General features: G+C 70.3%; 210 protein-coding genes, 1 pseudogene and 1 riboswitch (1 of these 212 only partly in view). Of the genes and pseudogenes, 137 read left to right on the top strand and 74 right to left on the bottom strand.

The window, feature by feature from the left end:
* Nucleotides 1–55 carry the 5' portion of an MBL fold metallo-hydrolase gene (locus tag ACYVAK_RS11225; protein ID WP_461060982.1) on the bottom strand. The gene continues 842 nt to the left of window position 1, outside the view, so only the first 55 of its 897 coding nucleotides appear in the window; the start codon lies at nt 53–55; its stop codon lies beyond the left edge, outside the window.
* Between the two features lie 91 nt (nt 56–146).
* Here ACYVAK_RS11225 and ACYVAK_RS11220 point away from each other — a divergent pair, with 91 nt between their 5' ends.
* Both ACYVAK_RS11220 and ACYVAK_RS11215 read left to right on the top strand, forming a co-directional pair.
* The gene (locus ACYVAK_RS11220) at nt 147–917 is read left to right on the top strand and encodes a sulfite exporter TauE/SafE family protein (protein WP_461060980.1); all 771 of its coding nucleotides are present in this window, start codon (nt 147–149) and stop codon (nt 915–917) included.
* 41 nt (nt 918–958) lie between these two features.
* The gene (locus tag ACYVAK_RS11215) at nt 959–1,342 is read left to right on the top strand and encodes a rhodanese-like domain-containing protein (protein WP_461060978.1); all 384 of its coding nucleotides are present in this window, start codon (nt 959–961) and stop codon (nt 1,340–1,342) included.
* A 1-nt stretch (nt 1,343) separates the two neighbouring features.
* On the opposite strand, the gene ACYVAK_RS11210 is transcribed toward ACYVAK_RS11215, so the two are convergent.
* Entirely contained in the window at nt 1,344–2,036 is a 693-nt protein-coding gene (locus tag ACYVAK_RS11210) for a cupin domain-containing protein (RefSeq protein WP_461060976.1), read from the bottom strand.
* 136 nt (nt 2,037–2,172) lie between these two features.
* On the opposite strand from ACYVAK_RS11210, the gene ACYVAK_RS11205 reads away from it, so the two are divergent.
* Nucleotides 2,173–4,230, top strand: coding sequence for a TonB-dependent receptor (locus ACYVAK_RS11205; RefSeq protein ID WP_461060974.1), 2,058 nt, complete (start codon nt 2,173–2,175; stop codon nt 4,228–4,230).
* Nucleotides 4,231–4,568: 338 nt separating this feature from the next.
* Here ACYVAK_RS11205 and ACYVAK_RS11200 read toward each other — a convergent pair whose 3' ends face one another.
* From ACYVAK_RS11200 to ACYVAK_RS11165, 8 genes are all read right to left on the bottom strand, one after another.
* Nucleotides 4,569–5,597: a hypothetical protein gene (locus ACYVAK_RS11200; RefSeq protein ID WP_461060972.1), complete on the bottom strand. Its 1,029-nt coding sequence runs from the start codon at nt 5,595–5,597 to the stop codon at nt 4,569–4,571.
* Between the two features lie 127 nt (nt 5,598–5,724).
* Nucleotides 5,725–6,255 (bottom strand): hypothetical protein, encoded by a 531-nt coding sequence (locus ACYVAK_RS11195; protein ID WP_461060970.1) that lies wholly within the window; start codon nt 6,253–6,255, stop codon nt 5,725–5,727.
* A gap of 22 nt (nt 6,256–6,277) precedes the next feature.
* Nucleotides 6,278–7,105 carry an NADPH-dependent 7-cyano-7-deazaguanine reductase QueF gene (gene queF / locus ACYVAK_RS11190; RefSeq protein ID WP_461060968.1) on the bottom strand — a complete coding sequence of 276 codons (828 nt, stop codon included), beginning with the start codon at nt 7,103–7,105 and terminating at the stop codon, nt 6,278–6,280.
* A gap of 41 nt (nt 7,106–7,146) precedes the next feature.
* Entirely contained in the window at nt 7,147–8,688 is a 1,542-nt protein-coding gene (locus tag ACYVAK_RS11185) for a hypothetical protein (RefSeq protein ID WP_461060966.1), read from the bottom strand.
* The gene (gene zapE, locus ACYVAK_RS11180; RefSeq protein WP_461060964.1) at nt 8,685–9,776 is read right to left on the bottom strand and encodes a cell division protein ZapE; all 1,092 of its coding nucleotides are present in this window, start codon (nt 9,774–9,776) and stop codon (nt 8,685–8,687) included. Before zapE ends, ACYVAK_RS11185 begins: the two co-directional genes overlap by 4 nt.
* Before the next feature lie 7 nt (nt 9,777–9,783).
* Nucleotides 9,784–10,458 carry an alpha/beta hydrolase gene (locus tag ACYVAK_RS11175; protein WP_461060961.1) on the bottom strand — a complete coding sequence of 225 codons (675 nt, stop codon included), beginning with the start codon at nt 10,456–10,458 and terminating at the stop codon, nt 9,784–9,786.
* A gap of 25 nt (nt 10,459–10,483) precedes the next feature.
* Nucleotides 10,484–12,238 (bottom strand): ExeM/NucH family extracellular endonuclease, encoded by a 1,755-nt coding sequence (locus ACYVAK_RS11170; protein WP_461060959.1) that lies wholly within the window; start codon nt 12,236–12,238, stop codon nt 10,484–10,486.
* Between the two features lie 67 nt (nt 12,239–12,305).
* Complete coding sequence (locus ACYVAK_RS11165) at nt 12,306–12,824, bottom strand: c-type cytochrome (RefSeq protein WP_461060957.1); 519 nt, start codon at nt 12,822–12,824, stop codon at nt 12,306–12,308.
* 92 nt (nt 12,825–12,916) lie between these two features.
* Here ACYVAK_RS11165 and ACYVAK_RS11160 point away from each other — a divergent pair, with 92 nt between their 5' ends.
* The 6 genes from ACYVAK_RS11160 (at nt 12,917) to ACYVAK_RS11135 (ending at nt 21,783) form a co-directional block, all read left to right on the top strand.
* The gene (locus ACYVAK_RS11160; RefSeq protein ID WP_461060955.1) at nt 12,917–14,431 is read left to right on the top strand and encodes an MASE1 domain-containing protein; all 1,515 of its coding nucleotides are present in this window, start codon (nt 12,917–12,919) and stop codon (nt 14,429–14,431) included.
* 123 nt (nt 14,432–14,554) lie between these two features.
* Nucleotides 14,555–15,151, top strand: a complete 597-nt coding sequence (locus ACYVAK_RS11155; RefSeq protein WP_461060953.1) for a TetR/AcrR family transcriptional regulator — start codon at nt 14,555–14,557, stop codon at nt 15,149–15,151.
* A 116-nt stretch (nt 15,152–15,267) separates the two neighbouring features.
* Nucleotides 15,268–16,446: an efflux RND transporter periplasmic adaptor subunit gene (locus ACYVAK_RS11150; RefSeq protein WP_461060951.1), complete on the top strand. Its 1,179-nt coding sequence runs from the start codon at nt 15,268–15,270 to the stop codon at nt 16,444–16,446.
* 3 nt (nt 16,447–16,449) lie between these two features.
* Nucleotides 16,450–19,722, top strand: a complete 3,273-nt coding sequence (locus tag ACYVAK_RS11145) for an efflux RND transporter permease subunit (protein ID WP_461060949.1) — start codon at nt 16,450–16,452, stop codon at nt 19,720–19,722.
* Complete coding sequence (locus ACYVAK_RS11140; protein WP_461060947.1) at nt 19,715–21,184, top strand: efflux transporter outer membrane subunit; 1,470 nt, start codon at nt 19,715–19,717, stop codon at nt 21,182–21,184. The genes ACYVAK_RS11145 and ACYVAK_RS11140 overlap by 8 nt, the downstream gene beginning before the upstream one ends.
* Before the next feature lie 98 nt (nt 21,185–21,282).
* Entirely contained in the window at nt 21,283–21,783 is a 501-nt protein-coding gene (locus ACYVAK_RS11135; RefSeq protein ID WP_461060945.1) for an EF-hand domain-containing protein, read from the top strand.
* 16 nt (nt 21,784–21,799) lie between these two features.
* On the opposite strand, the gene ACYVAK_RS11130 is transcribed toward ACYVAK_RS11135, so the two are convergent.
* Together ACYVAK_RS11130 and ACYVAK_RS11125 are read right to left on the bottom strand one after the other, a co-directional pair.
* Nucleotides 21,800–22,174, bottom strand: coding sequence for a YchJ family protein (locus ACYVAK_RS11130; protein WP_461060943.1), 375 nt, complete (start codon nt 22,172–22,174; stop codon nt 21,800–21,802).
* Nucleotides 22,171–23,409 (bottom strand): MgtC/SapB family protein, encoded by a 1,239-nt coding sequence (locus ACYVAK_RS11125; RefSeq protein ID WP_461060941.1) that lies wholly within the window; start codon nt 23,407–23,409, stop codon nt 22,171–22,173. Before ACYVAK_RS11125 ends, ACYVAK_RS11130 begins: the two co-directional genes overlap by 4 nt.
* Nucleotides 23,410–23,503: 94 nt before the next feature.
* Here ACYVAK_RS11125 and ACYVAK_RS11120 point away from each other — a divergent pair, with 94 nt between their 5' ends.
* From ACYVAK_RS11120 to ACYVAK_RS11100, 5 genes are read left to right on the top strand one after another with little or no spacing between them, the layout of a single operon-like run.
* Nucleotides 23,504–24,508, top strand: coding sequence for a class 1 fructose-bisphosphatase (locus tag ACYVAK_RS11120; RefSeq protein WP_461060939.1), 1,005 nt, complete (start codon nt 23,504–23,506; stop codon nt 24,506–24,508).
* 3 nt (nt 24,509–24,511) lie between these two features.
* Nucleotides 24,512–25,240: a 2OG-Fe(II) oxygenase gene (locus tag ACYVAK_RS11115; protein WP_461060937.1), complete on the top strand. Its 729-nt coding sequence runs from the start codon at nt 24,512–24,514 to the stop codon at nt 25,238–25,240.
* Nucleotides 25,237–26,151 carry a DMT family transporter gene (locus ACYVAK_RS11110; protein ID WP_461060935.1) on the top strand — a complete coding sequence of 305 codons (915 nt, stop codon included), beginning with the start codon at nt 25,237–25,239 and terminating at the stop codon, nt 26,149–26,151. The genes ACYVAK_RS11115 and ACYVAK_RS11110 overlap by 4 nt, the downstream gene beginning before the upstream one ends.
* Nucleotides 26,148–26,369, top strand: coding sequence for a hypothetical protein (locus ACYVAK_RS11105; RefSeq protein WP_461060933.1), 222 nt, complete (start codon nt 26,148–26,150; stop codon nt 26,367–26,369). The genes ACYVAK_RS11110 and ACYVAK_RS11105 overlap by 4 nt, the downstream gene beginning before the upstream one ends.
* 14 nt (nt 26,370–26,383) lie before the next feature.
* Entirely contained in the window at nt 26,384–26,641 is a 258-nt protein-coding gene (locus ACYVAK_RS11100) for a DUF1653 domain-containing protein (RefSeq protein WP_461060931.1), read from the top strand.
* A 39-nt stretch (nt 26,642–26,680) separates the two neighbouring features.
* On the opposite strand, the gene ACYVAK_RS11095 is transcribed toward ACYVAK_RS11100, so the two are convergent.
* The 8 genes from ACYVAK_RS11095 to ACYVAK_RS11060 form a co-directional block, all read right to left on the bottom strand.
* The gene (locus ACYVAK_RS11095) at nt 26,681–28,180 is read right to left on the bottom strand and encodes a sigma-54 dependent transcriptional regulator (protein WP_461060929.1); all 1,500 of its coding nucleotides are present in this window, start codon (nt 28,178–28,180) and stop codon (nt 26,681–26,683) included.
* The gene (locus ACYVAK_RS11090) at nt 28,177–28,563 is read right to left on the bottom strand and encodes a response regulator (protein WP_461060927.1); all 387 of its coding nucleotides are present in this window, start codon (nt 28,561–28,563) and stop codon (nt 28,177–28,179) included. The genes ACYVAK_RS11095 and ACYVAK_RS11090 overlap by 4 nt, the downstream gene beginning before the upstream one ends.
* A gap of 39 nt (nt 28,564–28,602) precedes the next feature.
* Entirely contained in the window at nt 28,603–30,006 is a 1,404-nt protein-coding gene (rpoN, locus tag ACYVAK_RS11085) for an RNA polymerase factor sigma-54 (RefSeq protein WP_461060925.1), read from the bottom strand.
* 114 nt (nt 30,007–30,120) lie between these two features.
* Nucleotides 30,121–30,594 (bottom strand): GNAT family N-acetyltransferase, encoded by a 474-nt coding sequence (locus tag ACYVAK_RS11080; RefSeq protein ID WP_461060923.1) that lies wholly within the window; start codon nt 30,592–30,594, stop codon nt 30,121–30,123.
* Nucleotides 30,595–30,649: 55 nt separating this feature from the next.
* A complete protein-coding gene (locus ACYVAK_RS11075) occupies nt 30,650–31,381 on the bottom strand; it encodes a class I SAM-dependent methyltransferase (protein ID WP_461060921.1) in 732 nt (243 codons plus the stop codon).
* A gap of 5 nt (nt 31,382–31,386) precedes the next feature.
* Entirely contained in the window at nt 31,387–32,178 is a 792-nt protein-coding gene (locus ACYVAK_RS11070) for a phytanoyl-CoA dioxygenase family protein (RefSeq protein ID WP_461060919.1), read from the bottom strand.
* Between the two features lie 70 nt (nt 32,179–32,248).
* Nucleotides 32,249–32,983, bottom strand: a complete 735-nt coding sequence (locus ACYVAK_RS11065; protein WP_461060918.1) for a WbqC family protein — start codon at nt 32,981–32,983, stop codon at nt 32,249–32,251.
* Entirely contained in the window at nt 32,974–34,230 is a 1,257-nt protein-coding gene (locus tag ACYVAK_RS11060) for a DegT/DnrJ/EryC1/StrS family aminotransferase (RefSeq protein WP_461060916.1), read from the bottom strand. The genes ACYVAK_RS11065 and ACYVAK_RS11060 overlap by 10 nt, the downstream gene beginning before the upstream one ends.
* Nucleotides 34,231–34,352: 122 nt before the next feature.
* Here ACYVAK_RS11060 and ACYVAK_RS11055 point away from each other — a divergent pair, with 122 nt between their 5' ends.
* Nucleotides 34,353–35,435, top strand: coding sequence for a class I SAM-dependent methyltransferase (locus tag ACYVAK_RS11055; protein ID WP_461060914.1), 1,083 nt, complete (start codon nt 34,353–34,355; stop codon nt 35,433–35,435).
* Here ACYVAK_RS11055 and ACYVAK_RS11050 read toward each other — a convergent pair.
* The 20 genes from ACYVAK_RS11050 to ACYVAK_RS10955 form a co-directional block, all read right to left on the bottom strand.
* Nucleotides 35,413–37,758 (bottom strand): tetratricopeptide repeat protein, encoded by a 2,346-nt coding sequence (locus tag ACYVAK_RS11050; protein ID WP_461060912.1) that lies wholly within the window; start codon nt 37,756–37,758, stop codon nt 35,413–35,415. The genes ACYVAK_RS11055 and ACYVAK_RS11050 overlap by 23 nt on opposite strands.
* A 60-nt stretch (nt 37,759–37,818) precedes the next feature.
* Nucleotides 37,819–38,358 carry a PilZ domain-containing protein gene (locus ACYVAK_RS11045; RefSeq protein WP_461060910.1) on the bottom strand — a complete coding sequence of 180 codons (540 nt, stop codon included), beginning with the start codon at nt 38,356–38,358 and terminating at the stop codon, nt 37,819–37,821.
* Nucleotides 38,351–38,641 (bottom strand): hypothetical protein, encoded by a 291-nt coding sequence (locus ACYVAK_RS11040; protein WP_461060908.1) that lies wholly within the window; start codon nt 38,639–38,641, stop codon nt 38,351–38,353. The genes ACYVAK_RS11045 and ACYVAK_RS11040 overlap by 8 nt, the downstream gene beginning before the upstream one ends.
* Before the next feature lie 4 nt (nt 38,642–38,645).
* Nucleotides 38,646–39,029, bottom strand: a complete 384-nt coding sequence (gene fliS / locus ACYVAK_RS11035; protein ID WP_461060906.1) for a flagellar export chaperone FliS — start codon at nt 39,027–39,029, stop codon at nt 38,646–38,648.
* Between the two features lie 5 nt (nt 39,030–39,034).
* The gene (gene fliD / locus ACYVAK_RS11030) at nt 39,035–40,363 is read right to left on the bottom strand and encodes a flagellar filament capping protein FliD (RefSeq protein WP_461060904.1); all 1,329 of its coding nucleotides are present in this window, start codon (nt 40,361–40,363) and stop codon (nt 39,035–39,037) included.
* Nucleotides 40,364–40,452: 89 nt separating this feature from the next.
* Nucleotides 40,453–41,664 carry a flagellin gene (locus tag ACYVAK_RS11025; RefSeq protein ID WP_461060902.1) on the bottom strand — a complete coding sequence of 404 codons (1,212 nt, stop codon included), beginning with the start codon at nt 41,662–41,664 and terminating at the stop codon, nt 40,453–40,455.
* A 281-nt stretch (nt 41,665–41,945) separates the two neighbouring features.
* On the bottom strand, nt 41,946–43,151 hold the full coding sequence (locus ACYVAK_RS11020; protein ID WP_461060900.1) for a flagellin: 1,206 nt from the start codon (nt 43,149–43,151) through the stop codon (nt 41,946–41,948).
* A 136-nt stretch (nt 43,152–43,287) separates the two neighbouring features.
* Nucleotides 43,288–44,493 (bottom strand): flagellin, encoded by a 1,206-nt coding sequence (locus ACYVAK_RS11015; RefSeq protein ID WP_461060898.1) that lies wholly within the window; start codon nt 44,491–44,493, stop codon nt 43,288–43,290.
* A 150-nt stretch (nt 44,494–44,643) separates the two neighbouring features.
* Nucleotides 44,644–45,864, bottom strand: a complete 1,221-nt coding sequence (gene flgL / locus ACYVAK_RS11010) for a flagellar hook-associated protein FlgL (protein ID WP_461060896.1) — start codon at nt 45,862–45,864, stop codon at nt 44,644–44,646.
* A 12-nt stretch (nt 45,865–45,876) separates the two neighbouring features.
* On the bottom strand, nt 45,877–47,760 hold the full coding sequence (gene flgK, locus ACYVAK_RS11005; protein WP_461060894.1) for a flagellar hook-associated protein FlgK: 1,884 nt from the start codon (nt 47,758–47,760) through the stop codon (nt 45,877–45,879).
* Nucleotides 47,760–48,893 (bottom strand): flagellar assembly peptidoglycan hydrolase FlgJ, encoded by a 1,134-nt coding sequence (flgJ, locus tag ACYVAK_RS11000; RefSeq protein ID WP_461060892.1) that lies wholly within the window; start codon nt 48,891–48,893, stop codon nt 47,760–47,762. The genes flgK and flgJ overlap by 1 nt, the downstream gene beginning before the upstream one ends.
* A gap of 10 nt (nt 48,894–48,903) precedes the next feature.
* Complete coding sequence (locus tag ACYVAK_RS10995) at nt 48,904–50,052, bottom strand: flagellar basal body P-ring protein FlgI (RefSeq protein ID WP_461060890.1); 1,149 nt, start codon at nt 50,050–50,052, stop codon at nt 48,904–48,906.
* Between the two features lie 120 nt (nt 50,053–50,172).
* The gene (gene flgH / locus ACYVAK_RS10990; RefSeq protein WP_461060888.1) at nt 50,173–50,856 is read right to left on the bottom strand and encodes a flagellar basal body L-ring protein FlgH; all 684 of its coding nucleotides are present in this window, start codon (nt 50,854–50,856) and stop codon (nt 50,173–50,175) included.
* An 8-nt stretch (nt 50,857–50,864) separates the two neighbouring features.
* Entirely contained in the window at nt 50,865–51,650 is a 786-nt protein-coding gene (gene flgG, locus ACYVAK_RS10985) for a flagellar basal-body rod protein FlgG (protein WP_461060886.1), read from the bottom strand.
* A 12-nt stretch (nt 51,651–51,662) separates the two neighbouring features.
* The gene (locus tag ACYVAK_RS10980; protein ID WP_461060884.1) at nt 51,663–52,418 is read right to left on the bottom strand and encodes a flagellar basal body rod protein FlgF; all 756 of its coding nucleotides are present in this window, start codon (nt 52,416–52,418) and stop codon (nt 51,663–51,665) included.
* A gap of 26 nt (nt 52,419–52,444) precedes the next feature.
* Nucleotides 52,445–53,668: a flagellar hook protein FlgE gene (gene flgE / locus ACYVAK_RS10975; RefSeq protein ID WP_461060882.1), complete on the bottom strand. Its 1,224-nt coding sequence runs from the start codon at nt 53,666–53,668 to the stop codon at nt 52,445–52,447.
* A gap of 57 nt (nt 53,669–53,725) precedes the next feature.
* A complete protein-coding gene (locus ACYVAK_RS10970; RefSeq protein WP_461060880.1) occupies nt 53,726–54,403 on the bottom strand; it encodes a flagellar hook capping FlgD N-terminal domain-containing protein in 678 nt (225 codons plus the stop codon).
* A gap of 20 nt (nt 54,404–54,423) precedes the next feature.
* On the bottom strand, nt 54,424–54,831 hold the full coding sequence (flgC, locus tag ACYVAK_RS10965; RefSeq protein ID WP_461060878.1) for a flagellar basal body rod protein FlgC: 408 nt from the start codon (nt 54,829–54,831) through the stop codon (nt 54,424–54,426).
* Nucleotides 54,832–54,841: 10 nt separating this feature from the next.
* Complete coding sequence (locus ACYVAK_RS10960) at nt 54,842–55,273, bottom strand: flagellar basal body protein (protein WP_461060877.1); 432 nt, start codon at nt 55,271–55,273, stop codon at nt 54,842–54,844.
* Nucleotides 55,274–55,354: 81 nt separating this feature from the next.
* On the bottom strand, nt 55,355–56,296 hold the full coding sequence (locus tag ACYVAK_RS10955) for a chemotaxis protein CheV (protein WP_461062130.1): 942 nt from the start codon (nt 56,294–56,296) through the stop codon (nt 55,355–55,357).
* Between the two features lie 162 nt (nt 56,297–56,458).
* On the opposite strand from ACYVAK_RS10955, the gene flgA reads away from it, so the two are divergent.
* The 4 genes from flgA to ACYVAK_RS10935 all read left to right on the top strand — a co-directional run bounded on the left by flgA (nt 56,459) and on the right by ACYVAK_RS10935 (nt 59,338).
* Nucleotides 56,459–57,235, top strand: coding sequence for a flagellar basal body P-ring formation chaperone FlgA (gene flgA, locus ACYVAK_RS10950; protein ID WP_461060873.1), 777 nt, complete (start codon nt 56,459–56,461; stop codon nt 57,233–57,235).
* A gap of 127 nt (nt 57,236–57,362) precedes the next feature.
* Nucleotides 57,363–57,689 carry a flagellar biosynthesis anti-sigma factor FlgM gene (flgM, locus tag ACYVAK_RS10945; protein WP_461060871.1) on the top strand — a complete coding sequence of 109 codons (327 nt, stop codon included), beginning with the start codon at nt 57,363–57,365 and terminating at the stop codon, nt 57,687–57,689.
* 21 nt (nt 57,690–57,710) lie between these two features.
* On the top strand, nt 57,711–58,040 hold the full coding sequence (locus ACYVAK_RS10940) for a flagellar protein FlgN (RefSeq protein ID WP_461060869.1): 330 nt from the start codon (nt 57,711–57,713) through the stop codon (nt 58,038–58,040).
* A gap of 44 nt (nt 58,041–58,084) precedes the next feature.
* Nucleotides 58,085–59,338, top strand: coding sequence for an ATP-binding protein (locus ACYVAK_RS10935; RefSeq protein ID WP_461060867.1), 1,254 nt, complete (start codon nt 58,085–58,087; stop codon nt 59,336–59,338).
* A 1-nt stretch (nt 59,339) separates the two neighbouring features.
* On the opposite strand, the gene ACYVAK_RS10930 is transcribed toward ACYVAK_RS10935, so the two are convergent.
* From ACYVAK_RS10930 to ACYVAK_RS10920, 3 genes are read right to left on the bottom strand one after another with little or no spacing between them, the layout of a single operon-like run.
* Entirely contained in the window at nt 59,340–60,008 is a 669-nt protein-coding gene (locus tag ACYVAK_RS10930) for a potassium channel family protein (protein ID WP_461060865.1), read from the bottom strand.
* Between the two features lie 34 nt (nt 60,009–60,042).
* A complete protein-coding gene (locus ACYVAK_RS10925) occupies nt 60,043–61,725 on the bottom strand; it encodes an EAL domain-containing protein (RefSeq protein WP_461060863.1) in 1,683 nt (560 codons plus the stop codon).
* 6 nt (nt 61,726–61,731) lie between these two features.
* Nucleotides 61,732–62,865, bottom strand: a complete 1,134-nt coding sequence (locus ACYVAK_RS10920; protein WP_461060861.1) for an HDOD domain-containing protein — start codon at nt 62,863–62,865, stop codon at nt 61,732–61,734.
* A gap of 171 nt (nt 62,866–63,036) precedes the next feature.
* Between ACYVAK_RS10920 and ACYVAK_RS10915 the strand changes: the two genes are divergently transcribed.
* The 4 genes from ACYVAK_RS10915 to ACYVAK_RS10900 all read left to right on the top strand — a co-directional run bounded on the left by ACYVAK_RS10915 (nt 63,037) and on the right by ACYVAK_RS10900 (nt 68,990).
* Nucleotides 63,037–64,128, top strand: a complete 1,092-nt coding sequence (locus tag ACYVAK_RS10915) for an HDOD domain-containing protein (RefSeq protein ID WP_461060859.1) — start codon at nt 63,037–63,039, stop codon at nt 64,126–64,128.
* 88 nt (nt 64,129–64,216) lie between these two features.
* Entirely contained in the window at nt 64,217–66,460 is a 2,244-nt protein-coding gene (locus ACYVAK_RS10910) for a putative bifunctional diguanylate cyclase/phosphodiesterase (RefSeq protein WP_461060857.1), read from the top strand.
* Nucleotides 66,457–67,020, top strand: a complete 564-nt coding sequence (locus ACYVAK_RS10905; RefSeq protein ID WP_461060855.1) for a YfiR family protein — start codon at nt 66,457–66,459, stop codon at nt 67,018–67,020. The genes ACYVAK_RS10910 and ACYVAK_RS10905 overlap by 4 nt, the downstream gene beginning before the upstream one ends.
* Nucleotides 67,017–68,990: an ATP-binding protein gene (locus tag ACYVAK_RS10900; RefSeq protein ID WP_461060853.1), complete on the top strand. Its 1,974-nt coding sequence runs from the start codon at nt 67,017–67,019 to the stop codon at nt 68,988–68,990. Before ACYVAK_RS10905 ends, ACYVAK_RS10900 begins: the two co-directional genes overlap by 4 nt.
* Nucleotides 68,991–69,008: 18 nt before the next feature.
* Here the strand turns inward: ACYVAK_RS10900 and ACYVAK_RS10895 are convergent, their stop codons facing one another.
* The 6 genes from ACYVAK_RS10895 to ACYVAK_RS10870 all read right to left on the bottom strand — a co-directional run bounded on the left by ACYVAK_RS10895 (nt 69,009) and on the right by ACYVAK_RS10870 (nt 73,474).
* Nucleotides 69,009–69,344 carry a hypothetical protein gene (locus ACYVAK_RS10895; protein ID WP_461060851.1) on the bottom strand — a complete coding sequence of 112 codons (336 nt, stop codon included), beginning with the start codon at nt 69,342–69,344 and terminating at the stop codon, nt 69,009–69,011.
* On the bottom strand, nt 69,337–70,086 hold the full coding sequence (locus ACYVAK_RS10890; RefSeq protein WP_461060849.1) for a J domain-containing protein: 750 nt from the start codon (nt 70,084–70,086) through the stop codon (nt 69,337–69,339). Before ACYVAK_RS10890 ends, ACYVAK_RS10895 begins: the two co-directional genes overlap by 8 nt.
* Nucleotides 70,087–70,093: 7 nt before the next feature.
* A complete protein-coding gene (locus tag ACYVAK_RS10885) occupies nt 70,094–70,855 on the bottom strand; it encodes a hypothetical protein (protein WP_461060847.1) in 762 nt (253 codons plus the stop codon).
* A gap of 19 nt (nt 70,856–70,874) precedes the next feature.
* Nucleotides 70,875–71,471 carry a GTP cyclohydrolase I FolE gene (gene folE / locus ACYVAK_RS10880; RefSeq protein WP_461060845.1) on the bottom strand — a complete coding sequence of 199 codons (597 nt, stop codon included), beginning with the start codon at nt 71,469–71,471 and terminating at the stop codon, nt 70,875–70,877.
* Nucleotides 71,472–71,564: 93 nt separating this feature from the next.
* Nucleotides 71,565–72,794 (bottom strand): TCR/Tet family MFS transporter, encoded by a 1,230-nt coding sequence (locus ACYVAK_RS10875; RefSeq protein WP_461060843.1) that lies wholly within the window; start codon nt 72,792–72,794, stop codon nt 71,565–71,567.
* 71 nt (nt 72,795–72,865) lie between these two features.
* Nucleotides 72,866–73,474, bottom strand: coding sequence for a pyridoxamine 5'-phosphate oxidase family protein (locus tag ACYVAK_RS10870; protein ID WP_461060841.1), 609 nt, complete (start codon nt 73,472–73,474; stop codon nt 72,866–72,868).
* Nucleotides 73,475–73,595: 121 nt separating this feature from the next.
* Here ACYVAK_RS10870 and ACYVAK_RS10865 point away from each other — a divergent pair, with 121 nt between their 5' ends.
* Complete coding sequence (locus ACYVAK_RS10865; RefSeq protein ID WP_461060839.1) at nt 73,596–73,979, top strand: thiol-disulfide oxidoreductase DCC family protein; 384 nt, start codon at nt 73,596–73,598, stop codon at nt 73,977–73,979.
* A gap of 1 nt (nt 73,980) precedes the next feature.
* Here the strand turns inward: ACYVAK_RS10865 and ACYVAK_RS10860 are convergent, their stop codons facing one another.
* Nucleotides 73,981–75,171 (bottom strand): class I SAM-dependent rRNA methyltransferase, encoded by a 1,191-nt coding sequence (locus ACYVAK_RS10860; RefSeq protein ID WP_461060837.1) that lies wholly within the window; start codon nt 75,169–75,171, stop codon nt 73,981–73,983.
* Complete coding sequence (locus ACYVAK_RS10855; protein ID WP_461060835.1) at nt 75,168–76,364, bottom strand: GGDEF domain-containing protein; 1,197 nt, start codon at nt 76,362–76,364, stop codon at nt 75,168–75,170. The genes ACYVAK_RS10860 and ACYVAK_RS10855 overlap by 4 nt, the downstream gene beginning before the upstream one ends.
* A gap of 83 nt (nt 76,365–76,447) precedes the next feature.
* Here ACYVAK_RS10855 and ACYVAK_RS10850 point away from each other — a divergent pair, with 83 nt between their 5' ends.
* A complete protein-coding gene (locus tag ACYVAK_RS10850; protein WP_461060833.1) occupies nt 76,448–77,230 on the top strand; it encodes a rhomboid family intramembrane serine protease in 783 nt (260 codons plus the stop codon).
* 3 nt (nt 77,231–77,233) lie between these two features.
* Here the strand turns inward: ACYVAK_RS10850 and ACYVAK_RS10845 are convergent, their stop codons facing one another.
* The 5 genes from ACYVAK_RS10845 to ACYVAK_RS10825 all read right to left on the bottom strand — a co-directional run bounded on the left by ACYVAK_RS10845 (nt 77,234) and on the right by ACYVAK_RS10825 (nt 83,043).
* Complete coding sequence (locus ACYVAK_RS10845; protein WP_461060831.1) at nt 77,234–78,490, bottom strand: ABC transporter permease; 1,257 nt, start codon at nt 78,488–78,490, stop codon at nt 77,234–77,236.
* Nucleotides 78,487–79,713, bottom strand: coding sequence for an efflux RND transporter periplasmic adaptor subunit (locus ACYVAK_RS10840; RefSeq protein ID WP_461060829.1), 1,227 nt, complete (start codon nt 79,711–79,713; stop codon nt 78,487–78,489). The genes ACYVAK_RS10845 and ACYVAK_RS10840 overlap by 4 nt, the downstream gene beginning before the upstream one ends.
* The gene (locus ACYVAK_RS10835) at nt 79,710–81,638 is read right to left on the bottom strand and encodes an HlyD family efflux transporter periplasmic adaptor subunit (protein ID WP_461060827.1); all 1,929 of its coding nucleotides are present in this window, start codon (nt 81,636–81,638) and stop codon (nt 79,710–79,712) included. The genes ACYVAK_RS10840 and ACYVAK_RS10835 overlap by 4 nt, the downstream gene beginning before the upstream one ends.
* Nucleotides 81,622–82,299 carry an ABC transporter ATP-binding protein gene (locus ACYVAK_RS10830; protein WP_461060825.1) on the bottom strand — a complete coding sequence of 226 codons (678 nt, stop codon included), beginning with the start codon at nt 82,297–82,299 and terminating at the stop codon, nt 81,622–81,624. Before ACYVAK_RS10830 ends, ACYVAK_RS10835 begins: the two co-directional genes overlap by 17 nt.
* Nucleotides 82,300–82,602: 303 nt before the next feature.
* Nucleotides 82,603–83,043 carry an Lrp/AsnC family transcriptional regulator gene (locus ACYVAK_RS10825; protein ID WP_461060823.1) on the bottom strand — a complete coding sequence of 147 codons (441 nt, stop codon included), beginning with the start codon at nt 83,041–83,043 and terminating at the stop codon, nt 82,603–82,605.
* 136 nt (nt 83,044–83,179) lie between these two features.
* On the opposite strand from ACYVAK_RS10825, the gene phhA reads away from it, so the two are divergent.
* The 5 genes from phhA (at nt 83,180) to ACYVAK_RS10800 (ending at nt 88,564) form a co-directional block, all read left to right on the top strand.
* Nucleotides 83,180–84,070: a phenylalanine 4-monooxygenase gene (gene phhA, locus ACYVAK_RS10820; protein WP_461060821.1), complete on the top strand. Its 891-nt coding sequence runs from the start codon at nt 83,180–83,182 to the stop codon at nt 84,068–84,070.
* A gap of 68 nt (nt 84,071–84,138) precedes the next feature.
* Nucleotides 84,139–84,819 (top strand): methylamine utilization protein, encoded by a 681-nt coding sequence (locus tag ACYVAK_RS10815; RefSeq protein WP_461060819.1) that lies wholly within the window; start codon nt 84,139–84,141, stop codon nt 84,817–84,819.
* Complete coding sequence (locus ACYVAK_RS10810) at nt 84,812–87,202, top strand: putative bifunctional diguanylate cyclase/phosphodiesterase (RefSeq protein WP_461060817.1); 2,391 nt, start codon at nt 84,812–84,814, stop codon at nt 87,200–87,202. The genes ACYVAK_RS10815 and ACYVAK_RS10810 overlap by 8 nt, the downstream gene beginning before the upstream one ends.
* A gap of 32 nt (nt 87,203–87,234) precedes the next feature.
* Nucleotides 87,235–88,098, top strand: coding sequence for a DUF3034 family protein (locus ACYVAK_RS10805; protein ID WP_461060815.1), 864 nt, complete (start codon nt 87,235–87,237; stop codon nt 88,096–88,098).
* Nucleotides 88,099–88,144: 46 nt separating this feature from the next.
* On the top strand, nt 88,145–88,564 hold the full coding sequence (locus ACYVAK_RS10800; protein ID WP_461060813.1) for a group I truncated hemoglobin: 420 nt from the start codon (nt 88,145–88,147) through the stop codon (nt 88,562–88,564).
* 22 nt (nt 88,565–88,586) lie between these two features.
* Here ACYVAK_RS10800 and mnmE read toward each other — a convergent pair whose 3' ends face one another.
* The 4 genes from mnmE to rpmH all read right to left on the bottom strand — a co-directional run bounded on the left by mnmE (nt 88,587) and on the right by rpmH (nt 92,512).
* Nucleotides 88,587–89,975 (bottom strand): tRNA uridine-5-carboxymethylaminomethyl(34) synthesis GTPase MnmE, encoded by a 1,389-nt coding sequence (gene mnmE, locus ACYVAK_RS10795; RefSeq protein ID WP_461060811.1) that lies wholly within the window; start codon nt 89,973–89,975, stop codon nt 88,587–88,589.
* A gap of 101 nt (nt 89,976–90,076) precedes the next feature.
* Nucleotides 90,077–91,837 (bottom strand): membrane protein insertase YidC, encoded by a 1,761-nt coding sequence (yidC, locus tag ACYVAK_RS10790; protein WP_461060809.1) that lies wholly within the window; start codon nt 91,835–91,837, stop codon nt 90,077–90,079.
* Between the two features lie 4 nt (nt 91,838–91,841).
* Nucleotides 91,842–92,339, bottom strand: a complete 498-nt coding sequence (rnpA, locus tag ACYVAK_RS10785; protein ID WP_461060807.1) for a ribonuclease P protein component — start codon at nt 92,337–92,339, stop codon at nt 91,842–91,844.
* 32 nt (nt 92,340–92,371) lie between these two features.
* Nucleotides 92,372–92,512 (bottom strand): 50S ribosomal protein L34, encoded by a 141-nt coding sequence (gene rpmH / locus ACYVAK_RS10780; RefSeq protein ID WP_461060805.1) that lies wholly within the window; start codon nt 92,510–92,512, stop codon nt 92,372–92,374.
* A 178-nt stretch (nt 92,513–92,690) separates the two neighbouring features.
* On the opposite strand from rpmH, the gene dnaA reads away from it, so the two are divergent.
* The 12 genes from dnaA to ACYVAK_RS10720 all read left to right on the top strand — a co-directional run bounded on the left by dnaA (nt 92,691) and on the right by ACYVAK_RS10720 (nt 106,774).
* The gene (gene dnaA, locus ACYVAK_RS10775) at nt 92,691–94,034 is read left to right on the top strand and encodes a chromosomal replication initiator protein DnaA (protein WP_461060803.1); all 1,344 of its coding nucleotides are present in this window, start codon (nt 92,691–92,693) and stop codon (nt 94,032–94,034) included.
* A 235-nt stretch (nt 94,035–94,269) separates the two neighbouring features.
* Nucleotides 94,270–95,370, top strand: coding sequence for a DNA polymerase III subunit beta (gene dnaN, locus ACYVAK_RS10770; protein ID WP_461060800.1), 1,101 nt, complete (start codon nt 94,270–94,272; stop codon nt 95,368–95,370).
* A 123-nt stretch (nt 95,371–95,493) separates the two neighbouring features.
* The gene (recF, locus tag ACYVAK_RS10765) at nt 95,494–96,630 is read left to right on the top strand and encodes a DNA replication/repair protein RecF (RefSeq protein WP_461060798.1); all 1,137 of its coding nucleotides are present in this window, start codon (nt 95,494–95,496) and stop codon (nt 96,628–96,630) included.
* Nucleotides 96,631–96,901: 271 nt separating this feature from the next.
* Nucleotides 96,902–99,367 carry a DNA topoisomerase (ATP-hydrolyzing) subunit B gene (gene gyrB, locus ACYVAK_RS10760; RefSeq protein WP_461060796.1) on the top strand — a complete coding sequence of 822 codons (2,466 nt, stop codon included), beginning with the start codon at nt 96,902–96,904 and terminating at the stop codon, nt 99,365–99,367.
* A complete protein-coding gene (locus ACYVAK_RS10755) occupies nt 99,367–100,134 on the top strand; it encodes a lysostaphin resistance A-like protein (RefSeq protein WP_461060794.1) in 768 nt (255 codons plus the stop codon). The genes gyrB and ACYVAK_RS10755 overlap by 1 nt, the downstream gene beginning before the upstream one ends.
* 96 nt (nt 100,135–100,230) lie before the next feature.
* A complete protein-coding gene (locus ACYVAK_RS10750; RefSeq protein WP_461060792.1) occupies nt 100,231–101,850 on the top strand; it encodes a UUP1 family membrane protein in 1,620 nt (539 codons plus the stop codon).
* 3 nt (nt 101,851–101,853) lie between these two features.
* On the top strand, nt 101,854–102,825 hold the full coding sequence (locus ACYVAK_RS10745) for an alpha-L-glutamate ligase-like protein (RefSeq protein WP_461060790.1): 972 nt from the start codon (nt 101,854–101,856) through the stop codon (nt 102,823–102,825).
* A gap of 159 nt (nt 102,826–102,984) precedes the next feature.
* Complete coding sequence (locus tag ACYVAK_RS10740; RefSeq protein ID WP_461060788.1) at nt 102,985–104,277, top strand: tetratricopeptide repeat protein; 1,293 nt, start codon at nt 102,985–102,987, stop codon at nt 104,275–104,277.
* Nucleotides 104,278–104,381: 104 nt separating this feature from the next.
* Nucleotides 104,382–105,044, top strand: a complete 663-nt coding sequence (locus ACYVAK_RS10735) for an energy transducer TonB (RefSeq protein WP_461060786.1) — start codon at nt 104,382–104,384, stop codon at nt 105,042–105,044.
* Between the two features lie 177 nt (nt 105,045–105,221).
* Nucleotides 105,222–105,881 carry a MotA/TolQ/ExbB proton channel family protein gene (locus ACYVAK_RS10730; protein WP_461062128.1) on the top strand — a complete coding sequence of 220 codons (660 nt, stop codon included), beginning with the start codon at nt 105,222–105,224 and terminating at the stop codon, nt 105,879–105,881.
* Between the two features lie 32 nt (nt 105,882–105,913).
* Nucleotides 105,914–106,330 carry an ExbD/TolR family protein gene (locus ACYVAK_RS10725; protein WP_461060784.1) on the top strand — a complete coding sequence of 139 codons (417 nt, stop codon included), beginning with the start codon at nt 105,914–105,916 and terminating at the stop codon, nt 106,328–106,330.
* A 3-nt stretch (nt 106,331–106,333) separates the two neighbouring features.
* Nucleotides 106,334–106,774: an ExbD/TolR family protein gene (locus ACYVAK_RS10720; protein ID WP_461060782.1), complete on the top strand. Its 441-nt coding sequence runs from the start codon at nt 106,334–106,336 to the stop codon at nt 106,772–106,774.
* 100 nt (nt 106,775–106,874) lie between these two features.
* Here ACYVAK_RS10720 and ACYVAK_RS10715 read toward each other — a convergent pair whose 3' ends face one another.
* Nucleotides 106,875–107,663 (bottom strand): pyridoxine 5'-phosphate synthase, encoded by a 789-nt coding sequence (locus tag ACYVAK_RS10715; protein WP_461060780.1) that lies wholly within the window; start codon nt 107,661–107,663, stop codon nt 106,875–106,877.
* Nucleotides 107,664–107,758: 95 nt separating this feature from the next.
* Between ACYVAK_RS10715 and ACYVAK_RS10710 the strand changes: the two genes are divergently transcribed.
* Both ACYVAK_RS10710 and ACYVAK_RS10705 read left to right on the top strand, forming a co-directional pair.
* Nucleotides 107,759–110,623, top strand: coding sequence for a diguanylate cyclase (locus tag ACYVAK_RS10710; protein ID WP_461060778.1), 2,865 nt, complete (start codon nt 107,759–107,761; stop codon nt 110,621–110,623).
* A complete protein-coding gene (locus ACYVAK_RS10705) occupies nt 110,523–110,771 on the top strand; it encodes a DUF2256 domain-containing protein (protein ID WP_461060776.1) in 249 nt (82 codons plus the stop codon). The genes ACYVAK_RS10710 and ACYVAK_RS10705 overlap by 101 nt, the downstream gene beginning before the upstream one ends.
* On the opposite strand, the gene ACYVAK_RS10700 is transcribed toward ACYVAK_RS10705, so the two are convergent.
* Complete coding sequence (locus tag ACYVAK_RS10700; protein WP_461060774.1) at nt 110,720–110,965, bottom strand: hypothetical protein; 246 nt, start codon at nt 110,963–110,965, stop codon at nt 110,720–110,722. The genes ACYVAK_RS10705 and ACYVAK_RS10700 overlap by 52 nt on opposite strands.
* A 60-nt stretch (nt 110,966–111,025) precedes the next feature.
* On the bottom strand, nt 111,026–112,456 hold the full coding sequence (gene cls / locus ACYVAK_RS10695) for a cardiolipin synthase (protein WP_461062126.1): 1,431 nt from the start codon (nt 112,454–112,456) through the stop codon (nt 111,026–111,028).
* Between the two features lie 150 nt (nt 112,457–112,606).
* Here cls and fliE point away from each other — a divergent pair, with 150 nt between their 5' ends.
* The 24 genes and pseudogenes from fliE (at nt 112,607) to ACYVAK_RS10575 (ending at nt 141,038) form a co-directional block, all read left to right on the top strand.
* Nucleotides 112,607–112,996 carry a flagellar hook-basal body complex protein FliE gene (gene fliE / locus ACYVAK_RS10690; protein ID WP_461060772.1) on the top strand — a complete coding sequence of 130 codons (390 nt, stop codon included), beginning with the start codon at nt 112,607–112,609 and terminating at the stop codon, nt 112,994–112,996.
* Nucleotides 112,997–113,012: 16 nt separating this feature from the next.
* Nucleotides 113,013–114,782 carry a flagellar basal-body MS-ring/collar protein FliF gene (gene fliF / locus ACYVAK_RS10685; RefSeq protein ID WP_461060770.1) on the top strand — a complete coding sequence of 590 codons (1,770 nt, stop codon included), beginning with the start codon at nt 113,013–113,015 and terminating at the stop codon, nt 114,780–114,782.
* On the top strand, nt 114,775–115,782 hold the full coding sequence (gene fliG / locus ACYVAK_RS10680; RefSeq protein WP_461060768.1) for a flagellar motor switch protein FliG: 1,008 nt from the start codon (nt 114,775–114,777) through the stop codon (nt 115,780–115,782). The genes fliF and fliG overlap by 8 nt, the downstream gene beginning before the upstream one ends.
* The gene (locus ACYVAK_RS10675) at nt 115,779–116,354 is read left to right on the top strand and encodes a FliH/SctL family protein (protein ID WP_461060766.1); all 576 of its coding nucleotides are present in this window, start codon (nt 115,779–115,781) and stop codon (nt 116,352–116,354) included. The genes fliG and ACYVAK_RS10675 overlap by 4 nt, the downstream gene beginning before the upstream one ends.
* A 3-nt stretch (nt 116,355–116,357) precedes the next feature.
* Nucleotides 116,358–117,715 (top strand): annotated as a pseudogene (locus tag ACYVAK_RS10670) (FliI/YscN family ATPase); the annotation flags it as partial.
* On the top strand, nt 117,712–118,158 hold the full coding sequence (gene fliJ, locus ACYVAK_RS10665) for a flagellar export protein FliJ (protein WP_461060764.1): 447 nt from the start codon (nt 117,712–117,714) through the stop codon (nt 118,156–118,158). The pseudogene ACYVAK_RS10670 and the gene fliJ, both read left to right, overlap by 4 nt.
* Nucleotides 118,155–119,381: a flagellar hook-length control protein FliK gene (locus ACYVAK_RS10660; protein ID WP_461060762.1), complete on the top strand. Its 1,227-nt coding sequence runs from the start codon at nt 118,155–118,157 to the stop codon at nt 119,379–119,381. Before fliJ ends, ACYVAK_RS10660 begins: the two co-directional genes overlap by 4 nt.
* Before the next feature lie 168 nt (nt 119,382–119,549).
* Nucleotides 119,550–120,257: an RDD family protein gene (locus ACYVAK_RS10655; RefSeq protein WP_461060760.1), complete on the top strand. Its 708-nt coding sequence runs from the start codon at nt 119,550–119,552 to the stop codon at nt 120,255–120,257.
* On the top strand, nt 120,250–121,251 hold the full coding sequence (locus ACYVAK_RS10650; RefSeq protein ID WP_461060758.1) for a stage II sporulation protein M: 1,002 nt from the start codon (nt 120,250–120,252) through the stop codon (nt 121,249–121,251). The genes ACYVAK_RS10655 and ACYVAK_RS10650 overlap by 8 nt, the downstream gene beginning before the upstream one ends.
* A complete protein-coding gene (locus ACYVAK_RS10645) occupies nt 121,241–122,803 on the top strand; it encodes a DUF4129 domain-containing protein (RefSeq protein WP_461060756.1) in 1,563 nt (520 codons plus the stop codon). The genes ACYVAK_RS10650 and ACYVAK_RS10645 overlap by 11 nt, the downstream gene beginning before the upstream one ends.
* A complete protein-coding gene (locus ACYVAK_RS10640; RefSeq protein ID WP_461060754.1) occupies nt 122,800–123,972 on the top strand; it encodes a DUF4350 domain-containing protein in 1,173 nt (390 codons plus the stop codon). Before ACYVAK_RS10645 ends, ACYVAK_RS10640 begins: the two co-directional genes overlap by 4 nt.
* A gap of 38 nt (nt 123,973–124,010) precedes the next feature.
* On the top strand, nt 124,011–125,000 hold the full coding sequence (locus tag ACYVAK_RS10635; protein WP_461060752.1) for an AAA family ATPase: 990 nt from the start codon (nt 124,011–124,013) through the stop codon (nt 124,998–125,000).
* Nucleotides 124,997–126,301 (top strand): DUF58 domain-containing protein, encoded by a 1,305-nt coding sequence (locus tag ACYVAK_RS10630; protein ID WP_461060749.1) that lies wholly within the window; start codon nt 124,997–124,999, stop codon nt 126,299–126,301. The genes ACYVAK_RS10635 and ACYVAK_RS10630 overlap by 4 nt, the downstream gene beginning before the upstream one ends.
* A gap of 114 nt (nt 126,302–126,415) precedes the next feature.
* Nucleotides 126,416–127,093, top strand: coding sequence for a YIP1 family protein (locus ACYVAK_RS10625; protein ID WP_461060747.1), 678 nt, complete (start codon nt 126,416–126,418; stop codon nt 127,091–127,093).
* A gap of 19 nt (nt 127,094–127,112) precedes the next feature.
* A complete protein-coding gene (locus ACYVAK_RS10620; protein ID WP_461060745.1) occupies nt 127,113–128,318 on the top strand; it encodes an efflux RND transporter periplasmic adaptor subunit in 1,206 nt (401 codons plus the stop codon).
* On the top strand, nt 128,315–128,992 hold the full coding sequence (locus ACYVAK_RS10615) for an ABC transporter ATP-binding protein (protein WP_461060743.1): 678 nt from the start codon (nt 128,315–128,317) through the stop codon (nt 128,990–128,992). Before ACYVAK_RS10620 ends, ACYVAK_RS10615 begins: the two co-directional genes overlap by 4 nt.
* Entirely contained in the window at nt 128,992–130,212 is a 1,221-nt protein-coding gene (locus tag ACYVAK_RS10610; RefSeq protein WP_461060741.1) for an ABC transporter permease, read from the top strand. The genes ACYVAK_RS10615 and ACYVAK_RS10610 overlap by 1 nt, the downstream gene beginning before the upstream one ends.
* Nucleotides 130,213–130,215: 3 nt before the next feature.
* Entirely contained in the window at nt 130,216–131,367 is a 1,152-nt protein-coding gene (locus ACYVAK_RS10605) for a hypothetical protein (protein WP_461060739.1), read from the top strand.
* Nucleotides 131,368–131,429: 62 nt separating this feature from the next.
* On the top strand, nt 131,430–132,431 hold the full coding sequence (locus ACYVAK_RS10600; protein WP_461060737.1) for a ligase-associated DNA damage response exonuclease: 1,002 nt from the start codon (nt 131,430–131,432) through the stop codon (nt 132,429–132,431).
* Nucleotides 132,431–134,068, top strand: coding sequence for an ATP-dependent DNA ligase (locus ACYVAK_RS10595; RefSeq protein WP_461060735.1), 1,638 nt, complete (start codon nt 132,431–132,433; stop codon nt 134,066–134,068). Before ACYVAK_RS10600 ends, ACYVAK_RS10595 begins: the two co-directional genes overlap by 1 nt.
* Entirely contained in the window at nt 134,061–136,649 is a 2,589-nt protein-coding gene (locus ACYVAK_RS10590; protein ID WP_461060733.1) for a ligase-associated DNA damage response DEXH box helicase, read from the top strand. The genes ACYVAK_RS10595 and ACYVAK_RS10590 overlap by 8 nt, the downstream gene beginning before the upstream one ends.
* Nucleotide 136,650: 1 nt before the next feature.
* A complete protein-coding gene (gene pdeM, locus ACYVAK_RS10585; RefSeq protein WP_461062124.1) occupies nt 136,651–137,331 on the top strand; it encodes a ligase-associated DNA damage response endonuclease PdeM in 681 nt (226 codons plus the stop codon).
* A gap of 79 nt (nt 137,332–137,410) precedes the next feature.
* Nucleotides 137,411–138,766 (top strand): amidohydrolase, encoded by a 1,356-nt coding sequence (locus ACYVAK_RS10580; RefSeq protein ID WP_461060731.1) that lies wholly within the window; start codon nt 137,411–137,413, stop codon nt 138,764–138,766.
* Nucleotides 138,767–138,770: 4 nt separating this feature from the next.
* Entirely contained in the window at nt 138,771–141,038 is a 2,268-nt protein-coding gene (locus ACYVAK_RS10575; RefSeq protein WP_461060729.1) for a CHASE2 domain-containing protein, read from the top strand.
* Here ACYVAK_RS10575 and ACYVAK_RS10570 read toward each other — a convergent pair.
* Nucleotides 141,027–141,827: a response regulator transcription factor gene (locus tag ACYVAK_RS10570; protein WP_461060727.1), complete on the bottom strand. Its 801-nt coding sequence runs from the start codon at nt 141,825–141,827 to the stop codon at nt 141,027–141,029. The two genes, ACYVAK_RS10575 and ACYVAK_RS10570, sit on opposite strands and share 12 nt — an antisense overlap.
* Nucleotides 141,828–142,231: 404 nt before the next feature.
* Here ACYVAK_RS10570 and ACYVAK_RS10565 point away from each other — a divergent pair, with 404 nt between their 5' ends.
* The 31 genes from ACYVAK_RS10565 (at nt 142,232) to ACYVAK_RS10415 (ending at nt 173,956) form a co-directional block, all read left to right on the top strand.
* A complete protein-coding gene (locus tag ACYVAK_RS10565) occupies nt 142,232–142,756 on the top strand; it encodes a flagellar basal body-associated FliL family protein (RefSeq protein WP_461060725.1) in 525 nt (174 codons plus the stop codon).
* A 9-nt stretch (nt 142,757–142,765) separates the two neighbouring features.
* Nucleotides 142,766–143,752 carry a flagellar motor switch protein FliM gene (gene fliM / locus ACYVAK_RS10560; protein ID WP_461060723.1) on the top strand — a complete coding sequence of 329 codons (987 nt, stop codon included), beginning with the start codon at nt 142,766–142,768 and terminating at the stop codon, nt 143,750–143,752.
* Between the two features lie 43 nt (nt 143,753–143,795).
* A complete protein-coding gene (fliN, locus tag ACYVAK_RS10555; RefSeq protein ID WP_461062122.1) occupies nt 143,796–144,110 on the top strand; it encodes a flagellar motor switch protein FliN in 315 nt (104 codons plus the stop codon).
* A 9-nt stretch (nt 144,111–144,119) separates the two neighbouring features.
* Nucleotides 144,120–144,524: a flagellar biosynthetic protein FliO gene (gene fliO / locus ACYVAK_RS10550; RefSeq protein ID WP_461060721.1), complete on the top strand. Its 405-nt coding sequence runs from the start codon at nt 144,120–144,122 to the stop codon at nt 144,522–144,524.
* Between the two features lie 40 nt (nt 144,525–144,564).
* On the top strand, nt 144,565–145,383 hold the full coding sequence (fliP, locus tag ACYVAK_RS10545) for a flagellar type III secretion system pore protein FliP (protein WP_461060719.1): 819 nt from the start codon (nt 144,565–144,567) through the stop codon (nt 145,381–145,383).
* 1 nt (nt 145,384) lies between these two features.
* Nucleotides 145,385–145,654, top strand: a complete 270-nt coding sequence (locus tag ACYVAK_RS10540; RefSeq protein ID WP_461060717.1) for a flagellar biosynthetic protein FliQ — start codon at nt 145,385–145,387, stop codon at nt 145,652–145,654.
* The gene (fliR, locus tag ACYVAK_RS10535) at nt 145,654–146,454 is read left to right on the top strand and encodes a flagellar biosynthetic protein FliR (protein ID WP_461060715.1); all 801 of its coding nucleotides are present in this window, start codon (nt 145,654–145,656) and stop codon (nt 146,452–146,454) included. The genes ACYVAK_RS10540 and fliR overlap by 1 nt, the downstream gene beginning before the upstream one ends.
* Before the next feature lie 3 nt (nt 146,455–146,457).
* Complete coding sequence (gene flhB, locus ACYVAK_RS10530) at nt 146,458–147,579, top strand: flagellar biosynthesis protein FlhB (RefSeq protein WP_461060713.1); 1,122 nt, start codon at nt 146,458–146,460, stop codon at nt 147,577–147,579.
* 255 nt (nt 147,580–147,834) lie between these two features.
* Nucleotides 147,835–149,922 carry a flagellar biosynthesis protein FlhA gene (flhA, locus tag ACYVAK_RS10525; protein WP_461060711.1) on the top strand — a complete coding sequence of 696 codons (2,088 nt, stop codon included), beginning with the start codon at nt 147,835–147,837 and terminating at the stop codon, nt 149,920–149,922.
* A 47-nt stretch (nt 149,923–149,969) separates the two neighbouring features.
* Nucleotides 149,970–151,511, top strand: a complete 1,542-nt coding sequence (flhF, locus tag ACYVAK_RS10520; protein ID WP_461060709.1) for a flagellar biosynthesis protein FlhF — start codon at nt 149,970–149,972, stop codon at nt 151,509–151,511.
* Complete coding sequence (locus tag ACYVAK_RS10515; RefSeq protein ID WP_461060707.1) at nt 151,501–152,340, top strand: MinD/ParA family protein; 840 nt, start codon at nt 151,501–151,503, stop codon at nt 152,338–152,340. Before flhF ends, ACYVAK_RS10515 begins: the two co-directional genes overlap by 11 nt.
* Nucleotides 152,337–153,089 carry an RNA polymerase sigma factor FliA gene (locus tag ACYVAK_RS10510; RefSeq protein WP_461060705.1) on the top strand — a complete coding sequence of 251 codons (753 nt, stop codon included), beginning with the start codon at nt 152,337–152,339 and terminating at the stop codon, nt 153,087–153,089. The genes ACYVAK_RS10515 and ACYVAK_RS10510 overlap by 4 nt, the downstream gene beginning before the upstream one ends.
* 94 nt (nt 153,090–153,183) lie before the next feature.
* Nucleotides 153,184–153,576, top strand: coding sequence for a chemotaxis response regulator CheY (cheY, locus tag ACYVAK_RS10505; protein ID WP_461060703.1), 393 nt, complete (start codon nt 153,184–153,186; stop codon nt 153,574–153,576).
* Entirely contained in the window at nt 153,573–154,190 is a 618-nt protein-coding gene (locus ACYVAK_RS10500; RefSeq protein ID WP_461060701.1) for a protein phosphatase CheZ, read from the top strand. The genes cheY and ACYVAK_RS10500 overlap by 4 nt, the downstream gene beginning before the upstream one ends.
* Before the next feature lie 12 nt (nt 154,191–154,202).
* Nucleotides 154,203–155,855, top strand: coding sequence for a chemotaxis protein CheA (locus tag ACYVAK_RS10495; RefSeq protein WP_461060699.1), 1,653 nt, complete (start codon nt 154,203–154,205; stop codon nt 155,853–155,855).
* A 3-nt stretch (nt 155,856–155,858) separates the two neighbouring features.
* Nucleotides 155,859–156,599: a flagellar motor protein gene (locus ACYVAK_RS10490; protein ID WP_461060697.1), complete on the top strand. Its 741-nt coding sequence runs from the start codon at nt 155,859–155,861 to the stop codon at nt 156,597–156,599.
* A gap of 11 nt (nt 156,600–156,610) precedes the next feature.
* The gene (gene motD / locus ACYVAK_RS10485; RefSeq protein WP_461060695.1) at nt 156,611–157,570 is read left to right on the top strand and encodes a flagellar motor protein MotD; all 960 of its coding nucleotides are present in this window, start codon (nt 156,611–156,613) and stop codon (nt 157,568–157,570) included.
* Nucleotides 157,570–158,355, top strand: coding sequence for a ParA family protein (locus ACYVAK_RS10480; protein ID WP_461060693.1), 786 nt, complete (start codon nt 157,570–157,572; stop codon nt 158,353–158,355). The genes motD and ACYVAK_RS10480 overlap by 1 nt, the downstream gene beginning before the upstream one ends.
* Complete coding sequence (locus ACYVAK_RS10475) at nt 158,352–159,476, top strand: chemotaxis protein CheW (RefSeq protein ID WP_461060691.1); 1,125 nt, start codon at nt 158,352–158,354, stop codon at nt 159,474–159,476. The genes ACYVAK_RS10480 and ACYVAK_RS10475 overlap by 4 nt, the downstream gene beginning before the upstream one ends.
* 70 nt (nt 159,477–159,546) lie before the next feature.
* Nucleotides 159,547–159,816: an STAS domain-containing protein gene (locus ACYVAK_RS10470; protein ID WP_461060689.1), complete on the top strand. Its 270-nt coding sequence runs from the start codon at nt 159,547–159,549 to the stop codon at nt 159,814–159,816.
* A 28-nt stretch (nt 159,817–159,844) separates the two neighbouring features.
* Nucleotides 159,845–160,210, top strand: a complete 366-nt coding sequence (locus tag ACYVAK_RS10465; protein ID WP_461060687.1) for a response regulator — start codon at nt 159,845–159,847, stop codon at nt 160,208–160,210.
* A gap of 66 nt (nt 160,211–160,276) precedes the next feature.
* Nucleotides 160,277–162,313 (top strand): chemotaxis protein CheA, encoded by a 2,037-nt coding sequence (locus tag ACYVAK_RS10460; RefSeq protein ID WP_461060685.1) that lies wholly within the window; start codon nt 160,277–160,279, stop codon nt 162,311–162,313.
* Between the two features lie 36 nt (nt 162,314–162,349).
* Nucleotides 162,350–164,992, top strand: coding sequence for a methyl-accepting chemotaxis protein (locus tag ACYVAK_RS10455; RefSeq protein ID WP_461060682.1), 2,643 nt, complete (start codon nt 162,350–162,352; stop codon nt 164,990–164,992).
* 28 nt (nt 164,993–165,020) lie between these two features.
* On the top strand, nt 165,021–165,494 hold the full coding sequence (locus ACYVAK_RS10450) for a chemotaxis protein CheW (protein WP_461060680.1): 474 nt from the start codon (nt 165,021–165,023) through the stop codon (nt 165,492–165,494).
* Between the two features lie 22 nt (nt 165,495–165,516).
* Nucleotides 165,517–168,378 carry a Cache 3/Cache 2 fusion domain-containing protein gene (locus tag ACYVAK_RS10445; RefSeq protein ID WP_461060678.1) on the top strand — a complete coding sequence of 954 codons (2,862 nt, stop codon included), beginning with the start codon at nt 165,517–165,519 and terminating at the stop codon, nt 168,376–168,378.
* Between the two features lie 3 nt (nt 168,379–168,381).
* Nucleotides 168,382–169,239 carry a CheR family methyltransferase gene (locus tag ACYVAK_RS10440; RefSeq protein WP_461060676.1) on the top strand — a complete coding sequence of 286 codons (858 nt, stop codon included), beginning with the start codon at nt 168,382–168,384 and terminating at the stop codon, nt 169,237–169,239.
* Nucleotides 169,236–169,862 (top strand): chemoreceptor glutamine deamidase CheD, encoded by a 627-nt coding sequence (gene cheD, locus ACYVAK_RS10435; protein ID WP_461060674.1) that lies wholly within the window; start codon nt 169,236–169,238, stop codon nt 169,860–169,862. Before ACYVAK_RS10440 ends, cheD begins: the two co-directional genes overlap by 4 nt.
* Nucleotides 169,862–170,908, top strand: coding sequence for a protein-glutamate methylesterase/protein-glutamine glutaminase (locus ACYVAK_RS10430; RefSeq protein WP_461060672.1), 1,047 nt, complete (start codon nt 169,862–169,864; stop codon nt 170,906–170,908). The genes cheD and ACYVAK_RS10430 overlap by 1 nt, the downstream gene beginning before the upstream one ends.
* 104 nt (nt 170,909–171,012) lie before the next feature.
* Nucleotides 171,013–172,191 carry a methyl-accepting chemotaxis protein gene (locus ACYVAK_RS10425; protein WP_461060670.1) on the top strand — a complete coding sequence of 393 codons (1,179 nt, stop codon included), beginning with the start codon at nt 171,013–171,015 and terminating at the stop codon, nt 172,189–172,191.
* A 128-nt stretch (nt 172,192–172,319) separates the two neighbouring features.
* Complete coding sequence (locus ACYVAK_RS10420) at nt 172,320–173,150, top strand: substrate-binding periplasmic protein (RefSeq protein ID WP_461060668.1); 831 nt, start codon at nt 172,320–172,322, stop codon at nt 173,148–173,150.
* Nucleotides 173,147–173,956, top strand: a complete 810-nt coding sequence (locus ACYVAK_RS10415; RefSeq protein ID WP_461060666.1) for a substrate-binding periplasmic protein — start codon at nt 173,147–173,149, stop codon at nt 173,954–173,956. The genes ACYVAK_RS10420 and ACYVAK_RS10415 overlap by 4 nt, the downstream gene beginning before the upstream one ends.
* Nucleotides 173,957–173,989: 33 nt before the next feature.
* On the opposite strand, the gene ACYVAK_RS10410 is transcribed toward ACYVAK_RS10415, so the two are convergent.
* Nucleotides 173,990–177,547, bottom strand: coding sequence for an indolepyruvate ferredoxin oxidoreductase family protein (locus ACYVAK_RS10410; protein ID WP_461060664.1), 3,558 nt, complete (start codon nt 177,545–177,547; stop codon nt 173,990–173,992).
* A gap of 333 nt (nt 177,548–177,880) precedes the next feature.
* Between ACYVAK_RS10410 and modA the strand changes: the two genes are divergently transcribed.
* From modA to ACYVAK_RS10385, 5 genes are all read left to right on the top strand, one after another.
* Entirely contained in the window at nt 177,881–178,585 is a 705-nt protein-coding gene (modA, locus tag ACYVAK_RS10405) for a molybdate ABC transporter substrate-binding protein (RefSeq protein WP_461062120.1), read from the top strand.
* 10 nt (nt 178,586–178,595) lie between these two features.
* Complete coding sequence (modB, locus tag ACYVAK_RS10400) at nt 178,596–179,279, top strand: molybdate ABC transporter permease subunit (protein WP_461060662.1); 684 nt, start codon at nt 178,596–178,598, stop codon at nt 179,277–179,279.
* Nucleotides 179,276–179,989 carry an ABC transporter ATP-binding protein gene (locus tag ACYVAK_RS10395; protein WP_461060660.1) on the top strand — a complete coding sequence of 238 codons (714 nt, stop codon included), beginning with the start codon at nt 179,276–179,278 and terminating at the stop codon, nt 179,987–179,989. Before modB ends, ACYVAK_RS10395 begins: the two co-directional genes overlap by 4 nt.
* A 47-nt stretch (nt 179,990–180,036) precedes the next feature.
* The gene (locus ACYVAK_RS10390) at nt 180,037–180,789 is read left to right on the top strand and encodes a helix-turn-helix domain-containing protein (RefSeq protein ID WP_461060658.1); all 753 of its coding nucleotides are present in this window, start codon (nt 180,037–180,039) and stop codon (nt 180,787–180,789) included.
* A 75-nt stretch (nt 180,790–180,864) separates the two neighbouring features.
* Complete coding sequence (locus ACYVAK_RS10385) at nt 180,865–181,677, top strand: TOBE domain-containing protein (RefSeq protein ID WP_461060656.1); 813 nt, start codon at nt 180,865–180,867, stop codon at nt 181,675–181,677.
* A gap of 191 nt (nt 181,678–181,868) precedes the next feature.
* On the opposite strand, the gene ACYVAK_RS10380 is transcribed toward ACYVAK_RS10385, so the two are convergent.
* On the bottom strand, nt 181,869–182,750 hold the full coding sequence (locus ACYVAK_RS10380; protein WP_461060654.1) for a tellurite resistance/C4-dicarboxylate transporter family protein: 882 nt from the start codon (nt 182,748–182,750) through the stop codon (nt 181,869–181,871).
* Nucleotides 182,751–182,905: 155 nt separating this feature from the next.
* On the opposite strand from ACYVAK_RS10380, the gene ACYVAK_RS10375 reads away from it, so the two are divergent.
* From ACYVAK_RS10375 to ACYVAK_RS10335, 9 genes are all read left to right on the top strand, one after another.
* Nucleotides 182,906–183,247, top strand: a complete 342-nt coding sequence (locus ACYVAK_RS10375) for a hypothetical protein (RefSeq protein WP_461060652.1) — start codon at nt 182,906–182,908, stop codon at nt 183,245–183,247.
* An 85-nt stretch (nt 183,248–183,332) separates the two neighbouring features.
* Nucleotides 183,333–184,553 carry an alginate export family protein gene (locus ACYVAK_RS10370; protein WP_461060650.1) on the top strand — a complete coding sequence of 407 codons (1,221 nt, stop codon included), beginning with the start codon at nt 183,333–183,335 and terminating at the stop codon, nt 184,551–184,553.
* A gap of 26 nt (nt 184,554–184,579) precedes the next feature.
* Nucleotides 184,580–185,116: a bacteriohemerythrin gene (locus tag ACYVAK_RS10365; protein WP_461060648.1), complete on the top strand. Its 537-nt coding sequence runs from the start codon at nt 184,580–184,582 to the stop codon at nt 185,114–185,116.
* 17 nt (nt 185,117–185,133) lie between these two features.
* The gene (locus tag ACYVAK_RS10360; protein ID WP_461060646.1) at nt 185,134–186,030 is read left to right on the top strand and encodes a prephenate dehydrogenase/arogenate dehydrogenase family protein; all 897 of its coding nucleotides are present in this window, start codon (nt 185,134–185,136) and stop codon (nt 186,028–186,030) included.
* Nucleotides 186,031–186,097: 67 nt separating this feature from the next.
* Complete coding sequence (locus ACYVAK_RS10355) at nt 186,098–187,309, top strand: NnrS family protein (RefSeq protein ID WP_461060644.1); 1,212 nt, start codon at nt 186,098–186,100, stop codon at nt 187,307–187,309.
* 4 nt (nt 187,310–187,313) lie between these two features.
* Nucleotides 187,314–189,245: a pyridoxal phosphate-dependent decarboxylase family protein gene (locus tag ACYVAK_RS10350; RefSeq protein ID WP_461060642.1), complete on the top strand. Its 1,932-nt coding sequence runs from the start codon at nt 187,314–187,316 to the stop codon at nt 189,243–189,245.
* Nucleotides 189,238–190,719 carry a UbiD family decarboxylase gene (locus ACYVAK_RS10345; protein ID WP_461060640.1) on the top strand — a complete coding sequence of 494 codons (1,482 nt, stop codon included), beginning with the start codon at nt 189,238–189,240 and terminating at the stop codon, nt 190,717–190,719. The genes ACYVAK_RS10350 and ACYVAK_RS10345 overlap by 8 nt, the downstream gene beginning before the upstream one ends.
* Before the next feature lie 13 nt (nt 190,720–190,732).
* Nucleotides 190,733–191,731: a ubiquinone anaerobic biosynthesis protein UbiU gene (ubiU, locus tag ACYVAK_RS10340; RefSeq protein WP_461060637.1), complete on the top strand. Its 999-nt coding sequence runs from the start codon at nt 190,733–190,735 to the stop codon at nt 191,729–191,731.
* Nucleotides 191,732–191,734: 3 nt separating this feature from the next.
* Entirely contained in the window at nt 191,735–192,616 is an 882-nt protein-coding gene (locus ACYVAK_RS10335) for a U32 family peptidase (protein WP_461060635.1), read from the top strand.
* A gap of 24 nt (nt 192,617–192,640) precedes the next feature.
* Here the strand turns inward: ACYVAK_RS10335 and ubiT are convergent, their stop codons facing one another.
* The 5 genes from ubiT to ACYVAK_RS10310 are packed head-to-tail and all read right to left on the bottom strand — an operon-like array spanning nt 192,641 to nt 195,574.
* On the bottom strand, nt 192,641–193,501 hold the full coding sequence (gene ubiT / locus ACYVAK_RS10330) for a ubiquinone anaerobic biosynthesis accessory factor UbiT (RefSeq protein WP_461060633.1): 861 nt from the start codon (nt 193,499–193,501) through the stop codon (nt 192,641–192,643).
* Complete coding sequence (gene queD, locus ACYVAK_RS10325; RefSeq protein ID WP_461062118.1) at nt 193,498–193,869, bottom strand: 6-carboxytetrahydropterin synthase QueD; 372 nt, start codon at nt 193,867–193,869, stop codon at nt 193,498–193,500. Before queD ends, ubiT begins: the two co-directional genes overlap by 4 nt.
* Nucleotides 193,870–193,888: 19 nt before the next feature.
* Nucleotides 193,889–194,290 (bottom strand): putative zinc-binding protein, encoded by a 402-nt coding sequence (locus ACYVAK_RS10320; RefSeq protein ID WP_461060631.1) that lies wholly within the window; start codon nt 194,288–194,290, stop codon nt 193,889–193,891.
* A complete protein-coding gene (locus ACYVAK_RS10315) occupies nt 194,287–195,363 on the bottom strand; it encodes a hypothetical protein (RefSeq protein ID WP_461060629.1) in 1,077 nt (358 codons plus the stop codon). Before ACYVAK_RS10315 ends, ACYVAK_RS10320 begins: the two co-directional genes overlap by 4 nt.
* Entirely contained in the window at nt 195,344–195,574 is a 231-nt protein-coding gene (locus tag ACYVAK_RS10310; RefSeq protein WP_461060627.1) for a DUF2249 domain-containing protein, read from the bottom strand. Before ACYVAK_RS10310 ends, ACYVAK_RS10315 begins: the two co-directional genes overlap by 20 nt.
* Nucleotides 195,575–195,721: 147 nt before the next feature.
* Nucleotides 195,722–195,855: riboswitch (molybdenum cofactor riboswitch) on the top strand.
* Here ACYVAK_RS10310 and moaA point away from each other — a divergent pair.
* From moaA to ACYVAK_RS10220, 18 genes are all read left to right on the top strand, one after another.
* Nucleotides 195,848–196,831 (top strand): GTP 3',8-cyclase MoaA, encoded by a 984-nt coding sequence (moaA, locus tag ACYVAK_RS10305; RefSeq protein WP_461060624.1) that lies wholly within the window; start codon nt 195,848–195,850, stop codon nt 196,829–196,831. Its footprint overlaps the riboswitch before it by 8 nt.
* A gap of 33 nt (nt 196,832–196,864) precedes the next feature.
* Nucleotides 196,865–197,833 (top strand): bifunctional molybdenum cofactor biosynthesis protein MoaC/MoaB, encoded by a 969-nt coding sequence (gene moaCB / locus ACYVAK_RS10300; protein ID WP_461060622.1) that lies wholly within the window; start codon nt 196,865–196,867, stop codon nt 197,831–197,833.
* 5 nt (nt 197,834–197,838) lie between these two features.
* Nucleotides 197,839–199,089: a molybdopterin molybdotransferase MoeA gene (locus ACYVAK_RS10295; protein ID WP_461062116.1), complete on the top strand. Its 1,251-nt coding sequence runs from the start codon at nt 197,839–197,841 to the stop codon at nt 199,087–199,089.
* Nucleotides 199,086–199,346 (top strand): MoaD/ThiS family protein, encoded by a 261-nt coding sequence (locus tag ACYVAK_RS10290; RefSeq protein ID WP_461060620.1) that lies wholly within the window; start codon nt 199,086–199,088, stop codon nt 199,344–199,346. The genes ACYVAK_RS10295 and ACYVAK_RS10290 overlap by 4 nt, the downstream gene beginning before the upstream one ends.
* Nucleotides 199,347–199,348: 2 nt before the next feature.
* Nucleotides 199,349–199,900, top strand: a complete 552-nt coding sequence (locus tag ACYVAK_RS10285) for a molybdenum cofactor biosynthesis protein MoaE (protein ID WP_461060618.1) — start codon at nt 199,349–199,351, stop codon at nt 199,898–199,900.
* Nucleotides 199,875–200,444, top strand: coding sequence for a molybdenum cofactor guanylyltransferase (gene mobA / locus ACYVAK_RS10280; RefSeq protein WP_461060616.1), 570 nt, complete (start codon nt 199,875–199,877; stop codon nt 200,442–200,444). The genes ACYVAK_RS10285 and mobA overlap by 26 nt, the downstream gene beginning before the upstream one ends.
* Nucleotides 200,441–200,785, top strand: a complete 345-nt coding sequence (locus ACYVAK_RS10275; protein ID WP_461060614.1) for a hypothetical protein — start codon at nt 200,441–200,443, stop codon at nt 200,783–200,785. The genes mobA and ACYVAK_RS10275 overlap by 4 nt, the downstream gene beginning before the upstream one ends.
* A gap of 67 nt (nt 200,786–200,852) precedes the next feature.
* The gene (locus tag ACYVAK_RS10270; RefSeq protein WP_461060612.1) at nt 200,853–204,599 is read left to right on the top strand and encodes a nitrate reductase subunit alpha; all 3,747 of its coding nucleotides are present in this window, start codon (nt 200,853–200,855) and stop codon (nt 204,597–204,599) included.
* Nucleotides 204,599–206,146: a nitrate reductase subunit beta gene (gene narH, locus ACYVAK_RS10265; RefSeq protein WP_461060610.1), complete on the top strand. Its 1,548-nt coding sequence runs from the start codon at nt 204,599–204,601 to the stop codon at nt 206,144–206,146. Before ACYVAK_RS10270 ends, narH begins: the two co-directional genes overlap by 1 nt.
* Nucleotides 206,143–206,829: a nitrate reductase molybdenum cofactor assembly chaperone gene (gene narJ, locus ACYVAK_RS10260; protein ID WP_461060608.1), complete on the top strand. Its 687-nt coding sequence runs from the start codon at nt 206,143–206,145 to the stop codon at nt 206,827–206,829. Before narH ends, narJ begins: the two co-directional genes overlap by 4 nt.
* Complete coding sequence (gene narI, locus ACYVAK_RS10255; protein WP_461060606.1) at nt 206,826–207,527, top strand: respiratory nitrate reductase subunit gamma; 702 nt, start codon at nt 206,826–206,828, stop codon at nt 207,525–207,527. Before narJ ends, narI begins: the two co-directional genes overlap by 4 nt.
* 3 nt (nt 207,528–207,530) lie before the next feature.
* Nucleotides 207,531–208,409, top strand: a complete 879-nt coding sequence (locus tag ACYVAK_RS10250) for a peptidylprolyl isomerase (protein WP_461060604.1) — start codon at nt 207,531–207,533, stop codon at nt 208,407–208,409.
* 117 nt (nt 208,410–208,526) lie between these two features.
* Nucleotides 208,527–209,888 (top strand): MFS transporter, encoded by a 1,362-nt coding sequence (locus ACYVAK_RS10245; protein WP_461060602.1) that lies wholly within the window; start codon nt 208,527–208,529, stop codon nt 209,886–209,888.
* Between the two features lie 13 nt (nt 209,889–209,901).
* Nucleotides 209,902–211,227, top strand: coding sequence for an MFS transporter (locus ACYVAK_RS10240; protein WP_461060600.1), 1,326 nt, complete (start codon nt 209,902–209,904; stop codon nt 211,225–211,227).
* A 3-nt stretch (nt 211,228–211,230) separates the two neighbouring features.
* A complete protein-coding gene (locus ACYVAK_RS10235) occupies nt 211,231–211,695 on the top strand; it encodes a hypothetical protein (protein WP_461060598.1) in 465 nt (154 codons plus the stop codon).
* A gap of 63 nt (nt 211,696–211,758) precedes the next feature.
* Nucleotides 211,759–213,066: an efflux RND transporter periplasmic adaptor subunit gene (locus ACYVAK_RS10230; protein ID WP_461060596.1), complete on the top strand. Its 1,308-nt coding sequence runs from the start codon at nt 211,759–211,761 to the stop codon at nt 213,064–213,066.
* Complete coding sequence (locus tag ACYVAK_RS10225; protein ID WP_461060594.1) at nt 213,059–216,208, top strand: efflux RND transporter permease subunit; 3,150 nt, start codon at nt 213,059–213,061, stop codon at nt 216,206–216,208. The genes ACYVAK_RS10230 and ACYVAK_RS10225 overlap by 8 nt, the downstream gene beginning before the upstream one ends.
* Entirely contained in the window at nt 216,205–217,494 is a 1,290-nt protein-coding gene (locus tag ACYVAK_RS10220; protein ID WP_461060592.1) for a hypothetical protein, read from the top strand. Before ACYVAK_RS10225 ends, ACYVAK_RS10220 begins: the two co-directional genes overlap by 4 nt.
* Here the strand turns inward: ACYVAK_RS10220 and ACYVAK_RS10215 are convergent.
* Nucleotides 217,455–217,694, bottom strand: a complete 240-nt coding sequence (locus ACYVAK_RS10215) for a hypothetical protein (RefSeq protein WP_461060590.1) — start codon at nt 217,692–217,694, stop codon at nt 217,455–217,457. The two genes, ACYVAK_RS10220 and ACYVAK_RS10215, sit on opposite strands and share 40 nt — an antisense overlap.
* Nucleotides 217,695–217,702: 8 nt before the next feature.
* Nucleotides 217,703–217,966, bottom strand: coding sequence for a DUF2249 domain-containing protein (locus ACYVAK_RS10210; protein WP_461060588.1), 264 nt, complete (start codon nt 217,964–217,966; stop codon nt 217,703–217,705).
* A 169-nt stretch (nt 217,967–218,135) separates the two neighbouring features.
* Between ACYVAK_RS10210 and ubiM the strand changes: the two genes are divergently transcribed.
* The 3 genes from ubiM to ACYVAK_RS10195 are packed head-to-tail and all read left to right on the top strand — an operon-like array spanning nt 218,136 to nt 221,898.
* Nucleotides 218,136–219,350 carry a 5-demethoxyubiquinol-8 5-hydroxylase UbiM gene (gene ubiM / locus ACYVAK_RS10205; RefSeq protein WP_461060586.1) on the top strand — a complete coding sequence of 405 codons (1,215 nt, stop codon included), beginning with the start codon at nt 218,136–218,138 and terminating at the stop codon, nt 219,348–219,350.
* Nucleotides 219,351–219,364: 14 nt separating this feature from the next.
* Nucleotides 219,365–220,393 (top strand): quinolinate synthase NadA, encoded by a 1,029-nt coding sequence (gene nadA, locus ACYVAK_RS10200; protein ID WP_461060584.1) that lies wholly within the window; start codon nt 219,365–219,367, stop codon nt 220,391–220,393.
* Nucleotides 220,390–221,898, top strand: coding sequence for an FAD-binding protein (locus ACYVAK_RS10195; protein WP_461060582.1), 1,509 nt, complete (start codon nt 220,390–220,392; stop codon nt 221,896–221,898). Before nadA ends, ACYVAK_RS10195 begins: the two co-directional genes overlap by 4 nt.
* Here ACYVAK_RS10195 and ACYVAK_RS10190 read toward each other — a convergent pair.
* Complete coding sequence (locus ACYVAK_RS10190) at nt 221,825–222,229, bottom strand: ribonucleotide reductase subunit alpha (protein WP_461060580.1); 405 nt, start codon at nt 222,227–222,229, stop codon at nt 221,825–221,827. The genes ACYVAK_RS10195 and ACYVAK_RS10190 overlap by 74 nt on opposite strands.
* A 135-nt stretch (nt 222,230–222,364) precedes the next feature.
* Here ACYVAK_RS10190 and ACYVAK_RS10185 point away from each other — a divergent pair, with 135 nt between their 5' ends.
* Genes ACYVAK_RS10185 through ACYVAK_RS10175 form a run of 3 tightly spaced genes read left to right on the top strand, consistent with a single transcriptional unit; the run spans nt 222,365 to nt 224,766 of the window.
* A complete protein-coding gene (locus ACYVAK_RS10185) occupies nt 222,365–222,601 on the top strand; it encodes a hypothetical protein (protein ID WP_461060578.1) in 237 nt (78 codons plus the stop codon).
* 24 nt (nt 222,602–222,625) lie between these two features.
* Nucleotides 222,626–224,002 (top strand): oxygen-independent coproporphyrinogen III oxidase, encoded by a 1,377-nt coding sequence (locus ACYVAK_RS10180; protein ID WP_461060576.1) that lies wholly within the window; start codon nt 222,626–222,628, stop codon nt 224,000–224,002.
* A 5-nt stretch (nt 224,003–224,007) separates the two neighbouring features.
* Nucleotides 224,008–224,766 carry a helix-turn-helix domain-containing protein gene (locus tag ACYVAK_RS10175; protein WP_461060574.1) on the top strand — a complete coding sequence of 253 codons (759 nt, stop codon included), beginning with the start codon at nt 224,008–224,010 and terminating at the stop codon, nt 224,764–224,766.
* Nucleotides 224,767–225,339: the final 573 nt, after the last annotated feature.

Genomic DNA, 225,339 nt, shown 5'->3' with positions numbered 1-225,339 from the left:
CGGCAACCGACGGATGGGGGCCGCCGGGCAAGGCATCGAGCGATTCGCTGTTCATAAAGGCAGTGTGGCAACCGGTTTGTATATTAGCAATATCTAAGATACATTCCCGCCATGGCACCCGCGACCCGACCGCCAGTGGCCTTCCGATGATGTGGCTCGCCCTGCTCGGCGCGGTCATCGTCGGCCTGTCACTGGGCCTGCTGGGCTCCGGCGGCTCCATCCTCACGGTGCCGCTGCTCGTCTACCTCGTCGGCCAGCCGGAGAAAGTCGCCATCGCCGGCTCGTTGGCGGTGGTCGGGGGCATCGCCCTCGCGGGGGCCATCCCGTCGGCGCTGCGCGGCAGCGTCGAGTGGCGCAGCGTCGGCTGGTTCGGCGTGCCGGGGATGCTCGGCACCGTTCTTGGCGCGCACCTGTCGCGCTGGATCGCCGGCGACGTGCAGTTGCTGCTTTTCGCCGCCGTGATGGGCGTGGCGGCGTGGCGGATGACCCGGTCAGCGCCGGCGACCACCACGGTCGCCGCTCCGCGATCGCGCGCATGGATCGTCGTCGATGGCCTCGGTGTCGGCCTGCTCACCGGGCTGGTCGGGGTGGGTGGCGGCTTCCTCATCGTGCCGGCCCTGGTGCTGCTCGGCGGCCTGCCGATGCACCGGGCGATCGCCACCAGCCTGTGGATCATCGTCCTCAACGCCTTCGGCGGCCTCGGCAAGCACCTGTTCGTGCTGGACGCCGCCGGCCTCGCGCTCGACTGGCCGTTGCTCGGCCTGTTCACCGGCGTCGGGGCGATCGGCAGCGTGGCGGGGCAGAAGCTGGCTTCGCGGCTGCCGCAAGGCCTGCTGCGTCGAAGCTTCGCCGCCCTGCTGGTGCTGATGGGCCTGTACATCGTCGGGCGGGAACTCCCTGCCCTGCTCGCTTCCTGACCGTGCCGCAAGGCGCACCTTCCCCTGCCAAGGAGAACCCCATGAAGACCGTCCAAGACCTCGTTGCCGCCGCGAAGGCCCGCATCCGCGAGATCGACCATGCGGAGCTTTCCGCACTTCGCGCCAAGGGCGCGCCGCTCGTGGACGTGCGCGAACCCGGCGAGTTCGCCGAAGGCCGCATCCCAGGCGCCGTGAACATCCCGCGCGGCGTGCTGGAGTTCGAGGTCGATGGCCATCCGGCGGTGAATTGCATCAAGGACCCCGCGCTGTCGCATCGCGATGCCCCGGTGATCGTGAGCTGCCGCAGCGGCGCGCGCAGCGCGCTGGCCGCAGCGGCACTGAAGGACCTGGGATTCGCCGAGCCCGTCTCACTGGCCGGCGGATTCATGGGCTGGACCAGTGCCGGCCGGCCGGTCGAGCGCTGACTCAGGCGGCGCCGGTGGCCAACCACGGCGCCAGCCGCCCGGCGTCGAGGTGCCCGGCCTTGACGTACAGCGTGGTGCCTTCGCGGCTGAACGGTGTGTGCCGCGAGCCGTGCGGGCTGCGCAGCCAGGTGCCCGCCGGATAGCGGCCATGCTCGTCCTCGAACACGCCGCGCAGCACGAGGATCTCCTCGCCACCCCAGTGCGTGTGCGGCTTGAACACCGTGCCCGGCGCCCAATCGACGAGCGCCGTGTGCTCGGTGCCGTGCGAGTGCAGCGGCAGCACGCTCAGGCCTTCGACGAGCCCCGGCCGCCACGCTTCGCGCGACGGGTCGACGCGCACGGTGGCGCGGTCGTCCGGCGCGAACTGCCGCAGCTTCACGAACAGCGTGCAGCCGTTGGCACTGCGCGGCGCGTGGCGGAAGCCTTCGGGGTTGCGCAGGTAGCTGCCGGCCGGGTGGTCGCCGGTGTCGTCGCTGAACACGCCCTCGAGCACGAGGATCTCCTCGCCCGCGGGGTGGCCGTGCTCCGGGAAGACCGAAGCGGGCGCGTAACGCACGAGGCTGGTGGCCCGCGCGGCTTCCTCGCCGATGCGGTCGAGCGGGCGGCGCGTGACGCCGGCCGAGGGCGAGGCCACCCACGCGGCCTCGTCGGGGAACACCACCACCCGCTGTTCGAAATCGGCATTCAGGCGCATCGCATCGCGGCCTCTGGGCAAAGGCGCTCAGCATAGGGGTGGGCCGGTGGTGCGAGAGCGAAGCTGGCACCGCTTCGCCAAGCCTGCACCTCGCTTCGTCCACACTGCGCGGCCCGACTGGCGCTAGACACACCACGTGACGCGTTCGACGCCCCTCTGGCTGGCCCTGCTGCCGGCCCTTGCCACGGCCACCCCCACGGCGGTCGCAGCGGCAGCAACGACCGATGCGCAGGCCACGCAACTTGACGCCGTGCAGGTCACGACGCGTCGGCCGGAAGACGGCCGCGTGCGCGCGGAAGCCGTGGCACGCCTCGACGCCGCGGCGCTCGACCGCCTCGCCCCGACGCATGCGAACGAGGCGCTGGCGCGAGTGCCCGGGGCTTGGGCGAGCCGGGGGAGCGGGCAGGAACAGCTGCTGGCCTTGCGTTCGCCCGTGCTGACCGGCCCCGGTGCCTGCGGGGCTTTCCTCGTGCTCGACGACGGCGTGCCGATCCGCCCGGCCGGCTTCTGCAACGTCAACCAGCTTTCCGAGCTGAACCTCGCGCAAGCCGGACGCGTCGAAGTGCTGCGCGGCCCCGGCAGCGCCGTGCACGGCAGCAACGCGCTGCACGGCGTGGTCGCGGTGCAGCCCCGGCTGCCCGGCGACGGTGGCGGGCTGCGCCTCGAACTTGGCAGCGACGACTACCGCCGTGCGCTGGTGTCGATCGACGGCGAGGCGCGTTTCCGGCTCGATGCCAATGCGGTGGAGGCCGGCAGTTTCCGCGCCGACGAAGGCTACGCGCAGCAGCAGATCAACGCGCAGTGGCAACCCGGCGACGGCGATACGCGGCTGTCGTTCGCCGCACACCGGCTGCGCCAGGAGACGGCGGGCTTCGCGTTCGGCGAAGGCGCGTGGGGTGACGCGAGGCGTTTCGGAAACGCCAACCCCGAAGCGTTCCGGAACGCCGACAGCGCGCGCCTCGTGCTGCATCACCTCCGCGCCGTCGGCGGCGGTGAACTCCTGCTTCGGCCCTACGCCCGCGACGAATCGCAGACCTTCCTGCAGCACTTCAACCTCGGCCAGCCGCTCGAGGAGAACGGCAGCCGCAGCCTCGGCCTGCAGGCGATGTGGTCGGACGCGTCGCTGCGCGTCGGCCTCGACCTCGAAGGCGTCGAGGGCGAATTGCGGCAAACCCAAGCGCGCGCGCTGACCACCGGCACGCCCGCGCAGAACGCGCAGCGCCCGGCGGGTACGCACTACGACTACGCGGTCGACGGGCGGCAGGTGGCACTATTCGGCGAGCAGCAGTGGCGATTCGACCGGGACGCCGTCACCTTGGGCGCGCGCATCGAACGCCTGCGCTATGCGTACGACAACCGCGCCGGCGACGGGAACCTCCGCGACGACGGCACGCCCTGCGGCTTCGGCGGATGCCTCTACCTGCGTCCCGCCGATCGCCGCGACGCGTTCACCGCGCGCAGCGCGCAGCTTGGATGGATGCGGGACCTCGACGGCGGCTGGTCGGTCGGCGCCCGTGCGGCGCGCGCCTTCCGCTTCCCGCAGGCCACCGAGCTCTACCGCCTGCAGCGCGGACAGAGCGTCGACGGCATCGGCGTCGAGACGGCCGACAGCCTCGAGGCGACGCTGCGCTTCTCTGGAGGGGCCGTGCGCGCCGACGCCACGGCCTACGCCATGCGCAAGCGCGACGTGCTGCTACGCGATGCCGCCGGCCTGAGCGTGCCGGGCGCCGCGACGCGCCACCGTGGCATCGAGCTGTCCGCCGCGTGGACGCCCGACGACGCGTCGTGGCTCGAGGGGCAGGTCGCGTGGAGCGACCAGCGCTATGCGTTCGACCGCCTGCTTCCCGGCGGCGAGACCATCCGCCGCGGCGCGCGCGTCGACACCGCGCCGGAGTGGCTGGGCGGCGTCCGCGCCGGGCGGCGTTTCGGCGCGCGCGTCGAGGCGGAACTCGAAGGCGTGTGGCAGGGCGCGTATGCCATCGACGCGGCGAACACGCGGCGCTATGGCGGCCACGTGTTGTGGCATGCACGCATCGGGGTGGCGCTGGCGGACGACTGGCGCGCGAGCCTGCGGCTGATGAACCTTGCCGATCGCCGCTACGCCGAGCGCGTGGACTTCGCCTTCGGCGAGGAGCGCAGTTTCCCTGGCGCGGGACGCAGCGTGTTCGTCCTTTTTGCACGGATGAGCCGGTAGGACTCCGCCTTTAAGGGAGTACGCCCACGCTCAGATGCAGATGGGCGTATCCATTCCGCAGCCGTCTGCCGAGCAGACGTAGCCGAAATGACGTTGCTACGCGAGGACGTCCTTCACGGCAAAAAGCATCATTGAGACACCCAGCAATACAGCCGCAACAGTGATCTTGAAACGCTGCACTCGATGACGTCTCCGGGAGTCGCCGTTGATATATCGCCGTTTGACGAGTCGGTCGGTCAAGGACATGAGCAACAACATGCACGCCGCGAGTCCGAACATCACAAGCGGAAACGCGTTCTCCCCTATGAAGATCTTGAGCGCGTCAAGTGCCATAGCGATCACCGGGGGCCCGGAAAAGAGCTGGTGCAGGTTGCGTTGTTGTTCCACATCGATCGCCCGGCGTGAAGAGCACCGACGATCCCGCCGACGCAGAGGATGCCGCCACCACCGATAGCCAGCGCCCCAGGGGCAGCGCCCGCACCAGTAGCCGTTGCCCCGACGCCAGCCCCTGCAACCTGGCATCCCACATGAGCGGCCGCGGAAGTAGCAAGGAAAAGACCTCCGTCCCACCAGCGATCGGAGCATGCCTGCTGTCGCCGCTCTTCCCATGCAATCCGCTGGTTATTAGCCCAGATGTTGCAGGCATCGACGGTCGGGAGGTGACACCGGATGGCTCCAGCGGGAATGTCCCGAATGGAAGGTGCCTGACTCCAGTCATCGGTGATGACGTTCCAATACATGAGCTGCGCTCTGACTTGAACACATGGGAGTGTGTTCGGTGGATTGCCAGAAGCTCCACCATCATCGCAGTTCGATTCGTCGTAACCCACACCAAGCCCGCGGGCTACTGTCGTCTGAGGAACCGCTGCTCCGCTCGCGACAACTCTGGTTGCAACCGCCGAGAGATGGTCTAGCGGAACAAGAAAATGCTCTTGTGGATTGTTGGCCGCCTGATGCGCCAGAGCCCAGAACTGCGTCTGGGCCTCGGTCGAGAGCTGACCGACTTGGCCAAACTCGGAAGCGCCGTTCGGGTAAACGATCGTCACAGTCCCTTGGGCAAGATCAAGCACGGCGCGAGTACCGTCTCGAAGATAGACGCGGGCGTAACCTGCATCGTTGCGAATCTCAAACGTCGGTACACCATAGGGGAAGACAGGAGCGTCCGCGTTGTCGCAGAACTCGTACGCGACTGGATCCCATCCGTTTGGATCACACGCCGCTGATGCCATGCCGGCAAATAGGGCTATCGAAAGTACTAACGCATTGCTCGTAACGCGACGCAGTACCGACTTCTGAGCTTTCGGCCGAAGTTCCGCTGTGCTGCGGATCAGCGCGACGCCGTTGGGGGGGCGGGGGGAGGGAATCATTCGTCGCTCCATGATGTGAGTTTTGAAACACGGCAGCCATTGCCGCGCACCGAACCTATCACGGGCCGAATTCAACAAAACACAACATGCATACGCGCGACGAGCTGCGGCCAACGTTCCGATCTCGTCAGCGCACCTCGAAGCTCCGCACGCCGGCGCTCTGGCCGTCCACGCGCACCTCGACCTCGTAGCGTCCCGGCGCCCAGCCGCCCTCGGGCTGGCGGGTGAAGGTGTGCACGGCCGGACCGGCCGCGGTGATGGCGCGCTCGTCCGCCGCGATCTCGGCGCCCGCGGCATCGCGCCAGGTCACCGCGAGCTTGGCCGCGTCGCTTTCGCCCACGGTGACGAGGCTAGCGTGCACCGCATCCGCGGGACGCACGCGACCGGCCACGGCGGCGACGCGTCCATCGGCATCGAGCGTCACGCCGACATCGAGCGCAACCGCTTCCAAGCGGCCCTGCGGCAGCGGCGCGGCCGCTTCGGCATCCGCCACGCCCGCGGGAGGAGGCGTCGATGCCGCGCCGGGACCGGCCTGGGGCGCGGCCGATTCGCCCCCGCAGGCGGCGAGAAGCAGTGCCGCGAGGACGATGCTGGCGCCCCGTCGCGGATGCGATGCGAGCAGGCGGTTCACGAACGGGCGAACGCAGCGGCGGGGCATGACGGGCCTCGGCGGGAGGCGGCTACTGCCGCGACAGGCGCAGATTGTCCGGCATCGCGGCGCCCGGCAAGGCCCGGAACGGGTTGATGTCGAGCCCGCCGCGACGGGTGAATCGCGCATACACCGACAGCTTCACCGGCGCGCAGCGCGCGCGGAGGTCGAGGAAGATCCGCTCGACGCACGCTTCGTGGAAGTCACTGTGGGTGCGGAAGCTGCACAGGTAGCGCAGCAGCGCCGCACGGTCGATGCGCGGGCCGGTGTAGGCGATCTGCAGGCTGGCCCAGTCGGGCTGGCCGGTGACCGGGCAGTTCGAGCGGAACAGGTGCGAGACGAGGGTCTCCTCCACCGTTTCCTGCGCGTCCGACTTCAGCAGCTCGGGGGCCGGCGGGCCGTAGTGCTCGATGGTGATGGCGACACCGTCGATCAGTTCGCCGGGCAGCACGCTCACCGGGAAGGCCTGCGGCGAAGTCGGCGCGATCAGGCTCACCGACACGGGGGCGCCGGCGGCCGCGGAGAGGTCGGCGATCAGCGTCGCACGCAGGGCGTCGGCATTGGCGAGCCGCTCCTGCGCGAACGAGTTGAGGTACAGCTTGAAGCTCTTCGATTCGACGAGGTTCGGTGAGGTCGCCGGCACGCGGAACTCGGCGAGCGCCACCTGCGGCTTGCCGCGCGGGTCGAGCCACGAGAGTTCGTAGGCGTTCCACAGGTCGACGCCCACGAAGGGCGGCGCCTCGTCGAGGCCCAGCCTCGAGCGGGCCTCGAGGCGCGGGATGGGGAACAGCAGGGACGCGTCGTACGCCGACGGATAAGCGACGCTGTGGCCCAGCGTCGAGGATTCGGGGGTGTTCATCGCCGTGGAGGATAACGCGGGCGCGGGCACCCGGCCCTGAATCAGGGCCGCGGCGGGTCCGCGGGCACGAACGTCCAGTGCGCGCTGGGACGCAGCCCGGTCGGCGTCGTGCGAAGCGCGATCTGGCACAAGGGACCGAAGCGTTCCGCGAAACGGCGGCCGTCGACCACCGCGGGAGCGAGCCCGCGCGCCTCCCAGCCCGCGTCGGGTCGGCAGGCGGAGGCGTGAAGGAACGCGAAGTACGGCAGCACGCCGTCGGCCGTCACGAGGCAGCGCGGCGGGTGGCCGCGGGGCGCGCGGGCACGGACGGCCGAATCGAGGTAGGGCGCGAGACCGGGCGCAAGTCCGGTGCCCTGCACATCGAGCACGCAGGCCGGGCCCGCCTGGTCGGCCAAGCCCGCGGGCAGCCTCCCGGCGACGGCCATCGGCGCGGCCATGGCGGCGGTCTCCGCCTGCCAACGCGAGGCCTGGTGATGCGCCGAGAACGCCGACGCCGCCACCAGCACGAGGCCCGTGGCGAAAGCGGCGTGGCGGAAAGGCGCGGCGTCCGGCCGATCGAGGCCCAGCGCCGCCAAGACGACGAGGCCGACGGTGGCGGTGGCGAAGAAGCGCAGGTTCACGAGGAAGGCATCGGCACCGTCCTGCGGCAGGACGAGCGCAGTGATGGGTGACTGCAGTCCGGCGGGAAGCATCACGAGGACGAGGGCCGCGGCGACCAGGCCGCGATGCCCGGGGTGGCGGCGCGCCGTCAGGCCTGCCATCGCCAGGGCGCCCAGGGCGAAGAGGCCGGCCGTCGCGACGGCCGACACCGGCTGGCCCCACCCCGCCAGCGCCGAGGGCCAGTGCTGCCACCAGGGCAGCACGCCGTCGCGCACGAGCGTCGCCACGCTGACCGCACCGTCGGCCTCCGGGCCGATCGGGACGATGATCCACTGGCGCGCGAACAGGGCCATGGCCGCCGGAAGCAGCGCCGCCCACAGCGCCGGCGACCGCCAGTCGGGCCTCCCGGATGCACCGGCCATCGACTGGGCGACCACGGCGGCGGCGAACAGCAACCCGGTCTCCTTCGCGGTGCAAGCCACCAGCAGCAGGAGCCCGGCGCCGACGGCGCGCCACCCGCGGGCTCCCGGCGCCAGGGCGAGCGCAGCCACGCCCGCGGCGAGCGCCAGCGTTTCGTTCCGACTCGACAACCAGAGCGCCGTACCGGACACCGGCAGGCTGGCCACGACCGCGAGCGCGGCGAGCAGGGCCACCGGCACCGATACGTGCGATCGCCGCATCCACTCGAAAAAGGCCCAGCCACTGGCGGCATGCAGCCCGATCGACAGGACGTAGTGCATCGTCGGTGACGGCCCGGCGATACGCTCGGCGAGCCACCAGTAGACGAACGCGCTCGGACGGTAGAAGTAGCCGAAGATCTGCGACTCGACGAAGGCGGGCCAAGGCGTGCCCGCCTGCCGGGCGAAGGCCAACCACCCGAGGTCGTCGGAGTGGAAGTTGGCGGCCAACAGCGGGACCAGCACGGCCACCGAGGCCGCGGACACCACCAGCAGGACCGCCAGCGTCCGGAGCGCGGGATTCACGGCCGGTGCGCCCGCGCGAGGTACTCCTCGCTGCGCATTTCGACCAGCCGAGAGACCGTGCGCTCGAACTCGACACGCAGCTTGAAGCCCTTGTAGAGCCCCTGCGGCTGCGCGGCCGCCGTGGCGACGAGGTTGACGTTGCGGTCGTAGAGCTCGTCGACGAGGTGGATGAAGCGCCGCGGCGCGTCGGTGCTGTCGTCGCCGAAGGTCGGCACGCCGCTGAGCAGCAGCGTGTGGTGCTCGCTCGCGATCTCGATGTAGTCCGCCGCCGAGCGCGGGCCTTCGCACAGGGCTTCGAAATCGAACCACGCCACGCCCTCGCCCAGCGCCTTCGCCGGGATATCGCGGCCGTTCACCGAGAGCGGGCCGACCTGGCACGCACCGATGCCGTTCAATACGCGGAAATGCTCGGAAAGCTGCGCCTCGCCGGCCGCGTCGACGGGCACGTGCCAGGTGTCGGCGTGGGTGAGCTGGCGCAGGCGGAAGTCGGTATCGCTGCCCAGCCTGTGGACCACGCAGTCCTTCTCGAGCAGCGCGATGGCCGGCAGGAAGCGCGCGCGCTGCAGGCCGTTGGCGTACAGGCCCGGCGGCGCGATGTTCGAGGTGGTGACGAGAGTGACGCCGCGGTCGAACAGCTGCTCGAGCAATCGCGAGAGGATCATCGCGTCGGCGATGTCGTTGACGAAGAACTCGTCGAGCACCAGCAGCGGCGACATCGCGGCGTACTGCGCGGCGACCACGCTCAGCGTGTCGGCGGTGTCGGTGAGCGCCTTCATCCGCGCATGCACGTCCTGCATGAAGCGGTGGTAGTGCAGGCGGGTCGGGTTCAACTCGGCGCAGGCGTCGAGCAGCAGGTCGCAGAGCAGCGTCTTGCCGCGACCCACGCCGCCCCACAGGTAGAGGCCGCGCACGCCGGCGTGGCCGGCGAGGCGGAAGCCAAGCTTCCTCAGGAAACCCGCGCGCTGGCGTTCGAGCAGGGCCAGCGCCACGCGGTCGAGCTCCACCAGGGCCGCGAGCTGGCCGGCGTCCTGCGTCCAGCGGCCTTCGGCCACGCCGTCCAGATAGCGCTTCGAAGGCCGACCCGGCATCGCGCGATCAGGCCTGGTGCTGCAGCGGCGGCAGGTTCTTGCGCACACCGTTGCGGATGGCGCCGCGCAGGTCGACGAGGCGGCCGTGGAAGAAGTGGCCGGCATCGGCCATGCGAACGAGCGTCGGGGGGTTTTCCGCCGCGGCGGCCCAGTCGAACACCTGCTGGGGATCGACCACGTCGTCCTGCTCGCCCTGCACCACCAGCCACGGGCACGACGGCGCCGGCACGCCGGTGAAGTCGCGGAAACCCACGGGAGGGGCGATGCAGACCATCTGCCGCACCGGCAGCTGGCGCGCGGCGCGCAAAGCCACCCAGCTGCCGAACGAGAAACCGGCCAGCCAAAGCGCGTCGCTCGGGCGCTGCGCCTGCAGCCACTGCGCCACCGCGAGGTAGTCGAGCGTTTCGCCGCGGCCCTGGTCGTACGCACCCTCGGAGGCCCCGACGCCGCGGAAGTTGAAGCGCACCGAGGCGATGCCCGATTCGGCCAGCGCGCGCGCGATCGTCGTGACGACCTTGTTGTTCATCGTGCCGCCATCGGGCGGATGCGGATGGCCGATCACCGCGACGCCGCGGCGCGCGTCCTCGGCCTTCGGCAGCTCCACGGCGGCCTCGATCACGCCGGCCGGGCCCGCGAGGCGCAGCGGACCCGAAACCGTCGGGAAGGTGGGCAGGGTGCTCATGCGTGGCGAAGTCTAGCCGCGCGCCTCAGCGCGCGGGCATCGCGTCGAAACCCAGCAGCAGCGGGTCGTGGTCGGAGCTGCGCCACGGACCGGCCTCGCGACCGAGCGCGCCGTCGTAGGCAAAGCCCGTCGACTCGTCGCTGTTCACCGGCCACTTGGCGGCACCCTTCAGCATCGCGGCCATCGAGGGGCTGAGCATCGCGTGGTCGAGACGCCCGGCCTGGCCGTCGAACACGAAGCTGTGCGGGATGGTGCCGTCCGCCGTGGCCATGGGCGCATCGGTCCAGCCGCGCTCGCGCAGCACCCGGATCGGATCCTCCATGGCGTAGGCGTTGAAATCGCCGATCGCGGCCACGCGGTCGCTGCCGCTGCCGGTCGGGTCGGTGGCCAGCCAGGCATGCATGGCCTCGGCGCTCTCGACGCGCTTGGCGTTGAAGCAGGCCTGGCCATCCCGCTGGTCGCGGTCGGCGCCCTCGGCGCTGTCGCAGCCCCCCTTGCTCTTGAAATGCACGCTGGCCACGGTGAACACCGGCCCGCCGCCCACGCGGAAGCTCTGGGCCAGCACCGGACGGCTACCGCGCTCGAACGGGCCCTCGGTCGCCATCGCCGGCGCGCCCACGGCATCGACGAGGTCCGCGCGGTACAGCAGGCCGACCGTGATCTGGTCGGTGCCAGGGCGGCCGTCGGTCGCCACCGCCACCCAACGGGCCCCGGGCTGCGCGGCGTTCAGCGCGTCGACGAGTTCCTGCACCGCCGACTCCGGGCCGAAGCCGTCGTTCTCCAGCTCCTGCGCCGCGATGATCGCGGGGTCGAGCGCGGCGATCACCGCCACGTGCTTCGCCAACTGCCGCGTGTAGCCATCGTAGTCCTTGGCCCCGCGTTCCGTCGGGAAGCCTCCGCCCTGGCCATCGCCGTTGAACAGGTTCAGCAGGTTCATGCCCGCGATGCGGAGGCCGCCGTCGACCGCCGGCGGCGCCGGCCGCGGCGCCTGCCGAACCTGGCCGACGATGGCATCGGCCTGAAGGCGGTAACCGCCCCAGCGCTGGTCGAGCACCCCCTGCACGCCGATGAGCGTGCTGCCCGCGCGCAGCGGCGCGTCGGCGGAAAGCGGCGCCGGCAGCCACGCGATGTCGCCGGGATTCTCGGCGCTGCTGGCGTCGTCCAGCACCAGCAGGCGGCGGCGGTTGTCGCGCAGCGTCGCCTGGGCCGCCTCGCCGGGCGCGGCGATCTCGGTCGGGGTGTACAGGCGCCCGTCGAAGGCGAGGTCGACTTCGCCGAAGCGCAGCAGCGCATCGTTGCCGGTGACCGTCAGCGGGACGTCGACCCGCAAACGCATGCCTTCGAGGGCTTCCCAGCCGGCGGGCGCGGCCGTGAGGGCCTGCGGCTCGGGGAGCGGCGCGGTGCCGAGCACCTCGATCCGCGCGTCGGCGAGGGTCGTGAGCGTCGCGCCGTCGCCGGACTCGGCGACGAGGCCTTCGGCGACGATGTGCTGGCCGACCTCGAGCGCCGTCTCGCCCTGGGCCGGCATCACGAACAGGCCCTCCGCCGTGGCCGGATCGGCGTCGGGCTGCAGGCTCTGAACGAACGCACCATCGGCCATCCGCAGGGTGACGACACCCTCGATGCGCGCCCGCTGGCCCTCGAAGGCGCTGCGGTCGGCGCTGCCCTGCACGGCGGCGATGCCTTCGGCGGCGATCGGCCCGTGGCGGTCGGCACACGCCGAGGCGAACAGGGCCAATGCGAGGGCGACGGCCAGCGGGGCGGAACGGATGGACGGCATGGGCACTCCTCAAGAACGACGACGCCGCCCGGAGGCGGCGTCGTAACGACACGGGACAGGCGCGAGCTTACTGGTACTTGTTGATCATGTAGTCGACCGACGCGGCCATCTGCTCGTCAGTGAGGCGGGCGTTGCCGCCGCGCGCCGGCATGATGCCTGCCGCGCCCTGGAAGCCTTCAATCGCGTGCTTGAGCAGCGTGTCGCGGCCCTGGGCGATGCGCGGCGCCCAAGCCTCGGCCGTCGGGGCCGGGGCACCGCCAGCGCCGTTGGAATGGCAGGCCGAGCAGAGGTTCTGGTAGATGACGGCGCCATCCAGCGTGCCGCCGTAGGGCGCACCGCCCGCCGCTGCGGCTTCGGCGGCGGCCTTCGCGGCGGCGGCGGCGGCGGCGGCGCCGGTCTCGCCCGCATACACTGCGCCCAGGGGACGGATGCGCTCGACCGTGCGGGCCTCGGCGATGGGGTTCGGCTCATGGGCCTTGCGGCCGTTGAGGTACAGGCCGAGCAGGATCAGCACGACCATGAAGCCGAAAAGACCGGCGATGATCAGCGAGAAGCGCTTCAGGAAGACGAGATCGTGATTGCGCACGGGGATACCTGGTTGGGCGGGGCCGCCAATGGGACGCCGAAGTATATCGACCCTCCGCCCCCACGCGAAGCGCGGCGGCTTGGAGGCTCGATGTGACGGCGCACGGGATCCGCCCCGGGCCAGGGGCGGCCGCCGCGGTGCTGCTCGCCTATCCCCCGGCGTGGATGCTGCTCGACGCCGCCTCCACGCCCCTGGCGTTCTGGCCGGTCGCCCTGCGCTTCCTGCTCTTCTGGCTCCTGCCCCTGCGCTACTGGCCCGCGCTCATCGCCGTGGACGCCGGGTCGGCGGTGGTCGCGCGACACGTCCTGCACGACGGGCCGCTGCTCTCCGGCACGGCCTGGCTGATGGCGCTGGCCCCGGTTCTGGTGTACGCCGCGGTCCTGCGCGCCCTGCGCGGCACCGGCGCCGCCGAGCGGCCGGAGACGCCGCGGCGGATGTCGCAGCTGCTGGTCGCGAGCGCCCTGTGCACCTTCGGCGTGGCGCCCGTGCTGGCACTGCCTGACGGCGGTCTCGACCACGTGCTGCGGATCGGCTTCGGCGACCTGTTCGGACTGATCGTGGTGGTGCCGGCGGCGCTGGCCGTCCAACGCGATCCGGTCGGCCTGTGGCGTTCGCGACGTTGGGCGTTCGAGGCCGCGCTGGCCTTCGTCACGACCTTGGGCGTGATGAGCCTGGCCCGGCAGCGGCCGGGCCTCGACGAGCACCTCCTGCTGATCGTGTTCCTGCCGGCCGTGGTGCTCGCGTTCCGGCACGGCTGGCGCGGCGCCGCGTGGTCGCTGGCGGTGCTTGGCGTGTTGCTGTCCCTCGGGTTCGGCGAACGGGACGACCCTTTGCGCCTCCAGGTGATGACCGCCGTCATCGGCGGAGCGGCCCTGCTGCTGGGCGCCGCCGCCACCCAGCTCCGCGGCCAGCGCGAAGCGCTGGAATCCCAGCACGCGGCCCTGCGCCTGGCCCTGCTGGAGCAGCGGGAACTGGCGAACCGGATCGTGGTGTTGGAGGACGACGGACAGCGCCAGGTGGCGGAGTCGCTCCACGAGCAGGTCGCCCCGCCGCTGCAGGAGCTGCGCACCCTGCTGGCCATGGCCTGGCGCAGCAGCCAGGACGAACGCGACACGCGACTGCTGGAATCCCTCCGCGGCCACACCTGGCAGGTGCAGGACGGGCTGGAACGCGCGCTGCGGCGGCTGCAGCCGCCGTCGCTGGCCCGTGGCGACCTCCATGGCCTGCTGGCCCACGGGCCATTGTGGGACTGGGCGCAGGACCACGGCACGGCCTGGACCGTGCAGCTGGATGGCCCCGTGCAGCGCCTGCCGGAACGCTGGCGTGTGGCGGTCTACCGGATCGCCCAAGCCGGCCTCGAGTACGGCCTCGGCCACGGGGCGCGACGGTGCCGCCTGCAGGTCGTGGTCACCGAGGCACCGGGCAGCCTGGACCTCGACCTGCACCTCGAACTCGACCACCCGCAGGACCCGTCGGCCCAGGGGTTCACGATCGACGCCATCCGCGACCGCACCCTGGCTGCCGGCGGCCGCTATCGCGGCGAACCGCGTTCCGAGGGCAGCCGGCACCGCGTCCAGTTCACCGATATCACCGTCGCTCCGGCCTGAGCCGCCCGGCCGGACGCCGCCTCACGGACCCGGCTGGCGTTGCGAATCCGTCCCAACTGCGTTCCATTCCGGCAACAGCGCAGACTCATTTCTGTACAAAACGTCCTGTAAAGTTCACGCCCCATGACCCGCCCACCCAAAGCCCGCCAAAAAGTCCTCGACGCCGCCCGCCGGATCGTCGAGACCCGCGGTGCCGGCCATCTCACGTTCGAAACGCTGGCCGAGGAGTCCGGCGTCACCCGCGGCGGCATCACCTACCACTTCCGCACCAAGGAAGAGCTGCTCAAGGCGCTGATCGAGGCCGACATCGCCGACTGGAACGCTGCCGCGGAACAGCTCGGCGGCGCCGACCTGCCCTGTGCCAAGGCCGCACGCATGATCGGCCACGTGCGCACCTGCCTCGCCGACGAGGACGACGCGCATCGCCGCTTCGTCACCGGGATGCTCAGCGCCGCGATGGTCGACCCCGGGCTGCTCGATCCGGTCCGCGAACACCACGCGACCGAGTTCGCCGAATGGCGCTGGGACGACGCCGACCTCGAGCGCTACCTGCTGCTGCTCGCCGCCGATGGCCTGTTCTGGAACCAGCTCTTCAATGTCAGCCCCCTTCCCGTCGCGGTTCGCCCCCGCCTTGCCGCCCTGATCGAGGCCAAGGTGCGCGCCTTCGCCGCCGACGCCCCGCCACCGCCCGAATCCCCGAACCCTTCTACCGGAACCTGACCCATGGCCCCGACTCCTCCTTCCGGCTTCGTCCTTCCCCGCCGCGCCAACGCGGGTCGCCTCGCCCTTGCCGGCGCGCTGCCGTCGCCCTCGCCGCCTGCGGCGGCGGTGGCGGCATGCCGATGCCCCCCACCGAAGTGAACGTCGCGCCCGTGGTGGCGAAGTCCGTCGCGCAGTGGGACGAGTTCACCGGCCGCATCGAGGCCATCGAGAGCGCCGAGATCCGCCCGCGCGTCGGAGGCACCATCACCGGTGTGCACTTCGACGAGGGCGGCATGGTGCGCAAGGGCGACCTGCTCTTCACCATCGACGACCGCGAGTACCGCGCGGCCGTCGCCAGCGCCCGCGCCGACGTGGCCCGCGCCGAAGCCCGCCGAGCCCTCGCGGCGACCGAACTCAAGCGCAGCGAGACGCTGATCGCCGCCAAGGCCGTCAGCGCCGGCGAACTCGAGAGCCGCCAGAACGAGGCCAAGCAGGCCGATGCCGACCTGCTCGCCGCACAGGCCCGGCTCGAAACCGCCGAGTTGAACCTCTCCTTCACCCGCGTCACCGCGCCGATCGCCGGCCGCGTCGGCGTGGCGCGGATGCGCACCGGCAACCTCGTGGCGCCCGGCGAGCCGGTGCTGACCACGGTGGTCTCGCTCGACCCGGTGTACGTCAGCTTCCAGGGCGACGAGCGCGCCTACCTGCGCTACCAGGACATGGCCCGCGACGGCAGCCGCCCGAGCTCGCGCAACGCCGCCAACCCGGTGCGCGTGGGCCTCGCCAACGAGCAGGGATTCCCGCACACCGGCCGCATGGTCTTCGTCGACAACGTCGTCGATCCGGCCACCGGCACCATCTTCGCCCGCGCCGAACTGCCGAACCCGGATGGCGTGTTCACCCCGGGCCTGTTCGCCCGCGTGCAGCTGCTCGGTTCGGGCCAGCGCGACGCGCTCCTCGTGCATCCGCAGGCCGTGCTCACCGACCAGGATCGCCGCTACGTCTACGTGGCCGACATGGTGACCCTGCCGCCGGAGATGGGCGGCAGCGGCGAACCGCACCTCGGCGCGGTGCGCAAGGACGTCGAGCTCGGCCCGACCATCGACGGCCTCGTGGTCGTCGAGCAGGGCCTCGACGCCGACGACAAGGTCGTCGTGAACGGCATGCGCAAGATCTTCTTCCCGGGTGCGCCGATCGCGCCGGTGGAGGTGCCGATGGACGCGCCGAACACCGTGGTGGCCGCGCCGGGCACCGCCGACGCGGCGGGCGGCCCGACGACGGCCGACGACACCCGCACCGGATCCGAGGGCTGACCCATGGCCTCCGGACACACGGATCTTTCCCGCATCTTCGTCGACCGCCCGATCCTCGCGGCGGTCCTCTCCATCGTCATCTTCGTCGCCGGCCTGATCGCCATCCCCAACCTGCCGATCACCGAATACCCGGAAGTCGCGCCGCCAACCATCCAGGTCACCGCGATCTACCCGGGCGCCAACCCGAAGACGATCGCCGACACCGTCGCCGCCCCCTTGGAGGAGGCGATCAACGGCGTCGAGAACATGATCTACATGAAGTCGGCGGCGTCCTCGGACGGCACCGTCGTGGTGTCGATCACCTTCGCGCTCGGGACCGACGTCGACCTCGCCGCCGTGCAGGTGCAGAACCGCGTGGCGCAGGCCCTGCCGCGCCTGCCGGACGCGGTGCGTGCCCTCGGGGTCACCACCGCCAAGGTGTCGCCCAACATCACGATGGTCGTGCACCTCACCTCGCCCGACCAGCGTTATGACGGCCTGTACCTGTCGAACTTCGCCAACCTCAACGTCAAGGACGAGCTCGCCCGGCTGCCCGGCGTCGGCAACGCGCAGGCCTTCGGCGCCGGCGTCTACGCGATGCGCGTCTGGATCGACCCCGACCAGGCCGCGGCGCGCGGGCTGACCGCGCTCGACATCGTCGGCGCCATCCGCGAGCAGAACGTGCAGGTCTCGGCCGGTGCGATCGGCGCCTCGCCGCAGCCGACCGGCGCTTCGGTGCAGCTGCTGGTGAACGCCCGCGGCCGCCTCGAGACCCCCGAGCAGTTCGGCGCGATCGTGCTGAAGACCGGGCCCGACGGCGCGGTGACGCGGCTGCGCGACGTCGCCCGCATCGAGCTCGGGTCCAACACCTATGCGCTGAACAGCTACCTCAACAACAACGAGGCGGCGGCCATCGTCATCTTCGAGGCCCCGGGCGCGAACTCGATCGCGCTCTCCGACGCCGTCCGGGAGCGCATGGCCGAGCTGAAGACGACCTTCCCGGAGGGCGTCGACTACGCGATCGCCTACGACCCGACGGTCTTCGTCCGGGCCTCGGTCGACTCGGTGGTGAAGACGCTGCTCGAGGCGGTGCTGCTGGTCGTGATCGTGGTGGTGGTGTTCCTGCAGACCTGGCGGGCCTCGATCATCCCGCTGCTGGCCGTGCCGGTCTCGATCGTCGGCACCTTCGCGGTGCTGCTGGTGCTGGGCTACTCGATCAACGTGCTGACGCTGTTCGGCCTCGTGCTGGCCATCGGCATCGTGGTCGACGACGCCATCGTCGTGGTGGAGAACGTCGAACGCCACATCGAGGACGGCCTGACGCCGCTCGACGCCGCGCACAAGGCGATGAGCGAAGTGTCCGGCCCGATCGTCGCGATCTCGCTGGTGCTGGCCGCGGTGTTCGTGCCGATCGCCTTCATCGATGGCGTGACCGGCCAGTTCTACCGCCAGTTCGCCGTCACCATCGCCGTCTCGGTGCTGATCTCGGCGTTCAACTCGCTGACCCTGAGCCCGGCGCTGGCCGCCGTTCTGCTGAAGCCGCACGGCGCGCCGAAGGACGCGCTGGCGCGCGGCATCGACCGCGTGTTCGGCCGCTTCTTCGCCTGGTTCAACGCGCGCTTCAAGCGCAGTTCGGACCGCTACGCGGGCCGCATCGGCGGCACGATCCAGCGCTCGGCCCGCCTGCTGGTGATGTACGCCGGCCTGGTCGGCGTCACCGTCCTCGGGTTCACGCAGATCCCGGGCGGCTTCATCCCGACGCAGGACAAGCAGTACCTGTTCGCCGGCGTGCAGCTGCCGGAAGGCGCCACGCTGGAGCGCACCGAGGCGGCGATGAAGCGCATGGGCGAGATCGCGCTGGCGACGCCCGGCGTCAAGGACGTCGTGCAGTTCCCCGGCCTGAACGCCATCCACTTCGTCAGCACCCCGAACGTCGGCGTGATGTTCATCGGCCTCGATCCGCCGGACGAGCTGCCCAAGCCCGCGGCAGCCATCGCCGGCGAGCTGACCGGCAAGTTCGGCGCGATCCAGGACGGCATGGCCTTCGCCTTCATGCCGCCGCCGGTGAACGGCTACGGCAATGCCGCCGGCGTCGAGGCCTACGTGCAGGACCGCCAGCGCGTCGGCTACGGCGAGCTCAACGCGGCCACGCAGGCGCTGACCGGCACGATCAGCCAGCAGCCCGGCTTCGGCCCCGGCTCGGCGTTCTCGTCCTTCCAGGCCAACGTGCCGCAGCTCGATGCGGTGGTGGACCGCGACAAGGTCAAGGAAGGCGGCCTCGCGCTGACCGACGTCTACGACACGCTGCAGGTCTACCTCGGCAGCGCCTACGTCAACGACTTCAACCTGTTCGGCCGCACCTACTCGGTCTACGCGCAGGCCGACGCGCCCTTCCGCGACGAGGCCAGCGACGTCGCGCGCCTGCAGGTGCGCAACGCGCAGGGCGAGATGGTGCCGCTCGGCAGCGTGGTCGAGCTGGTGCCGAGCTTCGGTCCCGATCCGGTGGTGCGCTACAACGGCTTCCCCGCGGCGGACGTCAGCGCCAGCCCCTTCGACCCGGCCGCGGTCAGCAGCACCGACGCGGTGCGGATCGCCCGCGACACCGCCTCGCAGGTGCTGCCCCGCGGCATGGCGCTGGAGTTCACCGGCCTGACCTACCAGCAGGTGAACCAGGGCATCGCCCAGTACCTCGTGTTCCCGCTCTGCGTGCTGCTGGTCTACCTCGTGCTGGCGGCGCTGTACGAGAGCTGGTCCCTGCCGCTGGCGGTGATCCTGATCGTGCCGCTGTGCCTGCTGTCGGCGCTGGCCGGCATCTGGGTGCTGAACCAGGTCAACGGCCTGTGGTTCGTGGCGCAGATCGTGACCGGAGCGATCAATCCGATGACGGCGGCCCCGCCCACGATCATCGACATGAACGTGTTCACCCAGATCGGCCTCGTCGTGCTGATGGGCCTCGCCTGCAAGAACGCGATCCTGATCGTCGAGTTCGCCATCGACCTCGAGAAGCAGGGCCGAGGCATCGTCGAGGCCGCCATCGAGGCCTGCCGCCTGCGCCTGCGCCCGATCCTGATGACCAGCTTCGCCTTCATCGCCGGCGTGCTGCCGCTGGTGTTCGCCAGCGGTGCGGGCGCCGAGGTGCGCCACGTGATGGGCGTGACCGTGTTCTTCGGCATGCTCGGCGTGACCTTCTTCGGCCTGTTCTTCACCCCGGTGTTCTACGTGGTGATCCGCCGCATGGTGGAGAACCGCAAGGCGCGCCGCGCCGTCGCCCAGCTCGAGGAGTCCTCCCATGGCTAAGGCCCTGACCACGGCCCTCGGGCTGGCCATCGCCACCGCCGTGCTGGCCGGCTGCACCGTCGGCCCCACCTACGTGCGGCCCGAGGTGCCGTTGCCCGCCGAGTTCGACCAGGCGAGCAGCCACCAGACCGCCGGAACGCCCGGCACCGCCGTCTGGCAAGCCTTTGGCGATCCGGCGCTGGACGCCCTGATCGCGCGCACGCTCGACGCCAACACCTCGATCGCGCAGGCCCGCGCCCGCTTCGAGGAAACCCGCGCGCTCAGCGGCCTGCGCGTGTTCAGCCTGTTCCCGACGGTGACCGCGGGTGCCGGCGCCGACCGCAGCAAGCCCAGCACGCAGGATCCCTTCCTGCCGCCGGACCAGCCGACCACCGACACGTACCGCGCCGGCTTCGACGCGAGCTGGGAGCTCGACCTGTTCGGGTTCCTGCGCAACCCGAGCCGCGCCATCGTCAAGCGTGCCGAAGCCGATGCCGCCAGCCTGCGCGACATGCAGCTGGTCATGGTGGCCGAGACCGCGCAGGCCTATTTCGCGCTGCGGGGCGCGCAGCGCCGGGAAGCGCTGGCCAAGGAGAACGTGGCCGCCGCCGACGAGGTGCTGCGGATCATCGACCTGCTCACCGACGCCGGGCGCCTGAATGCCGTCGACGCGGCGCGCGCGAAAGCCCAGCGCGACTCGCTGGCCTCGGCGCTGCCGCAGCGCGAGGCCGAACGCGTCTCGCAGGAGCAACGGCTCGCGGTGCTGACCGCGCAGCCGGTGGCCGACCTGCGCGCGCAGGTCGGTACGAGCGGCGCGTTCCCCGCCCTGCCCGACCTCGTGGCCACGGGCACGCCGGAGCAGTGGCTGAAGCGACGCCCCGATATCGTCGCGGCCGAGCGCCAGCTGGCGGCGAGCTACAACGACATCGGCACGAAGATGGCCGAGTTCTTCCCGCGCCTGGTGCTCAACGGCGGCTTCGGCTGGACCGGCCAGCGGGCCGGCTCGCTCGGCCAGGGCGGCGCGGAGCGCTGGCAGTGGGGTCCCTCGCTGAGCTGGCGCTTCCTCGACGTGGGGCGCGTGCGGCAGAACGTCCGCGCCGCCGAGGCCCGCGCCGACGGCGCGGAGGCGCGCTACCGCGAGACGGTGCTGCGCGCGCTGGAGGAAACCGAAAACGCGCTGGCCGGCTACCGGGCGAGCCACCAGGCCGCCACCGAGCTCGCCGCCGCCGCCGCCGCCGCGCAGGAGGCGTCGCGCCTGTCCCGCCTGCGCTTCGAGGCCGGCGCCGACGACGCGCTGGCCCTGCTGCAGACCGAGCAGACCCGCATCGAGCTCGAGGACGCCGCCGTGCAGGCGCAAGCCAACCGCGCGACCGCGCTGGCCGCGCTCTACAAGGCCGTCGCGGGCGACTTCGCCGAAGCCGATGGCGCCGACGGCGCGGCGCCCGGCACGCCGGACGCGCCGGACGCCGAGGCGAGTCCGTAGCCGGCGGCGGTCAACCGCTGCGCCCCGGCGACGTTCTTGGAGACAGGCGGTGCCCTGCGGCCCGCCGCCATCCCCAACGACACGCCCCGGAGCCCGCCATGACTACCCCCCGCGCCACCATCCCCCTGCTGGTCGCCCTGCTCGCCCTTGCCGGCGGTACCACGTTCGCCCAAGCCGACGGCCCGCGCGCCGGTCGCGGCGGCGGCGGCGAACGCTGGGCCCAGCTCGATCGCAACAACGACGGCACCATCGACCGCTCGGAAGCGGAAGCCCATCCCAAGCTGCTCGAACACTTCGAGCGCATCGACCGCGACGGTGACGGCCGCCTGAGCCGGCAGGAGGTGCGCGAGGCCCGGCAGCTGGCGCAGTCGCGTCGCGAGGCGCGCCAGAGCCAGAGCCGCGCCATGCAGGCCCGCTTTCGCTGGCTCGACGTCGACAGCGACGGCACGCTGACGCTCGCCGAGATCGGAGAAGCGGCACCGAAGCTCAGCGAGCGATTCGGCGCGATCGACGGCAACCGCGACGGCCGCATCGGCCGCGAGGAGATCCGCGGTTATCTCAAGGCCCAGCGCGACGCCCGGCGGGCCGCGCACGCCTGAGGCCGACGGACTCGCCTCAGGCCTCGAAGCACCCCTCGACATAGCGCCAGCGGCCACCTTCCCGGACAAACCGGCTGCGCTCGTGCAGGCGCACCGCGGGCCGCCCGCCCACCTTGAAGCGGGCGACGAACTCGACGGTCGCGGTGTCGCCGTCCTCCATGGCGTGCTTGACCTCGAGGCCCAGCCAACGCGTGCCGGGTTCGGGAAGCAGCGACGAAGGCTCCGGCCGCGTGTCCGGGTGCCAGGTGGCCTGCAGGTAGTCGATGTCGGCGCGCACGTAGGCGGTGTAACGCGAACGCATCAAGGCCTCGGCGGTGGGGGCCGGCAGGCCCGCGTGGAATGGGCCACAGCAGGCCTCGTAAACACGGGGCGTGCCGCAGGGGCAACTCATCCCACCGGCCAGAACAGCGTGGCGGCCACGGCCGCCGCCCAGGCGATGACAAGGCCGGCGCTCACCCTCAGGCCATACGCGGTGCCACCCGAAACCCAGGCCACGGCGCCACGGGCGATCACGCTGGCGGCGAGCACGGCCAGCACCGCCTGCCGCGCCGTCTCGAGGCCCATAAGGCCTTGGCCGACCAGCTGCCCAATCGAGGCCACCGCCGCATGCACCTCGGCGATGGCCGCAAGGAAGGCCGTCGCCAAGGCGCCAGCCTCGCCGAATGCGTCACGCAGCAGGGCGCTCAGCACCAGCACGCCGGCCATGAAACCGGCGAAGTAGAGGGCGTGGGAGAACCGGAACATCCGTGACTCCTGCGTCGGTGCCGGTTCATCGCCCGAGCCTCCGTGCAGGCCGAGCACACCGCCTGCCGCAAGCACCGCACCAAAGCCCAGCAAGGCGGGCGTCACGGCCTTGAGCAGCGTCGCCGAAACGGTCGCCAGCACCGGAAACATGAGGGTGAGCGAGGCCAGAGCCGCGAACATGGCCGCCCCCACGCTGGGCCGCAGCAGGCCCGGCGTGCTGCGCACCCGCTGGCCGAAGCCGGCGATCGCCGCCGTGGAACTCACGAACCCGGCGAAGAAGCCGGCCACGGCCAGACCGCGCCCGCTGCCGATGACCCGCAGCGCGACGTGGCCCAGCGCGCTGACGGCCATCACCAGCACCACCAGGCGCCAGAGCTTCTGCGGGTTGAGCGCACCACCCGGGCCGATCGAGGCGTCGGGCAACAGGGGCAGCACCAGCAGGGCGGCGGCGAGCAGAAGCAGACCGTCGCGTACCTCGCGCTCGCTGATCAAGTCACGACCGAGGCGGTGCAGCTTTTCCTTGGCCTGCAGCAGCAGGGCCACCAGCACCGCCAGCGAAGCGGCAAGCCCCGGCGAGGCCTGGGCCAGGGCGCCAAGCAGCACGGTCACCAGCAGGGCCACTTCGCCCGTCTGGCCCGGGTCGGTGGTGTCGACATGGCGGTAGCTGCCGTAGGCGAGGAGGCCCATGGCCGCGAGCAGCACGAGGAACACCGGCAGCCCGAGTGTCCAGGCCACGGCGCCGCCGAGGGCGGCAATGGTGTGGGTGCGCATGCCCGCGGGGGTGTGGCCGCCGTGGTCGCGCTGCCGCTCGCGCACCACGCCGATCAGCAGACCGAGGCCGAGGGCGGTGAAGTAGCCGGCGTACTGGGGGTCGAGGATCATGCGTCGATGATCGCACTGCCGAGTGGCTCGTGGCCGGCCGGGTGCCGGCCACGGGCCGGTAGAATGCGCGCGACCCGCCCTTGGAGCCCCCGCGATGTCGAGCCGCACGCCCCTCACCCGCTTCCTCATCGAGGCCGAACGCGCCGGGCAGATCAACCCCGAGCTGCGGCTGCTGATCGAGGTGGTGGCCCGCGCCTGCAAGTCGATCAGCTACGCCATCAGCAAGGGCGCGCTGGGCGGCGTGCTGGGCGACGCCGGCACCGGCAACGTGCAGGGCGAGGCCCAGAAGAAGCTCGACGTGCTCAGCAACGAGATCCTGCTCGAAGCCAACGCCTGGGGCGGCCACCTGGCCGGCATCGCGTCGGAGGAGATGGACGACCCGCACCCGATCCCGGACGCGTACCCGAAGGGCAACTTCCTGCTGCTGTTCGACCCGCTCGACGGCAGTTCCAACATCGACGTCAACGTCAGCGTCGGCACCATCTTCTCCGTGCTGCGCTGCCCGGACGGCGTGACCGAACCGAAGACCGAGCACTTCCTGCAGCCCGGCACGCAGCAGGTCTGCGCCGGCTACACCGTCTACGGCCCCTGCACCGTGCTGGTGCTGACGATCGGCCACGGCACGCACGCCTTCACGCTCGACCGCGAGACGGGCAGCTTCATCCTCACCCAGCGCGACATCCGCATCCCGGCCGACACGCAGGAGTACGCGATCAACGCCAGCAACGCGCGCCATTGGGACGCGCCGGTGAAGCGCTACGTCGATGACCTCCTCGCCGGCAAGACCGGCCCGCGCGGCAAGGACTTCAACACGCGCTGGATCGCGTCGATGGTGGCCGACGTGCACCGCATCATGACCCGCGGCGGCACCTTCATGTACCCGGTGGATGCCAAGTGCCGCGACAAGGGCGGCCGCCTGCGCCTGATGTACGAAGCCAACCCGATGGCCTTCCTCGTCGAGCAGGCCGGCGGCGCGGCCACCACCGGCACCCAGCGCATGCTCGAAGTGACGCCCAGCGGCCTGCACCAGCGCGTGCCGGTGATCCTCGGCTCGAAGAACGAAGTGGCCGAGTACGAACGCTACGTGCGCGAAGGCTGAGCGATGGGAAACGCGGTGGCCGGCACGACGGCGTGCCCCGACTTCATCGAGGTCTACGAGGGCCTGCTCGACCCGGCGTGGTGCGCGGCGCTGTGCCGCCGTTTCGATGCGGCCAACCATGTCGACGGCCGCGTGGGCGGCGGCGTCTTCCCCGACATGAAGAAGAGCCGCGACTTCGAGATCACCGGCCGCGCGGACTGGAACGACGTCAGCGCCACCCTGATGGGCGCGGTGCTGAAGGCCCTGATGGCGTACCTGCGCACCTACCCGCACACGATCGTCGCGCCGCTGATGCTCGAGCACCGCCCGGCCGACGGCGGCCCGGCGCGCCGGCTCGGCGCCGAGGATCTCGCGGCGATGGACGACGGCCCCCTGCTCGGCCTCGTTCAGCAGCTGCTGCGTCCCGGCAGCATCAACCTGCAGCGCTACACCGCGGGCGAAGGGGGCTACCCCTACTGGCACTGCGAGCTCTACCCGCGCGACGCGAACGCGGAGACGCTGCACCGCACCCTGCTGTGGACGATCTACTTGAACGACGGCTTCGACGAGGGCGAGACCGAGTTCCTGTACCAGCGCCGCAAGGTGGTTCCGAAGACCGGCAGCGTGCTGATCGCGCCGACCGCGTTCACGCACACCCACCGCGGCAACCGGCCGGTGGGCGGCGACAAGTACATCGCCACGAGCTGGATCCTGTTCAATCGCGCGGAAGCGATCTTCGGCCGCGCCGGATGATGCCGCGCACGGCGCTGGCCGCGACGACGGGGCTGGCGCTGCTGGCCTTCGCGGCGAATTCGCTGCTCTGCCGGTTCGCACTCGCCGAAGGCGGCACCGACGCCGCGAGCTTCACCGCGGCGCGGCTCGGGTCGGGCGCACTGGTGCTGGCCGGCCTGGTGGCGGTGCGCCGCCGCCGCCGTGCGCCGGCCGGACGCGATGCCAGCTCCGCCGGACAAGGCCGTTGGCGCAGCGCCTTCGCCCTGTTCGCCTACGCGGCGGGTTTCTCGCTCGCCTATGTCGACGTCGGCGCGGCGACGGGCGCGCTGCTGCTGTTCGGCGCCGTGCAGGCGACGATGCTGCTGGTCGGGCTTTGGCAGGGGGAACGATTGGCGGGCGCGCAATGGGCCGGCTTCGCGTTGGCGTCGCTCGGGCTCGTGGCGCTGCTGCTGCCGGGGGCCGCCGCGCCGCCGATCGGCGCCGCGCTGTGGATGATCGCGGCCGGCGTGGCGTGGGGCCTGTACTCACTGTGGGGCCGGGGCAGCATCGATCCGGTGGCCGACACCACCGGCAACTTCGTCCGCAGCCTGCCCTTCGCGCTGGCGCTCCTGCTGCTGCAGCTCGACAGCCTCGCCATGGACACCCGCGGCCTCATCGGTGCCGTCGCCTCCGGCGCGCTCGCCTCGGGCCTCGGCTACGTGCTGTGGTATCGCGTGTTGCCGCAGATCGGGGCACTGCGCGCGGCGAGCCTGCAGCTGGCGGTGCCGCCGCTGGCCGCCGTCGCGGGCGTGCTGCTGCTCGGCGAATCGCTCGATGCAACGCGACTGCTGGCCGGTGCCGCCATCCTCGCCGGCATCGGCGTGGTGTTGCGCGGTCGGCGCATCGGGACGCATCCTCAGCCGCCAGCCGCCCCGCCCGGAGCCCGACCATGATCCTGTTGCGCGTTATCGCCATCCTCCTCGTCATCGCCGGCGGTCTCGCACTCGCGTTCGGCAGCTTCAGCTACACGCAGGAAAAAACCGCGTTGAAGGCCGGCCCGCTGGAGCTGAAGGTGCAGGACAAGGAGACCGTGACGATCCCGCCGTGGGCTGGCGGCGGTGCGATCGCCCTCGGCGTCGTGCTGCTGCTCGTCGGCGGCCGCAGGCGCTGAGGCGAGGCACGTCGATGAGCGACACCGACCTGCCCCCGTTGCCCGAGACCCCGATCGGCCTCTACCGCCACTACAAGGGCGGCGAGTACGCGGTAGTGGGTTGCGTGCGCCACAGCGAGACGCTCGAACCCCTCGTGCTGTATCGCGCGCTCTACGGCAAACGCGGACTGTGGGTGCGGCCGCACGCCATGTTCTTCAGCCCGGTGGTGATCCACGGGCAGGCGCAGCCCCGCTTCGCCTTCGTCTCGCCGGACCTGCCCCCCGACCACTAGGGCGTCGGGGTCCCGTCCGGAGGCGCAGGCGGCCGGGCCTCAGGCCTCCTCGCCGCCCTCGCGCTCGATGCCGTACTTCCGCAGTTTCTCGACGAGGGTGGTGCGCCGCAGGTTGAGCAGGGTCGCCGCATGGGCGACAACACCCTCTGCGCGGTCGAGGGCTTGGCGCAGCAGCTTCTCCTCGATGGCGGCGATGTGCTCCTTGAGGTCGAGGCCGTCCTCGGGCAGCTCGTCCAACGCGGGCGCCGCCGGTGCACCGAACAGGGCGGCGCGTTCCGCGGCGAGCTCCTCCGCCTCGCTCAACGCAGGCCGCGGCGGCGGCGCCTCCACGGCCTGGGTCGCGTTCAATGCGGGAGCCACCGGGGCCTCCCCGCGCGCGACCGCCGCCTCCCACGCGGCCCGGTAGCGCTGCGGCAGGTCGGCGGCGCTGACCGTCGCGTTCGGATGCAGGACTGCGAGGCGCTCGATCAGGTTGTGCAGCTCGCGCACGTTGCCGGGCCAGGCGTAAACGGCCAGGGCCGCCATCGCGTCGGCGCCCAGCTTCACCTCGCCGCGGCCGTCCTCCGACAAGCGGGTGCTGATGGCCTGCACGAGGGCCGGCAGGTCGGCGATGCGTTCGCGCAGCGCCGGCATCTCGATCGGGAAGACATTGAGCCGGTAGTACAGGTCCTCGCGGAAACCGCCACGGGCGATCTGGTCCTCGAGGTTGCGGTGGGTCGCGGCGACCACGCGTACGTTGCACTTGAGCGTCTGCGTGCCGCCCACGCGCTCGAAGCTGCGCTCCTGCAGCACGCGCAGCAGCTTCACCTGCATGGGCAGGGGCATGTCGCCGATCTCGTCGAGCAACAGGGTGCCGCCTTCGGCCATCTCGAAGCGGCCCTTGCGGGCGGCCAGCGCGCCGGTGAACGCGCCCTTTTCGTGGCCGAACAGCTCGCTCTCCAGCAGCTCGGCCGGCACGGCGCCGCAGTTCAGCGCGACGAAGGGGCCCTTGGCGCGCGAGGACGCGGCGTGGATGGCGCGCGCGGCGACCTCCTTGCCGGTGCCGCTCTCGCCGAGGATCAGCACGGTGGTGTCGAAGGGCGCGACCTGCTCGATCATCCGCCGCAGCCGGCGTACGCCCTCGCTCTGCCCTTCCGGGCCGGCGTCGCGCTCGCTGCGCTCCTCGCCGCGCAGCGCCTGCAGGCTGGCACGGCGCAGGTGGCCTTCGAGCTGTGCGTGGCGCAGCGGCCAATCCAGGGTCCACACCTGCTCGGGATGCACGCCCAGCTGTTCGGTCAGGCCATGCAGGGCCGGCAGCACCAGCAGCGGCGGATGCAGCGGCGACTTCGACAGCCAACCGCCGAAGCGGCGGAAATCCTCGAGGTCTTCCACGCCACCCACGACGATCGCCAGCCAGTCGCGCGGCTTGGCCCGGGCGAGGTCGAGCTCGTCGACGGCGCCGATCCGCTTGGGGGTGAAATCGAGGAAATCGAGCAACGCGCCGATGCGTTCCGCGCGGGCGTCGTCGGACTCGACGACGAGGATGCGCGAATCGCTCATGCGCCGCCCTGCGCCGTCCGGGCGCGCGCGTCGAGGATCGGCAGCAGCTCGGCGATGTAGTTGAGCTTGCTGATGAAGGCGTCGGCGCCGGCGCGCTGCGCGTGCTCGCGGTGCTCGACATCGTCGAAGTGCGAGGCGATGACGACGAAGGGCGGTTCGTCCTGCGCCTTGATGAGGCGCGTGGCCTGCAGGCCGCCCATCTCCGGCATGGCGAGGTCGAGCACCACCACGTCGGGCTTGAGCTCGTCGGCCAGGGCCACGGCCTCGATGCCGTTGCGACCGCGACCGACGATGGCCACGTGTTCGGCGCGCCGCAGGTGGCGCTCCGCCGCGTTCAGGAACGCATCGTGGTCGTCGACGAGGAGCAGGCGGATCACGGTCATGGCAGGAGGCTCGCGGTGCCGTGGATGGCATGGAACCGGTCAGGCCGCGCGGGCCCCAGGGCCCCGCTGCCGTGCCGGCGGGATGTTCAGCTGCTCACGATACTTGGCGACGGTGCGGCGGGCCACCTGCACGCCGCGACGGGCGAGCAGGGCGACCAGCACGTCGTCGGCCAGCGGTGCGGCTGGCAGCTCCGCGTCGATGAGTTTCTTCACCAGCGCGCGGATGGCGACGCCGGCGATCGCGCTGCCCTCCAGCTTCACGCCGAAGAAGCGCTTCAGCTCGAACAGGCCACGCGGGGTCTGCAGGTACTTGCCGGTGGTGATGCGCGACACCGTGCTCTCGTGCACGCCGACGTCGGCGGCGATCTCCTTCAGGGTGAGCGGCAGCAGGCCCTCTTCGCCGCGCTCGAGGAAGGCCTGCTGGCGAGCGACCACGGCGCGGGCGACCTTGATGAGGGTGTCGTGGCGCTGGGCGATGCCGCGGGCCAGCCAGCGCGCCTCGTTCATCAGGGCCTTCAGGTGCTGCACCGAGGGCGAGTCGCCGGCTTCGGCCAGCGCGCTCTCGTACTCGCTGGCCACGCGCACCCGCGGGGCGGTCTGCGGGTTCAGGGCGACGTGCCAGCGGCCGTCGGCCGGCCAGGCCACGACGTCGGGCAGCACGTGCACCTGCTCGTCGGCCAGCAGCGGCTCGCCCGGCTTGGGGTTCAGCGACTGGATCAGGCGGGCCGCGACGCGCAGGGCCTCCATCGGCGCGGCGTGCGCGGCCGCGAGGGCCGGCCAGTCGCGCTGGGCCACGAGGGCGAGGCTGCGGTCGATCATGTCGCGAGCCAGGGCCACGCCGGCGTCCTTCGCCGGAAGGTCGTGGAGCTGGGCCAGCAGGCACTCGCGGAGGTCGACGGCGGCGAGGCCCGCCGGCGTGCCGTGCAGCAGGCGCTGGCGGATGGCCTCCGCGCGGCCGGGGCGCAGGCGGAGCGTGGCGGTGATCTCGGCGTCGATGGCGTCGCGGTCGCCGGCGAGGTAGCCGGAATCGGCGGTGCGCTCCAGCCAGGCCGCGGCGATGGCGAGGTCGGCGTCCTTCAGCTCCATGGCGAGGCCTTCGAGCACGCGCAGGGCCGGGTCATTGCTGACCGGTGCGGCGACGCGCGACAGGCGGTCCTCGCCCTCCTCCGGGTCGAAGCCGCTGGCCATGCCGGGCGTCGACCAGAGGTCGGGCAGTTCGTCGAAGGCCGCGGTTTCCTGCGCGGCGCGCTCCTGCGGGGTGAGCTCGGGCAGCGCGGCCTCGGGCTCGTCCTCCTCGCGCTCCAGCATCGGGTTCTGGGCGAGGGCCTCGGCCAGCTCCTGCTCCAGCTCGAGGCCGGTGAGGCCGAGCAGGCGGATCGACTGCAGCACCTGCGCGTTGAGGCTCTGCGACTGGGACTGGGTGGCGGCGAGGCGGTTCTTCATGGCGGCACTTCCGAGGAGGTGCCGAAGCGGGATGCAAGGGGCGTGCCAACGGGGGCGGGGCGCAGAGCGACGTTTTTTTGTCGTACGGCGTGGGCATCGCCGTCCCACTCCCGGCTAGGTGCCTACCGGCGCCTCGGACGACCCACGCGACCCGGGGCGCACGGACCGGGCCATGACGAGATGGTCGGTGTTGACCGCGATCGGCTCGAATCCCTCCTTGGTGTAGAGGGCTATCGCGCCAGCGTTGTCCTTCGAGACTTCCAGACGGATGACCCCCCCACCCCGGCCTCCGACCCAGGCCGCGCACGATCCCAGCAACGACGAAGCCATCCCTCGCCTTGCATGGGTCGGCAGGACACTGACGTTGCTCACGAAGAACCGTGGCTGCTCGACGTCGGCGTAACACGCCAGCAATGCGACCAGCACGCCCTCATCCCAGATCTCGAATCGGGTCGCATGCCGAGCCAACTTGCTCGCGTACTCACGGAGGTCGACGCGCGAACTCAGCGGAGGAACGAAGGTGTCGCTGCAGCAGGACAGGTGCTGAAGGATCGTCCGTTCGTCAGAAAGGTCCCGGGAGTACTTCATGCTTCAGGCCCGTTCGTCGCTGGCGGAGTTCTGGCAGGCGGCATACACCGGGCCGTCAAGCCTCGCTGCAGATCGCGAAGATGCTTGCACACAGCGCGGGATGGACGAGGCCCAGGCGGAAGCAGCCCTCGATGTACCGCATGTCGATGATCCCGTGCTTCAGGGCGAGGTCCATCTGGAAGTTAGCCATCCCCTTGAACAACACGCCTCCGGCGTGGACGACCGACATCCCCGACTCCCTTACGTCCCGGTGCAGGGTGTCGAACGAATAGGTTCGACGGTGGCCATGCGCCCATTCGGCGGGAGTAACCGCCTGATTGTGCGAAATCAGCCCCATGTGGACGGCGATCTGCCGGGATGGTGCGTCCGCATTCGGGACGAGAACGAACAGTCGACCGCCCGGCAACAGCCACGAACGGACTCGCTTGAGCAACGCCAACGAGTCGTCGACATGCTCCAGCGTGTTGATGAGGAAGATCGTCTGGAAAAGTCGATCAGGACTGAACTCCTCAAAAGTCGACTGGACGAAGCGTGCGCGGGGACCAACCCTCGACATCGCGGTGGCCATGGCCGCCGAAGAGGCCTCGACCACGGTCAAGTCGTCGAAGAACGGCAACAGCTCGAGGGTTGAATCACCTTCGTAGCACCCGAGTTCGAGAGCCGGGCCCCGCTGGATGAAGGGCTCGAACGCCCGCATCATGTACATCCTCACGATCGCGTCGAAATCGTAGTTGTACTTCTTCTCAGCCTGGGGCTTGGCCTCTTCATTGAAATCACGACCGTGCATCTTCGTTATCCCTGGTCTGCTTGATAAAGACGCTCCGGACCTGGCCGATACCACTCGTCGAGCGAGGTCGGGACCATCGCGTTATAGCCGAGCACCTGCCGGGTCAATGCGCCAAGGCGGGCACCGTGGTCGCGACCCAACAAGCGCGCATAGTCCAACTGGGGCTTGATGAACGCCGGGCCGTAGCTCAGCGTGAGGGCGACCCGGGGGCGCGAAGTCATGTTCAGCCCACCGCGGTGCCATAGGTAGGAGTTGAACAGCACGACCGTCCCGGCCTTGCCGGTAAGCCGATGGCAGCCCTCGGAGAATTCCGACTCGGACGGCGGATCGGGCCGTCCGTGCGACCCGGGAAGCACGAGTGTCGCCCCGTTCTGCTCGGAGAAATCGTCCAGCATCACAAGGACGTTGATCCTGAGGTTGTACCCCGGGATGAAGGTACGGACGTCCCTGTGGATCCTGTGGACGTAGTTCTCCACGCCGGGGAGCCCGCCGACCGGATTGCACGCATGAAGGATGTACGGGGAGTGCGAGAAGAAGCTCTTGAAGTAAGGATCGAATCGGTGCGCGTCGATGAAGGCATCGATCGAGTCTCCCCTGCCCACGGCGTGATGGGCGGTTCCATCGCCGCTCGGGTTCACGCCGTTCCTGATCTGGTAGCCCCTGCAGATATCCACCCACTCGAGGCAATCCTCCCTGAGTCGCGACACCTCGGCATGGGGGAGGAGTTCGGGAAAGACCGACCATCCCGAATCCCGTATCTCCCGGTCGAACACATCGATAGGCTTCGCGTTGCTCATGGCCCCCTCCGTACCGAAACCTGTCGCTGATCGGCCGGCCGCCACCGAGGAGGCCGACTGCGTGACGGCATCAATGCGCGATGCAGCGCCTGCTTCGATCCTCGGCGCGTGCAACACGCCTCAAGCCGCCCAACCACGACCTCGCCTCTGGCATCCGGACGTTCATGATGAGATCGATGATGGAAAGCGCCGGCACGAACTCCGGCGATTTCTGTGCGTACGGATCGAGCCGGGCGGCCGAGAACTCGAGGGCGATACCGCGCTCCGCGAACACGGCCTTGGAGTACAGGTCGGCTCCGCCAACCGGATTGATGTACGTCGTGCCACCGATGGCTTCGCATGTTGCGATCACCCGGTCCTGTCCGGCGAGGGATCGATCGACCCCCAGGCTGGAGGAAACGACGAGCGCCGTCGACAGGCCGAAGTAGTCCCTCACCGCATGGATGGAATGGTTGATAAAGCAGAAAAGATTCTGTTCCTCGCATTCGATGACCTTCCTTGCCAGGCGCATCCCTTCCGCGAAAGCCGGCGATCGCGAGTAGGCCGCTTCGATACGCCGCAGCAACCCGGGCCTGTCGAAGGCGTCGGAAACACGACGATCCCTCACGTCGAGGGAGTCGCTCCCACGAGCGATCGGCACGGTGATCATGGCCTCGCGCCCATCGACGAGGATGCGGTTCCTGTTGATCCATCCCGACTTCGTGTACTTGATGTCGTCGTAAACGACGAAGACATCGACCGCCGCCATCAACTGGAAGTAGCCGACATAAGGGAGAAAGTAAGGCTGCATGATCCCTACGCGCATGCCCGCTCCCTGGACATGACGCGAAGCACCCCCGCGATGGCATCGATGGCGCCCTCCGGCAAGGCCGTTCCCGTCGGCATGACGATCACCCGGCCGGACACCGATTCGGTGTTGGGCAAAAGCAAACCCGCATGGGGGTAGAGATCACGGAAAGGCTGCATGTTGTGGCAGCCTGGCCAGAAGTACTTTCGGACCAGGATCCCCTCGGCATGCAACGCGGCCACGATCTCGTCCCGCGTCGCAGGGAAGGAGGGCTCGACCTCCGCAACGACATACTGGAAGTTGCAGCCCTCCCTGGGGTCGTAGCGAAGCAACGAGATTCCGTCGATGCCATCGAAAGCCGCCTCGTATGCGGCGAGGTTGGCTCGGTTCGCCTCGATGACGGCGTCGAGAGACTCGAGGTTCGTCAATCCCATCGCCGCGCAGATCTCGGGCATTTTCCCGTTCGTCCCGACATGGACGGCCTTGTCGTAGGCCTCGAAGCCGAAATTCCGCATGTAGCGCATGGTCGTCGCGAGATCGTCCTCGTTGGTCGTCACAGCGCCACCCTCGAAGCAATTGAAGAACTTCGTGGCATGGAAGCTGAAGACCTCGGCTCGACCGAATGCACCGACGCGCCGCCCGCGGTATGTGGCGCCGAACGCATGTGCCGCATCGAACATCAGCGAGAGCTTTCGTCGGCGCGCGATCTCGGCGAGTTCGTCGACGGGTGCCGCGCGCCCCCAGAGATGCACGCCGATGATCCCCGTCGTCCTCGGGGTGATCATGCGCTCGACGGATTCCGGGTCAAGGTTGTGCGTCGAGGGATCGATGTCCGCGAAAACGGGCGTGATCTGCTGCCACTGCAACGCCTGCGCGGTGGCGATGAAGGTATAGGACGGGACGATCACTTCGCCGGTGAGACCCAGGGCGCGAATGGCGATTTCCAGGGCAATCGTTCCATTGCACATCACCACGACGTGGCGAACGCCGAGGTAGTTCGCGAGTTTCTGCTCGAGCTCACCGACCAGCGGGCCGTTGTTCGTCAGCCATCGCCGGTCGAGCAGGCCATCCACCCGCTTCAGGAAGGCGTCTCGATCCCCGATGTTGGGACGCCCGACGTGCACCGGCTCGGCGAACGCCGGGGGAGCCCCAGACAGGGCGAGATCAGCGCGGCTCAGGAAGCGTTTCGGGGCCGTGGCCTGGACCGGCTCGCCGTCCGCCGGGGTGTTGGTCGCTATCCTCAACGTGGTCGTCGCGGTGGGCACTTGGCCAATCCTCGAGGTCGGTTGACCCTTGGGCTTGCAAATGGCGTGCCAGCTATTTGTTGCCAGGCGGCCGCCGAAAGCGGCAGGCTTGCTTCAGCATAGCGGATGAGCGGGGGCGACGAATGGGCAGGGTTCTGGTCTTCCCGGCTGGCATGCCGCGGGCAATTGAGTTCGCCAAGCGCGCGCTGGGCGAGGGTGAATCGATCGTCGGCTCTTCCTCGCTGGCATTCGATCCCGCGGCTCCGCTCTATCCGGCCTGGGAGCGGTTGCCGTTCGTGACGGAGGACGGTTTCGAGGAGGCACTGATCGGGGCGATCGACCACTGGAACGTCGACCGGCTCTTCACCCCGAACGTCGTGGCCTGGAAGGTGGTCGCGGAGATCATCGCGCGACGCCGTCCAGCGGTGCGACTGATCGGGGGGCCCCCGGTCGACCGCGAGCTGGCCCCCTACAGGGACGCGAAGGCGTTCGCAGCGGACGCGTGCCGTCGACCACTCCCGCTGCCGGGCGCCCGGGATGAACACGCGTCCACCTTCACACCCCATGCGCTGGCGTCGATCTTCAAGCATGTCGAGTCCGTGCCCGGGATGTGCGACCACGAGAAGATCCGCGCGATGTTCTCTGTGTTCGAGAACGTGCCCCAGGGCGACATCGTCGAGATCGGCTCATGGTGGGGAAAATCGGCGGTCCTCCTACACCAGCTCTCGCGGCTACGAGGAACGGGCCCCGTTCTCTGTGTCGACCCTTGGGCCGAGGAGAACTTGCCGCAAGGCGACGAGAAAGGCCTGGTGGATGGGGCGCGGATGTCCGCCGCGGAAGCCTTCGAAGTGTTCATCATGAGCCTCCTGCCCTACGCGGACGGTTCGCTGAACTACATCCGCCTACCTGCCGAGGACGCCAGGACGCGTTACATCCACGCCGGGGACGTGTTCACTTCGGAGTTTGGACGAACCGCCTATGCAGGCCGTATCGCCCTTCTCCACGTCGACGGCAACCACGCCTACGCGCACGCCAAGGCCGATGTCGTCGGCTGGTCACCGCTGGTGGTCGCGGGCGGATGGGTGGTTGTCGACGACTACGTCTGGCCCTACGGCGACGGCCCGCGGCGGGCGGGGGACGAGCTGCTCGCCGATTGGGCCGGGCGATATGACTGTGCGTTCGTCGCCGGCTCCGCGCTGTTCGTCAGGCGGTCCTCGGCGGAATGACCATGGGTATCGGCGCCTCCCCTCGGCACCAGCGCCGCCATGTCTGGCGCACGCCATCCTCGAAGCCCTCGATGGCGAGGCGCGGCGACCCGAGATCGGAGGCGAGGAATCTTTCCCGCAAGGTGTCCCGCAGGGCCATGAGTTCGGTCCGTCGAGACAGGTGGGCCCACCCACGACCCAGGGCGACGAACTGGTCCTGATTCTCTGCGACAAACGACCACAGGCCGAGGCGACCCATGATCGCGACGCCCGTGCGGCTTGGAAGCGTTTCGCCAGCAAGCGTAAGCGTGGGAACGCCCATCCAAAGCGCATGGCAGGTCGTCGTGCCTCCAGCGTACGGATAGGTGTCGAGCAGGAGGTCGACACGCGAATGGGCATCCAAGTATTGCTTCATGCCCGTTCTCGGCATGAATTCGATGCGGGACGGGTCGATTCCGATGCCGCCCAGGTGCTTGAGGACTCTTTCGACGTTGGGCGGGTCGATCGCACCGATCAGCAGGCGGCTTTCGGGGACTTCAGCCATCAGTCGACCCCAGAGATCGAGTGTCGCTGGCGTCACCTTGCTCATCCGGTTGAAGCTACCGAAGGTGAAGGCCGCTCCGCTGCCGGAGGGCAGCGGATGGACCGGAGGTGATTCGGCCTCCGGCATGAAGCTCGAGTTCGCCGGCACACGCAGCAGGCGTTCGGCGAACTGCTCATCCAGACGCCCTGGCGGGGCGTAGACGGTATCGAGCATGTAGTAATCCATTCGCGACAGGCCCGTCGTCGCGGGATACCCGGCCCAGCTGATCTGCACTGGCGAAGGCTTGAAGGCGAAGACCCCGAGACGATTGAACCCGGTATGGCCCGAGAGATCGACGAGCACGTCGATGCGGTCTTGGCGAATGCGATTGGCGGCGGTCTCGTCGCTCATCCCGATGATGTCGCACCAGCCGTCCGCCAGCGAGCGCAAGCGGGCCGTGACCTCATCGCTGGTGCGGTGATTGGAGTAGGCGAAGACTTCGAAGCGCGAGCGATCGAGGCTCTCCCAAAGGGGGATGAGGAAGCTTGCCATCGCATGCCGGCGAAGGTCGCCGGAAACGAAGCCGACGCGAAGCTTGCGATCGGGATCGCGATCGTTGTCCCAGAACACATGGGGTACGACCGACGCTTCCACCATCTCGCCGTACCGGCGGTGCAAGGCAAAGAGCTCGTCCGGGGTGATCTCGGCGATGTGGGAGCCGACGAACAGCGCGATGTCGAGTGCACCGAGATGCGACGCTCCCGCGTCGCGGAGTCGCCGGAACAAGGACGCGGCCTCTTCGTGACGGCCAAGCCCGAGATAGCAGACCGACAACGCCGCGATGCCGGTGGGGTTTTGGGGGTCTGCAGCGATCGCCTCCTCCAGCAGGCCCACGGCTTCATCGTAGTTCTCGCGGTCCCTGAGGTAGCCGCCCAGCGGCAGCGCCACCCGGTGGTCATTCGCGCCGAGGCGACGTGCTTCGCGCAACATCGTCTCCGCGTCGGGGTCATGACGTGCGTTGAGCAGCAGGCCGATATTGACGAGGGCGCGAACGTTGGAGGGCTGGGCGGCAAGTACTGCGCGATAGGCCGCTTCGGCCTCATCGAGCCGACCCAGCTCGTGAAGTGCCAAGGCGAGGTTCATCCGCACATCGGCACTTCCCGGGTCGAGATCACAGGCGATCCGCAGCGCCTCGAGGCTCGCCTCCTGCGAACCCGAGGCGGACTGGCTCGCGCCCAGCACCCGCCATCCGAACGCGCAAAGCGGATACCGACGAACCAAGTCCGTCGCCGTCGCCGAGGCCTCGTTGAATCGACGCTTCAGGAAGAGCTCGCGCAGGGCCATGACCTCGGCCATCGGCGCCTGGCTGGCGTTCTGGGGGCTCCGGCCACTGGCCTTCACGCGCCGGGCGAGCGCATCCAGGCGACGCTCGTGCAGGCGGGCCTCGAACCCGGCCAACCGCCCGGCAGGCAGGCCCGACTGCCCGGCGCGATGGAGCATCCGATGCACCGCTTCGTCCTGGCCGAGCTGGAACAGCGCTTCAATCTGGCTGATCCAGAACTCGGGCTCCCAAGGGCGCAGCGTGATCGCCCGCTTGAATCGGGGAAGTGCGGACCGCCAGTCGCCACGCTGGACCGCCAGCCACGCCAAGCCATGTTCCGCCTCCGGGGAATACGGATTCGCCTGCAAGGCGGCAAGGTAGGCGGCCTGCGCCTCGTCAAGTCGTCCGGCTTCGTGGGCCGCATTGGCCTTCGCCAATTCGGCCGAGGCGGCCTGGGTATCGGGCAATGCGGTGGAAGACATCGGCTCGGCCAGCATCATCGGTAGCGCTCAGGGTGCCAGAGCCGGGCCGTGCAAGCGGCATGCCGGACAGCAGCAGGCTCAGCTTCGCCGCTGCGCGGCCCGCCAACGCCGATGCAGGCGGAACACATGGCGCTCAAGCAGATCGGCCACGGCGGGCTCGAGCGGTTCGAACGCCCACCAGGAGCGCGCGCCCTCGCGGGCAACGCGACGAACGGGCAAGTGGGCGAGCAGGGGCAAGCCATCCCCCGGCTGCCAGGCCAGAGTCGCGGGCACGTCGGCGATCGCGGCGTCGGCCTCGGACGCCTCGATGCACAATCCGCGGGCACTGAGCCGCACCGCGCGCGCGGGCGGCGGTGCCAGCGCAGGCAGGGCCTGCGCCAGCAGTTGGAGGGTGAGGTCGAGCTTGGCCTCGAGTCGCCGGAGCGCCGGATCGGGGGGGTGTGCCGCTTCATCCGCCTCGCCACGACGCTCCTCCATCATCGCGAGGTCGCGGAGCAGGCGCTCCGCGGTCTCCACGCTGCCGGCAGGCGGCGCGCCCGGCGCGATGCGCACCCGCGCGGACAGTTCGCAGGCGACCGCGCCGTCGAACAGCAGGGCATCGGCGGCGGCCTCATCCACCGGCGTTGCCCAGATAGGCGCGCGCCGCCGCCCCACCCTTGCGGGTGGCCGACAGCTCGCGGGCGACGCCCGACTGCACCTCGATCAAGGCCTGCAGCAACTCGCGCTGCCCGGCGGCCAGCATTTCCATTTCGCTGGCCGCCAGGGGCGTCGGACCGGCACAGGCGGTACGGACCGCCTCGTCGTGCGCCACGAGCGCGGCTTCGGCGCGCGGGAGGTCGACGGCATTGAGGGCGTCGCGCGCGTCGCGCAGGGCCTGAAGCGCGGTCGCGTAGTCGCTCATCGGCTCAGGCCGGCTTGATCTGCTTCCATGCCGCGAAGACGTCGTCGAGCAGGCCCGCCACCTCGCCGAAGCCTTGCGCGTCATTGGCCGCGTTGGCCGCGACGATGCGTCGCGAGGCGTAGTCGTACAGCGCCTCGAGCCGAGCGGCGATGTCGCCGCCTTGACTGAAATCGAGGCACCCGGACAGCGAGTCGACGATGGCCCCGGCTTCCGAGGCGGCCTTCGCCTTGCGCGTCAGATCACCACTAACGATGCAGGCTTCGGCCATCCGCAGGCGCTGGATGGCGCCTTCGAGCATCAGGGCGATCAGCTGGTGCGGGTCGGCCTCGTGCACGCGGGTTTCGACGGCGGTGCTGCGGTAGGCGGCGGCGGGATTGCGGGTGCTCATGGGGATCAACCAGCGCCGGGGAGGCGCGCGAGTTCCTGGGTGAGAAAGGACGACGTGCTCTGCAGCTGCGCGACGAGGCCGTCGAGCGCGGTGAACTGCCGCCGGTAATTGTCCTCGATGCGCGCGATGCGCACGTCGAGTCGGTCACGGTCGCTCTGGAGTCCCTTCAGGCGATCGTTGAGTGCCTTCGTGCGGGCGTCGAGCAGGCCGGTGTTGGGCGCCACGGCACCCTCGAGGCGGGCCGAGAGCACGGCGCCGAGGCTGCCGGTGCGCTCCTTGTCGAACAGTCGCTCGACGGCCGCAGGGTCGGCGGCGAGCGCGGCATCGAACCTGCTGATGTCGATGCTGAGCGAGCCATCCTTGCTGCTACGCACGCCGAGGGCGCTGAGCTCGGCGAAAGCATCGCCGACCGCGCCACGCAGCTGCTGCTGCAGGCCACGGACGGCGGCATCACCGACCAGCGGGCCGCCGGTGCGGGTCTCGGCATTGAAGGCGCTGGCATTGCGCAGCTGGGTCAACGCCGCGTTGTAGCTGCCGACGAACGTCTGCAGCGCGGCGCGGACGTTGGCGTTGTCGGCGACGATGTCGAGGGTGAAGGTGCTGTTGTCCTGCGCCTTGGTCAGGTCGAGGGTGACGCCGGCGATCAGGTCGGTCAGGCGGTTGCTGTCGGCGGTACGCGTGACGCCATCGACCTTGACCACGGCATTCGCCGCCGGCGTGGTGACCGCAAGGCCGTTGGCGAACGTGGCGATCGCCCCGGTGGCGTTGATGGTGATGGCGCCGGCGGTGCCCGCCTTGGCGGCATTGAGCACCAGCACGCTGCCCGCATCGCCGTTGACCACGGTGGCCGACAAGCCCTTGCCGCCCGTCGCCGTGTTGATGGCGTCGCGCAGCTCGGTGATGGTGTTGGTGGCGCCGAGGGTGACGTTGTAGGTCTCGCCGTCGACGGTGAAACTCAGCGTGCCGGTGCCGAGGTTGGCGCCCGAGGCGACCGGACCGCTCTGGCGCTTCTGCGCCGTGGCCAGCGATTCGACCTCGATGCTGTAGCGACCGAGGGCCGCGGTGCCGGTGGCCGACGCGGTGAACCCCGCATCCGCCTGCACATTGGCCTTCCTACCGGCCACGCCATTGGTGCCGTCCAAGGCGTTGGCCGCGGTACGCAGGCTGGCCAAGGCCGTCCGGATCTGGTTGAACGCCGCGAGGTCGGATCGGGCGTCGGTTTCCCGGCGCGCGATGCGCTGCTCCTGCGGCGCGCGCTCGGCCGCCACCAGCTGGGAGACCAGCTGGTTGACGTTGATGCCGGACCCGATGCCGGGACTGGAAATCGAACCCATGGCGAACTCCTTGACTCTGCTGGATATCGGCCGCGACCCCGGGGGCTGAAGCTACGCCGCCGGGGCCAAGGCCGCCAGTGCGCGCCGGTTCAGCCCCGCAGCAGGGTGAGGACGTTCTGCGGGATCTGGTTCGCCTGGGCCAGCATCGCCGTGCCGGCCTGCTGCAGGATCTGCGTGCGGGTCAGCTCCGCCGTCTCGCGGGCGTAGTCTGCGTCGCGGATGCGGCTGCGGGACGCCGTCAGGTTCTCGGAATTCGTCGTCAGGTTGGCGATCACCGAGCTGAAGCGGTTCTGGATGGCACCGAGGTCGGCTCGCCCGCCGTTCACGGTCGTCAGCGACAGATCGACGATCGACAGCGCGCGGCCGGCGCCCACGACGGTGGAGATGTCCAGCGTGTCGAGGTAGGCCGGATTGCCGGCCGGCGCCGCCGTGTTCGCCGACGGCGGGGTTCCGAGGGTGATGCCTGACGTGGTGCTCGGCGTTCCGTAGGTCACCGCGTAGCCGGCGAAGGCACCGCTGGCATTGACGGACTGACGAACCGACGAGAACGTGATGTCGACGCCGTTGGCCGCGACCTCGGCATACAGGCCGGTCTCGCCGATGCGGGCATTGATCGCGGCGGCGATGCGACCGACCACGGTGCTAGCGGTGTCGCCGATCCGGATTTCGACGTCATCGATCGCCACCACATTGTTCAGGCTGTCGGTGACGGTGATGCCCGTGATGGTCGCGGCCGCATTCGCCGTTCCGCTCGCCACCGTGGTTCCGGTGAAGGTGTCGAACACCGCGCCGCCGAGGCTCTCGGCGCGGGTGTCGGCGGTCTCGGTGATGGCGATGGCCTGCCCGGCGTTGGCGCCGACCTGGAACAGCTGCGCCGTGAACGAGCCGTCCAGCAGCTTCGTGCCGTTGAACTCGGCCTGCTTGGCCACGCGGTCGACCTCGTCGATGAGCTGCTGCACTTCGGCGTTCAGCGCGTCGCGGTCGCTCTGGCTGTTGGTCGCGTTGGCCGACTGCACCGCCAACTCGCGGATGCGCTGGAGGTTGTTGCCGACCTCGCCGAGGGCGCCTTCGGCCACCTGGGCCAGCGAGATACCGTCGTTGGCGTTGCGGGCGGCCTGGTTCAGGCCACGGATCTGGGTGGTGAAGCGCTCGGAGATCGCCAGGCCGGCGGCGTCGTCGCGGGCGCTGTTGATGCGCAGGCCCGAGCTGAGGCGCTGGATGGTCGTCGCGAGCGACGCGCTGTTGGTCTGCAGATTCCGCTGGGCATTCAGCGAAATCGTGTTCGTATTGATGATGCTCATGACCGGGAATCCTCAATGGACGTTGGGAAGGGTCCGGCAGCCGGTGGGGACGGGTCGCGGAGGACGTACCCGTCCGCCCCCTGCCCTGACAACAGCGGCCACTGCTCGCCGAACAGACGGACCGATGACGGCGCCCGCCGGCCCGGCGGTGTTCCGTCGGGCCACCCCCCGTGTTGCAAGGCCCATGCCACAAGCGCGTCGCGAACGGAAAAGACGAAGGCCGGGTCGCCCCGGCCTTCGCTTTTTCCCGGTTCTGGCGGCGGTGCCCCCGCCCATTCCCGTTACCGCAGCAGCGAGAGCACGTTCTGCGGGATCTGGTTGGCCTGGGCCAGCATCGCCGTGCCGGCCTGCTGCAGGATCTGCGTGCGGGTCAGCTCGGCCGTTTCCTTCGCGTAGTCGGCGTCGCGGATCCGGCTGCGGGAGGCGGTCAGGTTCTCGGCACTCGTGTTCAGGTTCGCCACCACCGACTGGAAGCGGTTCTGCACCGCACCGAGGTCGGCGCGGGCACCGTTCACCGTCGTCAATGCGCGATCGATGATCGACAGGGCCTGGCCGGCGCCCACCACCGTCGAGATGTCCAGATCATCGAGGAAAGCAAGCGCCGCCCCGGAGGCGATGGTCGAGGTCCCGCCCGGGGAAGAGATACCCCCCGAGGAATAAGCCGCGCCGAGGTTCACCACGTAATCCGCCGGATCACCGTCACCATCACGTGACTCTCGAACCGACGTGAAGATCAGATCGTTATCCTCGGTGGACGCGAAAAGGCCGGTTTCACCGATCTTGGCATTGAAGGCGGCCGCGATTTTCGCGACGACGTCCCGGGCCATGTCACCCACGTCGACATCGACATCGTCGATGGCGACGACGTTACCGAGGGTGTCCGTCACGCTCAAGCCCGTGATCGTTCCTGCGCCCGTCGCGGCGACGAAGAAATCATCCACCGCATTCACCACCCGGTCGCTGGCGAAGACGGCACCGCCGAGGCTGGCGGCCTGGGCGTCGGCGGTCTTGCTGATGCTGATGGCCTGGCCGGCGTTGGCGCCGACCTGGAACAGCTGGCCCAGGAAGCTGCCGTCCAGCAGCTTGGTGCCGTTGAACTCCGCCTGCTTGGCCACGCGGTCGATTTCGTCGACCAGCTGGCTCACTTCGGCGTTCAGGGCGGTACGGTCCGATGACGAGTTGGTGGCGTTCGCCGACTGCACGGCCAGCTCGCGGATGCGCTGCAAGTTGGTGCCGACCTCGCCGAGGGCGCCTTCCGCCGTCTGCGCCAGCGACACGCCGTCATTGGCGTTGCGCACGGCCACGTTCAGGCCGCGGATCTGGGTGCTGAAGCGCTCCGAGATCGCCAGGCCGGCGGCGTCGTCGCGGGCGCTGTTGATGCGCAGGCCCGAGGACAGGCGCTGGATCGTCGTCGCCAGCGAGGCCGAGTTCGACTGCAGATTGCGCTGGGCGTTCAGCGAAATCGTGTTGGTGTTGATGATGCTCATGGCACTCCCTTGGGCGCCCGTCACCCGGGCACGTTCCTGATTCCAGGCAAACGAAAGGCGGGCCCAGGCTTGGGCCCGCCTCCGGGCATTGCGGATCAGGGCGTCGGCGCGAGGCCGGCGTCCGGATCGGTTACCGTTACCGCAGCAGGGACAGGACGTTCTGCGGGATCTGGTTGGCCTGGGCCAGCATCGCCGTGCCGGCCTGCTGCAGGATCTGCGTGCGGGTCAGCTCGGCCGTTTCCTTCGCGTAGTCCGCGTCGCGGATGCGGCTGCGGGATGCGGTCAGGTTCTCGGCGCTCGTGTTCAGGTTCGCCACCACCGACTGGAAGCGGTTCTGCACCGCACCGAGGTCGGCGCGGGCCGAGTTCACCGTGGTCAGCGACTTGTCGATGATCGCGAGGGCCTGGCCGGCACCCAACACCGTCGAGATATCGAGCGTGTCCAGGAAAGCCGGGCTGCCGGTAGCAGCCGTGGTGTTGGCCGTCGTGGGCGCTGTCGCGACCGTCGCGCCGGAACCAGACGAAGCGGTGCCGAGATTGACGACATAACCCTGGAAGTCGCCGTCACCGTCCACCGCTTCGCGCACCGAGGTCAGCGTCAAACCAACGCCGTCGGCTTCCGCGAACAGGCCCGTCTCGCCGATCTTGGCATTGATCGCCGCCGCGATCTTCGCGGTGATGGCCGCCGCGTCATCCGTTGCCGCAAACTCGACATCGTCAATATTGACGGTGTTGTTCAAACTATCCGTGACGGTGATGCCGGTAATGGTGCCGGCCGCGGCGATCGTACCGGACACCGCCGTAGCGATCGAGATGCTGTCGAAATTGGCACCGCCGAGGCTAGCTGCCTGAGCATCCGCCGTACTCTGGATGGCAATGGCCTGGCCGGCGTTGGCGCCGACCTGGAACAGCTGGCCCAGGAAGCTGCCGTCCAGCAGCTTGGTGCCGTTGAACTCCGCCTGCTTGGCCACGCGGTCGATTTCGTCGACCAGCTGGCTCACTTCGGCGTTCAGGGCCGTACGGTCCGATGACGAGTTGGTGGCATTGGCCGACTGCACCGCGAGTTCGCGGATGCGCTGCAGGTTCGTGCCGATCTCGCCGAGGGCGCCTTCCGCCGTCTGCGCCAGCGAAATGCCGTCGTTGGCGTTGCGCACGGCCACGTTCAGGCCGCGGATCTGGGTGCTGAAGCGCTCCGAGATCGCCAGGCCGGCGGCGTCGTCGCGGGCGCTGTTGATGCGCAGGCCCGAGGACAGGCGCTGGATCGTCGTCGCCAGCGAGGCCGAGTTCGACTGCAGATTGCGCTGGGCGTTCAGCGAAATCGTGTTGGTGTTGATGATGCTCATGGACTTGGTCTCCGGGTCGGATGGTGTGCCGGTCCAGCGCCGAGCTGTCCGGGGCCGCGGTGGGGGGCCGTGGCCCGGTACTCCCGCTGCTGTATGCAGTAACGGCGCTACCGGCCGGAGCTTTAGGCCCCGGAGACTGCGATTTGTGGATCAGCGCAAATAATTGAACAGGGAGAGGCTGGCCACGCGCTGGAAGCTGAGCTGGGCCGCGTCGAGGGCGGTGCTCTGCTGGGCGAGGCGGCTGGCGGCCTCGGCGATGTTCACGTCCCGCAGGTCGGAGAGCGTCGTCTTGAGGGTGACCGACGTGGCCTCGCGCAGCGCGCCGGCCTCGTCGATGCCCGCCAGGCGGGCACCGCCCGCGGCCCGCTTGTCGACGAAATGATCCTGCGCGGCCGAGACATTGGCCAAGGCCACGAAGATCGCGTTCTGCTGCCTCACCCGCTCGGTGACCGTCGTGGCCGGGGCTTCGAGGCTATCGGCCAGCGCGTCGAGGGTACCGAAGATGTCCTGGCGGCCGGAAGGGCCGACGGTGAACACGTCGCCGGTGGCCGGCTCGCCGTTGAGGCGGAGTTGCAGGCCTTCGAAGCTCAGGGTGTCGCCCGGGGCGTAGGTGCCGGTCTGGGGCGGCACCAGCGGCGCGCCACCGGCGTCCTGGATCTCGTAGGTGGTCGGCGAGGTGAAGGCCACGCGGTAGCCGGCGCTGCCATTCACGGCCCAGGCGGCGGCGTCGACCACGCCGAACGTGCCGAGCAGGCCGGTGCCGGTGTTGGTCGCCGCCGCGCTCACGGCCACCCGCCCGTCGCCGGTGGGGATGCGCATCCAGACCTCGCTGCCCGGCTCGGCATCGGCCAGGGCAAGCGCCGGCGCGACGTCGACGCGCCGCTGCACCTGGTCGCCCACGTAGCTCACCCCGGTGGTGGCATCGACGAAGGGGGGGCGGTCGTCCTGCGCCCCGCCGAAGAGGTATCGACCGGCCGCATCCGTGCCGTTGGCGATGCCGAGCAGGCCATCGCGGATCTGCCGGATCTCGCGGGCGATGGTCACCCGGTCGCTGGCCGAAAGCGGCGCGTTCGCCGCCTGGATGCTCAGCTCGCGGACGCGCTGCAACAGCTCGCCGGCTTCGGTGAGGTTGCTTTCCTGGAGGTTGAGGCGGTTGCCCAGCACGTTGGCGTTGAGCTCGAAGCGCTCGAGCTCCGCCAGCGACCGGTCGATCGCCGTCGCCGCACCGGCGGCGAGGGGGTCGTCGGCCGCGGTGTTCACCCGCCGGCCGCTGGCGATCTGGTTCTGGGTGGCGATCAGGTCGACCTGCCGGCGCAGCAGCTGGGCGACGTTGGCCTCGTAGAGCGAGTTACTGGAGATCCGGGTGGTCATGGCTGTGCTCCGTCAGCGCCGCACGGCCTGGAGGAAGGTCTGGAAGATGGTGTCCGCGATGCTGATCACCTGCGCCGCGGCCTGGTAGGCCTGCTGGAAGCGCAGCAGGTCGGCGGCCTCCTCGTCGAGGTTCACGCCCGAGAGCGACTCGCGCTGCTGCACCAGGGCCTCGTCGATGGCCTTCTGGCTGTCCAGCGAGAAGCTGCTCTCGCGCGCGGCCGAACCGATGCGCGTGGTCTGGGCGACGAGCGCGTCATTGAGCGAATTGGCGCCACCGCCAAGGACGCGGGCGTCGTCCAGCTGCGCCCAAGCGCGCATATTGGTGTTGTCGCTGGAGTTCGAGACGTTCGCACCCACCCGGAAGGTGTCGCCAGCCCGAGGCACGCCATCGAGGACGAGGCGCCAGCCGTTGGCATCGATGTTGGCGCCTGGCGTGTAGGCCTGGGCCGGGCCGCCGTTGAGGCTGAAGGTCGTGGGCGTCAGGAACTGGATCGTCGCCGGCGTGGTCAGCGCCGCATTGGCCGGGTCGAGCACCGCCAGCGAGACCACGCGGCCCTGCCCCAGGTTGGTCAGGTCGGCGCTGGGCCGGATGCGGCTGGCCGCGGCGATGCGGTTCGGGTCGTTGACCGCCACGGCGATGTCGCGCGCGGCGTTGCTCGTCGGTTCGATCAGGAAGCGGTCGTTTGCCGCGGCGGCGCCCGAGACCACCACCTCGATGCCGTTGACGACGAAGGGGCTGGCCACGGTGCCGAGGCCGGCCAAGGCCACGGGCGCCCCGGTGTCGCCGCGGCGCGCGCTCCAGTTCGCGCCGTCGAAACGGAACTCCAGCGGCACGCCGTCCAGCGCGCCGACATCGGCGATGTCGACGGCCAGCGTGGCCGTGCCGGTGTTGTTGCGGTTCGCCAGCGGGATGGGGGCGGCGAGGGCGAAGAAATCGGTGCCGACGTTGCCGTTCAGATCGAGGCCGGCGGCGCTCTGGCCATTGACGATCTCGGCCAGCGTCGCGGCGATGCGGCCGAGTTCGGCGCGCCCGGCGTCGACCAGCTCGGCGCGCGAGGACAGCGCGCCGCCCAGCTCGCCGGCGATGCTGCCGGCCCCCAGACGGACCGTCCCGGTCGTGGTCTCCAGCGCCAGCACGACGCGGTCGTTGCGGAAGTCGTCCTGCACGGTGATGAAGCGCGACGCGTTCGCGCCGACCACGATCGGCTGGCCGCCGGTGGTGAACACGTTGAGCGCGCCGTCCTCCTGCGGCAGCGTCGTGACGCCGGTCAGCGTCGCCACCTGCGACACCAGGCGGTCGCGCTGGTCGAGCAGGTCGGGCGAGGCGTTGGCGGGCCCGTTGCGGCTGATCTCGACGTTGAGTCGCGCGATTTCGCTGGCCAGCCGGTTCACTTCCTCGGCGCCGCCGGCCAGGCGTGCGTTGATCTCGCGGTCGATCTGGTCGAGGCCGCCCTGCAGCTGGTCGAAGCGGGCGACCAGGGCTTCGGCGCGACCGAGCAGCTCGGTGCGCGCGGCCTGCGAGGCCGGCTCGGCGGCCACGCCCTGCGCGGCATCGAAGAAGGCCGAGAACGGCTGCGCGAGGCCGGTGGTGGCGTCGGTGAACAGCTGGTCGATGCGCAACGCGAAGCCGTTGACCAGCTCGAGGCGGCCAATCTCGCCCTGGCTGTCGAGCAGGCGATTGGTGACCAGGGTGTCGGACAGGCGGGTGATCCCGGCGATCTGAACGCCGGCGCCGACATAGTTGTTGCGCAAGCCGTCGCCCGCCCGGTTGGACAACTCGACGCGCTGCCGCGTATAGCCCTCCACCGTCGCGTTGGCGATGTTGTGGCTGCTGGTGGCCAGCGCGCGCTGGAAGGCCAGCAGGGCGCTGGTGCCGTTGCCGAGGATGCTGGGCATCAGAAGGCTCCCATGCCGCTGGCGGCGAACACCAGGTGGCGGGCCGACGGGGCGGTCGGGCCGGTGGCGTCATCGATGTCGAGGCGGGCCAGGGCGCGGTTCAACGCCGGTCCGGTGGCGATGGCTTCGATCTTCCGGGCGTAGGCCGGGTCGGTGGCGTAGCCACCGCGCTGCAGGGCGGACGCGAAGCCGCGGATGTCGTCGCCGGCGTTCAGCGCGGCGGCGTAGCGTGGGCTGCGCTTCAACAGCGCGGCGTAGTCATTGAAGCTCTGCTCGACGCCGTCGTAGGCGCGGAAGGCCGCGCGTTCGGTGCGGAAGCCGCCGCCCACGAATTCCTGCGTGTCGGTGGCCACGCGATCGCCGCGCCAGCCGCCCGTGGCCTTGATGCCGAAATAGTTGTTCGCCGTCTGGCCGTTCGCCACGATGGTGCTGCGGCCCCAGCCGGTCTCGAGGGCGGTCTGCGCGACGATGGCGCGCGGGTCGACGCCGAGTTCGCGGCCGACCTTCTGCGCATGCGGCCAGACCTTGGCCACGAAGGCCTCGACGCGGGCGTTGGCCGGCCCGGCATCGGCGGCAGGTTTCGCAGCCGGAACGGACTCGGTCGCGGCCGCGGTGCGCAGGGCGGGCAGCATCCGCGGCACGTCGGCCGCGGCGATCCAGTTCGGCTTCGCGACCCCGTTCGCCGCCGCGAGCGCGGGCGTCGGCGCGGCGGCCTCCGTGGTCGTCGCCAAGGACGGCGCGGCCTCGCGCGACAGCACCTTCGCCGCCAGCGGGCGCACGTAGGTGTCCAGCGGCAGCATCGGGGCCGTGCCGGCCTTCGCCAGCGACAAGGGCAAGGCGCCCACCGCGGCGTCGGGCCTGCCGCCGCCCTGTCGGGTGAGCTGCCGGGCGATCATGTCGGACAGGCCCAGGCCCTTGCCCTGGGTCAGCGACTTCGCGATCTGTTCGTCGTAGAGCTCGCGGAACTGGCCGGCGGCGCCGGGGAACATCGTGTCGCCGAGCGCGGTTTCGCGCATCTGCTTGATCATCATCTGCGCGAACAGGCCTTCCATGTCGCGCGCGACCTTGTCGATCTGCGCCGCGTCCATCGGCTTGTCCGGCTGCAACGGCATCGGGCGGGCATCAACGCGCATGGCCGCGACCTCAGATGATCTCGAGTTCGGCGCGCAGCGCGCCGACCTGCTTGAGCGCCTCGAGGATCGCGATCACATCACCCGGCGCCGCGCCGACCTCGTTCACGGCGCGGACGATCTGGTCGAGCGAGGTGCCGCCCTTGAACAGGAACATGCGCGAGCCATCGACCGTGGCTTCGACCGTCGATTCCGGCGTCACCACGGTTTCGCCCTGGCTGAAAGGCGCCGGCTGGCTGACGTTGGCGGCTTCGGTGATCGTCACGGTGAGCGAGCCATGCGCCACGGCGGCCGGCATCACCTGCACGTTGCTGCCGATCACGACGGTACCGGTGCGGGCGTTCACCACCACCTTGGCGGCGACCTGGCCCGGATCGAGCGTCAGGTTCTCGACGCGGGCGAGGAAGGCCACGCGGGCGCCCGGATCGGTGGGGGTCTGCACCTGCACCGTCCCGGCATCGAGTGCGGTGGCCGAAGCCTCGCCAAAGGCCTTGTTCAGGGCATCGACCATCCGGCTGGCGGTAGTGAAGTCGGGCTGGTGCAGGTTGAGCATGAGCGTGCCGCCGGCGCCGCTCTGCGCCAGCGCATCGGGGATCGAGCGCTCGACGATGGCGCCATTCGGGATGCGGCCGGAGCTCGGGATGTTCACCGAGACCCGCGAGCCGTCGCTGCCCTGCGCGCCGAAGCCACCGACCACGAGGTTGCCTTGGGCGATGGCGTACACCTGGCCATCGGCCCCCTTGAGCGGGGCCATCAGCAGGGCGCCACCGCGCAGGCTGACGGCGTTGGAGATCGACGACACCGTGACGTCGATGGCCTGGCCTGGGCGCGCGAACGGCGGCAGCTCGGCGTGGATGGCGACGGCCGCGACGTTCTTCAGCTGCGGATTGACCCCCGGCGGGATCGTCACGCCGAGTTCGTCGAGCAGGTTCTTCAGGCTCTGGGTGGTGAAGGGCGACTGGCTGGTGCGGTCGCCGGTGCCGTCCAGGCCCACCACCAGGCCGTAACCGACAAGCGGGTTGCCGCGGACGCCCTCGACCTGGGCGAGGTCCTTGATGCGCTCGACCGCCTGGGCCGGGGCGCTGGCGAGCGCGGCCACCAGCAACGCGAGGGCGGCGAGGCCGGCCGTGAGGGATCGGGAACGGGAGGGGTGGGACGACATGGGTGCTCTCCGGCGGTATCGGCCGCTCGCCGGGAAACTTGCAAGCCGCGTGCCAGAGCGCCCGGAAACACGACGGCCCGCCAGAAGCGGGCCGTGGCGGGTGGGCGGCGCGGGCGCCGTTCAGTTCGGGAACCACGCCCCGTTGAAGAAGCGGTCCAGCCAGCCCATCGCGTTGGACCGCGCCAGCGGGCCGCGACCGCCGTAGACGATGCGGGCGTCCGCCACGCGGGTGCTCGCGATCGTGTTGTCGGGGCCGATGTCGGCAGTGCGGATGATGCCCTGCACCTGGATCAACTCGTTGCCCTGGTTCAGGGCCAGCTCCTTGCTGCCCTGGATCACGAGGTTGCCGTTCGGCAGCTTCTGCACGACCTGGGCGGTCAGCGTGCCGGTGATCTGGTTGCTCTGGGTCGAGTTGCCGTCGCCGGCGAAATCGCGGGTGTTCGACAGCGAGTTGTCGAGGATGTCCTGGCCACCCACCGTCACCGGGGCACCGAACACGGTGCCGGACATGCTGTTGGTGGATTCCTTGGTGATCGCGGTGTTGGCGCGCGTGCTGGCCTGAGTGCGCTCCGACAGGTTGATCGTGACGATGTCGCCCACCTCGCGCGCCTTGCGGTCGGTGTAGAGGCGCAGCCCCGGACCCTCGCGATAGATCGCACCGGCGCTCGGCGCGGCGGTAGCCTGCACCGGCACCTGCATCACCGCCATCGGCGCCAGCGGCTGGACGTCGCCGCGGATCATCGCGCCGTGGCCGCAGGCGCTGAGCATCGGGAGGACGAGGGCGAGGACGAGGGCGCGCTTCATGGCGGGGCTCAGACGTTGTTGTTCAGGTAAGCCAGCATCTGGTCGGTGGTGCTGATGGCCTTGGCGTTGATCTCGTAGGCGCGCTGCGTCTCGATCATCGCCACCAACTCCTCGACGGTGTTGACGTTCGAGCTCTCCAGCGACCCCTGCGCCAGAAGGCCGATGCCGGCCTGGCCGGGCGTGCCGGCCTGTGCCGGGCCCGAGGCGCCGCTTTCGAGGTAGAGGTTCTCGCCCTTGGCGAACAGGCCGCTCGGGTTCACGAAGTCGGTCAGGGTGATCTGGCCAACTTCCTGCGGCGCGGCCTGGCCGGCGATCTGCACGGTCACGGTGCCGTCGCTGCCGATCGAGATCGCCTGCGCACCCTCGGGGATCTGGATGCCGGGCTGGATGGTGTAGCCGGAGTTGGTCACCAGCTCGCCCTGCGCGTTGATCTGGAAGCTGCCGTCGCGCGTGTAGGCCTCGGTGCCGTCGGGCAGCAGCACCTGGAAGAAGCCGCGGCCGTTGATGGCGACATCGAGCGCGTTGCCGGTCTGCAGCAGGTTGCCCTGGATGTGCGATTTCGCCGTGCTCACCACGCGCACGCCGGTGCCGAGCTGCAGGCCCGAAGGCAGGTTGGTCTGCTGCGAGCTGGCGCCCCCCGGCGCGCGCACCTGCTGGTACAGCAGGTCCTCGAAGCTGGCGCGGTCGCGCTTGTAGCCCGTCGTGTTGACGTTGGCCAGGTTGTGCGCGACCACCGACATGCGCGTCTGCTGCGCGTCGAGGCCGGTCTTGGCGATCCACAGGGCGGGGTTCATGGCGCGTCTCCTTTAGCGGGCGCGCAGCAGCGTGTTCGCCGCCTGCGCGTTCTCGTCGCCGCTGCGGATGACCTTGAGGTTCATCTCGAACTGCCGCGAGAGGGAAATCATGGCCACCAGCTGTTCAGTGGCGTTGACGTTGCTGTTCTCCAGAACGCCGCTCATCAACACTTCCCCGGCCGCGGCCTGCGGTTGCGCGGCGGGGTCCTGCGAGGTAGGACGGAACAGGCCGTCTTCGCCGCGCTGGAGCGTGGTGGGGTCGGCGCGGACGACGCCGATCCGGGCGACGTTCTGCGCCGTGCCGGTGGCATCGCCCAGGGCGACGATGGCGACGGTGCCGTCGCCGCCGACCGACAGGCTCTGGAACGGCGGCAGCGCGATGGGTTGGCCCGTATCGTCGAGCACGGGCTGGCCGCGGCCGTTCGTCAGCCGGCCGGTGGCGTCGAGCTTCAGGTCGGTGGCTCGCGTGTAGGCCGGCTCGCCGCCGCGGTCGGCGACGCTCATCCACAGGTCGGCGCCGTTGAGCGCGAAGTCCAATGGATTGCCGGTGGTCTGCAGGCTGCCGCCGGTCGCGTCGAAGCCGCCAACATCGCCCATCGTGTAGGTGCGCGAGCCGACCTCGCCGCCCTTGGCGGGGAAGGCCTCGGTGGCGTGCAGGAGCGCCTTGAAGCCGGCGGTGGAGACGTTGGCGAGGTTGTGCGATACGGCCGCCTGGGCGCGCAGGTTGGCCTGCGCTCCCGACATCGCGACGTAAAGGGCCTTGTCCATCGTCGTGCTCCGGTGTCAGCCCGCGATCAACGCAGGTTGATGATGGTCTGCTGGATCTGGTCGGTGGTCTGGATCATCTGCGCGTTGGCCTGGAAGTTGCGCTGCGCGACGATCATGTTCACCAGCTGCTCGGTGAGTTCGACGTTCGAGCCTTCGAGGGCACCGGAGGTCACGAGGCCGAAGTCCGACGTGCCGGCCGCGCCGCGACGCGGGCCGCCGGAGTCGAAGGTCTCCGACCAGACGTTGTCGCCGAGGTTCTGCAGGCCCTGCTGGTTCGGGAAGGTGGTCAAGGCGACCTGGCCGAGCGGCGAGGCGACGCCGTTGGTGTAGCGCGCGAAGACGACGCCTTCCTGCGAGAACTCGATGCCGATCAGGCGACCGGTGGTGTAGCCGTCCTGGCGCAGGTCGTTGATGGCGAAACGCTCGCCGTACTGCGTCGAGCTGCGCAGGTCGAGCGTGAGGTTGATGGGGGCCGCACCTGTCGTCGGCGTGTAGGCCGGCAGGGTGATGAAGCCGGTGGCCGGCGCGGTCAACGCGCCTTGCGCGTCGTACTGCAGCGTCTGCGCCGCGCCCACCGCGGTGCCATCGATGTAGTTGTACAGCTGCCACTCGTTCGGGTTCGCCGTCTTCACGTAGTACAGCGTCTGCACGTGGGCCACGCCCAGCGAGTCATAGAGCGTGATCGAGGTCGAATGGTTGAACGTGTTGGTGTCGTTCGGATCGAACGGCGACGCCGCAGGGACGGTGCCGTTGGCCGGCAGGTTGGAGCCGACGATCACTTCGGTCGAGGCGCTCGGCGCGCTGTCCGTGGTGGTGAGCTGGAGGTCCTGCAGCCGGCCGGTCTCGAAGTTGTTGCCGCTCTGGTCGGTGGGCGGGAAGATCTGCAGCCGCGCGCCGGTGGGGTTGACGACGAAACCGTCGCGATCGAGCTGGAAGTTGCCGGCGCGCGAGTACACGGTGGCGCCGTTGTTGTTCAGCGTGAAGAAGCCGCCGCCCGAGATCGCCACGTCGAGGTTGCGGTTGGTGAATTCGATGCTGCCCTGGGTGAACTGCTGCGTGATGCCGGTGACGCGCACGCCGGAGCCGGCGGTGTTGCGCGAGGTGCCGAAGATCGACGCCGCGTAGAGGTCGCCGAACTCCGCGCGGCCTTCCTTGAAGCCGGCCGTCGAGACATTGGCGATGTTGTTCGAGGTCACCGAGAGGTCGGTGGTGGCCGCGTTGATGCCGGAGAGGGCGGTGCGGAAGCTCATGGCGGTGCTCCAGGTGCGGTGCAGCGGGTATTGGCGGTGGTCAGGGCAGGCGAGGCATCAGCCCAGCCGGCGGATCGCGGAGAGCGGCGCCGTGCCGAGGCCGCGGAGGTTCAGCAGCATTCCCTGCGGGTCGAGCGTGACGCTGTCGATCGGCGCCATCGTCCCGGTGCCGACGGCCTTCGAATCGCGTCCCTCGCCGAAGGTGGCCCGCATGCGATAGGTGCCCGGCGCCATCGCCTGCCCTTGTTCGTTGAGGCCGTCCCACGCGAAGGGCACGTCGCCGGCCCCTTGGGACGTGACTTGCAAGCGCCGTACCAGCGCGCCGTTGGCGGCGGTGATCTCGATCGTCACCGGCCCGGCGCCGGGCGTCGCGGCGACGCCGGTGGCGGAAAGCGCGCCTTCGGCATCGGCCGACAGCGGCAGGCGGTCGGTTTCGACCAGCGCGTTACGCCCGATCAGGTCGGCACCACGCAGGGCCTGGTCGTTGTTGAAGGAAGTGGCCATGTTGTCGATGGCGGTCTCGAGGTCGCCGACGCCCTGCGCGGTCGACATCTGCGCCATCTGGCTGACGAACTCGGCGTTCGACAGCGGCTTGAGCGGGTCCTGGTTCTTCAGCTGCTCGGTCATCAGGCGCAGGAAGTCGGCCTGCGTGAGGTCGGACTTGCCCATGCGGCTCTGCGTTTGCGGGCTGCTGGTGAGGCCGATGCCGTTGGCGACGTTGACGTCGAATGCCATGGTCGATTCCCTGGGCCGCGTCAGCGGCCGATGGTGAGCGTGGCGAGGGCGAGCTCGCGCGCGGAATTGAGCACTTCGACGTTGGCCTGGTAGCCACGCGAAGCGGAGATGAGGTTGACCATCTGCGCCACCGGATCGACGTCCGGCGCGTAGATGTAGCCCTCGGCATCGGCCATCGGGTGGCCGGGCTCGAAGCGCTTGATGGCGGGTTTGTCGAGCGGGTCGACGCGCAGCACCTTCACTCCGCTCATGCCGTCCTGGCCGGGCAGCGGCGCGGTCTCGAAGGTCGGCTCGATCGGCTTGTAGGCGGTTTCGGGCGTGCGGCCGACGGTGTCGGCGTTGGCGAGGTTCGAGGCGATGGTGTTGAGGCGCACCGACTGCGCGGAGAGCGCGCTCCCGGCGACGTCGAAGATGGGCAGGCTGCTCATGGCGGTTCCCTTACTGGCCCGTGATCGCGGTCATCAGGCCGCGCACCCGGGATTCGAAGAAGGTCAACGAGGCGCGGTACTCGAGCACCGCACGGCCGAAGGCGGCGTTCTCGGTCTCGGTATTCACGGTGTTGCCGTCCAGGCTGGGCTGCAGCGCCTGGCGCGTGGTCACGTAGCGGCGGAAGTCCGGCCCTTCGGCCAGACCCATGCCGTCGGCCACGCCGCCACCGCCGATGCCGAGCGGCCCGCGCGAGGGACCAGCGGTGACGCGGCGCTGGTGGTCCTCAGCACCTGCCAGGGCGCGCTGGAAATCGAACTCCTTGGCCTGGTAGCCCGGCGTGTCGGCATTCGCGAGGTTCGAGGACAGCACCTTGAGCCGCTGCTCGCGCAGCGGCAGCGACAGGGCGGAGAGACCGAACGGATTGTCGAAGGGACCGGCCATGGGCGGCTCCGGGCGTGGGTTGCCACGGAGCGGTGCAAGGACCGTGCCAGAGCGGCGGCAGGCCCCGTCGTGGGCCCGCGGTCAGGCCGCGGCCTTCTCGCGCTGGAAGGCCTGGACGCGGGCCAGCACCTTCTCGGCCAGCTCGTTGGCCGAATACTTGGCCACGAAGGCGTTCGCACCCACCTGGTCGACCATGGCGTTGTTGAACACGCCGGACAACGAGGTGTGCAGCAGCACGAACAGCCCGGCCAGCGCCGGATCGCGGCGGATTTCCGTCGTCAGGGTATAGCCGTCCATCGAGGGCATCTCGATGTCGGAGATCACCATCGCGTAGTGGCGGGTCACGTCGATGCCCTCGGCGGCCAGCTGCTTCAGGTGCTCGATGGCCTGCCGGCCGTCGGACAGCAGGGTCGAGGAGACGCCGAGCTGGTCCAGCACACCGCGGATCTGGTTGCGGGCCACGCGGGAATCGTCGGTGACGAGGATGCGGATCGGTTCCTCGCCGGCGCCGATCTTCAGGCGCTGCTCGATCGGCTGCAGCATCCGCGCCCCGGTCGCATCGGCGAGCACGGACTCGACGTCGATGACCTGGATCAGTTCGCCGTTGTAGCGGGTCACCGCGGTCAGGTAACTGTCATCGACGCCCAGCTCCGGCGGCGGACGGATGTCCTCGACGGCGATGTTGACGATGCGGTCCACCTCGGCGACGAGGAAGCCCTGCACCGAGCGGTTGAATTCCGTCACCACCAGGTAGGGCGGGTCGAGATGGCGCTCCGGATAGCGGACGGCGCTGCCGAGGTCGAGGATCGGCACCGAACGGCCGCGGATGTCGGCAGCGCCGACGAAGCCCGGCGGCAGGCGCGGGATCGGGAACAGCGGCGGTCGACGCAGCACTTCCTGCACCTTGAAGACATTCACGCCGAACAGCTGGCGGCCACCGAGGCGGAACAGCAGCAGGGCCAGCCGGTTGTGGCCGGCCAAACGGGTGCGCTGGTCGATGCGGTTGAGCAGGTCGCGCGACATGCGGCTCGGCAGCCTCGATTCCATGGGGACGTTCCTTGTCGTTGTCGGCCCGCCAACGGGCTTCTTGAGCGGTGCGCTCGGCGCACGGGGCCCTTGCACGTCGCGTGCCGCGGCACGCCGCTTGCACAGCCTGCCACGACGCATCCGCGCCCGGAGTGACCGATGTCCCGCCCTGAAGCGACCCCGCTGCCCGCCCCGGCCCCCCTGCCACCGCCGCGCCTGCCCGACCTCGCCCGGGCGCTCCGCCGCGAACGACGCGTGCCGCGAACCCTGCATGCCGGCGTTCTTGTCCTCGGCAGCCTTGCCGCCGCCGGCCTCGCGTTCGCCGGCGGGCTGCGGGCCCAGGACGGCAGCTTCCAGACGGTGGAGTCCATCCGCTCCGCGGCGGAGGGCGCCCTCGCCTCGCCCGGCGTCCGCATCGAGGCCCGCTTGGACCCCGCCTTGCGCATGCCGCCCTGCCCGCATGCGCTTCAAGCGCAGGCGCTGTCGGCCGTTAACGTCGAAGTGAGCTGTCCCGACGGCTGGCGCCTGTTCGTGCCGGTCCGGGTGCAGCGGGTGCAGCCCGTGGTGGTGCTCACCGCCGCCGTGGCCCCCGGGCAACCGGTCCCGGCCTCGGCGGTCGGCGTGGAAACCCGCGACACCGCGCGCCTTGGCGCCGCGCCCCTGACCGACCCGGCCCAGGCCATCGGCCAGACCCTGCGCCTCGGCGGGCAGGCCGGCCAGGTGCTGCGGCGCAGCGATCTGGTCGCACAGGCCGTGGTGAAGCGCGGCGAGCCGGTGGCCCTCGTGGCCGGCGGCGGCGGATTCGAAGTGCGGATGGCCGGCCGGGCCTTGGCCGACGCGGGCGCCGGGGAGGTCGTCCGGGTCGAGAACCTGAGCTCCCGCCGGGTCCTGAGCGGCGTGGTGGCCGCTCCGGGCGAGGTCCGGGTCGGCCGATGAACCGGCCGAAGCGTGGGCCGGCGCACGTTTCCGGCGTCGACGGAAAAATTTCCCCCTTGGGGCTAAAGTCGCGCGGGGCACGGCCGATACCGGTCGTGAGGAACCTCTCGTTCCGGAGGACACGACCATGACCAACAAGATCGACGGAGCCTCCGCGCCCCGCCCGGCCCCCGCGCCGGCGGCCGCGCCGGCGCCGGCCGCCATCGAACGGTCGGGGACCCCGCGTGCCCAAGCCATCGCCGAAACCCAGGCCGCGTCCTCCGACAACGTGCGCCTGACCGGCGAGGCCGAAGCGCTGCGGGTCGTGCAGAAGCAGACCAAGGCCGGCCCACCGCCCATGGACATGGCGAAGATCGAAGCGCTGCGCGCGGCCCTGGCCGCAGGCACCTACCGCATCGATCCGCAGGAGATCGCCCAGCGCCTCGACGCGCTGGAGCGCCAGCTGAGCGTCTGACGAAGCCCGAGACCCGACCCGATGACCGCCACCCTGCTCGACGCCCTCGAAGCCGCGCTGCGCGCTGAACGCGATGCCTTGTCCGGTCAGGACGTCGAAGCGCTCTTGCGCTCCACGGAAGCCAAGCTGCAGGCGCTGCGCGCCGCGGAGTCGGCCGGCCTGAGCAGCGCGGACGCGCCGCGCGTCGCCGCGCTGGCCGAGTTCAACCGGGAAAACGGCCTGATGCTGGCCCGCCGCCGCCGCGCGGTGGCGTTCGCGCTCCGCCAGCTGGGTCGTAGCGAGGCGGTTGGCTACGACACGCGCGGCCAGCGTGCCCACGGCGCGTGGTCGCGGCCTATCGCCGTCGCCTGAGCCGGCGTTAGCCTGTGCACCGTCGCCTCGACGGTGCACCGCGCATGCCCGATACCCCGCCCGGCCGCTTCTGGCTGCCGAGCCAACCCAGCAACCCGGAACTCGTCGCCTTCCTCGAGATGATCGAGGAGGCCGTGCTGCTGGTCGACGCCCGGCAAGCGGTGCACTACGCCAACCCGGCCGCCGGCGAGCTGGCGCATCGCGTCGCCACCGACCCCGACGACCCGGACAACCCCGCGCCGCTCGTCGCCCTGCTGCCGGACGAGGTGTTCGCAACCGCGCCCGAGGAAGCCTGGAGCGGCGACGTCCGGGACGAGGCCCGTGGCGTGGTGCTCGCGCTGCGCCGCTACCCGTGGGTCGTCGACGGAACGCCGGCGCACCTGCTGCTGCTCCGCGACGTGACCGAAGCGCGGCACCGGCAGGACGAGCTGCGGCGACGCCACGGGGAACTGCAGCAGGCCTACGCGCGCCTCGCCAGCGCCCAGGAGCAGCTGCTGCAACAGGAAAAGATGGCTTCGATCGGCCAGCTCGCCGCCGGCATCGCCCACGAGATCAACAACCCGATCGGCTACGTGCATTCCAACCTCGTCAGCCTGCGCGACTACACCAGCGGCTTGCTCGAGCTGATCCACGCCTACGAGCGCGCGCTGGCGCCCAGACTCGACGAGGGGACGCTGGCGGCGATCTCGGAAGTCCGCACCCGCGTCGATTTCGACTTCGTTTCCACCGACCTGCCCGAGCTCATCAACGAATCACGCGAAGGCCTCGAACGCGTGCGCCGCATCGTGCAGGACCTGAAGGACTTCTCCCACGCCGGGCGCGAGGCGGGCTGGCGCCGGGTCGACCTGCACAAAGGCCTCGAGAGCACCCTGAACATCGTCTGGAACGACCTCAAGTACAAAGCCCGGGTCGAGCGCCAACTCGGGCCGCTGCCGCTGGTGGAATGCCATCCCAGCGAGATCAACCAGGTGTTCATGAACCTGCTGCTCAACGCCGGCCATGCCATTGGCGAGCGCGGCACGATCACGCTGGCCAGCGGCCACGACGAAGCGCGCGGTGAAGCCTGGATCAGCATCCGCGACAGCGGCCCCGGCATCGATCCGGAAACGCTGCCGCGCATCTTCGACCCCTTCTTCACCACGAAGCCGGTGGGCACCGGCACGGGGCTGGGGCTGTCGATCAGCTATGGCATCGTCAAGAAGCACGGCGGCCGCATCGAGGTGGCGAACGGCGCCGAAGGCGGCGCGGTCTTCACCGTCGTGCTGCCGGTGCACCAGCCGGTGCGTCCAGGCGACTGACTCAGCCCGGCCGCCGCCGCTGCATGCCGATCAGCCGCGAGATCACGATGGCGAGGTAGAGCACGCCGGTGACCTGCTGGACCATCACCACCGAACGGGCGACGTCGTGCACCGGGGTGATCTCCCCGAAGCCCACCGACGTGAGGCAGGTGAAACTGAAGTACAGCAGCTCCCACCAGCCGGTCACGCCATCCGGGTTGTTCGTCGGATTGATGTAGAAGGCGCCGGGCGCCAGGTGCTCGACCACCGCGTAGACGTAGGCGAACACGAAGGCCAGCAGCACGTAGAGCGAGGCCAGCGCCCACAGTTCGTCCAGCGTCATGACGTCATCGCGCAGCACGTAGCGCAGCAAACAGCTCACCACGAAGCCATGGAAGCCGGCTTGCGCGAGTTGGCTGGCGACATACAGGCCGCTGCCGCCGAATGCCACCTCGCCCGCATGCAGCACGACCGCGGGCCCCAGCAGCCACCAGCCGAGCCGCGCTTCGGCCCCGGTGGCCCGCGCGGCGCGGAGCGCGAGCACGAGGATCACCCAGTCGAAGCCGACGAGCACCAGCCGTCCGCCGGCGACACCCTCCAACCATGGCCAGGCGAGCACCTGCGCGAGCAGGGCCGAGAGCAGCAGCAGGTTGGGCAGTCGGCGCAGCGTGCGCAGGATCACGAAGCCCATCGGCACTCCTCGACGCGTCGACCGCGGCGAGGGCTCACTGCAGCCCCTCCCAGGTGCGGAAGGCCTCGCGGATGTGATGGCGCAAGTCTTCCTCGTCCCAGGGCTTGGTGAGGAACCGGTAGATGGCGCCCTTGTTGATCGCCTCGGTGACGGTGGCGAGGTCGGTGTAGCCGGAGAGGATCAGGCGGACCGTCCGCGGGTAGAGCTCCTTCACCCGGCCCAGGAACTCCGTGCCGCTGACGTCGTTCATGCGCTGGTCGCTGACGATCACCTGCACGTCGTTGCTGGCCAGGAGTTCGAACGCCTCCTGCACGCGGCTGGCGGCCAGCACGCGGTAACCGTCGCGGCGGAACACGCGCTGCAGCGCGCGAAGCACGTTCTCCTCGTCATCGACGAGCAGCAGCGTCCGCGAGGCGGCGCCTTGCGCGAACAGTTCCGGGCGCAGGTAACGCTGGCGCAGCAGCGGATCGATCTCGGCCAGCGGCTTGGGCCCGGAGAACAGGAAGCCCTGCAACTGGTCGCAGTCGGCGCGGCGCAGGTAGCCCACCTGCGCCTCGGACTCGACGCCTTCGGCCATCACCTTCAGGTGCAGCTGGCGGCCCATCGCGATGATCGCTCGGGCGATCGCCGCCTGGCCTTGGTCGTGGGCGATCTCACCGGTGAAGTCGCGGTCGATCTTGATCTTCGACAGCGGGTAGCGCGGCAGTTGCACGAGGCCGGCACCGCCCATGCCGAAATCGTCGAGCGTCAGGCCCACGCCGTAGCTGCGCAGCCGCCTCAAGGTGTCGCGGATGCGGTCGACATCGCGCAGCAGCGTGCTTTCCGAGAGCTCGATCTCGAACTGGTCGAAGGCAACGTCGGCGGCGGCGAGGCGCGTCTCCAACTGGTCGACGAGGTCATCCTCGAGCAGCTGCACGGTGGAGACATTCACGGCGATGCGCAGGTCGTCGAAGCCGGCGCGGCGCCAGTGGCGCGCATCGGCGATGACGCGGTCGAGCACCCAGCCGCTGATGCCACGCATCAACCCGAGCTGCTCGGCACGCGGCAGGAACTGGGGCGGTGCGAGCAGACGGCCGTCCGGCGCGCGCCAGCGCAGCAGGGCCTCTACCCCGGCGATGCGGCCATCGGCGGCATCGACGAAGGGTTGGTAGTGCAGCTCGAGTTCGTCGCGCGCCAGCGCCGTCGCCAAGGCCTCGGTGAACATCGGCACGCTGCGACCGGCGGCGCCGGGAGCGGCGCCGCGCAACACCCGGCCGACGCCGGAGCGCTGCGCGGCGTAGAGCGCGCGGTCGGCGGCGCTCAGCGCGGCGGCCAGCGTGGGGGCGTCGTCGGGGTATACCGCGAGTCCGATGCTGCCGTTGATCTCCAGCGTGTAGGGCGGCACCGACAGCGGCGCCGACAGTTCGGCCAGCAGGCGCTGCGCCCAGGCCTCCGGATCGACGAGGACGTCGGTGGCATCGGTGGCCAGCAGCAGGCAGGCGCCGCGAAGGCGCCACAGCCGTCCCTGCGGCAGCGCGAAGGCGGCGATGCGGTCGGCGGCCACGGCCAAGGCGCGGCCGGCGGTGTCCTCGCCGAGGCCGTCGACGAGGCCGACGAAGCGGTCCAAGGCGATCTCGGCGAACAGCACGCGCCGGCCATCGGCGGCGCAGCCGCGGAGGACCGGATCGTCCGCACCCAACCAGCGCAGCCCGCTCACCGGGTCGGTGGCGTCGTCCACCGCGGCTCAGCCCTCGCCGGGGAGCTCGACGGCCAGCGCGCGCCAGGCCTCGAGTTCGGCGACGAGGCCCCGCGCCTCCAGCCAGGCCTCGTCCAGCGGCACCTCGCCCAGCAGGGCCCACGCCACGTGGCAGGCGCCCACGACGCCGAGGCCATGCTCCGCGATCGCCGCAGGGGTCGGATGCTGCGCAACCGCTTCGACCAGCGTCTCGGGCAGGCCCCACAGCGCGAGGAGGTAGGCGCCCGCCTCGGCATACGTGGGCCAATCGGCCGCGTCGCCCTCCTGCCGGGCCCACGGCACGCGGACCTGGGGCAGCAGGCGCCCGACGCCGGCCAGCAAGGCCGCGGTGGCGGCGAGATCGGCGCGCGGGCCGGGCAAGAGGCGTGCGGCAAGGCGCGACGCCCGCAGGCTGGTCTCGCGAAGGCGGTCGAGCGCCTCGGGCTCGGCCTTCGGCCGCGCGGCGCCGAAAATCTCGCCCGCCATCACCAGGCGCCGCAGGCTGAGGTTGCCGAGCCAAACCACCGCGCTGTGGATATCGTCGATGCGGCGCCCGCCGCTGTACATGGCCGAGTTGCACAAGCGCAGCACCTTGGCGGCCAGCGTGGGGTCGCTCTCGACCAGCGTCGCGACATCGCGGGCGGCAACCTCGAGGTCCTCGGTGCGGCGCATCAGGTCGAGCGAGAGCGCCGGCGGTGGCGGCAGTCGGCCGATGCGGCCGATCGCCTCGGCCAGCCGCGGGCTTTCGAGGCGACGGCGCAGCGCAAGCAGCGACTTGAGTCCGGCGAGCAGGGCGTCGGCGTCGATCGGCTGGTAGAGGAGGCGATGGAGGTTGTCGAGCGCCGCCAGACCGGGCGCATCGCGGCCATCGTCAAGCACGAGGCAGCGCACCAGCTTCGGGGCCTCGCGCTTGAGGACGCCGAGCAGGGCGTTGCCCGACCCTTGGGCAAGCCGGGGCTGGACGAGCACGGCATCGAAAGCCTCCCGGCGGACGAGCGCGAGGGCATCCTCGGCCGCGTCGACGACGGCGAGGACGATCCGCGGGCCGAGGGCCTGGGCGAGCGCGACGGCCACGCCCCGGTCCGCGCCGGCATACAGCAGGCGCAGGGGCGCGTCATCGGGGGTCGCGGCGGGATCGCTCAAGCGGCTTGGAGGCTCGGGGAGGCGTCGAGGGACTGTAGCAGAGCCCCCCTGCCGCAGCCCCCGCAGGGGCCGCGGCGCGGGGGATGGATGAAGGTGTGACGCAGCCCCGGATTCGCCGGCATGCCGACGGGTAGTCTTTGTCAAAAGCAACAAACAGGCGTCCGTCCCTCCATGCGCGTTTTCTTCGCCACGCCCGACCCGAACCGTCCTGGCGCGGTGGCCGACGCGCTGCTGGCGCGCGGCTACGACTGGCAGGTGCTGTCGTACGCCCGTCCCGAGGAATCGCGGCAGGTGCTCGAGCACGAGGCGGCGGACGCGATCGTCGTCGATGCCGCCCTCCCGGATGCCGAATCCCTGCTTCGCCACCAGCTGTACACCGCGCCGCAAACGGCGCGGCTGGTCCTCGTCTCGGCCGAAAGCGGCAGCATCGAACCACGGCTTCAGGCGCTGGCCCATGGCCTGCTGGACGCCGGCAGTCCGGTGGAGGGGATCGCCGAGGCGCTGGTGGCCTACGCCCAGTTGGCCCAACGGCTCGACCGTCCGGCCTTGCGCGCCCAGGTCGGCGCCCTGACCCGCCTTCCGGGCGCGCCCCGGCTTTACATGGCGATCTGCAAGGCACTCGAGGACCCCAACGTCGAGATCGCACGCATCGCCGAGCACGTGATGGCCGACCCCGTGCTCGGCGCGCGCGTGCTCCAGATCGCCAACTCGGCGATGTACGGCGCCGGCCGGCAGATCGCCAGCATTCCCTTCGCCGTGACGCGCCTCGGGCTCAAGACCACGCGCAACCTGGTGCTCGCCGCCGAGCTGTACGCCTTCAGCGGCGCCGACGCGGCCCGGGCCGAACGGGTCCGCGAGCGCAGCCTCCTGGCGGCGTGGCTGGCACCACGGCTGATGGCGCCCCACATCGATCCTGACGTCGCCTCCACGGCGGCGCTGTTGGCCGGCATCGGCGAGATGCTGCCCGAGCTCGACAGCGGCGACGTCGCGGCCCTGCCGGTGGCGCCACCGGTCCAGGACGAGGCCGCGGCCTACCTGATGGGCCTTTGGCAAATGCCGGCCCTCCTGCAGCAGGCCGTGGCTTGGCAGCGGACGCCGCGCCTGTCGGGCAGCGGCTTCGGCGTGGTCGGCGCCGTCCACGTCGCGACCGCACTGGCATTCGACCGCCGGGTGGACGAGCCGTGGCTGGAGCGCTGCGGCATGGCCGCGCACCTGCCGGGTTGGCGTGAGCTCGCCAGCCGCATGGATCGCAGCGCCGCCTGAGCCCGGCGCCGCTGGTGCGGGGCGCGCGGGGCGTGGCTATCCTAGGCTGCGGCAGGGAAGTCCCCCTGCCGCACCTCAGGGGGGCGGCATGAGCCACGATCGGCCGCTGGCCGGTGACGACAGCCTGGTGTTCGCGCAGGAGGCCGGTGAGCCGGGCACACCCGAGCGGGCGGCATGGACGATCCTGGTCGTCGATGACGAGCCGGACGTCTACGCCGCCACCTGCATGGCGATGCGCGGCGTCGAGATCCTCGGCCGTCCGCTGCGCTTCCTGCATGCGGAATCCAGCGCGCAGGCGTACGACCTGCTCGTCGCCGAGCCCGATGTCGCCGTGATCCTGCTCGACGTGGTGATGGAGTCGGAAAGCGCCGGACTCGAACTCGTCGCACGGATCCGCACCGAGCTGCAGTTGCACAAGCCGCGCATCATCCTGCGCACGGGCCAACCCGGCTATGCGCCGGAGATGCAGGCGATCCGCGACTACGACATCAACGACTACCGCATCAAGAGCGAACTGACGCGGACGCGCCTGTACACCGTACTGACGTCGGCCCTCCGAGGCTTCCAGACGCTTTCGGCGGTCGAAGCCACGCGCAACGACCTCGAGTACCTGCTGAAGGCGCAGACCGAGCTGCTGGCCGCCAACACCATGCCGGCCTTCGCCGTCGGGTTGCTCGAGCGACTCGCGGGGCTCTACGGCCTGCCGGCGCACACGATCTTCTGCAGCGACGGGCGCCGCGTTCACGAAGCCGACGACCATCGCCGCCGGGTGGTCGCGGCGCTGGGGCGCTACGCCGACTGGTCCTGGCGGCGCCTCGACACCCTCGGTGCCGAGCCGGAGGTACGTACCATCGAGCTCGCCTTCGGCGCCCGCCGCACCGTCACCAGTCCCTGCGGCATCGCGGTCTACCTCCCGTCGCGCACCGGCGCTGACGCGGTCGCCTTCCTCGGCGCGGACGACCTGCCGGCGCGGCACGACCCCCGGGTGTTCGACATGTTCGTGCAGAACACCACGGTGGCCGCCGATGGCGTGCGCCTCGTCGAGCGCCTTCGCGACGCCGCCTACGTCGATGGCCTCACCCGCCTGCCGAACCGCTCGGCGCTCGCCGAAACCATCGACGCCGCGCTGAAGGCCGCGCCGGAGGCCCCGCAGCGGCTGCTGCTGGTCGACATCGACCAGTTCTCGGAAATCAACGAGACGTTCGGCGACCGGATCGGCGACGCGCTGCTGCGCGGCGTGGCGCAGCGGCTGATGACGCGGGCCGATGCCAGCGTTCGCGTGGCGCGCGTCGCCAACGACACCTTCGCCGCCTTCGGGCCGCGCGAGCTGCTGGTGCCGGACGAGTGGGCTGCCTGCCTCGACGAGCCCTTCGACGTCGAAGACCTGCAGATCGGCCTCTCCGCGTCGTTCGGCGGCGTCGAGCTGGTGCGCGACTGCACCAGCGGCGGCGAAGCCATCAAGATGGGCTACTCGGCGCTGAAGCGCGCCAAACAGACCGGCCACCGCTCGGTGGCGTTCTATTCACACGAGGTCGCCACCGAGATCAAGGAGCGCACGCGCCTGCTGCACGGCCTGCGCGCGGCCTTCGACCAGCAGCGGCTGTTCCTGATGTACCAGCCGCAGGTCGAGGCCCACAGCGGACGCACGGTCGGCCTCGAGGCGCTGATGCGCTGGCGCGCCGACGATGGCCGGCTGGTGCCGCCGGACCGCTTCATCCCGATCGCCGAGCAGTCGGGCCTCATCAAGGACCTCGGTACCTGGGCCATGCGCTCGGCGATCCATCGCGCGGCAGCCCTGCGCGAGGGCGGCCATCCGCTGCGCATGGCCGTCAACGTGTCGATGACCCAGCTGCTGGTCCCGGGGTTCGAGGTGATGGTGGCCGAAGCGCTCGCCGATGGCGGGCTGCCGGCGGCGCTGCTGGAGATCGAAATCACCGAGTCGGTGGCCATGCAGTCCCCGGACATCGTTCTGCCGCGCCTCGCCGCGCTCAAGCAGTTGGGTGTCTGCGTCGCGATCGACGATTTCGGCACCGGGTATTCGTCGCTGTCCAGCCTCGAGAAGCTTTCGCCCGAACGCCTGAAGATCGATCGCAGCTTCGTCATGGGCCTCGATGCGGAGAGCGGCGGCGGCAGCCTCGCCGAGATGATCATCGAGCTCGGGCGCACGCTCGGCCTGAAGGTGATCGCGGAAGGCGTCGAGACGCCGACGCAGCGCCAGCGCCTGATCGATCTCGGCTGCGATGAGCTGCAGGGCTACCTGTTCTCGCCGCCGCTCGCCGTGGAGTCCCTCGGTGATTGGCTGGCGAAGCACGGCGAGGGCTCCCCCCCGTGAAGTCGCGGATCGGCGCCTTCGGGAGGATGATGGCGATCGTGCTGCTGGCCGCGACCTTGCTGCCGGCCGCCGCCGTGCGTGCCGCGACCGACGAGTATTCCCTGAAGGCCGCCTTCCTCTTCAATTTCACGCGCTTCGTCGAGTGGCCGACGGAGGCTTTCGCGCGGGCAGGCGCCCCCTTCCAGATCTGCGTGTACGGCGACGACCCTTTCGACGACCGGCTCGACGCCCTGGCGCGCCGTCGCGTCGGCGAACGGTCGATCACCATCACCCGACCCACGTCAGCCGCTGCGCTGCCGCGATGCCAGATCGCGTACTTCGGCGACGGAACGCCAGCGGACGTGGAGGCGGCCGCCGTCGGCGATGCCGCGCCGACCACGCTCACCGTCGCCAGCGATGCGCGCTTCGCCCGCGAAGGCGGCATGGTGGCGCTGGTGACCAGCAGTGGCCGGGTCAGGCTTCACGTGAACCTCGACAGCATCCGCAGGTCGCCGCTGCGCGTCAGCGCCAAGCTGCTCGAGGTGTCGGAAGTGCGGCATGGCGGCGGAGGCGGCCGGTGACGCGCGGACTGCGCCACCTGTCGATCCGGACCCGCCTGCTGGGCGTCATCAGCGCCGTCACCCTTCTGGCCATCACCACCTTCGCGGCGATCGCACTCGTGAGCGAGCAGGAGGCCGCGCGCGACGCCCTCGGCTCGGAGCAGGCCGCCCTCGCCAGTCTCGTGGCGAACCGCAGCGCCGCCGCCCTGCTGTTCGGCGATCCGGCGCTGGCCCAGGAGAACCTCGACGCGCTCGGCGGCATCGCGCACGTGCAAGCCGCCTGCCTTTACGACAACGAAGGGCGTCTCTTCACCGGCTACACCGCGGAGGGCGCACAACCCTGCCCGGCGACCCGGCAGGCCGCGGGCGCGGTGATCGCCGGGTCGCTGGTCGCGGAGGTCCCGGTGGAGCTCGACGAGCCGGTCGGCTCGCTGAAGCTGCGCTCCAGCCTTGGTCCGGTGGAGGCGCGACTGCGCGAGCAGGCCGAGACGTGGGCGGCCGCCGGCGCCGTCGGCGCGTTGCTGGCGCTGGTGGCCGCCAGCCTGCTCGAGCGGCTGATCTCCGGCCCGATCCGGCGCGTGAGCGCCGTGGTGGAGTCGATCGACACCAGCAACGCCCAGGGGCGCCGCGCACCGGTGGAGGGCGACGACGAGGTCGGCCATCTCGCCGGGGCCTTCAACCGCATGCTCGATCGCCTCGACGAGCAGACGCGCGGCCTGAAGCTGCAAGCCGAGTACAACGAGGTGCTGTTCAAGCGCTCACCGCTGCCGGTGATCGTGATCGATCCGCGCGTCAACGCGATGATCGACTGCAACGAGGCGGCGGTCGCGATCTACGGCTTCGGCAGCCGTGAAGCCACCCTGAAGACAACCGCCGCCGACGTCTCGACGCCACTGCAGTACGATGGCCGTCGTTCCGATCTGGCCCTTGCCCCCTACATCACGGCCGCGCTGGCCGGACGGCCCCAAGTCTACGACTGGCGGCACCGTCGACCCGACGGTCGTGAGTTCGACGCCGAGGTCCACCTCACGCGCTTCGGTCCGGAGGACTCGCCGCTGCTGCTGGCCAGCCTGTTCGACGTCACCGAGCGGAAGGCCGCGACGGCCGCGCTGCAACGAATGAACGAGGCGCTCGAGTCGCGCGTGGCCGAGCGGACCCAGGACCTCGCCGCCTCGAACGCGGAGCTGTCGGCGACGGTGGAGCAGCTCCGGCGTGCGCAGGCCGAACTGGTGCGGAGCGAGCGCCTCGCCTCGCTCGGCTCGCTGGTCGCGGGCGTCGCCCATGAGCTCAACACGCCGCTCGGGAGCGCCCTGCTCGTGGCCACCACGCTGGGCGATGGCATCGAGGAACTCCGGCGCAAGCTGCAAAGCGGCGAACTGAAGCGTTCGACGCTGGACACCTTCCTCGAACAGCAGGCGGAAGCACAGGCCCTGATCGTCCGCAACGCACGGCGTGCCGCCGAGCTCATCGGCCGCTTCAAGCAGGTCGCGGTCGACCAGACCTCCGAACAGCGCCGCCGCTTCGACCTCGCCGAGGTCGTCGACGAGGTGATCGGCACGCTGCAGCCGCGACTACGCAAGACACCCCACCAGATCGCGGTCGACATCGCTCCGGGACTCGCGATGGACAGCTTTCCCGGCCCCCTGGGGCAGGTCGTGACCAACCTCGTGATGAACGCGCTGCTGCACGGCCTCGGTGACCAGCCAGGCCAGGTGCGGGTGGTGGCGGAGCGTCGCGGCGACGACCACGTGGCGCTGAGCGTCAGCGACGACGGCGTGGGCATTCCGCCCGAGCACCTGGCGAGGATCTTCGACCCGTTCTTCACCACCAAGCTCGGCGAGGGCGGAAGCGGCCTTGGCCTGCACATCGTCTACAGCCTCGTGCAGCGCAGCTTGGGCGGCCGCATCGACGTCGACAGCCTCCCCGGCCGCGGGGCGCGATTCACCGTGGTGATTCCGCTCACGGCGCCGAAGATCGCCGAGGGCCACTAGTCCCGCGGACGCCGCCGGTCAGCGCTTCAGCAGTCGCCGCCACCACGGCGAGCGGCGGGTGGCGTCGACGCCGGGCTTGCCGAGGGGCGTCGCGGGAAGGTCGGGACGGACGAGATCGCTGTCGGCCAGCGCTTGCGCCCACGCGCCGTCCTCCATCAACAGCTCGACGCGCCAATCGCGGAGTCGGCGCGCCACGAGGTAGACCGCGTCGTGGGCGGCGCGGCGGTCCGGGTCGAGCAGCACCGCCTTCGCGCGTTGTGCGAGTTCGGGGTCCCTGGTGGCGCCGATCGCGCGGCGCAACGCCGTTTCGTCGGCGCCGAAGCCGAGTCCGAGGCGTTCGTACAGATCACGCATCGTCGTCGTCCTGCAGGCGCTTCCAGGCTTTCTGCACCGCATCGAAGCGCTCGGCCGCCGCGGCCTTCGCGGCGTCATCGGCTTGCGGCTGGCGGTCGGGATGGTGCTGGCGCGAGAGCTTCCGCCAGGCGGCCTTGATGGCGATCGGCGACGCATCGGCCTTGAGGCCCAGCACCAGGAGCGCATCCCGGCGTTCGGCATCCGCTTGCGCGGCTTTGCCGGCATCGCGTTCGCGGGCCTTCTCGCGGGTCGCGCGGGCGCGGGCAGCGGCCTCCGCGGCCTCGAAGAAGCCCGGGTCGGACACATCGGCCGGCGCCTCGAAGTCGATGCCGAGCAGCGCCTCGAAGCGCTCCGGCAGCAGCGAGGCCGGTGCGGCCAGCAAGTCGGAGAGGAAGATCAGTGCATGGCGCTCGATCTGCGAGATGCGGCCATCGGCGGCGGCGACGCGGATGTAGAGGTCGATGAGCGACACGGTGCGCTTGGGCGAGCGCTGGCCGCGGAGGAAGCGGAACAGCTTCGGCAGGTCCTTCGGCATCGCATCGGCCGCGAAGGCCTCGGCGATCTCCTGCAGGGGCACGCCCTCGGGGTCGTGCGTCAGCGCCAGGCCCACCTCGTGGAACTCGCGCGCATCGAGCGGGCCATCCAGCACCGCCAGCCAAAGTGCCGAAGCGCGGATGCTGTCGGAAAGCCGCTGCGGGCTGTCCTGCAGGCGCTGCACCAGCCCGGGCGCGGTGCCGTTCAAACCCGCCTCAGGCGTGGGCGTCGGGATTCAGCAGCAGGCCGGCCAGCCAGCTCTCCCCGCGGTCCAGGAGCTCGACGGGCGTGTACTGCCAACCAGTGACGATCATCGCTTCGGCGACGGCGAACTCGCGCTGCGCCTTGTTGAAGCGGCGCTCGCCGGCCTTGACCATCTCCAGCACGAAGGCCGGCGGCGGCACGGCTTCGGGATCGGCGGCGCCGGCCATGACCTCGGCGACACTGCCCAGATTCGCGCCCTGCCCCTTCACCAGTGCCTCCACGCGCGCCAAAGCCGTCGCCTGGGCATCACCGGTCTCCTCGACGTGCGGCGCGGCGGCGGCGAGCGTCTTGCAGATGGTGTTGAGCTGGCCGGTGGCCTTCATGCGCGCGAGCTTGGCGGCGCCAGCAGCGGCCTCCGCCGCTTCGAGGTCCTGCTGCAGGCGCTCGATCTCGGCGTTGGCGTCGGTCGGGACACCGTGGTCGAGGAGGCGCAGCACTTCCTTCTGCAGCTCGGCATACAGCGACGGATGGCTGGTCTTGAGATTGCGGGCCGCCATCTGCCAGGCATAAGCGACCTGCTGGCCGCTGCGATCGGACGGCCCAGGCGGACCGCTTGGCGTCACGGCACCAGGCCCGGGTGCGGCCGACGGGGACCCCAGCATCGACAACGCGGTGTCGAGGCGGTGGCAGAGGTCGGATTGGTCGAACTGCCGCATCGCCTTGCGCAGCTCGATGCGGCAGTCGATCAGCAGGGGTCGGAGGGGCAGGTCCATGCCCGCATTCTATCCACGCTCAGCGGCGATGGCCGCCCACTTCGACGAAGGCGAGGAATTCGGCGCGCGTGCGGGCGTCGTCGCGGAACAGCCCGCGCATGGTCGACGTCACCATGCTCACGCCGCGCGTGTGCACGCCGCGGGTGGTCATGCACTCGTGGCTGGCTTCGATCACCACGCCGACGCCGCGCGGCTGCAGCACGCGCTCGATGCAGTCGGCGATCTGCGCAGTGAGCTTTTCCTGGACCTGCAGGCGGCGGGAGTAGGCCTCCACCACGCGGGCGAGCTTGCTGATGCCGACCACCTTGCCTCCGGGCAGGTAGCCCACGTGGGCCTTGCCGATGATCGGAGCCAGATGGTGCTCGCAGTGGCTCTCGAACGGGATGTCGCGCAACACGACCATTTCGTCGTAACCCTCCACCTCTTCAAAGGTGCGCGCGAGGTAGGCATCGGGATCGAGCGTGTAGCCGCTGAACCATTCGCGCCAGGCGCGGGCGACACGCAGCGGCGTATCGACCAAGCCTTCGCGGGACGGATCGTCGCCCGCCCAGCGCAGCAGGGTGCGGACGGCCGCTTCGGCTTCGGTACGGGAGACGCGGTCGGCGTCATCGCTCATGGCAGTCTTCACGCAGCAGGGGACGGATTCACACCGTAGGCCCCGCGGCGTTCACGCGGCGAGAAGCCGGGAGGCCACGGGATGCTGCGACGTTCAATACGCCATCGGCCGGGTGGCGCGATGGGCCAGCATCCAGGCAACGCCGAGCAGCCCCGCCGAGAACAGGAAGGCGGCGCCGGGAAGGTAGGCTGGCGGGTGCTCGCCGATGAAGAGCCTGAAGATGCCGGTGAAGAGGAAGGGCCCGAAGATGCCGGCCGTCGAGACCAGCGACGCCAGTGAACCCTGCAGGCGCCCCTGCAGCGTCGGGTCGACCCGCTGCGTGACGAGGCTCTGCGTGGCCGGGCCGGCGAGACCCCACAGCGCGAGCAGCGGTACCGAAAGCAGGAACAGCGCGCCGCTCGGCGCCATGCCCATCCAGGCGAAACCGGCGATGCCACTGGCGAGACCGATCGCGACGGCGCGGCGCTCGCCGATGCGCGGCACGAGTCTCCGCACCAGCACGGCCTGCACGAACGCATTGCAGATGCCGACGAGGCCGAGCGTGAGCCCCACGTCGAGCTCGCTCCATCCGTAGCGGTAGTCGGTGTACAGCACGTAAACGCTTGGCAGCACGTAGTGCGCGAGCTGCGAGAGGAACACGACGCCGGCGAGGCCGAGGACGCCGCGCGCTTGGGCCAGCCATCCCAGGGCGCCGAGCGGGTTCGCCCGCTTCACGTCGAAGCGAGCACTGCGCTTCGCCACCGGCAGCGACTCGGGCAGCACGAAGAAACCGTAGAGGAAGTTGGCGAGCGACAGCCCCGCCGCGAGCCAGAAAGGCAGGCGCACGTCGATGTCGCCCAGCACGCCGCCGAGCGCCGGACCGAGGACGAAACCAATGCCGAAGGCCGCGCCGAGCATCCCGAACGCGCCGGCGCGCTGGTCGGCGGGCGTGATGTCGGCGATGTAGGCATTCGCGGTGCTGATCGACGCCGACGTCAAGCCGGCCAGCACGCGGCCGAGGAAGAGCAACGGCAGCGTGTTCGCCAAGGCCATCAGGACGAAGTCGAGGCCGAGACCCAGGTTCGACAGCAGCACGACCGGGCGCCGACCGAAGCGATCGGAAAGCGCGCCCTGGACGGGCGAGGCGAGGAACTGCGCGAGCGCGAACGCGCTGCCGAAGGCGCCGACCCACCAGGCCGCGGTCTCGACCGATCCGCCGACGAACTGCTTGATCAAGTGCGGCAGCACCGGGATCACCACGCCGATCGCGAGGATGTCGAGTGCGACGGTGATCCAGATGAACAGGAGGCCCGGGGGACGTCGGGCCGGGGCGGCTGCGTCCACGCGATGGGCCGTTCGGAACAGGCGCGCAGTGTAGCGCGGCGGCCCCGCTCAGCCGGCGCGGGCCGCCCCGCTCACGGCACCAGCCATTCGCCGCGCCATGGCCCTTGGCCGACGCGCGCGAAGCGGGCACGGCGATGGCCTTCGAAGGCGAGATGCAGCCATTCCATCCGCTGCAGCGGCACCGTGACGACGGCGAAATTCGCGCGACCGCCGGCGCTTTCGGCCTCGTTCGGGCGGTCCTTCACCAGATGCGCAGGCAAGCCACTGGTGGGTACGGGGGCGACGGTGCCGGGGCCCGGCTCGGCGAGGTAGCAGCGGCGGGACATGAGCCCCGTGCGCTTCCATGCGAGATCCGCCACGGCATCGTCGTGGTGCAGCATCGCCCGACCCTCGGCGCGCACCTGGACGCTCTGGCCGAAGAAGCAGAGGGACACGCGTGGATCGCGCTCGATTTCCGCCCACTTCTCGCTACGCCGATCGGTATGGAACCCCAGGACGCCGCGTTCGCGATCGACCTGCCGCAACACCACGTAGCGCGCACTCGGCCCACGCGGCGTGCTGGTGGCCAGCACCGCCTGGTGGAACGGCGAATGACGCAGGCGCTGGCCGTCGGCGAGCTGGTTCCACACCTGGTCGAGGACGCTGGTGAAGGTGAGCGACGGGGGTTCACGACTATCCATCCGCCCATTGGAGCGATCCGACCGTCGCCGGAGCGCGAAGCGCCATGGAGCCATTCGCATCCGCGAACGGTTCTCGACGGGCTTCACCGCGGCTCTGCGCACGCTGCGCGACCGTAGACCCATGTCCGGACCTTCGACCATGACGCTGGAAGTGTTCTTCGACGGCGGCTGCCCGGCCTGCCGGCGCGAAATGGCGCATTACCGCGCGCAACCGGGCTCGGAAACGATCCGCTTCACCGACGGGGCCCACGATCTCGAACGATTGGCCGAGGTCGGGCTCGATCCGATGGCAGCCATCGCCACCCTGCATGCCCGCGATGCCAGCGGCACGTGGCATGTCGGCGTGCCGGCCTTCCGCGAGATCTGGCGTCGCCTGCCGCGCTACGCCCCCTGGGCGCGGCGCTTCGCGTGGCTGATCGATTCGCGCGCGCTGGCCTGGGCCTACGCCGTGTTCTGCCGCCTGCGCCTGCCCAACCGCTGCCGCGACGGCCGCTGCCCGACCTGACTCAGTCCAGCACGCGGCAGAACACCGCCTTGAGATAGCGGCTTTCCTGCACGTGGGCCAACCATGGGTGGTCGGCGCCGGCACCGGCGACCTTGATCACCTGCACGGTGCGGTTCGCGTAGAAGGCCGCGCGGCGCAGCATGTCGAGGAACTCCTCCTCGCTGACCAGGCCGGTGCACGAGAAGGTCGCGAACAGCGCGCCCGGCTTGCAGACGCCGAGCGCGAGCTTGTTCATGTCGAGGTACTTCTTCAGCGCCGGGATCACCTGCTCGCGATCGCGGGTCATCTTGGCCGGGTCGAGGATGACCACGTCGTAGGCCTCGCCGCGCGCGGCGGCGTCGCGCAGCCACGGGAAGATGTCGGCGTGGATGAAGCGCGTCTTCGTCGCCGCAGCCTGCGCGTTGAGCTTGAGGTTGGCCTTCGCGATGGCGATGACGTCCTCGTCGATATCGACGCCGACCACCTCGGACGCGCCGCGCGCCGCGGCGTACACCGCGAAGCCGCCGGTGTTGCAGCACAGGTCGAGCACGGTCTTGCCCTCGACCTGGCGCGACAGCCACTCGCGGTTGTCGCGCTGGTCGGCGAAGAAGCCGGTCTTGTGCGCGCTGCCCGGGGCGGCGCGGAACTGGATGCCGTGCTCGGTGATGACCACCGGCTTGGGCGCTTCGCGCTGGTGCAGGTCGAAGCTCTCCTGCTTCTGCACGTGCTCGTCGGCGAACCACCAAAAGCGGCAACCGGGGAACTGCGCCTCGAGCGCGGCGAAGATCCACTCGCGATGGCGGAACGCGCCCGCCGAGAAGAACTCCACGACCAGCAGGTCGCCGTAGCGGTCGACCACGAGGCCGGAGATGCCGTCGCCTTCCGAATGCACCACGCGCCAGGCGTCGCTCACCGCATCCAGCTTGAGCAGGTCGCGGCGCAGCGACACGGCCGCGGCGATCTTGCTGCGGAACCAAGCCTCGTCGATGGCTTCGTCGGGGTCGGTGGTGAGGATGCGCAGCGCGATGCGCGAATGGCCGTTGTAGAACCCGCGGCCGCACCAGGTGCCGTCGCGGTCGTACACCTCGACGATGCTGCCGGGCTTCGGCTTGGTCGGCGGCTTCTCGACCATCTTCTGGAAGATCCAGGGATGGTTCGAGCGGCGCTCGATCTTGAGGCGGACGGCGGGGTTGTCGGAAGTGGTGGCGTTCATCCACGCATTGTACGCGCCGCTCCCGGCCCGCTGGCCGACGCGCGCGCGTGGGCATCGCCCTTGTCGACCACCACGCGATTCCGTCCCTCCCGCTTGGCGACATACAGCGCGAGGTCGGCGCGGCGCAGGGCATGGCGAAGGCCGTCCTCGCCGCCCGGACCGCAGGCCACGCCGATGGACACGGTGAGCGGGAGAGCGTGGCCGTCGAGTTCGCAAGGCCGGTCCGCGATCGCCGAGCGGAGCCGCTCGGCTTCCCGAAGGGCGTCGTCGAGACCGATGCCGGGCAGCACGACGACGAATTCCTCGCCGCCGAGTCGGGCCACGAGGGCATCGACCGGCGCCGATTCGGACAGCCGCCGCGCCAACTGCACCAGCACTTCGTCGCCGGCGGCGTGCCCATGGCGATCGTTGATCGGCTTGAAGTGGTCGACATCGATGGCGAGGAGCGCGACGTCCGCCATCGTGCGCGCCTGCGCCTCGAGATGGCGGCGATTGGCGAGGCCGGTCAGCGGGTCGCTGCTGGCCAGCCCGTGCAGGCGACCCTGCAGACGATCGGCGATGGCCAGCAGGAAGCCCAGGGTGGCGACCAGCGGCGCCGCGTTCGCGATGAAGAACAACGCCGCCTGAGCGGGGTTCGGCGTGTGCAGCGCGGGGGCTGGTGCGAGGGTGAACTGCGCGATGGCGCGCGCGACGAGAAAGAAGAGCAGTACCGCGAAGCACCCCACAAGCAGAACGTACGGCCGAGGCGCGGGCCTCGGCGCGTGCCGAAGCAGCACCACCAGCGCCTCGGCGAGCAACACCCCGTTGGCCACGGTGATCGCCGCGATGCGCAGGCCGATGTGCGGCTCGACGTACAGGAACCAGCTGCAGGCGCCGACCACCAGCAGCGGCGGCAGCACGTCGCGTCGCTCGAAGCGCGGAAGGTGCAGGAAGTCGCGGAGGGCCACCAGCAGGCCGAACAGGCCGAGCTGCACGAGCAGGTTGGCCAGGACGACCGACGCCCCATCGGGGATGCTTCCTCGTGCCGCCAACAGGCCCCAACCGGCGGCGAAGAGCCCGAGCGCCGCCGCCCAGGTCCGGATGTACCGACGCATCCCCGCCGGATAGGCGTCGGCGACGAACGCGATCGACAGCGCGATGATCGCGCTGAGGATCGTGGTCGTGGCGTTGAGGGTGCGCGGGTCGAGGTCCATGCCAGGCTCGGCGAAAGGCTGGCGGATGATGGGCGGTCGCTTGTGGTCGCGACGAATGGCCCCATCTGCCCGTGATGGAAACGATGTCGACGAGCTTCGACCCGACCGCCCATTCCCGGGCACAGAGCGCCCGCGTTCGCCGCAGCCTGTTCCGCTGGACGGCCTTCGTCGCGGCACTGGGCATGGTGCACGTGGCCACGATCGCCTGGCCCGCGCTGTCGGACTGGGGCGTGGTGCCGCTCACGCTGGCGGGGCTGGTGGGGCTGCTGAGCGCGCCGCTGCTGCACGCGGACTGGGGCCACCTGTTCTCGAACGCGCTCGGCCTCGTCGTGCTCGGCACCCTGGTCGGGACCGTCTATCCCCGATCGGCCTCGCGGATCGTGCTGGCCGTCTGGGTGGGCGCGGGCCTGTTCACCTGGTTCATCGGCCGGCCATCCAACCACCTCGGTGCCTCGGGCCTCGTGCACGGCCTGTTCTTCGCCCTGTTCACCTTGGCGTTGCTGCGCCGCGACCGCCCGGCGGTGGTGGCGGCCATGGTCGCGATGATGCTGTTCGGCGGCATGCTGCTCACGGTGCTGCCGCACGAGTGGCGCATCAGCTGGGAGATGCACGCCGGTGGCGCGCTGGCCGGCGTGATCGCGGCCTTCGTCTGGCGCCATCGCGACCCGCCGCCGCCGCGCCGTCTCTACTCGTGGGAAATCGAGGAGCAGCAGGCCGAGGCCTTGGCGGAGGCCAAGGCCCTCGACGAGGCGACCCTCGAACCGGAACGTCCGCGCGAGGTGCCGGTGCTGTGGGTGCGACCCGAGCGGCCGGACGACCGCGGCACCGTGCTGCCGTTCCGCCGGCCGGACGACCGCGGCGGCTGAAGCTCAGTCGGTCCGCAGGGCGGCGATGGGGTCGAGCTGGGCGGCCTGCCGCGCCGGATACACGCCGAAGCCCAAGCCGACCACCGTGCAGGCCAGCACGGCGCCCAGCACCGGCAGCGGCGCCCAGGCCACCTGCCAGCCGGCCAAGGCGGCGATCGCGTAGGCCAGCAGCGCGCCGAACACGAGGCCGAGCACCGCACCCGCCGCGCAGATCGCGGCCGCTTCGCGCAGGAAGCGCGCCACGATGTCCTCCTGGCGCGCGCCCAGCGCGCGGAGCAGGCCGATCTCGCGGCGCCGCTCCAGCACGTTGGCGAGCATGATGTTCATGATCCCGATGCCACCCACCAGCAACGACACTGCCGCGATCGCGCCCATCACCACGCGGAAGATGCGCTGCGTCTGCTGGTGCTGGCGGAACAGCTGCGCCGGCACGACCAGGCGGAAATCGTTGGCACCCGCATGACGCTCGCGCAGCAGGGCCGAGAGCGTGCGCGCGCCGGCTTCGATGCCTTCCGGCGATTCGAGGCGCACCAGCAGGCGGTCGAGCTCGTCCTGGAGCGGCGGGCTCGCGAAGCGCGTCAGCGCGGTGGAGAGCGGCACGTAGACCCGGTTGGTCTCGAGGCCGAGCTGTACGCCCTCGAAGGCCTCGGCGGACAGGTCGCGATCGACGAGCACGCCCACCACCTCGAGCCACACGTGGTTGACCTTCACCAGTTGGCCGACGGCGTCGCCCTCCGGGAACAGGGTGCGCGCGGCCTGGTGCCCGAGCACCGCCACCGCGCCGATGCGGCGCTCGTCGGCCTCCTCCAGCGCACGGCCATGGGCGACCTCCAGCGAGGACAGGGCGAAGAACGAGGGCGTCACGCCCACGGCCTGCGCGTCGGACGCCGCATGGTCGCTGGCCACCGCGTCGGTACGCAGCCGCTTCTCCGCGGCGCTGGCCTGGGCGCCCGGCACCACGGCCAGCGCCGCGGCCGCGTCGGCACGCGTGAGCCCGAGGCTGCGCTCGCGCAGCTCGCGCAGCGCGGTTTCGTCCGTCGGCGCGCTGGACTCGACGACGAGGTTGTTGAGGCCCAGGCCTTCCACGAGACGCAGGGCCTCGCGGCGACTGCCCTCGCCCACGGCCTGCATGGCGACGATGGCCCCGACGCCGAACACGAGGCCGAGGAGGGTGAGGCCGCTGCGCAGCTTGCGTCGCGACAGCTCATCGAAAGCCTCGCGCCAGCCCAGTCGATCCAACAGCATCTCGCGACGGATCACGGCGCGGCCTCCGCGGTCGGCCCGGCCTCGGGCTCGGCCAACACGACGGCATCGCCGGCCGCGAGGCCCTCGAGCACCTCCGAGCGCGCCGGCCCGCGCACCCCCAAGGTCACCGGTCGGGACTGCACGCCACCGTCCACCCAGACGCGCACCGTGGTCTGCCCGCCTTCGCTGCGCACGGCGAGGTTGGGCACGCTCAACGCCGACTCGGCCGACTTCAATCGCACGCGGGCCTGGAACGCCTGTCCCGGCACCCACGCGTGGCGCGCCCCCACGTCGGTCGGCACCGCGACCTTGAAGGCGAGGTACTTGATCGGGCTGTTGCGGGACGTCGCCCGCGGCGCGCTGGCGAGCCAGCGGATCGGCGCCTCGAAGGCCTCTTCCGGCCGGCCGGCGGGATGCAGCAGAACGTTCTGCCCGACGGCCAGCACCTGGGCCTCGATCTGCGGCAGGCTCAGTTCGACTTCGAGGCTGCGGCTGTCCGGCAGCGTCGCGAGGTCGTTGCTCGCCCACATCTGCGCGCCGATCTGCGGCTTCTCGCCGCCCCAGTTGGTGGCGAGCACGAACACGCCATCGTGCGGCGCCCGCAGCTCCAGCGCGCCCAGGTCGGCTTCGCGCGTCCGCACGCCCATCGCCACGGTGTCGCGCTGCGCCGAGAGCACCTGCAGCTCGGCACCGCCACGCGCCGCGCTCTGGTCCTTGCGCCAGTCGAGCACCTCGCGCTTCTCGCCGAGGTAGCGCTCGTCAGCCACCGCGTCGAGCACCACGTTGCGGGCAATGGCGGCGAAATCGGCTTGCGCGTAGCGCGAAGCGATGGCGAGCTGGCTCTGCACCTGGGCGATGTCGACGTCGAGACGGCCCGCGCCGATCTCGAGCTCCGCCTTCTTGGAGGCTTGCGACAGTGCATTGCGCTCGAGGTTCAGCAGGGCTTTGTCGAGCTCGAGCTGTGTCTGCTCGGCACCGAAGCGCGCCACCACGTCGCCGGCCTTCACCGGGCTGCCGTCGGGCACCGTCCACACCAGCTGGCGCTGTGCCCAGTTCTGGCCCGGCACCACGAGCTTGGTGGCCGTCGCCGCCTTGAGCTCGCCCGAGGCCTCGATCCACAGGTCGAGCGGCGCGGGCTGCAGCACTTCGAGCGCGGGCGCCGCGTCAGGCGCGTCGCCGCAGGCGGTAAGCGCGACGAGGGCGGCCAGCCACGCGGCCAGAGGACGGGGGCGGGTCATCGGCGGGACTCCGCCGCCTCGAGCTCGACGCCCACGGCTTGGCCCGGACGCAAGCCCGCGGTATCGCCCTCGAGCGAGAGTTCGACGTCAATCACCGGAATCGGCTGTCGCCGCGACTTGTTGCGCACGGCGGTGCCGATGCGGGTGACCCGCGCGTCGATCTGCCGGCCGGCGCCGCCTTCGACGCGCACGCGCGCCTTGGCGCCGACCGCAAGGCGGAGAAGTTCGCGCTCCGGCGCGGTGGCACGCACCAGCAGGGTCGCGGGGTCGGGGATCTCTGCGACCGCTTGGCCGACGAAGACCTGGCTTCCGACCTCGAAGCGTTCGCCACGCCAGCCGGTCCGCAGGACGAGGATGCCGTCGCGCGGAGCCTTGACCTGCAGGGCGATGGCCGCGCGACCCAGCGTCGCCACTTCGGTTTCGAGCTGGGCCAACTCGGCTTCGACCAGCACGCGCTCGGCGGCGCGCTGGGCGCGGCCCGCGGCGTAGCGCTGCTCGAACAGCGCGTCGCGCTGCTCGGCGCGCCGGCGGTCAACGACGAGTTTGCGGTATTCAACCGAGCGCAGCAGCTCGGCGGGCTGACCGGCCTTGCGCTCGGCCTTGATGCGTTCGGCGCGCTGCTCCTCGAGCGTCAGCGCCTCCGTGCGCTCGCGCTCGGCGAGGTCGAGCAGCAGGCGCTCGCGCTCGCTGCGCTTCTCCCGGCGCTTGCTCTCGGCCTCCTGGAGGCGACGCTGCACGTCCGCGCCATCAAAGGCGACGACGACGTCGCCGGCCTTCACCCGCGAACCGTCCGCGGCCATCTGCGTCACCTGGTACTGCCACTGGTTCTCGATCGCGGGCGGCGCGATGGCGTCGCTGCGGGCCGCGGCGATCTCGCCCTCGAGGCGCAACGTGCCGGACGCCCGCGTGGCCGCCCCGGTGGCGACCCGCACGGGGCCGGTCGTCGCGCCCCCGGCCTCGATGCGCGCGCTCATGCCGGGCTTCAAGGGCAGCCCCTCGGCGACGTCGAGCGTGACGTCGATGGTGAAGTAGCGGCCGCTACCCCATTCGGCCTTGGGCTCGGGCGCCCCGGCGATACTGGCGATGCGGCCGGGCAGCACCCGGCCCGGCACGGCATCGAAGCGCACCTGGACGGTTTGGCCCAACTCAAGTCCGGGCCGGTCCACCTCGAGGGCCCACGCGCGCACGGCCAGCTCGCCCGCCCCCACCACCTCGCCGATGGCCATGCCGGAGTTCGCCGATGCACCCACCTCGAAGCGCTGGCCGCTCCATGGATGGAAACCGAACACCGCAGTACCGGCCCGTGTCGCGCGCTGTTCTGCCCGGGCGATCTGCCGCTCGGCAAAGGCGAGATCGGCCTCGAGCTGCGCCATCTCCAGCGCACCATCGCGCGCGCGGCGCTGCACCGCCGCCTCGGCGCTGGCCAGCTCCTGCCGCTTCAGAACGATCTCGCGCCGCGCACGCTCCGCCTCGCCCTGGAATCGGTCGTAGTCGATGCGGGCGAGGTAGTCCGGCGGGATCGCCGCATCCACCTCGGCCTTGGCGAGTGCCGCCTCGGCGTCGACCAGCGCCAGCGCGGCGTCGACGCGGCGCACGTCGAGCTCGGCGCGCTCCTTGTCGACGCGGGCCCTGGCCAGCGCGATCTGCGTCTTCAACGCATTGATCTGCGCGGTGGCCGCTCCCGGATCGATGCGCACGAGGACGTCGCCCGGCTTCACGGCGCTGCCGTCCACGGCGAGCTGCCGCAGGACCACGGGGGACGTGTTCGACATCGGCGCGTAGATGGTTTCGGCATCCGTCGAACGCACCACCCCGCTCAGCACGGTGCGGCGGGCGCCATCCGCGGGATCGGCCTGCGCGAGCGCGGGGGCGGCCTGCAGCACGGCAGCCATCACCGCGGCCAAGCATCTAGCGACGTTCGTCATGGTCCACCTTGCCGTCCTTCATGCGCACCTGCCGCGGCAGACTGGCGGCGAGTGCCATGTCGTGGGTCACCATCACGACCGTCTGCCCCGCGGCGTGGAGTTCATGCAGCAGCGCGAGGATGTCGGCCGCGCTCTTCGAATCGAGGTTGCCGGTGGGCTCGTCGGCGAGCAGCAGGGCCGGGTCGAGCACCAGCGAGCGGGCGATGGCGGCGCGCTGCATCTGCCCGCCGGAGAGTTCGGAAGGCCGATGCGCCATCCGGGCGCCGAGCCCGACGCGCTCCAGGAGTTCGCGGGCGCGCACCTCGACATCGTGGGCGAAGGGCGTGCGCGAGAAGCGCATCGGCAACAGCACGTTCTCGAGCACCGTCAGCCGCGGCATCAGGTGGAAGCTCTGGAAGACGAAGCCGATGCGGCGGTTGCGCAGGTCGCTGAGCTGGCCGTCGTCGAGGCCGGCCACGTCGGTGCCTTCGAGCCGGTAGTGGCCGGCATCGGGGCGGTCGAGGCAGCCCAGCACGTTGAGCAGGGTCGACTTGCCGGAGCCGGAGGGCCCGGTGACGCCGACGAATTCGCCGCGGTCGATGGTGAGATCGACGCCGTCCAGGGCGTTCACCGTCTGCCCGCCGGTGCGGTACCGGCGCGCGATGTCCTTGAGTTCGATCATTCCGGGGGAGGATGCGCGGCGAGCCGTGATGGTCGCAGCGGGGCTGGGGGGCGAGGGGTGCCAGAAGTCATGACTCGTCCCGGCAGACCCGCGGGGTTCTTCAACGAGGAGGCGGAGCCGGAAAGAAGTTCCAAGTCTCAACTCGCTCATGTGTCGCGGCCGAGGCCTGGGTTCAGTCGTCGACGTCGTCCTCGGCGTTGATTCGCATGACAACGCCCTTTGCGTCGTGCCACCGCAGTGTGGCAGCCCGACGCCTGCCCGTCGTTGCGTACGAAGATCCAGGGACCCTCACGGTCTTGCGCCTCACTTCACCGCGCGCAACACGAAGCTCGAGTTGACGTCGGCCACCTGCCCACCGGCCAGCAGGCGGTCGAGCAGGAAACGCGAGAAGTGCTCGAGGTCCTGCACCCGCACTTCGATCAAGTAGTCCATGTCACCGGTCAGCGCGTGGCAGCGCTCGACTTCATCCCACGCTTGGATGCTCTCGGCGAAACGGGCGATGTCGGCCGCGCCGTGGCTCTTCAGCTGCACGCGCACGAACGCGCGCAGGTGCAGGCCGAGCTTCGCGGGGTCCACCTCCGCGCGGTAGCCGGTGATGACGCCGTCAGCCTCGAGGCGCTGCACACGGCGCAGGCAGGCGGAGGGCGAAAGGTTGACGCGTTCGGCGAGCTCGACGTTGCTCAGCCGGCCTTCGGCCTGCAGGGCGCGCAATAGCGCGAGGTCGGTGCGGTCGAGCGTGGCCATATGCATTCTTGTTCCATTTACCCGGAAACCGGCGCACGATTATTGCGACATCTTTCGCCATTACTGCAACTTCGCAAGCCTGTTGCGCCCCCTCGACGCGACAATGGCGAGGTCTCTTTTCGGCCACCCACCCGCCATGAACGCCCAGCCCCGCCGCGTCGAACACCTGCAGACCGACAAGGGCAGCGTGCCGGTCTACACCACGGCGGTGATCGAGCAGCCCTGGTCGAGCTACAGCGCCACCGACCATGCGGTCTGGACGCAGCTGTTCCGCCGCCAGCGCGAGCTGCTGGTCGGCCGCGCCGACGAGGAGTTCCTGCGCACGCAAGATGCGATGGGCATGGGCGAGGACCGCATCCCGAAGTTCGACGAGCTCAACCGCATGCTGCGCGCCCGCACCGGCTGGGAGCTGATCGGTGTCGAGGGCCTGCTGCCGGAGCTGACGTTCTTCGAACACCTCGCGGCGCGGCGCTTCCCGGTCACCTGGTGGATCCGCACGCCCGAGCAGCTCGACTACCTCTCCGAGCCCGACCTGTTCCACGACCTGTTCGGCCACGTGCCGTTGTTGATGAACCCGGTGTTCGCCGACTACCTCCAGGCCTACGGGCAAGGCGGCGTGCGCGCCCATGGCTTCGGCACCGAGGCGCTCGCCCAGCTGACGCGACTGTACTGGTACACGGTGGAATTCGGCCTGATCAACACGGCTGCCGGACTGCGCATCTACGGCGCCGGCATCCTCAGCTCGAAGGGCGAGTCGGTGTACTGCCTGGACTCGGCGGCACCGAACCGCATCGGCTTCGAGCTCGAGCGGATCATGCGCACGCGCTTCCGCATCGACACCTTCCAGAAGACCTACTTCGTCATCGACAGTTACGAGCAGCTGATGGAAGCCACCCGCCCGGACTTCGCGCCGATCTACGCACGGCTGGCCGGCCAGGACACGCTGCCCGCCGGCCTCGTGCTGGATCGCGACCGGGTGTTCACGCGCGGCAGCGGTGAAGGCTGGTCAAACGACGGCGACGTCTGACGCCGCGCCCATCGCCTGGCGTGCAGCGATGGGTATGATCCGGAGACCTTGGTGACCGGAGTCCCGGCATGGTCGTGGGTGTCCGCCTCGTTCCCTCCGCGCCGGCCGTGGCGTGCGCACTGCTGCTCGGCCTGCTGCCCGCAGCGCTGAGTGCCGCCCTCCGGGTCGACGTCCGCAGCGGCGGGCAGCCGGTGGCCTCGGCCGTCGTCACGCTGACGCCGATCGGCCGCGCGGCCGCGGTCGTACCGGTCGACGCGGTGATGGACCAGGTCAACAGCGAGTTCCAACCTCGCGTACTGGTGGTGACGAAGGGGTCGCGGGTCCGGTTCCCGAACAGCGACACGATCAGGCACCAGGTGTACTCCTTCTCGGCCGCCAAGCGCTTCGAGCTGCCGCTGTACACCGGCACACCGCCGGAGCCCGTGGTTTTCGATCGCGCGGGCGTGGTCACGCTCGGCTGCAACATCCACGACTGGATGAAGGGTTATGTGGTCATCCTCGACACGCCGTACCACGCCGTCACCGGGGCCGACGGACGGGTGACGCTCGACGCGCCGGACGGCGCCTACCTGCTCACCGCGTGGCACGAGCGCCTGCCCGCCCTCGACGCGGCGCCCAAGGTGTCGATCACGCTGCCAATGGCCGGGCCCACGACCCTCGACCTGCCCTTGGCGCCGCCGCCGCCGCCGCGCGGCACCGACCGCCTGCGCGCCTTGCAGGACAAGTTCCGCAATCCGCCACGTGACTGACGCACCCGCCGCCGCCGCACCAAGGGCCGGGCTGCGCTTCGGGACCAAGCTCGTGCTCATCCTCGCCGGGCTGGTGTTGATGCTGCAGCTGGCCGGGTGGCTGACGGTGCAGGTCGCCGTGCGCAGCGGCGTCGACCAGCAGCTGATGGACGGGCTGGAGGTCGGCGCACGCGTGTGGGAACGCCTGGACGATGCACGACAACGCCAGCTGCTCGAGCGCGTGTTCGTGCTGGCCGACGATTTCGGCTTCAAGCAGGCCATCGCCACGCAGGACGGCCCGACGCTGGAATCGATGCTCGACAGCGCGGCGGGGCGCATCGACGCGCCCTTCGCGATGGTCCTCGCCCCCGACGGCCGCCTGCTGGCCCAGCGCATGCCCGACGGGGCCTTGATCCCGCAGGCCGGCATCGCGGCGCGGCTCGCCACGGCCCGCGAGCAGGGCTTCGCCTCCGGCGTGGTCGCGCTCGGCGAGCAGCCGGTGCGCTATGCCCTGGTCCCGGTCTTCGCCCCGGACCTCGTCGGCTGGATGGGTTTGGGCCAGGCGTTCGGCAGCGACGAAGCCGAACAGATCGGTGCGGTCGCGGGCGTCGAGGCCAGCGTGCTGGTTCGCCGGGGTCCGGCATGGCGCGTGGCGGAGGGGACCTGGGCGGCGACGGGCGAGGAGGCGGCGTTGCTCGCCACCGCCGTACCGCGCCTGCTGCTGCACGACGTCGACAGCGACATCGACCCGGCCATGGCGCTGCGCCTGTCCGCGGAGCAGGGCACGCCGGTCTACCTCGTCCTTCAAGCGTCGCGCGAGCGTGCCATGCAGCCGTATGCCGGGCTGCAGGCCCAGGTGCTCTCGCTGTCGTTCGGCGCGACCGCCCTCGCCATCGTCGCCGCATTTGCCATCGGGCGGCGGGTCAGCGGGCCGGTGGGCGCGCTTGCGCGCGCGGCCGAGCGCATCCGCGGCGGCGATTACGCGACGCGCTTGGCGGTGACGGGCACCGACGAGTTCGCGACGCTCGCCGAGGCCTTCAACGCCATGCAGGAAGGCATCGCCGAACGCGAGCAGCGGATCGTCCACCAGGCCGGTCATGACGCACTGACCGGCTTGCCCAACCGCGAACGCGCGCTCGGCCTGCTGCACGAACGGCTGCGCGACCCGCTGCTCGTCGAGGGCGCGCTGGCCATGGTCGACCTCCGGCGCTTCCACGAAGTGAACGATCTGCTCGGCCATCGGCACGGCGACCTCGCGCTCGCGGAGGTGGCCCGCCGCCTGCGGGACAGCGTGGGGGCCGATGACCTCGTGGCGCGTCTCGGCGGCGACGAGTTCCTCATCGCGCTCTGGGGCGCCGATGCGTCGTCCGCCGCGTCCCGCGCCGAGGTCGTGGTGGCCGCACTCGTCGCGCCGATGGACGTGGATGGCGCACCGCTGCGTCTCGAGGCCACGCTCGGGCTGGTGCCATTCCGTCGCCACGAGGACACCAGCCTACCCGACGCGCGCACGCTGTTCCGTCGCGTCGAGATCGCCGGCGATCTCGCGAAGCGCGAGGGCCAAGCCGTCGCCCTGTATCGGGAAGGCATGGACGAGCAGCACCTGCGTCAGCTCGCCATCGTCGGTGAGCTCCGGGGAGCGATCGACGGCAACCAGTTCAGCCTGCACTACCAGCCGAAGGTGGACGTCGCGACGCGGGCCGTGCGCCATGCCGAGGCGCTCCTCCGCTGGACGCATCCGACGCTCGGGCGGATCGGGCCCGACGAGTTCATCCCACTCGCCGAGCGCGCCGGCCTGGTGGGCGTGCTGACGCGCTGGGTGGTGGATCGCGCCTTCGCGGACATGGCGGACTGGCGGGCCAGGGGCATCGACGTCGGCGTGGCGATCAATCTCTCCGCGATCGACCTCGCCGATCCCGAGCTGCCGGGTGCGGTGCTGGAACGTGTGCGCCACCACGGCATCCCCCCGACGCAGGTCATCGTCGAAGTCACCGAGAGCGCTGTTCTGGCCGATCTCGATCGCGCCATCGCCTCGCTCAACCTGCTTCGCGCCGACGGCCTGCGGGTCTCGGTGGACGATTTCGGGACGGGGCAGAGCTCGTTGGGCCAGCTCAAGCACCTGCCCGCCGACGAACTCAAGATCGACAAGAGCTTCGTCCTGCAGCTCGCGCCCGGCAGCGAGGACGAACGGATCGTGCAATCCATCGTCCAGCTCGGCCATGCGCTGGGCCTCAAGGTCGTCGCCGAGGGGCTGGAGACCGAGGCCGGCCTCGACGTACTCGCGCGATTGCGGTGCGACGTGGCGCAGGGCTACCACTTCAGCCGACCCTTGCCCGTGGAGGCACTCACCACATGGATCCTCGCCCACCAACAGCGCGTCCGCGTCGCCGCGGGCGATCACGCATGACCGTCGCGGCGCGGGGCGCTACCGCCTTGTTGATGCTGGCGACCGCCCCTTTCGCGGCGGCGACGCCGTCGGAGCTTGCGACGCGCGACGCCGTCGGACATGCGGGGCGCCTGCTTGCCACCGGTGGCGCCAGCATGATCGAAGGCAGCGCCGGCGGCGGCATCGTCCCTTGGGCGGTCATCGCGGGCTACGGCAGCGAGGACCAATGGGGCGGTGCCGCGTTCGCGACGCGCGTCGAGGTGCGCGACTACGCACTCACCAGCCACGGCGTGGCGCTCGGCTGGCGCAACCGGATCGAGGTCGGGGTCGCTAGGCAGCGCTTCGCACTGCCGACCTTGGCCGACGCGCTGTCCTTGCCGACGCGCCACTTCCGCCAGGACATCATCCACGCGAAGTGGCGGATCACCGGCGACCTTGTCTACACGGCGATGCCGCAGATCACGCTCGGCGCCCAGCACAAGACCCAGCATGATTTCCTCGTGCCGTCGCTGGTCGGCGCGCGGGACGACTCGGACCTCGACGTCTACCTTTCGGCCAGCAAACTGTTCCTGGGCGCCGCCGCCGGGCGCCACGTCTTGGTCAACGGCACGCTGCGCCGCACCCGCGCCAACCAGACCGGGCTGCTCGGCTTCGGCGGCGACCGCGACGACGGCCACTCGCTGGTCGGCGAAGCGAGCGCCGCGGTGCTCCTCGACCCGCGCTGGGTGGTGGGCGTCGAGTACCGGCAGAAGCCGGACAACCTCGGCTTCGCGCGCGAGGACGATTGGAAGGACGTGTTCGTCGGCTGGTTCCCGAACAAGCGCGTCGCGATCGTCGCCGCTTGGGCGGATCTCGGCCGCATCGCCACACTCGAAAACCAGGAGGGCTGGTATGTCTCGCTGCAACTCAGCCACTGAGACTGGGGCGGGCGGCCACCGTCCTTCGACCCCGCGCTCGGGCGCGGTGCTCGTCGCGATCGCCCTTTCGTTGCTGCTCGGCGGCTGCGTCAGCGCGCCGACGAGACAGGGCGCCACGCTGTACGAGCGCCTCGGCGGCGAGGCCGGGGTCGCGGCGATCACCGAGGGCTTGCTCGCGCGCAGCGCCGATGACCCGCGCATCCGCGACGACTTCGCCGAGGCCGATATCGTCAACCTTTACGAACGCCTCGTCGAACACCTTTGCGCGCTCACGGGCGGGCCGTGCACCTACGGCGGTCGTGACATGAAGGCGGCCCATGCGGGCCTGGGGCTCACCGAGGCCGACTTCAATGCGCTGGTCGAGAACCTGGTCGACGCGATGGCCGAACGCGGCGTGCCGATCGCGACGCAGAACGAGCTGCTTGCCATCCTCGCGCCGATGCGCGGCGAGGTGATCCGGCAGTAGGGCGAAACGCGCCCATACCGGCCTACTTGCCGATGCAAAAGCTGCTGAAGATGCGTCCGAGCAGGGCGTCGCTGCTGATCCGCCCGGTGATCTCGCCCAGCGCATCTTGCGCCATGCGAAGGTCTTCCGCGGCCAGTTCGCCCTGACGCACGCGCAGCTGCGCCGCCGCATCCGCCAGATGCACGCCCGCGCGGACGATGGCGTCGACGTGTCGTGCGCGCGCCGAGAATGCTCCCAGGGCCTCGGCAGCACCGCCCGTTCCGGCCGCGTCGCGCAAGGCCGTGCGCAACCGGTCGAGCCCGACGCCTCGCGGGGTGTCGATCCAGAGGTGACGGCCGTCGTCGCGGTGCTCCTCGCGGTCCGCCACACGGGTGAGGTCCGCATGGGTGTGCAGCCACAGGATCGCGGGACGTGACGCCGGGTGGCGGTCGAGCGTCGTCGTCGGCACGGCGAGCTCATCGCGGAGGCGCGCCATCGCGGCATCGGCGTCGCGGTCATCCAGCACCGCCAGCACGAGGTCGGCTTTCGCCACTTCGGCGCGTGCCCGACGGATACCTTCGGCTTCGACGATGTCCCGGGTCTCGCGCAGGCCGGCGGTGTCGACCAACGTCAGTTCGACCCCATCGATGCGCACCACCTCACGCAGTACGTCGCGGGTAGTGCCGGCGATCGGCGTGACGATGGCGCGCTCCGCGCCGGCCAGGGCGTTCATCAGTGCGCTCTTGCCGGCGTTCGGCGCACCGACGATCACCACATGCAGGCCGTCGACGAGGCGCACGCCACGCGCCGCATCGCGATGCAGTGCGGCGTGCAACGCTTCGACGCGGGCGAGGCGCGCGGCCAGTTCGGGGGCGGCGAGGAAGTCGATCTCCTCCTCGGGAAAGTCGATGGCCGCTTCCACGTGCACGCGCAGCAGGGTCAGCGCTTCCACCAGTTCGTCGACGCGCGCGCTGAACACACCGTCGAGCGAACGCCTCGCGGCCCGCAGGGCCGCATCCGACGACGCGGCGATCAGGTCGGCGACCGCTTCGGCCTGCGCGAGATCGAGCTTTCCTTCGAGGAAGGCGCGCTCGCTGAACTCGCCGGGCCGCGCGGTGCGGGCACCCAGCGCGAGGCAGCGCGCCACGAGCTGCGCCAGCAGGCGCGGGTTGCCATGGCCCTGCAACTCGACGACGTCCTCGCCGGTGAAGCTGCGCGGCGCGTCGAAGGCGATCACCAGGCCATCGTCGATCACCTCGCCGTCCGCATCGCGGAAGCGCGCGTAGCGGGCCTGCCGAGCGACGAGCGGCCGATCCGTCGCGCAGAGCGCTTGGGCGATGGCCTTCGCCCGCGGACCCGACAGGCGCACGATCCCGATGCCCGCGGGGCCGTTGGCAGTGGCCGCGGCCACGATGGTGTCGCGTTCAGTCATGGGGGAAGCCTAGCGCGGCAGGACCCGGGGCGAACGGGAGACGGATGCGACGAGGCCCGCTTGCGCGGGCCCCGTCGTCGATCGTTTCGCGGCGTCCCGGCTCACTTCGCCTTGGCGACGGCGGGACCGGTCGGGCCACCGTAGCGCTTGGTCATCCACCACTGCTGGGCCAGGCCGAGCACGCCGTTGGTGAGCCAGTAGAGCACCAAGCCCGACGGGAAGAAGGCGAACATCACGCCGAAGATCACCGGCATCCACTGCAGGACCTTCTTCTGCATCGGGTCCATGCCCGGGCTGGGGGTCAGCTTCTGCGTGGCCCACATCACGGCGAGGTTCAGCGCCGGCAGGATGAACAGCGGATCGGGCGCGGTGAGATTGTCGATCCACAGCATCCACGGCGCCTGGCGCAGTTCCACCGACTCCAGCAACACCCAGTACAACGCGAGGAAGATCGGGATCGGCACCAGCATCGGCAGGCAGCCGCCCAGCGGATTGATCTTCTCCTTCTGGTACAGCTCCATCATCGCCTGGTTGAACTTCATGCGGTCTTCGCCGTACCGCTCCTTGAGCTGCTCGATGCGCGGCGCGACGGCGCGCATGCGGGCCATGCTCTGGTACTGCTTCGCCGACACCGGGTAAAGCAGCAGCTTGATGATCACGACGATGCCGATGATCGCCCAGCCCCAGTTGCCGAACAGGCCGTGCAACCAGTTCAGCACCCAGAACAGCGGCTGGGCGAGGAAGCTGAAGATGCCGTAGTCGAGCGACAGCGGCAGCGAGGGATGCACCTGCGCCATCGGGTCCTGCAACTTCGGGCCCACCCACAGGGTGAGCTCGACGCGGTCGCTGCCGTCCGGTGGGACGGTCACGGCCTGACCGACGCTGCGCGCGGCGAAGCGGCCGCCGTCGACCGCATGCAGCGAGAACACCTGGGGCTGGTCCTTCGGCGGCACCCAGGCCGACACGAAGTGGTGCTGCAGCATCGCGATCCAACCGTTGGTGACGGTCTTGTTGAGCGAGCCGTCCTCGACGAAGTCCTCGAACTTGCGCTTCTCGAAGTGGTCGTCCTGGCTGTACCAAGCGGCCCCGACAAAGCTGAAGCTCTCCGGGTTGGTGAACATCGCCGTCTTGGCCGGCGGCGGCGGCGGCACGCGCAGCAGCTGCTGGTAGAGGTTGCCGGTGAACGCGGCAGAGCCTTCATTGACCAGCTCGTGGCGCACGCCGATGGCGTAGCTGCCACGGCTGAAGGTGTAGACCTTGCGCACGGTCAGGCCGCTGGCGGCGTCGCGCCAGACCATGGGCAGCTCGATCGTGTCCACGCCGTCGGCGAGCGTGAGCGACGTCGCGGGCGTCTCGAAGGCGTAAGGCGCATCGGCGCCCGGGGCGGTGGCGGTGCTCAGCCAGCCGGTCTGCGCGATCTCGAAGCGCGAAGGCTCGCGATCGAACAGGATCACGTTGCCCTTGTCGGGGTTTTCCTGGTCCAGCGGGTAGTCGCGCAGCTCGGCGAACACGAGGGTGCCGCCGGTCGACTCGACGCGCAGGCGCAGCACGTCGGTCAGGACCTCGACGCTGGCGGCCGACGCGTCGGCGGTCGGCGCGGCGACGCCCGGGGCCGGGACGGCCTGGGGGGCGTCGGCCACGCTGGGCAGGCCGGCCGTCATCGGGGTCGGCGCGGCCGCAGTCGGCGTGCCCGGAGCATCCGCGAGGCTGGGGAGCCCGGCGCTGCCCGCATCCGCGACCAGCGGCGCGACCGACGCCGATGGCGAGGTCGTCGGTGCGGTGCTAAAGCGGGTCCACTCGAAAGCCAGGAGGATCGCGACGGCGACCCAGGCGAACAACAGGAAAGCGCGGTTCTGGTTCATGCGTTCACTCGCCCGGCGACGCCATGGGGCGCGGGGCTGGGGCGCCCTCGGGGGCGGATAAGGAAGGAGTGTCGGAAGGGGAGGTGGGTTCGGGCGTCCCGGAGGCAAGCCCGGCGGCCGCGTCACGGCGTCGGATTGTGCCGCCCGCGGGTGCCGGGGGCAACGCGATCAGCCGGTCCCAGAGGATGGCGAGATCCTTGCGCAACGCGGCCTTGTCCAGGGTGCCCGCGCCCGACCGGGCCACGATGATGCAGTCGCCCGGAGGCAATTCGGCGTAGCGGAGCCGGAAGCTCTCGCGGATCTGGCGCTTGATGCGGTTGCGGACCACGGCGTCGGGACTGACCTTGCGGCTGACGGCCATCCCCAAACGACAAAAGCCCCCATCGCGCAGGCGCAGATGGAGGCTGAAGTGGCGCGTGCTCACGCGCCGGCTGTCGGCGAAGGCGTCACGGTAATCGCGCCCGGTGCGGACGCGGACCTCGACCGGAAAGCGGGCGCTCACGCCGCGCGCGCCGGTCGGTGACGCCGGATCGCTTAGGCGCAGAGGCGCTTGCGGCCCTTCGCGCGGCGGCGCGACAGGATCTTGCGGCCCTCGGCCGTCGCCATGCGGGCACGGAAGCCGTGGTCGCGGGCGCGCTTGAGGTTGCTGGGCTGGTAGGTGCGCTTGGTGGCCATGGGTCACCTCAGTGGGTGGAAGAAAAGAGGCGGGAGATTACGCGCCAGACCCGTCCTCGTCAAGCGACGCCGCGCTTGGCGGGCCGGGGCGGCGACGCTATGCTGCCCGCCCATCCCACTTATCCACAGCCGCATCCACACGGAGGCGGGGGTGGGCTATACGCCACTGAAACTCTCCATGGAATCCGCTTGGCCCCGTTGCCTCGAGCGTCTTGAAGCCGAATTCCCGGCCGAAGACGTCCAGACCTGGCTCAAACCGCTGCATGCCGACGTCCGTGCCGACGGCCTCACGCTCTACGCGCCGAACGCCTTCGTCGTCGACACCGTGCACGAACGCTACCTGGCGCGCATCCGCGAACTGCTGGCCCACTACGCCGGCGAACCCCTGAGCGTCCAGGTGACCGTCGGCAGCGCGCCCCGCCCCGTGGCGGCCGGCCGCGAGCCCGGCACCGCTCCGCCGGTGGCCCCGGTCGTGGCGGCGCGCGCCGCCCTCCCCGAGCTGCCCAGCAACGTCGATCCGGCCTACACCTTCGAGAACTTCGTCGAGGGCCGCAGCAACCAGCTCGGCAAGTCGGCGGCGCTGCAGGTGGCGCAGAACCCCGGCCGGGCCTACAACCCGCTGCTGCTGTACGGGGGCACCGGCCTCGGCAAGACCCACCTGATGCACGCCGCCGGCAACCTGATGCGCCAGCTCAACCCGGGCATGCGCGTGCTCTACCTGCGCTCCGAGCAGTTCTTCTCCGCGATGATGAAGGCGCTGCAAGAGAAGTCGATGGATCAGTTCAAGCGCCAGTTCCACACCGTGGACGCGCTGCTGATCGACGACATCCAGTTCTTCGCCGGCAAGAACACCACGCAGGAGGAGTTCTTCCACACCTTCAATGCGCTGTTCGACGGCAAGCAGCAGATCATCCTGACCTGCGACCGTTACCCCCGCGAGGTGGAGAACCTCGAGCCGCGGCTGAAGTCGCGCCTCGGCTGGGGCCTGTCGGTGGCGATCGAGCCGCCCGATTTCGAGACCCGTGCGGCCATCCTCGGCGCCAAGGCCCAGGCGCGCGGCGTGGCGCTGCCGGACGAGGTCGCGCTGGTGATCGCCAAGCGCATGCGCTCGAACGTCCGTGACCTCGAAGGCGCCCTCAATACGCTGGCGGCGCGAGCGAATTTCCTCGGCAAGCCGATCACCGTCGATTTCGCCCAGGAAACGCTGCGTGACCTGCTGCGCGCGCAGCAGCAGGCCATCTCCATCCCGAACATCCAGAAGGCCGTGGCAGACTACTACCAGCTGCGCGTGGCCGATCTCCTGTCCAAGCGCCGGACCCGCTCGTTGGCGCGCCCGCGCCAGGTGGCGATGGCCCTGGCCAAGGAGCTCACCGAGCACAGCCTGCCGGAGATCGGCGACGGCTTCGGTGGCCGCGACCACACGACGGTGCTGCACGGCTGCCGGGTGATCCGCGACCTGATGCAGACCGACGGCAAGCTGCGCGAGGACTGGGACAAGCTGGTGCGCAAGCTGACGGAGTGAGGGAGGCGGGAAAGAGCGTCGACAGGCCGTGCACAGCCTGTGGACAACGCGGGACAAGTCGAGCGCCGTCCACGTTGCCCACCGTTATCCACACGGTTGTTCTTCCGCTTCCCCACAGCGTTTCTTCGATAAAGTTCAAAAGAATCAAGGCTTTGGAAAGTTTTTCAGCGTTTTCCGGGCCCTCTACCACCACCATCGATAGATTTATCCAACGACGGAAATAGGCCCCGACCGCATGCGCTTCTCCCTGTCCCGCGAAGCCCTTCTGAAGCCCCTCCAGCAAGTCGTCGGTGTCGTGGAACGCCGCCAGACGCTTCCCGTCCTGTCGAACCTGCTGGTCGAAGTGCGTGGCGTCGAGCTCTCGCTGACCGGCACCGATCTGGAAGTCGAGATGGTGGCGCGGGCCGTGGTCGAGGACGCCGAGGACGGCGAGACCACCATTCCCGCTCGCAAGCTGTTTGAAATCGTCCGCGCCCTGCCGGACGGTTGCCGCGTGACGGTCGTCGTCAGCGGTGACAAGGCCACCGTGTCGGCGGGCCGCAGCCGTTTCACCCTGGCCACCCTCGCGGCCAACGATTTCCCGTCGGTCGACGCGCTCGAAGGCGTCGAGCGGGTGTCGCTCTCGGAAGCCTTGTTGAAGGACCTGATCGAGCGCAGCGCGTTCGCCATGGCGCAGCAGGATGTCCGCTACTACCTCAACGGCCTGCTGTTCGACCTGCGCGGTGATTCCCTGCGCTGCGTGGCCACCGACGGCCATCGCCTCGCCCTGTGCGAGGCCGCCCTGCCCGGCGGCACCGGCACGAAGCGCCAGATCATCGTCCCGCGCAAGGGCGTCCTCGAGTTGCAACGCCTGCTGGAAGGCGGCGATCGCCTCGTCGAGCTCGAGCTGGCGCGCAACCACCTGCGCCTGCGTCGCGAGGATGTCAGCTTCACCACGAAGCTGATTGACGGTCGTTTCCCGGATTACGAAGCAGTCATCCCGATCGGTGCCGACAAGACCGTCGAGCTGGATCGCGAGGTGCTGCGCTCGGCCTTGCAGCGCGCGGCGATCCTTTCGAACGAGAAGTTCCGCGGCGTGAAGCTCGAGGCGGCCCCGGGCCTGCTGCGCATCGTGGCGCATAACCCGGAGCAGGAAGAGGCGCACGAGGAACTCGAGGTCGACACCCGCATCGACGGGCTGGCGATCGGCTTCAACGTGACCTACCTGCTGGATGCGCTCGGGGCGCTGAAGGGCGAGTCGGTCGTACTGAACCTGCGCGATGCCAATTCCTCGGTGTTGGTGCGCGAGAAAGACAGCGACCGCAGCCGCCACGTGGTGATGCCGCTGCGCCTGTGACCGGCTGGCACGCCCGGTCGATGATTCCCCCGACGCCCGGTCCAGCCGGGCGTCGTGCTGTCGGGTGTGGCCGCATCGCGGTGGGGCTGCTGTCCACGCGGCGCTCCCGGCCGGGGAGCGGCCATGCGCATTGAGTCGGTCGAGATCCGGCACCTGCGCTGCCTGCGATCGGTGGACGTGGCATTCCCCGAGCCCGGGGCGTGGCTGGTCGGGCCCAACGGGGCGGGAAAGACCAGCGTGCTGGAGGCACTGTGCCTGCTCGGTTTTGGCCGGAGTTTTCGCGGTCGTGTCGGCGACGGACTGGTGCAGCAGGGCGAGTCCGCGTTGGAGGTGGTGGCGCGATGGACCGACGACCGCGGGCGTTCGCGGGTGTCCGGGCTGCGGCACGCCGGGGATCGTTGGGAGGCGCGCCTGGATGGCGCCGCAGTGACGAGCCTGAGTGAGCTGGCGGCTCCCTTCCCGGTCCTGTGTTTCCACCCGGAGTCGTCCCTGGTGGTCACGGGCCCGGCCGAGGAGCGTCGTCGCGCCCTCGACTGGTTGGCGTTCCACGTGGAACCTCGCTTCGCCGAGGCCGCTCGACGGTATGGCCGCGCCCTGAAGCAGCGCAACGCTCTGCTTCGCAGCGGTGCTGCCGATGCGGAGTTCGACCCGTGGGAGCGCGAGATGGGTCTCATGGCGGACGGTCTCGTGGCCCAGCGGACCACGGCCCTGACCCTGTGGCGGCCGGGCCTCGAGCGGGTCTGGCCCACGTTGGCGCGTGACGCCATGCCCCCGGACCTGCAGCTCCGCCCGGGATGGCGGCAGTCGGAGGCGTCGCTGGCGGACCTGCTCTTGCTGAACCGGTCCCGAGACCGGGAGCTGGGCTACACCACCATCGGCCCCCAGCGGGCGGATGTGGACCTCGGGCAGCCCTTCGGGGTGGACGCCGAGCAGCTCTCCCGCGGCCAAGCCAAGCTCGTGGCCCTGGCTTTGGTGCTGGCGCAAGCCGAGGCGCTCCGCGAATGCTCCGGGGAGCGCAGCTTGCTTTTGCTGGATGACCTGCAGGCGGAGTTGGACCCCTCGCGCCAGGCCGCGGTGCTCGACTGGGTCGGCCGCGCGGGTTACCAGACCCTCGTCAGTGGAACCCGCTGGGATGAGGTCTTGGGGAGTCGAGCGCCCGGGTGGGCGGTGTTCCACGTGGAACAGGGTGGACGAGTGGCGTCGCCACCGGTCGATCCCCTCGGGCGTCCGTCCGCCAGCAGCGGACCGGCGGCCATCTAGGACGCCTGCGGACCCGCAGACCCGGTGGGTGCCGGGGCGTGCATTGCCCCCGGACCCTTTGGCGACTCCAGTTCCACGTGGAACACCGGCCGCCGCCACTCCCCCGGAACCCCTATAATCGACCGGTTCCAGCCCGGCCCTGCGCCGGCCGTCCCGGGCCCTGCCCGAGCCGCTGCCGACGCCCTGCCCCGCTCCAGGGGCGCCCGGCTGGCCTCCTTCCGGTGCCCGTTGGCTTCACCGCCACGGTCCGCCCGCAACGCAGCCGCAGAGCATGACGGAACAGACCCCCAGCACCCCGGCCAGTCCGGCCTACGACGCCAACAGCATCACCGCCCTGGAAGGCCTGGAGGCCGTCCGCAAGCGTCCGGGCATGTACATCGGCAACGTCAACGACGGGTCCGGCCTGCACCACATGGTGTTCGAGGTCGTCGACAACTCGGTCGACGAAGCTTTGGCCGGCCACGCCAACATGGTGCTGGTCACCATCCACGAGGACGGCTCGGTCTCGGTGTCGGACAACGGCCGCGGCATCCCCGTCGGCCGCCACGCCAAGGAAAGCGAGAAGCAGGGCCGCGACGTTTCCGCCGCCGAAGTGGTGATGACCGTCCTGCACGCGGGCGGCAAGTTCGACGACAACAGCTACAAGGTGTCCGGCGGCCTGCACGGCGTCGGCGTGTCGGTGGTCAACGCCCTGTCCGAGAAGCTGCTGCTCGACATCTGGCGCGACGGCCACCACTGGCAGCAGGAGTACCGCCACGGCGAGCCCGTTTACCCGCTCAAGCAGCTGGAGCCCTCCGACAAGCGCGGCACCGAAGTCCGCTTCTGGCCCTCGGCCACGGCTTTCAACCACAACACCGAGTTCCACTACGACATCCTCGCCCGCCGTCTGCGCGAGCTGTCGTTCCTGAACTCCGGGGTCCGGATCGAGCTTGTCGACGAGCGCCCGGACGGCAAGCGCGACCTCTTCCAGTACGAGGGCGGCATCCGCAGCTTCGTCGAGCACCTCGCCCAGCTGAAGACCCCGCTGCACCCCAGCGTCATTTCGATCAGCGGCGAGCAGGACGGCATCGTGGTCGATTGCGCCGTGCAGTGGAGCGACGCGTACCACGAGACGATCTACTGCTTCACCAACAACATCCCGCAGAAGGACGGCGGCACGCACCTCACCGGCTTCCGTTCGGCCCTGACCCGCACCCTGACGCGCTACATCGAGAAAAGCGGCATCGCCAAGCAGGCCAAGGTCGCGATGTCCGGCGATGACATGCGCGAAGGCATGATCGCCGTGCTCTCGGTGAAGGTGCCGGACCCGGGCTTCTCCTCCCAGACCAAGGAAAAGCTGGTCACCGAGGCCGTGCGCCCGGTGGTGGACGCCATCTTCGCCGCCAAGCTGGAGGAATTCCTGCAGGAAAACCCCCACGAGGCCCGCGCGATCACCGGCAAGATCGTCGATGCCGCCCGCGCCCGCGAGGCCGCGCGCAAGGCCCGCGACCTGACGCGCCGCAAGGGCGCGCTCGACATCGCCGGCCTGCCGGGCAAGCTGGCCGACTGCCAGGAGAAGGACCCGGCGCTGTCCGAACTCTTCATCGTCGAGGGTGACTCGGCGGGTGGCTCCGCCAAGCAGGGCCGCAACCGCAAGACCCAGGCGATCCTCCCGCTGAAGGGCAAGATCCTCAACGTCGAGCGGGCCCGCTTCGACCGCATGCTCGGTTCGGCGGAAGTCGGCACCCTGATCACGGCGCTCGGCACCGGCATCGGCAAGGACGAGTACAACCCGGACAAGCTGCGCTACCACCGCATCATCCTGATGACCGACGCCGACGTGGACGGCTCGCACATCCGGACGCTGCTGCTCACGTTCTTCTACCGGCAGATGCCGGAGCTGATCGAGCGCGGCCATGTCTACATCGGCCTGCCGCCCCTCTACAAGGTCAAGCAGGGCAAGACCGAGCTGTACATCAAGGACGACCACGCCCTCAATGCGTACCTGATCTCCAACGCCATCGAGAATGCCGAGCTGGTTCCTGCGGCCGGCGCGCCCCCGGTCCGCGGTATCGCGCTCGAGTCGCTGATGCAGGCCGTGGCCAACGCCCAGGAGACGGTCGAGCGCCATCGCCACCGCGTCGATGGCGCGGTGCTGGAGACGATCTACCAGGCCGAACCGCTGTCTGCCGATATCTTCGCCGACGCCGTCAAGCTCTCGGCATGGTGCGATGCACAAAACGCGAAGCTGAAGGCGTCCGGCCTCGGCAAACCGCGCTACGTCCTGAGCGCGCAGGCCGAGGCGGGCGACACGCCCGGTGCCATCCACGTCGACAAGCAGCACCACGGCCTGTCGAGCCGCCAGACCATCGCCGCGGCGCAGCTGCTCCATGGCGAGCTCAAGGCGCTCACCGACACCGCGGCGAAGCTGGCCGAATTGGCCTTGGGCGAAGGCGCCACGGTCAGTCGCGGTGGCAAGTCGCTGCCGCTCCGCGATTTCGCTGCGGCGCAGCATTGGCTGTTGGAAGAAGCGAAGAAGGGCCGCACCATCCAGCGCTTCAAGGGCCTCGGCGAAATGAACCCCGAACAGCTCTGGGACACCACGGTCAATCCGGAAACGCGCCGCCTGCTGCAGGTGCGCATCGAGGATGCCATCGCGGCCGATACGATCTTCTCGACGTTGATGGGTGACGTGGTCGAACCGCGTCGCGCCTTCATCGAAGACAACGCGCTGAAAGTCGGCAATCTCGACATCTGATGCGCGGCGCGGACAGGCCGGGCGATGCACTCCCCGGGCGGGGACCGGGCCTCGCCCCGGTACTGGGATGGACGCTCGCCGACCTGCTGGTGGCCGGCGCCATCACCTTTGGCTTAAGCGTCGTGGCCGCCATCGTCCTCACGGCCGGCCGAGCCGCGGGCCTGGACCTCGGACCGGCCCAACCCGCGCTCGGGGGCCTGCCGTCGCTGTTCGTCCCCATCACCCTTCTCGGAACGACACTCGCCGGCCTTGCCCTTTGGTTCCTCCATCGCACCCACCTGCCCGCGCAGCCGAAGCCCTGGACCCCCCGGCTGGTGCTCGCCGTGGTGGGCGTCGCGATCACCCTGCAAGCCGCTGCGATCGCGTTCACGGCTCTGATGGAGCGGTCCGGGACCGCCACGGCCGGCAGCAACCTCGCTGTGATCGACGCGGCCTTCGACGCCGTGCCGGTCATGACCCTGCTGATGACCGTCGTGCTCGTCCCGATCGGCGAGGAGCTGGTGTTCCGCCGGGTCTTGCTGCACCGCTTCGCCCAAGCCGGTCGCCCCTGGCTGGGCCTCGTGCTGACCAGCCTCGGGTTCGCCCTGATCCACGAGCCCCTGCCCGGAGGCCGCGACCCTGTGGCCTGGGCACTGACGCTCGCGACCTACGCGTCCCTTGGCATCGGATTCGGGGTGCTCTACCTCCGCAGCGGTCGCGTTGATGCCGTGATCCTCGCGCACGGGCTGGTCAACGCCGTGGGCATGGCCGTCCTGCTCCGCGCCTGAAGCCGCCGCGTCCGGCGTCGGTGCCATGTGACGCTCGGTTACACTGCGCGCCAGCTGCGCCCATCGGCGGCGCGGCGCATCGCCTCGGACCGCCGGATGAGCAAGCGCCACCTTTATTTCCTCGCCTTCGCCATCATCGCGCTGGCCACTGCGGCCATCGTCTACAAGTGGCAGGTCCTGAAATTCCCGCTGCAACCCGACGAGTCCGTGCAGGTCTGGTCGGTCCAGGCCCATGTCGAGTACCAGCCGCAGCGTCGCGCCAACGCGCTCACCTTGCAGCTGCCTTTCCTGACACCGGGATGGATCGTCCTCGACGAGCGCTTCGTCGCCCGCGGCTATTCCAGAATCCCGGAGCGCGAGGCGCAGGGCCGCGAGGTCCAATGGGCCACCCGCAACGCCGTTGGCGAGCAGGATCTCTACTACCGTGCCACCGTCGTCCGCTCGCAGCTTCGCGAGGACGCGCTGCTCGCCGACCTGCAGCCCGAGTTGCTCACTCCGCCCCAGCTCGAGCAGCCCTACGCGTCGGCCGCACAGGACCTTCTCGACCAGGTCCGTGATCGCTCCGCCGACATCACCACCTACGCCCGGGAGTTGATCCGTCGCCTCAACGATCGTCCGAACGAGGACGCCCAGCTTCTGCTCGACCGTTATGCGCGACGTGACGCCTCGTCCGGCATCGACGACGAGTTGCGCACGCGCTTCATGGTCGATCTGCTGTCGCTCCGCAACATCCCGGCCCGGCTCGTGCACGCCATCCGCCTTCCCGACGGCGGCGTGGAAGGCACGGCCCGCATCGAGACCTGGCTGCTGGTGCACACCGGCACCGAGTGGCGCCTCCTGGATCCGCGCACCGCGGCGGAGGGGCTGCCGAAGGACCTGCTCCTGTGGAACGTGTCGCCCGAGCCGCTGCTGGCGATGGACAGCGAGGCCAAGCCGGCGCTGATGTTCACGGTGAGCTACAACCTCGCCGACGCGATGGCGATGGCCCAGCGCCGCCTCGAGGTGCAGGACGCCAACTACATCCGCTGGTCGCTGCTCTCGCTGCCGCTGCAGGCCCAGGAGGTCTACAAGGTCCTGCTGCTGGTGCCGATCGGCGCCTTCATGATGCTGATCCTGCGCAACATCATCGGCATCAAGACTTACGGCACCTTCATGCCGGTGCTGGTGGCCCTCGCCTTCCGCGAGACCGCCCTGGTGGCGGGCATCACGCTGTTCGTCCTCGTGGTCGGCGCCGGCCTGCTGGTGCGCTTCTACCTGGAGCGGTTGCGCCTGCTGCTGGTGCCGCGCCTCACCGCCATCCTGATCCTCGTCGTTCTGTTGATGGCCCTGATCTCGGTGATCGCCAACCGCCTCGACCTCGAGGTCGGCCTGTCGGTCGCCCTGTTCCCGATGGTCATCATGGCCATGACCATCGAGCGCATGTCGGTGGCCTGGGACGAGCGCGGTGCCGGCACCGCCATCAAGGAAGGCGTCGGCACGATCATCGTCGCCGCGCTGGCCTACCTCGTCATGAGTTGGGACCGCCTCGAGCACCTGATCTACGTGTACCCCGAGTTCCTGCTCTACCTGTTCGCCGCCGCGCTTCTGCTCGGCCGCTACTCCGGCTACCGCCTCATGGAGCTGTTCCGCTTCCGTGCGCTGGCCCGCGAGGCCGATCCCATCGCCCCGGCGCCGGCCGCCGCGCCGGCGGCCGGCAGCGACGCGCCGAAGGCCTGAGCCATGGCGCTCTGGAACCCCATCGAGATCGCGCGCCGCCTGCGCAAGATCGGGCTGATCGGCATCGGCCAGCGCAATGCGCACTACGTGCTGATGCACAACCCGCGCAAGTTCTACCCGCGGGTCGACGACAAGCTGATCACCAAGAAGCTGGCCATCGAGGCCGGCTTGCCGGTGCCCGAGCTGTACGCGGTGGTCCGCGAGGAGCACGAGATCGCCGAGCTGCACGAGAAGATCAAGCACCGCGAGAGCTTCGTCGTGAAGCCCGCGCACGGCTCGGGCGGGGACGGCATCCTCGTCATCCATGGCCGCCGTGGCGACAAGTACCGCCGCGCCAACGGCTCGCTGATGTCGCGCGAGGAGTTCGAGCACCACCTGTCGAACGGCCTTTCCGGCCTGTTCTCGCTGGGTGGCCAGCCCGACCACCTGCTGGTCGAGTACTGCGTGCAATTCGACCCGATCTTCGAGCGCGTCAGCTTCAAGGGCGTGCCGGACATCCGCATCATCGTCTTCATGGGCTATCCCGTCATGGCGATGATCCGCCTGCCGACGCGGCTCTCCGACGGCAAGGCCAACCTCCACCAGGGTGCCATCGGCGTCGGCATCGACCTGCCCACCGGCGTCACCAAGCGCGGCGTCTGGGGCTCGGAGATCATCCGCGACCATCCCGACACCGAGCACAGCATCGTCGGCCTGAAGATCCCGCGCTGGGACGACCTGCTGCACATGGCCGCGCGCTGCTACGAGCTCTCGGGCCTCGGCTACATCGGCGTGGACTTCGTGCTCGACAAGGACCACGGGCCGATGATCCTCGAGCTGAACGCCCGGCCCGGTCTCGCCATCCAGATGGCGAATGCCAACGGCCTGCATCCGCGCCTCCAGAAGATCGAGGCCCTGCAGGCCGCGGGACAGCTCTCGAAAGACCCCGCCGAGCGCGTCGCCTTCGCCGTCGCGAACTTCCCGACCACCGGCTGACGCCGATACGCCACCGTGCGGTGGCGGTCATTCGTTAACGCAGCGTTTGTTCGCGATGACGGCGTCGAGACAGGCTTCGTGATTCACCTCCGGTTCCCTTGAGCCGGCGGCACCCTAGGCATTACCCTCGCCAGCCCTGCCATCGCGCCCGGAGTCTTCATGGCCGCCACCCGTCACGCCCTGTTGGGCCTCGCCATCCTCACGGCCGCCTTCGCGACCCTGCCGGCGGACGCCCAGTCGTCACGCAATGGCGCACCGGATCGCCGCTCGTCGCAGGGCCAGCAGGACGCGCCGCCGAAGGTCTTCCCGGACGCCACCCGCGTCGTCGAGGAGGGCAAGGTGTCGCGCTCGCTGCAGCGTCCGCTCAACGACATGATCAAGGCGCTGAACGACGACGAGGATCCGGCCAAGGCGCGCGAGATCGCCGAACGCGTCCTCGCCAACGAGCGTGCCAACGCCTACGAGAAGTCCGTCGCCGCCCAAGTGGCCGGCAATGCCGCGCTCGAGCAGGATGATCTCGAGGCCGGCATCGCCTATGCCGAGCGCGCGTTGGCCGAGAACGGCCTCGACAACGAACAGCATTACGCGACGATGCAGAACCTCGCGATCACCTACCTGTCCAACGACCAGGCCGACAAGGCGATCACCACCCTCAATCGGCTGATCGACGAGACCAAGACGACCAACCCCGACATCCTTTTCGCGGTCGCGGGCGCCCATTACGAGTTGGAGCAGTACCCGCAGGCCATCGCCGCCGTCCAGCGCACCATCGCGGCGGTGCCGACGCCCAAGCCCGAGTGGCTGCGCCTGCTGGCGTCGGCCTACACCGAATCCGAGCAGCCGGCCGAAGCCGCCAAGACGCTGGAGCAGCTCGTCGCCCTGCAGCCCGACGACAAGCGCCTGATCCTCGCGCTGGCCTCGGCGTACCTCGATCTCGAGCAGCAGGAGAAAGCCGTCGCGACCATCGAAGGCGCGCGCAGCCGCGGCCTGCTGACCGACGCACGGGACTACCAGAATCTGTACGCGCTGTACTTCAACATCGACGGACGCGAGAAGGACGTCATCGCGGTCATCAACGAGGGCTTGTCGAAGGGCATCCTCGCCCGTGACTTGCCGACGCTCTCCGCGCTCGCGCAGGCGGCTTACTTCGCGGAGGAGATGGATCTCGCCATCGCCACGTACAAGGAGGCCGCGGCGCTCGATCCGAAGGGCGAGACCGGCCTGAACTACGCGAAGGTCCTCTCCAGCGAGGCGCGCGACGCGGAAGCGCGCGACGCCGCGAAGGCGGCCCTCGCCAAGGGCGTCGCGAAGCCGGGCGAAGCCTGGATGGTGATCGCGCGCTCGGAGAACGAGCTCGACAACCGTCCCGGCGTGCGCGCTGCGCTGCAGGAAGCCGCGAAGCATCCGGAGACGCGCGAGCAGGCCAACCGCATGCTGTCCCAGCTCCGCTGAGACCTTCACGTTTTGCCCGCCTTCAGGCGGTATCCAGCGTCGCTTCGATCCCTTACTATTGTTGACCCGCCCCGCGCGGGGTCCCACCCAAGCCGGTCCAACGCATGACGGACAATCGAATCTACGGCACCAAAGTCCCCGCGCCGTTCAGCTGGCCGCGGACCGTTGGTATCGCTTTTGCCATCGCCCTGCACGCTGCGGGCGGGCTGGCGTTGCTCGTGCCGATCAACAACGCCGCGGCGGAGGAAGAAGAAGAGCGCGTGGTCAACGTCGCCTTCATCGAGCCGCCGCCGCCGCCGCCGCCGCCGCCCCCGCCGCCGCCGGAACCGCCGAAGGTGGTCCAGCGCGTCGTGCAGACGCCGGTCACGCCGACCCCGGTCCCGCCGCCGCCCGAAGAGCCGCCGGTGGTGTTCGACGACTCCAACGCTTTGGACGTCGAGGCGCCGCCGCCGTCGCCGCCGGCACCGCCGGCGCCGCCTGCCGACTTCGCGCCGTCCGAGGACATCTCGGGCCGCCGCCTGAACCCGCCGCGCTACCCGCCGCAGGAAGCGCGCCGCTGCATCGGTGGCGAGGTCATGCTCCGCGTCGTCATCGACGCGTCCGGCGCCGTGCAGGACGTGGCCGTCGAGAAGTCCAGCCGCAATCGCAACCTCGATCGGTCCGCCGTCGATGCCGCGCGCCGCTGGCGCTTCAATGCCGGCCTGCGCAACGGCCAGCCGGTCGGCGGCGCCGTCCTGGTGCCGGTCAATTTCACTCCTCCCTGCTAATCCAACCGAAGGTATCCACTCATGCTGCAGGACAACACCAACACCGCGCCGGCGACGGACGCTGCTGCTGCTCCGGCGGCTGCCCCGGTCGCGACCAACGTGGCGCTGACCGCGCCCGCCGCAGGCACCGCCCAGACCGTCCAGCAGGACGTCGCCGATTTCAGCGTGCAGAACGCCATGGAATCGATGGGCGTCGTGAACTGGGCCGTCTTCTTCGCCCTGGTGATCATGTCGGTCGTCGCCTGGTACTACACGGTGATGAAGGCGATCAAGAACGCCCGCATCAATGGTCGCGCCGCCACCGTGACGTCGGCCTTCTGGCAGACCAGCAATGCCCAGGAAGCGATCCGCTTCATGGAGGAGCAGCCGTCGTGGGAGCCGTTCTCGAAGATCGCTCTCGACTGCGCCCAGGCCGCCGCCCATCACCAGAAGTCGGAGGGTCGCCTGTCCGAAGCGCTGAACCGCTCGGAGTTCATCGACCGTGCTCTGCGCCAGGCCGTGGCTCGTGAGTCGGCTTCGCTGGAAGACGGCCAGACGTGGCTCGCGACGACGGGCGCCATCGCGCCGTTCGTCGGCCTGCTCGGCACCGTGTGGGGCATCCTGATGGCACTGGTGCGCCTCTCGGCCTCCGGCGAAAGCTCGATCAAGGCCGTGGCCGGCCCGGTCGGCGAGGCCCTGATCATGACCTTCATCGGTCTGTTCGTGGCCATCCCGGCGGTGATCGCGTTCAACGCCTTCAACCGCAACAACCGCAAGCTGATCGGCCAGTTCGACGCTTTCGCGCACGACCTGCACGACTTCTTCGCCACCGGCGCCCGCGTCGGCGAAAAGCGCTGAGGGGCTGACGCCCCTCTCCGCGGAGATTCCCTATGGCATTCAGTTCCGACCAGGACGGCGGGTTCACCGAACCCAACGTCGTGCCGCTCGTCGACGTGATGCTGGTGCTGCTGATCATCTTCATGGTCACGGCCTCGGTGTCCGAGAACGTGAAAGTGGAGCTGCCGAAGGCCACGGTGGACGCCCGTCCGCCGTCGCCCAAGGTGCCGCCGATCACGCTCTCCGTGCGCGAAGACGGCACGATCTTCTGGGCCGACGAGGCACTGGCCGGCAAGGAGATGCTGGACACCCGCCTCGCCGTCGAGGCCCAGAAGGAGCCGCAGCCCGACGTCCTGCTGCGCGCCGACAGCGAAACCAAGTATGCGTTGATCCAAGACGTGACGACCCGCGTACGCGTGGCCGGCATGCGGTCGATCAACTTCGTGTCCGAACCGGAATCGGGGAACTGAACCATGGCGTTTTCCGCAGGGGGCGGTTCCGGCCCCAAGGCTGACATGAACGTTGTGCCGCTGATCGACATCCTGCTGGTGCTGCTGATCATCTTCATGGTCACGGCGCCCACGCCGGCATCGCTGATCAACGTCACGCTGCCGCAGCGCATGCGCAATCCGCCGCCGCCGCCGCCGACCGAGCCACCGCCGCCGGTGAAGCTGCAGATCCTGTCGTCCGGCGAGATCCTGATCAACGGCACGCCGGCACCGCTGGCGTCGCTGGAAGACCAGTTCGCCGACATCACCCAGGTGCGCACGCAGGTGCTGAAGCCGGAAGAGCAGCCGAAACTCGAGGTCGAAGTCGATCCGGAAGCCGAGTACGACGTGCTGGCGAAGGTGCTGGCTCGCGCGAAGAACGCCCAGATGGAAAAGATCGCGTTCGTCGACCAGGTCGCGCAGTAAGGGGGCGGATGCCGGCGCCACGCCGGTGTCCTCGCTACGCAACGCCGCCTTCGGGCGGCGTTGTCGTTTCCATTGTCCGGGCGAGGAGCCCGGTGCCCGATCAGCCGCCGGTGATCGCCCGGTAGCGGCGCACGGTTTCCGCCAGCCCGTCGACGAGGGCCTCGGCGATGAGGGCGTGGCCGATGGACACTTCCAGCACGCCCGGTACAGCGGCGAGGAAAGCCGCAAGGTTCGCTTGCGACAGGTCGTGGCCGGCGTTGACGCCCAGCCCCAAGGCCTGGGCGGCCTCGGCGCTGCGCCGGCAGGCATCGAGTGCCGCCGGCAACCGCGCACGGTCGGCCGGTTCGGGCCTCCCGGGCCGCGCCGCGGCCGCTGCATCATGGGCGTCCGCGTAAGGCCCCGTGTACAGCTCGACACGATCGGCACCGGCCGCTCGCAGGCTCGCGAACCGCGTTTCTCCGGGGTCCACGAACAACGAGACGCGGCAGCCCAATGCCTTGAATGCGGCGATCTGCGGCGCCATGGCCGATGGCAGGTTGGCGGGGTCGAATCCATGGTCCGACGTGATCTGGCCATCGCCGTCGGGCACGAACGTGACCTGGGCCGGCTTCGCCCGCCGCGCCAGCTCGAGCAGACCGGGGTAGCCTTCGCGCACCGGGGCAAACGGGTTTCCCTCGATATTGAACTCCACGCCGGGCGGCAGGGCTGAGGCGATCGCGCCGACGTCCTCGGCGGTGATGTGCCGCCGGTCGGGGCGCGGATGCACGGTGATCCCACGCGCACCGGCCGCGACGCAACGCAGCGCCTCGTCCACCGGCGAGGGCAGGCGGCCGCCGCGCGAATTGCGCAGCACCGCGATCTTGTTGACGTTGACGCTGAGCAGGGTCATGTGGAGCCTCCAGACGGGGCCGAAGCGTGCCCGTGGCGCGCTGCCGACGGCAACCCCGTCGCCGCGGCGGCGCGTGCCAAGGCCATAATGCTGGCATGACCGTCCGGCCGCCGCTGCGTTGGTACAGGCTCCTCGTTTGCGCCATCGCCTTGGCGGGGTCGGCCGTCGTGTGCGCCTCCGGCCTCGCCGGCCTGCCGATCAGCCTCCGCATTGGCCCCGAGGACTACCGGGCCGCGCCGGCGCTCTGGTCCGTCGCCGCTGCGCCGGGGAAGATCTACGTCGCATCGAACGACGGCGTGCTGGTCTACGACGGCGTGGAATGGGCGACCGTCCCGCTGCCGATCGGCGTGAATGCCACGGTCGTCCGCAGGCTTCCCGATGGCGCGATCATGGTCGGGGGCAACGACACCTATGGGCGACTCGAGCTCGACCCCGCCCGCGGTTACCGCTACGTGGACCTGCTCGCCAGCAGCGGCCTGCCGGTGGCCGACCGCCGACTCGGGCCCGTCTGGGAAATGCTGCACGCGCCCGAAGGCATCTACGTGCAGTCGCAGAACTTCCTGCACCTCATGCCGGCGAACGGGGCACCGACGCGGAGTTGGCCGATGACGCCCGCGACGCGTGGCGTGATGGCCTTCGGCGACGATCTCTACGCGCGCGTGCAGGACCAGGGCCTCGGATGGTTGCGCGACGGCCGGCTCCAGCTCGTGCCTGGCGGTGACGCCTTCCGACGTGTCCCGGTGTCGGGCATCGTCGGTTGGGGCGGCAGCCGTTTCGTCGTCGCCGGCAGCGGCGTGTGGCGGCTCGATGACAGTGGGGTGGCCCTTGCCCTCGATTGGCCGGACGGTGACCTGGCGGTCTACGCCGTCGTCGCCCTCGACGGTGGCGGTTTCGCGCTGTCGACCTTGGATGGCGAAGTGCTGGTCGTCGATGCGGGGCTGCGGTTGCGCCAACGGGTCAAGATCGCCGACCAGGCCGTGCTCGACCTTGCGCGCGATACCGAAGGCGCGCTCTGGGCGGTCACCGACACCGAAGTCGTGCGTCTCGGAATGCCCTCCCCATGGTCGATCCTCAACCATACGCATGGCCTCCGCGGACTCGTCGCCGACACCGTCGAATTCGACGGCGCACTGTGGGTGTCGACGGCCCGGGGCCTGTACCGGATGACCGACGACGGACGCGGCAGCGTGCGTTCGGAGCGGATGCCCTGGGTCCATCTCGAAGGCTATGGCCTGCTCGCCGATGAACGGGCGCTGCTCGTCTCGGAGCGCGAGGGGTTGCGCGAACTCCGTCCCGGCGCGCGTGAGCCGCGCACCCTGCTCAGCGGTGAAGCGGTGTACTGGCTGCAATGGGTCCGCAACCGGCCCGATCTCGCCATCGCCTACACCGACGACGATTTCCTGCTGCTGGCCTATGCCGACGACGGATGGTCGATCGCGGCGCGGTGGCCGCTGCAGGGCATGGCGATCATCGACGTCATCCAGACGGCCGAAGGCGAGTTCTGGCTGAGCGACGACCGCGGTCCGCCGCAGCGTTGGCGCATCGACCTCGCCACGCGGGAGCGCGTCGCCGCCGATGCCTTCGGCGAGGAACAGGGATTGCCCATCGATGGCGAGGATCGACCCAAGCTCTTCTTCATCGACGGCGAACTGAGCGCCTGGGCCAAGGGGCGGACCTACCGGCTGGACCGCGACGCCGGGCGGTTCGCCGAGGCCGCCACACCCGAATGGATCTCCGCCCTCGTGCAACCGGGCAAGCTCAGCGTGGTGGAGACCACGATGGGCCTGTTCGCGTACACGCCGCGCGACCTGATGCGTCGTCCGGCGCCGACCATGGCGTGGGAGCGTGTCCAGATCGGCGGGTGGTCGAGCACCGGCTTCGGCCCACCGCGCGTCAGTCGCGGCGGCGTGTTGCGCGTTCCGGTCTGGAACGGCGTGCTTCAGTACGCACCGGAAGGACCGGTGCCACCCATGCCCGACCTCGCGGTCGGCTTCGACCAGCTGCTCGTCCAGGACGACGACGGCGACCTGCGTCCCGCCGTGATCGACCAGGGCAGCCTGTCGATCCGGTCGGGCCAGCCGCTGCGGATGCGCTTCACGCTCGGCACCCTCGAATCCGGTGCCCGGTTCCGATACCGCATGTCCTCGATCGTGCCGGTCTTTTCCGACTGGGCCGATCGCGACCTGACCATCCGCGGCCTCGACCCCGGCGACTACCTGTTCGAAGTGGAAGGCCAGCTGCCCAGTGGCCGTCGTGTCGAGTCGCTGCGCCTCCGCTTGCTGGTGACCCCGCGCTGGTTCGAAGAGCCCGCGCTGCGCGGCCTGCTCGTGCTGGCCTTGGTCGGTGCCGCGGTGTGGACCTCCCGCGCGGTCGGGCGTCGCCGCGTGCGGCGTGTCGAATCGCAGAACCGCCAACTCGAACAACGCATCGCCGATCGCACGCTGGAACTCGAGCGCGCCAATTCGCGCCTTGCCGAGATGGCGGTGGAGGACGCGCTGACGGGGGCGCAGAACCGCCGGGCCCTCGAGCAGGCCCTTGGACGCGAGTGGGCGCGCTGCGCCGAGCAGGGCCTGCCGTTGGCCGCGCTGATGATCGATGTCGACCATTTCAAGCGCTACAACGACCACCATGGTCATCTCGAGGGTGATCGCGTACTCATCGAGGTGGCCGCCCTGTTGCGCACCGACCTCGGCGTCCCGGTGGAGATCCTCGCCCGTTACGGTGGCGAGGAGTTCACCCTGCTGCTGCCCGGTGCGACCCTCGAGGCGGGCGCGCGGCGAGCGGAACTGCTGCGTGACGCCGTGGAGCGTGCGCGCATCGGCGTGACGGTGAGCGTGGGCGTGGCCGTGGCCTGGCCCAGTGCGATGGAGGTGCCATCCTCCCTCCTCCGGCGTGCCGACCAGGCCTTGTACGAGGCGAAGCGGCAGGGCCGCAACCGGGTGGTCTGTGCCGAAGCGTGAGTCACGCCGGCCGGCCCGGCCCAGCAAGGTCTGCCCGGTCTGCCAGCGCCCGTTCGATTGGCGGAAGAAATGGGAGCGCGACTGGGATCGCGTGGTCTACTGCTCCGACGCCTGCCGTCGGGCGTCGAGCGCGTCGCGCACGCGCTGAACCTCGGGCTCGTCGAGCATCCGTGCGGTCGTATGGCCGACCGCATCGGCACGGTCGCGCAACAGGCGCGTGGTGCCGAGCAGGATCAGGGCGAGGGCAGCGAGCAGAAGCACCATCACGCCCCCGGAGCCGACCGGAAGCAGCATCGACAACGCGAGGCAAGCAAGCGCCATCAGCAGGATCAACCACGCCATCGTCGGTGCTCCGAAGGATTCGGTGCCGAGTCTAGCGCGCGCCGCTGCCGCGCATCGCGCTCACAGCACGGGCGCCAGAAGGCGCGCCGCGCTGTCGGTGTAGGCCTGCAGCCCACCGGGCCTCCAGGCGCGCGGAACCTCCTTCGACTGTTCGAGGTCCGCGGCGATGCGGGCGGCGAGTTGCGCCGCGACGCGCCCGTCCCGCGCCAACACCGACAGTTCGAAATTCAGCCAGAAGCTGCGGGGGTCGACGTTGGCGCTGCCGATCAGCGCGATCTCGTCGTCCACCAGCAGTGCCTTGCCGTGCAGCATGCGTGGCTGGAACTCGAACACGCGAACACCGGCGTCGAGGAGTTCGGGGTAGAAGCTGCGGGCGGCCGCGCGAACCAGCCGGTTGTCGTTGCGGCGGGGCAACAGCAAGCGGACATCGAGCCCGCTGAGCGCCGCGGAGGTCAGCGCCAGCAGTACGGCCGCGTCGGGCACGAAGTAGGGCGTCATCAGCCAGACCCGGCGCTTGGCGTTGTGCAGGGCCTCGACGTGGACCCGATGGATCGGCGCCAGCGGGTTGTCCGGCCCGGAGGGCACCAGCTGGCAGCGGAAGTCGCCGACGGGCAGCGGCGGCCAGTGCATGGCGTCGCCGAAGGTGCGGCCGGTGGCGTAATGCCAGTCCTCGGCGAAGGCCAGCTGGAGGGCCCGCACCACCTCACCCTCGAGGCGGAGGTGAAGGTCGTGGAACGCGGCCGCCGAGGCACGCTCGCTCTGCGTGTCGCTGATGTTGACGCCGCCGGTGAAGCCGGTCTGGCCGTCGATGACCGCGATCTTCCGGTGCGTGCGCAGGTTCAACGTGGGGCGCCACAAGACGTGGCCGAGCTTCAGCGGATGGAACCAGGCCACCTCCGCCCCCGCGTCGCGGAGGGGTCGAAGGAAGCGCGGCGAGCACCGCCGCGACCCGAGGCCATCCAGCAGCAGGCGCACCTCCACGCCCGCACGGGCGCGTTCGGCAAGCAGGTCGCGAAGGCGGGTGCCCACGCTGTCCGGTTCGTAGATGTAGTACTCGAGGTGGATCGATTGGCGGGCCTCGGCGATCGCGCCGAACAGGGCATCGAACGTGCGCTCACCGCCCGTGAGCAGGTCGATCACCGTTGCCCGTGTTGGCGCGTGCCCGGTCGCCGCCTCGATCAGGCGCTCCTGCCCTTCTTCCGAGGGGTCGCCGCACGGCGGGAGGCGCGCCTCGGCCAGGGCAAGCCGAGCCCGCAGACGCCGCAGCTTGCGTCGCTGGATGCGCTGGGGGCCCAGCCACCAGTAAACGGCCCAGCCCAGCACCGGCAGCCAAGCGAGCGCCAGCAACCATGCCAGCGTGGCAACCGGTTCGCGGCGTTGGCGGACGATCCACGCCGCCAGTACGAGCACATAGGCCAGCCAAGCGAGCCCCAGCCAAGGTGACGCCAGCCAGTCGTCGAGGGTGCCAAAGCCGCGCGCGAGGCCGGCCAGCGCAGGATGGAGGGTGGGGGACAAGGCGGACGAGTCCATGCCGCCATGGTCGCACGCGGCGGATTCCCGCCGGCATGGCCCTGCCGGGGGATGGCACGCCGCTTGCACCGTTCCCCGCACCCGACCGCCTGTGGCCCGACGCCCGCTCCCATGTCCGACGCCATTTCCTCCGTGTTGAGCCAGATCCGCAGCTACCAGAGCCAGGTGGCGTCGGCCCTGCCCGGCGCTGGCCCGGGGGCGGCCGGCGTTGGCGGGCCGGGTGATATCGGCCGCGGTTCCGGTGTCGGCGGCGTGGGCTCCGCCGCCGGCGTGGGCGCCCCGAGCTTCGGCGATGCGCTCGGCAACGCCCTGAAGAAAGTGAACAGCCTGCAGGCCGAGACCCGCGACCTGCAGGCCGCCTTCGAGCGCGGTGATCCCAAAGCCGACCTCGCCCGCGTGATGGTGGCCGCCCAGGCCTCGAGCGTCGCCTTCCGGGCCACGGTCGAGGTGCGCAACCGACTGGTGCAGGCCTACCAGGACGTCATGAACATGCCGCTGTAAGGCACGGACCGAACCCATGAATGCCGTTGTCGTCCCGCAACCCCTTCCACCCGCGCCCGGCCTGCTCGCGCAGATCAACCAGGCCGGCCTCGTGCGCCAGCTGTGGACGATGGGCCTCCTGACGCTGGCGATCGCCGGGGGACTTTGGGCGTTCTTCTGGCTGCAGAAGCCAGCGCTGGTGACGGTGCAGAGTGGTATCGACGCGGCGACCGCCGCCGAGTTCGCCGACGCCCTGCGTGGTGCCCAGATTCCCGTGGAGATCAATCCCGCCACCGGTGACGTGCAGGTGCCGGGCGAGCGCCTGCAGGACGCGCGGATGGCCTTGGCCACGGCCGGTCTGGGTGCCACCGATGGCCCGGGCATGGCGCTGATCGAGCGCGACCCGGGTTTCGGCGTCAGCCAGTTCGTCGAGACGGCCCGCTACCAGCGCGCGCTCGAGACCGAGCTGGCGAGGACCATCAAGCAGCTGCGCCCCATCCGCGAGGCGCGCGTGCACCTCGCGCTCCCGCGCCCGTCCGCTTTCACGCGCCAGCAGCAGCCGGCGGCGGCGTCCGTCGTGATCGGCCTGCTGCCGGGCCGCTTCATGAAGCCGGACGAAGTGCAGGCCATCCAGCACCTCGTCGCCAACGGCATCCCGAACCTCACGCCGGACCGCGTCACCGTGGTCGACGAGTCCGGCCGCCTGCTGACCCGCGACAAGCCCGACAGTGCCGGCGCGCTCAGCGCCGAACAGTTCGCCCTGACGCGCGAGAAGGAGGCGTCGCTGTCCGCCAAGGTCGCCGGCCTGATCGAGCCCCTCGTGGGCGTGGGCCGTGTGCGCAGCGAGGTCGCGATCGACATGGATTACGCCACGGTGGAAGAGGCGCGCGAGATCTACGCGCCGGAGTCGGGCCAACTGCGCAGCGAGCAGGTGAGCGAGGAGCGCCGCGCCGAGGCCGCTGACCGCGGCGTGCCGGGCGCGACGAGCAACACGCCGCCGGGCCCGGGCGGGGAGGCGGCCGCCGACCCGGCAGCGGACCCGGCCGCGGCCGACGCCGCGGCCGTGGCCGGCGCCGGCAACGGTGCGCCGATCGACGGGGGTGCCAGCGAGACCGCCAGCAGCCGCACCCGCAACTTCGAGTTGGACCGCACCCTCACCCACACCCGCCAGCCGGTGGGCCGGGTGAAGCGCATCACCGTCGCCGTGGTGCTCGACAACGTGCCCAACGTGCCGGCCCCACCGGCCGAGGGCGAGGAAGCCCCCGAGGGCGAGCCCGCGCCGTTCCGCGCGCTCAGCGCTGACGAACTGGGCCGCATCGAAGCGCTGGTGAAGCAGGCCGTGGGTTTCAACGAGCAGCGCGGCGACGTGGTGACCGTGGTGAACGCGCCCTTCGTCGTGCCTGAACCCCTCGAGGACGTGGCCCTGCCCCTCTGGGAAAACCCGCTGGTGTGGCAGATCGCGCGCATCGCCATCGGCGCGCTGCTGGTGCTGCTCCTGATCTTCCTGGTCATCCGACCGGCGATGAAGCAGCTGCTGGCCGTGCCGCAGCGCGACGCCGAAGGCGCCGGCGGGGCGTATGCTGCCGACGGCACCCCGATGCTGCCCGGCGCCGCCGGGGCGGACGGGATGGCCGCCCTGCCGCCGGGTGCGCCCGGCACGGCGCTGGCGCTGCCCGGGCAGGCCGGCCCCGGCATGGCGCCGCCCACCAGCATCGAGGGCAAGATCGAGTACGCGCGCAATGCCGTCAAGGAAGACCCGCGCCGCGTCGCCCAGGTCGTGAAGGAATGGATCGCGAACGATGGCTGACAAGAAAGGCGAATTCAGCGGCGTCGAGAAGGCCGCGATCCTGATGCTGTCGCTCGGCGAGGTCGAAGCCGCCGAGGTGCTCAAGCACATGACGGCGAAGGAGGTCCAGAAGGTCGGCCAGGCCATGGCCAGCGTGGGTGCCGTCTCGCGGGAGCAGATCGAGCAGGTGGTCGGCGAATTCGCCACCGCGCTCGACAAGCAGACCTCGGTGGGCGTCGGCGCCGACGACTACGTGCGCAAGGTGCTGGTGCAGGCGCTCGGCGAGGACAAGGCCGGCAGCGTCATCGACCGCATCCTGCTCGGGCGCAACAGCTCGGGCATGGAGATGCTGAAGTGGATGGACCCACGCGCGATCGCCGACCTGATCCGCAACGAGCATCCGCAGATCATGGCCATCGTGATGTCGCACCTCGAGCCCGACCAGGCCGCGGAAACCCTGAAGAATTTCCCCGAGCGCGTGCGCGCCGACGTGGTGCTGCGCGTGGCCACGCTCGACAACGTGCCGCCGGTCGCCCTGAACGAGCTCAACGAGGTGATGGAGAAGCAGTTCGCGGGTTCGCAGAACAGCAAGGCCACCACCATCGGTGGCATCAAGACCGCCGCGAACATCCTCAACTTCGTCGACACCGGGCAGGACCAGGTGATCCTCTCGGCCATCGGCAAGGTGGACCAGGCGCTGTCCGACCAGATCCAGGACCTGATGTTCGTGTTCGACGACCTCGCCGGCCTCGACGACAAATCGATGCAGGCGATCCTTCGCGAGGTGCCCGGCGATCGCCTGCCGCTGGCGCTGCGCGGTGGATCGCCGGACGTCAAGGAAAAGGTCCTCAAGAACATGTCGCAGCGTGCCGCCGCCATCCTCAAGGAGGACATGGACGACCGTGGCCCGGTCAAGCTCAGCGACGTCGAAGGCGCGCAGAAGGAGATCCTCGCGATCGTCCGCCGCCTCGCCGATGAGGGCACCATCAGCCTTGGTGGCGCGAAAGAGGAGTTCGTGTGAGCGACGTCGCCGCCCTCTGGCAGGTGCCGGCACTCGACGCGCCGCCACCGCCCAAGCCGCCCTCGATCGACGAGCTGCAGCGCATCGAGGACGCTGCGCGCAAGGAAGGTTTCGAAGCGGGCCGTCGCGAAGGCTTCAAGGCCGGCGAGGCCGAACTGCGCAAGCTGGTGGCGCAGATCGAGGGCGTGGTCGAGGCGATGGCGCGCCCGCTCGGCCGCCTCGATGACGACGTGCACGCGGCGCTCGGGCAGATGGCCGTGCGCATCGCCGGCGCCCTGCTGGGGCGCGCCTACGAGGCGGACCCGGAACTGCTGGCGCTGCTCGTCCGAACCGCCATCGACGCCGTCGGTCCGGGCCAGCGCGATGTCGAACTGCGACTGCATCCCGACGACGCGACGGTGCTGCAGCCCTGGCTGCCGCAATGGCCGGATGCGCGCGTGATCGCCGATCCGCAGTTGGCGCGTGGCGACGTGCGCGTCCACGGTGACGGCGTGCGCATCGACGCCCGCGCCGACGCGCGCCTGCAGGCGGCGCTGGCCGCCGTGCTGAATCCCACGGGTGGCGGCGCATGAGCACCGCCACCGGCCAGCTGCTCGCCTCGCGCGGCGCGCGCCTCGCCGCGCGCCTGTCGACGCTCGAGCCGCAGCTCGACCGCCTCGGCACCGTGCGCGAAGGCGTGCTGCGTCGCGCCGTCGGGCTCACCCTCGAGGCCGAGGGCTGCGACGTGCCGCTCGGTTCCGCCGTGCGCATCGAGGCGCAGGGCGGCCAGTTCGTGGAGGCGGAGGTCGTCGGCTTCGCCGGCGACAAGACCTTCCTGATGCCGACGACCGATCTCCACGGGCTGCTGCCGCGCGCGCGCGTGGTGCCGGGCTGGGCGCGCGGCCGCGTGGCGGTGGGGGAAGGCTTGCTGGGCCGCGTCATCGACAGCGACGGCCATGCGCTCGACGGCCGGCCACCGCCGCGCCCCGACAGCTACACCGGCTTGACCGGCGTCCCGCAGAACCCGCTCGCCCGCGAGCCGATCACCCAGGGTCTCGACGTCGGCGTGCGCGCCATCAACGCCATGCTGCCGATCGGGCGCGGCCAGCGCGTTGGCCTGTTCGCCGGCTCCGGCGTGGGCAAGTCCACCCTGCTGGGCATGATGACCAAGTACACGCAGGCCGACGTCGTCGTGGTCGGGCTGATCGGCGAACGTGGTCGCGAAGTGCGTGATTTCGTCGAGACCACGCTTGGCCCCGAGGGCCTGAAGCGTGCCGTCGTCGTCGCCTCGCCGGCCGACCGCCCGCCGCTGGCGCGCATCCACGGTGCCCTGCGCGCCACGTCGATCGCCGAATACTTCCGCGACCAGGGCTTGAACGTGCTGCTGCTGATGGATTCGCTGACGCGCTTCGCGCAGGCGCAGCGCGAGATCGGCCTGTCGATCGGCGAGCCGCCGACCACGCGCGGCTACCCGCCCTCGGTGTTCGCCAAGCTGCCAGCGCTGTGCGAGCGCGCCGGCATGGGTCCCGCGGGGCGCGGCTCGATCACCGCGTTCTACACCGTGCTCACCGAAGGCGACGACCAGCAGGAACCCATCGCCGACGCCGCGCGCGCGATCCTCGATGGCCACATCGTGCTCGACCGCCGCATCGCTGATTCGGGCCTCTACCCGGCCATCGACATCGAGCGCTCGGTCTCGCGCGTCGTCACCGAGATCGCCGACCTCGCCACCCGCGAGCGCATCCGTCGCCTCAAGCGGCTGATGGCCGCCTACTCCGCCCAGCGCGACCTGATCGCCATCGGCGCCTACCAGCGCGGCGCCGACCCGCTCGTGGACGAGGCCATCGCCCGCTGGCCGGCCATCCAGGCCTTCCTCGGCCAGGACGTGCATGAGGCCGCCAGCCTCGAATCGAGCAAGGCCGCGCTCGCCCAGCTGCTGGAGGCCAGCCCGTGAACTCCAAGCGCCTCGACCCGCTGATCCGCCGCGCCGAAGGGCGTGAGGACGCCTTGGCGAAAGAGCTGGCCAAGCGCGTGCAGGCGCACCAGCAGCAGGCCCAGCGCCTCGACGACCTCGAGCGCTTCCGCGGCGAGTACGAAGCGCCGCCGGTGCCCGGCACCGCCGTCTCCGCGAGCCAGCTCCTCAACCGCGCCGCCTTCCTCGCCAAGATCGACGACGCCGTGGTGACGCAGCAGAAGCACATCGCCACCAGCGAGGAGGCGCTGGCCATCGAGCGCACCCGGCTGCTACTCGCCAGCCGCGACAAGCTCGTGCTCGAGAAGCTCGCCGCCAGCTACCGCCATGTCGAACGCCAGGCCGAAGAGCGCCGCGACCAGCGCGTGCTCGACGACCTCGGCGCGCGCGCCCACCGCGACCGCCAGACCAAGGACATGCCATGACGCTGCCCACGTTCTCCGCCGCGCTCGGTGCATCCTCGGCCACGTCCAAGCCCGCACGTCCCGACGCGCCGCTTCCGGAGGCGGCGAGTGCCGCCGGCGAGGGCACGGTCGGCGGATTCGCCGCCGTCCTGGACGAGGCCGCCGCGAGCCTCGATGCGCTGGACGCTGGCGCACTCGACGGCGCGATGACCGGGCTGCCCGAGGTGCCTGTACCGACGCTTCCGGCGGCCGCGGCGATCCCCACGGCCTTGCCGGCGGCACTCGCCACCCTCGATGCGGGCGGCGTTCCGGCGTCGCCGGGCGATGCCGGCCTTGACGCTGCGGCACCGGCCCCGGGTTGGCCGCCGCCCGGACTCTCGTCGCTGTTCCCTGGCAGTCCCGTGCTCGCCGCCCAGGCCGGTGCATCGTCCGCCGCGTCGACCGTGGCCTCGGCGCGTGGGTTCGGATTCAACGTCCTGCTCCCAGAGAACGTCGATTCAAGCCTGCCGGACAGCGCCAGCCCCTCGTCCGCCACCGCGCTCGCACTCGACAAAGGCGTGGCATCCACCGTGGGCGCCGCCGCGGCGATGCCCATGCCGCCGGGGAACGCCGCCGGCCCGGATGCCCTGGCCGCGGCCCTCGCGCGCCAGCCGGCCACGCTGCGTCTGCCCGTGGCCGACGACAGCGAACCCTCGGCACTCACCGCGCTCACCGAAACGCTGGGCCTCGAGCGGGCGCCGGACGCCGCGCCGCTGGCGCCGACGTCGCCCGCGCCCGCCCTGCACAAGCTCGATCTCGCCCAGGCCTTCCCCGCGCCGGTGCCGCTGCCTTCGCCGCGGTTCGCGGAAGAGGTGGGCGCGCGCCTGCAGTGGATCGCCGAGCAGCAGGGCGGCGAAGCCACCCTGCGCATCAGCCCCGAAGGCCTCGGGCCGGTCGAAATCCGCCTGAAGCTCGATGGCGATCGCGTCGACCTCGGCTTCGCCGCCACCCAGCAGGACACGCGCCAGGCCCTGCAGGACGCGCTGCCGAAGCTGCGCGAGATGCTCGCGCAGCAGGGGTTGCAGCTCGGCCAAGCCGACGTCGGGCAGAAGCATGCGCAGTCGTCGAATGACGAGGCGTCGAAGACCACGAAGGGCCACGCGGGCGAGGACGAGGGTGACGCGATTGTGCTCGCCGCCCCGGCGCGGGAAGCCAATGTGCTCATTGGTCATGGTGGGCGTGGGGTGCTCGATCTTTACGCGTAAGCGGCACCATCGGGCCGATTCCCCCACCGCCCTTGGCGCCTTGGTCCGGCTGCGCTGACGCTTCGATGTCGAGGCAGGTCGTCGGCTGCTACAGTCCCGACGACCCCCCGACCCTGCTCTCGATGGACCGCCCGTTCCCATCCGTCCTCCCATCGCACCGGACGCGCGATGAGTGACACCCCCCCGCTCGACACCCTTCGCCAGGTCGAAACGCCGGAAGGCGTGGCCTTGGTGCTGCGCGCCGCCGGCGCCGTGCCGCGGGCGCTGGCCTGGCTGATCGACCTCGGCGTGCGCGGCACGGTGTACGTGAGCGCCGCCACGGTGCTCGGCATTGCCGGCAAGACCGGCATGGGCGTGATGCTGCTGCTGCTTTTCGTGCTGACCTGGGGTTACCCGATCCTGTTCGAGGTGCTCTGGCACGGGCAGACGCCCGGCAAGCGCGCGCTGGGCCTGCGCGTGCTGCGCGGCGACGGCGCGCCGGTGGGCTGGCTGGCCTCGATCACGCGCAACTTCCTGCGCACCGTCGACATGCTGCCGGCGCTGTATGGCGCAGGGCTGGTGAGCATGCTGGCCGATGCCCACTCGCGTCGCCTCGGCGATCTCGTCGCCGACACCGTGGTGGTCTACGTCGATCCGCCCCGCAGGCCCAGCGTGCTGCCGCCCGGCGACGTCCAACGCTGGCCGGTGCCGCTCGTCGTCGAGGAACAGCAGGCGCTGGTGGCGTTCGGCGAGCGCAGCCGGGCCCTGAGCGTGGCGCGCCAGAACGAGCTCTGCGAACACCTCGCGCCCGTCATCGGGCTGCATGGCGACGCGGCGCGCGAACGGGTGCTCGCCGCGGCGCGCTGGCTGGCGGGACGGAGTGCCGGCGATGCGTAGGCAGGAGCCCTTCGTCGCCCACCACGCCGGGGAGTGGGCGCAGCTTGCCGACTGGCTCGATCGTCGCGAATCCGACGCGCCCATGAAGCGCCCGCCGCCGGAGGGCGGCGTGCTCGCGGATCCCGAGTTCCCGGCGCGCTATCGCCGCGTGTGCCAACAGCTCGCGCTGGCCAAGCAGCGCGGCTACAGCCCGGCCGTCGTCGAGCCCCTGCAGGTCCTGGTCGACCGCGGCCACCGCCAGCTCTACCGCCCGCCGCGCCCGCGCTGGCAAGCCGCGTGGGATTTCGTGCTGGCCGGCTTCCCGCGCCTCGTGCGCCGGCACGCCGGCTGCATGGCGCTCTCGGCGGCGCTGTTCGTCGTGCCCCTGGTGGGCGTCTTCACGTTGCTGCAGTTTCGCCCGGACGTCGCGTGGCTGCTCTTCGACGCCTCCATGCTGGCGGAGATGGAGGCGATGTACGACCCGGCCGCCGAGCACTTCGGCCGCGACCGCGGCGCCGACGGCGACTTCGCCATGTTCGGCTACTACGTCATGAACAACATCAGCATCGGCTTCCGCAGTTTTGCGTCCGGCCTGCCGGCGGGCCTCGGCGCGCTGTACGTGATGGTGTTCAACGGCGTGATGATCGGCGGCATCGCCGGCCACCTTCAGGCTTCCGGCTACGGCGACACCTTCTGGCGCTTCGTCGTCACGCATGGCGCGCCGGAGCTCACCGCCATCGTCATCGCCGGGGGCGCCGGCCTGCGCATCGGGCTGTCGCTGATCGCGCCCGGCCGCTTGCGGCGCCGCGATGCGCTGGTCGCGTCCGGCCGCGACGGTGCCAAGCTCTGCCTCGGCGTGTTCGCGATGCTTCTGCTGGCCGCCTTCATCGAGGCGTTCTGGTCGTCGAAGGCGGACCTGCCGGACCTCGTGCGCTTCCCGTTGGCCGCCGCCCTCTGGATCGCGACCGTCTGGTGGCTGGCGATGGGCGGGCGAGGACGCGACGATGCGGATTGATCGCCTCGGCGTCGCGCTGCGCGCCCGCACCTCGTGGGAGGCCGTCGATCTCGGCATCGCCCTGGCCCGCCACCACGCCCGCGCCTGGATGGGACCGTGGCTGCTGTGTGCCGGCTTGCTGTGCGCGCTGTTGCTTGGGCTTGGGCACTGGTTCGGTGCGATCTGGCTGGCACCGCTCGCCCTGTGGTGGCTGAAGCCGGCACTCGACCGCATTCCGCTGTTCGTGCTTTCGCGGGCGGTGTTCGGCCACGAGCCGACGCGCGCCGAGGTGTACCGCGCCGCATGGCGCTGGGGTTGGCGACCGACGCTGCCGCGCCTGCTGTGGCTGCGTTTCGATCCGTTCCGCGCCTTGTCGATGCCCAGTGATCTGCTCGAAGGCCTGCCGCGTGCCGAGCGCGGCCAGCGCCGCCGCCTGCTGCGCCGCGACGGCGCGCCGCAGGCGGCCACCCTGTGGCTGCTGCTGCCGTGGTTCGAACTGGTCCTCGTGGCCGGCGCCTGGGCGCTGGTGGGCCTGATGATCCCGCTGGAATGGTGGGAAGCCCGTGGCGACGACTGGATGGGCACGCTGGGCAGCGATGCCACGCCCTGGCTCGACCTCGTGCTCAACGCCGTCGGTTGTCTTGGCGTGCTGGTGATCGAGCCGTTCTTCGTCGCCGCCGGTTTCGGCCTGTACCTGAGCCGACGTGTCCATCTCGAAGCCTGGGACCTCGAGCTCGGCTTCAAGCGCATGGCCGCGCGCGCCGTCGCGGCCGGCCGCGGGGCGGGCGGCGCACTGGTGCTGCTGCTCGCGGTGCTGGCGATGCCGACGGCGCTCGACGCGAAAGAAAAAGCGGCGAAGTCGCTCGACCTTCCCGAACGCGCAACGCGCCTGCCGGAGGGCTTCGCCGACGACGCGCAGGCCGCCCGGCTGGAATCCGCGCTGCGCGAAGCGCGCGAGGATGCCTCGCTCGGCGGCACCAGGACGGTGCGGCAATGGCGCATGAAGGACCTGCTCTCCGAGCACCTCGACGAGGCGCAAGCGCAACCGCTGATCGACTGGCGCGAGAAGCTCGGCGAGCTGATCAGCACGGTGGTGGGCATGGCCGCCGAGCTGTTGCTCTGGGCCGTGGCTTTGCTGGCGCTGGCCTACGTGCTCTGGCGCTACCGCGACTGGCTGCCCTGGCGTCGCGAGGATGCGGCCAGAGCACACGCGCCGCCGCCGCTGCGCCACCGCGGCCTCGCGCCGGAAGACGTTGCCGCTGCGCCGGAACTGCTGCAACGCGCGCGTGCCGCGTGGGTGCGTGGCGAGGCACGCGAGGCGTTCGCCTGCCTCTATCGCGCCGGCCTGCGGGAAGTGTCGGCGCGACGCCCGCGGCCGCTGCCGCCGGGCACCACCGAAGGCGAGCTGCTGCGCGCCGCACGCAATCTGGCCCATGCGCCGGCGGCCGAACACGTGCGCCGGCTCGTGCACGCCTGGCGAGGCGTGGCCTACGCCGGGGCGCGCCCCGATGCGGCGGCCTTCGAGGCCCTGATCGCGGCGTGGCCGGACGCCTTCGGGGAGGGCCGCGCATGAGCCCGCTGCCTCGCAACCTCGCCGTCGGGGCGCTTTTGCTTGCGGTCGTCGGCTTGGGGATCGGGGCCTTCCTCGCTACCCACGAGCGCATCACCGTCGAACAGCCGACGCCCCCCACCGCGGAGGCGCGAGCCAACCCGCTGCACGGCCTCGCGCTGGCGCTGCGCGAGGCCGGGCAGGACGTGGTGCTGAAGGGCCACGTCGACGTCCGCCGCACCCCGCCGCCGCCGCGCGGCACGCTGGTGCTGCTGTACCCGGAAGCGCAGGTGGAAACCGAGGACGACAGCTGGGCCTTGCTCGATTGGGTCGGGCAGGGTGGACGCCTCGTGCTGCCCATGCCGTCCGGTGATGCCGCGCCCTCGCTGTCGACCATGCTCGGTGAAGGCCTGGGGGTGGAAGCGCTGCGCGGTGCCGCGGCCGAGGTCGACTGCCCGCGCCTCCGCCTCGCCGACGGCATCACCGGGGTCGTCTGCGGCACTCCGTTCGCAGTGACGGATCACGCCGAGGGCGCGCTGCTCTGGCCCAAGGCCGGCCACGCCCGCCTTGCCCGCCTGCCGTATGGCGAAGGCGAGGTGCTGGTGCTGAGCGACCTGGACGCCTTCGCGAACCACCACCTCTACCCCGTCGGCAGCGTCGGGGATACCGAGGCCGATGCCGAACGCGAGCAGCGCCGCGATGCGCAGACGCGCCTGATGGCGCAGCTGGCCGGCGACTGGTTGGACGGCGATGCGGTCTGGCTGCTGAGCCACCGCGGCGGTTCGCTCACCGCGCTGCTGTGGCGCGAAGGTTGGCCGGTGATGCTCGGCCTCGCGCTGGCCCTCCTGGCGTGGCTGCGCTGGGCCAGCCAGCGCCTTGGTCCGACGGTGCCAGCGCCTTCGGCGCATCGCCGCGCGCTGATGGAGCACATCGACGCCGCCGGGCAGTTCGCCTTCCGCAACGACCACGGCGCCTCCCTGCATGCCGCGCTCCGCGAAGCCGTGCTCGAACGCCTCGCCCAGCGCCATGCCCTCGCGGGCCTCGACGAAGCCGCGCTGGCCCGGGCCCTGGCCGACCGCAGCCGCGTCCCCGTCGACACGATCGCCGCGGCGCTCGCGCTGCCGCATCGCGCCACGCCCGATCGGTTCCGCGAGGCGGTCGCGACGCTCGCCACCCTGCTGCACCGACTCTGATTCCCCCTTCCGCCTCGCCACCCGAACCGGACCCGCCCATGAGCCCCGACCATCCCGCCCCGCCGCCGCTGCCTTTCGCCGACCTCGCCGACCGCGTCGCCGCGGTGCGCCGCGAGATCGGCCAGGCCTTCATCGGCCAGGACGCCGTCCTCGACCAGCTGTTGCTGGCGCTGCTCGGCGGCGGCCACGTGCTGATCGAGGGCGTGCCCGGCCTCGGCAAGACCCTGCTGGTGCGCGCGCTGGCCGCGGTGCTGCGCTGCCAGTTCTCGCGCGTGCAGTTCACGCCCGACCTGATGCCCAGCGACGTCAGCGGCCATGCCGTCTACGACCCGAAGGCCGAAACCTTCAGCGTGCGCCGTGGCCCGGTGTTCACGAACCTGCTGCTCGCCGACGAGATCAACCGCGCCCCGGCGAAGACGCAGTCGGCCCTGCTCGAAGCGATGCAGGAGCAGCAGGTCACCATCGAAGGCCAGAGCTTCCCGCTCGCTGCGCCCTTCATGACCATCGCCACGCAGAACCCGGTCGAGCAGGAAGGCACCTACCCGCTGCCCGAAGCCCAGCTCGATCGCTTCCTGTTGAAGATCCTGATCGGCTACCCGTCGCTGGCCGACGAGGTGCGCATGGTGGAGGCGATCAGCACCGGGCGTGCCCGCGCCGACTTCGACCTCTCCACGCTGAAGGCCCTGCTCGCGCCGGAAGAGGTCGTCGCGATGCAGCAGGCGGTGGCGTCGGTGCGCGTCGACGCCGCCGTGCTGGACTACGCCGTGCGCCTCGTGCACGCCACGCGGGAATGGCCCGGCATCGCCCTCGGTGCCGGTCCGCGCGGCAGCCTCGCGCTGGTGCGCTTGGCGCGCGCGCAGGCGGCGATGGAAGGCCGCGACTTCGTGGTGCCCGACGATGTGCGCGAGGTGCTGTTGCCGGCCTTGCGCCACCGCATCGCGCTGAGTCCCGAACTGCAGTTGGAAGGCCAGTCGCCTGACGCGGTGCTGGCCGCCCTGCGCGAACGGGTGAAGGCTCCGCAGCAGTGAGCCCGACGCGCGCCGCCATCGCGCTGTTGGCCCTCTGGGGCCTCGCGGGCCTGGCCATTCCGCTCGCCGGGCTCGCGACGCGGCACTGGCTGTGCGCCGGCGCCGTCCTCGGCATCGCCCTGCTCCTCGATGCGGTGGTGCTGATGCGCCATCCGTCGCCGGGTTTCGAGCGGCTGATGCCCGCGATCCTGCCCTTGGGGCCGTGGGCGACCGTTTCGCTGCGCGTGACCAATGCCACCCGTCGCGGCGTGAGCGGCACCCTGCACGATGGCCACCCCGGGGATTGGACCGTCGAGGACCAGCCGCGCGATCTGCGCATCGCGCCGCGGGAAGTGCTCGAGCTGGCCTACCGCACGCTGCCACCACGGCGCGGCGAGGCGGCCTTCGAGCCCGCCTGGTGGCGCCAGGTGTCGACCCTGCGGCTGTGGACGCAGACGCGGCGCCTCGGCACGACGACACCGGTGCGCGTGTTCCCCAACTTCGCCCCGCTGGCCGGGCTCGCCCTGCACACCGCCGAGCAGGCCACGCGGATGACCGGCGCGCACCTGGCGCGGCGTCGCGGCGACGGCACCGAATTCCACCAGATGCGCGAATACCGCACCGGCGACAGCCTGCGGCAGATCGACTGGAAGGCCACCGCGCGGGCGCGCCGCCTGATCTCCCGCGAATACCAGGAAGAGAAGAACCAGCGCGTCACCCTGTTGCTCGACTGCGGCCGCCGCTTGCTGGCCGAGGACGGCGGGTTGACGCACTTCGACCACGCCCTCAACGCCGCCTTGTTGGTGGCTTACACGGCGCTGCGGCAGGGCGATGCGGTGGCCCTGCAGACCTTCGGCGCGGTCGACCGCAGCGTGCCCCCGGTGCGCGGCGTCGGCGGGCTGGACGCACTGGTGGAAGCCACCTTCGACGTGCAGCCGGCGCCGGTCGCGGCCGACTACCTTGAGGCCGCACGCCGCGTGCTGGCGCAGAACGCCCGACGCAGCCTCGTGCTGGTGGTGACCAACGTGCGCGACGAGGACGCCGACGACCTGCTCGCCGGCCTCGAACTGCTTCAGCGCCGGCATCTCGTCTGCGTCGCCAGCCTTCGCGAGGGCGCGCTCGATGCCGCGATGGCGGCCACGCCCGAGCGATTCGAGGACGCCTTGCGGCTGGGCGCCACCCAGCAGTACCTGGCCGCGCGCAAGCGCGCCCACGCCCAGCTTCGGGCGCGTCGCATCGACGTGCTGGACGTGCGCTGCGAGCAGCTGCCGGCCGCCCTCGTGCAGCACTACCTCGCCATCAAGCGCGCCGGGCGCCTGTAAGGGCCGGACGTCCGCTTGCGTACCACGGACATGACCTCCGTCACTTCCACCCCTCGGCGCCAGGCCACAGTCTGGCCCCGAGGACCCTCCCTCCACGCATTGGGGAATGCGCGCATGCAACTCGTCGACATCTTCCTGGACCCGGCCAAGGTCTTCACGGCCGAAAAGGACAAGCCCACCTTCCTGCTGCCGATGGCGATCATGGTCGCCCTGTCGGTGGCCATGATCCTCGCCTACTACCTGCGCGTGGATCCCGTGTGGTTCCAGGACTTCTCGCTGACGATGATGGGCCAGGAGATGACCCCGGCCGAGATCGCGCAGGCCAAGCAGTTCATGCCCGGCGCGAAGGTGCAGGGCTACATCGGTGCCGCTGGCACCCTGATCTTCGTGCCGATCGTCTATGCGATCTTCGCGCTGTACTACTTCCTCGCCGGCAAGATCGCTGGCGCCGGCCTGTCCTACAAGCACGGCCTGTCACTGGCCACCTGGGGGGCGATGCCGACCGCGCTGGGCGCGCTCGTCGCGACCATCGGCGCGCTGACGATGGCGCCGCAGACGCCGCTGCACGCGATCTCGCTCACGCGCATCGACCCGCTGCTGGTGCAACTCCCGTTCGACCACGACCTGAGCACGCTTGCCAAGGGCTTCGACCTGCTGGGCCTGTGGGCCATCGCCCTCGGCGCCATCGGCTGGAAGACCTTCACCCGCAGCGGCTGGGGTTCGGCCGTGGTCGTCGCGGCGCTGCCCTCGGTGCTGATCTACGGCATCTGGCTGCTGATCGCCCTGCTCTGACCCTCCCGGCCCCTCGTCCATGCGCATTCCGAAGAAAGCCCTGATCGCGGGCGGCATCGCCCTCGTCCTCGCCCTGCCCTTCATCGCCAAGCGCGGTGGTGGTGACGCGGTGGAGGTGCAGGTGGCCTCCGCCGCGCCGCAGGCCATCCGCCCCACCATCCTGGCTTCCGGCACCCTCGCCTTCCGCACCGAGGTGAAGCTCACCTCGGAAGTGCTGGCGCAGGTCAGCGAGGTGCTGGTGAAGGACGGCGACCGCGTGCAGCGCGGCCAGGTGCTGCTGCGCCTCGACCCGGAGACCTACCGCAACGCCATCGAGCGCGAGGAGGCGAGCCGCCGGCAGGCCCTCATCAGCATCGAGCGCCAGCGCGTCACCCTGGCGCTGCGCGAGAAGCAGTTCGAGCGTTACCAGCGCCTCGCCGACGCGCAGACCATCGATCGCGCGCGCTTCGACGAGGAGAAGAACCAGCTCGAACTCGCGCGCATCGAGCTGAAGAGCAGCGAGGAAGCGCTCAAGCGTTCCGAGGCCATCCTCGCCGACGCCCGCGAGACCCTGCAGAAGACCGAAGTCGTCGCGCCGATCGACGGCACCGTGGTGGGCGTGACCATCAAGGCCGGCGAAACCGCCGTGCCCTCCACGCAGGCCTTCGCCGGTGCCCAGCTGATGACCATCGCCGACACCAGCGCCATCGAGGCGCGGCTGAAGGTCGATGAGGGCGACATCGCCAAGGTCGCGGTCGGCCAGACGGTCGACGTCTACCCGGCCGCCTTCCCCGACACCGCCGTGCCCGGCGTGGTGCGCCAGGTCGCGTTGGCGCCGATCCTCGAGAACCAGGGCCGCGCCTACGAGGTCATCGCCGAGCTCACGCCACCGGAAGGTCTGGCCATGCGTTCGGGCATGAGCGCGCGCGCGGACCTTTTCCTTGGCGATGGCACGTCGACGCTGGCGGTGCCGGTGGAAGCGGTGATCGCCAGCGAGCCCGAGCCGCGCAAGACCGTCCACCACGTCTGGCGCATCGTCGATGGCAAGGTGAGCAAGATCGAAGTGCAGGTCGGCGAGGCCGACGACCGCTGGCAGGCCATCACGGCGGGCCTGTCCGAGGGTGACCGTGTCGTCTCGGGTCCGGGCCGTGCGCTGCGCCAGCTGATGGAGGGCGGCAGCGTCAAGGAGATCGAGGCCAAGGACGACGAAGACGAGGACACCGACGCCGAGGACGACGCCGGGTGATCGAGCTCGTCGGCATCCACAAGCACTACGTCATGGGCGACCAGGAGGTGCGCGCCCTCGATGGCGTTGACCTCTTCATCGACCGCAACGAGTACGTGGCGCTGATCGGCCCGTCGGGCTCGGGCAAGTCGACGCTGATGAACCTGCTCGGCTGCCTCGACACGCCGAGCGCCGGCCACTACCTGCTCAACGGTCGCGATACGGCGACGCTCAACGACAACGAGCTGGCGCACGTGCGCAACCGCGAGGTGGGCTTCGTGTTCCAGAGCTTCCACCTGCTGCCGCGCATGAGCGTGCTCGACAACGTGATGCAGCCGCTGGTGTACCGCGGCCTGCCGCGCGCCGAGCGCCGCCGCCGGGCCATCGAATCGCTGGAGCGCGTGGGCCTGGGCAATCGCCTCGACCACCGCCCGAACCAGCTGTCCGGCGGCCAGCGCCAGCGCGTGGCCGTGGCCCGTGCGCTGGTCGGCGAGCCTTCGCTCCTGCTGGCCGATGAACCCACGGGCAACCTCGACTCGCGCACCTCCGAGGAGATCATGGCGCTGTTCGACGCCCTGCACGCGCAGGGCCAGACGGTGGTCGTGGTGACCCACGAACCCGACATCGCCGCGCATTGCCATCGCACCGTGCGCATCGGCGACGGCCGCATCGTCGACGACCGGAGGACGCGCTGATGCAGGCCCTGCTCGAAGCCTTCCGCGCTGCCTTGGCCAGCCTGCTGGCCAACCGCATGCGCAGCGTGCTCACGACGCTGGGCATCGTCATCGGCACCGGATCGGTGATCGCCGTCGTGTCCCTCGTGCAGGGCTTCTCGGCCTCGATCAAGAACCAGCTCGCCGACCTCGGCGGCAGCACCCTGACGCTGCAGGCCGTCAACACCAACGAGAACTTCCAGAGCGGCCGGCTCAACTACATCACCTTCGACGACATCCAGGTGCTGCGCTACCGCGTGCCCGGCGTCGGCCAGGTGGCGCCGATCCTCGCGGTGAACGTGCCGGGCATCAGCTACAAGGGCCGCACGGTGACGGCGCAGGTGCAGGCCAGCAACGCCGACTACGCGGCGGTGTACGCCCGCTGGCCGGTGAAGGGCCGTTTCCTCGCACCGGCCGACGACCGCGGACGCCGCAAAGTCGCGGTGATCGGCGAGAAGCTGCGCGTCGATCTCGACATGCCGGAGGACCCGGTCGGCGAGTACCTCCGCATCGGGAACGAATGGTTCAAGGTGATCGGGCTGATGGAGAAGCAGGGCGACCTGCTTGGCTTCAGCCTCGACAACTACCTGATCATTCCCTTCGACGTCGGCCGCGCGATGATGGGTGCCAGCAACCGGCCCTTCATGCAGGCCAGCTTCACCGTGCCCGATCTGGAGCAGGTCAACACGGTGCGCGAACGCGTGACCCGCGCCATCCGCACGGCGCGGCGCACGCCGGCCAGCGAGGGCAACACCTTCAAGGTCGAGGCCGCCGACGCTTTCGTGAAGCAGTTCGACCAGATCGCCGGCACCGCCACGCTGGTCGTGGGTGGCGTGGTCGGCATCAGCCTGCTCGTGGGCGGCATCGGCATCATGAACATCATGCTGGTGTCGGTGACCGAGCGGACCCGCGAGATCGGCATCCTCAAGGCCCTCGGTGCGACGCGGCGCGACATCCTCGTGCAGTTCCTGCTCGAGGCCGCGATGCTCGCCCTGCTCGGCGGCATCATCGGCATCGTGCTCGGCATCGCCGCGGGCGTCGGCATCGCCGCGATGATCCCCGGCTTCCCGCCGGCGTCGGTGCCGATCTGGGTGATCGCCGCGGCGGCCGGCTTCTCGGCGCTCGTCGGCGTCGTCTTTGGCATCATGCCGGCCTCGAAGGCCGCGGGGCTCGACCCGATCGAGGCGCTGCGCTACGAATAGCGCATGCCCACGCCCCTCGGTTCCCGTCGCATCGTCTCGTCCCGTTCCATCGCCGCGCTCGTCGCGGCGATGGGGCTCGTGGGCTGTTCCGGCGCGGATTCGCCGCCGGAAGGCTGGGCGGCGCCGGAGCCGGCGTCCGACACGGCGGGCGGTTGCCCTGATCTTCGGGGCCTGTACGCGTTCACCGCGGGCGACGGCAGCCGCTTCGGTTGGCGGCAGACGCCCTTGCTCGGCGCCTGGCGCATCGAGCCGCAGGCGCTGGAGATCGTCGCGAACGACCGCGAGCAACTGAGGGCCCGCTGGGTGTTCACGCCCGCGCAGGTGGACAGGCAGGCCATCGCCTTGCGGGATCGGGATCGCCGCGCGTTCGACCTGTGGCAGCGCCTGCTCCGGACCGACGCGCCGGCCGAGGGCATCGTCCGCGACGGCGAGGCGCGCGACTGGGAGCGCATCGCGATGCAAGGGCCGGTGCCCTATCGCTCGAAGACGCTGCGCGGCGTCGAGGGTTTCCTCTGCGAGGACGGTTGGCTCGTGTTGCTGCAGCATGCCGAGCACGGTGGCGGGGCCGCGATGCCGCCGCGTCGCGTCGCGCTCGCGCGGGATGCGTCGGGCGGGCTCGTCGCCCGCCTCGACGAGGTGCGTGACAGCGCGATCCCGCTTTGGGCGGGGGACGGTGTGCCGTCGATTCCCCTCGGCGGCCAGACCTATCGCGACTGGGCGCGCTGGCCGGCGCACCCGCCGATCCCGGCGTGGGCGCCCGACTGGACGGTACTGGGCGGCCTCGACGAGCGCTTCGTGCTGCCCGCGGCCGAGGCCGTCGCCCAATCCGCCATCGGCGAGCGCGATGCGGCCGGACGGCCCAACCCCTTTGCCGTGCGCGAGCGCGCCAGTGGATTGCCAGCGGCACCTTGGCAGCAGCTCGCGGCGCGCATCGGTGCGCTGGCTGATACCCAGCGCACGATCACCACCATCACGCTCGAGTCCCGCCGCCTGCGCGTCGAAGGCCGCACCACGAGCAACACCGACACCCATGCGCTGATGGCCGCGATTGCCGCGTTGCCCGGCGCCGGTGAGGCCGAGCTTCGGCAGGTCCGGATGGAGGGCGATGGCGTGGGGTTCGTGATCGGCGTCGGGGTCGACGACGCCCCGCGCTGAGCGGCGCACGCGACGTTGCGCCTTGCCGCTGGCTTGACCGCGCCGCGGCGACGCTGCGCGCCATGCCCGAGCTGCTCGAACTCACCCCCGAAGGCCTGTACTGCCGCGCCGGCGACTTCCATGTCGACCCGTGGCGACCCGTGCCGCGTGCGGTGGTGACCCACGCGCACGCGGACCACGCGCGCCCCGGCATGGGCGTCGTGCATGCGGCGACGCCGGGCCTGGGCCTGCTGCGCTGGCGGCTGGGCGAGGCGCAAGCGCTGTCGGGCCACACCTACGGCGAGTCGTTCGCGCTCGGCGCGGCGCGCGTCTCCCTGCATCCGGCCGGCCACGTGCTGGGCTCGGCGCAGGTGCGCATCGAGGTCGACGGCGAGACCTGGGTTGTGAGCGGCGACTACAAGCGCGATGACGACCCGACCTGCGCGCCCTTCGAGGTCGTGCCCTGCGACGTGTTCATCACCGAAGCCACCTTCGGCCTGCCGGTGTACCGCTGGCGGCCGGCCAGCGAGGTCGCGGCCGAGATCCGCGCCTGGTGGGAGGCCTGCGCCGCGCGCGGCGAGGCGGCCCTGCTGCTGTGCTACGCGCTCGGCAAGGCGCAGCGGATCCTCGCCGAGCTCGCGCGCCTTCCCGGGGGCATGGACCGCGAGGTCCTGCTGCACGGCGCGATGGGCCCGGGCGTGGCGATCTACCGCGAGGCCGGCGTGGTGCTGCCGCCGACGCGCCCGCTGTCGGACGAGGCCCGCGGCAAGGACCTCGCCGGTGCGCTGGTGCTGGCGCCGCCCTCGGCGATCGGCTCGCCGTGGATGCGCCGGTTCAAGTCCGTCAGCGTCGGTTTCGCCTCGGGCTGGATGCAGCTGCGCGGCAACCGTCGCCGCCGCGGCGTGGATCGCGGCTTCGTCGTCAGCGACCACGCCGACTGGGACTCGCTGCTGCGCACCTGCCGCGGCACCGGCGCGCGCCGCGTGCTGGCCACGCACGGCAACACCGAGGCCCTGGTGCGCGTGCTGCGCGACGAGGGCCTCGACGCGGCCGCGCTGAAGACCGAGCTCGGCGGCGAGAACTGATGCTCGCCTTCGCCGCCCTCTACGACGCGCTGGACGCGAGCACCGCGTTGACCGACAAGCGCGCGGCCCTCGTCGAGGGCTTGCGCGCCATGCCGGCGGCCGATGCGGCGTGGGCCGTGCACCTGCTGGGCGGCGGCAAGATCGGTGGCGCGAAGACCGGAAAGATCGCCGCGAGTGGCGAGCTGCGCCGCTGGCTGCGCGAGGCGAGCGGCCATCCGGAATGGCTGATCGAGGACAGCTACGCCCACGTCGGCGACCTCGCCGAGACCATCGCCTTGCTGCTGCCCGAACCCTCGGCGGCGGTGCTTGCCGAGGCGCACGGCCTGGCCGACGAAGTGGACCGCTTGCGCGCCGTGGCGGGCCTCGACGAGCCCGTGCGTCGCGCGGCGGTGATCGACGGGTGGCGACGCTGGCGCGGCAGCGCGCGCTTCGTCTACACCAAGCTGCTGACCGGCGCCCTGCGCGTCGGGGTGTCGAGCGGGGTGCTCCAGCAGGCGCTGGCGGAGATCGCGGCCGTGCCGACTGCGGTCATGGCCGAGCGCCTCGTCGGCGGCGTGGCGCCGACCCCGGAGGCGTGGGCGGCGCTGGTCGCGCCCGACGAGGGGCGCGCGGGCCTCGACGCTGCCGAGGGACCGACCGCGCGCGCGGCCGACCCGGCGCGCCCCTATCCCTTCTATCTCGCCTCGCCGCTCGAGGCGGCGCCGCAGACGCTCGGCCCCATCGACGCGTGGCAGCTGGAGTGGAAGTGGGACGGCATCCGCGCGCAGCTGATCCGGCGGGGCGGCCGCGTCGTGCTGTGGTCGCGCGGCGAGGAGCGCCTGGACGGTCGTTTCCCGGAAGTCGAGGCGGCCGCGGCCGCGCTGCCCGACGGCACGGTGCTCGACGGCGAACTGCTGGCCTGGCGCGACGAAGCCCCGCTGCCCTTCGCGGTCTTGCAGACCCGCATCCAACGGAAGCGCCCCAGCGCCAAAGTCCTCGCCGACGCTCCCGTGCGCTTCCTCGCGTTCGATGTGCTGGAGGCCGAGGGCGTCGATCTCCGCGATCGTCCGTTGCGCGTGCGCCGCGCGGCGCTCGATGCGGTGGTCGACGGGACGGCGCTGGGCCTGTCGCCCGTGCTCGATCCCCCGGATTGGGCGGCCGCCGCGGTGCTGCGGGCCGAAGCGCGCGAGCAGGGTGCCGAAGGCCTGATGCTGAAGCACCGCGACGGCGCGTACCGCGTCGGCCGCAGGCGCGGCGAGGCCTGGAAGTGGAAGCTCGACCCGCGCAGCGTCGATGCGGTGCTGCTCTACGCGCAGGCCGGCCACGGCCGTCGCGCGACGCTGCACACCGACTGCACCTTCGCGCTCTGGGACGGGGAGGCCCTGGTGCCGGTGGCCAAGGCCTATTCGGGGCTCAGCGATGCCGAGTTCCTCGAGCTCGACCGCTGGGTGCGCGCCCACACGCGCGAACGCTTCGGCCCCGTCCGTTCGGTCGAGCCGCAGCTGGTCTTCGAGATCGGCTTCGAGGGCGTGCAGCGTTCGCCGCGCCACAAGAGCGGCGTCGCGCTACGCTTTCCGCGCATGCTGCGCTGGCGCCGCGACAAGACCGCCGCGCAGGCCGATCGTCTCGACACGCTGAAGGCAATGATCGATGGCTGAGGGCGCTGCCGCCCGCGTCGGCAAGGTCGAGTCGACCGACCCGGTCGAGCGCTGGTTCGTCGCGCGCGGCTTCGTCCCAGCGCCCTTCCAGCAGGCGGTCTGGCGCGCGCAGGCGGAGGGCCTGAGCGGGTTGGTCAATGCGCCGACGGGCAGCGGGAAGACGCTGGCCGTGGCCGGTGGGCCGCTGCGCGACGCCGTCGACGACGTCCCCACGGCCCCGCGCCTGCTGTGGATCACGCCGCTGAAGGCGCTCGCCGAGGACACGCGGCGCGCGCTGCAATCCGCCGCGGAGGGCGTGGGCGCGATGCAGGCGATCGCCGCGGCGCCGACCTCGACCGCGCGTCCCGCGACGCGCCGGCGCCCGCCGCGCCTGGAGCCGCTGCGCGTCGGCCTGCGCACCGGCGACGCGAGCAGTGCCGACCGCGCCCGCGCGCGGCGCGGGGCCGACGCCTGGACGGTGACGACGCCGGAGTCGCTGAACCTGCTGCTCAGCCACGGGAACGCCGCGACCACGCTGTCGACGCTGCGTTGGCTCGTCGTCGACGAATGGCATGAGCTGCTGGGCAGCAAGCGCGGCGTGCTGCTGCAGCTCGCCATCGCCCGCCTGCGCGCGATGTGCCCCGGCCTGCAGGTGTGGGGTGTCTCCGCCACGGTGGGCAACCCCGACGAGGCGCTCGCCGCGCTGTGCCCCGATCCGACGGACCCGCGCCGGGCGCACCCGCAGGCCCTGCGCATCGTCGATCCCCGGCCGAAGCCGATCGAACTCACCACGCTCCTGCCGGCGGCGGGCGAGCGTTTCCCCTTCGCCGGGCATCTCGGCCTGAAGCAGCTGCCCCGCGTGCTGCAGGCGGTGTTCGGCGCCGCGTCCACCCTGGTGTTCACCAACACGCGCGCGCAGGCCGAGCTCTGGCACCAGGCGCTGTCGGCCGTGTGGCCCGAAGACCCGGCCACGCTGGGCCTGCACCACGGCTCGCTCGACGCGGTGGCGCGGCGTGCGGTCGAGCAGGGCCTGCGCGACGGCGCGCTGCGCTGCGTCGTGGCGACCTCCAGCCTCGACCTTGGCGTCGATTTCCCGGCCGTGCAGCAGGTGCTGCAGATCGGCAGCCCGAAGAGTGTGGCGCGGCTCATGCAGCGCGCCGGCCGCAGTGGCCATCGCCCCGGCGAGGCGGCGCGGGTCGTCGCCGTGCCCTCCCACGCGCTGGAGATCGTCGAGTACGCGGCGCTTCGGCGCGCGCTGGCCGAGGGTCGGCTCGAGCCGCGCCCGCCGCCGCGGCTGTGCCTCGACGTGCTGGCCCAGCACGTCGTCAGCTGCGCGGTGGCGGCGCCCACCGATGCCGCGGCGCTGCTGGCCGAGGTGCGCGGCACGCACGCGTACGCGGGTCTGTCGGACGCCGCCTGGGCCACCGTGCTGGCCTATGTCGAAACCGGCGGCGAGGCCCTGCAGCACTACCCGGAACATCGCCGCGTCGAGCGCGATGCGGAGGGCCGCCTCGTGGTGCCGGATCGCCGCCAGCAGCTCCGCCACCGCTTGGGCATCGGCACCATCGTCGCCGACGGCAGCGTCTCGGTGCAGTGGCTGAAGGGCGGTCGGCTCGGCAGCGTCGAGGAGAGCTTCATCGCGCGCCTCGCGCCGGGCGACGTGTTCCTGTTCGCCGGCCGCGCGCTGGAGCTCGTGCAGCTGCGCGACATGACCGCCTACGTGCGCCTCGCCAAGGGCAAGCCCAGCGCCGTGCCGCGCTGGGGCGGCGGCACGCTGCCGTTGTCGGACACGCTGGGGCAGGGGCTGCAGGCCGTGCTGTCCACGGTCGAGGACGGTGCCCAACCCCCATCGGTCGGCGCCGTGCCGGAGCATGCCGCCAGCGCCGGCCTGCGCGCGCTGCAGGGCCGGCTGTCCGCCTTGCCCGCCCCGGGCCGACTGCTGGCGGAGGTCATCGCCACGCGCGAGGGCCCGCGGCTGTTCGTCTATCCGTTCGCCGGGCGGCACGTGCACGAGGGCCTCGCCGCGCTCGTCGCGCTGCGCCTCGGCCGCCTCGCCCCGAACACCTTCGGCCTCGCCGTCAACGACTACGGCTTCGTGCTGGCGCCGCACACCCAGCGCGGCTTCGCGGCGCTCCGTCTGGACGCCGCCGTGCTGCGCCGCGCGCTGGCCGCCGAGGCCTTGCGCGAGGACCTCGCGGCGAGCCTCAACCTGTCGGAGATGGCGCGCCGGCAGTTCCGCGAGGTCGCGCGCATCGCCGGGCTGCTGCCGCCCTCGCTGCCGGGGCGTGCGCCGCGCAGCCTGAAGTCCCTGCAGGCCGGCAGCGGCCTGCTGTTCGACGTGCTGCGCCAGCACGACCCCGGCCACGTGCTGCTGGCCCAGGCCGAAGCCGACGTGTTCGAGGCGCAGCTCGACGCCACGCGCCTCGTGCGGGCGCTCGACGCCGCGGCCGCCGCGGAGATCGTGCTGACCCACCCGTCCACGCTGACCCCGCTCGCGTTCCCGCTTTGGGCGGAACAGCAGCGCGGCACCTTGAGCACCGAGGACTGGAAGGCGCGCGTCGAGCGCGCCGCGGCCTTGCTCGAGGAGACCCACGGTGCTTGAGATTGGCCTGCCGCGCGCCTTCGCCATCGCCGACCAGACGCTGGCGCTGTACGGCGAGCGGGCGGTGCACTGGCCCGCGGCCGACGCGCTGCTGGTCGCCGACCTGCACCTCGGCAAGGGCGAGGTGTTCCGACGCGCCGGCCTCGCCGTCCCGCGCGGCGGCACGGCGACGGACCTCGCGCGGCTGGCCGCGCTGCTGCAGGCGACGCGGGCCGCGCGCCTGATCATCCTCGGCGACGTGCTGCATGGCGCGCTGCACCGGCAGGCCGCCTGGCGCGACGACTGGCGCGCCTTCCGCGCCGCGCATCCCGGCCTGCGCATCGAAGCGATCGTCGGCAACCACGACCGGGCGCTTCGGGATGACGCGGGCCCCGCGGACCTCGGGCTCGCGCGTCGCGAGGCGGTCACCCTCGAGCGCGGGCTGGTTCTCTGCCACGAACCGGAGCACGCACCGCCCGGCCAGCCGAGCCTCTGTGGCCACCAGCATCCGGCCGCGCGGGTGACGGGGCTCGGCCGGCTGCCGGCGTTCTGGTGGCGGGCGGCCGCGCGCCAGCTGGTGCTGCCGGCCTTCAGCGCCTTCACCGGGCGCGTCCTGCCGCGGCCGTCGGCGGGCGATGCCTTCCTCGCCTGCGCGGGGCATGCCGTGCTGCCACCCGTGCCCGCCGCACCACGCCGGGCGTGAGCCCGCACCGGCGTGGGCCCTGCGGCGCTGTCGTGGTTCCTGCGTATGCTTCGGTGTCCCCGATGCGATCCCCTCGACCATGCCGCTGCCCTTGTCCGTCGCCCTCCGATTCGCGCCGCTCGCGCTGCTCGCGTCCGCGCTGGCCCTGCTGCCCTTCGCGACCTTGGCCGCGACGCCCGCGGCGACGCCGCTCGATGCCGCGATCGCCGGGGTGATGCCCGAGCTCACCGCGTGGCGCCGCGACCTGCACCAGCACCCCGAGCTCGGCACGCTTGAAGTCCGCACGGCCGCCAAGGTGGCGGCCCACCTCCGCGGCCTCGGCCTCGAGGTGCGCGAAGGCCTCGGCGTCACCGGCGTCGCCGCCATCCTCGAAGGTGCGAAACCCGGCCCACGCATCGCGCTGCGCGCCGACATGGACGCGCTGCCGGTCACCGAGGCCACCGGCCTGCCCTTCGCCTCGACGGTGCGCACGACCTACCGTGGCCAAGAGGTGGGTGTGATGCACGCCTGCGGCCACGACGCCCACGTCGCCCTGCTGATGGCCGCGGCCGAGGTGCTCGTCGGCATGAAGGACGAGCTCGCCGGCGAAGTGATGTTCGTGTTCCAGCCGGCCGAGGAAGGCCCGCCGCAGCCCGGCCAGATCGTCGGCGCGAAGGCGATGATCGACGACGGCCTGTTCGCCGACTGGACCCCCGACGCCATCTACGGCCTGCACGTGTGGGCCGCCCTGCCGGCCGGCACGGTCGGCTACCGCAGCGGCCCGACGATGGCCTCCGTCGACGAATGGAACCTCGTCATCCGTGGGCGGCAGACGCACGGCGCGCGGCCTTGGGACGGCATCGACCCGGTCACCATCGCCGCGCAGGTGCAGATGGCGATGCAGACCATCGTCTCGCGGCAGACCGACATCGTGCGTTCGCCCGTGGTGCTCTCCACCGGCCAGGTGCAGGCCGGCGTGCGCTTCAACATCATCCCGGATGAAGCGCGCATGGCCGGCACGCTGCGCGCCTTCGACGACGGCGTGCGCGCCGACGTGATCGCCCGCTTCGAGCGCACGGCCAAGGCCCTCGCCGAGTCGGCGGGCGCCACCGCCGAGCTCAGCGTCAACCTCAACGCGCCGCTCACCGCGAATGCCGCCGAGCGCGCGGAGCGCGGCGGTGCCGCCCTGCGCGCCGCGCTGGGCGAGGACAAGGTGGTGGAAATGCCGCTGCTGACCATCGGCGAGGACTTCTCGCAGTTCAGCACCGTCGCGCCGACGTTCTACTGGTTCGTCGGCAGCACCGGTCCGGGCATCGACCCGCGGCGCGCGCCGATGAACCATTCGCCGGAATTCCTGTTCGACGAATCGGCGCTGGAGCCGGGCCTGCGCAGCCTGCTGGCCGTGACGCTCGACGCCCTGCAGGCCCCGCCGCCGGCGACATCGCCGCCGGGCTGAGCCGATGCGTCGCCTGCCGAGCCACCTGCTGGTCATCCCCCTGCTGGCCGTCTTGCTGGTCGGTTTCAACGCGCTGGCGCCCTTCGACACGCGCGTCTACGACCAGCTGATGCGCCTGCACCAGCGCGAAGCGCCGCCAGAGATCGTGCTCGTGCACATCGACGGCGAGGCCGAGCGCCGCTACCCCGACTTCATCGACCGCCGTCCGCTGGCCTTGGCCCGCCTTGTCGACCGCCTGAACCAGGTGAAGCCGCGCGTGATCGGCGCCTACCTCGCCTTCGATCCCCGCGACCCGCGCGACCAAGAGGGGTTGGACGTGCTTCGCGAGGCCCTGGCGCGTCACGGCAACACGGTGGGCAAGGCCTACGTCACCGACACCGCCCACCAGAGCGCCGAGGAGGCCTTCCGCGCCGCCGAGAAAGTGGGTTTCCGGACGCTGGGCCTGCAGCTCGTCGCGACCGGCGACGACAACGTCATCCGCGGCAGCTTCCACGCCGCCCCGCTGGCGGGTGCGCTGCGCCCGAGCTTCGCTCTCGCGTTGCTGCAGCAGGCCGGCGACCTGGTGCCCGAGGGCCGTCGTGCGGCCCTGCAGGCGGCGTTCGATTCGCCCACCGTCGCTGAGGATGCCTTCGCCTTCGCCTTCCTCGGCGGCGACGGCAGCGTGCGTCGGGTCAGTGCCGCCGACGTGCTCGACGGCGAGGTCCATCCCGACGCTTGGCGCGACCGCATCGTCATCATCGGGCAATCCGAGCAGAACACCGAAATCAACCTCACCACGGCGGTATCGAGTTGGGCCGACGAGGGCCTCACGGTCGACGAGTACGAGGCACAGGCCACGGCCGCCCTGCTCACCGGCCACGTGTTCCGGCAGCCGTCGCCGTGGATCGCGGCCTCGGTCGTCGGCGGCGTGCTGCTCGTCTTCGCCTTGGGCCTGCACGGGCTGCGCCAGCGTGGCGCCACCGTGTTCGCACTCGGTGTCCTGCTGGTGCTGCTGGTCGCCTACGTCGTGGCCTACCGAATGCTCTTCTGGTTGCCGCCCGTGGTGCTGGCGATCGCCTTGCCGCTCCAGGCGTTCGCCGAGGTGATGCATCGTTACGTGCGCTCGGCCTCGTTGCTGGCCGCGGAGATCGCCGTGTTGCGCCGGGAGGCGACGGCGCCGCCGGCCACCCGCCGCGGGTTCGATTTCGACGAGGCGCTGGCGACCGTTCGCCAAGCGGTGGCGAGCATCCGTCGCCAGCGCGAATACGTGCACCGGCTCATCGACGTGCAGCCGGCTGCCATCGTGGTCGTCGATGGCCAGCAGCGCCTGCGGCTCGGCAACGCCCAGGCCGTGGCGTGGCGTACGGACCCCGAGGCGCCGATGGGAACCTTGCGCGACTGGTTGGCCGCTGTCGACCTGCGACTGCCCGCCGATGCGGGACAGTACCTCGGTGCGGGCAGTGCGCGCCTCCTGGCGCAGTGTGGCGAACGCGAGGTCGTCGTGGCCTTCGAGCCCCTTCCCGGCGGACGCGAGACCGACCCGCACGACACCCTCGTCTGCGTCACCGAGCTCACCGGCCTGATGGCCGACCAGCGTGAGCGCCAGGCGGCCATCGACTTCCTGTCGCACGACCTGCGTGCCCCGGCCCATGCGCTCGTGGAACTCTGCGAGGGGGTGTTGGCCGATCCTGCCCTGACCCAGTCCACGCAGCAGGTGCTCCGCACGGCGGAGCGCCTTGCCCGCCGAATGGTGCAGATGGCGACCACCTACCTGGATTTCGTGCGTTCGGCGTCGCCGGAAGCCTTTACCCGCGCCGAGCCGGTGCTGTTGGCCGACGTGGTCCTCGAAGCCGTCGAGACCAGCACGCCGGAAGCCGGCGCGAAGCAGGTGCGGTTGGACCTCTCGCTCGACGACCAGGAGGCCGGGTGGGTGATTGGCGATGCCGCACTGCTGCGCCGTGCCGTCGAGAACCTGCTGAGCAATGCGGTGAAGGTGACCCCGCCGGAGGGTCGCGTCGAGATTCGCGTGGAGCGGCGCCGGGAGGCCTTGGCGGTGGTCGTCCGCGACGGCGGCCCGGGCATCGCGCCGTCGCGGCGCACCCAGCTGTTCCAGCGTTTCGGGCCGCTGGCCCGCACGCCGAAATCCTCGACGCGGTCGATGGGCCTCGGGCTCGCCATGGTGATGAGCGTGGTCGCCCGGCACCGCGGCACCGTCTTCGTCGACAACCCGCCGGAGGGCGGCGCGGAGTTCCGCATCGAACTGCCGCTCGAACGCGAGGCGTCAGTCGCCTGAGCCGCCGGCGGCCGGCGGGGCGAGCTCCAGACGGTAGCCTTCGCGGTAGACGTTCGACAGGCGAAGGCCGTTCTCCGCGAACATGAGCTTGCGCCGCAGCGTGTACAGGTGCGTGTCGAGGGTGCGGGCGGTGCCTCCGAGGTCGCGGCCCCAGATCGCGGCCACCAGCTCCTCGCGGCGCACCAGCCGGTCGCGATGCAGGAACAGGTACCACGCCAGGTCGAACTCCTTGGGTTGGAGCTCGATGCGCTCGCCGTCGCGGGTGAGGTCGCGGGCGGCGCCGTCGATGCGGTAGGGCCCGAACTCTACCACGAGCGGGCTGGTGGTCGTGCCTTGGAACCGGCGGGTCACGGCGGTGATGCGCGCCAACAGCACGGTCGCCGACGTGGGCTTGATGATGTAATCGTCGGCGCCCGCCGCCAGCGCCTCGACGATGCGCTCGTCGTCGTCGAAACGGCTGAAAATGATGATCGGGGCCCGTCGGCCGACCGAACGGTGCACCCAGCCGACGAGGGCGGTGCCCTCCGTGTCCGGCAGGTGCCAGTCGAACAGGAACAGTTCGTGCCGGGCTTCCCGCACCTCGGACATGAACTGCACGCCTTCCGTGAACCACTCGACCTCGTGGCCGGCGGAACGCAGGGCGGCGATGGCGCGCTCCGCCTCGATGCGGTCGTCCTCCACGAGGGCCACCCGCAGCGGCGGGGTCGCCGCCACCACCGGCGGCGTCATGGACGCCGGCCCCGCATCGAGGCGGTCGACGGGGGCGTGGTGGCGGGCAGGCGGGCGCACATGGGGTCGAGTGTGGCGATCGGTTCCGGCGAAGTGAAGCCGCGTCAAAAAGAAAACCCGACCGCGGCGGGGGCCGGGTCGGGCTCGGAGGGGGCTGACCGCCAAGCGGCGCGGTCGCCGGACAGGGCGGAACCGAAGGCCGGGGGGTGCCTCGTGTCGCGCTGCTCGAAGCGTGTCGGTCCGCTCCTCCAACCCCCCGGGGGATGGGGGCGCGCGAAGCATGACGGAATCGTCCCGGCGAAGAGTCAGGAATACTCAAAACGCGCCGATTGAACGACGAACGGTTTCAGCGCCTACTACCGTCGAACCGGCCCGCAGGCCGCCGGTGGCGGGTTTCCGGCAGGTCCGGCCCCGCTCCGCGGCACGGGTCTTGCACTGCCCACGACGACCGCAAGGACCTTTCCATGGCCGACAAGAAGCCCGCCGCCGCTCCCGCCGACGCCGCCGCCAAGCCCAAGGTGCCCCTCGTCCCGATCATCGGGGCGGCCGTGGGCTCCGCGGCCCTGGTCGCCGGCGTCATGTTCTTCATGATGCCCAAGCCCCATGCCGCGCCGGCCGGGGCCGAGGGCGCCGAAGCCGTCGCGGAGGGGGAGGAGGGCGCACCCAAGGCCGAGACCCGCTACATCGAGGTGAAGGACCCGCTGGTGGTCAACCTCACCGGGGGAAGCGCCAAGTACCTGCAGGTGCAGATCCAGCTCGCCACCAAGAGCGAGACCGGCCAGAAGGCCATCGAAACCCACCTCCCCGCCATCCGCAGCGGCTTGCTGGTCATGTTCCGCCAGCTGACCAGCGAGGAGCTGGCCAAGCCCGACATCATGGTGACCTTGCAGGAAAAAGCGCTGGCCGAGACCAACAGGGTGCTCGAGGCCGAGACCGGCAAGGACGACACCGTCACCGCCCTGCTGTTCACCAGTTTCGTCACCCAGTAAGCGACGGCCATGAGCGACCTGCTTTCCCAGGATGAGATCGACGCCCTGCTCCATGGCGTCGACTCGGGCGCGGTCGAGACCGAGACCGACGTCGATCCTGGCGTTGCCCGGTCCTTCGACTTCGCCACCCAGGACCGCATCGTCCGTGGGCGCATGCCCACCCTGGAGATGGTCAACGAGCGCTTCGCACGCATGTGGCGCGTGGGCCTGTTCAACCTGCTGCGCCGCTCCGCCGACCTCTCGGTGCGCGGGGTGGAGCTGATGAAGTTCGCCGACTACCTGCACACGCTTTACGTGCCGACGAACCTCAACCTGATCAAGATGAAGCCGCTGCGCGGCACCGGCCTCATCGTCTTCGAGCCGACGCTGGTGTTCGCGGTGCTCGACAACTTCTTCGGTGGCGCCGGACGCTTCCCCGCCAAGATCGAGGGCCGCGAGTTCACCCCGACCGAGATGCGCGTCATCCAGCTGATGCTGAAGCAGGCCTTCGCCGACCTGACCGAAGCCTGGGCGCCGGTGATGCCGTTCGAATTCGAATACACGAGCTCGGAGGTCAACCCGCACTTCGCCAGCATCGTCAGCCCGCGCGAGTACGTGGTGGTCAGCAAGTTCCACGTCGAACTGGAGGGCGGCGGCGGCGAGATGCACGTGACGCTGCCCTACGGGATGCTCGAGCCGATCCGCGAACTGCTCGACGCCGGGATCGCCTCCGACCGCTCGGAGAAGGACGAGAACTTCCCGATCCAGCTGCGCGAGGGCGTGAACCTCGCCGAGCTCGACGTGGCCGGCGTGCTCGCCACCAAGCGCATGACCGTGCGGCAGCTGGTCGCGCTCAAGGTCGGCGACGTGCTGCCCATCGACATCCCGAAGAAGACGCCGCTCCACGTCGAAGGCCTTCCGCTCTACGAAGGCGATTTCGGGCTGCACAACGGCAAGAACGCCGTGAAGATCACCCGCATCACGCCCATGGCCGGCAGCAAGCCGCGGGCGAACTGAGGACCACCCCATGAGCACCGAAAAAGACGCCGCCGACCTCGCCATGTGGGGCGACCTCGCGCCCGGCCCGGCCCCGGCCGCCAGCAGCGGGACGGGTGACGCCAACCTCGACCTGATCCTCGACGTGCAGGTGACGCTGTCGCTCGAAGTCGGCCGCGCGCGCATCCCGATCCGCAACCTGTTGCAGCTCAACCAGGGCTCGGTGGTGGAACTGGAGCGCGTTGCCGGCGAGCCCCTCGATGTCTACGTCAATGGCACGCTGGTGGCGCAGGGCGAGGTCGTGGTGGTGAACGAGCGCTTCGGCGTCCGGCTCACCGAGGTCGTCAGCCCCAGCGAACGCATCAAGCGCCTGCGCTGACGCCCCGCCATGAGCGAGCCCCTCTCCCTGCTGCTGGCGGCCAGCGCCGCCGCACCGGTCGCGGCCAAGACCGTCCAGGTGGGTCAGGCGGTCCCGCAGACCGCCGGCCTCGGCGGCACCCTGCTGGCGCTGGGCCTGGTGGTCGGCCTGATCCTGCTCCTCGCCTGGGTGCTGAAGAAGCTGCCCGGCGCCGGTCTGAAATCCATGGCCGGCCTGCGTACCGTGGCCAGCCTCGCCGTCGGTCCGCGCGAGCGCGTGGTCATCGTCGACTGCGGCGGCCAGCAGCTGCTGCTGGGCGTCACCCAGCACAGCGTCAACCTGCTGCACACCCTCCCCGAGCCCCTCCTCGATGCGCCCACGCAGGCGGGCTTCGCCGAATTGCTGGCGCGGCTGAAGGCGCGCGACGCCGCCTAGCCCGGCACGCCGCTTGCACGTCATCGGGCATCCCCGCCGGATGCCCGTCGTGCCGACTCTCTCCTCGCTCCTCCGACACTCGCTCCTCGCGCTGGCGCTGCTGCTTCCCGCGCTCGCCTTCGCCGCCCCCGCCGGGCCGCAGCCCACCGGCCTGCCCGAAGTAACCGTCGCCAACGTCGGCGGCGAGAACGTTTCGGTGTCCTTGGCGGTCCTGCTGTCGATGACGGCGATCACGCTGTTGCCCAGCCTGCTGCTGGCCTGCACGGCGTTCACCCGGATCATCGTGGTGATGGCCCTGCTGCGCATGGCGCTGGGCACGGGCCAGACGCCGTCGAACCAGATCCTCGTCGGGCTGGCGCTGTTCATCACGATGATGGTGATGATGCCGGTGGCCGACCAGGCCTGGGCCGCAGGCCTGAAGCCCTACCTCGACGGCACGCTGCCCTTCGACGCGGCCTGGGCCGCGACGTCCGAGCCCTTCCGCGCCTTCATGCTGGCGCAGATCCGCGACACCGACCTGCTGACCTTCGCCAACCTGTCCGGGCACACCCAGGGCTTCGCCTCGCCGGAAGAGATCCCGTTCGGCGTGCTGGTGGCCTCCTTCATCACCTCGGAGCTGAAGACCGCGTTCGAGATCGGCTTCCTGATCTTCATCCCCTTCGTGGTGATCGACCTCGTCGTCGCCAGCGTGCTGATGTCGATGGGCATGATGATGATGTCGCCGATGCTGGTGTCGGCACCGTTCAAGATCCTGCTCTTCGTTCTGGTCGATGGCTGGGTGCTGGTGGTCGGGACGCTCGCCGGCAGCTTCAACCCGACGGTGATGAGTGCCGCGACCACCGCCGTGGGGGCGGGCTGACATGTCGCCGGAAACCGCCATCACCGAACTCCGCGCCGGCCTCGAGCTGGCCCTGCTGGTCGGTGGGCCGCTGCTGGTCGTCGTTCTGGGCGTCGGGGTCACCGTCGGCCTCGTCCAGGCCGCCACGCAGATCAACGAGCCCACCGTCGCCTTCATCGCCAAGGCGGTGGCGCTGGCGGTGGCACTCGCGGCGATGGGCAGCCTCCTGCTCGGCAAGCTCGTCGACTACACCATCGCGCTGTTCCAGCGCATCCCCGCGCTGGTGGGCTGATGGCCGCCGCGGGCGCCATCCCCGGCATCGTGCTCGATGGCGGCGACATGTTCGCCGTCATCAACGCGACGCTGTGGACCAGCCTGCGCGTCGGCGGCCTGCTCATGGTGGCGCCGCTGTTCGGTACGCGCACGGTGCCGCGGCGGGTGAAGGGCATGCTGGCCATGGCGCTCGCCTTCGCGATGGGGCCGCTGGCCGGCCCGCCGCCGCCCCTGCCGGGCATCGACCCGCTCACCGTGCTCACGGTCGCCCGCGAGGTGCTGATCGGCGTCGGCATGGGCTTCGTGCTGCGCCTCGCCTTCGAAGCCGGCGCGCTGGCCGGCGAATTCGTCGCGCAGGGCACCGGTCTCTCGTTCGCGGTGATGGCCGACCCGCTGCGTGGCACCAATGCCGGCGTGGTGGGGCAGTGGTTCTACCTGTGCTTCGCCCTGATCTTCCTGTCCATGAACGGGCACCTGATGATCGTCGAGCTGCTCGCCGATTCCTGGAGGGCCGTGCCGCTGCAGTCCACGTGGGTGCCGACGCCGGAGGCGCTGCGCGCCATCGCCGATTTCGGCGGGCAGATGTTCCTCGTCGGCATCCAGATCGCCCTGCCGGTGGTGCTGGCGATGCTGGTGATCAACCTCGCCTTCGGCGTGATGAGCCGCGCCGCGCCCTCGCTGAACCCGATCCAGCTTGGCCTCCCGGCCTCGGTGCTGGTCGGCCTGCTGCTGATGGGCACGCTCACGGGCCAGCTGCTCGGCCCGTTGCGCGCCAATCTCGAAGCCGCGTTCGAACTCGCCACCGGCTGGTTGGGCTGAGCCATGGCGGAGAGCGAGAGCGGCCAGGAAAAAACCGAACAGCCCACCCCGAAACGGCTGAAGGACGCGCGCGAGAAGGGCGATGCCCCGCGATCGCCGGAGCTCGCCACGGCGGCGGTGTTCGTCGGCGCCATCCTTGCGCTGATCGCCTTCGGAGGCTGGATGGCCGGCCACGCGATGGCTTGGATGGCCAACCAGCTGCGGCACGCTGGCGAAGGGCAGGGCCTCGGGGCCGACCTGGTCAGCCGCGCGGGAGGGTCGATCGGCGAACTGTTGCTGGCCGTCGGGCCGCTCGTGGCGTCCTGCCTCCTCGCGACCTTCGTCGCGCCGGCGGTGATGGGCTTCAGCTTCAGCACCGAGGCCCTGTCGCCGAACCCCGAACGGCTGTCGCCGATCGCCGGCCTCAAGCGCATCTTCGGCACGCAGGGCCTCGGCGAGCTGGTGAAGTCCCTGCTGCGCATCGCCATCCTCGGTGCGATTGGCACCGTGTATTACCTGTTCTACGAGGATCGCCTGCTGCAACTCTCGCAATTGCCGATCGCGGCCGCGGCCGCGCAGGGGCTGGGCTTGATCCTGGGCCTGCTGATGGCGATGGGCGTGGGTCTTGTCCTCCTCGCCGTCGCCGACGTCCCGTGGCAGCTGTGGAGCTGGAAGCGCCGGCTGAAGATGACCCGGCAGGAGCTGCTCGAGGAGATGAAGGAGATGGAGGGTCGCCCCGAAGTGAAGGGGCAGATCCGCCGCATGCAGCAGCAGCTGGCCAGCGGCCGGATGATGGAGGCCGTGCCCACGGCCGACGTCGTCGTGGTGAACCCGACGCACTACGCGGTAGCGCTCAAGTACGACCCGAAGAAGGCGCAGGCGCCGATCGTCGTGGCCAAGGGCGTCGACGAAGTCGCGCTGAACATCCGCAAGGTCGCCGACGCGCACAAGGTCGCCATCGTCGAGGCCCCGCCGCTCGCCCGCGTGCTGCACGCGCAGGCCGAGCTCGACCGCGAGATCCCGGTGAAGCTCTACCAGGCGGTGGCGCAGGTCTTGAGCTACGTCTACCAGCTGAAGGTGTGGACGCCGAAGCGCGGGGCCTACCCGACGCTGCCCGATTTCGGGGCGCTCGAGCGCGATTCGTGAGGTCGCTGAGCGGGCCACCGCCAGTGCGCCTGCCGGGCGTGGCATCGGGCCGCTTTTCGCGGACTCGGGGCGGTCCTGCCCCGAGCCGCGCGCTCGCCATCCCTGGCTCGCTTGTCGCTGGCCCGACGCCCCGCCGGCGCGTGCGGATGAGGCGAATCAGGAGCCCCGGCGCGCTGGCCAGGCGCCCGACCTGCTTCGACGCGCCCCGGCACACGTCTTGCACGTCTCGCCCGACCCCACGCCCACGCGAGACCCATGGCCGCCGTGATGACCCCCTTCGACCGCACCCGCCAGCTGATCCAGCAGGGCGCGGCCGTGCCGCTGGTGCTGATCGGCGTGCTGGCGATGATCGTGGTGCCGCTGCCGCCGCTGGCGCTGGACGTGCTGTTCACGCTGAACATCGCCGCCTCGCTGGTGGTGCTGCTCGCCGTCATCTACGTGCGTCGGCCGCTGGAGTTCTCGATCTTCCCGACCGTGCTGCTGCTGGTCACCCTGATGCGCCTCGCGCTCAACGTGGCCTCCACCCGCGTGGTCCTGTTGAACGGCCACGAGGGCCATGACGCCGCCGGCCAGGTGATCGCCAGCTTCGGCCAGTTCGTGATCGGCGGCAGCTTCGCCGTCGGCATCATCGTCTTCGCCATCCTGACGATCATCAACTTCATCGTCATCACCAAGGGCTCGACCCGCGTCTCGGAAGTGGCGGCCCGCTTCACCCTCGACGCCTTGCCCGGCAAGCAGATGGCGATCGACGCCGACCTGAACGCCGGCATCCTCACCCGCGAGGAGGCGAAGCTGCGCCGCGAGGAAGTGCGCGAGGAGGCGGACTTCTACGGCTCGATGGACGGTGCCGGCAAGTTCATCCGTGGCGACGCCATCGCCGGCATCCTCATCCTGTTCATCAACATCCTCGGCGGCTTCGCGATCGGCGTGATGCAGCACGGCCTGTCGGCCGGCGACGCCGCCGAGACCTACATCCTGCTGGCCATCGGCGACGGCCTCGTCGCCCAGCTGCCGGCCCTGCTGGTGTCGACCGCGGTGGCGGTGATCGTGACGCGCGTCTCGCGCTCGCAGGACATGGGCAACGCCATGTTCGGCCAGGTGTTCGGCCAGTACCGCGCGCTCGCGGTGACGGCCGTGATCATCGGCCTCGTCGGGCTGGTGCCGGGCATGCCCAACGTCGCCTTTTTGACGTTCGCGGCGGGCTTGGGCTACCTCGCGTGGGTGCTCTACCAGCGCGAGCAGGCCGAGCAGGCCCGGTTGGCCGACGCCGAAGCACGCAAGCTGATGGCCGCGCAGACGCCGGGCGGCGCGCCGGCCGAATTGAGCTGGGATGAAGTGCGCCCGGTCGATGCGCTGGGCCTCGAGGTCGGTTTCCGCCTGATCCCGCTCGTCGACAAGGCGCAGGGCGGTGACCTGATGGCGCGCATCAAGGCGATCCGCCGCAAGCAGACGCAGGACCTCGGCTTCCTCGTGCCGGCGGTGCACATCCGCGACAACCTCGACCTGCCGCCGAACCAGTACCGCGTGGTCATCCACGGGGTGCCGGTGGCCGGCGGCGAGGTCTACCCCGACCGCGACATGGCCCTGAACCCCGGGCAGGTGTTCGGGGAGATCCAGGGCATCGCCGGGCGCGACCCGGCCTTCGGGCTCGATTCGGTCTGGATCCAGCCGGCGCAGCGCGCGCAGGCCGAATCGCTGGGCTACACCGTGGTCGATCCGGCCACCGTCATCGCCACGCATCTGTCGCACCTCGTGCGCGAGCACGCGGCCGAGCTGCTCGGCCACGAGGAGGCGCAGGCGTTGCTCGACACCCTGAAGAAGGCGGCGCCCAAGCTGGTCGAGGACCTCACGCCCAAGACCCTGCCGCTGGCGGTCGTGGTGCGCGTGCTGCAGAACCTGCTGGCCGAGAAGGTGCCGGTGCGGCAGATCCGCCAGATCGCCGAAGCCCTGATCGAACACGGCGCCAGCACCAGCGATCCCGCGGCGCTCACCGCCGCGGTGCGCAACGCGCTGGGCCGCTTCATCGTGCAGGAGATCAACGGCATGAACCCCGAGTTGCCGGTGTACACGCTGGCGCCGCCTCTGGAACGCATCTTGCAGGACTCGGTGAACGGGAACACCGCGGCGCTCGAACCAAACCTGGCCGAGCGCCTGCACCAGAGCCTCGCCGACTGCGTGCAGCGGCAGGAGGCCCGCGGCGAACCCTCGGTGCTGCTGGTGCCGGGCGGGGTGCGCGGGGTGCTCTCGCGGATGTTCCGGCACGGGGTGCCGTCGCTGCAGGTGCTGGCCTACAGCGAGATCCCCGAAGACAAGCGGCTGAAGCTGGTCGGTTCGATCGGTTGAGGCCTTGAGACAACGGTTGCGGTCAGCAGGATTCGGAGAGAGCCACCATGAAGATCAAGCGCTTCGTTGCCCCGGACATGAGGACGGTGCTGCGCATGGTCCGCGAGGAGCAGGGGGCCGACGCGGTCATCCTTTCGAACCGCCCCGTGCCCGGCGGAATCGAGGTGGTGGCCGCGACCGACTACGACGAGCAGCTGGCGCAGGACGCGCTGAAGTCGCTGCTGCCGCAGAAGCCCGCCACCGCGCTCGACCAGTCGCGCGAGGCCGACATCGGCCTGCCCGCCCAGCTCGCCGGCGCCCTGCGCGCCGCCGCGCCGCCGCCCGCGCTGGATGAGCGCCCGGCCCTGATCCCCGAGGCGCTGGTCAAGGCCATCGCCGCCAAGGCCGCCGCGTCCGAGGCGACCGCTCCGGTCGCGTCCGGCAAGCGCGCCGACTTCTCGGCCTTCCTCGCCGAAGCGAAGGAGCGCATCGCCCGCACCACCTCGTCCGAGGCGCCGGCACCCGAGGCCGCCCGCCCGGCGCCGGTTCCGAGCCCGGCGCGTGCGCCGGCCGCGTCCTTCATGGACCCCGAGCCCGCCGTCGCACCGTCCTCGGCCGCGCTCGACGCCCAGGCCCGCGCGACCGATCGCGAGGCCGAAGCCGTGGCCCGCCGTTCGGCGCCGCGCGCCGTGCGCATCTCGCCGTGGGACGAAGACCCGAGCCTGCTGCAGGTCCGCGCGGAGTTGGTGGAAATGCGCGAGATGATGGAGCGCGAGATGCAGCGCATGACCGGCGAGCGCCTGCGCGGCAGCCCGGCGCGCGCCTTCGCCCTCGACGCTCTCGCCAGCTACGGTTGCGAGGACGCGCTGGCCCGCGAGGTCGCCGCCAAGATCCCGGCCGAGGCCGACCCGGCCCGCGCCCGCGGGCTGATGCTGGGACAGCTGGCCCACCTGCTGCCGGTGGCGCACTTCGACCCCCTGCGCACGCCCGGCGTGGTGGCCCTCGTCGGCCCGACCGGTGCCGGCAAGACCACGACGCTGGCCAAGTTGGCCGCCCGCTATGCCGCCGAGCACGGCCCCCGCGACGTCGCCCTGATCACCACCGACACCCAGCGCCCCGGGGGGCGCGAGCAGCTGCACGCCTACGGCCGCCAGTTCGGCCTCACCGTGGTCGAAGCCGGCAGCGAGGAGGCCCTGCACGAGGCCCTGCATCGCCTGCGCGACTACCCCCTCGTCCTGGTCGACACCGCCGGTCACGGCCAGCGCGACCGGGCGATGGTCGGGCAGCTGAACTGGTTGCGTCATGCCGGCAAGGTGCGGACGATGCTGGTCATGCCCGCCAACGCCCACAGCGCCGACCTGGATGAAGTCATCCGCCGCTTCGGGTTCGTCGCGCCCGAGGCCGCCATCCTCACCAAGCTCGACGAGACCGGCCGCCTCGGCGCCGCGCTCTCGGTGCTGGTGCGCCACCAGCTGCCTTTGGCCTACACCACCGACGGGCAGCACGTGCCCGACGACCTCGCCACCGCGGAAGCCAGCCGCCTCGTGCTGAAGCTGGAGGAACTGCGCCGCGCCGGCGACCGCCCGGCGGAGGACGCCGATGCCGCCTGAGGCCGCGCCGGCCCCGGTCCGCGTCCTCGCCGTCGCCAGCGGCAAGGGCGGCGTGGGCAAGACCAACGTCTCGGTGAACCTCGCCACCGCGCTGGCCGCGATGGGGGAGAACGTCATGCTGCTCGACGCCGACTTCGGCCTCGCCAACGTCGACGTGCTGCTCGGCCTCACGCCCAAGCAGACCCTGGCGGACGTCGTCGCCGGCCGCGCCACGCTGGCCGAGGTGATCCTGCCGGGGCCGCGCGGGCTGAAGATCGTGCCCTCGTCCTCGGGCAAGCGGCACATGGCGGAAATGACGCCGCAGCAGCATGCCGGGATCGTGCAGGCGGTCTCCACCTTCGACGGCCCGCTCGACACCCTCATCGTCGACACCGCCGCCGGCATCAATGACGCCGTGCTGACCTTCTGCCAGGCCGCCCAGGAGGTGCTGGTGGTGGTCTGCGACGAGCCTGCCTCCATCACCGACGCCTACGCGCTGGTGAAGGTGCTGTGCCGCGAGCGCGCCATCCAGCGCGTGCATGTCATCGCCAACATGGTGCGCAGCCCCGTCGAGGGCCGCGCCCTCTACGACAAGCTGGCCCGCGTGGTGGAGAAGTTCCTGCCCGAAGCCTCGCTGGCCTACCTCGGCGCCATCCCGCAGGACGACGCCCTGCGCCGGGCCGTGCAGAAGCAGAAGCCCGTGGTCGAGGCCTTTCCGTCGGCCCAGGCCTCGGCCGCCTTCCGCGAACTCGCCACCCGCATCCACCGATGGTCGCGGGCCACCACGCCGCGAGGACATATCGAGTTCTTCGTCGAGCGTATGCTGGAGGCCGGAGGTGCCCGCGCATGATCGCTCCCGCCGCCCAGTACCGAGCCGTGCAGCGCAGCGCCTCCGTCGAGGTGGTCGAGCGGCATGCCGACCTGGTGCGGCGCATCGCCCACCACCTGGCCGCGCGCCTGCCCGCCAGCGTCGAGGTCGATGACCTCGTGCAGGCCGGCATGCTCGGCCTGATCGAGGCGGCCCGGAACTTCGACAGCGACCAGGGCGCCAGCTTCGAGACCTACGCCTCCATCCGCATCCGCGGGGCGATGATCGACGAGATCCGCAAGGGCGACTGGACGCCGCGTTCGGTGCACCGCCGCACCCGCCAGGCCGCCGAAGCCACCCGGCAGATCGAACAGGCCACCGGACGGGCCGCCACCGGCGCCGAGATCGCCCAGGCCCTTGGCCTCGCGCCCGAGGAGTACGCCCGCCTGCTCGAGGACGCGGTCTCCGGCCAGGTGCTGAGCCTCGACTCCCATATCGACGACCACGGCGAGCCCAACGTCGCCGCCGGGGCCGCCTATTCCCCGGAGCGCCGGCTGCAGGCCGCTGAATTCCGCCAAGCCCTCGCCGAGGCGATCGGCCAGTTGCCCGATCGCGAGCAGCTGGTGCTGTCCCTCTATTACGAGCAGGAGATGAACCTCCGCGAGGTCGGTGCCGTGCTCGGCGTCTCGGAATCGCGGGTCTGCCAGATCCACGGCCAGGCCATGCTGCGCCTGCGCAGCCGTTTAGGAGCGTTCGGTTCTGCCGATAACGACACGGAGGACGTCGGCTAGCCCGGACTACACTCGCCCGGCCGCCGGCTGGGCGACCCCTGCGAAGGGGCGACCCACCGCACCGACTCCGTACTTTTCCTTCCGAGGCACCGCTGTGAACAAGAACATGCGCATCCTGGTCGTGGACGACTTCTCGACGATGCGACGCATCGTCAAGAACCTGCTCGCCGACCTGGGCTTCACCAACACCGCCGAAGCCGAGGACGGCGGCGCGGCGTTCACCCAGCTCAAGCAAGGCGGGTTCGACTTCGTCGTCACCGACTGGAACATGCCCGGCGTCACCGGCATCGAGCTGCTGAAGATGATCCGCGCCGACGAGAAGCTGAAGACGCTGCCCGTGCTGATGGTCACCGCCGAATCGAAGCGCGAGCAGATCATCGAGGCCGCGCAGGCCGGGGTGAACGGCTACATCATCAAGCCCTTTACCGCGGCCACGCTGAAGGAGAAGCTCGACAAGATCTTCGAACGCCTGGGCAGCGCCGCATGACCGACCCGGCGCGCAACGCGGAAATCACCGCCCACCTGCGCGCCGCGCTGGCCGCGATCAGCCACGCCGACGAGGCCAGCCTTAAGGCGGAACTGGGCGCCATCGTCCAGTGGCAGGAGCAGCCCCTGATGCAGGGGCTGGCCAAGCTGAGCCAGAGCCTTGGCGAAGCGCTCGGCGAACTCCCCGCGGTCGACGCCGCGGTGGGCGAACTGCCCGACGCCTGCGCCCGCCTCGACCACGTAGTGGCGATGACCGAGCAGGCCACCAACCGCACCCTCGACCTCGTCGAGGATTCGCAGAAGCTGATGGAGAAGCTGCTGGTCCCGAGCGCCGACCACGAGGCCCTGCTGCGCGAGCTGCGCAGCAACCTGTCCGAGATGGCGCTGGCGCAGAGCTACCAGGACCTCACCGGGCAGATCATCAAGAAGGTCGCGGGCATCGTCCGCGGCGTGCACGACCAGCTCACCGCGATGGGCCTGCCGCCCACCGGCCCCGGGGCCCGCCGCAAGGACGAGGACCCGCTCGCCGGTGCTGGCCCGGCAATTGCAGGGGTGGACAAGCCGGCGACGTCGCAGAGCGACGCCGACGATCTGCTGTCCGACCTCGGCCTCTAGGGGAGTGCTTCCATGTCCGCTGTTTCGCCCGACATTGCCGCCGATTTCCTCGTCGAAGCCGGCGAGATCCTCGAGCGCCTCGGCGAACAGCTGGTGCAGCTCGAGCAGGCCGCCGACGACAAGGGCCTGCTGAACGCCGTCTTCCGCGGCTTCCACACCATCAAGGGCGGCGCCGGCTTCCTCGGCCTGGTGCCGATGGTCGAGCTTTGCCACGCGCTCGAGGACGCCTTCGACAAGGCTCGCGAAGGCAAGATCCTGCTCGACGACGACGCCTTCGATTACGCCCAGCGCTGCCACGACACGCTGTCGGTGCAGATGGCGGCGCTCGGCGCCGGCCAGCCGCTCGAGCCCGCCGACCCGGACCTGATCGCGGCCATCAAGGCCTGGGCGTCCGGCCAAGCCACGACGAAGCCGGCGAAGACCGCCGCGCCGAAGGCCGTCGCCAAGCCCAGTGCCAAGGCCGCCGGCCCGGCCAAGACGGGCGGCGACACCGAACAGACCGTCCGCGTCGACACCAAGCGGCTGGACGCCATCGTCAACCTCACCGGCGAGCTGGTGCTCGCGCGCAACCGCCTCAAGGTGCTGCGCGACAAGCTCAAGGACGAGGACCTGCACCGCGCCGTCACCGCGCTCGACCATGCCACCGCGCGTCTGCAGGGCTCGGTGATGCGCACCCGCATGCAGCCGGTCAGCCGCGTGTTCCAGCGCTTCCCGAAGATGGCCCGGGACGTCGCGCGCCAGCTCGACAAGCAGGTGGAACTCACCCTCGAGGGGGCCGAGACCGAACTCGACCGCAACCTCGTCGAGGCGCTGGCCGACCCGCTGGTGCACCTCGTCCGCAACGCCATCGACCACGGCATCGAGCGGCCGTCCGTCCGCGAGGCCGCCGGCAAGAACCCGATGGGCCAGGTGTTCCTCTCCGCGCGCCAGGAGGGCGACGCCGTCGCCATCGAGATCCGCGACGACGGCGGCGGCATGGACCCGGAGAAACTCCGCGCCAAGGCCGTCGAGAAGGGCCTCCTCACGCCCGAAGCGGCTGCCCGCCTCGGCGCCGAGGAGTGCTTCCAGCTCATCTTCATGCCCGGCTTCTCCACCAAGGTGGAGGTCACCGACATCTCCGGCCGCGGCGTCGGCATGGACGTGGTGCAGAGCAAGATCCGCGAGCTCTCCGGCCAGATCCAGATCCAGTCCGAGCTCGGCCAGGGCTCGCGCTTCACCATCAAGGTGCCGCTGACGCTGGCCATCCTGCCGACGCTGCTGGTGCGCGTCGCCGACACCTCGTACGCCCTGCCGCTGGGCCGCGTCGTCGAGGTGCTGCCGATGCCGCAGCGCAAGCCCGACTACGTCGACGGCCAGCCCGTGCTCGACCTGCGCTCCACGACCCTGCCGCTGGTCTGGCTGCGCGCCTGGCTGCGCGTTCCGCCCTGCGAGAACGGCGAAGTCATCGTCGTCCTGCAAACGGGCGACTTCCGCTACGGCCTCGTCGTCGACCAGGTGCGCGGCCGCGAGGAAGTCGTCATCAAGGCCTTGCCGAAGCGCGTTCGCGGCCTGCCGGGCTACGCCGGCGCCACCCTGATCGGCGACGGTTCGCTGGCGCTCATCCTCGACGTCGATGGCATCCAGCGCAGCGTCAGCAGCGGCAACAGCCGGCTCAAGCGGGCCTGACCGATGGACATCCTGAGCCTCGCCGGCCTCGTCCTGGCGCTGGTCGCCATCGTCGGCGGCAGCGTCGCCAAGGGCGCGGGGCTGTCGGCGCTGTGGAATTTCGCGGCCTTCCTGATCGTCATCGTCGGCACGCTCGGCGCGGTGCTGCTGCAGAGCGGCCTGCCCACCTTCAAGCGCGCCATGGCGATCGCACGCTGGATCGTCCAGCCACCGCCGGACAATCGCAGGAAGCTGATCGCCCAGATCGTCGATTGGGCCGGCACGGCGCGCAAGCAGGGCCTGCTGGGCCTCGAGGCGCAGGTCGCCCGCCAGCCGGACAAGTACATCGCGAAGGGGTTGCAGATGCTCGTCGATGGCGTTGAGCCGGAGACCATCCGGCACATGCTCGAGATCGAGATCGCCGCCGAGGAGCACGCCGACATGCAGGCCGCGAAAGTGTTCGAAGCCGCCGGTGTCTACGCGCCGACGCTGGGCATCGTCGGTGCCGTGCTCGGCCTGATGGCGGTGATGAAGAACCTCGCCGATCCGTCCAAGCTCGGCGCCGGCATCGCCGCCGCGTTCACCGCCACCATCTATGGCATCGCCTCGGCGAACTGCCTGTTCCTGCCGGCGGCGAACAAACTGAAGTCGATCATCCGCCGCCGTGCCGGCGACCGTGAGCTGGTGCTGGAGGGCCTCGTCTCGATCGCCCACGGCGAGAACCCGCGCAACATCGAGGCCCGCCTCGGCGGCTTCCTGCACTGAGCCCGCGGCGCATGGCACGCCACCGGCACCATGAGGAGCACGTCAATCACGAGGCCTGGGCCATCCCCTACGGCGACCTGATCACGCTGTTGCTCGCCTTCTTCGTCGTGATGTACGCGATCTCGACGCTCAACGAGGGCAAGTACCGGGTGATGTCCGATTCGCTCAACGCCGCTTTCGATGGCGTGCCGCGCAGCATCGCCCCGATCCAGATCGGCCAGCCCACCGAAGCGTCGAGCATCGCGCCGCCGCAGCCCTTCGAGAACGACCCCGGCTCGCCCAGCGTGGTGAACCTCAGCGAGCGCGTCCGCGCCGACGCCGTGATCACCCCGATCGAGCTGCTCCAGCTCGAGCAGCAGCAGGCGCAGGCCGATGCGCAGCTGGACGCCATCCAGCGGCAGGTCGAGCGCGCGCTGGGCCCGATGATCATGTCGGACCAGGTTACCGTCACCCGCGAGGGCCTCTGGCTGGAAGTGAACATCCGCAGCGACGTGCTGTTCGCCAGCGGCTCGGCGGCGCTGTCGGCGCCCGCGCGCCAGGCCATCGACCAGCTGGCCACCGTGCTGCGCGAGCTCCCGAACGAACTCCGCGTGGAGGGCCATACCGATGACCAGCCCATCGCCAGCGCCCTGTACCCGTCCAATTGGGAGCTGTCCGGTGCGCGCGCGGCCAGCGTCATCCGCCTGCTCGAGGGTCGCGGTGTCGATCCGCGGCGGATGGCGGCGATCGGTTTCGGCGAGAAGCGGCCGATCGCCGACAACCGCACGGCGGCCGGGCGCTCGACCAACCGGCGCGTGATGCTGGTGATCCTCGCCACCTCGCCGCGCAACCAGCCCGCCCTCGACGCCCGGCCGCGGGATCAAGTTTCGCCGCCGCCGGCCGTTGAAGCCGGTGCGGTCACGCCGACCGAGGCCGCGCGTCCGCCGGCCCCGGTGTCGGTGCCGCAGGCGCTTTCCGAGGATGTTCCCTGATGCAGGTGTGGGCGATCGCCAACCAGAAAGGCGGCGTGGGCAAGACCACGACGACGTTGCTGCTCGGACGGCTGCTGGCCGCCCGCGGGCAGCGCGTGCTGCTGGCCGACCTCGACCCGCATGCCTCGCTGACACGCGCCTTCGGCATCCCCACGGACCCGCCACCCCCCGGCACGCTCGATCTCTTCGAGTCGCCGCCGAAGGCCGTCGCCGAGGTGTCGTGCGCCACGCCCATCGCGAAGCTGCGCCTGCTGCCCGCGCAGGCCGGCATGGCCACCCTGGAACGCCGCTCGGCCACCGCGCCGGGCCTCGGCCTCGCCCTCGGCCAGGGCCTCGCCGCGGCCGCACGCGACTACGACTACGCCTTGCTCGACTGTCCGCCCACGCTCGGCCTGCTGATGGTCAATGCGCTGGCGGCCGCCGACCAGCTGGTGGTGCCCACCCAGACCGAACCGCTCAGCGTGCACGGCATGGAGGGCATGCTGAAGACCGCGACGATGATCGAGCGCTCGCGCAAGCGCCCGCTGCCGGCACGCATCCTGCCGACGCTGTTCGACCGCCGCACCCGCGCCTGCACCGAAACCCTGGACCTTCTCCGCGAGCAGCACCCCGATCGCACCTGGGTGCAGGCCGTGCCGTTGGACACCCGCCTTCGCAATGCGGCCGAGCTCACCCAGGCCGAGCTGTCGCACGAGGTCACGCAGAGCCGCGGCTACGACGCCTACCAGCGCGCCCTCGCCTGGTTGTTGCGCGAGACGCCCCAGCCGCAGGAGCCGCCGGCATGAGCGGCGGCCTCGTCGACGACTACCTGTCGCAGCTGCTGGGCGCCGCCGCCGCCGGAACGATGGCGGGCGACCCCGCGCCGCCGGCCTCGCCGCCATCGGCCGTCGCCCCGGCCGCGCCGCCGCCCGAGGCCGTGGCGCCAACGCCGCCGGCCGTCGAGGCGGCCCACCCCACTCCTGCCGTCGCCCCGGAGCCTGCCGTGACCGTGTCCACCCCGCCGCCGGCCAATCCCGACGAAATCACCGAAGACGAGTTCGAGGCCCTGCTCGACGCGCTGCACGGCAGCGCGCCGCCCGGTGCCGTCTCACCGGCTCCGCCGCCCATGACCGCGGCCGCGCCGGCGCCCACGGCGCCGGCCAAGCCCGATGAGATCACCGAGGACGAGTTCGAAGCCCTGCTCGATGCGCTGCACGGCGGCGCCCCGCCCGGGGCCGTCGCACCGGCGCCGCTGCCCACGACCGCGACGGCCGCGCCGGCGGCCGGTAGCGACGAGATCACCGAGGACGAGTTCGAAGCCCTGCTCGACGCCCTGCACGGCGGCAAGCCGCCCGGTGCCGTCGCCTCGGCTGCGAATATCGCCGTGGCGGCCGCCCGGGCCACGGCGGCCCCGTCGCCCGCCCAGGCGGCGGAGTCCGAGCCCGGCGATGCCGCCTCGGCCGACGACGGCGTCGACGACTGGCGGGGGCAGGAGCGCCGCGCCAGCCGCCGCAGTTCGCGCTGGCTGCGTTTGCGCGTCCACGGGCAGGACTACGGCGTGGAACTCCTCAAGGTGCAGGAGGTGCTTCTGCCGGTCGGGGTTCTCCCCATGCGCGACACCGATCCTGCCCTGCTTGGGGTCATGAACCTGCGCGGGGTGGTGGTGCCCGTCCTCGACCTCGGCGCCTGGCTCGGACTTGAAGAAGTGGAGGACTCCGCACAGACCCGCTATGTCGTGCTGGAGCAGAATGGCGACTGCCTCGCGTTGAAGGTCAGCGCCGTCCTCGACGTCCACGCCATCGCGGACGGCGAGGTCGAGCCGGCCGAGAACACGCTGGCCGCCCCGGGCAGCGCGATGCTGCGCGGTGTGACACGATTGAATTCACAACCTGTGATACTCCTCGACGCGGTGGGGCTGCTAGGCTGAACGCAGACTCGTCGCCCGCAGCGGCGAGGCGGGGGTGTTCCGTGGGCCGTCTTGGACGTCGAGGGGAAACATGCCGACCGTAGCGTTGGGTCCCGAATGGGGCATCGAAGCCAGCGAAGGCCTCAAGGCCGCGCTGTCCGCGCATCTCGACGCCGCCGACGAGGTGGTCCTCGCTGCGGGCGAAGCCGGGCGCGTCCACAGCGCCTCGATCCAGGTCCTCGCCGCTTTCGTCCGAACCCGTCGCGAGGCGGGCCGCGTGACGCGCATCGCGCCGTGTGCCGCCGCCGTGCGCGATGCCGCGGTTTCCCTCGGTCTGGCCGCCGAACTCGGCCTCGCCTGAACTCCATCGAATCAATGAGGACTGCCCCATGACTGCGCACATCCTGGTCGTCGACGACTCGGCTTCGATGCGACAAATGGTCGCCTTCACCCTGACGGGTGCGGGCTTCACCGTCACCGAGGCCGAAGACGGCGTCGTCGCGCTCAGCAAGGCGAAAGGGGCCAAGTTCAACGCGGTGGTGACCGACGTGAACATGCCGAACATGGATGGCATCACGCTCATCAAGCACCTGCGCGAGCTGCCGGACTACAAGTTCACGCCGATGCTGATGCTCACCACCGAGGCCGGCGCCGACAAGAAGGCGGAAGGCAAGGCGGCCGGCGCGACGGGCTGGCTGGTCAAGCCGTTCAACCCCGACCAGCTGGTCGCGACGGTCAAGAAAGTGCTCGGCTGACGGCGCCGCCGGCGGCCTGCCGGCGCGTCACCCAATGTTTCGCGGTTGGCACCCCGGGGTTCTTCGATGAGCAACGATCTCAAGCGATTCCACGCCACCTTCTTCGAGGAGAGCCGCGAAGGCCTCGAGATCATGGAGGCTGGCCTGCTCGACCTCGAGGGCGGCCGCGGCAGCGCCGACACCATCAACGCGGTGTTCCGCGCGGCGCACTCCATCAAGGGCGGTTCCGCGACCTTCGGCTTCACCAAGGTGGCCGAACTCACCCACGTGCTGGAGACGCTGCTCGACGAGCTGCGCGCCGGCAAGCGTCCACTGACCACCGACGCGATGGACGCCCTGTTGGCCTCGGTCGACGTGCTGCGTGGCCTGCTCAAGGCCGCGGAGCAGGGCGTTCCGCCCGCCGACGATGGCGCCGGCATCGTCGCCCAGCTCAATGCGGTCCTGACCGGCAAGGCGACGATCGCCGTCGGCGCGGGTGCCAAGCCGGCCGCGGCGGCCGCCAAGCCGAAGGCGCCGGACCGGTTCGTCATCGCCTTCGCGCCGAAGCCCTCGATGTACATGAGCGGCAACGACCCGCTCCGCATCATCCGCGAGCTCGCCGAACTCGGCGAGATGAAGGTCGAGTGCGACCTCTCCGGGCTGCCGGCCTTCGGCGACCTCGACCCCACCCAGAGCTACCTGAAGTGGACGCTGACCCTCCCGGGCTCGGCGTCCGAGGCGGTCATCCGCGACGCGTTCTCCTGGGTGGAGGACGAGTGCGATCTCTCGATCAACGGCGACGGCGCGGCCGCCACCGCGGTGCCGGCGGCTCCCGTCGAGCAGCCGCCCGCCGCCGCCGCGCCGGCCCCCGCGCCCGTCGAGGCGCCGGTCGCCGCCGCGATCCCGATCGCCGGCGGCCCCGCGCCCGCCGCGGCCGGCGGTGCGTCGAACGAGGACGCGTCGATCCGCGTGCAGGCCAGCAAGGTCGACATGCTGATCAACCTGGTGGGCGAGCTCGTCATCACCCAGGCGATGTTGAAGCAGGTGGGCACCGGCATCGAGGGCCCGCTCGCGGAGCGCCTGCTGGCCGGCCTCGAGACCCTCGAACGCAACACCCGCGACCTGCAGGAAGCGGTCATCAGCGTGCGCATGCTGCCGGTCGACGCGGTGTTCAAGCGCTTCCCGCGCCTCGTCCGCGACCTTGCGGGCCGTCTCGGCAAGCAGGTCACGCTCAAGACGTTCGGCGAGAGCACCGAGCTCGACAAGGGCCTGATCGAGAAGATCAGCGACCCGATGGTCCACCTCGTGCGCAACGCCATCGACCACGGCCTCGAGACCACCGAGGACCGCATCAAGGCGGGCAAGGACCCGGTCGGCACGATCACGCTGGCGGCGTCGCACCAGGGCGGCAACATCATCATCGAGGTCAGCGACGACGGCAAAGGCCTCAACCGCGATCGCATCCTCGCCAAGGCCCGCGAGAAGGGCATCCCGGTGCCCGACAACCCGAGCGATGCCGACGTCTGGAACCTCATCTTCGCCCCCGGCTTCTCCACCGCCGAGGCGGTCACCGACCTCTCCGGCCGCGGCGTCGGCATGGACGTGGTGCGGCGGAACATCCAGAGCCTCGGCGGCGAGACGGTGCTGGAGAGCGTCACCGGCAAAGGCACCAAGGTCACGATCAAGCTGCCGCTCACCCTCGCCATCCTCGACGGCATGACGGTCGGCGTCGGCGACGAGGTCTTCGTCCTGCCGCTCGGTTACGTCATCGAGTCGATGAAGCCCTCGGGCGAGAACGTCCGAACGGTCAATGCCGATGGGCGCGTGCTCAAGGTGCGTGGCGAGTACCTGCCGATGGTCCACCTCGGCAACCACTTCGGCATGGGTGGCGCGGAGCGGCCCGAGATCACGGTCATCGTCGAGGGCGACGGCCAGAAGCTCGCGATCGAGGTCGATGCGCTGATCGGCCAGCAGCAGGTCGTGGTGAAGAGCCTCGAGACGAACTACCGCCGCATCGACGGCATCTCCGGCGCCACGATCCTCGGCGACGGTCGTGTGGCCCTCATTCTCGACGTGCCGGGCCTGGTGCGCGGGCGGGCGAATGCGCCCAGCAAGGCGGCCTGACTCCGGCCGATTCCAACGTCCGCAGGGGAGCAGCAGATGCGTTCGATCGCGGCACGCACCACCCTCGCCATCGGTATCCTCGCGGTCCTCGCGTTCGGGCTGGCCGCCTGGCTGATCAACCAGCGCGCCTCGCAGGTGCAGGCCGAGTCGGCCAACCGCGAGCTGGAGGCCTTGGCCAACCGCGAGGCGGAGGCGGTATCCCGCTCCTTGGAGAACCGCATCGCGCAGGTGCGCGGATTGGCCGCCGCCGGCGAGGTCGAGGCCAGCCAGGCGCGCCCTTCCCGCGCCCGGCTCGATGAGCTGGTGGCGCGCAATCTCGAGAACGATCCCGACGCCCTCGGCTACTGGTACGAGATGGCGCCGGACGGCTTCGACCAGCGCGACGCGGACTTCGCCGACAACCCGGAGGCCGGGTTCGCCATTCCGGGCACCGGCCGCATCAGCCTCTACTACGCGCGCGGCAGCGACGGCACGGTCTCGCGCCAGCCGGTGCCCGAGGCCGATGTCCTGCAGGAGGGCTATTACACCCAGCCGCGCGACAGCGACGGCGAAGTGATGGTGGAGCCCTACATCTATCCCGTCGATGGCGTGGACGTGCTGATGGCCAGCCTCGCCATGCCGATGAAGCGCGACGGCGAGTTCATCGGCGTCGCCGGCGTCGACGTGGCGCTCGGCGCGGTGCAGGAGCGGCTCGCCGCGAACCGGCCCTACGGCTCGGGTGTGATCCGCCTGGTGTCCCAGGGCGGCAACCTGCTCGCCGGGCCCGAGACCGACCAGATCACGAAGCCCTTCGGCCACCCGCAACGCGACGCCATCCTTGCCGCCGCGGCCAAGGGCGAGATCTTCCGGACGCACCAGCCCGACGCGGCGGCGGGCGGTGATGCCGTGCAGGTCTTCGTCCCCTTCCGGGTCGGGCGCGACAAGGGTCCGCCGGCGATCCTCATGGTGTCGGCGCCGGAAGACGCCGTGATGGCGGGCGTGCGCGAGGTCCGCAATCGCGTCCTCGTGATCGGCCTCGTCAGCGCCCTGGCGCTGGCACTGCTGGCGCGCTTCATCCTGGTCCGCCTGGTCAAGCGCCCCTTGGCCCAGACGGTCATCGACGTGTCGGCGTTGGCCCAGGGCCGGCTCGACCACCCGATCGCCGGCAGCGGCGAGGACGAGGTGGGCCAGGTGGCGACCGCGCTGCGCAAGATGCAGCGTGACCTCGGTGCCCGCATCGAGGAGGAGCGCCGCGTCGCGGCGATCAACCTGCGGGTTCGCAGCGCCCTCGACGGGGCCGCGGCGGGCGTGATGATCGCCGACGCGCGCGGCGAGCTCGTCTACGCCAACCATGCCGCCACCCGCACCCTCGCGACCATGGCGGCGGCGATCCACGCGAGCGTGCCCGGGTTCGACGCGACGGCGCCGGTGGGGCAGTCGCTGTTCCGCGTCCATCCGCCGGCGGAACAGGTCGCGGCGGGCGGCGATGCGGCGGTGCACGTCGCCGCGCTGCGCTTCGGCGAGTTCCACGTGCAGTTGGCCCTCGCCCCGCTGCGCGACGACGAGGGGCGTTTCGCCGGCCTCGTCGCCAATTGGACCGATCGCACCGAGGAGGTGCGGACCGAGCTCGAAGTCAACGCCTTGGTCGGTGCGGCGTCGGAGGGTCGTCTCGACGGACGCGTCCAGCTCGCCGGCAAGCAGGGGTTCTTCCTGCAGCTGGGCACCGCGCTGAACCGCCTGCTCGACGCGACATCGACCGGCGTGAGCGAGGTCCAGGCGGTGCTGGCCGCCCTCGCGGCCGGCGACCTCACGGTCCGTTCCCAGGCCTCGCTGCAGGGCGTGTTCGCGGAGATGCGCGATGACGCCAATGCCACGGCCGACGCCCTCGAGGACGTCCTCGCGCAGATCAAGGTGGCGGTCGAGCAGATCCAGACGGCCTCGGCCGAGATCGCCTCCGGCAACCAGGACCTGTCGGTCCGCACCGAGCAGCAGGCGGCCAACCTCGAGGAAACCGCGGCCTCGGTGGAGGAGCTCACGGCGAGCGTGCGCGAGAATGCCGATTCCGCCCGCAGCGGTCGCGAAGTCGCGGCGCAGGCGGCCGACATCTCGGGCCGTGGCGCGAAGGAGATCGAACAGGTCGTGCAGTCGATGCAGGGCATCGCCGACGGTGCGCGCCAGATCGAGAGCATCATCACCACCATCGACGGCATCGCGTTCCAGACCAACATCCTCGCGCTCAACGCCGCCGTCGAGGCCGCGCGTGCCGGGGAACAGGGGCGCGGATTCGCGGTCGTGGCCTCGGAAGTCCGCGCGCTGGCGCAGCGCTCCGCCGCGTCGGCGCGCGAGATCAAGGCGTTGATCCAGCAGTCGAACCAGCGCGTCGGCGAAGGCTCCTCGGTGGTCAACGCCGCCGGCCGCACCATGCAGGACACCGAAGCGGCGATCCGCCGGGTCAACGGCCTGATGCAGCTGATCGCCGAAGCCTCGGTCGAGCAGGCCGCGGGCATCGGCCAGGTCAGCCAGACCATCACGCAGATGGATTCCGCGACGCAGCAGAATGCCGCGCTCGTCGAGGAGGCCACCGCTGCCGCCCGGTCGATGGCCGACCAGGCCGCCGCCCTGGCCGGACTCACCGCCCGCTTCACGCTGCGCGAGGAATCGGCCGCAGCGCACGGATCGTCGTCCCGCGACGACGCATGATTCCCACGTCTTCCCGAGGGTTCCGCCCATGAGCACGACCAGCAACGACGTCTCGCACGAGTTCCTCGCCTTCAAGCTCGGGCCGGAGGAGTACGGCGTCGACATCCTCTCGGTGCAGGAGATCCGCGGCTACGACACCGTCACCCGCGTCCCCGAGGCGCCCGAGTACATCAAGGGCGTCATCAACCTGCGCGGCGTCATCGTGCCGGTGGTCGACCTGCGTCTGAAGTTCAAGCTCGGCAGCGCGACCTACGACGAGTTCACCGTGATGATCGTGCTCAACCTCAAGGGCAAGGTCATCGCCGCGGTCGTCGACGGCGTTTCCGACGTGGTCCGCGTCGATCCCTCCGAGATCCGGCCGACGCCGGAGTTCGGCGGCATCATCGACACGCGCTACATCTCGGGCATCGCGACCGTCGGCGAGCGCATGCTCATCCTGCTCGACATCGAGGCCCTGATCCTGAGCGCCGACATCACCGGCGCGTCGCCGGTGGCCGCCTGACCCAACTCGCGAGGGGAGTCGCATGGCGCAGCAGGGGCTGAAGCAGGCGGTGTCGCGGGCCCTCGGGGCGCTGCCGGTCATCGGGAAAGCGCTCGGGTCCGCGATCCGCCATCCGGCGCTCGCCAAGCCGGTCGCGGCGATCGCGTCGGGCTGGGGCCGATTCGCCGCCCTGCCCGGCGTGCAGCGGGCAGGCGCGTTGGCCGCGCGCGGATTCGCGATGTTCCGCACCAGCGACGGCCGCGAGTGGAGCGTCGGAGGGCGACTCAGCCTCGTCGTCGGCGCAGTCATCCTCGTGGTGCTGGGCGGCATCGCCATCGTCGCCTCGCGCAGCAGCGCGAGCGCATTGAACGAGAAGGCGTCCCAGGGCCTCGGCAGCTCCGCCGATGCGCTCATGGCCACGCTCGAGGTGTACCAGCAGGGCCTCGAGACCAATGTGATGCGCATCTACGGGGCCTTCCTCGGCACCCTGCCGCAGAACACCGTCGCGCTCGATCCGTCGCAGCGGTTGCCCGCGGGCGACAACGACGCCCCCGCCCTGCTGTTCGACGGCGCGCCGGTGAACGGCGACTTCGCGGTCGTCGACGACTTCACCACCAACACCGACGCCGTCGCCACGCTGTTCGCGCGCGACGGCGACGATTTCATCCGGGTGACGACGTCGCTGATCAACCTCGAGGGCAACCGCGTGGTCGGCACGCCGTTGGCCCGCGATCACCCCGCCTACCCGAAGCTGCTCGAGGGTCAGCCGCACACCGGGCCCGCCCGGCTGTTCGGCGTCGACTACATCACCCATTACGAGCCGATCTTCTCCGCCAGCGGCACGGTGGACGACGAGGGCGCCATGATCGGCGTGGCCTTCGTCGGCGTGCGTTTCGACGATGCGCTGGCCGCCCTGCGCGAGCGACTCGGCGGCCTCGACCTCGGCGACGGCGGACGCGTCGTGGTGATCGAGACCCGCGACGGCAAGTCGACGTTCGCCGTCCATCCGCGCCTCGCCGGGACGCCGCTCGAGGGCGAAGGCGCCCAGCCGGAAGCGGCGGCCTATGCCGCCTTGATGGCCCTGCCCGACGGCCAGCACGACGTGGCGCTGGCACCGCTCATGGGCGACGCCACCGACCTGGCGCGCCACCAGGTCGCCCTGCGCAGCTTCGAGCCCTGGGGCTGGCGCATCATCGCCACCGTGCCCGTTACCGTGGTCGAAGCCGACGCCGACCAGCTCGTCGCCCGCATCCTGCTCCTGTCCCTCCTCGGGGCGATCGCCATCGCTGCCGCGGTGGTGTGGCTGTCGCGCCGCCTCGTGGCCCGGCCCTTGGGCCGCGCCGTCGGTTTCGCCAACGCCGTGGCCGCGGGTGACCTCGAGGCCCGCCCCGACGCCGAGGCGCGGGCGGAGATCGGTGCGTTGAACCGCGCCCTCAGCGACATGGTCACCAAGCTCCGCGAGCGCCAGGAGATCGAGCGGCGCGCCGCTGCCGAGGTCAAGCGCCTCGCCGACGAGACTTCGGCGATCGCCAATGCGCTCGACGCCGCGTCGAGCGCGGTGATGATGACCGATCGCGACCACGTGATCAGCTATGCCAACCGCGCGATGCGCAAGCTGTTCGCCGACGCCGAGGCGGCGATCGCCAACGTCGCGGCCGATTTCCGGGCCGAGTCGATGGTGGGTTTCCACTTCGGCGCGCTCTACCCGATGGCGACGCCGCCCGTGCAGGCCCTCGAGGTCGAACGCCGCTACGGCGGCCGCACCTTCCTGCTGGAGTTGAGCCCCTGGTTCGATGACGACGGCAGCTACCGCGGCAGCGTCGTGACCTGGACGGAGCGCACCGAGCAGCTGGCGACCCAGCAGGAAGTGCAGGCCATCGTCTCGGCCGCTGCCGCCGGCGACCTGTCGGGCGCGCTGTCGCTGGACGGCAAGCGGGGCTTCCTGCGCGATCTCGCGGCATCGATCAACGAGCTCCTCGGGGCCACGCGCGCCGGCGTCGCCGAGGTGCAGGGCGTGCTGGCGGCCCTGGCCGAAGGCGACCTCGCGCAGCGGTCCACCGCCGAGCTGCGCGGCGTGTTCGCGCAAATGCGCGACGACGCCAACAGCAGCGCCGAGCGGCTCTCCGAGGTCATCGCCGCGATCCGCGATGCGGCGGAGTCGATCACCACGGCGGCCGGCGAGATCGCGGCCGGCAACCAGGATCTCTCGTCGCGCACCGAGCAGCAGGCGGCCAGCCTCGAGGAGACCGCCTCGTCGATGGAAGAGCTCACGGCCACGGTCAAGCAGAACGCCGAGTCGGCGAAGCAGGCGAGCACGCTTTCCGGCAGCGCCGCCCAAGTGGCGGTCGATGGCGGCAAGCTGGTGGACGACGTCGTCCAGACGATGGCGCAGATCCAGGCCAGCTCGAAGAAGATCAGCGACATCATCGGCACGATCAACGGCATCGCCTTCCAGACCAACATCCTGGCGATCAACGCGGCCGTCGAGGCCGCACGCGCAGGCGAAGCCGGCCGCGGCTTCGCGGTGGTCGCCTCCGAGGTGCGCAGCCTCGCGCAACGCACGGCCGAGGCGAGCAAGCAGATCCGCGGCATCATCGAGGAGTCGAACGCCCGCATCGGCAGCGGTGCGAAGCTGGCGGGGCAGGCCGGCCAGACCATGCACGAGGTCGTCGGCTCCGTACGGCGCGTCACCGACCTCATCGGCGAGATCTCGGCGGCGTCCATCGAGCAGAGCCAGGGCATCGAGCAGGTCAACCAGACCATCACCCACATCGACGAGGCCACGCAGCAGAACGCCGCGCTCGTCGAGGAAGCGACGGCCGCAGCTCATTCGATGGAAGACCAGGCCGCGACCCTCGTGCAGCTGGTGTCCCGCTTCCGGCTCGCCGGCGACGGCGAGGGCTGAGGCATGGCCGGTGTTGGCCCGCGTGACTTCGAGTACACCGACCGCGATTTCAAGGTCGTCTGCGACCTGATCCGAAAGCGGGTGGGCATCGCCCTCACCGACAGCAAGCGCGACATGGTCTACAGCCGGCTCACGCGCCGGCTGCGGACGCTCGGCCTGTCGAGTTTCGAGGACTACCTCGCCCACCTGCAGCAGCAGCCGCAGGACGACGAGGAGTGGCAGCAGTTCACCAACGCTCTGACCACCAACCTCACCAGCTTCTTCCGCGAGAGCCACCACTTCGAGATCCTCGCCGAGCAGCTCGGCCGGCTGAAGGCGAAGGGCGGCACGGTGGACCTGTGGTGCTGCGCCGCGTCGACCGGCGAAGAGCCCTACTCGATCCTGATCACCGCCTGCGAGGTCTGGGGTTCGATGAAGCCGCCCGTGCGGCTCTGGGCCACCGACGTCGACACCCAGGTGCTCGAGACGGGCTCCCGCGGCGTCTATCCGTACGAGCGCATCGCGGGGTTGAGCGAGGAGCGCAAGAAGAAGTTCTTCCTCCGCGGCACGGGGGGCAACGACGGCCTGGTGCGGGTGAAGCCGGCGCTTCGCGAGCTCGTCGAGTTCCAGACCCTCAACCTGCTCGATCCCAGCTACCCGAAAACGCCCGAGTTCGCCGCGGTGTTCTGCCGCAACGTGATGATCTACTTCGACAAGCCGATGCAGCGCGAGATCCTGTCGAAGATCGTCCTGAAGATGGGGGCGGAGAGCCTGCTCTACACCGGGCACTCCGAGAACTACATGCACGCCAGCGACATCGTCGCCGCCTGCGGCCGTTCGCTGTACCGCCGCGCCAGCGCCGCCGGCGGGGCCGGCAGGTGAAGCTCCGCGCCGCCCGCGCCCTCGACCCGGAGGCCTCGGCGCGCTCCCGCGCCTCGCCGCTCGTCTACAAGGACGCGCAGCTCGGTGCCGACGTGATCAAGATCCTCCCGGCCGAGTTCTTCGTCACCGACCAGCCGGTCGGCCTGATGACGGTGCTGGGCAGCTGCGTGGCCGCGTGCATCCGCGATCCGTTCACGCAGCTGGGGGGGATCAACCACTTCATGCTGCCCGACGGCGACACCAGCGACGGCGCACCGGCCCGGTACGGGTTGCACGCGATGGAGCTGCTGATCAACGAGCTCATCAAGGCCGGGGCCAAGCGCGAGCGCTTCGAGGCCAAGGTGTTCGGTGGCGGCAACGTGCTGAAGAGCTTCACGTCGACGCCGGTCGGCACGCGCAACGCCCAGTTCGTCTCCGAGTTCCTCCGCGACGAGAAGATCAACGTCGTCGCGAAGGACCTCGGTGGCATCCATCCCCGAAAGATCTGTTACTTCCCGACGACCGGAAAGGCCATGGTGAAGCTGCTGCCGCACGCGCACGACGATGCCGTGGCCGCCGAGGAAGTCGCCTACAAGGAGCGGTTGCGGCAGTCGCCGATCACCGGCTCCGTGGAGCTGTTCTGATGCCCATCAAGGTCCTGATCATCGACGACTCCGCCCTCGTGCGGCAGCTGCTCACCGAGATCCTGTCGAAGGATCCGGAGATCGACGTCATCGGCGCCGCGCCGGACCCGATCATCGCGCGCGACAAGATCAAGCAGCTCAAGCCCGACGTGCTGACCCTCGACGTCGAGATGCCGCGCATGGACGGCCTGCAGTTCCTCGCCAACCTGATGCGCCTGCATCCGCTGCCGGTGGTGATGGTCTCGAGCCTCACCGAGGCTGGCGCCGACGTCACGCTGAAGGCGCTGGAGCTCGGCGCCATCGACTTCGTCACCAAGCCCAAGCTCGACGTGGCGAAGGGGCTGACGGCCTACGGCCCGATCCTCTGCGAGAAGGTGAAGATGGCCGCCAAGGCCAGGATCATCAGCCTGCCGGCGCGGCCGGTGGACAAGCCGCCGTCGCCCGCGCCGGCGACGGCGATGTCCTTCCGCACGACCGACAAGCTGATCGCCATCGGCGCCTCCGCGGGCGGCACCGAAGCCTTGCGCGTGGTGCTGGAGATGATGCCGGCCGACGCACCGGCCACGGTGATCACCCAGCACATCCCGGCCGAGTTCAGCCGCCCGTTCGCCGAACGGCTCAACAAGCACTCGGCGATGGTCGTCATGCAGGCCGAGGACGGCGCACCGATCCTCGCCGGCCACGCCTACGTGGCCCCCGGCGGCAAGCACCTCGAAGTGGTGCGCGACGGCGCGCGCTGGCGCTGCCGGGTCACCGACACCGAGCCGGTGAACCGCCACAAGCCGTCAGTGGGCGTGATGTTCAACTCCGTCCTGAAGGCCGCGGGCACCAACTGCGTGGCCGCCCTCCTCACCGGCATGGGCGACGACGGCAGCCGCGAGCTGCTCACGCTGCGCCAGGCCGGCATCCGCACCCTCGTGCAGGACGAGGCGACCAGCGTGGTCTGGGGCATGCCGGGCACCGCCTTCCGTCTGGGCGCCGCCGACGAGGTGCTGCCGCTCGACAAGGTCGCGGGGCGCCTGCTGGAGCTGGCCCGCAACGCCTGAGGCACGGGACTTGCAGGGGTGGAAAGCCCCCTCCTGTCTTCAGGAGGACTCTAAAGAACCCCCCGCAAACGCCGATACCAGCGGGGAGATTGAAGGAATCCGCCATGATCCAGCGCCTGCTGAAATACACCGCCGCGCCGCTCGTCCTGTCCCTGGTCCTCATGGTCGCCAAGGCCCTGGGGGTCGCGCCGGCGATCGAATGGGCCCTGCTGCTGGTGACCCTGCTTGCCTGGGGCGTCGGGGTCGGCGTGCTGGCCGCCACCGGCGGCCGCAGCAAGAACGCCTCGCGCATGATCGCCGAGGAACGCGCCCTGCTCGGCGAGCTGCGCAGCTTCGTCTCCAACGAGATCGAGGGCACGCGCGGCGAAGTGAACCGCACGCGCGAACTGATCCGCGAGGCGGTCGCCAAGCTCGGCATCAGCTTCGACGCGATGATGCGCCGTTCCAAGGAGCAGGCCAGTGCCGTGTCGCGCATCGTCGACCGCAGCGACGGCGGCGGCGTCGACGTGCAGCGCTTCGCCCACCAGGCCGCCTCGCAGATGAGCGGCCTCGTCGAGGCGCTGGAAGAGGTGAGCGGGCAGAGCACCGCCACCGTCCAGCAGATCGACCTGATGGCGCAGCACCTCGACGGCATCTTCGCCCTCCTCGAGGACGTGAAGTCGATCGCCGACCAGACCAACCTGCTGGCCCTCAACGCCGCAATCGAAGCGGCGCGTGCCGGCGAGGCGGGCCGCGGCTTCGCCGTGGTGGCGGACGAGGTGCGCAACCTGTCCGAGCGCAGCACGGCCTTCAACGAGCAGATCCGCAAGCTGGCTTACAACTCCAAGGAAGCCATCCACAAGGTGCGCGAGACGGTCAGCACCATGGCCAGCCGCGACCTCGACCGCTCGCGCGGCGCAAAGGACGAGTCGGCCAACATGCTGCGCCAGGTCGACCAGATCCAGCGCACGCTGAGCGACGGCATGCGCGAGATCCAGAGCGCGAACGCGGCGATGGAACAGCACGTGGGCGACGCCGTCCGTTCGCTGCAGTTCGAGGACATCGCCACGCAGGCGATGGGCTCGGCCCTGACCCACATGGAACGCCTCGCGGCGATCAACCGCGAAGCGATGGGCATGCAGGAATTGTTGAACAAAGCCGGCGAAGGCAACGAGCAGGAACTGCTCGCCGCCCTCCGCCGCCTGTCGTCGCGCATCAAGGAGTTCCGCGGTGAGTGGGAGCGCCAGCCGCACAAGCCGGTGACCCAGAACAACATGTCCGAGGGCGAGATCGAGCTTTTCTGACCGCCCCCCTGACGGACTTGCGTGACGCGCCCGGCGGATTCACGCTCGGCCGGGTGTCACAATGCGCCGGCGCCACGACGGTGGTGCCATGCGCGGGTCGAGGAGGAGCCGGGTTGCCGGATCGGGAAATGAGGGTCGCGAAGGGCCTCGCGAGCGCTGTCGTCGCGATGCTCGTCCTCGCGACCCCCGCGCTTGCCGATGCCTGCAACAAGACGGTGCGCTGGGAGCTCCAGCCCCCGTACGGCGTCGTGCATCCCGATGGCGAGCGTGCGGGCTACTACACCGACGCCGTCGCGGCGGCCCTCGCCCGGATGGGTTGCAGCACCACCCTGGTCGATCGCCCGTGGGCCCGCGGCCTCAAGGAGCTCGAGGACGGGCGGCTCGACATCATGCCCGGCATGCTCCTGACCCGCGAACGTATTCGCTATGCCCGTTTCTCTCGCGGCATCAACCTGTCGCCGAACCTGCTGCTGCTCACTGCCGAGGCGGCGGACCGGCATCCGCTGCGCCGGCTTTCCGACCTGCGCGAGACCGATCTCAAGATCGCGATCGAGGTCGGCGCCTACTACAGCGCGGAATACGCCGCGCTGCTGACCGATCCCCGCTTCGCCGCGCGCCTGCATCCCGCGCCCGACCGCCAGCGTGCGTGGCGCATGCTCGATAGCGGCCGGGTCGACGGCGTGATCTCGGACCAGGCGTCGGCCCTCGTCGCCGGCATTCCGCTGCAGCCCACGGACGGCGCGCCGCGGCCAGTGCTCATGCTTTCCGCGTCGCCGGCCCGCGTGGCCTTCAGCCGGCGCAACCACGATGCCGCCTTCGTCGCCCGCTTCGACGATGCCATCGAGTCCCTGATCGCCGATGGCACCCTGCTGCGGCTGCGCGAGCGCTACGTGCCCTGCCCGACCGACCCGGCCACCCTCGGCTGCGCGGCGGCGCCAGCGCCGGGCGCCGTCCCATGACCTTCCGCCGCATCGACGTCCGCGCGCTGGTCCGGCACTCGACCGCCGCGCTGTTCCTCGCCCTGGCTCCCCTTGCGGGCCCGCTGGCCTGCGCGTGGCGCGTGCAGATGCCCAGCATCGAAAGCTTCACGCGACCGGGCCCGGGCGGCGAGCTCGAAGGCTATGCGGTCGACGTCGTGCGCGAGGGACTGCGTCGCATCGGCTGCACCCCGCAGTTCGTCGAGCTGCCCGGGCCGCGCAGCTGGGAGGCCCTGCGTGCCGGGGAGCTCGACCTCCTGTTCGGCGCGCGCCCCAGCGCCGAGCGCGAACCGATCGCGCGTTTCCTCGGGCCGATCGACCATGCGCAGCTCGCCCTCTATGTCCGCCGCGAGGCGATGGGCGATGCGCCGCTGCGCGCCTTGGCCGACGTCCGCGGCACCCGCTTGCGCATCGGCATCGAGCGGCTCTCCAGCTACGGCCCCGAATACGACGCGCTGCTCGACGATGCGGCGTTCCTCGCCCGTCTCCGCATCGTCATCAGTCGCGAAGCAGGCATCGCCATGCTGGCCGGCGGCCGTCTCGATGCGGTGTTCGCCGACGACGCCAGCGCCGGCCGGCTCGGCGGTGTCGACGTCGTCCGCGCGGTGGCGCTCACGCCCGTGCCGGTGCACATCGCCGTCAGCCGGGTGAGCATCGACCCGCGCCAGTCCGAGGCGCTTGCCGCCGCCCTCGACGCCATGGCGGCCGATGGCACGCTGGACCGGCTGCGTGCCGCCGCGGGTTTCATCGTCGAGGCGCCGGTGCCGGAAAAAGAAACGCCGCCCTGAGGCGGCGCTTCCCGGGTCGCGGCGCGCGAGACCTCAGGCCGTCGTCACCGTCGCGGCGATGCCGGGCTTGGCCCAGCGGCGGAGCAGCTCGGCGCGGAGCGTTTCGGCCTTGGCGACGTGACGTTCCTTGACGTGGCCGAAGCCGCGGATCTGCTCCGGCACTTCGGCGATCTCGACCGCCAGCGCATGGTTCTCGCCGGAGAGCTTCGGCAGCAGCTCGCGGATCGTCTGCAGGTACTCGTCGCGCAAGCGGCGCTCCATCTTGCGCTCCTCGGTGTGGCCCATCGGATCCAGGGCGGTGCCACGCAGGAACTTGAAGCGCTTCAGCACCTTGAACGCGCTGAAGATCCACGGGCCGTACTCGCTCTTCACCAGATGCCCGTCGGCGTCCTTCTTCGACAGCAGCGGCGGCGCCAGGTGGAAGCGCAGCGAGCCACCGTCCTCGAACTGTTCCTTCAGGCGCGCCTCGAACTCGCCCGAGGTGTACAGGCGGGCGACCTCGTACTCGTCCTTGTAGGCCATCAGCTTGAAGGCGTAGCGGGCGACGGCGTGCGACAGCGCGTCCTTGCCCGGCGTCTTCGCGCTCTCGGCGGCGCGCACCTCGGCGACGAGGTCGCTGTAGCGCTTCGCGTAGGCGGCGTTCTGGTAGTCGGTGAGGAAGGCCACGCGGCGGGCGATGGTCTCGTCGAGCGTCAGCGACAGCGTCTCGTCGTCCAGCGCGTCGGCCGTGCCGCTGCGCTGCGCCGGCGCGGCATCCGCCGCTTCGACCACCTTGTCGAGGTCGATGGCGGCGAGGCGACCCCAGCCGAAGGCCTGCTTGTTCATCTCGACGGCGGCGCCGTTGAGCTCGACCGCGCGCATCAGCGACTCCAGCGACACCGGCACCAGGCCCATCTGCCAGGCGTAGCCGAGCATGAACAGGTTGGTGGCGATGGCGTCGCCGCACAGCGCGGTGGCCAGCTTGTTGGCGTCCACCGTGAACGGCGCGCGGCCGCCGAGGCTCTTGCGCACCGTCTCGATGATCGCGTCGGCCGGGAACTGCAGGTCGGGCTGCTTCAGGAACGAGGACGGCATCGCCTCGTAGGTGTTCAGCACGACCTCGGTGCGGTCGGCGCGGATCTTCGACAGCGACCAGTAGTCGTTCACCACCACCATGTCGCAGCCCAGCACGAGGTCGGCCTCGCCGGCGGCGATGCGCACGGCGTGCAGGTCGGCCGGCGTCTTGGCGATGCGGATGTGGGTGGTGACCGCGCCGCCCTTCTGCGCGAGGCCGGTCTGGTCGAGCACCGAGGCGCCGCGACCCTCCAGGTGCGCGGCCATGCCGAGCAGCGCGCCGATGGTGACCACGCCGGTGCCGCCCACGCCCGTGATCAGGATGTTCCACGGCTGCTCGAGGCTGGAGCGCACGTTCGGCATCGGCAGGGCGGCAAAGTCGACCTTGGCCTTCGGCTTGCGCTTCTTCAGCGGCGCATCGACGACGCTGACGAAGCTCGGGCAGAAGCCGCGCACGCAGCTGAAGTCCTTGTTGCAGCCGCTCTGGTCGATCTCGCGCTTGCGGCCGAACTCGGTTTCCTTCGGCAGCACCGAGACGCAGGCCGACTTGACCGAGCAGTCGCCGCAGCCTTCGCAGACGAGGGAGTTGATGACCACGCGCTTCGGCGGGTCGACCATCAGCTTGCGCTTGCGACGGCGGCGCTTCTCGGCCGCGCAGGTCTGGTCGTAGATCAGGATCGAGACGCCCTTCACTTCCGACAGCCGCTTGTGCACGGCGTCGAGCTCGGCGCGATCGAAGAACTGCACGCCGTCCGGGAAGATCGACGGGTCGGACCACTTCTCGATGTCGTCGCTGACGACGACGATGGCCTGGATGCCCTCGGCGCGCATCTGCCGCGCGATGTCCGGCACGGTGAGCGTGCCGTCCACCGGCTGGCCGCCGGTCATGGCGACGGCGTCGTTGTAGAGGATCTTGTAGGTGATGTTGACCTTGGCCGACACCGCCTGGCGGATCGCCAGCGAGCCGGAGTGGAAGTAGGTGCCGTCGCCGAGGTTCTGGAAGACGTGCGGCGTCTCCACGAACGGCGCCTGCCCGCACCAGGTCGCGCCTTCGCCGCCCATCTGGGTGAAGGTGTCGGTGCGGCGGTCCATCCACGTGACCATGTAGTGGCAGCCGATGCCGCCCAGCGCGCGATGGCCTTCCGGCACCTGCGTGCTGGTGTTGTGCGGGCAGCCCGAGCAGTAGGTCGGCACGCGCGGGAACAGCGGGCGCGGCAGGGCCAGCTCCTGCTCCTTCTCGGCGATCCACTTCAGGCGCGCGGTGATGGCTTCCGAATTGAAGAAGCGGTTCAGGCGCCTGGCGATCACGCGGGCGATGCGCGCCGGGGTGAGCTCGCCGGTGCTCGGCAGGATCCACTCGCCGCTCTCGTCGTACTTGCCGACGATGCTCGGGCGCCGGCCGCCATCGAGGCCGAAGTCGAAGTTGTAGAACAGTTCCTTCATCTGCGCCTCGATGAAGGCGTGCTTCTCCTCGACGACGACGATGTCCTCGAGGCCGCGGGCGAAGGCGCGGATGCCCTGCGGCTCCAGCGGCCAGGTCATGCCGACCTTGTAGACGCGGATGCCGATGGCTTCGGCGTCCTTGTGGTCGATGCCGAGGTACTCGAGCGCCTGCAGCACATCGAGGTAGCTCTTGCCGGTGGTGACGATGCCGAGGCGCGCCTTCGGCGAGTCGTAGATGACCTTGTCGAGGCGGTTGGCGCGCGCGAACGCGTGCGCCGCCTTCACCGCGTACTGGTGCAGGCGCATCTCCTGGTCGAGCGGCGGGTCGGGCCAGCGGATGTTCAGGCCACCCGGCGGCAGCTCGAGCTCGGTCGGGATGACGATGTCGAGCTGGTGTGGATTGACGTTCACCGAGGCCGATGACTCCACCGTCTCGGCGATCGTCTTGAAGCCCACCCAGCGGCCGGTGTAGCGGCTCATGGCCCAGCCCAGCAGGCCCATGTCGAGAATGTCCTGCACCCCGGCCGGGTTCAGCACCGGCATCATCGCGCTGACGAACTCGCCTTCCGAGCCGTGCGGCAAGGTCGAGCTGCGGCAGGCGTGGTCGTCGCCCGCCATCACCAGCACGCCACCATGCTTGCTGGTGCCCGCGGCGTTGGCATGCTTGAGCACGTCGCCCGAGCGGTCGACGCCCGGCCCCTTGCCGTACCACATGCCGAACACGCCGTCGTACTTGGCGCCGGGCCACAGGTTCGCCTGCTGGCTGCCCCACACCATGGTGGCGCCGAGGTCTTCGTTGATGCCGGGCTGGAACTGGATGCCGGACGCGGCGAGGTGCTTGCGCGCCTTCCACAGCTCGAGGTCGACGCCGCCCAGCGGCGAGCCGCGGTAGCCGGAGATGAAGCCGGCGGTATTGAGCGCGGCGGCGCGGTCGCGCTGCTGCTGCATCAATGGCAGGCGCACCAGCGCCTGGATGCCGGACAGGTAGATCCGGCCTTCGGTGCGCGTGTACTTGTGGTCGAGGGTGTACCCGCCATCGACAATGGCGGAAGACGCGGCGGAGCGGTCCGTGGCGGAGGGCAGGACGGCAGACATCGGCAGGGCCTCGGGGGCGTTCGAGCAAAGACTCGGAATTATAGCCCGTCCCGGCTCCGGCCCCGGGTGGAGGTGGCGGGCCGAAAGAAAGTTCCAAATGCCGAAAGAAAGTTCCAAACCTAGGCACGTTGGCCGGGAATCGACCCAAAACAATGTTCCAAACGGCGATGAACGCCCCAATTGGCGGTAAAGGTGGCCCGCCCCCGCCCTTTGACTTGCGTCATGGTCAGAGGCCGGAGGGGCGACTTACTGTTGCGCCTCACCGGACATAACGGGATCGCCGTGTCCCACCGCCAACGTTTGAAGATCCTGAGCTTTCTGCTCTGCCTGCCCATGTCGACCGTGTGCGCCGCCGAACTGACGGTTTCGGCGGCGGCCAGCCTAGGGGAAGCTTTCACCGAAATCGCGGAGCGCTTCGAGGACGCCCACCCCGGACACGAGATCCGCCTGAACCTCGGGGGATCAGGCGCCCTGTTGCAGCAGATCAGGGCAGGAGCGCCAGTGGATGTCTTCGCCGCCGCAGACAGCGAAACGATGGACCGGGCCGCTGCGGACGGATTGGTTGACGCCCGCCAGCGGCACGACATCGCTGGCAATGCGCTGGTGGTCGCGGTCCCAGCCGACACCCAGGCCATTCCGGCCACCCTTGCGGCGTTGGCCGACCCTCCCGTCCGCCGCATCGCGATCGGCCAGCCGGACGCGGTGCCGGCAGGGCGCTATGCCCGCGAAGCGCTTCAGAACGCTCAGCTTTGGGAAGCCCTTGCTCCTCGCCTCGTCCCTGCACAAAACGTGCGGCAGGCTTTGGACTACGTCGCCCGTGGCGAAGTCGACGCCGCCTTTGTCTATGCCACGGATCTCCCCCTGCAACCGGGACGTGTGAAGCGCGCCTTCACCGTTCGCGTGAAGGCGTCGATTCGCTACCCGATCGCGCCCGTGGCGGACAGCCGCGAGCCAGGGGCGGCCCGGGCCTTTGTGGAATTTGTGCGATCCGCCGAGGGCCAAGCCATCCTGCGGCGCCACGGATTCCTCCCGCCATGAACGGTGCTCGATGAACGAGTTCGCTGCCGCATGGCCGGCCCTCGCGCTATCGCTCAAGGTTTCGCTCTGGGCCAGCGGCATCACCCTCTTGCTGGGGACGGCTCTGGGCTACCTCCTTGCGCGCGGTCGCTTCCCGGGCCGCGAACTGGTGGACACCCTGCTGACCCTCCCGATGGTGCTGCCCCCCACCGTTCTCGGCTACTACCTGCTGGTGCTGATTTCGCGCCGAAGCGCGCTGGGTGGCTGGCTCGATGCGACCTTCGATGTGCAGTTGGTCTTCACTTGGCAGGCCGCAGTGATTGCCGCGACCGTGGTTACGCTCCCACTGGTCTTCAAGCCCGCGCGAACCGCGTTCGAGGGCGTGGACCATCGGGTGGAGGCGGCTGCACGAACGCTCGGATTGCCGGACTGGGCCGTTTTTCTGCGCGTGACACTCCCCCTGGCTTGGCCGGCGATCCTCGCTGGATTGCTGCTCGCGTTCGCCCGGGCCATGGGGGAGTTCGGCGCCACCCTGATGGTGGCCGGTAGCATCCCCGGTCAGACCCAGACCCTCTCGGCAGCCATCTACGAGGCGGTTCAGGCCGGACAGGATGGGCGCGCCCTGTTCCTCGTCGTGGTCATGACGGTGGTGTGCTTGGCGGTGCTGCTCGCCGCAGGAAGACTTCGTGCGAACACCTCGAGGGGTAAGGCGTGATCGACACGGCACCACGGATCGACGTCGCACTCCGTGCCAGCTTGCAGGCCGGCTCGCGTCGCTTCCGACTCGACGTATCGTTTCAGAGTGCTGCCACTCGGCTCGTCATCTTCGGGCCCTCCGGTTCCGGAAAGACCCTGCTTCTGCAGGCCATCGCAGGCGTGGTGCGCCCGGATAGCGGCCACGTGCGTCTGGGCGGCAGGACGCTCTTCGATTCAACGGCCGGCCTCGACGTGCCGCCTCGGGACCGGCGGCTGGGCGTGGTGTTCCAGGACTACGCGCTGTTTCCACACCTCAACGTGCGGCAAAACGTCAGCTTTGGACTCTCCACAGGCCCTTTGAACCCGACCCGTCACCAACGTGATGCCCGGGTAGAAGACTGGCTTCAGCGTTTGGACCTCACCGCCAGCGCGCACCAGTTCCCGCATCAGCTGTCGGGTGGCCAGAAGCAACGGACCGCCGTGGCCCGTGCCCTCGTCCGAGCACCGGACGCCCTCCTGCTGGACGAGCCTTTCGCGGCTCTCGACCACGGATTACGACGCGAACTCCGCGGCGAGTTGGATGCGTTGCAGCGCCGGCTCGACATTCCCATGCTGCTGGTCACCCACGACCCCGAGGACGTCGAGGCACTCGGCGCAGCCACGGTCCAACTGGCTGGTCGCGCGGGCGAGGACCGGCCTTCACACGAGCGTAGAGGTGGAAAGGAATAGCGCTGTTGCGCAAGGATGGGCGCCACGCCATGCCTTCGCCCCATCGGATGGAACCGCGCCTCCTCCAGACCCTGCTCGAGCAGCGCGCCTGTTCCGACTGCGTGCTCAAGCCGATGTGCAAGCCCGCCATCGTCAGGCCCGACGAGTTGGAACGGATGTCGGACCACGTGCTCCCCCGCCGATCACTGAGCGCCGGTGAGCGGCTTTACGAGCAGGGCCAGAAGGTGCGCTCCCTGTTCGTGTCTCAGGCTGGCGTCTTCAAAACGGAAACACTGGCGGCGGATGGGAGGCTGCAGGTCCTCGGTTTCCACTTCCCTGGCGAACTCATGGGCTTGGAAGCGATTGCAGGGATGCGCTTTCGTGCTGACGCCTTTGCGCTGGAGCCCGCCGTCATTTGCGAGATCCCGCTGTCGGCACTGGAAACGGCGGCCAGCCGACAGCCGGAATTCCAGCATCATCTGCTACAAGCGGCAGGCTCCTGCCTGGCCGATCAACAGGAACATGTCGAGCTCCTGGCGATGCGACAGGCCGACGAGCGCGTCGCGCTGTTTCTGATCGGCCTTCTTCAGCGCGCCGAACGGATCTCGGGGAAGGAAGAAGCGTCGATCCATCTGGCGATGGGCAGAACCGATCTCGCGAGCTACATGTGCCTGACCATCGAAACCGTCAGTCGCACCTTCTCCTCGTTGCGCGATGCCGGGATCCTCGGCGTTCAAGGGCGTCACCTGACGGTGCTCGACCGCCAACGCCTGATTGGGATGTCGGGAAGCGAGGGTGCGAAAAGCACACGACGCGCATGAGCAGCCCTCTTGACCCACATCATTTCCGAAGTGGCCGCTGACGCCTAGCGTTGCGCACAGGCTTCTGGAATCCAAATGACCTTCATGATGCAGCCGTTCTCGCCTCGAGGGGCGCTCTGGATGAGCGCGGGCGAGGACATGGTGGCCGACCGCCAACGGATCGAGCTTCTTGTGAAGATCGATGAGCTGGGCTCGATCTCACGCGCCGCGAAGGTGATGGGATGGGGCTACAAGTCCGCTTGGGACGCCGTGGAGACCATGAACGTCTTGGCGGGCTCTCCACTGGTCGCGAAAGCCGTCGGAGGACGCGGCGGTGGCGGAACTCGGCTCACGGATCAAGGCCAACGACTGATCAGGACGTTTCGCCTGATCGAGCGCGAGCATCGGCGGTTCATTGAAACCCTCGATCGGGATGCCGCCGGCATCGCCGACGAAGCACTGCTCTCTCGAAGGACCTCCATGAAGACCACCGCCAGAAACCAACTTCCCGGGCGTGTCATGGTCGTTGCCGAGGGCGCCCTCCACGACGAGATCGAAATCGATATCGGCGGCCACCAGCGAGTTGTCGCCATGGTCACCCGCAGCAGCCGAGAAGCACTCGGTCTGGGGATCGGCGTGGAAGTGTTTGCCCTCGTCAAGGCATCGTCGATCATCCTAGCGTCCGCGGACGCACAGGCGAGGTTCTCGGCGCGTAACCAGATCACCGGCCACGTTCGTCGGATCATCACGGGCGCCGTGAGCACGGAGGTTGTCCTCGAGATGCCGAACGGTGGTCACCTTGTCGCCAGCATCACGTTGGCGAGCGCGCAGGCCCTCGCGCTGAAGGAAGGCGATGTCGTGACCGCGCTGTTCAAGGCGTCCGCCGTGATCCTTGCGGTAGTCGCCTAATTCTGCGGCGCGGTGCCAGGCCGCCAAGGGCGGCGGCCCAACCGCCTTAGCAAACCCATCATCACCGCCACCCAAGCCAGGCTGCCGCCTGCCAAGACCAGCGTCGAGATCCAACCCAGCGGCTCGAAGTCGGCGGCCAAACCAAGCCGTGCGCTAGCCACGGCGTACATGCCAAGCGGGAACACCAGACTCTACATGATCGGTTCGTAGCGCAACGGGCGTCGATTGATCCCGTGTTTCCAGACGCCGAACAGGGTGAGTAGCGGGATCCACCACGTCGCCCACGCCCAGATCATCATCGTCACGCCATCGACGAAGGGGCGCTGCGCTGCGAGGAAAGGCAGCGGTGTCTCCAGCGCGATCAGCGTGGTACCGGCATTGGCCGAGATCGCGGCAGCACCCATCACGACCCAGAGCAGTGGTCCGACGTCGTCCGGCGACAGGCGCAGGAAGAAGATGCGGTAGCAGAACAGGGTCACGAAGATGCCGTAGAGGCACAGCCCGAGCCCCCACAGCATGTGCACCTCCACCTGCATGTAGCGCCCGTACTCACCGAGCTCAGGCACGAGGCGCGCGCCCAGCACCACCAGCGACTGCGTGCCGACGATGGCGATCAGCCAGCCTCCGTGCACGATGTTCACGTTGTGCTCGTGGGTGAGAAAGGTGAGCACCGCGAAGGCGAGGTAGAGCAGCAGGCACCAGACCACGAAGGCGAAAGCCCACAACCCCATCGCAACCGGCGCATGCCCGTGACCGAGCGCGATCTGCCCGACCAGCGACGCCGCCGCGACGAGGGTGAAGAAGCCGAACACCAGGCGCGGATTCGTGAGGTCGTCGCGGACGGCCTGCGACGCGATGAGCACCCGTGCGAGCGAGAGGCCCAGCAGGACCACGAAGGCGAGCACGGCGATCGCATCGAGCGCGCGTCCCGCTATCGGCAGCCCGTGCAGGTGGAAGCCTTGCGCCAGGATCGCGCTGGCCATCACCAGGGCGAAGTTGCCGGGATGCAGGGCGGCGAGGCCGCGGCGCTCGGCGGGCGCGGCGGCGGGAGGCGGAGGAAGGGGCTCGGACATGCCCGGATTATCAACGCGACGGCGGACGGATGGCGGGTTCGCGAATCCGGCGTCGCTTGTCCCCGGCCATCGCGGGGCGTAGCGTCGGACGCGCGCCAGGTCCATCCCGCGCACAGCGGCGGCGCTTATGCCTCACCACCCGAGGAGCACGTGCCATGTTGCGAGCGTTCTTCGATGATCGTGTCCCCGGCCACCGCCGGTTGTCCCACGTGTTCTGGATCGATGGCGTGGTCATCAGCCACATCCTCTTCGTCGCCCTGCTCGCGGTCTACGAGACCCTGCCAGCAGCGGCCTTCCTCGCCGGCGCCCTGCTGTTCCTCGGCTACACCGCGTGGATCATGCGCGCGATCTGGCTCAACGCCGGCAACGTCGACCGCGCGGACTGGGGAACGATGGCCCGCGTGCTGACCATCGGCTGGACGATCAACTCGGTCACGGTCTGCGTGTTCCTCGCGCTGGCCCGACTCGACGGCCAGCCCTTGCAGTTCCTCGGCTGATCATCGCCTCGTCTTGACCTGCGGCAAGGCCGTCCCTTGGGGGACGGCCCGACAATTCGCGTGGAACGTACCCACGGAGTTGTCCATGAATCGCCTCGCTCTCGCCATCGCGCTTGCCCTCCCGCTCGCCGCCACGGCCGCACTCGCCACGCCTGCGGCGACACCTGCCGCCGCGCCAGCCGCCACCGACGCGCCCAAGCCCTGGGCCGTCAACCTGCGCTACCGCTACGAAGGCGTGGACGACGACGCCTTCGCGCGTGAGGCCGACGCGCACACCGCACGCGTCCGCGCGGGCTACACCTTCACCTTCGGCGGCGGCTGGTCGGCGCAGCTGGAAGGCGAAGGCGTGGCCGAGCTCAACGACCGCTTCAACTCCGGCGCCAATGGCGAGACGGCCTACCCGGCGGTCATCGACGCGCGCGCCCTCGAGATCAACCAGGCCTGGCTCGACTGGCGTGGCACGGCCTTCGGTACCCGCATCGGCCGGCAGCGCATCGTGCTCGACAATGCGCGCTTCGTCGGCGATGTCGGCTGGCGCCAGAACATGCAGACCTTCGACGCCGTGCAGGGCCAGTGGAAGCCTTCCGCCGCGTGGGACCTGCAAGCGTTCTACGTCGATCGCGTGCATCGCATTTCCGGCGACAACGCCCGCGACCGGCTCGCCCGCGAGCGCGACCTCGACGGCCGTCTGCTGCGAGTGGCGCGCACGTTGCCAGGGGGCAGCGTGGCGGCCTACGGCTACTGGGTGGAGGATCAGGACGTGGCCGCTGCGTCCACCCGCACGCTGGGCCTGCGCTGGTCCAGCGCGTGGGCACTGAACCCGGGGTGGAAGTTCGGGCTCACGCTCGAAAGCGCCACGCAGCAGCCGTGGGCCGACGCCGTTGGCGGTCGCACCGGCTACGCGCTGGTGGAGCCGCGGCTCGAGCGCGGCCCGCTGGTGTTCAAGGCGGGCTTCGAACGGCTGGGGGCCGGTGACGGCCGGGCGTTCCAGACACCCCTCGCCACCCTTCACGCTTTCAATGGCTGGGCCGACAAGTTCGCGACGACGCCGATCAACGGCCTCGAAGACCGCTACGCCTCGGCGCAGGGCGGATTCACGGTGGCCGGCAAGGCCGCGACCTGGCAGGTGATGGGCCACGACTTCCAGTCGGACCGCGGCGCCGATTACAGCACGGAATGGGATGCGTCGCTCGCCCTCACGCTGCGTCCGGGCCTCGTTGCCTTGGCGAAAGTCGCCGACTTCCACAGCGATGGCTTCGCCCGGGACACGACGAAGCTCTGGCTGCAACTGGAATGGGCGCTGTAGACGGCGCCTGCTGTTGACGCCTGTCAATGCGCCTCCACACGAGCGGGCGCTCAATGGCCCCCTCGACGCGATCACTGGCCATGCCCATGCGCCTTCTCGGCCTCTCCAATGCTTCATGGCCCGCACGTGCCAAGGCTCGGACGGCGTGCCCAGAATGGCGCGAGTCTCTCGCCACCGGGCACGCCGGCATCGATGAGGACCATCAGCGATTGATCGAGCTGCTCGCCGACAGTTGGCGCGCCTTGGCCGACGATGCATTGCCGAAAGCAGAGGTCCGTCGGCGAATCGAGGCGCTTGACGCGTTTGCGCGACAGCACTTCAGCTTCGAAGAGCAGCTCCTCGCTCATCCGGGTATGGATGCGGGACACCGCGATCGCCATACCAAGGGACACCAGCGTTTCCTCGAGACGGTTCAGGGGGTGCTCGACATGGTCGAAAATCTGCCGCCCGACGTCTGTTCCCACTTCATGGATTTCCTGGGCTCGTGGCTGGTGCACCACATCCGCGAAACGGACAAGGAACTGGCCCGTCAGTGCGTGCTGCTGGGCCTACATCTCGCATAACCGCCGACCTTGACACCATGAGCGATCAGGCGGAATCGAGCTCTCGCCCACAGGCGCGTGTCGCGATCATCGGCTCGGCCGGCCGCTACGGCCGCTGGCTCGCCGGCTTCTTCGCGGCGAATCCCGCGCTGGCCGCCGAGGTCCGCGGCCACGACCCCGCCGATTCGTCGAGTGTGGCGATGGCGCCGCTCGCGCACTGGGCCGACGTGGTGGTCTTCAGCGCGCCAGTAGTGGCCACCGTCGAGGTGATCGGCCGATTCGCAGCGCTGGCGCGGGAGCGCGCGGAACGACAACTCTGGATGGACCTCACCTCGATCAAGGCCGCCCCGGTGGCGGCGATGCAAGCCTCGGGGGCGGAGGTGTTGGGCCTGCACCCGATGTGCGCACCGCCTGCGTTGACGCATCTCGCCGGGCAGCGGCTGGTGGTGTGCGAGGGGCGGCTCAAGGTCTGGCGGCCCTGGACGACGGCCTTCCTGACGGCCACCCGCGCCACCCTCGTGCCGCTGGACGCGCGCGAACACGACCGCCGCGCCGCGCAGGTGCAGGCACTCGGCCATGCGGCCCATCTGGCCCAACTCACCGTGCTCGCCCGCGGAGGCGCATCGCTCGACGCCCTCGACGCCTGCGCGACGCCGACCTTTGGCCTCGACCTCGCGATGGGGATGCGCCTGCTCTCGGGCGATCCCGGGCTGTACGCCGGCCTGCTATCCCTGACCGAGGAATCGCGGGCCTCGGTGCGGGCCTTGCGCGACGCCTGCGCGTGGCTCGTGGACGCCGTGGAGAGCGCCACCACGTACGACGCCCTCGTTCCGCACATCGTCTCGCTGCAGCAATGGGCGGGGAAGGAGCGCATCACCGGCGGCAATGCCGCCTACCTGCGGGCCGTGGACGGGATGCGACCGCCGTCGGATTGACCCACATCAGGGCGTGAGCGGCGGCGACGCGCGAGGCTGGCGCCCTCCTCCGCTTGCAGGCCCTCCCATGGCCACCGTGATGCCCGCGCCGATGCGCTTCGCCCTGGTCGATGCCCCGCATCGCCTGCTGTTCCTCATCGGTGCCACCAATGTGCTGGCCGCGATGGCCTGGTGGCTGGCCCACCTGATGGGCTGGTCGGAGGCCGCGCTCGAAGGCTTGCCGGCCACCTGGCTGCACGGCTTCCTGATGCAGTACCAGGTGCTTCCGGCCTTCATCTTCGGCTTCCTGCTCACGGTCTTCCCGCGCTGGATGGGCCTCGGCGAGGCGAAGCGCTGGCACTACCTGCCGGTCGGCCTCGGCCTGCTGCTCGGGCAGGCCGCCACGTTGGCGGCGGCGTTCACAGGCTCCAGTCTGCTGCTGCACTTCGGCTGGCTGAATACGCTGGCCGGATGGCTGGGCGCGATGGCGGTGCTCGCCGGCTGGCTGCGCGAGGCGCGGATGGGCGATTGGCATGCGCGCTCGGCCTTCGCGGCACTGCTGGTAGGCCTGTGCGGCGTGCTCTCCTTCGGCGTGTGGCTGCACGGCGGCTCGCCGCTCTGGCTGCACTTCATGGCGGTGATCGGCGGCGTCGGTTTCCTGATGCCGATCTACGCGACAGTGGCGCACCGCGTGTTCCCCTTCTTCGCCGGCAACGTGGTCAAGGGCTATGTGCCGTGGCGGCCGATGTGGGTGCTGGGCGCGCTGTGGGCGCTCACACTGATCCACCTCGTGGCACCGATCGTGGGCTGGAATGCGCTCCGCGGCGTCGCCGACCTCGCGCTGGCCGGGCTCGGCGCGGTCGTGCTCTGGCGCTGGTGGCCGCGCGGAAAAGCGCCACCGCTGTTGATGGTGCTGTTTGTCGGCCTCGCGTGGTGGCCAGTGGCCATGGCCCTGTACGCATGGGATGCGCTGGCGCCGATCCTCGGCCTCGGTGATGCGCTCGGCCGCATGCCGCTGCATGCCCTTGCGGTGGGCTGCTTCGGCACGCTGCTCGTGGCCATGGTGACACGCGTGACTGCGGGGCACTCCGGCCGCCCCTTGGTGCTGGGGCGTGTGGCGGGCTTTGCATTCGTTGGGATGAATGCCGTGGCCCTGATTCGTTTGTGCGCAGAGTTCAGCGCGCAACCGCTGGCGTGGTGGCAGGCCAGCGCCGCCGGCTGGCTGCTGGTCTTCCTCCCTTGGGTGCTGAAGAGTGCGTGGATCTATTTGGTGCCGCGCGCTGATGGCAAGCCGGGCTGAGCGCATGGACATCGATCGCGAGCTCAACGCCTGCTTCATCGGGCCCTATGGCGAGAACGACCAGTTGCTGGAGTCACTGACGGTTGAGTTCCTCCGTGACCACGTCTACTGGCGACGCAACCTGCACCCCGAGGACGCCCCGGTCATTCCCACCGGCGCGAACCGGCTGCCAAAGTTCCTGGCGTTCGAATCGAGGATGCGCCGCGAGCTGCACGGGCTGTCGGCCGCGCTGAAGCGCAGCGTGCCCTTCCACAGCCCGCGTTACATCGGCCACATGGTCAGCGATTTGCTGATCCCGGGTCTCGCCGCGCAAATGCTCGCGCTGCCGTACAACCCGAACAACGTCTCGGCGGAATCGGCGCCGGTGACCATCGACATGGAGCTCAAGGCCGGGTTGCAACTGGCGGCGATGATCGGTTTCGTCGCCGACCCGACGCGCGAGGACTGCGCTTTCGGCCACCTCACCTCGGGCGGCACGTTGGCCAACGTGCAGGGCCTGCGCCTGGCGCTGGCGCTGAAGGCGTTTCCGGTGGCTCTCCAAGCGGCGAGCGTGCCATTGCCGGGTGTGCCGGACACCGCGAGCGCGGCGTTCCAGCTCGCGCCAGCGGCCAGCGTCGCGCTATGGACCGCGTGGAAGCAGTGGCGCGATGCCTTACCGGCGAAAGAGGCCCGCGAATGGTCCGGCCGCGTGGAAGCGCAGAGGCTCGAACAGCTCGGCCTTGCCGGCTTCTTCGCCCGCCATTCCGGCTTGCGCGCCCCGGCGGTGTTCGCACCGAGCACGGCGCATTACTCGTGGAGCAAGGGCTGCAAGCTGCTCGGCCTCGGCCGCGACCAGCTGCGCCTGATCCCCGGCAAAGCCATGCGCCTCGATCTCGACGCGCTGTCCGACGCACTCGACGCCTGCCACGCCGCCGGCGAACCGGTGCTGATGGCGGTGGGTGTGCTCGGCAGCACCGAGTTCGGCACCATCGACCCGATCAGTGGCCTGCTCGACCTGCGTGATCGCTGCACCGCCCGCGGGCAAGGCTTCGCCGTGCATGTCGATGCGGCTTGGGGCGGCTACCTCGCCTCCCTGTTCCGCGAGGCCGACGGCGCGCTGCGCTCGCGCGCGGCCGTGGCCGAGGGCTTCGCGGCCTTCCCGGCCCCGCACGTGCAGGCGGCCATCGAGGGCCTGCATCGCATCGACAGCATCACCATCGACCCGCACAAGCTCGGCTACCTGCCCTACGGCGCCGGCGCCTTCCTGTGCCGTGACCAGCGCGCCATCGACGTGCTCGCCGAAGGTGCCGACTACGTGTTCCAGCCGGACGACGGCGGCGATTTCTTCGCCCGCCATCGCAGCCTCGGGCGCTACATCCCGGAGGGTTCGAAAGCGGGGGCGAATGCCGCGGCGGTCTACGTGACCCATCGCGTCCTGCCGCTCGATGCCAGCCACTTCGGCGAACTGCAGGCCCTGAGCCTGCGCGCCACCGAAGTCTTCGTCGCCAAAGCCGAGGCCTTCTGCCAGCGCGTGGCCGGACGCGTACAGGCCCTCGTGCCCTTCCACCCGGATAGCAACCTGGTCTGCCTCGCCTTCAACCCGCGCGGCAATGCGCGTCTGGCCGACGCCAACCGCTTCGTCCGCGCCTTGCAGCGCGCCCTCTCCGCCGACCCCACGCGCCCGCTGCAGCTCGGCGAGTACTTCGGTTCGGTGACGACGCTGAAGCGCGAGGCCATGGGCGATGCCGACACCGCGCGCCTGCTCGGGGCGCTCGGTCTGCCACCGGACGCGCTGGAAGTCGAGCCCGGCGAAGGCAACGACCGCTTGGTGATCCTGCGCCACACGCTGATGAATCCCTTCCTGCTCGACGAGCACGGCGACAGCCCGGTGATGGACGGCTACTTCGCCTTCCTCGAGCGGTGGATCGCAGATCACGCCCCGGCCCGCGATGCATGAGCTGAGGGCATTCCTGCGCCGGCTTGAGCGCGAGGGCGACCTGCGACGGGTGGAGACGCCGCTCGATCCGGTGCTGGAAACGACGGCGCTAGCGCGCGAAGTGCTGCGCGCCGACGGCCCCGCGCTCCTGATGACGGCGGTGGAAGGATCGTCGCATCCGATGCTGGCCAATTTGTTCGGCAGCCGCCGCCGCGTCGAGGCCGCCTTGGGCGATCGCCCCATCGCCTCGCTGCGCGAACTCGGCCACCTGCTGGCCTCGCTGCGCGAGCCGCGCCTGCCGGGCTCGCTGCGCGACGCGCTCTTGCACTGGCCGGAACTGGGGCAGTTGGCCCATGTAACGCCGAAGCCCGTCAAGGAGGCGGCCTTCAACGACATCGTGCTGCAGGGCGACGCGATCGATCTCATGCGCCTGCCGATCCAGACCTGCTGGCCCGAGGACGCTGGCCCGCTGGTGACGCTCGGGCTGGTCACCACGCGGGGCACGCGCAAAACGCGACAGAACGTCGCCATCTACCGCCAACAGGTGATCGGCCTGCGGCGGCTGATCATGCGCTGGCTGCCGCATCGCGGCGGCGCGCTCGATTTCGCCGACTGGTGCGCCGACCGTCCCGGCGAGCCCTTTCCGCTGCTGGTGTCCATCGGCGTCGACCCGGCCACCCTGCTCGCTGCGGTGGCCCCGATCCCGGACACCGTGGGGGAGTACGAGTTCGCCGGCCTGCTGCGCGGGGAACGCACGCGCGTCTGGCACAGCCGCCTCACCGGGCTGGACGCCGCGGCCGGGGCGGAGATCGTGCTGGAGGGCTTCATCCATCCGGGCGACACCGCGCTCGAGGGCCCGTTCGGCGACCACACCGGCCACTACAACGCGCAAGGCGAGTTCCCGGTATTCACGGTCGAGACGATGCGGCTGCGCGGCGGCGCGATCTACCACGGCAGTTATATGGGCCGTTCGCCGCATGACGAGCCCTCGGTCATGGCGATGGCGCTGAACGAGGTCTTCGTGCCCCTGCTGCAGCGCGCGTTCCCCGAGATCGTTGACTTCCACCTGCCGCCCGAGGCCTGCTCCTATCGCATCGCCGTTGTTTCGATCCGCAAGCAGTACCCGGGCCATGCGCAGCGGATCATGATGGGGATCTGGAGCCACCTGCGGCAGTTCACCTACACCAAGTACGTGATTGTCGTGGACGACGACATCGACGTCCGCGACTGGGGCGACGTGCTGTGGGCGCTGGCCACCCGCTCCGATCCGGCGCGCGACAGCTTAATCGTCGAACGCTCGCCGATCGACTACCTCGACTTCTCCAGCCCCGAGCCGAACCTCGGCGGCAAGATCGGCTTCGACGCCACCTGCAAAGGGCCGTCGGAATCGCGCCGTGGCTGGAGCCGCCCGATCCGCCCCGACCCCGCGGTCGAACAGCGCATGGCCCGGCTCTGGGCCTCGCTCGCGACCACGCCGCCCACCCCGACGCCCTGACCCGAGGCCCGCCATGGAACTCGTCTGCCCCGCCGGCAACCTGCCTGCGCTCAACACTGCCCTCGAGGCCGGCGCCGACGCCGTCTACCTCGGCTTCCGCGACCAGACCAATGCGCGCGCCTTCCCCGGCCTGAACTTCACCGAGGCCGAGATCGCCACCGGCATCCAAAACGCCCGCGACCTCGGCCGCAAGGTCTACATCGCGCTCAACACCTACCCCGAGACCGCGCGCCTCGCGCACTGGAAGCGCGCCGTCGACCGCGCCGCCGACCTCGGCGCGAACGCCATCATCGCCGCCGACATGGCGGTGCTCGACTACGCGGCGAAACGCCACCCGGGTCTGCCACGGCACCTCTCGGTGCAGGGCTCGGCGACCACCGCACCGGCGCTGCGCTACATGCACGAGCGCTTCGGCATCGCCCGAGCGGTGCTGCCGCGGGTGCTCTCGCTGGCGCAGGTGGAACGCGTCTGCGCGGCGTCGCCGGTGCCGCTGGAGGCCTTCGCCTTCGGCAGCCTCTGCATCATGGTCGAAGGCCGCTGCCAGCTCTCGAGCTACGTCACCGGCGCCTCGCCCAACCGCCACGGCGTGTGCTCGCCGGCGCAGTTCGTGCGCTGGGAGGAGCACGGCGATGGCGGCCGCAGCGTGCGGCTCAACGGCGTGCTGATCGATCGCTTCAACGCCGAGGAGCCCGCCGGCTACCCCACGGTGTGCAAGGGCCGCTTCGACGTCGGCGGCGAGGTCTTCCACGCGCTCGAGGAGCCCACCAGCCTGAACACCCTGCCGATCCTGCCGAAGCTGCACGCCGCCGGCGTGGTCGCCCTGAAGATCGAAGGCCGCCAGCGAGGTGCCGCCTACATCGGCCAGGTCACGACGACCTGGCGTCGCGCCATCGACCGCCTGCTGGCCGCGCCTCAGGACTGGCAGTGCCGCGAGGAGTGGATGGCCGCGCTCGGCCGCCATGCCGAAGGCCACCAGACCACCCTCGGCCCCTACCACCGCGCCTGGCACTGACCCATGCAACTAAGCCTCGCTCCGCTCGCCTACTTCTGGCCGCGTGCCACCACCCTCGCCTTTTACGACGCCGTCGCCGACTGGCCGGTGGACATCGTCCATGTCGGCGAAACCGTCTGCAGCAAGCGCCGCGAACTGCGCACCGCCGACTGGCTCGGCGTCGCCGAGCGCCTCGCCGCGTCCGGCAAGACCATCGTGCTGTCCTCGCTCGCGCTGATCGAGGCCGAGTCCGAAGTCGGCGCCCTGCGCCGTCTCGTCGCCGACGGCCGCTTCCTCGTCGAAGCCAACGATCTCAGCGCCGTGCAGGTCTGCCGCGAGGCCCGCCGCCCGTTCGTGGGCGGCCCCACGCTCAACGTCTACAACCACGAAACCCTGCGCCTGCTCGAACAGGACGGTCTGGTGCGCTGGGCACCGGGGGTCGAGGTCGGCGCCACCCAACTCGACCAGCTGCGCGAGGCCTATGCCGGCGAAGGCTGGGTGTTCCCACCGGTCGAGGTGCAGGCCTGGGGTCGGCAAGGCCTCGCCTACTCGGCGCGCTGCTTCACCGCGCGGGCCCTCGACATCGCCAAGGACGACTGCGGCTTCCGCTGCATCGAGTTCCCGGACGGCCTGCCCCTGGCCACCCGCGAAGGCGAAGCCTTCTTGCGGATCAACGGCATCCAGGTGCAGGGCGACGCGCCGATCGACCTCGGGGACGCCTGGGACGACCTGCAGGCCCTTGACGTGGCCGTCCTGCGCATCGTCCCGCAGTCACCCGAGAGCACGCGCGCGGCCGTCGACCGATGGCGCGCGGCCATCGACGCGCGGCAGGCACCACCCCCGACCGGGGAGCCGGCCGGCTTCTGGCAGGGCGCCCCGGGCCGCGGGCCGGGCCCCATCGGCTGAGGCCGGCAGCCGCGCCGCCCGCCCTCAGGGAGCGGGCAGGGTGGGCGTCGCGCTGGCCACTTTCACGGGCCGTCGTTCCTTCGACAGGGCGCGCAGATCGCGCATCAGCAGCGCGGCCCGATGCAGGGGCACGCGCAGGGCCAGCGGGACCTCCGCCCAGTCCAGCCGGTCGAGGACGTTGCGTGCTTCGAGACCGAGTGCGGTGTCACCGACCAGCACCAGCCGGCGCTGGAAGAACAAGGTGTCGGCATCCTCGAGTCGACTCGCCATCAGCATCAGGTCGACGACGCCACCCCGCACGGTCGCCTCGGCCGGCCCGTCGAGCGTGACGAGTTGGCCCGCGCGCAGGCCGAGGGTCCAGGACAGGCCGAGGTCTTGGACATCGATGCCGAGACGACGCCCCTCAAGGAAGGCGAACTCCCCCTGGGCCAGCGCCCTGGCCAGGGCATGCCGCGCGGCGGCCACCAGCAGCGGACCGGCGAAGCGCGGCGGCAGGCGTGACGCGAGCGGGCGCCAGCGGCTCGGCGGCGGCAACAGGGCGGCAAGATGTTGTTTCCACGCGGGAGGTGCGAGGGCGTGGTGGTCGTCGAACATGGCGGCGGGTTCCAAAGGCAGGCCCTGCGCATGGCAGGCATCACGGATGAGCAGGCGGGCGATCGCCCGGGCGGTGGGTTCGGGCAGGCCCCAAGCAAGGGCCTCGTCACCCATGTGACGCAACACCTCGGCCTCGCGGGCAGCATCCCGTCCGCTGCCCGGCGGCTTCGCCGCCGCCGCCCAAAGCGCGGCATGGCGACGCGACGCGGCCAGTCGGACGATCGCGGCATCGACGTGGTCGATCCACGCGCGGGCCAGGGACAAGCGGGAGCGGCGCGGGGCCACGCTCATGCCCGGGGCCCGGCGGGAAGGTCGTAGCGGGCGACACTCGATTCGGTTTCCCGGACTTCCACCGCCACCAGCGTCGGCAGGTCCGGTGCCAGCCGGTCCGCCAGCCACACGCAGAGGTGCTCGCTGGTCGGATTCTCGAGGCCGGGCAGGTCGTTGAGGCAGGCGTGGTCGAGCAAGGCGATCAGCGGTTTGGCGACGCGGCTCACCTCGCTGAAATCGACGACCCAGCCCAACTCGGGGTCGAGCGGGCCACGCAGGTGCAACTCCACCCGGTACGAATGCCCATGCAGGGTGCCGCAGGGATGGCCTGCCGGCACGCGCGGCAGGCGGTGCGCGGCCTCGAAGCGGAAGGCCTTGCGCAACTGCAGGACGGGGGGGCTGTGGGTCCTACGCGGCATCCGGGCGCCTCCCGTCCTGCGCTAGCTGCATGGCCCGCGCTTCGGGCCTGGCGAGGGTCTCGTAGAGGCGCTGCACGTCGTCCGGATCCGGGTCGCAGTGTTTGAGCTTCCGGATGCCGTGATCGGACAGCAGCACGTGCCGCTGCGCCACGACGCCCGCCTGTTCGAGGCAGGCGGCCGCGCAAGCCATCACGCAGCCATCGAAAGCGAGGATCGGCCGTCCGCTGCGCGCGGTCTTCACCAGGCCGGGCACGCCGCCACCCACCCCGGCGATGCAGGACATCTCCGCTTCGCCGTCGCGATCGAGCATCAGGGCGAGGCGGTTGGCCAACTGCGCCGCGCTGGAGCAGCCGGAGCAGGAATAGACGAGGGGCAGGTCGGAACGCTTCATGACGGCTCGAAGGCGTGGGCAGCGAGGCGAAACCGCCGGGCACGCCAGGCGGGAAAGAGGAAGGCGGCCAGCAGGCCGATGGCGGCGACGCTCTCGGCGACCAGGGCCGACGTGCGTGCGTCCGGCGCTGCCGCAGGCCCCATCGCGAGGATCCAGGCCGCCAGCGCGAGCAGGCGAAGTGCCAGCCAGGCACCGAGCAGTGGTGCCGGCAGCAGACGATCGATGCCCGGCACCTGGCGGCCGCGAGGCACCTGCTGGCGCAATCGCCACCAGTGCAGGAACGCGGCGACGGTCAGGGCCGTCGGCGGCACCACGAGGGCCACGGCCCCGGCGACGAGCAGGGCCGGAAGGGTGGCGTCGAGCCCGCGGTCGGGCCGCAGGAACACCAGCAGGGCAGCCATCGACATCGCGGCCCCCAACAGCCAGGCTACGCCGAGCAGGTGCCGCCGCCGGAACGGCCAGGCGAGGCGAAGCAAGTGGCGCCATTCGACGCCCGTCAGCGTGGGCAACAGCAGCCGCGAGGCGCCGAGCACCACGCCGCCCAGTCCCAGCACCAGCCCCATCGTCCGATGCAGCGCGACCCCACCGGGCGTCTCCCCGCCAAGGACGCGAATGGCGCCGAGCGATGTCGCCACGGCGAGCCCCACGAACCCGAGCATCAACGGGTGGCGGACCGCGGCCGGGCCGGGCGAGCGCCCAAGCCCGATGACCAGCGGTGTCGCCACCACCCACCACGCCACGGCGACCCCCGGCGCGCCGATCGCCCGCCATTCCGGCGCACCCGCGGACGGGCCCAGAAGCATCAGGAGCAGGCTCGCGTTGAACACCGCGAGCACAACGCCCCACCCGGCCGTCGAGAACAGGCGCGGGAGCCCAAGAGCGGCGCTGCCGAATTGCAGGGTGGCGCCGGCGGCGGCATTGCCGAACACCCCGAGCAGCACCGCATGCAGCAGGGTCCAGTCGTCGGCCCACCGCCATCCGAGGACCGGCACCAGCAGGGCCCACAGCACCGACGCGCCCAGCGCGAGCAGGGGCTGGGCGGGCGGGACGGCGTCAGGGGCGATCCGGGCCATTCACCCCCTCCAGATGGATCTCGCAACCGCCGTCCGGGAGAATTCTGGCGTGGCGCAGGATGTGGTGGTCGCGCAAGGCTTCGAGGAGCGGGGCAGGCCAGAACGGCGTCAACACGACGATGGCTTCGCCCGGCGCGAGGCGATCCGCCAGCGCCAGGGCCAGGTTCAGGGGTTCCGGCGGATTCAGTTGGCGGAAATCGTGGATGTCCATGCGCTCTCCCGAAGTGGGCCATCGTCCTGACCTGAGGCCCTCGACGCTCTGAGGCAGGTCAAGCGAACGACGACTTCCACCCATCGGCGCTGGCATTGATCCGGATCAATGCGCGGCGGGCGAGCCACTCCGTAGCCTGTGCCGGCAGCTTGCGCTGCACTCCGAGTCGCCCGGCCTTCGTCCCAGACATGGCTTGGCGACCGTGGCGGAGCCTCGCCACCCGGCGCCATCGGAAACGGTGACGCCGCCCGTGTTTGGAAAGGAGCGGACAACATGACGCTGCTGGCGGATCGGTTCGGCCGGACGTTTCCGTACCTGCGCCTGTCGGTCATCGAGGCGTGCAACTTCCGTTGCACCTATTGCCTGCCCCACGGCTTCCAGGCCCGCCCGGGTCGCCCGGAGCCGCTGTCGCGCGAGGAAATCGCGCGCCTGCTGCACGGCTTCGCCGCCGTGGGCCTGCGCAAGCTGCGCCTCACCGGGGGCGAGCCCAGCTTGCGCCGCGACCTGCCGGAACTGATCGCCAGCGCCGCGGCCGTCGGCGGCATCGAATCCATCGGCCTGACCACGAACGGCACCCTGCTCGATCGTCGCGTGACGCGCTGGCGCGAAGCCGGGTTGACGAACCTGAACGTGAGCGTGGATTGCCTCGACCGCGAGCGCTTCCACGCCATCACCGGCTACGACCGCCTGCCGGAGATCCTGCGCGGCATCGAGCTGGCCCGCGAACTCGGCTTCAAGGCCATCAAGCTCAATGCCGTGCTGCTGCGCGGCCTCAACGACGACCAGATGCCGGCCTGGCGCGACTACCTGCGCGAACGCCGGGTCACGCTGCGCTTCATCGAACTGATGCAGACCGGCGACAACCGTGCCTACTTCGAACGCCACCACCTGCGCGCCGAAGGCCTCGAGCGGCAACTGCAGGACGAAGGCTGGCGCCTGCTGCCGCGCGCCACCGATGCCGGCCCGGCGCGCGAGTACGCGCACGCCGACTTCGTCGGGCGTGTCGGCGTCATCGCGCCCTACTCGAAGGACTTCTGCGCCGGCTGCAACCGCCTTCGCGTCACCCACACCGGCGATCTTCGGCTGTGCCTGTTCGGCAACGTCGGCATCCCGCTGCGTCCGCTGCTGCAGCACGACGACGACCGTCCGCGCCTCGTCTCCGCGCTGCGCACCCAGCTCGGCCTCAAGGCCATCGGCCACCGCCTGCACGAAGGCGAAACCGGCCTGACCCCCAACCTCTCCACCATCGGCGGCTGAATGGACGCATCGTCTTCCCCTTCCGGCTTCCACATGGCCGACGTGCGTCGCAAGCGCGCTACCGAGCGTCGCGCCGTCGCCGTTGGTGAATTGCGCGCCGGACCGGTCGGCTATGCCGCCCTGGTAAATCGCGCGCTGCCCAAAGGCGATGCGATGGCGATGGCGGAAGTCGCTGGCCTGCAGGGCGCCAAGAACGCCGCGCAGCTGATGCCGCTGTGCCATCCGCTGCCACTGGAGTACGTCGACGTGCGCTGCGTTCCGGTGCCCGAGCGCCACGCCATCCGCGTCTACTGCGAGACGTCCCTCACCGCGAAGACTGGCGTCGAAATGGAAGCCTTGGCCGGCGCCAGCGCCGCCCTGCTGACGCTCTACGACCTCACCAAGCCGGTGGAACCGGCGTTGTCGATCGAGGCCGTGCGCCTGCTGTTCAAGGAAGGCGGCAAGAAGGGCCTGTGGGCCCATCCCGACGGCCTGAGTGATGACGAACGCGCGCACTACCGGCCGAAAGCCGACCCGCGCCTCGACGGCGAAGCCATCGCCGTCATCACCCTGAGCGACCGCGCCAGTGCGGGCGTCTACGAAGACCGCAGCGGCGCCCTGATGGCGGAGACCCTCGAAGGGATGGGCGCGCGCGTGCAACGCCGCCTCCTGCCCGACGGCATCGACGCCTTCGCCGCGGCGCTGCGCGAGGAAGCCGCACGCGGCACGCCGCTCGTGCTGTGCACCGGCGGCACCGGCTTCGGCCCGCGCGATCTCGCTCCCGAGGCCTTGGCGCAGGTCGCCACGCGCGAGGTGCCGGGCTTGGCCGAACTGTTCCGCAACGCCAGCAGCGAACACACGCCGCTGGCCTGGCTGAGCCGCGCGCGCAGCGCGCTGGTCGGCGACGGCACGCTGGTGCTGCTGCTGCCCGGCAGCCCGAAGGCCGTGGCGCAGGGCCTCGACATCCTCGGCCCGCTGCTGCCGCACGCGCTGGCGATGATGCGCGGGGCGCCGCACGCATGACGACCCTGATCAGCATCGACGAGGCGCTGGCCCTCATCCGCGCAGAAAGCGCGGCGCTGCCCGCCGAACACGTACCGCTGCGGCAGGCGCGCGGCCGGGTGCTGGCCTCGCCCATCGATGCCCCGCGCGCGCTGCCGCCCTTCGACAACGCCGCCATGGACGGCTTCGCCCTGCGCTGGCACGCCGGCATCGCAGCGGGCACGGCGATCCCCGTGCTTGCCGAGCAGGCGGCCGGCGATGGCGAGGCCGGCCAGACCATGGGGGCCTGCAGCATCATGACCGGCGCCCGCATCCCGGACGGGCTCGATACGGTGGTGCCGGTCGAGGACTGCACCGTGCTGGCCCGCGATGCCGAAGGGAAACCACTGGCGATCGCACTGGCCGCCGTTCCGCGGCAAGGCCAGCACGTGCGCCTTGCCGGCGAGGATGTCGCCCTCGGCGAACGCGTCCTCGACGCCGGAACCCCGCTGACCGACGAAGCCTTGATGGTCTTGCGCGGCATCGGTATCGCCGACGTCGCCGTGCATCGCCGCCCCCGACTCGCGCTGGCCTGCACTGGCCGCGAGCTGGTCGACACCGACGGCGCTGCCCTCGCGCCCGGCCAGATCGCCAACACCAATGGGCCGTATCTCGAAGCGCTTTTCGCCGAGGCCGGTGCCGAGGTGGTGGCCTGCGTGACGATCCCGGACGAACCCGCCCTGCTCGCGGCGCCACTGCGCGACTGGTTCGACGCCGGCCTCGAACTGGTCGTCACCACCGGGGCGGTGTCCATGGGCCGCTACGACTTCGTGCCCGACGTGCTGCGCGAAACCGGAGCGACGATCCGCTTCCACAAGCTGAAGATGCGCCCCGGCAAGCCCCTGCTGTTCGCCACGAAGGGGCGCACGCGGGTGTTCGGCCTGCCCGGCAATCCGGTGTCGAGCACGGTCGGCGCCCGCTTCTTCGTCGACGCGGCGATCCGGCGTCTGGGCGGACAGGCCGACGAAACGGCGATGGCCCTGCCGCTCGCCGCGGAGGCCCGCAAGAAACCCGGTTTCTCGATGCTGCAGAAGGCCCGCATCGCGATCGATGCCGAAGGCCGGCTCGTCGTGCGCCTGCTGAAGGGCCAGGAGAGCTTCAAGACCGCGCCGCTGCTCGCCGCGAATGCTTGGGCCGTGCTGCCCGAAGCGGCGGAGTCGATCCCGGCCGGCACCCCCGTTTCCGTCTATCCGCTGCGCCCCGGCGCCAGCGTCGTTTCCAAGGATCGCTCGCCATGATGATCACGCTGCAACTCTTCGGCCGCTTCCGCGAATTCAGCCCGAACCCCGAAATCGCCCTCGAATTCCCGGGCATCGCCACCGTCGGCGAGTTCCGCGCCGCGTTCGACGCCTGGGCGCTGGCGAACTGGCCGGGCTACCGGCCGGCCCTGCTGCAATCGGCGGCCATCGCCACCGATGCCAGCCTGCTGCGCGCCAACAGCCCGCTGCCGGCCGATGGGCGGCTCGCGGTGCTGCCGCCGGTGAGCGGGGGTTGAGCATGGAGACGACCCCGCGCATCGCCTGCCACGTCGTCGACATCGCCGACGGCCGACTGGATCCCCAAGCCGCCATCGATTTCGTCGCCGACGACGCCTTCGGCGGTATCGACGTCTTCATCGGCCGCGTCCGCGCCAACAGCCACGGGCGCGAGTGCGTGGCCGTGCATTACGACATGTTCGATCCGCTGGCCCTGACCGTCTTCCAGCGCACCGTTGCGCAGGCCCTCGCGAAGTACGGCCCGAAGGCCAAGGGCTATGTCGCGCATGCCAAGGGCAAGCTCGCCGTGGGCGATCTCGCCGTGGTCGTCGCCTTCGGCACGCCGCATCGCGATGAATCGTTCCGCGGCTGCCGCGACATCATCGAAGCGGTGAAGCACGAGGCGCCAATCTGGAAACGCGAGCACTTCATCGACGGCGTGACCGAATGGAGCGAGGGCTGCTCGCTCTGCGGCAAGGAGCCGGACGCGGGCGAATCGTCGAGCGCCGACGCGGCCACGCCGTCCCCGGCGCAGGCAAAGGCGATGCATGGCGCCTTCCGCGCCCTCGGCTGAGGCCTGCCTCGGCGTCGTGCTCGCTGGCGGCCAGAGCCGCCGCATGGGGCAGGACAAGGCCCTGCTCGACTGGCAGGGCCGCTCGCTGATCGATCACGCGCAACGACGTTTCGCCGACGCGGGTATCGCAGAGAGCGTGGTCAGCGGTGATCGCCCCGAGCATGGCGGCATCCCCGACCAGCATCGCGGTGAAGGGCCCCTTGCCGGCCTGCTGGCCGTCGCGCACGCCCATCCCGGGCGGCGCCTGCTGGTCGTGCCCGTCGACATGCCGCGCCTGCCCGCGGCCTGGCTGGCGCGACTCGCGGCCGCCTCGCCCACGGCAGCCGCCCTGCACTACGAGGGCCACCCGCTGCCGCTGCGCATCGACGCCACCGGCGCTCTGCGGGACCAGCTCGCGGGCTGGCTGGACGACCCCGCGGGGCCGCGCGCCCTGAAACACCTCCTCCGCGCCCTCGACGCTGGGACGATCCCCCCGCAGACTGCCTCGGGGCTTGAATTCGACAACGCCAACACGCCCGAGGACTGGGCGAGGATCAACGCATGAAACTGCAAATTGAAGAGGATCGGCTGCGGCTCCGCCTGACGGAGGCCCAGCTCGATACGCTGCTGCGCGACAGCCGGGTGGACGCCTCGCTGCCGTGCCCCTCCGGCGAGCGGGCCCATCGCGTACTCGTCCTTGATCCAGGCCTGACGGCCGCGACGTGCGACGGCGACCTCATGGACCTCCGGATCGGGTTGCCCCGTGCCGGATTCGAAGCCTTTGCCTCGGAGCGACCACGCCGCGACGGGTACGTCTTCACGGCGGGGCCCGTCGAAATCACGGTGGAAGTGGACGTCCGGGACAGCCGCCGCCGCCAGCTCACCGGCAATCCAGCGGTCGGTTGACGCACGTCAATGAAGTCGGGCGGCTCGGGCAGGAACACTGCGCCAGCCATCGCCAGAGAGCCCGACCATGAGCTACTTCCTCGACCGCTTGAATTTCCTCAAGCCGTCCCCCGAACCCTTCGCCGACGGTCACGGCGCCACGCGCAGTGACGACCGCAGCTGGGAAGACAGCTACCGGCAGCGCTGGCAGTACGACAAGATCGTTCGCTCGACGCACGGCGTGAACTGCACCGGCTCCTGCAGCTGGAAGGTCTACGTCAAGAACGGCCTGGTTACCTGGGAAACCCAGCAGACCGACTACCCGCGTACGCGCCCCGATCTGCCCAATCACGAGCCGCGCGGCTGCCCCCGTGGCGCCAGCTACTCTTGGTACCTGTACAGCGCCAACCGGGTGAAGTACCCGCTGATGCGCTCGGCCCTGCTGAAGCTGTGGCGCGAGGCGCGCCGCACGAAATCGCCGGTCGACGCCTGGGCGTCGATCGTCGAAGACAAGGCTAAGGCCACCAGCTACAAGTCGAAGCGCGGTATGGGCGGCTTCGTCCGCTCAAGCTGGGATGAGGTCAACGAGCTGATCGCCGCGTCGAACCTCTACACCGTCAAGCAGTACGGCCCCGACCGGGTGGTTGGCTTCTCGCCGATCCCGGCGATGTCGATGGTCAGCTATGCCGCCGGCGCCCGCTACCTCTCGCTGCTCGGGGGTGCCTGCCTTAGCTTCTACGACTGGTACTGCGACCTGCCGCCGGCCAGTCCGCAGATGTGGGGTGAGCAAACCGACGTGCCGGAATCGGCCGACTGGTACAACAGCCGCTACATCATCGCTTGGGGCTCCAACGTCCCGCAGACGCGCACCCCCGACGCGCACTTCTTCACCGAAGCCCGCTACAACGGCACCAAGACGGTCGCGATCACACCGGACTACTCCGAGGTCGCCAAGCTCACCGATCACTGGCTGCATCCGAAGCAGGGCACGGACGCTGCGCTCGCGCAGGCCTTCGGCCACGTGATCCTCAAGGAATTCCACGTCGAGAATCCGTCGCAGTACTTCACCGACTACTGCCGCCAGTACAGCGACATGCCGATGCTGGTGCGCCTGGAGAAGCGCGCGGATGGCCGCCTGGTCCCCGAACGCTACCTGCGCGCCGCCGACCTCGGTGGCCTCGGCGAAACCAACAACCCGGAGTGGAAGACGCTGGCCTTTGACGAAGCCAGCGGCGCCATCGTCGTGCCCAACGGCTCGGTCGGCTTCCGCTGGGGAGAGAAGGGCAAGTGGAACATCGAGGAGAAGGACAGCGCCGGGCGCGACACTCGCCTTCGCCTCAGTCTGAAGGACGCCAACGACGGCATGGCGTCGGTCAGCTTCCCGTACTTCGGCGGCATCGAGAACGAGCACTGGACGGAGTCGAAATTCACCGACGTCCTTGAGCGCACCATTCCAGTCAAGAAGTTGGAACTGGGCGATGGCAGGGAATGGCTGGTCACGACGGTGTACGACCTACTGCTGGCCCAATACGGCGTCGATCGCGGATTCGGTGGCGGGAACGTCGCGGCGAGCTATGACGACAACGTCCCTGGAACGCCCGCCTGGCAGGAGACTATTACCGGCGTGCCGCGCGCCGAAGTGATCAACATCGCCCGCGAGTTCGCTCGCACGGCCGACAAGACCCGCGGCCGCTCGATGATCATCGTCGGCGCGGCGATGAACCATTGGTTCCACAACGACATGAACTATCGCGGGCTGATCAACATGCTCGTGATGTGCGGCTGCGTGGGGCAGACCGGCGGCGGCTGGGCGCACTACGTGGGGCAGGAGAAGCTCCGCCCGCAGTCCGGCTGGGCACCGATCGCCTTCGCCACCGATTGGAGCAAGCCGCCGCGCCAGATGAACGGCACGAGCTTCTTCTACTTCAACTCCAGCCAGTACCGCTACGAGAAGCTGGGCGTCGACGAGATTCTGTCGCCGCTGGCCGACAAGTCGAAGTACACCGGTTCGCTGGCTGACTTCAACCTGCGAGCGGTTCGCATGGGCTGGCTCCCGGCCATCCCGCAGCTCAACACCAACCCGCTGAAGCTGGTGAAGGACGCCGAGAAAGCCGGCGTGGCGCCGGTCGAATACGCCGTCGGCAAGCTCAAGGACGGCAGCCTCGACTTCGCCTTTGCCGATCCGGACGCGCCGGAGAACTACCCGCGCAACCTGTTCATCTGGCGCAGCAACCTGCTGGGCAGCTCGGGCAAGGGCCACGAGTACATGCTCAAGCACCTGTTGGGCACGCGCCACGGCCTGCAGGGCAAAGACCTCGGGGAGCGCGGCGCTGCCAAGCCCGAAGAGATCAAATGGCGCGACGAGTCGCCGGAAGGCAAGCTCGACCTACTGGTCACACTCGACTTCCGCATGTGCACCACGGCGCTCTACAGCGACATCGTGCTGCCGACGGCGACCTGGTACGAGAAGGACGACCTCAATACGTCCGACATGCACCCCTTCATCCACCCGCTGTCCAAAGCGGTCGACCCGGCGTGGGAAGCGCGTTCGGACTGGGAGATCTTCAAGGGCATCGCCCGCACTGTCAGTGATCTGGCGCCAGGCGTGCTCGGCGTCGAGAAGGACCTGGTGCTGGTGCCAACGCTGCACGACACCCCGAATGAAATCGCCATGCCCTACGGCGTGACCGACTGGAAGAAGGGCGAGTGCGACCTCATCCCGGGCAAGACCGCGCCGAGCATGGTGGTCGTGGAACGCGACTACCCGAACCTGTTCAAGAAGTTCAGTTCGCTGGGCCCGCTGCTCGACAAGCAGGGGAACGGCGGCAAGGGAATGAGCTGGGACACCAAGCACGAGGTGGAATTCCTTGGCCGGCTGAACCACGAAGTGACCACGCCGGGCATCAGCCAAGGCCGGCCGCAGCTGGAGTCGGCGATCGACGCCGCCGAGGCGATCATGCACCTCGCGCCCGAAACCAACGGCCACGTCGCCGTGAAGGCTTGGGAGTCGCTGGGCACGTTCACCGGCCGCGAGCACACGCATCTCGCGGTTGGCAAGGAGCACGAGGCGATTCGCTTCCGCGACATCCAAGCTCAGCCACGCAAGATCATCAGCTCGCCGATCTGGTCGGGCCTCGAGGACGAAAACGTCAGCTATAACGCCGGCTACACCAACGTCCACGAGCTGATCCCTTGGCGCACGCTCACCGGGCGTCAGCAGTTCTACCAGGACCACGAGTGGATGCGGGACTTCGGCGAGGCACTGATGGGCTATCGCCCGCCGGTCGACACCAAGACGATCAAGCCGATCATGGGCAAGAAGCCCAACGGCAACAAAGAGATCGTCCTGAACTGGATCACCCCGCATCAGAAGTGGGGTATCCACAGCACCTACAGCGACAACCTGATCATGCAGACGCTGTCGCGTGGCGGCCCGATCGTTTGGCTCTCGGAGGATGACGCCAAGAGCGCCGGCATCGAGGACAACGACTGGATCGAGCTCTTCAACGTCAACGGCGCCATCGCTGCGCGTGCCGTGGTCAGCCAGCGCGTGATGAACGGCATTGCGATGATGTACCACGCGCAGGAGCGCATCATCAATACGCCCGGCGCCGAGATCACCGGAACGCGCGGCGGCATCCACAACTCGGTCACCCGCGTGGTCGTGAAGCCCACGCACATGATCGGCGGCTACGCGCAGTTGAGTTACGGCTTCAACTACTACGGCACGGTCGGTACCAACCGCGACGAGCTGGTCGTGGTTCGCAAGATGGACAAGGTCGAATGGCATGACGGCGAACCGGTGCCGGTGGCCGCGAAGAAGGAGGTGGTGTGATGAAAGTCCGTGCCCAGATCGCGATGGTGCTCAACCTCGACAAATGCATCGGTTGCCACACCTGCTCCATCACCTGCAAGAACGTCTGGACCAGCCGCGAGGGCGTCGAGTACGCCTGGTTCAACAACGTCGAGACCAAGCCCGGCATCGGCTACCCGAAGGAATGGGAGAACCAGCAGAAGTGGAACGGCGGCTGGGTGCGCGGCCGCAACGGCAAGGTCACGCTGAAGGCCGGCGGCCGCCTGCGCCTGTTGGCGAAGATCTTCGCCAACCCCGACCTGCCGCAGATCGACGACTACTACGAACCCTTTGATTTCGACTACCAGCACCTGCACCAGGCGCCGGAGGGCCAGCACCAGCCCACCGCCCGCCCGCGCTCGCTGATCAGCGGCGAGCGCATGCAGAAGATCGAGTGGGGCCCGAACTGGGAGGAGATCCTTGGCACCGAGTTCGCGAAGCGCAGCAAGGACAGCAATTTCGAGGGCGTGCAGCGAGAGATCTACGGCGCGTTCGAAAAGACCTTCATGATGTACCTGCCGCGGCTCTGCGAACACTGCCTCAACCCGGCCTGCGTCGCTTCTTGCCCGAGCGGTGCCATCTACAAGCGCGAGGAGGACGGCATCGTTCTGATCGACCAGGACAAGTGCCGAGGCTGGCGCATGTGCGTCTCCGCCTGCCCGTACAAGAAGATCTACTACAACTGGAAGTCGGGCAAATCCGAGAAATGCATCTTCTGCTACCCGCGCATCGAGATGGGCGAGCCGACGGTGTGTTCGGAAACCTGCGTCGGCCGCATCCGCTACCTCGGCGTGCTGCTGTATGACGCCGACCGCATCCAGGAAGCCGCGTCGGTACCGCAGGAGAAGGATCTCTACCAAGCCCACCTCGACATCTTCCTGGACCCGAACGACCCGGCAGTGATCGCCGCCGCGCGCGCCGAGGGCATTCCAGACAGCTGGCTCACCGCGGCCAAGGCCTCGCCGGTCTACAAGCTGGCGGTGGACTGGAAGCTCGCCCTGCCGCTGCACCCGGAATACCGCACGCTGCCGATGGTGTGGTACGTGCCGCCGCTGTCGCCGATCCAGTCCGCCGCCGACGCCGGTCGCATCGGCAAGAACGGCGAAATTCCGGACGTGAAGTCGCTACGCATCCCGGTGCGTTACCTCGCCAACATGCTGACGGCGGGCGATGAAGCCCCGGTGGTCCGCGCAATGGAACGCATGCTCGCCATGCGAGCTTGGCGCCGTGCCATGCACGTCGACGGCGTGGAGGATCTCGACGTCCTCCAGCAGGCGGGTCTGACCCTGCACCAGGCCGAGGAGATGTACCGCTACCTCGCCATCGCCAACTACGAGGACCGCTTCGTCATCCCGACGGCGCACCGCGAGTACGCCAACGACGCCTTCGGCGAGCGGGGCGGATGCGGCTTCACCTTCGGCAACGGCTGCTCGCCCTCGAGTCCGGCAGAGGCCCTGTTCGGCGGCCGCTCGACGCAGACCTACCACGTGCCGCCGAATCGGCAGACGCCGGAAAGGGAGAAGGCATGAAGCTCCTCAAGCTGATCGCCGTCCTGCTCGACTACCCACAGGACGAGCTCTGGGCCCACGGCGATGAACTGCGCCAGGCGGTCGACGATCCGGCGCTGTCGCTGGACCGTCGCGCCGCCTTGCTTGGCTTCATCGATGATCTGATCGCCACCGAGCCAATGGACGCGCAGGAGCGCTGGCTTGGCCTGTTCGATCGTGGCCGTTCCATGAGCCTGCTGCTGTTCGAACACATCCATGGCGAGTCGCGCGACCGCGGTCAGGCCATGGTCGACCTGCTCGCCACTTACAGGAAGGCCGGCTTCGAACTCGGCGCCAAGCAGCTGCCCGACTACCTACCGGTCGTGCTGGAGTTCCTCGCCACGCAGCCGGTCAGCGAAGTGCGCGACTGGCTTGGACACACCGCGCACATCCTCGAGCTGCTCGCCGCCCGGTCGCAGGAGCGACAGAGCCCCTATGCCGTGCTGATCGAGGCGCTCGTCGAGATCGCCAAGGGCCGCGTCGACCTCGACCTGCTGCGCCGTCGCGTCGCCACCGAAGAGCGTGACGACACGCCGGAAGCGATGGACAAGGTCTGGGAAGAAGAAGCCATCCGCTTCGGCGTCGAAGCGCCGACCGAAGACTGCAACCCGCCCACCCGGCTTCCGGCCGGCGTGAAGCGCATCGAACCGACGGTGACGCCATGAACTACCTCAACACCTTCTTTTTCCAGTTCTACCCCTACATCGCCCTCGCGATCTTCGCGATCGGCTGCTGGGCACGCTTCGACCATGGCGCCTACACGTGGCGCACCGGCTCGAGCCAGCTGCTGTCGGACAAGTGGATGCGCCTCGGCAGTAACTGGTTCCATGTCGGCATCCTTGCGATCCTCGGCGGCCACTTCGTCGGTCTGCTGACGCCGCACTGGGCTTACGAGCCCTTCATCACCGCCGGCCAGAAGCAGATGGTGGCCATGGTGGTGGGCGGCTTCTTCGGCCTGATGTGCTTCATCGGCATGACCATCCTGCTGCTGCGCCGGCTGTTCAATGCCCGCATCCGCGCCACCGGCACCGGCCGTGATCTGCTGGTCCTTGTGCTGCTTTACGCACAGCTGATACTCGGCATGTCGTCGATCGCACTCTCCGCCGACCACCTTGACGGTTCGCAGATGATCAAGCTCGGTGAGTGGGCGCAGCACATCGTGACCTTCCGCCCTGGCGCTGCCGAGTTCGTCGCCGATGCGCACTGGATCTTCAAGGCCCACATCACGCTCGGCCTGACGCTGGTGCTGATTACTCCCTTCACGCGCCTCGTCCACGTGTGGTCGGTGCCGGTGGGCTACCTGACGCGCCCGTACCAGATCGTCCGCAAGCGCCAGGCCGCGCTGCGCTACTCGGGGCACTGAGCCATGGCTGGACGCATCATCCCGGTCGTCATGGATGCCGGTGCGCTTTCGGAGGCGGCCGCCAAGGCCGCCGCCGAGGCGCACGACCACGACGCCGACCCGAGCAGCCCGCTGCCGGGCCCGGCGCCGGTCTTCGTGCGCGTGGCCGGCGAGCCGATCGACGAAGCCGAGATTGCCCGCGAAATGCAATTTCACCGTGCGGCCGATCCGCACGCGGCCCGCGAGGCGGCGGCGACGACGCTCGTGATCCGCGAATTGGTCGCGCGTGAATGTTCGCGGCTTGGGCTGCCGATCGAACCATTGGAAGGCGAGACCGAGGAAGAAGCCCGCGTTCGCATCCTGCTCGCCGAAGCGGTCGAGGCTCCCGAAGCCGACGAGGCCGCGCTCCGCCAGTACTACGAGGCCAACCAGGCCCGTCTCCACGAACCGGACCGCGTTCGCGTCCGTCATGTGCTGCTCGCGGCGCCGCCGGCCGACATCAAGGCGCGGCAACGGGCGCAGATTCAGGGCGAGGAGTTGCTCGCTGCGCTGAAGGCCGAGCCGTACCGCTTCATTGAGTTTGCGATGCGCCATTCCGCCTGTCCGTCCCGCGAGCAAGGCGGCGAACTGGGTTGGATCGAACGCGGCGACACCGTGCCCGAGTTCGATCGGCAGCTGTTCATGCTGAAGCCCGGCCTCGCGGGACTTACCGTGGAAACCCGCTACGGCCACCACGTGGTCGAGGTACTCGAACGAGTCGACGGTGCCGCGCTGACGTTTGCAGAGGCTCGCGACCGCATCGCCTCCTACCTCGAGACGCAGGCCCGGCAGAACGCCGTGCACCAGTACCTGCACATCCTCGCCGAGCAGTACGGCGTCGAAGGCATCGCGCTGGGCGCTTGATGCGGGTCAATCGCGGCGCCCGCCGCGATTGATGGATGTCAAGGCAGCGCCCCGGCTCCGCGGGCATCGTGACGGCGAACGCGCACCTAGTGCGCAACGCTGCCCTCGGAGTCCTCGATGTCCACCACCACTGCTTCCCCACCCCGCGCCTCCGGGACCTGGCTTGAACGCTGGGAACCGGAAAACGACAGCTTCTGGAACGGCGGTGGCTCCCGCGTCGCTTGGCGCACGCTGGCCATCACGACGGTCAACCTGACCCTTGCTTTCGCCGCCTGGTTCCTCGTGTCCGCCCTCGTGGTGCGCCTCCCGCAGGTCGGCTACCAGTTCACGCCAAGCCAGCTGTTCTGGCTGACCGCGATGCCCGGACTTGCCGGCGGCACGATGCGGCTGATCCACATGTTTCTGACGCCGATGGTCGGCACTCGGCACGTCGTCGCACTCTCCACGTTGTCCCTGTTGGTGCCGTTGTTCGGGTGGTTCTACGCCGTGCAGGATCCGGGAACCCCCTATTGGATGGTGCTCGGACTGGCGTTCCTTGCCGGCCTCGGCGGTGGCAACTTCTCGTCCTTCATGCCGTCGACGAGCCTGTTCTTCCCGAAGCGCCTGCAGGGCACGGCACTGGCGATCCAGGCCGGCATCGGCAACCTGGGCGTGTCGATCGTGCAGTTCGTGACGCCCTGGATCATTGGCTTTGCCCTGCTGGGCGGCGCCGCCTTCCTAGGCGAGAGCCAGACGATGGTAAAGAACGGCGTCGAGAGTCAGGTCTACCTGCAGAACGCCGCGGCCGTCTTCATTCCCTTCGTCGTGGTGTTCGGCATCACCGCGTGGCTGCTGCTGAAGTCGGTGCCGGTAAAGGCCAACTTCGCCGAGCAGTTCGACATCTTCAAGTCGAAGCACACGTGGTCGATGACCTCGCTGTACATCATGACCTTCGGCGGCTTCTCGGGTCTGGCCGCCACGTTCCCGCTGTTGATCAAGCAGGGCTTCGGCGGCTTCGAAGGCGCGCCTGATCCGCTGAAGTACGCCTTTTGGGGCCCGCTGATCGGGTCAATCGCTCGGGTCATCGCAGGCCCGCTGTCCGACAAGCTCGGCGGCGCCCGCGTCACCCAGTGGGCGGGCTTGGGCATGGTGGTCTGCACCGTGCTTGTTGCGATGACCGTGGCACCCAACTCAATCGATGGCTTCCCGGCTTTTGTCGCGGCGATGCTGGCCCTGTTCTTCTTCGCCGGCGTCGGCAACGCCTCGACGTTCAAGCAGATGCCGATGCTGTTCCAGCCCCGCCAAGCGGGGGGCGTCATTGGCTTCACCGCGGCCATCGCGGCTTATGGGCCTTTCCTGTTCGGCATGCTGTTCGCCTGGTCGTTCGGAAGCTTCGAATCCGCCGTGCCGGTGTTCTACGGCCTCGCCGCCTTCTTTGCCTTCAACGTCGTGCTGAACTGGTGGATGTACGCCCGCCGCGGCGCCGCCAATCCCTGCTGATCGGAGACCCGACATGGCCACGGATTTCAGCCGGGTAAGCCCGGCCAAGCAACAAGCCGCCCTGTGGATGGGCACGCTCGCTTTCACCGTCAGCTTCGCGGTCTGGACGATCTTCTCGATCATCGGACTGAAGATCAAAGAACAGCTGGGGCTCAACGACACGGAGTTCGGCCTGCTGGTCGCGATGCCGATCCTCACGGGCTCGCTGATCCGCATCTTCCTCGGCGTCTGGACCGAGCAGTTCGGCGGCCGCATCGTCTTCTTCGGCGTAATGCTGGCCGGCGCGATCTCGGCCTGGCTGCTGACCACAGCAACGACCTACACCGGCTTCCTGGTCGCCGCACTGTGCGTCGGCATCGTTGGCGGCAGCTTCACCGTCGTCATCACCTATGTGTCGAAGTGGTTCCCCAAGGAAAAGCAGGGCACCGCGCTCGGCATCGTCGGCGCCGGCAACATCGGTGCCGCCGCCACGAAGATGCTCGCACCGCTCGTCATGGTCGCCTATGGCTGGGAGGGAGTGGCGAAGATCTGGGCGGTCGCGCTGGCGGTGATGGCGGTGGTCTTCCTGTTCACCACCCAGGATGAGCCCGACCTCGTCGAGCGCAAGGCACAGGGCGTCAAGGCTGTGCCGTTCATGGAGCAAATGCAGCCGCTCAAGGAACTGCGGGTCTGGCGCTTCTCGCTGTACTACTTCTTCGTGTTCGGTGCCTTCGTCGCGCTCGCGCTCTGGCTACCGCGCTACCTCGTCGGTGCCTACGGCCTCGACCTCAAGACCGCGGGCCTGATCGCCGCCGCCTACTCCATTCCGGCGAGTCTGTTCCGCATCGTCGGCGGCTGGGCCTCGGACAAGTACGGCGCGCGCAAGGTGATGTACTGGACCTTCATCGGCTCGGTGATCTGCACTTTCCTGCTGGCCTATCCGGCCACGACCTACGTGGTGCAGGGCGTGCGCGGGCCGATCGAGTTCACCTTCGCGATCACGCTGGTGCCCTTCACCGTGCTGGTTTTCACGCTGGGCTTCTTCATGTCGCTCGGCAAGGCCGCGGTCTACAAGCACATCCCGGTCTACTACCCGAACAACGTCGGCTCCGTGGCCGGCGTGGTGGGCATGATCGGTGGCCTCGGCGGCTTCATCCTGCCGATCGTCTTCGGGGCGCTGAACGACCTCATCGGCGTGTGGACCAGCTGCTTCATGCTGCTGTTCGCCCTGGTGGCCATCGCGCTGACGTGGATGCACTTCGCGATCCGCCGGATGGACGAAGCACGGCATCCGGAACTGCGCCGCGACACCGATCTTCCCGAAGTGATGAGCGAGGCAGGCGTCCCCTCGGGACGCTGAGCCATGGCCGGCGGGCATCGCCACCACCAATCCGCCGCCGCAGGCCTCCTGCGGCGGTTCGGCGCGTGGGTGGCGGTCCTCGCGATGCTCGCGGCCAGCCTCGGCGTCCCCGCCATGCCGCTTCACCAGGCAGCGCCAGTGTCCGCGCAGGCCGCGCCGCCCTGTCCACGGCACGAGGCCGATGCGACGGCGCCTGACGATGGTGTCGCGGGCCACGCAACACCCGCCGCCAATGACTGTTGCGACGAGGGCCTCCCCTGCGACGCGAGCACCGACGGCGCCTGCGATTGCCCCGATGTCGCCGCGCCTGCCCGTGTGCCAGTGCCCGTCGATACCACGGAGCTGGCGCGCATCGAGAAGACCGCAGCGCGCCCCCGGCCGCCCGCCGAGGCGTCCCGACCCGAGCGCCGCATCGCACCGCTGTTGAAGCCCCCGATCACGACCCTGCCGCCGCCGTCCCGCGCCTGAGGCGCGGGCCTCGCCGACCGTCGTTCCGCCACGGCCGGCGCCATGTGCACGCAGGGCTCGACCATGACCTCCCGCTTTCCTTCCTCCCGCCGGCGCTGGGCTGGCACCGGCCTGATCGCCGGCCTTCTGCTGTCCGGCTGTGGCGTGCCCGATGCCGTCACCGCGCCCGCCACCGATGGCTCGACCTCCGATGCCGCCGGCGCTGCCCCGGATCACGCCGCAATCGCCACGCCAATGGCCGTCGCGCCGACGGAGGGCCGCACGATGTTCGTGTGCCCGATGCATCCGCAGATCCAGCAGGACGCCCCGGGCACCTGCCCGCTCTGTGGCATGAACCTTGTGGAACGGCGCCCGGCGGCGACCCCGACGATAGCCGCCAGCTCCCGCGTGCCCTTGGCCATCGATGCCGGGCGCCTGCAGCGACTTGGCGTCCGGCTGTCGCCGGTGGAACGCGGCGCGTTGCAACCCCGCGCGCGCGCGGCGGGCGAAGTGATCGCACTACCCGGCGATCTCGTGGAGGTGCAGGCGCGGACGGCCGGCTGGGTAGAGCGCCTGCACGTCCGGCAGATCGGCATCGCGGTCGAGGCCGGGACGGTACTCGCCGAGCTGTACCTGCCCGACGTGGAACGCGTGCGCGCCGAGTTGGCGCTCGATGCGGACCTCGCGGCAGGCAGCGCGGAGCGGCTGCGGCGTCTTGGCGTGGCCCCGCGTGACCTCGAGGCCTTGCGCGACGGCCAGCTAGGACGCCGAGTGCCCCTGCGCGCGCCGCAGAGCGGCGTGGTCGCGGCGATCACGGTCGCGACGGGCGCGGCGATCGCGCCGGGACAGACCCTGTTCCGCATCGAGCCCCGTGACCGCCACTGGATCGAAGCCCGCCTGCCGGTGGGGACGGCGGACGCCTTCGGCAGCATCGTGGCTTCCGCCCGTCTCACGGTGCCGGGACGGACGGAGACGGTGCCACTCGATGGCCCGTGGACCCGCAGCGAACGCGTCGATGCCGACACGCAGACCGTGGCGTGGCGCACGCCACTGCCCGCTGCCGCGGAAGGCCTCGTCGTCGGTCGCTACGTGGCGGTGGAACTGTCCGCTGCGCCGCGCGCCACCCAGTGGCTGGTGCCGCGCAGCGCGGTGCTGCGCCATGCCGGCAACGACCGCCTCGTCGTCCGGGATGCCGAAGGGCAGCTCACGCTGCATCGGGTGCGCGTGGGCGCAACCGATGGCCAGCGCGTCGAGGTCCTGGAGGGCGTCGGGGCCGGCGATGCGGTGGTGACACGCTCGGCCTTCCTGATCGACGCCGAAGCCGAGATCGACGGCCTGCTGGCGGACTGGAGCGAGGCGCCGACCGCGCACGCGGGCCACGACCTTGATTGAGGCCCTGATCCGCCACTGCCTCGCGCATCGTGGCTTGGTGCTGGCCGCCGCCGTGCTGCTGGCCGCGGGCTCGCTGATATCGGTACGCGGCCTGACGCTCGACGCCATTCCCGACCTGTCGGATCCGCAGGTCGTGCTGCGCGCGAGCTGGCCCGGCCAATCGCCCGCCGTGGTCGAGGAGCAGCTCACCTACGCCCTCACCAGCCGGCTGCGCTCGGTGCCGCGGGCGCGGGCCGTGCGCGCCTGGTCGATGTACGGCGACGTCTTCGTCTACGTGTTGTTCGAGGACGGCACCGACCCGTACTGGGCCCGCAGCCGCGTGCTCGAACAGCTCGCACAGGTGCAGGGCCAGTTGCCGCAGGGCGCGCGGGTCGAGCTGGGCCCGGACGCCACCGGCGTCGGCTGGGTCTACCAGTACGCGCTGCTCGACCGCAGCGGGAACCACGACCTCGCCGACCTGCGCCGGCTGCAGGATGGCTGGCTACGCTATGAGTTGCAGCGCCTTCCGGGGGTCGCGGAAGTGGCCGCCATCGGTGGCCATGTGCGGCAGTTCGAGGCCGTGATCGATCCGCTCCGCCTGCAGCATCACGGCCTCGAGTACGACGGGCTGATCGCCGCGGTCACGGCCAGCCACGCCGAACGCAGCGGCGGCCGTCTCGAACTCGGCGGCACCGATCTCGCCATCCGTGGCGAGGGTCTGGTGCGCCGCCTCGGCGACCTCGCGGACATCCCCACCGACGTACGCGCGGGCAACACCGCGCTCACCCTCGGCGACATCGCCGAACTGCGGGAGTCCAACGCCAGCCGCAACGGCATCGCCGAGCTCGATGGCGAAGGCGAGGTGGTGGGTGGCATCGTCGTGATGCGCGACGGCGGCAATGCCCGCGAGGTGATCGCCGCCACGCAGGCCCGCATCGAGCAACTCCGTCCCTCCCTGCCCGAAGGAGTCGAACTGGTCACCGTCTACGACCGCAGCGAACTGATCGATCGCGCCATCGGGCATCTGGGCACCAAGCTGGTGGTGGAGCTGGCGCTGGTCGCGCTGGTCTGCCTCGTCTACCTGCGCCACGCGCGCTCGGCCCTGGTCAGCGTGATCAGCCTGCCGCTCGGCCTGCTGGTGGCGCTGGCGATCCTGCACTGGCAAGGGCTGTCGGCGAACATCATGTCGTTGGGCGGCATCGCCATCGCGATCGGCGCGATGGTGGACGCCGCCATCGTGATGGTCGAGAACGCGCACCTGCACCTCGCGCGCCACGCCACTGCGCAAGGAGCGCCCCCCATCGGCGCCACGCATTGGCGCGTGGTCGGCGAGGCCTGCCGCGAGGTCGGCCCCGCGCTGTTCTTCTCGCTGCTCATCACCGCGCTGTCCTTCCTGCCGGTCTTCATGCTCGAAGGCCAGGAGGGCCGCATGTTCGCGCCGCTGGCCTGGACCAAGACCTGGTCGATGGTCGCCGCCGCTGTGCTGGCCGTGACGCTCGTGCCGGTGCTGATCGGCTACTGGGTGCGCGGCCACCTCCGGCCGCACCGCGACGGACGCATCGAGCACCTGTACGCCCCTGCGTTGCGCTACGCCCTGGCCCATCCGCGCCGCATCCTCATGGTGGCGGCGCTGGCCTGCGCGACAGCCCTCTGGCCACTCGCGAAGCTGCCGAGCGAATTCATGCCCGCGCTGGAGGAAGGCGACCTGCTGTTCATGCCGACCACGCTCGCCTCGCTGCCGCCGCAGGACGCCGCCGCTCTGCTGCAGCGCGTGCACCAAGCCATCCGCAGCGTGCCCGAAGTGGCGCAGGTCTTCGGTAAGGCCGGCCGCGCCGACACCGCCACCGATCCGGCACCGCTGGCGATGATCGAGAGCGTGGTTCGGCTCAAGCCGCGCGAGGCGTGGCGGCCGGGACTCGACCGCGCGACGCTGGAGGCCGAGTTGGCCGCCGCAGCCGAGTTGCCGGGCCTGGTCCCGGCGTGGGTGCCGCCAATCCTCAACCGCATCACCATGCAGGCCAGCGGCCTGCGCACGCCGCTCGGCCTGCGGGTGAGTGGTGATGACCTCGACCACGTCACCCGCGAAGCCGAACGCCTCGCCACGCTGCTCGCCGGCATTCCCGGCACCCGCTCAGCCTTCGCCGACCGTGGCGCGCGGGCGCGCGGCCTGCGCATCGTGCCCGACCGGGCGGCGCTGGCGCAGCATGGGCTGTCGATGGCCGCTCTGCAGAACTGGATCGGCCACGCCATCGGCGGTGCGCCCGTGATCGAGGCCTTCGAGGACCGCCTGCGGGTGCCGGTGGTGTTGCGCCTGGAGGCGGAGTGGCGCGACAGCCCGGAGGCGCTCCAAGCGCTGCCGCTGCGCACGCCGGCCGGCACCACGGTCCGCCTCGGCGACCTCGCCGAGATCGTCGTCGAGGACGCCCCAGCCATGATCCTCAGCGAGGATGCGCGGCTCTCAGCTTACGTCTTCATCGACCTCGACGATCCCGACCTCGGTGCGTGGATCGAACGTGCCGAATCGGTGCTGCACGCCCATCCATCCAGCGAGGGGGGACTGAGCTGGGCGTGGACCGGCAACTTCGCCTCGATGGAGCGCGCCAGCGAGCGCCTCGCCTTGGCCGTGCCGCTGACCCTGCTGGTCGTGTTCGGCCTGCTCTACGCCACCTTCGGGCGGTTCGGCGAAGCCGCGCTGCTGATGCTCACGCTGCCGCTCGCCACCGTCGGCGGTCTCTGGCTGGTCTGGGCCCTCGGCCATGCCACCTCGGTGGCGGTCGCCGTCGGCTTCATCGCACTCGCCGGCGTGGCGGCGGAGTTCGGCGTGGTGATGCTGATCACCCTGCACAGCGCCGTGCAGGCTGCGCTACGCGACACGCTCGGTGCGAATGCGGCGGTGCGTCGCGCCGCGGTCGATGCCGCGCTCGTGGAAGGCGCCCTGCGCCGCCTGCGACCGAAACTGATGACGGTGACCACGCTGTTCGCCGGCCTGACACCGATGCTGTTTGGCGACGGCGTCGGCGCGGCCACGCTCGAGCGCATTGCCGCACCGATGCTGGGCGGCATGCTCAGTGCACCCCTGCTCTCCCTGCTGGTGCTGCCGGCGGGCTACCGCCTGCTGGTGCACTGGCGCCTGCGCCACGCTCCCGAGGAGACCAGCGCATGAACGGCCGTGTTCCGACGTTCGCCCTTGGGCTTCTCTTCGCGATTGGCGCGGCACACGCCGCGCCGGCCAGCCTCGTCATCGCCCCCCGTGCGGAGGCGGCCCTGCTGGATGCCAATGCGGTCGACGCCCTCGTGCTCACCCGCGGGCCCGAGCTGGTCGAAGCACGCTTGCGCTTGGCGCTCGACGATCTCGACATCGAACTCGAACGCCGTCCCGATGCACCGATGCTGGAATGGCGGCTGGTGCCGGGTGGTCTCGACCTCGAGAGCATGCTGCTGCAGCCGATCCGTGCGCTGCTAACGCGCGATTTGCGCACACGGAAGGCCGACGTGGCCCGCGAGCGGGCGAGGATCGAGTACGCCGCGATGGCGCTCGACGCGCTCGTCGCCGGCCGCGGCGAGTGGCACGCCGCGATCGTCGCGGAACGGCGTCTCGCCCTCGCCCGCGAGCGCGCCGGGATCGCCGAAGCCCGGCTCCGATGGCGGCAAGCGCGGCAGTCCGTTGGCGAAGACGACGCCACCGCGGTGCTCGAGGCCCAGGCCGCGGTTCGCAGCGCCGCGGCCGAGGTGGAGAGCGCCGAGGCCACGGCCAGCCGTCGACGCGCCGCGCTTGCGGAACGGCTCGGCCTCGCAGACGCGCAGGCGCTGGCGCTGCCCGACAACCTGCCGCTCGTCCTCTCGCCGTGGCCCGACGACGCGGCTTCCGGCGGCGGCGCAGCGCCCGACGCGGGACCGCTGCCGATCCAACTCGCCCGCAACGAACGGCAGGCCGCCGACGTGGAGAGCTTGCTGCGCGACCACGCAGGGGCCACCTGGATGCCGGCCCTCGGCCTAGAGGCCGGCGCGATGGACACGGCACTGCGCATCGGCGTCAGCCCGCCGGCCTGGGGGCGCGGCCGTCTCGCGCGCGAACGTGCCGATACCGCGCGCGAACTCGCCACGCGGCGGCTCGACCACGCCCAGCGGCGGCAGAGGCTCGCGCTCGCGGCCGCAGTGCGCACACTGGACAGCCGTCGACATGCCGAAGCAGATCACGTCGCGCTGTTCGACACGACGATGCACGGGATCGCTCTCGCAACAGCGCGTCAGTCTAGTGGCGAAGCGGGGCCCGACGCAGTCTGGAGGGCGCGCGAAGCGCGGGTCGCTGCCGAGCTCGCGAAGTGGGATGCGCGCGAAGCGACCTTGGCCTCCGCGCTCGACGTGGTGCTCGCCCTCGCGGGCCGCGCCGCCGGCGAAGCAACCGAACCTCAGCCCCCGCAGCCGCCGCAGCAGACCGACGGCAGGTAGACGAGGTCGGCCTCGGTCAGGGCGAGACCGGCGCCCTGCAGTGCCGCCAAGAGTTCGGTCGTGGTCATCAGCGTGGCGATGCGCAAGGCGCCGCTGAGCACTTCGCGATCCACCATGACCGCTGGATCGATGGCCTCCAGCCCGACCACCACGCGATCCAGATCGATGGCCGCGCCGGGATGTTCGATGCGGAGTTCCATGGCGTCGCTCAGGCCGTGATCGTGAAATCGATGACGATCGCCCCGGGATCGCGCTGCACGTAGGCGATGCCCACCCGCTCGCCATAGCGCTCGCCGATCTGCCGCAGCAAGGGCAGGGGATCGTGGTCGTTGGTGAAGCGCATGGTCTCGCCGGTCGTCAGCGCCTCCAGCGCCCCAAAGATGGCGGCATGGCGGAAGCGCTTGGCGATGCCGCGGGCATCGAACAGGAAAGGGCCGTCGTGGAGCGGAACAAGGCGGACGGTGGTGCTCATGGGGCGATCTCCTCGGCGATGTCGCGGGTGGTCGGAACGAGCCATCAGCGTGCAGGTCCCCTGCGCCCCCCGCCCTGATTCCGGTCAAGCCCGGGGGGTCTTGACCTGCGTCATGGCCTTGCGAAGCCCCGGGTTCCACTGTGACGGCCCCTCCCGTGCAGCCGCCGACATGCCGAACGACGTCCTGATCATCGGCGCGGGCCCCTCCGGCCTGTGCATGGCACGCGCGCTCACCGAGGCCGGCGTGTCCACCACCGTGCTCGAGCAGGGCGATGCGTCGGCGCTGGCCGAGCCCGCCGACGACGGTCGCGAGATCGCCCTGACCCACGCCAGCCGCGCCTCGCTCGAACGCCTCGGGCTCTGGCAGCATTTCCGCGAGACGGAGATCGCCCCGCTGGCGCGTGCGCTCGTGCTCGATGGCGACGACCGCGACGGCCTGCGCTTCGACCCCCCGGCGTCCACGGCCACGCCGCTCGGCTGGCTGGTGCCGCACCACGCGATCCGCCGCGCGGCGCATGCCGAAGCCGTCGGCAGCGGGCACGTCGAGATCCTCGGCAATGCCCGCGTCACTGGACTGCATCCCGGCGCTGACGGCATCGCCGCGACGCTCGAGGACGGGCGCCGGTTCGAGGCGAGCCTCGCCATCGCCGCGGACAATCGCTTTTCCAGCTGCCGGCGCGCGATGGGCATCGCCGCCGACCAGCACGACTTCGGCAAGGTGATGATCGTCGTGCAGGTGCACCACGAGCGCGCGCACGACGCCACGGCCTGGGAATGGTTCCGCTATGGCCAGACCCTGGCCCTGCTGCCGCTGCACGACCCGCACCGCAGCTCGGCCGTCCTGACCCTCGTGCCCCGTGACGCGGCGGCCTTCATGGCCCTCGACCCCGCCGCGCAGGGCGAGGCGCTCGGCCTGCGTTTCGACCGCCGCCTGGGCGCGATGCAGGTCGCCACGCGCGCCTTCGCCTATCCGCTGGTGGGCGTCTACGCGAAACGCTTCACCGGCCCGCGCTTCGCCCTCGTCGGCGACGCCGCCGTCGGCATGCATCCGGTCACCGCGCACGGTTTCAACTTCGGGCTGGCCAGTGCGGTGCGACTGGCCGAAGGCGTCAGCGCGGCGCATCGCGCCGGCCGCGATCCCGGCGCGCCCGGCGTGCTGGCCCGCTACGCGCTCGGGCATCGGCTGGCCACGCGTCCGCTCTACGCCGCCACGCGCCTCGTCGTCGACCTGTTCACCGACGACCGCCTGCCGACGCGGGCCCTGCGCAAGGGTTTGCTGGGGCTGGCCACGCACCTGCCGGGGTTCCGCCAAGGCGTGGCCCGCGGTCTCCTCGCCCGCCATGCCGGGCCGCCCCTGCCGTCGTTCCTGTTTCCCCACCGCTGAGCCGAACGCGTCCGATGCCGCTTGAATCCGAACTGCTGGTCCCCGCTTGGGACGACGGCCTGCCCGAGGCTTACACCTGGCTGCGCGAACGCCTCGACGGCGCCTCCGCCTGCACGGAACTCGATTTCCACCTGCCGTGGATCGACGCGATCCGCCGGCTGAAGGCGCAGCGCGGCGCGCTGATCCTCGCCCACAACTACCAGCACCCGCTGGTGTTCCACGGCGTCGCCGACGTCACCGGGGACTCGCTGGCACTGGCCCGCGCCGGCCGCGAGGCCGACGCCGAGGTGCTGGTGCTGTGCGGCGTCGGCTTCATGGGTGAAACGGCCAAGCTGCTGTCGCCCGAGAAGACCGTGCTGATGCCGGCCCCCGAGGCGGGGTGCTCGCTGGCGAGTTCGATCACCGCCGAGGACGTGCGCCGCCTGCGCGAACGCCATCCGGGCGTGCCCGTGGTCAGCTACGTCAACACCTCGGCGGCGGTGAAGGCCGAATCGGACATCTGCTGCACCTCGGGCAATGCCGTGCAGGTGGTCGAATCGCTCGGCGTACCGCGCGTGCTGTTCCTGCCCGACCGCCACCTCGCCGCCGAAGTCGCCAAGGCGACCGCCGTCGAATTGATCGCGTGGCAGGGTGCCTGCGAAGTGCACGAGGCCTTCTCCGCGCGGGATCTCCGCCGCTGGAAGCAGGACGATACCGGACTCAAGATCATCGCCCATCCCGAGTGCCCGGCCGATGTCTGTGCCGAAGCGGATTTCGTCGGCTCCACCAGCGCACTGGCCGGCTGGCTCGGGCGCCACCGGCCCGAGCGTGTCGCCCTGGTCACCGAGTGCTCGATGGCCGACAACCTCCGCGCCGAATTCCCCGAGATCGCGTTCGTCGGGGCCTGCCAGCTGTGCCCGCACATGCGCCTCGTCGACCTGCCCAAGGTCTATGCGGCCCTGCGCGACAGGGCGCCACGCGTCGAGATCGACCCGGCCGTCGCCCACCGGGCGCGCCTCGCGCTCGAGCGCATGCTCGACGTGCCCGCCGCACCGCGCGGATGAGCCCGCGCCCCGAACCGCCCATCCTCGTCGTCGGCGCCGGCATCGCCGGACTGAGTGCCGCCCTCGCGCTGGCGCCGCGCCCCGTGCTGCTGGTCTGCGAGGCGCCACCCGGCGAAGGCGGCGCCACGCCGCTGGCCGCGGGAGGGATGGCCGCCGCGCTCGACGCGGGCGACAGCCCCGCCGAGCACGCCGAGGACACCTTGCTGGCCGGCCACTGCAACGATCGCGCGGCGGTGCGGACGCTGGTGGCGGGCGCGGCGGATGCGGTGGCCTGGCTGGAAGCCCGGGGCATCGCCTTCGACCGGGAGCACCATCAGGCCTTCGCGTTCGCGCGCGAAGGCGGCCACCGGCGCGCGCGGGTCCTGCATGCCGACGGCGATGCCACGGGCGCCGCGATCGCCCGCGGCCTCGCGAGGGCGGTTCGCGCCACGCCCTCGATCAAGGTGCTCGATGGCCTGCGCGTCGACGGCGTCCGCGTCACCGCGAGCGGGCGCGTCTGCGGCGTGCTGGCGCTCGACGCCACGGGAGGGCGCCATGCCCTCGACGGCGCCGCCGTCCTGCTGGCCTGCGGCGGCATCGCCGGGCTGTTCGCCAACCGCACCGGGCCCGCCAGCCTGCAAGGCCTCGGCGTGTCGGTGGCGCAGGCGGTCGGCGCCCGGCTGCGCGACCTGCCCTTCGTGCAGTTCCATCCCACCGCGCTCGCCCTGGCGGCCCCGTTCGGTGACGGGCGACGGACGCTCATCACCGAAGCCCTGCGGGGGGCCGGCGCGGTGCTTCGCGACGTTCACGGACGCCGCCTGATGACCGCGCATCCGCTCGCCGATCTGGCGCCCCGCGATCTCGTGGCCCGCGCGGTGGCAGAGGCCGACGGCCCCTGGCTCGACACCACGCCCTGCGCGCCCGGCTGGGCCGCCGCCTTCCCCTCGACGGTGGCGCAACTCGCGCGGCATGGACTTCACGTCGGCGACCCACTGCCCGTCTGCGCCGCGCAGCACTTCCACATGGGCGGCGTCGCCACCGACCTCGATGGCGCGACGTCGGTGCCCGGCCTGTTCGCCGTCGGCGAGTGCGCCGCGAACGGCGTCCACGGCGCCAACCGGCTGGCCAGCAACTCCTTGCTCGAAGGCGTGGTCTACGCCCGTCGGGCGGCCACTGCGCTGCGGACCGCCACCTCACGCCCCCGGGTGGCGACGACGCGACGCTTCGCGCCCGCCGCCGAGGCCGAAGCGATGGCCACGCTCCGCCAGCGGATGTCGGCCGTGCTTGGCCCGCTGCGACGCCGTGGCGACCTGCTGCGCGCCCTGCCCTCGCTGGTCGCCGAAACCCGCCAGCACGCCATCGCCCGGGCCTTGGTGATGTCGACCCTGACCCAGCGCGAGAACCTCGGCGCCCACCAGTGGGACGCTAGCGATGCGCCGACGTCGACCCCGCTCAGGCTCTGGCCAGATTCACCAGGCGCCCCTCGCGATCCACCGCAAGGAAGCGCGCGATCCGCCCGCCCTTGATCTGCTCGACCATCATCCGCATCGGCTGAACGGCCTCGTCGCTGTTCGGCGCATGGCCACCACGGCCTTCCATCGCGGCGACGAACAGGATGCGCCAGTCGTCGATGGCGGCCTTCGATTCCGCCATCAGGGCGTCGAAGGACGCCACCTCGCCGGGCAGCTTGTCGACGCAGACTGCGGGCGCCAACGCCCCGCCTTCCCCGCGCTCGAACACGGCCCGCTCTGCCGGCGTGGCGTCCGGCGGGCACTCCGCGCGGGCGAACACCAGCAGCAGGCGCTGCGGCTCGGGCTGGCTGGCGGCGGCAACGAGGAAGTCATCGAAGGTTTGCATCGGGGCGGGTGGGGCGGGTTGAAGTTGATCGGCAGTGTAGGGGCCTCGCGCCGACGCCGGCTTGACCTGCATCAGTGCGGTTGATGTCCCCCAAAGCGGAGACTGCATTCCCGACCCTCCCAAGCAGGTGGAGCCATGTTCGCGCAACTTCCCAATGCCACCGATGCCAAGGCGCTCGAAGCCTTCCGCTCCATCCTCGCCAAGATGGATCCCGACGCGAAAGTCTTCATGGATGACCAGTCCGGCGAGGTCTTGGTCAAGGGCCAGTTCGACGCCCAGCAGCTGGCGGACGCCATTGAGCAATCGGGGCTCGGAATGAAGGTTCTCGCCACCGGGGGCGGCGGCTGTTGTGGCGGCTGCGGTTGCGGCTGACCCGCCCCTACGGAGCAATGCGAGATGACAGACTTCGGCGCACCCTCCGACATCGAGCGCCTGGCCCGCAATCTCGGGCGGGGGGGCGGTCGCTATGCGCTCTACCCGCCGCCGAGATCATTCCGCCCTTTCAGCGACGCGCGCTTCTGCGCCGCAGTCCGCGATTCGAACGGTGATCCGATCCCTGCCCAGCTGGCCTTGCACTTCGACATTCCCGCCAGCTATCGATCCTCGTTCTGCGGGAACGAAAGTGGACCACGACCGGCCGACGGATCGCGAGCCGAAGCCTATGGGCATCGACTGGTTCGGGAAATCGGGCTGACCGGATCTCTGTTCGACCGGGACCGCGACGTGGTCCATGTCAGCCTCGCCCCAGGGATGGCTCGGTGGATGTCCGCGACGCAGATGGAGGAGCTGCTCTCCAGTTTGGATCGGCATTTTCACCTCAGGCACGTCGGCGGACTCGACCTCGCAATGACGGTCGAACCGGGTCGAACGCCGGTGTCGCCCTTGCGCGACTGGTCGGCTCTCGGCTTCAACCGCGTTGGCATCGGCATGGGCAGCTTGCTCGGTTCCGATACCCCCCTCGAACAGCGCGGCACCCGACTTCAGGCCACCATCGACGCGTTGCGCGATGCTGGATTCGCAAATCTCCGGGTCGAGCTGCCCTACGGACTGCCGCACCAGGAGATCGAGGCCTTCGAGACGAAGCTGTCGATCGTGCTCGAGGCCAGTCCAGAGCGAGTCGGGCTCCGAAACTGCGCCGCTTACGCCGACGTCGCCCCCACCGCGACGAACGGTGTGTCGTCCACGACGCTCCAGGCCCGCATGCTGCTCTGCGCCGCAGAGCGGCTCAAGGACGCCGGCTACCTGCACGTGGGACTGGACGTCTTCGCCCGTCCCAACGACGCGCTCGTGCTCGCACAACGGCGCGGGCGCCTGTATCGCGATGCGCTGGGGTTTGGCGTGCATGGTCCGACTGACCTGATCGGCTTCGGAGTCGGGGCCATCTCGCAACTGGGCGGGTGCCATGCCCAGAATCCGCTGGACCTTGCGACCTGGGAAACCCGGCTGGATCAGGGCCAGCGTCCCATCGACCACGGCATCGAGCTGGATGCGGACGACCGCATCCGGGCGTCTGTCCTTCAGGGGATCCTGTGCCAAGGCGAGATTGCGGTGAACGAACTCGAAGCCCGGTGCAGCCTCGACTTCAAGGAGGCCTTTGCGGACGCACTCATCGCCCTCGCCCCGTTGTTCGAGGAAGGTTCGCTGTTCTGGGAGGCGGGTCGAATCCGCCTCGATCCGATCGCCCGCCTTTCCGCCCGGGCCGTCGCCAGTGCCTTTGATCGCCACAGCTGGGCTAACCTAGGCGCTCCGCAGCAGATCCGCGCCTCCGGCTGAAACCCATGTCCGCTTCCTCCCCCGGACTCCGCAAAGCCTTCAACCCCGCGGCGTCCGACGACGGCGATGCAGTGCACTTCTGCACGACCTGTGCCTTCTCACAGGCCTGCCTGTCCCAGGGCTATGCGAAGTCCGACCTCGCCGATCTCCACGTGCTCGTCGATCACGTCGGTCCGTACAAACCCGGCGACTACCTGTTCCGCGAGGGCGAGGCGTTCAATGCCATCGCTGCCGTTCGTGGCGGCACGGTCAAGACCTTCATTATCGATGCTGCTGGCAACGAGCAGGTCCTAGGTTTTTACCTGCCCGGCGAAGTGATCGGACTGAGCGCGATCCACTCCGAGCGCTACCCCTGCAACGCGGTCGCACTCGACACCGTCACCCTCTGCCGGTTCTCCTTCCCACAGCTCTCGTTGCTGGCGACCCGAATGCCGGGATTGCAGCAACAGCTCTTCAGGCTGCTAAGCCTCGACATCGGCAAAGCTTCACTGCTGGCCGGCGACCACAGCGCCGACGAGCGGCTCGCTGCCTTCATGGTGTTGCTGTCGCGGCGCTATGCGGCCCGCGGGTTCTCACCGCGGCGCTACACCCTCACGATGGCCCGGGCCGACATCGCGAACTACCTTCGCCTCGCGCCGGAAACCGTGAGCCGGATCTTGAAGAGGTTCTCGACAGATGGCTTGGTGGAAATTCAGCAGCGCGACGTTCATCTGGTTGATTTCGAAAGGCTCGAGGCGCTGGCCAAGCCAGTGCTGCGATCGTGAAGTTAGGACTTTCGACGAATCTGGCCGAGAGTCCCTTTACGGCATCCAGCCCCATGTGCCCAAGCCATTTGTCTTTCATCAATCGGCACACGTTGTGGTGAACGAGATAAGCCTAGAAGAGGCAGGGCCGCGAGCAGCTCGCGAATCCGACCCGGCTGCTCACCCAGCTCTTCGGGGTATTTGGGCATCATCTCTTCCTTGACGGCCATGTGCGGTTGCTCAGTCGGGTGATGCGGCCCGTAGCGCTAATCGGCGCTGTTTCCATCGGCAGATATGCTGCAACTCGCGTCCGGATGGAGATGGGTCGGGATGTGAAGAGGCTAAGCGGCTGATACAACGTGCAGACGATCAGTGTGATCGCTGTAATCACTGCACCCTTTTCGAAGACGCTTCCTGGTGAGAATACGGTCACCACAAGCAGCATGACGAACCCTGACAAAACGACGCCGTAACCTCCCCCGTCAAGCAGACAGTTCGAAAGTAGAGCTTCTGGCGTCGTGGTGATTTCGGAACTCGGCGGGCGTCATGCCGCCGAGGGCGTCGTGGGGGCGGTGCTCGTTGTAGTCGATCAGG

Source organism: Silanimonas algicola, assembly GCF_054777375.1.
This window is presented reverse-complemented; position numbering and strand designations above follow the sequence as displayed.

Bases quoted from the DNA above. Each gene is read 5' to 3' on its own strand.
- ACYVAK_RS10580 (WP_461060731.1), top strand. From the start codon at position 137,411: ATGCCGCTGCCCTTGTCCGTCGCCCTCCGATTCGCGCCGCTCGCGCTG.
- ACYVAK_RS10450 (WP_461060680.1), top strand. From the start codon at position 165,021: ATGAGCACGACCAGCAACGACGTCTCGCACGAGTTCCTCGCCTTCAAG.
- ACYVAK_RS10640 (WP_461060754.1), top strand. From the start codon at position 122,800: ATGAGCCCGCTGCCTCGCAACCTCGCCGTCGGGGCGCTTTTGCTTGCG.
- fliD (WP_461060904.1), bottom strand. From the start codon at position 40,363: ATGGGTTCGATTTCCAGTCCCGGCATCGGGTCCGGCATCAACGTCAAC.
- ACYVAK_RS11125 (WP_461060941.1), bottom strand. From the start codon at position 23,409: ATGATCCTCGACCCCCAGTACGCCGGCTACTTCACCGCCCTCGGCCTC.
- ACYVAK_RS10320 (WP_461060631.1), bottom strand. From the start codon at position 194,290: ATGAAGCGTTCCGACCTGCCCCTCGTCTATTCCTGCTCCGGCTGCTCC.
- ACYVAK_RS10935 (WP_461060867.1), top strand. From the start codon at position 58,085: ATGCCCGATACCCCGCCCGGCCGCTTCTGGCTGCCGAGCCAACCCAGC.
- ACYVAK_RS10445 (WP_461060678.1), top strand. From the start codon at position 165,517: ATGGCGCAGCAGGGGCTGAAGCAGGCGGTGTCGCGGGCCCTCGGGGCG.
- mobA (WP_461060616.1), top strand. From the start codon at position 199,875: ATGGCGCCTTCCGCGCCCTCGGCTGAGGCCTGCCTCGGCGTCGTGCTC.
- ACYVAK_RS10460 (WP_461060685.1), top strand. From the start codon at position 160,277: ATGAGCAACGATCTCAAGCGATTCCACGCCACCTTCTTCGAGGAGAGC.
- rpmH (WP_461060805.1), bottom strand. From the start codon at position 92,512: ATGGCCACCAAGCGCACCTACCAGCCCAGCAACCTCAAGCGCGCCCGC.
- moaCB (WP_461060622.1), top strand. From the start codon at position 196,865: ATGGCCGACGTGCGTCGCAAGCGCGCTACCGAGCGTCGCGCCGTCGCC.
- ACYVAK_RS10755 (WP_461060794.1), top strand. From the start codon at position 99,367: ATGCGCGGCGCGGACAGGCCGGGCGATGCACTCCCCGGGCGGGGACCG.
- flgA (WP_461060873.1), top strand. From the start codon at position 56,459: ATGTCCCGCCCTGAAGCGACCCCGCTGCCCGCCCCGGCCCCCCTGCCA.
- ACYVAK_RS11040 (WP_461060908.1), bottom strand. From the start codon at position 38,641: ATGAGCGACTACGCGACCGCGCTTCAGGCCCTGCGCGACGCGCGCGAC.
- ACYVAK_RS10610 (WP_461060741.1), top strand. From the start codon at position 128,992: ATGCAGGCCCTGCTCGAAGCCTTCCGCGCTGCCTTGGCCAGCCTGCTG.
- ACYVAK_RS11090 (WP_461060927.1), bottom strand. From the start codon at position 28,563: ATGACCGTGATCCGCCTGCTCCTCGTCGACGACCACGATGCGTTCCTG.
- fliR (WP_461060715.1), top strand. From the start codon at position 145,654: ATGGCCGCCGCGGGCGCCATCCCCGGCATCGTGCTCGATGGCGGCGAC.
- ACYVAK_RS11170 (WP_461060959.1), bottom strand. From the start codon at position 12,238: ATGCCGTCCATCCGTTCCGCCCCGCTGGCCGTCGCCCTCGCATTGGCC.
- ACYVAK_RS10180 (WP_461060576.1), top strand. From the start codon at position 222,626: ATGACAGACTTCGGCGCACCCTCCGACATCGAGCGCCTGGCCCGCAAT.
- ACYVAK_RS10315 (WP_461060629.1), bottom strand. From the start codon at position 195,363: ATGGCCCGGATCGCCCCTGACGCCGTCCCGCCCGCCCAGCCCCTGCTC.
- fliF (WP_461060770.1), top strand. From the start codon at position 113,013: ATGAATGCCGTTGTCGTCCCGCAACCCCTTCCACCCGCGCCCGGCCTG.
- ACYVAK_RS10285 (WP_461060618.1), top strand. From the start codon at position 199,349: ATGGAGACGACCCCGCGCATCGCCTGCCACGTCGTCGACATCGCCGAC.
- moaA (WP_461060624.1), top strand. From the start codon at position 195,848: ATGACGCTGCTGGCGGATCGGTTCGGCCGGACGTTTCCGTACCTGCGC.
- ACYVAK_RS10230 (WP_461060596.1), top strand. From the start codon at position 211,759: ATGACCTCCCGCTTTCCTTCCTCCCGCCGGCGCTGGGCTGGCACCGGC.
- ACYVAK_RS10375 (WP_461060652.1), top strand. From the start codon at position 182,906: ATGTTGCGAGCGTTCTTCGATGATCGTGTCCCCGGCCACCGCCGGTTG.
- folE (WP_461060845.1), bottom strand. From the start codon at position 71,471: ATGAGCGATGACGCCGACCGCGTCTCCCGTACCGAAGCCGAAGCGGCC.
- ACYVAK_RS10345 (WP_461060640.1), top strand. From the start codon at position 189,238: ATGCATGAGCTGAGGGCATTCCTGCGCCGGCTTGAGCGCGAGGGCGAC.
- ACYVAK_RS10620 (WP_461060745.1), top strand. From the start codon at position 127,113: ATGCGCATTCCGAAGAAAGCCCTGATCGCGGGCGGCATCGCCCTCGTC.
- ACYVAK_RS10960 (WP_461060877.1), bottom strand. From the start codon at position 55,273: ATGGCCGGTCCCTTCGACAATCCGTTCGGTCTCTCCGCCCTGTCGCTG.
- flgH (WP_461060888.1), bottom strand. From the start codon at position 50,856: ATGAAGCGCGCCCTCGTCCTCGCCCTCGTCCTCCCGATGCTCAGCGCC.
- queF (WP_461060968.1), bottom strand. From the start codon at position 7,105: ATGAACACCCCCGAATCCTCGACGCTGGGCCACAGCGTCGCTTATCCG.
- motD (WP_461060695.1), top strand. From the start codon at position 156,611: ATGGCACGCCACCGGCACCATGAGGAGCACGTCAATCACGAGGCCTGG.
- ACYVAK_RS11210 (WP_461060976.1), bottom strand. From the start codon at position 2,036: ATGCGCCTGAATGCCGATTTCGAACAGCGGGTGGTGGTGTTCCCCGAC.
- ACYVAK_RS11220 (WP_461060980.1), top strand. From the start codon at position 147: ATGATGTGGCTCGCCCTGCTCGGCGCGGTCATCGTCGGCCTGTCACTG.
- dnaA (WP_461060803.1), top strand. From the start codon at position 92,691: ATGGAATCCGCTTGGCCCCGTTGCCTCGAGCGTCTTGAAGCCGAATTC.
- ACYVAK_RS11015 (WP_461060898.1), bottom strand. From the start codon at position 44,493: ATGAGCATCATCAACACCAACACGATTTCGCTGAACGCCCAGCGCAAT.
- ACYVAK_RS10995 (WP_461060890.1), bottom strand. From the start codon at position 50,052: ATGTCGTCCCACCCCTCCCGTTCCCGATCCCTCACGGCCGGCCTCGCC.
- ACYVAK_RS10625 (WP_461060747.1), top strand. From the start codon at position 126,416: ATGCAACTCGTCGACATCTTCCTGGACCCGGCCAAGGTCTTCACGGCC.
- ACYVAK_RS10980 (WP_461060884.1), bottom strand. From the start codon at position 52,418: ATGGACAAGGCCCTTTACGTCGCGATGTCGGGAGCGCAGGCCAACCTG.
- rpoN (WP_461060925.1), bottom strand. From the start codon at position 30,006: ATGAAGAACCGCCTCGCCGCCACCCAGTCCCAGTCGCAGAGCCTCAAC.
- ACYVAK_RS10565 (WP_461060725.1), top strand. From the start codon at position 142,232: ATGGCCGACAAGAAGCCCGCCGCCGCTCCCGCCGACGCCGCCGCCAAG.
- fliM (WP_461060723.1), top strand. From the start codon at position 142,766: ATGAGCGACCTGCTTTCCCAGGATGAGATCGACGCCCTGCTCCATGGC.
- ACYVAK_RS11135 (WP_461060945.1), top strand. From the start codon at position 21,283: ATGACTACCCCCCGCGCCACCATCCCCCTGCTGGTCGCCCTGCTCGCC.
- ACYVAK_RS10730 (WP_461062128.1), top strand. From the start codon at position 105,222: ATGGAATCGATGGGCGTCGTGAACTGGGCCGTCTTCTTCGCCCTGGTG.
- ACYVAK_RS10455 (WP_461060682.1), top strand. From the start codon at position 162,350: ATGCGTTCGATCGCGGCACGCACCACCCTCGCCATCGGTATCCTCGCG.
- ACYVAK_RS10885 (WP_461060847.1), bottom strand. From the start codon at position 70,855: ATGGACCTGCCCCTCCGACCCCTGCTGATCGACTGCCGCATCGAGCTG.
- ACYVAK_RS10825 (WP_461060823.1), bottom strand. From the start codon at position 83,043: ATGGCCACGCTCGACCGCACCGACCTCGCGCTATTGCGCGCCCTGCAG.
- ACYVAK_RS10740 (WP_461060788.1), top strand. From the start codon at position 102,985: ATGGCCGCCACCCGTCACGCCCTGTTGGGCCTCGCCATCCTCACGGCC.
- ACYVAK_RS10440 (WP_461060676.1), top strand. From the start codon at position 168,382: ATGGCCGGTGTTGGCCCGCGTGACTTCGAGTACACCGACCGCGATTTC.
- ACYVAK_RS10650 (WP_461060758.1), top strand. From the start codon at position 120,250: ATGCGTAGGCAGGAGCCCTTCGTCGCCCACCACGCCGGGGAGTGGGCG.
- ACYVAK_RS10805 (WP_461060815.1), top strand. From the start codon at position 87,235: ATGCTGGCGACCGCCCCTTTCGCGGCGGCGACGCCGTCGGAGCTTGCG.
- fliN (WP_461062122.1), top strand. From the start codon at position 143,796: ATGTGGGGCGACCTCGCGCCCGGCCCGGCCCCGGCCGCCAGCAGCGGG.
- flgC (WP_461060878.1), bottom strand. From the start codon at position 54,831: ATGAGCAGCCTGCCCATCTTCGACGTCGCCGGGAGCGCGCTCTCCGCG.
- ACYVAK_RS11055 (WP_461060914.1), top strand. From the start codon at position 34,353: ATGGGCAGGGTTCTGGTCTTCCCGGCTGGCATGCCGCGGGCAATTGAG.
- ACYVAK_RS10850 (WP_461060833.1), top strand. From the start codon at position 76,448: ATGTCGACGAGCTTCGACCCGACCGCCCATTCCCGGGCACAGAGCGCC.
- ACYVAK_RS11200 (WP_461060972.1), bottom strand. From the start codon at position 5,597: ATGATTCCCTCCCCCCGCCCCCCCAACGGCGTCGCGCTGATCCGCAGC.
- ACYVAK_RS11155 (WP_461060953.1), top strand. From the start codon at position 14,555: ATGACCCGCCCACCCAAAGCCCGCCAAAAAGTCCTCGACGCCGCCCGC.
- ACYVAK_RS10250 (WP_461060604.1), top strand. From the start codon at position 207,531: ATGGCTGGACGCATCATCCCGGTCGTCATGGATGCCGGTGCGCTTTCG.
- fliG (WP_461060768.1), top strand. From the start codon at position 114,775: ATGGCTGACAAGAAAGGCGAATTCAGCGGCGTCGAGAAGGCCGCGATC.
- ACYVAK_RS10910 (WP_461060857.1), top strand. From the start codon at position 64,217: ATGAGCCACGATCGGCCGCTGGCCGGTGACGACAGCCTGGTGTTCGCG.
- ACYVAK_RS11025 (WP_461060902.1), bottom strand. From the start codon at position 41,664: ATGAGCATCATCAATACGAACACGATTTCGCTGAATGCCCAGCGGAAT.
- zapE (WP_461060964.1), bottom strand. From the start codon at position 9,776: ATGCCGGGTCGGCCTTCGAAGCGCTATCTGGACGGCGTGGCCGAAGGC.
- ACYVAK_RS11070 (WP_461060919.1), bottom strand. From the start codon at position 32,178: ATGAGCAACGCGAAGCCTATCGATGTGTTCGACCGGGAGATACGGGAT.
- ACYVAK_RS10720 (WP_461060782.1), top strand. From the start codon at position 106,334: ATGGCGTTTTCCGCAGGGGGCGGTTCCGGCCCCAAGGCTGACATGAAC.
- ACYVAK_RS10895 (WP_461060851.1), bottom strand. From the start codon at position 69,344: ATGCGTGATCTGTACGAACGCCTCGGACTCGGCTTCGGCGCCGACGAA.
- flgK (WP_461060894.1), bottom strand. From the start codon at position 47,760: ATGCCCAGCATCCTCGGCAACGGCACCAGCGCCCTGCTGGCCTTCCAG.
- flhB (WP_461060713.1), top strand. From the start codon at position 146,458: ATGGCGGAGAGCGAGAGCGGCCAGGAAAAAACCGAACAGCCCACCCCG.
- flgJ (WP_461060892.1), bottom strand. From the start codon at position 48,893: ATGCGCGTTGATGCCCGCCCGATGCCGTTGCAGCCGGACAAGCCGATG.
- ACYVAK_RS10605 (WP_461060739.1), top strand. From the start codon at position 130,216: ATGCCCACGCCCCTCGGTTCCCGTCGCATCGTCTCGTCCCGTTCCATC.
- ACYVAK_RS10595 (WP_461060735.1), top strand. From the start codon at position 132,431: ATGCTCGCCTTCGCCGCCCTCTACGACGCGCTGGACGCGAGCACCGCG.
- ACYVAK_RS10745 (WP_461060790.1), top strand. From the start codon at position 101,854: ATGGCGCTCTGGAACCCCATCGAGATCGCGCGCCGCCTGCGCAAGATC.
- modB (WP_461060662.1), top strand. From the start codon at position 178,596: ATGAACGAGTTCGCTGCCGCATGGCCGGCCCTCGCGCTATCGCTCAAG.
- ACYVAK_RS10390 (WP_461060658.1), top strand. From the start codon at position 180,037: ATGGAACCGCGCCTCCTCCAGACCCTGCTCGAGCAGCGCGCCTGTTCC.
- ACYVAK_RS11095 (WP_461060929.1), bottom strand. From the start codon at position 28,180: ATGAGCGATTCGCGCATCCTCGTCGTCGAGTCCGACGACGCCCGCGCG.
- ACYVAK_RS10655 (WP_461060760.1), top strand. From the start codon at position 119,550: ATGAGTGACACCCCCCCGCTCGACACCCTTCGCCAGGTCGAAACGCCG.
- ACYVAK_RS10590 (WP_461060733.1), top strand. From the start codon at position 134,061: ATGGCTGAGGGCGCTGCCGCCCGCGTCGGCAAGGTCGAGTCGACCGAC.
- dnaN (WP_461060800.1), top strand. From the start codon at position 94,270: ATGCGCTTCTCCCTGTCCCGCGAAGCCCTTCTGAAGCCCCTCCAGCAA.
- ACYVAK_RS10215 (WP_461060590.1), bottom strand. From the start codon at position 217,694: ATGGAACTCCGCATCGAACATCCCGGCGCGGCCATCGATCTGGATCGC.
- ACYVAK_RS11215 (WP_461060978.1), top strand. From the start codon at position 959: ATGAAGACCGTCCAAGACCTCGTTGCCGCCGCGAAGGCCCGCATCCGC.
- ACYVAK_RS10220 (WP_461060592.1), top strand. From the start codon at position 216,205: ATGAACGGCCGTGTTCCGACGTTCGCCCTTGGGCTTCTCTTCGCGATT.
- ACYVAK_RS10835 (WP_461060827.1), bottom strand. From the start codon at position 81,638: ATGACGAACGTCGCTAGATGCTTGGCCGCGGTGATGGCTGCCGTGCTG.
- ACYVAK_RS10715 (WP_461060780.1), bottom strand. From the start codon at position 107,663: ATGACCCTGCTCAGCGTCAACGTCAACAAGATCGCGGTGCTGCGCAAT.
- ACYVAK_RS10240 (WP_461060600.1), top strand. From the start codon at position 209,902: ATGGCCACGGATTTCAGCCGGGTAAGCCCGGCCAAGCAACAAGCCGCC.
- ACYVAK_RS10970 (WP_461060880.1), bottom strand. From the start codon at position 54,403: ATGGCATTCGACGTCAACGTCGCCAACGGCATCGGCCTCACCAGCAGC.
- ACYVAK_RS10425 (WP_461060670.1), top strand. From the start codon at position 171,013: ATGATCCAGCGCCTGCTGAAATACACCGCCGCGCCGCTCGTCCTGTCC.
- ACYVAK_RS10860 (WP_461060837.1), bottom strand. From the start codon at position 75,171: ATGAACGCCACCACTTCCGACAACCCCGCCGTCCGCCTCAAGATCGAG.
- ACYVAK_RS10480 (WP_461060693.1), top strand. From the start codon at position 157,570: ATGCAGGTGTGGGCGATCGCCAACCAGAAAGGCGGCGTGGGCAAGACC.
- ACYVAK_RS11110 (WP_461060935.1), top strand. From the start codon at position 25,237: ATGATGCCGCGCACGGCGCTGGCCGCGACGACGGGGCTGGCGCTGCTG.
- ACYVAK_RS10465 (WP_461060687.1), top strand. From the start codon at position 159,845: ATGACTGCGCACATCCTGGTCGTCGACGACTCGGCTTCGATGCGACAA.
- ACYVAK_RS10475 (WP_461060691.1), top strand. From the start codon at position 158,352: ATGAGCGGCGGCCTCGTCGACGACTACCTGTCGCAGCTGCTGGGCGCC.
- flgE (WP_461060882.1), bottom strand. From the start codon at position 53,668: ATGAGCTTCCGCACCGCCCTCTCCGGCATCAACGCGGCCACCACCGAC.
- ACYVAK_RS10540 (WP_461060717.1), top strand. From the start codon at position 145,385: ATGTCGCCGGAAACCGCCATCACCGAACTCCGCGCCGGCCTCGAGCTG.
- ACYVAK_RS11195 (WP_461060970.1), bottom strand. From the start codon at position 6,255: ATGCCCCGCCGCTGCGTTCGCCCGTTCGTGAACCGCCTGCTCGCATCG.
- ACYVAK_RS11105 (WP_461060933.1), top strand. From the start codon at position 26,148: ATGATCCTGTTGCGCGTTATCGCCATCCTCCTCGTCATCGCCGGCGGT.
- ACYVAK_RS11100 (WP_461060931.1), top strand. From the start codon at position 26,384: ATGAGCGACACCGACCTGCCCCCGTTGCCCGAGACCCCGATCGGCCTC.
- ACYVAK_RS10830 (WP_461060825.1), bottom strand. From the start codon at position 82,299: ATGATCGAACTCAAGGACATCGCGCGCCGGTACCGCACCGGCGGGCAG.
- ACYVAK_RS10430 (WP_461060672.1), top strand. From the start codon at position 169,862: ATGCCCATCAAGGTCCTGATCATCGACGACTCCGCCCTCGTGCGGCAG.
- ACYVAK_RS10310 (WP_461060627.1), bottom strand. From the start codon at position 195,574: ATGGACATCCACGATTTCCGCCAACTGAATCCGCCGGAACCCCTGAAC.
- ACYVAK_RS10955 (WP_461062130.1), bottom strand. From the start codon at position 56,296: ATGTCGCGCGACCTGCTCAACCGCATCGACCAGCGCACCCGTTTGGCC.
- ACYVAK_RS10270 (WP_461060612.1), top strand. From the start codon at position 200,853: ATGAGCTACTTCCTCGACCGCTTGAATTTCCTCAAGCCGTCCCCCGAA.
- ACYVAK_RS11050 (WP_461060912.1), bottom strand. From the start codon at position 37,758: ATGATGCTGGCCGAGCCGATGTCTTCCACCGCATTGCCCGATACCCAG.
- ubiM (WP_461060586.1), top strand. From the start codon at position 218,136: ATGCCGAACGACGTCCTGATCATCGGCGCGGGCCCCTCCGGCCTGTGC.
- ACYVAK_RS10350 (WP_461060642.1), top strand. From the start codon at position 187,314: ATGGACATCGATCGCGAGCTCAACGCCTGCTTCATCGGGCCCTATGGC.
- ACYVAK_RS11130 (WP_461060943.1), bottom strand. From the start codon at position 22,174: ATGAGTTGCCCCTGCGGCACGCCCCGTGTTTACGAGGCCTGCTGTGGC.
- ACYVAK_RS10815 (WP_461060819.1), top strand. From the start codon at position 84,139: ATGGTCGTGGGTGTCCGCCTCGTTCCCTCCGCGCCGGCCGTGGCGTGC.
- gyrB (WP_461060796.1), top strand. From the start codon at position 96,902: ATGACGGAACAGACCCCCAGCACCCCGGCCAGTCCGGCCTACGACGCC.
- ACYVAK_RS10710 (WP_461060778.1), top strand. From the start codon at position 107,759: ATGACCGTCCGGCCGCCGCTGCGTTGGTACAGGCTCCTCGTTTGCGCC.
- ACYVAK_RS10245 (WP_461060602.1), top strand. From the start codon at position 208,527: ATGTCCACCACCACTGCTTCCCCACCCCGCGCCTCCGGGACCTGGCTT.
- ACYVAK_RS10185 (WP_461060578.1), top strand. From the start codon at position 222,365: ATGTTCGCGCAACTTCCCAATGCCACCGATGCCAAGGCGCTCGAAGCC.
- ACYVAK_RS10855 (WP_461060835.1), bottom strand. From the start codon at position 76,364: ATGGACCTCGACCCGCGCACCCTCAACGCCACGACCACGATCCTCAGC.
- ACYVAK_RS11150 (WP_461060951.1), top strand. From the start codon at position 15,268: ATGCCGATGCCCCCCACCGAAGTGAACGTCGCGCCCGTGGTGGCGAAG.
- ACYVAK_RS10725 (WP_461060784.1), top strand. From the start codon at position 105,914: ATGGCATTCAGTTCCGACCAGGACGGCGGGTTCACCGAACCCAACGTC.
- fliS (WP_461060906.1), bottom strand. From the start codon at position 39,029: ATGAGCACCCGCAATCCCGCCGCCGCCTACCGCAGCACCGCCGTCGAA.
- ACYVAK_RS10635 (WP_461060752.1), top strand. From the start codon at position 124,011: ATGAGCCCCGACCATCCCGCCCCGCCGCCGCTGCCTTTCGCCGACCTC.
- ACYVAK_RS10420 (WP_461060668.1), top strand. From the start codon at position 172,320: ATGAGGGTCGCGAAGGGCCTCGCGAGCGCTGTCGTCGCGATGCTCGTC.
- ubiT (WP_461060633.1), bottom strand. From the start codon at position 193,501: ATGAGCGTGGCCCCGCGCCGCTCCCGCTTGTCCCTGGCCCGCGCGTGG.
- ACYVAK_RS10275 (WP_461060614.1), top strand. From the start codon at position 200,441: ATGAAACTGCAAATTGAAGAGGATCGGCTGCGGCTCCGCCTGACGGAG.
- ACYVAK_RS10600 (WP_461060737.1), top strand. From the start codon at position 131,430: ATGCCCGAGCTGCTCGAACTCACCCCCGAAGGCCTGTACTGCCGCGCC.
- narJ (WP_461060608.1), top strand. From the start codon at position 206,143: ATGAAGCTCCTCAAGCTGATCGCCGTCCTGCTCGACTACCCACAGGAC.
- ACYVAK_RS10700 (WP_461060774.1), bottom strand. From the start codon at position 110,965: ATGGCGTGGTTGATCCTGCTGATGGCGCTTGCTTGCCTCGCGTTGTCG.
- ACYVAK_RS10500 (WP_461060701.1), top strand. From the start codon at position 153,573: ATGACCGACCCGGCGCGCAACGCGGAAATCACCGCCCACCTGCGCGCC.
- modA (WP_461062120.1), top strand. From the start codon at position 177,881: ATGTCGACCGTGTGCGCCGCCGAACTGACGGTTTCGGCGGCGGCCAGC.
- ACYVAK_RS10175 (WP_461060574.1), top strand. From the start codon at position 224,008: ATGTCCGCTTCCTCCCCCGGACTCCGCAAAGCCTTCAACCCCGCGGCG.
- ACYVAK_RS10495 (WP_461060699.1), top strand. From the start codon at position 154,203: ATGTCCGCTGTTTCGCCCGACATTGCCGCCGATTTCCTCGTCGAAGCC.
- flgL (WP_461060896.1), bottom strand. From the start codon at position 45,864: ATGACCACCCGGATCTCCAGTAACTCGCTCTACGAGGCCAACGTCGCC.
- ACYVAK_RS10380 (WP_461060654.1), bottom strand. From the start codon at position 182,750: ATGTCCGAGCCCCTTCCTCCGCCTCCCGCCGCCGCGCCCGCCGAGCGC.
- ACYVAK_RS10385 (WP_461060656.1), top strand. From the start codon at position 180,865: ATGACCTTCATGATGCAGCCGTTCTCGCCTCGAGGGGCGCTCTGGATG.
- ACYVAK_RS10660 (WP_461060762.1), top strand. From the start codon at position 118,155: ATGACGCTGCCCACGTTCTCCGCCGCGCTCGGTGCATCCTCGGCCACG.
- ACYVAK_RS10410 (WP_461060664.1), bottom strand. From the start codon at position 177,547: ATGTCTGCCGTCCTGCCCTCCGCCACGGACCGCTCCGCCGCGTCTTCC.
- ACYVAK_RS10515 (WP_461060707.1), top strand. From the start codon at position 151,501: ATGCCGCCTGAGGCCGCGCCGGCCCCGGTCCGCGTCCTCGCCGTCGCC.
- ACYVAK_RS10370 (WP_461060650.1), top strand. From the start codon at position 183,333: ATGAATCGCCTCGCTCTCGCCATCGCGCTTGCCCTCCCGCTCGCCGCC.
- phhA (WP_461060821.1), top strand. From the start codon at position 83,180: ATGAACGCCCAGCCCCGCCGCGTCGAACACCTGCAGACCGACAAGGGC.
- flhF (WP_461060709.1), top strand. From the start codon at position 149,970: ATGAAGATCAAGCGCTTCGTTGCCCCGGACATGAGGACGGTGCTGCGC.
- flgM (WP_461060871.1), top strand. From the start codon at position 57,363: ATGACCAACAAGATCGACGGAGCCTCCGCGCCCCGCCCGGCCCCCGCG.
- ACYVAK_RS10735 (WP_461060786.1), top strand. From the start codon at position 104,382: ATGACGGACAATCGAATCTACGGCACCAAAGTCCCCGCGCCGTTCAGC.
- ACYVAK_RS10575 (WP_461060729.1), top strand. From the start codon at position 138,771: ATGCGTCGCCTGCCGAGCCACCTGCTGGTCATCCCCCTGCTGGCCGTC.
- ACYVAK_RS10510 (WP_461060705.1), top strand. From the start codon at position 152,337: ATGATCGCTCCCGCCGCCCAGTACCGAGCCGTGCAGCGCAGCGCCTCC.
- ACYVAK_RS11115 (WP_461060937.1), top strand. From the start codon at position 24,512: ATGGGAAACGCGGTGGCCGGCACGACGGCGTGCCCCGACTTCATCGAG.
- ubiU (WP_461060637.1), top strand. From the start codon at position 190,733: ATGGAACTCGTCTGCCCCGCCGGCAACCTGCCTGCGCTCAACACTGCC.
- ACYVAK_RS11120 (WP_461060939.1), top strand. From the start codon at position 23,504: ATGTCGAGCCGCACGCCCCTCACCCGCTTCCTCATCGAGGCCGAACGC.
- fliP (WP_461060719.1), top strand. From the start codon at position 144,565: ATGCCCGTCGTGCCGACTCTCTCCTCGCTCCTCCGACACTCGCTCCTC.
- ACYVAK_RS10355 (WP_461060644.1), top strand. From the start codon at position 186,098: ATGGCCACCGTGATGCCCGCGCCGATGCGCTTCGCCCTGGTCGATGCC.
- narI (WP_461060606.1), top strand. From the start codon at position 206,826: ATGAACTACCTCAACACCTTCTTTTTCCAGTTCTACCCCTACATCGCC.
- fliE (WP_461060772.1), top strand. From the start codon at position 112,607: ATGTCCGACGCCATTTCCTCCGTGTTGAGCCAGATCCGCAGCTACCAG.
- ACYVAK_RS11065 (WP_461060918.1), bottom strand. From the start codon at position 32,983: ATGCGCGTAGGGATCATGCAGCCTTACTTTCTCCCTTATGTCGGCTAC.
- yidC (WP_461060809.1), bottom strand. From the start codon at position 91,837: ATGAACCAGAACCGCGCTTTCCTGTTGTTCGCCTGGGTCGCCGTCGCG.
- recF (WP_461060798.1), top strand. From the start codon at position 95,494: ATGCGCATTGAGTCGGTCGAGATCCGGCACCTGCGCTGCCTGCGATCG.
- ACYVAK_RS10645 (WP_461060756.1), top strand. From the start codon at position 121,241: ATGCGGATTGATCGCCTCGGCGTCGCGCTGCGCGCCCGCACCTCGTGG.
- ACYVAK_RS11080 (WP_461060923.1), bottom strand. From the start codon at position 30,594: ATGAAGTACTCCCGGGACCTTTCTGACGAACGGACGATCCTTCAGCAC.
- ACYVAK_RS10365 (WP_461060648.1), top strand. From the start codon at position 184,580: ATGCGCCTCCACACGAGCGGGCGCTCAATGGCCCCCTCGACGCGATCA.
- ACYVAK_RS10195 (WP_461060582.1), top strand. From the start codon at position 220,390: ATGAGCCCGCGCCCCGAACCGCCCATCCTCGTCGTCGGCGCCGGCATC.
- ACYVAK_RS11140 (WP_461060947.1), top strand. From the start codon at position 19,715: ATGGCTAAGGCCCTGACCACGGCCCTCGGGCTGGCCATCGCCACCGCC.
- nadA (WP_461060584.1), top strand. From the start codon at position 219,365: ATGCCGCTTGAATCCGAACTGCTGGTCCCCGCTTGGGACGACGGCCTG.
- ACYVAK_RS10360 (WP_461060646.1), top strand. From the start codon at position 185,134: ATGAGCGATCAGGCGGAATCGAGCTCTCGCCCACAGGCGCGTGTCGCG.
- ACYVAK_RS10470 (WP_461060689.1), top strand. From the start codon at position 159,547: ATGCCGACCGTAGCGTTGGGTCCCGAATGGGGCATCGAAGCCAGCGAA.
- ACYVAK_RS10290 (WP_461060620.1), top strand. From the start codon at position 199,086: ATGATGATCACGCTGCAACTCTTCGGCCGCTTCCGCGAATTCAGCCCG.
- mnmE (WP_461060811.1), bottom strand. From the start codon at position 89,975: ATGACTGAACGCGACACCATCGTGGCCGCGGCCACTGCCAACGGCCCC.
- ACYVAK_RS10865 (WP_461060839.1), top strand. From the start codon at position 73,596: ATGTCCGGACCTTCGACCATGACGCTGGAAGTGTTCTTCGACGGCGGC.
- ACYVAK_RS10235 (WP_461060598.1), top strand. From the start codon at position 211,231: ATGGCCGGCGGGCATCGCCACCACCAATCCGCCGCCGCAGGCCTCCTG.
- ACYVAK_RS10490 (WP_461060697.1), top strand. From the start codon at position 155,859: ATGGACATCCTGAGCCTCGCCGGCCTCGTCCTGGCGCTGGTCGCCATC.
- ACYVAK_RS10915 (WP_461060859.1), top strand. From the start codon at position 63,037: ATGCGCGTTTTCTTCGCCACGCCCGACCCGAACCGTCCTGGCGCGGTG.
- ACYVAK_RS10415 (WP_461060666.1), top strand. From the start codon at position 173,147: ATGACCTTCCGCCGCATCGACGTCCGCGCGCTGGTCCGGCACTCGACC.
- ACYVAK_RS10940 (WP_461060869.1), top strand. From the start codon at position 57,711: ATGACCGCCACCCTGCTCGACGCCCTCGAAGCCGCGCTGCGCGCTGAA.
- ACYVAK_RS10750 (WP_461060792.1), top strand. From the start codon at position 100,231: ATGAGCAAGCGCCACCTTTATTTCCTCGCCTTCGCCATCATCGCGCTG.
- flgG (WP_461060886.1), bottom strand. From the start codon at position 51,650: ATGAACCCCGCCCTGTGGATCGCCAAGACCGGCCTCGACGCGCAGCAG.
- ACYVAK_RS10335 (WP_461060635.1), top strand. From the start codon at position 191,735: ATGCAACTAAGCCTCGCTCCGCTCGCCTACTTCTGGCCGCGTGCCACC.
- ACYVAK_RS10210 (WP_461060588.1), bottom strand. From the start codon at position 217,966: ATGAGCACCACCGTCCGCCTTGTTCCGCTCCACGACGGCCCTTTCCTG.
- ACYVAK_RS10840 (WP_461060829.1), bottom strand. From the start codon at position 79,713: ATGACCCGCCCCCGTCCTCTGGCCGCGTGGCTGGCCGCCCTCGTCGCG.
- ACYVAK_RS11175 (WP_461060961.1), bottom strand. From the start codon at position 10,458: ATGAGCACCCTGCCCACCTTCCCGACGGTTTCGGGTCCGCTGCGCCTC.
- narH (WP_461060610.1), top strand. From the start codon at position 204,599: ATGAAAGTCCGTGCCCAGATCGCGATGGTGCTCAACCTCGACAAATGC.
- ACYVAK_RS10190 (WP_461060580.1), bottom strand. From the start codon at position 222,229: ATGCAAACCTTCGATGACTTCCTCGTTGCCGCCGCCAGCCAGCCCGAG.
- ACYVAK_RS10870 (WP_461060841.1), bottom strand. From the start codon at position 73,474: ATGGATAGTCGTGAACCCCCGTCGCTCACCTTCACCAGCGTCCTCGAC.
- ACYVAK_RS11020 (WP_461060900.1), bottom strand. From the start codon at position 43,151: ATGAGCATCATCAACACCAACACGATTTCGCTGAACGCCCAGCGCAAT.
- flhA (WP_461060711.1), top strand. From the start codon at position 147,835: ATGGCCGCCGTGATGACCCCCTTCGACCGCACCCGCCAGCTGATCCAG.
- ACYVAK_RS10930 (WP_461060865.1), bottom strand. From the start codon at position 60,008: ATGGGCTTCGTGATCCTGCGCACGCTGCGCCGACTGCCCAACCTGCTG.
- ACYVAK_RS11145 (WP_461060949.1), top strand. From the start codon at position 16,450: ATGGCCTCCGGACACACGGATCTTTCCCGCATCTTCGTCGACCGCCCG.
- fliO (WP_461060721.1), top strand. From the start codon at position 144,120: ATGAGCGAGCCCCTCTCCCTGCTGCTGGCGGCCAGCGCCGCCGCACCG.
- ACYVAK_RS11075 (WP_461060921.1), bottom strand. From the start codon at position 31,381: ATGCACGGTCGTGATTTCAATGAAGAGGCCAAGCCCCAGGCTGAGAAG.